The 230,179-nt window shown below is 59.6% G+C and carries 211 protein-coding genes, 2 tRNA genes and 5 pseudogenes (2 of these 218 cut by a window edge); 107 read left to right on the top strand and 111 right to left on the bottom strand.

Annotated features, from left to right (window positions below):
• Both CLM72_RS14930 and CLM72_RS14925 read right to left on the bottom strand, forming a co-directional pair.
• Window positions 1-672, bottom strand: partial view of an alpha/beta fold hydrolase gene (locus tag CLM72_RS14930; protein WP_105226977.1) — the 5' portion only. It extends 174 nt beyond the left edge of the window; 672 of the gene's 846 nt are visible here — the first part of the coding sequence; it begins with the start codon at window positions 670-672; its stop codon lies beyond the left edge, outside the window.
• On the bottom strand, window positions 669-1,652 hold the full coding sequence (locus CLM72_RS14925) for a DMT family transporter (protein WP_105226976.1): 984 nt from the start codon (window positions 1,650-1,652) through the stop codon (window positions 669-671). The genes CLM72_RS14930 and CLM72_RS14925 overlap by 4 nt, the downstream gene beginning before the upstream one ends.
• A 92-nt stretch (window positions 1,653-1,744) precedes the next feature.
• On the opposite strand from CLM72_RS14925, the gene CLM72_RS14920 reads away from it, so the two are divergent.
• On the top strand, window positions 1,745-2,653 hold the full coding sequence (locus tag CLM72_RS14920; RefSeq protein ID WP_105226975.1) for a LysR substrate-binding domain-containing protein: 909 nt from the start codon (window positions 1,745-1,747) through the stop codon (window positions 2,651-2,653).
• 30 nt (window positions 2,654-2,683) lie between these two features.
• On the opposite strand, the gene CLM72_RS14915 is transcribed toward CLM72_RS14920, so the two are convergent.
• The gene (locus CLM72_RS14915) at window positions 2,684-3,976 is read right to left on the bottom strand and encodes a sorbosone dehydrogenase family protein (protein ID WP_105226974.1); all 1,293 of its coding nucleotides are present in this window, start codon (window positions 3,974-3,976) and stop codon (window positions 2,684-2,686) included.
• Window positions 3,973-4,398, bottom strand: a complete 426-nt coding sequence (locus CLM72_RS14910) for a DUF2231 domain-containing protein (protein ID WP_054921373.1) — start codon at window positions 4,396-4,398, stop codon at window positions 3,973-3,975. The genes CLM72_RS14915 and CLM72_RS14910 overlap by 4 nt, the downstream gene beginning before the upstream one ends.
• 726 nt (window positions 4,399-5,124) lie before the next feature.
• On the opposite strand from CLM72_RS14910, the gene CLM72_RS14905 reads away from it, so the two are divergent.
• A complete protein-coding gene (locus CLM72_RS14905) occupies window positions 5,125-5,604 on the top strand; it encodes an ATP-binding protein (RefSeq protein WP_105226973.1) in 480 nt (159 codons plus the stop codon).
• The gene (locus CLM72_RS14900; protein WP_105226972.1) at window positions 5,601-6,374 is read left to right on the top strand and encodes a nucleotidyltransferase domain-containing protein; all 774 of its coding nucleotides are present in this window, start codon (window positions 5,601-5,603) and stop codon (window positions 6,372-6,374) included. Before CLM72_RS14905 ends, CLM72_RS14900 begins: the two co-directional genes overlap by 4 nt.
• A 7-nt stretch (window positions 6,375-6,381) precedes the next feature.
• Here the strand turns inward: CLM72_RS14900 and CLM72_RS14895 are convergent, their stop codons facing one another.
• On the bottom strand, window positions 6,382-7,818 hold the full coding sequence (locus CLM72_RS14895; protein WP_105226971.1) for a hypothetical protein: 1,437 nt from the start codon (window positions 7,816-7,818) through the stop codon (window positions 6,382-6,384).
• 113 nt (window positions 7,819-7,931) lie between these two features.
• Here CLM72_RS14895 and CLM72_RS14890 point away from each other — a divergent pair, with 113 nt between their 5' ends.
• Complete coding sequence (locus CLM72_RS14890; protein WP_105226970.1) at window positions 7,932-8,357, top strand: NUDIX hydrolase; 426 nt, start codon at window positions 7,932-7,934, stop codon at window positions 8,355-8,357.
• Between the two features lie 109 nt (window positions 8,358-8,466).
• On the opposite strand, the gene CLM72_RS14885 is transcribed toward CLM72_RS14890, so the two are convergent.
• The gene (locus CLM72_RS14885) at window positions 8,467-9,045 is read right to left on the bottom strand and encodes a cysteine hydrolase family protein (RefSeq protein ID WP_105226969.1); all 579 of its coding nucleotides are present in this window, start codon (window positions 9,043-9,045) and stop codon (window positions 8,467-8,469) included.
• A 164-nt stretch (window positions 9,046-9,209) separates the two neighbouring features.
• Between CLM72_RS14885 and CLM72_RS14880 the strand changes: the two genes are divergently transcribed.
• Complete coding sequence (locus CLM72_RS14880) at window positions 9,210-11,408, top strand: OsmC domain/YcaO domain-containing protein (RefSeq protein WP_105226968.1); 2,199 nt, start codon at window positions 9,210-9,212, stop codon at window positions 11,406-11,408.
• A 136-nt stretch (window positions 11,409-11,544) separates the two neighbouring features.
• On the opposite strand, the gene CLM72_RS14875 is transcribed toward CLM72_RS14880, so the two are convergent.
• From CLM72_RS14875 to CLM72_RS14860, 4 genes are all read right to left on the bottom strand, one after another.
• A complete protein-coding gene (locus CLM72_RS14875; RefSeq protein WP_014718631.1) occupies window positions 11,545-12,711 on the bottom strand; it encodes a cystathionine gamma-synthase in 1,167 nt (388 codons plus the stop codon).
• Window positions 12,708-14,084: a cystathionine beta-synthase gene (locus tag CLM72_RS14870; RefSeq protein ID WP_034127583.1), complete on the bottom strand. Its 1,377-nt coding sequence runs from the start codon at window positions 14,082-14,084 to the stop codon at window positions 12,708-12,710. The genes CLM72_RS14875 and CLM72_RS14870 overlap by 4 nt, the downstream gene beginning before the upstream one ends.
• A 798-nt stretch (window positions 14,085-14,882) precedes the next feature.
• Window positions 14,883-15,365, bottom strand: a complete 483-nt coding sequence (locus tag CLM72_RS14865; RefSeq protein WP_105226967.1) for a VOC family protein — start codon at window positions 15,363-15,365, stop codon at window positions 14,883-14,885.
• A 59-nt stretch (window positions 15,366-15,424) separates the two neighbouring features.
• Window positions 15,425-16,609, bottom strand: coding sequence for an MFS transporter (locus CLM72_RS14860; protein ID WP_105226966.1), 1,185 nt, complete (start codon window positions 16,607-16,609; stop codon window positions 15,425-15,427).
• A gap of 94 nt (window positions 16,610-16,703) precedes the next feature.
• Between CLM72_RS14860 and CLM72_RS14855 the strand changes: the two genes are divergently transcribed.
• From CLM72_RS14855 to CLM72_RS14820, 9 genes are all read left to right on the top strand, one after another.
• Window positions 16,704-17,597, top strand: coding sequence for a LysR family transcriptional regulator (locus CLM72_RS14855; protein WP_105226965.1), 894 nt, complete (start codon window positions 16,704-16,706; stop codon window positions 17,595-17,597).
• Between the two features lie 85 nt (window positions 17,598-17,682).
• On the top strand, window positions 17,683-18,378 hold the full coding sequence (locus CLM72_RS14850) for a DUF1963 domain-containing protein (protein WP_105226964.1): 696 nt from the start codon (window positions 17,683-17,685) through the stop codon (window positions 18,376-18,378).
• Window positions 18,379-18,680: 302 nt separating this feature from the next.
• Entirely contained in the window at window positions 18,681-19,574 is an 894-nt protein-coding gene (locus CLM72_RS14845; RefSeq protein WP_256595201.1) for a hypothetical protein, read from the top strand.
• 37 nt (window positions 19,575-19,611) lie between these two features.
• Window positions 19,612-19,980 (top strand): hypothetical protein, encoded by a 369-nt coding sequence (locus CLM72_RS28775; RefSeq protein WP_146120482.1) that lies wholly within the window; start codon window positions 19,612-19,614, stop codon window positions 19,978-19,980.
• Between the two features lie 12 nt (window positions 19,981-19,992).
• A complete protein-coding gene (locus CLM72_RS14840; protein ID WP_105226962.1) occupies window positions 19,993-20,397 on the top strand; it encodes a hypothetical protein in 405 nt (134 codons plus the stop codon).
• Between the two features lie 229 nt (window positions 20,398-20,626).
• Window positions 20,627-21,574, top strand: a complete 948-nt coding sequence (locus tag CLM72_RS14835; RefSeq protein WP_105226961.1) for a hypothetical protein — start codon at window positions 20,627-20,629, stop codon at window positions 21,572-21,574.
• Window positions 21,575-21,821: 247 nt separating this feature from the next.
• Window positions 21,822-23,918 carry a hypothetical protein gene (locus CLM72_RS14830; RefSeq protein WP_105226960.1) on the top strand — a complete coding sequence of 699 codons (2,097 nt, stop codon included), beginning with the start codon at window positions 21,822-21,824 and terminating at the stop codon, window positions 23,916-23,918.
• Window positions 23,919-24,179: 261 nt separating this feature from the next.
• Window positions 24,180-25,394, top strand: coding sequence for an aldose 1-epimerase family protein (locus tag CLM72_RS14825; protein ID WP_105226959.1), 1,215 nt, complete (start codon window positions 24,180-24,182; stop codon window positions 25,392-25,394).
• Between the two features lie 117 nt (window positions 25,395-25,511).
• Window positions 25,512-26,027, top strand: coding sequence for a GNAT family N-acetyltransferase (locus CLM72_RS14820; protein WP_105226958.1), 516 nt, complete (start codon window positions 25,512-25,514; stop codon window positions 26,025-26,027).
• 229 nt (window positions 26,028-26,256) lie between these two features.
• Here the strand turns inward: CLM72_RS14820 and CLM72_RS14815 are convergent, their stop codons facing one another.
• From CLM72_RS14815 to CLM72_RS14805, 3 genes are all read right to left on the bottom strand, one after another.
• Window positions 26,257-26,877, bottom strand: a complete 621-nt coding sequence (locus tag CLM72_RS14815) for a LysE family translocator (protein WP_105226957.1) — start codon at window positions 26,875-26,877, stop codon at window positions 26,257-26,259.
• Between the two features lie 111 nt (window positions 26,878-26,988).
• Entirely contained in the window at window positions 26,989-27,216 is a 228-nt protein-coding gene (locus tag CLM72_RS14810; protein ID WP_168220175.1) for a DUF6429 family protein, read from the bottom strand.
• 51 nt (window positions 27,217-27,267) lie between these two features.
• Window positions 27,268-27,621 carry a VOC family protein gene (locus CLM72_RS14805; RefSeq protein WP_105226956.1) on the bottom strand — a complete coding sequence of 118 codons (354 nt, stop codon included), beginning with the start codon at window positions 27,619-27,621 and terminating at the stop codon, window positions 27,268-27,270.
• Between the two features lie 184 nt (window positions 27,622-27,805).
• On the opposite strand from CLM72_RS14805, the gene CLM72_RS14800 reads away from it, so the two are divergent.
• Window positions 27,806-28,579 (top strand): SDR family oxidoreductase, encoded by a 774-nt coding sequence (locus CLM72_RS14800; protein WP_105226955.1) that lies wholly within the window; start codon window positions 27,806-27,808, stop codon window positions 28,577-28,579.
• A 68-nt stretch (window positions 28,580-28,647) separates the two neighbouring features.
• The gene (locus CLM72_RS14795) at window positions 28,648-29,553 is read left to right on the top strand and encodes a LysR family transcriptional regulator (RefSeq protein ID WP_105226954.1); all 906 of its coding nucleotides are present in this window, start codon (window positions 28,648-28,650) and stop codon (window positions 29,551-29,553) included.
• Between the two features lie 57 nt (window positions 29,554-29,610).
• On the opposite strand, the gene CLM72_RS29620 is transcribed toward CLM72_RS14795, so the two are convergent.
• From CLM72_RS29620 to CLM72_RS14695, 20 genes are all read right to left on the bottom strand, one after another.
• Window positions 29,611-30,303 carry a methyl-accepting chemotaxis protein gene (locus CLM72_RS29620; protein ID WP_256204046.1) on the bottom strand — a complete coding sequence of 231 codons (693 nt, stop codon included), beginning with the start codon at window positions 30,301-30,303 and terminating at the stop codon, window positions 29,611-29,613.
• A 978-nt stretch (window positions 30,304-31,281) separates the two neighbouring features.
• Entirely contained in the window at window positions 31,282-33,435 is a 2,154-nt protein-coding gene (locus CLM72_RS14785) for a TonB-dependent siderophore receptor (protein WP_105226952.1), read from the bottom strand.
• A gap of 212 nt (window positions 33,436-33,647) precedes the next feature.
• On the bottom strand, window positions 33,648-34,409 hold the full coding sequence (locus tag CLM72_RS14780) for a PIG-L deacetylase family protein (protein WP_096142909.1): 762 nt from the start codon (window positions 34,407-34,409) through the stop codon (window positions 33,648-33,650).
• Between the two features lie 338 nt (window positions 34,410-34,747).
• Window positions 34,748-35,407, bottom strand: a complete 660-nt coding sequence (locus tag CLM72_RS14775) for a glycosyltransferase family 2 protein (protein WP_105226951.1) — start codon at window positions 35,405-35,407, stop codon at window positions 34,748-34,750.
• Complete coding sequence (locus CLM72_RS14770; RefSeq protein ID WP_105226950.1) at window positions 35,404-36,003, bottom strand: SAM-dependent methyltransferase; 600 nt, start codon at window positions 36,001-36,003, stop codon at window positions 35,404-35,406. The genes CLM72_RS14775 and CLM72_RS14770 overlap by 4 nt, the downstream gene beginning before the upstream one ends.
• Window positions 36,000-36,758, bottom strand: a complete 759-nt coding sequence (locus CLM72_RS14765) for a PIG-L deacetylase family protein (protein ID WP_105226949.1) — start codon at window positions 36,756-36,758, stop codon at window positions 36,000-36,002. Before CLM72_RS14765 ends, CLM72_RS14770 begins: the two co-directional genes overlap by 4 nt.
• Entirely contained in the window at window positions 36,755-37,753 is a 999-nt protein-coding gene (locus CLM72_RS14760) for an acyl-CoA dehydrogenase family protein (protein WP_105226948.1), read from the bottom strand. The genes CLM72_RS14765 and CLM72_RS14760 overlap by 4 nt, the downstream gene beginning before the upstream one ends.
• A gap of 1 nt (window position 37,754) precedes the next feature.
• Window positions 37,755-39,914 carry a glycogen debranching protein GlgX gene (gene glgX, locus CLM72_RS14755; RefSeq protein WP_054897376.1) on the bottom strand — a complete coding sequence of 720 codons (2,160 nt, stop codon included), beginning with the start codon at window positions 39,912-39,914 and terminating at the stop codon, window positions 37,755-37,757.
• A 121-nt stretch (window positions 39,915-40,035) separates the two neighbouring features.
• Window positions 40,036-40,305, bottom strand: coding sequence for a DUF2934 domain-containing protein (locus CLM72_RS14750; RefSeq protein WP_003191595.1), 270 nt, complete (start codon window positions 40,303-40,305; stop codon window positions 40,036-40,038).
• Between the two features lie 23 nt (window positions 40,306-40,328).
• Entirely contained in the window at window positions 40,329-43,079 is a 2,751-nt protein-coding gene (locus CLM72_RS14745) for a malto-oligosyltrehalose synthase (protein ID WP_105226947.1), read from the bottom strand.
• Window positions 43,076-45,160: a 4-alpha-glucanotransferase gene (malQ, locus tag CLM72_RS14740; protein ID WP_105226946.1), complete on the bottom strand. Its 2,085-nt coding sequence runs from the start codon at window positions 45,158-45,160 to the stop codon at window positions 43,076-43,078. Before malQ ends, CLM72_RS14745 begins: the two co-directional genes overlap by 4 nt.
• The gene (gene treZ, locus CLM72_RS14735) at window positions 45,157-46,902 is read right to left on the bottom strand and encodes a malto-oligosyltrehalose trehalohydrolase (RefSeq protein WP_105226945.1); all 1,746 of its coding nucleotides are present in this window, start codon (window positions 46,900-46,902) and stop codon (window positions 45,157-45,159) included. Before treZ ends, malQ begins: the two co-directional genes overlap by 4 nt.
• Before the next feature lie 31 nt (window positions 46,903-46,933).
• Complete coding sequence (gene glgA, locus CLM72_RS14730) at window positions 46,934-48,490, bottom strand: glycogen synthase GlgA (RefSeq protein WP_105226944.1); 1,557 nt, start codon at window positions 48,488-48,490, stop codon at window positions 46,934-46,936.
• 455 nt (window positions 48,491-48,945) lie between these two features.
• Entirely contained in the window at window positions 48,946-49,899 is a 954-nt protein-coding gene (locus tag CLM72_RS14725) for a D-2-hydroxyacid dehydrogenase family protein (protein WP_105226943.1), read from the bottom strand.
• Between the two features lie 25 nt (window positions 49,900-49,924).
• Complete coding sequence (locus CLM72_RS14720; protein WP_105226942.1) at window positions 49,925-50,926, bottom strand: alpha/beta fold hydrolase; 1,002 nt, start codon at window positions 50,924-50,926, stop codon at window positions 49,925-49,927.
• A gap of 45 nt (window positions 50,927-50,971) precedes the next feature.
• Complete coding sequence (locus tag CLM72_RS14715) at window positions 50,972-51,415, bottom strand: YqaA family protein (protein WP_105226941.1); 444 nt, start codon at window positions 51,413-51,415, stop codon at window positions 50,972-50,974.
• 3 nt (window positions 51,416-51,418) lie between these two features.
• Complete coding sequence (locus tag CLM72_RS14710; protein ID WP_034127552.1) at window positions 51,419-51,865, bottom strand: DUF411 domain-containing protein; 447 nt, start codon at window positions 51,863-51,865, stop codon at window positions 51,419-51,421.
• A gap of 93 nt (window positions 51,866-51,958) precedes the next feature.
• Complete coding sequence (locus CLM72_RS14705; RefSeq protein WP_105226940.1) at window positions 51,959-52,417, bottom strand: SRPBCC family protein; 459 nt, start codon at window positions 52,415-52,417, stop codon at window positions 51,959-51,961.
• Window positions 52,418-52,462: 45 nt separating this feature from the next.
• Window positions 52,463-53,554, bottom strand: a complete 1,092-nt coding sequence (locus CLM72_RS14700) for an IS630 family transposase (protein WP_105226939.1) — start codon at window positions 53,552-53,554, stop codon at window positions 52,463-52,465.
• Window positions 53,555-53,735: 181 nt separating this feature from the next.
• Window positions 53,736-54,731 carry an aldo/keto reductase gene (locus CLM72_RS14695; RefSeq protein ID WP_105226938.1) on the bottom strand — a complete coding sequence of 332 codons (996 nt, stop codon included), beginning with the start codon at window positions 54,729-54,731 and terminating at the stop codon, window positions 53,736-53,738.
• 116 nt (window positions 54,732-54,847) lie between these two features.
• On the opposite strand from CLM72_RS14695, the gene CLM72_RS14690 reads away from it, so the two are divergent.
• Window positions 54,848-55,759, top strand: coding sequence for a LysR family transcriptional regulator (locus CLM72_RS14690; RefSeq protein WP_105226937.1), 912 nt, complete (start codon window positions 54,848-54,850; stop codon window positions 55,757-55,759).
• On the opposite strand, the gene CLM72_RS14685 is transcribed toward CLM72_RS14690, so the two are convergent.
• Complete coding sequence (locus CLM72_RS14685; RefSeq protein WP_105226936.1) at window positions 55,756-56,661, bottom strand: AraC family transcriptional regulator; 906 nt, start codon at window positions 56,659-56,661, stop codon at window positions 55,756-55,758. The two genes, CLM72_RS14690 and CLM72_RS14685, sit on opposite strands and share 4 nt — an antisense overlap.
• A gap of 103 nt (window positions 56,662-56,764) precedes the next feature.
• Between CLM72_RS14685 and CLM72_RS14680 the strand changes: the two genes are divergently transcribed.
• From CLM72_RS14680 to CLM72_RS14660, 5 genes are read left to right on the top strand one after another with little or no spacing between them, the layout of a single operon-like run.
• Window positions 56,765-57,325 (top strand): carboxymuconolactone decarboxylase family protein, encoded by a 561-nt coding sequence (locus tag CLM72_RS14680; RefSeq protein WP_105226935.1) that lies wholly within the window; start codon window positions 56,765-56,767, stop codon window positions 57,323-57,325.
• 39 nt (window positions 57,326-57,364) lie between these two features.
• A complete protein-coding gene (locus tag CLM72_RS14675) occupies window positions 57,365-58,426 on the top strand; it encodes an acyl-CoA dehydrogenase family protein (RefSeq protein ID WP_105226934.1) in 1,062 nt (353 codons plus the stop codon).
• Window positions 58,423-59,226 (top strand): ABC transporter ATP-binding protein, encoded by an 804-nt coding sequence (locus CLM72_RS14670; protein WP_034127546.1) that lies wholly within the window; start codon window positions 58,423-58,425, stop codon window positions 59,224-59,226. The genes CLM72_RS14675 and CLM72_RS14670 overlap by 4 nt, the downstream gene beginning before the upstream one ends.
• Complete coding sequence (locus CLM72_RS14665; protein ID WP_105226933.1) at window positions 59,213-60,412, top strand: ABC transporter substrate-binding protein; 1,200 nt, start codon at window positions 59,213-59,215, stop codon at window positions 60,410-60,412. The genes CLM72_RS14670 and CLM72_RS14665 overlap by 14 nt, the downstream gene beginning before the upstream one ends.
• Window positions 60,409-61,170 (top strand): ABC transporter permease, encoded by a 762-nt coding sequence (locus tag CLM72_RS14660; protein ID WP_054897391.1) that lies wholly within the window; start codon window positions 60,409-60,411, stop codon window positions 61,168-61,170. The genes CLM72_RS14665 and CLM72_RS14660 overlap by 4 nt, the downstream gene beginning before the upstream one ends.
• A 122-nt stretch (window positions 61,171-61,292) precedes the next feature.
• On the opposite strand, the gene CLM72_RS29295 is transcribed toward CLM72_RS14660, so the two are convergent.
• Window positions 61,293-61,424 (bottom strand): hypothetical protein, encoded by a 132-nt coding sequence (locus tag CLM72_RS29295; RefSeq protein WP_254914091.1) that lies wholly within the window; start codon window positions 61,422-61,424, stop codon window positions 61,293-61,295.
• Between the two features lie 174 nt (window positions 61,425-61,598).
• Here CLM72_RS29295 and CLM72_RS14655 point away from each other — a divergent pair, with 174 nt between their 5' ends.
• Window positions 61,599-61,793, top strand: coding sequence for a hypothetical protein (locus tag CLM72_RS14655; RefSeq protein ID WP_014718591.1), 195 nt, complete (start codon window positions 61,599-61,601; stop codon window positions 61,791-61,793).
• Between the two features lie 10 nt (window positions 61,794-61,803).
• Here the strand turns inward: CLM72_RS14655 and CLM72_RS14650 are convergent, their stop codons facing one another.
• Window positions 61,804-62,184 (bottom strand): fe2+ zn2+ uptake regulation protein, encoded by a 381-nt coding sequence (locus CLM72_RS14650; protein ID WP_105226932.1) that lies wholly within the window; start codon window positions 62,182-62,184, stop codon window positions 61,804-61,806.
• A gap of 238 nt (window positions 62,185-62,422) precedes the next feature.
• Here CLM72_RS14650 and CLM72_RS14645 point away from each other — a divergent pair, with 238 nt between their 5' ends.
• The 4 genes from CLM72_RS14645 (at window position 62,423) to CLM72_RS28980 (ending at window position 66,446) form a co-directional block, all read left to right on the top strand.
• Window positions 62,423-64,702 carry an acylase gene (locus CLM72_RS14645; RefSeq protein ID WP_105226931.1) on the top strand — a complete coding sequence of 760 codons (2,280 nt, stop codon included), beginning with the start codon at window positions 62,423-62,425 and terminating at the stop codon, window positions 64,700-64,702.
• 214 nt (window positions 64,703-64,916) lie between these two features.
• Window positions 64,917-64,990: transfer RNA gene (locus CLM72_RS14640), tRNA-Cys, on the top strand.
• Window positions 64,991-65,340: 350 nt separating this feature from the next.
• The gene (locus CLM72_RS14635; RefSeq protein ID WP_234452168.1) at window positions 65,341-66,060 is read left to right on the top strand and encodes an META and DUF4377 domain-containing protein; all 720 of its coding nucleotides are present in this window, start codon (window positions 65,341-65,343) and stop codon (window positions 66,058-66,060) included.
• A 218-nt stretch (window positions 66,061-66,278) separates the two neighbouring features.
• Complete coding sequence (locus CLM72_RS28980; protein ID WP_168220174.1) at window positions 66,279-66,446, top strand: hypothetical protein; 168 nt, start codon at window positions 66,279-66,281, stop codon at window positions 66,444-66,446.
• Between the two features lie 50 nt (window positions 66,447-66,496).
• Here CLM72_RS28980 and CLM72_RS14630 read toward each other — a convergent pair whose 3' ends face one another.
• Window positions 66,497-67,438: an aromatic alcohol reductase gene (locus CLM72_RS14630; protein WP_105226929.1), complete on the bottom strand. Its 942-nt coding sequence runs from the start codon at window positions 67,436-67,438 to the stop codon at window positions 66,497-66,499.
• A 96-nt stretch (window positions 67,439-67,534) separates the two neighbouring features.
• Between CLM72_RS14630 and CLM72_RS14625 the strand changes: the two genes are divergently transcribed.
• The 5 genes from CLM72_RS14625 (at window position 67,535) to CLM72_RS14600 (ending at window position 73,017) form a co-directional block, all read left to right on the top strand.
• Window positions 67,535-67,984 carry a helix-turn-helix domain-containing protein gene (locus CLM72_RS14625; protein WP_105226928.1) on the top strand — a complete coding sequence of 150 codons (450 nt, stop codon included), beginning with the start codon at window positions 67,535-67,537 and terminating at the stop codon, window positions 67,982-67,984.
• A gap of 122 nt (window positions 67,985-68,106) precedes the next feature.
• A complete protein-coding gene (locus tag CLM72_RS14620; protein ID WP_034127532.1) occupies window positions 68,107-68,715 on the top strand; it encodes a LysE family translocator in 609 nt (202 codons plus the stop codon).
• A gap of 336 nt (window positions 68,716-69,051) precedes the next feature.
• Window positions 69,052-70,415 (top strand): IS3 family transposase gene (locus tag CLM72_RS14615; protein ID WP_105226009.1). Its coding sequence is split into 2 segments (ribosomal slippage): window positions 69,052-69,517 and window positions 69,517-70,415, totalling 1,365 coding nucleotides; the frame shifts between segments, so codons are not numbered across the junction.
• Window positions 70,416-71,081: 666 nt separating this feature from the next.
• Window positions 71,082-72,065, top strand: coding sequence for a GlxA family transcriptional regulator (locus CLM72_RS14605; protein WP_105226927.1), 984 nt, complete (start codon window positions 71,082-71,084; stop codon window positions 72,063-72,065).
• Between the two features lie 37 nt (window positions 72,066-72,102).
• On the top strand, window positions 72,103-73,017 hold the full coding sequence (locus CLM72_RS14600) for an ADP-ribosylglycohydrolase family protein (protein WP_105226926.1): 915 nt from the start codon (window positions 72,103-72,105) through the stop codon (window positions 73,015-73,017).
• Window positions 73,018-73,020: 3 nt separating this feature from the next.
• On the opposite strand, the gene CLM72_RS14595 is transcribed toward CLM72_RS14600, so the two are convergent.
• The 5 genes from CLM72_RS14595 to CLM72_RS14575 all read right to left on the bottom strand — a co-directional run bounded on the left by CLM72_RS14595 (window position 73,021) and on the right by CLM72_RS14575 (window position 79,554).
• Entirely contained in the window at window positions 73,021-74,268 is a 1,248-nt protein-coding gene (locus tag CLM72_RS14595) for an FAD-binding oxidoreductase (protein WP_105226925.1), read from the bottom strand.
• A gap of 2 nt (window positions 74,269-74,270) precedes the next feature.
• Entirely contained in the window at window positions 74,271-75,842 is a 1,572-nt protein-coding gene (locus CLM72_RS14590) for an aldehyde dehydrogenase (NADP(+)) (protein ID WP_105226924.1), read from the bottom strand.
• Window positions 75,843-76,005: 163 nt separating this feature from the next.
• Window positions 76,006-76,953, bottom strand: coding sequence for a dihydrodipicolinate synthase family protein (locus tag CLM72_RS14585; protein ID WP_105226923.1), 948 nt, complete (start codon window positions 76,951-76,953; stop codon window positions 76,006-76,008).
• 37 nt (window positions 76,954-76,990) lie between these two features.
• On the bottom strand, window positions 76,991-77,917 hold the full coding sequence (locus tag CLM72_RS14580; RefSeq protein WP_105226922.1) for a 4-hydroxyproline epimerase: 927 nt from the start codon (window positions 77,915-77,917) through the stop codon (window positions 76,991-76,993).
• Window positions 77,918-77,928: 11 nt separating this feature from the next.
• Window positions 77,929-79,554 (bottom strand): APC family permease, encoded by a 1,626-nt coding sequence (locus tag CLM72_RS14575; protein WP_105226921.1) that lies wholly within the window; start codon window positions 79,552-79,554, stop codon window positions 77,929-77,931.
• Window positions 79,555-79,741: 187 nt separating this feature from the next.
• Here CLM72_RS14575 and CLM72_RS14570 point away from each other — a divergent pair, with 187 nt between their 5' ends.
• The gene (locus CLM72_RS14570) at window positions 79,742-80,551 is read left to right on the top strand and encodes an AraC family transcriptional regulator (RefSeq protein ID WP_034127525.1); all 810 of its coding nucleotides are present in this window, start codon (window positions 79,742-79,744) and stop codon (window positions 80,549-80,551) included.
• A 153-nt stretch (window positions 80,552-80,704) separates the two neighbouring features.
• Complete coding sequence (treS, locus tag CLM72_RS14565; protein ID WP_105226920.1) at window positions 80,705-82,768, top strand: maltose alpha-D-glucosyltransferase; 2,064 nt, start codon at window positions 80,705-80,707, stop codon at window positions 82,766-82,768.
• A gap of 163 nt (window positions 82,769-82,931) precedes the next feature.
• Here the strand turns inward: treS and CLM72_RS14560 are convergent, their stop codons facing one another.
• Window positions 82,932-83,360, bottom strand: coding sequence for a glycine zipper domain-containing protein (locus CLM72_RS14560; RefSeq protein ID WP_034127523.1), 429 nt, complete (start codon window positions 83,358-83,360; stop codon window positions 82,932-82,934).
• Window positions 83,361-83,586: 226 nt separating this feature from the next.
• On the opposite strand from CLM72_RS14560, the gene CLM72_RS14555 reads away from it, so the two are divergent.
• Window positions 83,587-84,045: an Hsp20 family protein gene (locus CLM72_RS14555; RefSeq protein WP_003191546.1), complete on the top strand. Its 459-nt coding sequence runs from the start codon at window positions 83,587-83,589 to the stop codon at window positions 84,043-84,045.
• A 473-nt stretch (window positions 84,046-84,518) separates the two neighbouring features.
• Complete coding sequence (gene ltrA, locus CLM72_RS14545; protein ID WP_218275501.1) at window positions 84,519-85,835, top strand: group II intron reverse transcriptase/maturase; 1,317 nt, start codon at window positions 84,519-84,521, stop codon at window positions 85,833-85,835.
• Window positions 85,836-85,945: 110 nt separating this feature from the next.
• On the opposite strand, the pseudogene CLM72_RS29290 reads toward ltrA, so the two are convergent.
• Window positions 85,946-86,047: pseudogene (locus CLM72_RS29290) on the bottom strand (LysR family transcriptional regulator); the annotation flags it as partial.
• 120 nt (window positions 86,048-86,167) lie between these two features.
• Here CLM72_RS29290 and CLM72_RS14535 point away from each other — a divergent pair.
• The 9 genes and pseudogenes from CLM72_RS14535 to CLM72_RS14495 form a co-directional block, all read left to right on the top strand.
• Window positions 86,168-86,260 (top strand): annotated as a pseudogene (locus tag CLM72_RS14535) (hydrolase); the annotation flags it as partial.
• Window positions 86,261-86,325: 65 nt separating this feature from the next.
• The gene (gene ycaC, locus CLM72_RS14530; RefSeq protein WP_003191542.1) at window positions 86,326-86,952 is read left to right on the top strand and encodes an isochorismate family cysteine hydrolase YcaC; all 627 of its coding nucleotides are present in this window, start codon (window positions 86,326-86,328) and stop codon (window positions 86,950-86,952) included.
• 423 nt (window positions 86,953-87,375) lie between these two features.
• A complete protein-coding gene (pstS, locus tag CLM72_RS14525) occupies window positions 87,376-88,407 on the top strand; it encodes a phosphate ABC transporter substrate-binding protein PstS (RefSeq protein WP_054919120.1) in 1,032 nt (343 codons plus the stop codon).
• Between the two features lie 74 nt (window positions 88,408-88,481).
• Entirely contained in the window at window positions 88,482-89,447 is a 966-nt protein-coding gene (gene pstC, locus CLM72_RS14520) for a phosphate ABC transporter permease subunit PstC (protein WP_003191517.1), read from the top strand.
• A complete protein-coding gene (gene pstA / locus CLM72_RS14515; RefSeq protein WP_003191515.1) occupies window positions 89,447-90,340 on the top strand; it encodes a phosphate ABC transporter permease PstA in 894 nt (297 codons plus the stop codon). Before pstC ends, pstA begins: the two co-directional genes overlap by 1 nt.
• Before the next feature lie 76 nt (window positions 90,341-90,416).
• Complete coding sequence (gene pstB, locus CLM72_RS14510) at window positions 90,417-91,178, top strand: phosphate ABC transporter ATP-binding protein PstB (protein ID WP_019817112.1); 762 nt, start codon at window positions 90,417-90,419, stop codon at window positions 91,176-91,178.
• A gap of 56 nt (window positions 91,179-91,234) precedes the next feature.
• A complete protein-coding gene (locus tag CLM72_RS14505; protein ID WP_034127520.1) occupies window positions 91,235-91,933 on the top strand; it encodes a hypothetical protein in 699 nt (232 codons plus the stop codon).
• Window positions 91,933-92,550, top strand: coding sequence for a hypothetical protein (locus tag CLM72_RS14500; protein WP_105226919.1), 618 nt, complete (start codon window positions 91,933-91,935; stop codon window positions 92,548-92,550). Before CLM72_RS14505 ends, CLM72_RS14500 begins: the two co-directional genes overlap by 1 nt.
• A gap of 369 nt (window positions 92,551-92,919) precedes the next feature.
• Window positions 92,920-94,779 carry a calcium-binding protein gene (locus CLM72_RS14495; protein WP_105226918.1) on the top strand — a complete coding sequence of 620 codons (1,860 nt, stop codon included), beginning with the start codon at window positions 92,920-92,922 and terminating at the stop codon, window positions 94,777-94,779.
• A gap of 154 nt (window positions 94,780-94,933) precedes the next feature.
• Here the strand turns inward: CLM72_RS14495 and CLM72_RS14490 are convergent, their stop codons facing one another.
• Window positions 94,934-95,401: a MerR family transcriptional regulator gene (locus CLM72_RS14490; RefSeq protein ID WP_236265808.1), complete on the bottom strand. Its 468-nt coding sequence runs from the start codon at window positions 95,399-95,401 to the stop codon at window positions 94,934-94,936.
• Between the two features lie 94 nt (window positions 95,402-95,495).
• Here CLM72_RS14490 and CLM72_RS14485 point away from each other — a divergent pair, with 94 nt between their 5' ends.
• Window positions 95,496-96,134, top strand: coding sequence for an NAD(P)H-dependent oxidoreductase (locus CLM72_RS14485; RefSeq protein WP_034127517.1), 639 nt, complete (start codon window positions 95,496-95,498; stop codon window positions 96,132-96,134).
• A gap of 156 nt (window positions 96,135-96,290) precedes the next feature.
• Here the strand turns inward: CLM72_RS14485 and CLM72_RS14480 are convergent.
• Window positions 96,291-96,377, bottom strand: a tRNA-Leu gene (locus CLM72_RS14480).
• A gap of 223 nt (window positions 96,378-96,600) precedes the next feature.
• On the opposite strand from CLM72_RS14480, the gene CLM72_RS14475 reads away from it, so the two are divergent.
• On the top strand, window positions 96,601-97,077 hold the full coding sequence (locus CLM72_RS14475; RefSeq protein WP_105226917.1) for a hypothetical protein: 477 nt from the start codon (window positions 96,601-96,603) through the stop codon (window positions 97,075-97,077).
• 137 nt (window positions 97,078-97,214) lie between these two features.
• On the opposite strand, the gene CLM72_RS14470 is transcribed toward CLM72_RS14475, so the two are convergent.
• Entirely contained in the window at window positions 97,215-97,742 is a 528-nt protein-coding gene (locus tag CLM72_RS14470) for a DinB family protein (RefSeq protein ID WP_105226916.1), read from the bottom strand.
• 125 nt (window positions 97,743-97,867) lie between these two features.
• Between CLM72_RS14470 and CLM72_RS14465 the strand changes: the two genes are divergently transcribed.
• Window positions 97,868-98,575 (top strand): tellurite resistance TerB family protein, encoded by a 708-nt coding sequence (locus CLM72_RS14465; RefSeq protein ID WP_105226915.1) that lies wholly within the window; start codon window positions 97,868-97,870, stop codon window positions 98,573-98,575.
• Here the strand turns inward: CLM72_RS14465 and CLM72_RS14460 are convergent.
• From CLM72_RS14460 to CLM72_RS14425, 8 genes are all read right to left on the bottom strand, one after another.
• Window positions 98,572-99,384 carry a hypothetical protein gene (locus tag CLM72_RS14460; protein WP_105226914.1) on the bottom strand — a complete coding sequence of 271 codons (813 nt, stop codon included), beginning with the start codon at window positions 99,382-99,384 and terminating at the stop codon, window positions 98,572-98,574. The two genes, CLM72_RS14465 and CLM72_RS14460, sit on opposite strands and share 4 nt — an antisense overlap.
• 18 nt (window positions 99,385-99,402) lie before the next feature.
• Window positions 99,403-99,750: a DUF2493 domain-containing protein gene (locus CLM72_RS14455; RefSeq protein WP_003191350.1), complete on the bottom strand. Its 348-nt coding sequence runs from the start codon at window positions 99,748-99,750 to the stop codon at window positions 99,403-99,405.
• 64 nt (window positions 99,751-99,814) lie between these two features.
• Entirely contained in the window at window positions 99,815-102,529 is a 2,715-nt protein-coding gene (gene mgtA, locus CLM72_RS14450) for a magnesium-translocating P-type ATPase (protein ID WP_105226913.1), read from the bottom strand.
• 234 nt (window positions 102,530-102,763) lie between these two features.
• Window positions 102,764-103,057, bottom strand: a complete 294-nt coding sequence (locus CLM72_RS14445; RefSeq protein ID WP_105226912.1) for a hypothetical protein — start codon at window positions 103,055-103,057, stop codon at window positions 102,764-102,766.
• A gap of 318 nt (window positions 103,058-103,375) precedes the next feature.
• On the bottom strand, window positions 103,376-103,987 hold the full coding sequence (locus CLM72_RS14440) for a LysE family transporter (protein WP_054897296.1): 612 nt from the start codon (window positions 103,985-103,987) through the stop codon (window positions 103,376-103,378).
• A 210-nt stretch (window positions 103,988-104,197) separates the two neighbouring features.
• Complete coding sequence (locus CLM72_RS14435; RefSeq protein ID WP_105226911.1) at window positions 104,198-104,680, bottom strand: arsenate reductase ArsC; 483 nt, start codon at window positions 104,678-104,680, stop codon at window positions 104,198-104,200.
• Between the two features lie 11 nt (window positions 104,681-104,691).
• The gene (locus tag CLM72_RS14430; protein ID WP_105226910.1) at window positions 104,692-105,975 is read right to left on the bottom strand and encodes an arsenic transporter; all 1,284 of its coding nucleotides are present in this window, start codon (window positions 105,973-105,975) and stop codon (window positions 104,692-104,694) included.
• Between the two features lie 19 nt (window positions 105,976-105,994).
• On the bottom strand, window positions 105,995-106,351 hold the full coding sequence (locus CLM72_RS14425) for a metalloregulator ArsR/SmtB family transcription factor (RefSeq protein ID WP_105226909.1): 357 nt from the start codon (window positions 106,349-106,351) through the stop codon (window positions 105,995-105,997).
• 177 nt (window positions 106,352-106,528) lie between these two features.
• On the opposite strand from CLM72_RS14425, the gene CLM72_RS14420 reads away from it, so the two are divergent.
• The 4 genes from CLM72_RS14420 to CLM72_RS14405 all read left to right on the top strand — a co-directional run bounded on the left by CLM72_RS14420 (window position 106,529) and on the right by CLM72_RS14405 (window position 108,345).
• Complete coding sequence (locus CLM72_RS14420) at window positions 106,529-106,744, top strand: hypothetical protein (RefSeq protein WP_003191339.1); 216 nt, start codon at window positions 106,529-106,531, stop codon at window positions 106,742-106,744.
• 71 nt (window positions 106,745-106,815) lie between these two features.
• Entirely contained in the window at window positions 106,816-107,511 is a 696-nt protein-coding gene (locus tag CLM72_RS14415) for an AzlC family ABC transporter permease (protein WP_105226908.1), read from the top strand.
• Window positions 107,508-107,819, top strand: coding sequence for an AzlD domain-containing protein (locus tag CLM72_RS14410; RefSeq protein WP_014718527.1), 312 nt, complete (start codon window positions 107,508-107,510; stop codon window positions 107,817-107,819). Before CLM72_RS14415 ends, CLM72_RS14410 begins: the two co-directional genes overlap by 4 nt.
• A gap of 172 nt (window positions 107,820-107,991) precedes the next feature.
• Complete coding sequence (locus CLM72_RS14405) at window positions 107,992-108,345, top strand: hypothetical protein (protein WP_003191336.1); 354 nt, start codon at window positions 107,992-107,994, stop codon at window positions 108,343-108,345.
• Window positions 108,346-108,493: 148 nt separating this feature from the next.
• On the opposite strand, the gene CLM72_RS14400 is transcribed toward CLM72_RS14405, so the two are convergent.
• From CLM72_RS14400 to CLM72_RS14355, 11 genes are all read right to left on the bottom strand, one after another.
• Entirely contained in the window at window positions 108,494-109,198 is a 705-nt protein-coding gene (locus tag CLM72_RS14400; protein WP_057975835.1) for a YoaK family protein, read from the bottom strand.
• 69 nt (window positions 109,199-109,267) lie between these two features.
• The gene (locus tag CLM72_RS14395; RefSeq protein ID WP_105226907.1) at window positions 109,268-110,902 is read right to left on the bottom strand and encodes an ABC-F family ATP-binding cassette domain-containing protein; all 1,635 of its coding nucleotides are present in this window, start codon (window positions 110,900-110,902) and stop codon (window positions 109,268-109,270) included.
• A 124-nt stretch (window positions 110,903-111,026) separates the two neighbouring features.
• Window positions 111,027-112,076, bottom strand: coding sequence for a DNA topoisomerase IB (locus tag CLM72_RS14390; RefSeq protein WP_054919082.1), 1,050 nt, complete (start codon window positions 112,074-112,076; stop codon window positions 111,027-111,029).
• A gap of 74 nt (window positions 112,077-112,150) precedes the next feature.
• Window positions 112,151-113,230 (bottom strand): molybdenum ABC transporter ATP-binding protein, encoded by a 1,080-nt coding sequence (gene modC / locus CLM72_RS14385; protein WP_105226906.1) that lies wholly within the window; start codon window positions 113,228-113,230, stop codon window positions 112,151-112,153.
• A 5-nt stretch (window positions 113,231-113,235) separates the two neighbouring features.
• Window positions 113,236-113,916 (bottom strand): molybdate ABC transporter permease subunit, encoded by a 681-nt coding sequence (modB, locus tag CLM72_RS14380; RefSeq protein WP_105226905.1) that lies wholly within the window; start codon window positions 113,914-113,916, stop codon window positions 113,236-113,238.
• Window positions 113,917-114,669 carry a molybdate ABC transporter substrate-binding protein gene (modA, locus tag CLM72_RS14375; protein ID WP_105226904.1) on the bottom strand — a complete coding sequence of 251 codons (753 nt, stop codon included), beginning with the start codon at window positions 114,667-114,669 and terminating at the stop codon, window positions 113,917-113,919.
• 112 nt (window positions 114,670-114,781) lie between these two features.
• A complete protein-coding gene (locus tag CLM72_RS14370) occupies window positions 114,782-115,846 on the bottom strand; it encodes a nitronate monooxygenase family protein (RefSeq protein ID WP_105226903.1) in 1,065 nt (354 codons plus the stop codon).
• A gap of 71 nt (window positions 115,847-115,917) precedes the next feature.
• Window positions 115,918-116,991: a bifunctional DNA-binding transcriptional regulator/O6-methylguanine-DNA methyltransferase Ada gene (ada, locus tag CLM72_RS14365; RefSeq protein WP_105226902.1), complete on the bottom strand. Its 1,074-nt coding sequence runs from the start codon at window positions 116,989-116,991 to the stop codon at window positions 115,918-115,920.
• A 75-nt stretch (window positions 116,992-117,066) separates the two neighbouring features.
• Window positions 117,067-117,732, bottom strand: coding sequence for a DNA oxidative demethylase AlkB (alkB, locus tag CLM72_RS14360; RefSeq protein WP_105226901.1), 666 nt, complete (start codon window positions 117,730-117,732; stop codon window positions 117,067-117,069).
• A gap of 3 nt (window positions 117,733-117,735) precedes the next feature.
• Window positions 117,736-117,903 (bottom strand): hypothetical protein, encoded by a 168-nt coding sequence (locus CLM72_RS28975; protein ID WP_087149541.1) that lies wholly within the window; start codon window positions 117,901-117,903, stop codon window positions 117,736-117,738.
• A gap of 26 nt (window positions 117,904-117,929) precedes the next feature.
• Entirely contained in the window at window positions 117,930-118,232 is a 303-nt protein-coding gene (locus CLM72_RS14355) for a DUF1883 domain-containing protein (protein WP_003191319.1), read from the bottom strand.
• A 212-nt stretch (window positions 118,233-118,444) separates the two neighbouring features.
• Between CLM72_RS14355 and CLM72_RS14350 the strand changes: the two genes are divergently transcribed.
• Window positions 118,445-118,795, top strand: a complete 351-nt coding sequence (locus tag CLM72_RS14350; RefSeq protein ID WP_003191317.1) for a hypothetical protein — start codon at window positions 118,445-118,447, stop codon at window positions 118,793-118,795.
• Between the two features lie 146 nt (window positions 118,796-118,941).
• Window positions 118,942-119,172 (top strand): hypothetical protein, encoded by a 231-nt coding sequence (locus CLM72_RS14345; protein WP_034127497.1) that lies wholly within the window; start codon window positions 118,942-118,944, stop codon window positions 119,170-119,172.
• A gap of 5 nt (window positions 119,173-119,177) precedes the next feature.
• Here the strand turns inward: CLM72_RS14345 and CLM72_RS14340 are convergent, their stop codons facing one another.
• Window positions 119,178-119,459 (bottom strand): hypothetical protein, encoded by a 282-nt coding sequence (locus tag CLM72_RS14340; protein ID WP_003191312.1) that lies wholly within the window; start codon window positions 119,457-119,459, stop codon window positions 119,178-119,180.
• A 141-nt stretch (window positions 119,460-119,600) separates the two neighbouring features.
• Window positions 119,601-119,786, bottom strand: a complete 186-nt coding sequence (locus CLM72_RS14335) for a hypothetical protein (protein WP_105226900.1) — start codon at window positions 119,784-119,786, stop codon at window positions 119,601-119,603.
• A gap of 311 nt (window positions 119,787-120,097) precedes the next feature.
• On the opposite strand from CLM72_RS14335, the gene galU reads away from it, so the two are divergent.
• Both galU and gorA read left to right on the top strand, forming a co-directional pair.
• Window positions 120,098-120,937: a UTP--glucose-1-phosphate uridylyltransferase GalU gene (galU, locus tag CLM72_RS14330; protein WP_003173830.1), complete on the top strand. Its 840-nt coding sequence runs from the start codon at window positions 120,098-120,100 to the stop codon at window positions 120,935-120,937.
• 105 nt (window positions 120,938-121,042) lie between these two features.
• A complete protein-coding gene (gorA, locus tag CLM72_RS14325; protein WP_105226899.1) occupies window positions 121,043-122,401 on the top strand; it encodes a glutathione-disulfide reductase in 1,359 nt (452 codons plus the stop codon).
• On the opposite strand, the gene CLM72_RS14320 is transcribed toward gorA, so the two are convergent.
• Entirely contained in the window at window positions 122,402-123,409 is a 1,008-nt protein-coding gene (locus CLM72_RS14320) for a DNA-binding protein (RefSeq protein ID WP_105226898.1), read from the bottom strand.
• A gap of 169 nt (window positions 123,410-123,578) precedes the next feature.
• Between CLM72_RS14320 and CLM72_RS14315 the strand changes: the two genes are divergently transcribed.
• From CLM72_RS14315 to ahpF, 3 genes are all read left to right on the top strand, one after another.
• On the top strand, window positions 123,579-124,511 hold the full coding sequence (locus CLM72_RS14315; RefSeq protein ID WP_105226897.1) for a site-specific integrase: 933 nt from the start codon (window positions 123,579-123,581) through the stop codon (window positions 124,509-124,511).
• A 133-nt stretch (window positions 124,512-124,644) separates the two neighbouring features.
• Entirely contained in the window at window positions 124,645-125,208 is a 564-nt protein-coding gene (gene ahpC, locus CLM72_RS14310; RefSeq protein ID WP_003191303.1) for an alkyl hydroperoxide reductase subunit C, read from the top strand.
• Between the two features lie 130 nt (window positions 125,209-125,338).
• Entirely contained in the window at window positions 125,339-126,904 is a 1,566-nt protein-coding gene (ahpF, locus tag CLM72_RS14305; RefSeq protein WP_105226896.1) for an alkyl hydroperoxide reductase subunit F, read from the top strand.
• Between the two features lie 106 nt (window positions 126,905-127,010).
• On the opposite strand, the gene gloA is transcribed toward ahpF, so the two are convergent.
• The gene (gene gloA / locus CLM72_RS14300; protein WP_003191301.1) at window positions 127,011-127,532 is read right to left on the bottom strand and encodes a lactoylglutathione lyase; all 522 of its coding nucleotides are present in this window, start codon (window positions 127,530-127,532) and stop codon (window positions 127,011-127,013) included.
• A 178-nt stretch (window positions 127,533-127,710) separates the two neighbouring features.
• Here gloA and CLM72_RS14295 point away from each other — a divergent pair, with 178 nt between their 5' ends.
• A complete protein-coding gene (locus CLM72_RS14295) occupies window positions 127,711-128,247 on the top strand; it encodes a DUF4946 domain-containing protein (protein WP_105226895.1) in 537 nt (178 codons plus the stop codon).
• Window positions 128,248-128,347: 100 nt separating this feature from the next.
• On the opposite strand, the gene CLM72_RS14290 is transcribed toward CLM72_RS14295, so the two are convergent.
• Window positions 128,348-128,713 (bottom strand): histone-like nucleoid-structuring protein, MvaT/MvaU family, encoded by a 366-nt coding sequence (locus CLM72_RS14290; RefSeq protein ID WP_014718508.1) that lies wholly within the window; start codon window positions 128,711-128,713, stop codon window positions 128,348-128,350.
• Window positions 128,714-128,907: 194 nt separating this feature from the next.
• Window positions 128,908-130,452 carry an EAL domain-containing protein gene (locus CLM72_RS14285; protein ID WP_105226894.1) on the bottom strand — a complete coding sequence of 515 codons (1,545 nt, stop codon included), beginning with the start codon at window positions 130,450-130,452 and terminating at the stop codon, window positions 128,908-128,910.
• Between the two features lie 295 nt (window positions 130,453-130,747).
• On the opposite strand from CLM72_RS14285, the gene CLM72_RS14280 reads away from it, so the two are divergent.
• From CLM72_RS14280 to CLM72_RS28770, 5 genes are read left to right on the top strand one after another with little or no spacing between them, the layout of a single operon-like run.
• Entirely contained in the window at window positions 130,748-131,308 is a 561-nt protein-coding gene (locus tag CLM72_RS14280; RefSeq protein WP_054898434.1) for a fimbrial protein, read from the top strand.
• Between the two features lie 45 nt (window positions 131,309-131,353).
• On the top strand, window positions 131,354-132,136 hold the full coding sequence (locus CLM72_RS14275; RefSeq protein WP_105226893.1) for a molecular chaperone: 783 nt from the start codon (window positions 131,354-131,356) through the stop codon (window positions 132,134-132,136).
• Window positions 132,137-132,138: 2 nt separating this feature from the next.
• Window positions 132,139-134,760, top strand: a complete 2,622-nt coding sequence (locus CLM72_RS14270; protein ID WP_105226892.1) for a fimbria/pilus outer membrane usher protein — start codon at window positions 132,139-132,141, stop codon at window positions 134,758-134,760.
• Window positions 134,760-135,509 carry a molecular chaperone gene (locus CLM72_RS14265; protein WP_105226891.1) on the top strand — a complete coding sequence of 250 codons (750 nt, stop codon included), beginning with the start codon at window positions 134,760-134,762 and terminating at the stop codon, window positions 135,507-135,509. Before CLM72_RS14270 ends, CLM72_RS14265 begins: the two co-directional genes overlap by 1 nt.
• A complete protein-coding gene (locus CLM72_RS28770; RefSeq protein WP_146120449.1) occupies window positions 135,506-136,573 on the top strand; it encodes a fimbrial protein in 1,068 nt (355 codons plus the stop codon). The genes CLM72_RS14265 and CLM72_RS28770 overlap by 4 nt, the downstream gene beginning before the upstream one ends.
• On the opposite strand, the gene CLM72_RS14255 is transcribed toward CLM72_RS28770, so the two are convergent.
• A complete protein-coding gene (locus CLM72_RS14255) occupies window positions 136,564-137,451 on the bottom strand; it encodes a LysR family transcriptional regulator (RefSeq protein ID WP_105226890.1) in 888 nt (295 codons plus the stop codon). The two genes, CLM72_RS28770 and CLM72_RS14255, sit on opposite strands and share 10 nt — an antisense overlap.
• A gap of 77 nt (window positions 137,452-137,528) precedes the next feature.
• Between CLM72_RS14255 and CLM72_RS14250 the strand changes: the two genes are divergently transcribed.
• The 7 genes from CLM72_RS14250 to CLM72_RS14220 all read left to right on the top strand — a co-directional run bounded on the left by CLM72_RS14250 (window position 137,529) and on the right by CLM72_RS14220 (window position 146,073).
• The gene (locus CLM72_RS14250) at window positions 137,529-138,449 is read left to right on the top strand and encodes a DMT family transporter (RefSeq protein WP_105226889.1); all 921 of its coding nucleotides are present in this window, start codon (window positions 137,529-137,531) and stop codon (window positions 138,447-138,449) included.
• A 246-nt stretch (window positions 138,450-138,695) separates the two neighbouring features.
• Window positions 138,696-139,772: a 4-hydroxyphenylpyruvate dioxygenase gene (gene hppD / locus CLM72_RS14245; protein WP_034127483.1), complete on the top strand. Its 1,077-nt coding sequence runs from the start codon at window positions 138,696-138,698 to the stop codon at window positions 139,770-139,772.
• A 233-nt stretch (window positions 139,773-140,005) separates the two neighbouring features.
• Entirely contained in the window at window positions 140,006-140,569 is a 564-nt protein-coding gene (locus tag CLM72_RS14240; RefSeq protein WP_034127482.1) for a fimbrial protein, read from the top strand.
• A 93-nt stretch (window positions 140,570-140,662) separates the two neighbouring features.
• On the top strand, window positions 140,663-141,454 hold the full coding sequence (locus CLM72_RS14235; protein ID WP_256595200.1) for a molecular chaperone: 792 nt from the start codon (window positions 140,663-140,665) through the stop codon (window positions 141,452-141,454).
• Window positions 141,455-141,618: 164 nt separating this feature from the next.
• Window positions 141,619-144,195, top strand: a complete 2,577-nt coding sequence (locus tag CLM72_RS14230; protein WP_256595199.1) for a fimbria/pilus outer membrane usher protein — start codon at window positions 141,619-141,621, stop codon at window positions 144,193-144,195.
• 64 nt (window positions 144,196-144,259) lie between these two features.
• Entirely contained in the window at window positions 144,260-145,294 is a 1,035-nt protein-coding gene (locus CLM72_RS14225) for a fimbrial protein (protein ID WP_105226888.1), read from the top strand.
• Window positions 145,291-146,073 (top strand): molecular chaperone, encoded by a 783-nt coding sequence (locus CLM72_RS14220; RefSeq protein WP_105226887.1) that lies wholly within the window; start codon window positions 145,291-145,293, stop codon window positions 146,071-146,073. The genes CLM72_RS14225 and CLM72_RS14220 overlap by 4 nt, the downstream gene beginning before the upstream one ends.
• Here CLM72_RS14220 and rarD read toward each other — a convergent pair.
• The 3 genes from rarD to CLM72_RS14205 form a co-directional block, all read right to left on the bottom strand.
• Window positions 146,042-146,923, bottom strand: coding sequence for an EamA family transporter RarD (gene rarD, locus CLM72_RS14215; RefSeq protein ID WP_105226886.1), 882 nt, complete (start codon window positions 146,921-146,923; stop codon window positions 146,042-146,044). The two genes, CLM72_RS14220 and rarD, sit on opposite strands and share 32 nt — an antisense overlap.
• A 36-nt stretch (window positions 146,924-146,959) precedes the next feature.
• Window positions 146,960-147,970, bottom strand: coding sequence for an aldo/keto reductase (locus CLM72_RS14210; RefSeq protein ID WP_105226885.1), 1,011 nt, complete (start codon window positions 147,968-147,970; stop codon window positions 146,960-146,962).
• Window positions 147,971-148,046: 76 nt separating this feature from the next.
• Complete coding sequence (locus CLM72_RS14205; protein ID WP_105226884.1) at window positions 148,047-148,949, bottom strand: LysR family transcriptional regulator; 903 nt, start codon at window positions 148,947-148,949, stop codon at window positions 148,047-148,049.
• 101 nt (window positions 148,950-149,050) lie between these two features.
• Here CLM72_RS14205 and CLM72_RS14200 point away from each other — a divergent pair, with 101 nt between their 5' ends.
• Entirely contained in the window at window positions 149,051-149,755 is a 705-nt protein-coding gene (locus tag CLM72_RS14200) for an SDR family oxidoreductase (protein WP_105226883.1), read from the top strand.
• Window positions 149,756-149,803: 48 nt separating this feature from the next.
• On the opposite strand, the gene CLM72_RS14195 is transcribed toward CLM72_RS14200, so the two are convergent.
• Window positions 149,804-151,114 carry an MFS transporter gene (locus CLM72_RS14195; protein WP_105226882.1) on the bottom strand — a complete coding sequence of 437 codons (1,311 nt, stop codon included), beginning with the start codon at window positions 151,112-151,114 and terminating at the stop codon, window positions 149,804-149,806.
• A gap of 157 nt (window positions 151,115-151,271) precedes the next feature.
• On the opposite strand from CLM72_RS14195, the gene CLM72_RS14190 reads away from it, so the two are divergent.
• The 4 genes from CLM72_RS14190 to CLM72_RS14175 all read left to right on the top strand — a co-directional run bounded on the left by CLM72_RS14190 (window position 151,272) and on the right by CLM72_RS14175 (window position 155,712).
• Entirely contained in the window at window positions 151,272-152,378 is a 1,107-nt protein-coding gene (locus CLM72_RS14190) for a sugar diacid recognition domain-containing protein (RefSeq protein WP_105226881.1), read from the top strand.
• A gap of 91 nt (window positions 152,379-152,469) precedes the next feature.
• Complete coding sequence (locus CLM72_RS14185) at window positions 152,470-153,612, top strand: glycerate kinase (RefSeq protein WP_105226880.1); 1,143 nt, start codon at window positions 152,470-152,472, stop codon at window positions 153,610-153,612.
• Window positions 153,613-153,712: 100 nt separating this feature from the next.
• On the top strand, window positions 153,713-154,996 hold the full coding sequence (locus tag CLM72_RS14180; RefSeq protein ID WP_105226879.1) for an AAA family ATPase: 1,284 nt from the start codon (window positions 153,713-153,715) through the stop codon (window positions 154,994-154,996).
• Entirely contained in the window at window positions 154,993-155,712 is a 720-nt protein-coding gene (locus CLM72_RS14175; RefSeq protein WP_060764750.1) for a hypothetical protein, read from the top strand. Before CLM72_RS14180 ends, CLM72_RS14175 begins: the two co-directional genes overlap by 4 nt.
• Window positions 155,713-155,724: 12 nt before the next feature.
• Here the strand turns inward: CLM72_RS14175 and CLM72_RS14170 are convergent, their stop codons facing one another.
• From CLM72_RS14170 to CLM72_RS14155, 4 genes are all read right to left on the bottom strand, one after another.
• The gene (locus CLM72_RS14170) at window positions 155,725-156,867 is read right to left on the bottom strand and encodes a class II histone deacetylase (protein ID WP_105226878.1); all 1,143 of its coding nucleotides are present in this window, start codon (window positions 156,865-156,867) and stop codon (window positions 155,725-155,727) included.
• Window positions 156,864-158,018: an MFS transporter gene (locus CLM72_RS14165; RefSeq protein ID WP_105226877.1), complete on the bottom strand. Its 1,155-nt coding sequence runs from the start codon at window positions 158,016-158,018 to the stop codon at window positions 156,864-156,866. The genes CLM72_RS14170 and CLM72_RS14165 overlap by 4 nt, the downstream gene beginning before the upstream one ends.
• A gap of 23 nt (window positions 158,019-158,041) precedes the next feature.
• The gene (locus CLM72_RS14160; protein WP_105226876.1) at window positions 158,042-158,914 is read right to left on the bottom strand and encodes a transporter; all 873 of its coding nucleotides are present in this window, start codon (window positions 158,912-158,914) and stop codon (window positions 158,042-158,044) included.
• 98 nt (window positions 158,915-159,012) lie between these two features.
• Window positions 159,013-159,984: a LuxR C-terminal-related transcriptional regulator gene (locus CLM72_RS14155; protein WP_105226875.1), complete on the bottom strand. Its 972-nt coding sequence runs from the start codon at window positions 159,982-159,984 to the stop codon at window positions 159,013-159,015.
• A gap of 227 nt (window positions 159,985-160,211) precedes the next feature.
• On the opposite strand from CLM72_RS14155, the gene CLM72_RS14150 reads away from it, so the two are divergent.
• Window positions 160,212-160,724 (top strand): GNAT family N-acetyltransferase, encoded by a 513-nt coding sequence (locus CLM72_RS14150; RefSeq protein ID WP_105226874.1) that lies wholly within the window; start codon window positions 160,212-160,214, stop codon window positions 160,722-160,724.
• Between the two features lie 609 nt (window positions 160,725-161,333).
• On the opposite strand, the gene CLM72_RS14140 is transcribed toward CLM72_RS14150, so the two are convergent.
• Window positions 161,334-162,026 carry an aspartate/glutamate racemase family protein gene (locus CLM72_RS14140; RefSeq protein ID WP_105226873.1) on the bottom strand — a complete coding sequence of 231 codons (693 nt, stop codon included), beginning with the start codon at window positions 162,024-162,026 and terminating at the stop codon, window positions 161,334-161,336.
• 352 nt (window positions 162,027-162,378) lie between these two features.
• On the opposite strand from CLM72_RS14140, the gene CLM72_RS14135 reads away from it, so the two are divergent.
• The 5 genes from CLM72_RS14135 to CLM72_RS14115 all read left to right on the top strand — a co-directional run bounded on the left by CLM72_RS14135 (window position 162,379) and on the right by CLM72_RS14115 (window position 168,288).
• A complete protein-coding gene (locus CLM72_RS14135) occupies window positions 162,379-164,604 on the top strand; it encodes a cytochrome P450 (protein ID WP_105226872.1) in 2,226 nt (741 codons plus the stop codon).
• Window positions 164,601-165,398 (top strand): trans-aconitate 2-methyltransferase, encoded by a 798-nt coding sequence (locus tag CLM72_RS14130; RefSeq protein WP_105226871.1) that lies wholly within the window; start codon window positions 164,601-164,603, stop codon window positions 165,396-165,398. The genes CLM72_RS14135 and CLM72_RS14130 overlap by 4 nt, the downstream gene beginning before the upstream one ends.
• Window positions 165,399-165,447: 49 nt before the next feature.
• Window positions 165,448-166,026 (top strand): isopentenyl-diphosphate Delta-isomerase, encoded by a 579-nt coding sequence (gene idi, locus CLM72_RS14125; protein WP_105226870.1) that lies wholly within the window; start codon window positions 165,448-165,450, stop codon window positions 166,024-166,026.
• Window positions 166,027-166,143: 117 nt separating this feature from the next.
• Window positions 166,144-167,502 (top strand): M10 family metallopeptidase C-terminal domain-containing protein, encoded by a 1,359-nt coding sequence (locus tag CLM72_RS14120; protein ID WP_105226869.1) that lies wholly within the window; start codon window positions 166,144-166,146, stop codon window positions 167,500-167,502.
• A gap of 114 nt (window positions 167,503-167,616) precedes the next feature.
• Complete coding sequence (locus CLM72_RS14115; protein WP_105226868.1) at window positions 167,617-168,288, top strand: DUF3313 domain-containing protein; 672 nt, start codon at window positions 167,617-167,619, stop codon at window positions 168,286-168,288.
• Window positions 168,289-168,342: 54 nt separating this feature from the next.
• Here the strand turns inward: CLM72_RS14115 and CLM72_RS14110 are convergent, their stop codons facing one another.
• Together CLM72_RS14110 and CLM72_RS14105 are read right to left on the bottom strand one after the other, a co-directional pair.
• Window positions 168,343-169,743 (bottom strand): DUF1254 domain-containing protein, encoded by a 1,401-nt coding sequence (locus CLM72_RS14110; protein ID WP_105226867.1) that lies wholly within the window; start codon window positions 169,741-169,743, stop codon window positions 168,343-168,345.
• Window positions 169,744-169,857: 114 nt separating this feature from the next.
• Window positions 169,858-170,211: a response regulator gene (locus CLM72_RS14105; protein WP_105226866.1), complete on the bottom strand. Its 354-nt coding sequence runs from the start codon at window positions 170,209-170,211 to the stop codon at window positions 169,858-169,860.
• A gap of 262 nt (window positions 170,212-170,473) precedes the next feature.
• On the opposite strand from CLM72_RS14105, the gene CLM72_RS14100 reads away from it, so the two are divergent.
• The 5 genes from CLM72_RS14100 (at window position 170,474) to CLM72_RS14080 (ending at window position 177,041) form a co-directional block, all read left to right on the top strand.
• Entirely contained in the window at window positions 170,474-173,971 is a 3,498-nt protein-coding gene (locus CLM72_RS14100; protein ID WP_105226865.1) for a response regulator, read from the top strand.
• Entirely contained in the window at window positions 173,972-174,802 is an 831-nt protein-coding gene (locus tag CLM72_RS14095) for a protein-glutamate O-methyltransferase CheR (RefSeq protein ID WP_019817062.1), read from the top strand.
• The gene (locus CLM72_RS14090; protein WP_054896518.1) at window positions 174,799-175,398 is read left to right on the top strand and encodes a chemotaxis protein CheB; all 600 of its coding nucleotides are present in this window, start codon (window positions 174,799-174,801) and stop codon (window positions 175,396-175,398) included. The genes CLM72_RS14095 and CLM72_RS14090 overlap by 4 nt, the downstream gene beginning before the upstream one ends.
• Window positions 175,392-176,585: a hybrid sensor histidine kinase/response regulator gene (locus tag CLM72_RS14085; protein WP_105226864.1), complete on the top strand. Its 1,194-nt coding sequence runs from the start codon at window positions 175,392-175,394 to the stop codon at window positions 176,583-176,585. Before CLM72_RS14090 ends, CLM72_RS14085 begins: the two co-directional genes overlap by 7 nt.
• A 78-nt stretch (window positions 176,586-176,663) precedes the next feature.
• Window positions 176,664-177,041 (top strand): response regulator, encoded by a 378-nt coding sequence (locus tag CLM72_RS14080; RefSeq protein WP_032897270.1) that lies wholly within the window; start codon window positions 176,664-176,666, stop codon window positions 177,039-177,041.
• 63 nt (window positions 177,042-177,104) lie between these two features.
• Here CLM72_RS14080 and CLM72_RS14075 read toward each other — a convergent pair whose 3' ends face one another.
• The 3 genes from CLM72_RS14075 to CLM72_RS14065 form a co-directional block, all read right to left on the bottom strand.
• Window positions 177,105-178,775, bottom strand: coding sequence for an ATP-binding protein (locus tag CLM72_RS14075; protein ID WP_105226863.1), 1,671 nt, complete (start codon window positions 178,773-178,775; stop codon window positions 177,105-177,107).
• Window positions 178,775-180,274, bottom strand: a complete 1,500-nt coding sequence (locus CLM72_RS14070; protein ID WP_105226862.1) for an ATPase domain-containing protein — start codon at window positions 180,272-180,274, stop codon at window positions 178,775-178,777. Before CLM72_RS14070 ends, CLM72_RS14075 begins: the two co-directional genes overlap by 1 nt.
• A gap of 157 nt (window positions 180,275-180,431) precedes the next feature.
• Entirely contained in the window at window positions 180,432-181,490 is a 1,059-nt protein-coding gene (locus CLM72_RS14065; RefSeq protein WP_096144636.1) for a tetratricopeptide repeat protein, read from the bottom strand.
• A gap of 422 nt (window positions 181,491-181,912) precedes the next feature.
• Between CLM72_RS14065 and CLM72_RS14060 the strand changes: the two genes are divergently transcribed.
• From CLM72_RS14060 to CLM72_RS14040, 5 genes are read left to right on the top strand one after another with little or no spacing between them, the layout of a single operon-like run.
• Entirely contained in the window at window positions 181,913-183,562 is a 1,650-nt protein-coding gene (locus CLM72_RS14060) for an AMP-binding protein (protein WP_105226861.1), read from the top strand.
• Window positions 183,563-183,583: 21 nt separating this feature from the next.
• On the top strand, window positions 183,584-184,351 hold the full coding sequence (locus CLM72_RS14055) for an SDR family NAD(P)-dependent oxidoreductase (RefSeq protein WP_054896513.1): 768 nt from the start codon (window positions 183,584-183,586) through the stop codon (window positions 184,349-184,351).
• Window positions 184,352-184,363: 12 nt separating this feature from the next.
• On the top strand, window positions 184,364-185,548 hold the full coding sequence (locus CLM72_RS14050) for an acetyl-CoA C-acyltransferase (RefSeq protein WP_014718476.1): 1,185 nt from the start codon (window positions 184,364-184,366) through the stop codon (window positions 185,546-185,548).
• Window positions 185,549-185,557: 9 nt separating this feature from the next.
• The gene (locus tag CLM72_RS14045) at window positions 185,558-186,685 is read left to right on the top strand and encodes an acyl-CoA dehydrogenase (RefSeq protein ID WP_105226860.1); all 1,128 of its coding nucleotides are present in this window, start codon (window positions 185,558-185,560) and stop codon (window positions 186,683-186,685) included.
• Window positions 186,686-186,696: 11 nt separating this feature from the next.
• Entirely contained in the window at window positions 186,697-187,470 is a 774-nt protein-coding gene (locus CLM72_RS14040) for an enoyl-CoA hydratase (RefSeq protein WP_054896511.1), read from the top strand.
• A gap of 129 nt (window positions 187,471-187,599) precedes the next feature.
• On the opposite strand, the gene CLM72_RS14035 is transcribed toward CLM72_RS14040, so the two are convergent.
• The 12 genes from CLM72_RS14035 to arnC all read right to left on the bottom strand — a co-directional run bounded on the left by CLM72_RS14035 (window position 187,600) and on the right by arnC (window position 200,689).
• Window positions 187,600-188,751 (bottom strand): acyl-CoA dehydrogenase family protein, encoded by a 1,152-nt coding sequence (locus CLM72_RS14035; RefSeq protein ID WP_034127451.1) that lies wholly within the window; start codon window positions 188,749-188,751, stop codon window positions 187,600-187,602.
• A gap of 3 nt (window positions 188,752-188,754) precedes the next feature.
• Window positions 188,755-189,858 (bottom strand): enoyl-CoA hydratase/isomerase family protein, encoded by a 1,104-nt coding sequence (locus CLM72_RS14030; RefSeq protein ID WP_105226859.1) that lies wholly within the window; start codon window positions 189,856-189,858, stop codon window positions 188,755-188,757.
• 130 nt (window positions 189,859-189,988) lie between these two features.
• A complete protein-coding gene (locus CLM72_RS14025; protein ID WP_105226858.1) occupies window positions 189,989-190,699 on the bottom strand; it encodes an HPP family protein in 711 nt (236 codons plus the stop codon).
• A 166-nt stretch (window positions 190,700-190,865) separates the two neighbouring features.
• On the bottom strand, window positions 190,866-191,054 hold the full coding sequence (locus CLM72_RS28765; RefSeq protein WP_256595417.1) for a type VI secretion system contractile sheath small subunit: 189 nt from the start codon (window positions 191,052-191,054) through the stop codon (window positions 190,866-190,868).
• Between the two features lie 320 nt (window positions 191,055-191,374).
• A complete protein-coding gene (locus CLM72_RS14020; protein ID WP_105226857.1) occupies window positions 191,375-192,997 on the bottom strand; it encodes a glycosyltransferase family 39 protein in 1,623 nt (540 codons plus the stop codon).
• Entirely contained in the window at window positions 192,998-194,380 is a 1,383-nt protein-coding gene (locus CLM72_RS14015) for a UDP-glucose/GDP-mannose dehydrogenase family protein (RefSeq protein ID WP_105226856.1), read from the bottom strand.
• The gene (gene arnF, locus CLM72_RS14010) at window positions 194,377-194,790 is read right to left on the bottom strand and encodes a 4-amino-4-deoxy-L-arabinose-phosphoundecaprenol flippase subunit ArnF (RefSeq protein ID WP_105226855.1); all 414 of its coding nucleotides are present in this window, start codon (window positions 194,788-194,790) and stop codon (window positions 194,377-194,379) included. The genes CLM72_RS14015 and arnF overlap by 4 nt, the downstream gene beginning before the upstream one ends.
• On the bottom strand, window positions 194,787-195,134 hold the full coding sequence (arnE, locus tag CLM72_RS14005; RefSeq protein ID WP_105226854.1) for a 4-amino-4-deoxy-L-arabinose-phosphoundecaprenol flippase subunit ArnE: 348 nt from the start codon (window positions 195,132-195,134) through the stop codon (window positions 194,787-194,789). Before arnE ends, arnF begins: the two co-directional genes overlap by 4 nt.
• Entirely contained in the window at window positions 195,131-196,786 is a 1,656-nt protein-coding gene (gene arnT / locus CLM72_RS14000) for a lipid IV(A) 4-amino-4-deoxy-L-arabinosyltransferase (RefSeq protein WP_105226853.1), read from the bottom strand. The genes arnE and arnT overlap by 4 nt, the downstream gene beginning before the upstream one ends.
• Window positions 196,783-197,667, bottom strand: coding sequence for a 4-deoxy-4-formamido-L-arabinose-phosphoundecaprenol deformylase (gene arnD, locus CLM72_RS13995; RefSeq protein ID WP_105226852.1), 885 nt, complete (start codon window positions 197,665-197,667; stop codon window positions 196,783-196,785). Before arnD ends, arnT begins: the two co-directional genes overlap by 4 nt.
• Window positions 197,667-199,658 carry a bifunctional UDP-4-amino-4-deoxy-L-arabinose formyltransferase/UDP-glucuronic acid oxidase ArnA gene (gene arnA / locus CLM72_RS13990; RefSeq protein ID WP_105226851.1) on the bottom strand — a complete coding sequence of 664 codons (1,992 nt, stop codon included), beginning with the start codon at window positions 199,656-199,658 and terminating at the stop codon, window positions 197,667-197,669. Before arnA ends, arnD begins: the two co-directional genes overlap by 1 nt.
• Window positions 199,655-200,689 (bottom strand): undecaprenyl-phosphate 4-deoxy-4-formamido-L-arabinose transferase, encoded by a 1,035-nt coding sequence (arnC, locus tag CLM72_RS13985; RefSeq protein ID WP_105226850.1) that lies wholly within the window; start codon window positions 200,687-200,689, stop codon window positions 199,655-199,657. The genes arnA and arnC overlap by 4 nt, the downstream gene beginning before the upstream one ends.
• Before the next feature lie 411 nt (window positions 200,690-201,100).
• Between arnC and CLM72_RS13980 the strand changes: the two genes are divergently transcribed.
• Both CLM72_RS13980 and xerC read left to right on the top strand, forming a co-directional pair.
• The gene (locus CLM72_RS13980; protein ID WP_105226849.1) at window positions 201,101-201,913 is read left to right on the top strand and encodes a M949_RS01915 family surface polysaccharide biosynthesis protein; all 813 of its coding nucleotides are present in this window, start codon (window positions 201,101-201,103) and stop codon (window positions 201,911-201,913) included.
• 108 nt (window positions 201,914-202,021) lie between these two features.
• Window positions 202,022-202,936, top strand: coding sequence for a tyrosine recombinase XerC (gene xerC, locus CLM72_RS13975; RefSeq protein ID WP_105226848.1), 915 nt, complete (start codon window positions 202,022-202,024; stop codon window positions 202,934-202,936).
• Between the two features lie 83 nt (window positions 202,937-203,019).
• On the opposite strand, the gene CLM72_RS13970 is transcribed toward xerC, so the two are convergent.
• Window positions 203,020-204,231 carry a multidrug effflux MFS transporter gene (locus CLM72_RS13970; protein WP_105226847.1) on the bottom strand — a complete coding sequence of 404 codons (1,212 nt, stop codon included), beginning with the start codon at window positions 204,229-204,231 and terminating at the stop codon, window positions 203,020-203,022.
• A 157-nt stretch (window positions 204,232-204,388) separates the two neighbouring features.
• Here CLM72_RS13970 and CLM72_RS29615 point away from each other — a divergent pair.
• Window positions 204,389-205,144: pseudogene (locus CLM72_RS29615) on the top strand (MCP four helix bundle domain-containing protein); the annotation flags it as partial.
• Window positions 205,139-206,002, top strand: coding sequence for a methyl-accepting chemotaxis protein (locus CLM72_RS29610; protein ID WP_370694803.1), 864 nt, complete (start codon window positions 205,139-205,141; stop codon window positions 206,000-206,002). The pseudogene CLM72_RS29615 and the gene CLM72_RS29610, both read left to right, overlap by 6 nt.
• 118 nt (window positions 206,003-206,120) lie before the next feature.
• Here the strand turns inward: CLM72_RS29610 and CLM72_RS13960 are convergent, their stop codons facing one another.
• Window positions 206,121-206,459: a hypothetical protein gene (locus CLM72_RS13960; protein ID WP_105226845.1), complete on the bottom strand. Its 339-nt coding sequence runs from the start codon at window positions 206,457-206,459 to the stop codon at window positions 206,121-206,123.
• Window positions 206,460-206,828: 369 nt separating this feature from the next.
• Between CLM72_RS13960 and CLM72_RS13955 the strand changes: the two genes are divergently transcribed.
• From CLM72_RS13955 to CLM72_RS13930, 7 genes and pseudogenes are all read left to right on the top strand, one after another.
• The gene (locus CLM72_RS13955; protein WP_105226844.1) at window positions 206,829-207,152 is read left to right on the top strand and encodes a hypothetical protein; all 324 of its coding nucleotides are present in this window, start codon (window positions 206,829-206,831) and stop codon (window positions 207,150-207,152) included.
• A pseudogene (locus CLM72_RS13950) lies at window positions 207,149-208,018 on the top strand (IS66 family transposase); the annotation flags it as partial. The gene CLM72_RS13955 and the pseudogene CLM72_RS13950, both read left to right, overlap by 4 nt.
• Window positions 207,939-208,181: a transposase domain-containing protein gene (locus CLM72_RS29605; protein WP_371920463.1), complete on the top strand. Its 243-nt coding sequence runs from the start codon at window positions 207,939-207,941 to the stop codon at window positions 208,179-208,181. The pseudogene CLM72_RS13950 and the gene CLM72_RS29605, both read left to right, overlap by 80 nt.
• Window positions 208,182-208,385: 204 nt before the next feature.
• Complete coding sequence (locus tag CLM72_RS13945; protein WP_256595406.1) at window positions 208,386-209,093, top strand: response regulator transcription factor; 708 nt, start codon at window positions 208,386-208,388, stop codon at window positions 209,091-209,093.
• A 146-nt stretch (window positions 209,094-209,239) separates the two neighbouring features.
• Complete coding sequence (locus tag CLM72_RS29600; RefSeq protein WP_371920462.1) at window positions 209,240-209,467, top strand: hypothetical protein; 228 nt, start codon at window positions 209,240-209,242, stop codon at window positions 209,465-209,467.
• Window positions 209,367-210,794, top strand: a pseudogene (locus CLM72_RS13935) (IS66 family transposase); the annotation flags it as partial. The gene CLM72_RS29600 and the pseudogene CLM72_RS13935, both read left to right, overlap by 101 nt.
• Before the next feature lie 3 nt (window positions 210,795-210,797).
• A complete protein-coding gene (locus tag CLM72_RS13930; protein WP_105226842.1) occupies window positions 210,798-211,376 on the top strand; it encodes a plasmid pRiA4b ORF-3 family protein in 579 nt (192 codons plus the stop codon).
• Between the two features lie 440 nt (window positions 211,377-211,816).
• Here CLM72_RS13930 and CLM72_RS13920 read toward each other — a convergent pair whose 3' ends face one another.
• Entirely contained in the window at window positions 211,817-212,512 is a 696-nt protein-coding gene (locus CLM72_RS13920; protein WP_105226840.1) for a response regulator transcription factor, read from the bottom strand.
• A 426-nt stretch (window positions 212,513-212,938) separates the two neighbouring features.
• Between CLM72_RS13920 and CLM72_RS13915 the strand changes: the two genes are divergently transcribed.
• Window positions 212,939-216,556 (top strand): transporter substrate-binding domain-containing protein, encoded by a 3,618-nt coding sequence (locus CLM72_RS13915; RefSeq protein WP_158688685.1) that lies wholly within the window; start codon window positions 212,939-212,941, stop codon window positions 216,554-216,556.
• A 464-nt stretch (window positions 216,557-217,020) separates the two neighbouring features.
• On the opposite strand, the gene CLM72_RS13910 is transcribed toward CLM72_RS13915, so the two are convergent.
• The 3 genes from CLM72_RS13910 to CLM72_RS13895 form a co-directional block, all read right to left on the bottom strand.
• A complete protein-coding gene (locus CLM72_RS13910; protein WP_105226838.1) occupies window positions 217,021-218,406 on the bottom strand; it encodes an IS4 family transposase in 1,386 nt (461 codons plus the stop codon).
• A gap of 1,429 nt (window positions 218,407-219,835) precedes the next feature.
• Complete coding sequence (locus tag CLM72_RS13900) at window positions 219,836-220,444, bottom strand: RNA polymerase sigma factor (protein ID WP_105226837.1); 609 nt, start codon at window positions 220,442-220,444, stop codon at window positions 219,836-219,838.
• 231 nt (window positions 220,445-220,675) lie between these two features.
• A complete protein-coding gene (locus tag CLM72_RS13895) occupies window positions 220,676-221,947 on the bottom strand; it encodes a TolC family protein (RefSeq protein ID WP_256595403.1) in 1,272 nt (423 codons plus the stop codon).
• On the opposite strand from CLM72_RS13895, the gene CLM72_RS29280 reads away from it, so the two are divergent.
• Window positions 221,946-222,179, top strand: a complete 234-nt coding sequence (locus CLM72_RS29280) for a hypothetical protein (protein ID WP_256595402.1) — start codon at window positions 221,946-221,948, stop codon at window positions 222,177-222,179. The genes CLM72_RS13895 and CLM72_RS29280 overlap by 2 nt on opposite strands.
• Window positions 222,180-222,200: 21 nt before the next feature.
• Window positions 222,201-222,503: a hypothetical protein gene (locus CLM72_RS29275; protein WP_256595401.1), complete on the top strand. Its 303-nt coding sequence runs from the start codon at window positions 222,201-222,203 to the stop codon at window positions 222,501-222,503.
• A 70-nt stretch (window positions 222,504-222,573) separates the two neighbouring features.
• Here CLM72_RS29275 and CLM72_RS13890 read toward each other — a convergent pair whose 3' ends face one another.
• The 6 genes from CLM72_RS13890 to CLM72_RS13865 form a co-directional block, all read right to left on the bottom strand.
• The gene (locus CLM72_RS13890; protein WP_105226835.1) at window positions 222,574-223,815 is read right to left on the bottom strand and encodes an HlyD family type I secretion periplasmic adaptor subunit; all 1,242 of its coding nucleotides are present in this window, start codon (window positions 223,813-223,815) and stop codon (window positions 222,574-222,576) included.
• Window positions 223,812-226,199, bottom strand: a complete 2,388-nt coding sequence (locus tag CLM72_RS13885; protein ID WP_105226834.1) for a type I secretion system permease/ATPase — start codon at window positions 226,197-226,199, stop codon at window positions 223,812-223,814. Before CLM72_RS13885 ends, CLM72_RS13890 begins: the two co-directional genes overlap by 4 nt.
• A gap of 191 nt (window positions 226,200-226,390) precedes the next feature.
• Window positions 226,391-227,674: a tetratricopeptide repeat protein gene (locus tag CLM72_RS13880; RefSeq protein ID WP_218275513.1), complete on the bottom strand. Its 1,284-nt coding sequence runs from the start codon at window positions 227,672-227,674 to the stop codon at window positions 226,391-226,393.
• A 240-nt stretch (window positions 227,675-227,914) separates the two neighbouring features.
• Window positions 227,915-228,844, bottom strand: coding sequence for an OmpA family protein (locus CLM72_RS13875; RefSeq protein ID WP_105226833.1), 930 nt, complete (start codon window positions 228,842-228,844; stop codon window positions 227,915-227,917).
• A gap of 134 nt (window positions 228,845-228,978) precedes the next feature.
• Window positions 228,979-229,905, bottom strand: a complete 927-nt coding sequence (locus CLM72_RS13870; RefSeq protein ID WP_105226832.1) for an OmpA family protein — start codon at window positions 229,903-229,905, stop codon at window positions 228,979-228,981.
• A gap of 125 nt (window positions 229,906-230,030) precedes the next feature.
• Window positions 230,031-230,179 carry the end of an Ig-like domain-containing protein gene (locus tag CLM72_RS13865; RefSeq protein ID WP_105226831.1) on the bottom strand. It continues 5,134 nt past the right edge of the window, so 149 of the gene's 5,283 nt are visible here — the last part of the coding sequence; its start codon lies off the right edge, out of view; the stop codon is at window positions 230,031-230,033.

Below are 230,179 nucleotides of genomic sequence, written 5' to 3'. Positions count from 1 at the left end.
CAATTGCACCGGGCAACGCAGCTCGGCGAGCCGGTCTTCAATCGTGTCGGTATAGCGCTGGTCCATCTGTGCAATCTGGCGATAGAAGGCGGGCTGGCCAATCTCGCCTGTCCAGGGCGTGACGTAGGCGTGCAGCACCTCGGCAGGCATCGGCGTGAAGGCGGCGCCCTGTAGATAGGCACGCACAATCGCCTCATGGATATAGGCCGGCGCGTCGCTGAAGGCCTGTTCATGGCGGCGCACATGCTGCACCAGCGGCGAACCCCAGGGCGCCATGGCGACGGGGTCGATCAAGGTCAGGCTGGCATAATCGCAGCCATCGAGCAGATGCGCACGCAGCGCCGTGGCGCCGCCAAAATCATGGGCCAGCACATGGGGGCGTTTCAGGCCCCAATGGTGTAGCAGTGCGGCGAGCAACAGGTTTTGCACGCCCAGGGACACGTCTTGGCCCGGCGCCTGTTCAGACTGGCCATAGCCAAGCAGGTCGTAATAGAACACGCGGTACTGCTGGGCAAACAAGGGCGCGATACGCCGCCACACATGGGAGGAGAACGGCGTGCCATGCACCATCACCAGCGCCGGCCCCTGGGTACCCAGTTGGCCCCAGCGCACGGCTTGAGTGCGGAAGTCAAAGGTGTGGGGCAGTGCCAGTGCGTCGTTTGAATGGGTCATGGTTGAGTCTCCCCTAAGGTCTGATGGGTTGTGGCGGGTTTTGCCTGCGCCAGGAGGATACGAACCGCCATGACCACGCCGACGAGCACGGCAGCCAGGCCCACGGCTTCCATTGGCGTCGGCCAGCGCTGGTGAAAGCCTAGACCGAGCAGGCTGGCGAAGAGTGATTCCAGGGCAATCAACTGACCGCTCAGTACCATGGGCAGGCGCCGCGTTGCCGCATTCCAGGCCCAGGCGCCGACCACCGTGGACATCACCGCGATGCCCAGGCTCCAGGCATACAGCGGCCATGCCTGGCTCCAAGCCGCGCCAAGGGTCGGCAACCGGAACAAGCCCAGCGCGTATAGCCATGGCAGCAGGCACAGCGCCGCGCCGCCTGCGCCTACCAGCATCAGGGCAGTCCACAGGCCGGTTGCGCTGGCTGGCAGGCGCGCCAGTTGCTGTTGATTGATGGCGCTGAACCCCAGCCACAAGGTCACTGCGCCCAGGGAGAAGCACAAAGCCGCCAGCCAGGAACCGGTGCCGGAGGCGGGCAGTTGGAGGCTGCTGACCGTGGCCAGCAACAGCCCCACGGTGAGGCAGGACAACGGCATCACCAGTTGGCGCCATTGCAGGGTCTTGTGACTGGCGTTGCCTATCAACGCCAGTAGCACCGGGACCATGCCGACAAACGCTGGCGTCAGCACCGGGCCGCCGAACATCACTCCGGCAGCAATGCACACGCCATAACCGAGGCAACCCAGTGCGCCGAGTGCTGCCGCGAGCACGCACTGGCCGGTGCTGAGTACACTCAATTGCGCCCTGCACACCATCATCCAGACGAGGCCCAGCCCACCGGCCATCAGAAACCGTACGGCCATCAAGTCGTAGAGGCTGTAGAGGCCCGTGACGTAGGGCGCAATGAAGTTCAGCGCCCAGCCCAGGGTGGCGACAACGGCAAATATCACACCGGTAAAGAGTGAGGCGCGGGCGCTGGTCATCAGGCTGATCCATGAAGTGAGGGATTCATGGTGCCCAGCGCGGCGGGTGTGCTACAAACGAGTTTTCAGCCTTGGATGCATAACCACAGATTATGAATGCACTTGGCAAAACCCTACCGCCTCTGGCCAGCCTCCTGCCGTTTGAAGCGGCGGCGCGCCTGGAGAGTTTCTCCAAGGCGGCCGATGAATTGCACATCACCCAGGCGGCTGTCAGTAGGCAGATCCGCGGGCTGGAAGACAACCTGGGGGTCCAGCTGTTTTGTCGGCGCAACCGTGGAGTGTTCCTGACGCAAGAAGGGCGTGAGCTGGGGCGGGTGGTCAGCCTGGCCTTGCACAGCATCAGTGAGGGCGCGGTCAGCCTGAGAACATCGCCCCAGCGCAATCGCGTGGTACTGCTGTGCCAGCTATGCGAGGCGTTCTATTGGTTGATGCCGCGCCTGGCAACCTTCCACCAGCAATACCCGCAGATCGAGATCCAGGTGGTGACCTGCACGCGGCCGATCACACAGTTCGACGGGCATTTCGATGTGGCCCTGCAAAGTACCCGGCGCGCCAGTGGCAGCCATACGCTGATGTTTACCGCTTCGGACGAGGTGTTCCCGGTGTGCAGCCCCAGCTACCTCTGCCCGGAACAACCGTTATCACTGGCTGAATTAAAGCCCTGCACATTTCTGCACCACAGCTCCGAGCCTCCGCATTTGATGGAGTGGGATGAGTGGCTGCAGATGTTCGGCCACACGCTGGCCAGGGATGCACGCAGTGCCACCTTCGACAGTTACCCGCTGATGTTGCAAGCCGCCGTGGAAGGGCACGGTATCGCCATGGGTTGGCGTCGTACCGCAAGCCGGCTGATTGAGAGTGGGGCGCTGGTGCAGCCCTGCGCAGAAAGCGTGTTGTTGCCCGAGGCTATTTCGGTCTACAGGCAGCAAGGGGCGGGCAGTCGGGAGGAGGTCACGGCGTTGTTGGCCTGGCTTGACGCACAATTGCAAAGTGACGGCTGACAGGGGCGTCGCTGCCCCTGTCATCTGCGGTTATTGGTTACGCGTGACGCGCCAAATCGTATTGGCCAAGTCGTCGGCAATGATCAGCGCGCCTTTGGGGTCCACCGTCACCCCCACTGGACGCCCACGGGTCTTGCCGTCGTCGCCGCGAAAGCCGGTGGCAAAGTCGATGGGCTCGCCCGCCGGCTTGCCGTTGCTGAACGGTACGAAGATCACCTTGTAGCCCACTGGGTTGTCACGGTTCCAACTGCCGTGCTCGCCGACAAACGCGCCGTCAGCGAATTTTTCACCCATGGCAGGGATGGAGAAATCCACGCCCAACGCGGCCACATGGGAGCCCAGGCTGTAATCCGGCTTGATCGCCGCAGCCACCTTGGCCGGGTTCTGCGGTTGCGCGCGGGGGTCGACGCTCTGGCCCCAGTAGCTGTAGGGCCAGCCGTAGAAGGCACCTTCACGCACCGACGTCAGGTAGTCCGGCACCAGATCGGGGCCGAGTTCATCGCGCTCGTTGACCACGGTCCACAGTTGCCCGGTGCCCGGTTGGATGGTCAGTGCCGTCGGGTTGCGCAGGCCCGTAGCGTAGGGTTTGTGTGCACCGGTGGCGGCATCGATCTGCCACACCATAGCGCGGTCGATCTCCACTTCCATGCCGCGTTCGGTGATGTTGCTGTTGGAACCGATGCCCACATACAGCTGACGCCCGTCGTCACTGACGGCCAATGACTTGGTCCAGTGATGGTTGATCTGCGCCGGCAGGTCGGTGACTTTGACGGGCGGGGCGCTGGCCTTGGTCTGGCCGTCGGCGTAGTCAAAGCGCACCAGTGCGTCTTGGTTGGCCACATACAGTTTGCCGTCGGCGAATGCCAGCCCGTAGGGAGCGTTGAGGTTGTCGGCGAATACCGTCTTGAGTTCATAGGTGCCGTCACCGTCGGCGTCACGCAGCAGCGTAATGCGGTTGCCGCCCTTGACCTTGGTGTTGCCCTGGGCCTTGATCACACTGGCGATCACGTCCTTGGGCTTGAGCTTGGCCGCACTGCCGCCACGGCCTTCGGCCACCAGGATATCGCCGTTGGGCAGCACCAGGGTCTGGCGCGGGATCGCAAGGTCGGTGGCGATGGCGGTGACGCTGTAGCCTTCGGGTACCTTGGGCTTTTGATCGCCCCACGGCGTGGGCTCGGCAATCTTCATGCTCGGCAACAGGCTGCTTTGTTGTTCGGGCAGCTTGGGGTCAGGGCCGCGCGCCTGGGTCTTGTCACCTTCGCCGCCACAGGCACTCAGCAACAGGGCGGCGCTGAGCAGGGTCAGTGTGTTGAGTGGTTTCATCGGGCAGCTCCTGAGCGCAGGTTGGTCAAGCCGATCCAGGTGGCGACAATCGCCAGCACGGTGACGATCGCCGACAGCACCAGGCCAGCAGGCATCATGGCGTAGGCATCCTTGGCATGTTGAAAGGCGTTCACCAGCCCAAGCACCCATGTGCCCAACAACAGCAGGAAGTACGCCACCGGGCGCCCGCCCTTGTGTTCGGCGCGCACCAGGTTGACCAGTGCAAACAGCAGGGCAAAACCACAGAACACCAGCGCCCCGGCGATCAGCCAGGAGGCAAAATTGGCCCATTGAATCTGGTAGGTCTGGCCGTAGGCGATATCACTGAGCAAGGCCCCGAGAAACAACGGCACGGTGCCGGCAAGCAAAGTGCCATGCAACGGCCCAGGCCTGACGACGGGGTAAGTGGAGAGGGTAGTCATGTTGGTGGCGGCTCCTTATCGTTCTGCACCCTGGACTCAGGGCGCGCTGACTTCGCATAGGAAAGGAGCATGGCACTTGTAAGAAAGTTCACTGGGATGGCGTGTCGAGGTGTGTTTCGATCCGGCGTTCCCCTGCATATGCATAGGTATCTACACAATTTTGGTGCGTCGCTGAACCTGTGGCGAGGGAGCTTGCTCCCGTGACGGCCTGACAGCCGACACAGATCTACCTGACACCCCGCAATCAAACTGTGGGAGCTGGCTTGCCTGCGAAGGCGGCCTGGCAGTCAACACAGTTGGACCGGGTACATATCCGTTATTTAGGTAACGGCCACCTAGGGTTCCGCCCTGACGGCGGCTCACTTTTGAAAAGCGCAAAAGTAAGCAAAACGCTCTTGCCCCACCACTCGGCACCTCGCTTTGGCTCGGTGTGCCCGTAATCCGCCAGTGATTTGGGGGGCCGCCGCCACGCGCCATCCATGGCGCGGGGCGGCTAAACCGGCATCCCTGCCGGTTTACCCCCCCAATCCCTGTCGAATTCCGGCCAGCGTGGTTTAACGGGGCGCCTGAGATCAAGATCAAAAGCAGATCAAGAGCGGCTCGCTTCGCATCGTGGTTGCCGTCTGCTGCTACAGCTCAAAACGTTATGTAGATACCTTGCCTGCATATGTTTACCACAGAGGCTATATGACTCATCCTTCCTGGCCCGACATGAGGAATCGCGTTATGCCCACCCTGCATCTGCTCTGCGGCAAGATCGCGTCCGGTAAGTCCACACTCGCCAAGACCCTTGCCACCGAGCACGCAGCCATTGTGCTCAGCGAAGACCAGTGGCTGGCCAGTCTCTACCCTGGTGAGATCCAGAGCATTGCCGACTACCTGCGCTGTGCCCAGCAGGTTCGTGGAGTACTTGAGCCGCTGGTGATCGATCTGTTGGCGTGCGGCGTCAATGTGGTGCTGGATTTTCCGGCCAATACCCTCGCCAATCGTCAATGGTTGCTCGGCCTGGCCCAGGCAGCCAAGGTGCCGCACTGCCTGCATTACCTGGAGCTGGACGATGCCACCTGTCGTGCGCGCCTGCATGCGCGCAATGCCCAGGGGGAGCACGATTTTGCCGCCACCGATGCCGAGTTCGACCTGATCACTCGCCATTTCAGTGTGCCGAGGGAAGAGGAAGGTCTGGTGATTGAGGTGCACCGCCCGTGAACATTCAAAAACCTGCAGGCATCGATGCCGACGGCTATATCCTCACCGTCGCTGATGGGCCTATACAACCCGAGTTCCAGCCCCTGCTGACGGACGTTTGCGCTACCTTGTCCCGGCCTGAGTTCGGGCTGCACGGGATTTACCTGTATGGCAGCATCGCAAGGGGCGAAGGTGAGATCGGCACTTCTGATCTTGACCTTTCCCTGATACTGATCGAACCACCGGATGCGCCTGTGCTTGAACAGTTGGAGTCAGCCCGACTCGCCTTGGAGCAACGGTATCCCCAAGTCACCAAGATCGACTTCGACATCGGCCACCGCGCCCAGGTGTTGGCGCCTGAAAACCTAAACAGTTGGGGCTTCTGGCTCAAACATCATTGCCGCTGTCTCTGGGGCGAAGACCTGTCACTGCACGTCGAACCGTTTCGCCCGTCCCGTGCCATCGCCTTGGCGGTCAATGGCGATTTTGAACAGGCGCTCACGGCGTACCTGGTGCGTATCGAACTGGCCAGCACTGAACACACGCGCTATCGCTTGCAGCGGGAAGCCGCGCGGGCATTGATTCGGGCTACCCATACCCTGCGAGCGGAAGACGCGCAAATCTGGCCGCAAACCCTGGAAGAGTACGTCGGCCTGTTTGCTCTGCATTACCCGAACATGCGTGTGCAAATCGCGTACTTCCTGTTTGAGGCACGCAACCCGAGTGCGGAGCGCGAGGTATTTACCACGCGATTACGAGCATTTTTGAGTTGGCTGGTTGCGGCACAATGATCTTGACCTAAAGCAAGCGCCTGGGCTTCACTCCGGCAACCGGTGGGATGTGAGGGGCGGTACTTGGCGTCATGCACAAGCAACCTCCAAGTACGCTACAGCAACCGCATTTTGGGTCCTCTGCATCGACCGAAAACTTGAGCAGAATGTTGCCATGAGCATGCTCGTCGATGTGGTCACCCTGGCAGACCTGCCGGTCTTGAGTGAGCATCGCTGTGCCATGCCATCCTGCAGCTTTATACGCATCGAGCGATGCCTGGGCAGGGTGTCCGTATTCATTTCCTTTGCCTACGGACAGAGCCAGCTTCATTGGGGTGCCCGGCTTAGGATTGGGAACAGCGGATACCGTTATCTTCGACCCATGATGAGGTGCCACCATACCGGCTAACTCAAGTTGCCGGTTGCTTGTGAGGGAGGGGATCGACGGAAAGTCGGCGTCACCTGTCATGAGAATTGCCGGCCCTTGGCCCTTGGGTTGGACGAACAGCGCGATTCCGGTGTTATTTCTGTCAGCCGGAGTCTGCCGTGTGGGCTCACACGCTTCGAGCCAGCCCTCGGAAAACGGTATCTGTGTGCAGTTATCCGGCCACAGAAGCATGGCCGAGATACCGGGCATAAGCTGCGTCTTTGTCAGCGCTTCATAGAAACTCAATGCTAGTGGGCTAACTTGGTGTTCTGGCCGTTCGGGCGGGCGGGCAATCCAGAAGCGAGCCAGCGCCTTACGGTTAAACTCGTGCCGAGTGGTCAAGCTCTTAGGGTTGTACTTGCTTCTGGCGATTGCGTATGACCAATGGTCCATATCCCAATGAGAGAGAACGACGGGCGCAACTCTAACGTAGTCGCATGAGAAAAAATTTGGCTGACGCGGTGGTCGCGTCCGCGCATGAAAGTTGGGCGCCCATCCCAAATCAAAAAAGACGCGCGGATGTTCAAACTTATCAATGATCGCGTTGCAGTTACCCTGACCTACATCATATGCAGCGACCGAGAGTTGGCCCGCGTCCTGCAACGAGACATCCAGTATGCCGGTGATGAGCGTTTCAGGCGCGCGCGATGCGTCCGCCAGCATGAAAGCGTCATATTCGTCTCTGCTCAACTTGAGGGGAGTGATGTCGTAAATGTGCAGGACGACAGGCTCGGCGTTATCCCCGAACATCACGACTGACGCTTCAACCGAATTTTCGCTCGCATGGGAAGCTACCCCGAGTTGCACCCACTGGCTTTCCGAGTTTTCAATGATTGGAAAACGCTGCGAAAGGTAAGAGAGAGACAGACGCAGGGTAAGCAAACCGCCGATTCTTTTTATGCCATAAAAGCGCGAACGTGATAGTCCCGTACTGAAACAATCCAACGTTACCCAGCCGTCCCCGTCCCCGTCGCGTTCTATGTCGACAAGCGCCTTGAATGTCTTACGCCTGGGTTTCATCGAATCATGGTCCTTCATGGCACTGTCGCTCCTGTTACTGGCTTGGCTGTATTGATTTGCGAGGGGATATTACAGCAACCTTTAGCGCGAAGTGCCTGCACGACGAAAACACCGGGATTTGTGCGGTTAAAATGGTCTTCCATAACCCTGCACAGCAAGTGTTGCTGTTTCGCTTCGTGCATAAAGACGGCGCCCTGGCCGGCCAGGATTACTGGGCCACGCCCGGCGGTGGCGTGGAGGCAGGGGAGAGCTTCCACAGCGCTGCGATTCGTGAGTTGCGCGAAGAGACGGGTATCACGGTCAGCAGCGTTGGGGAATCCGTGGCAGAGCGTAGTTTCCCGTTGATGTTACCCAGCGGTGAAACCGTGTTGGCGGTTGAGCGGTACTTCGTTGTGCATGCATCCAGCGACGCGCTTTCCAGGGCCGAGTGGACAGTAGAGGAGACCCAGGTGATGGCGGATCATCATTGGTGGTCGGCACAGGCGCTGCTCGCGACGAGCGATACGGTATGGCCGCAGGCGTTGCCGCAAATGCTGGAGGATGCCGGGGTGTTTTAGCCGTTTTCCATGAACGATGGGGGCAGGCGAATCGGGGCCACATTTAGGCACGCGGCGGCTTTAAGGCCGTCACGGGAGCAAGCTCCCTTGCCACAGGTGCAGCATTGAATCAAAAAGCGCATCGCGGGTTACATGGATCTAATATTTCCCCGGTGTTGAACACCCTTGCATAGTCCATCGCCAAGTTACTGAGCGACAACGCATGCACATCCTCTGCGGCCCACAGCCGCCCCGACAAGTCGGTTTGATCGAAGGTAAAACACGCATCCGCCGCCACGATCACGTCGAACCCCAGGTTGCCGCCCGAGCGTGCGGTGGATTCCACTGAATTGTTGGTGATGACCCCGACGATCACCAACTGCTGGATCGAGCGCAGGTGCAGCCAGCGCTCCAGGCCCGTGGCGCTGAATGCATCCGGTACGTTTTTTTCCACCACATGCTCATGGGCCAGTGGGTGCAGCGCATCCTGGAACTCACAACCGGGCTGGCCTGGCCGGAACACCGAAGCGGCAGAGCGGGAGATATGCCGCACATGAATGATCGGGCGTTTCGCCTGGCGCCAGGCATTGAGCAATTGCTGTATGTGCTGCTCAGCGTCTGGGTTGTTGCGGCGGCCTAGTGTGGGATCGGCCATGCCTTTTTGCATATCGATGATCAACAGTGCGGCGTTCGTCGCTATCGGTTCCATGGCCTGTCCTGGCAGAGGTGAACATTATCTAACTGGAGCAACGCGCTCCCACAGGGCGGACGTTAGCACCGATCAGCAGCCCATGCGCAAAACCCTGAGACTTCCCGGCGAAACGCTTCATAATGGCGGCCAATTTGTTTAGCTCGTTATTCTGGTGTGCCCGCATGGAAATTAAGGTCAACTTTCTCGACAACCTTCGGCTTGAAGCCAAGTTCGATGACTTCACGGTCATTGCCGACCAGCCTATCCGCTACAAGGGCGATGGGTCGGCACCGGGGCCATTCGACTACTTCCTGGCTTCGTCGGCGTTGTGTGCGGCGTACTTTGTGAAGTTGTACTGCCAGACGCGCAATATTCCCACCGAGAATATTCGCCTGTCGCAGAACAACATCGTCGATCCGGAAAACCGCTACAACCAGATTTTCAAGATCCAGGTCGAATTGCCCGCAGACATCACCGACAAGGACCGCCAAGGCATCCTGCGCTCCATCGACCGCTGCACCGTGAAGAAGGTGGTGCAGGCCGGGCCGGAATTCGTGATTGAGGAAGTCGACAACCTCGACGCCGATGCCCAGGCGCTGTTGATGCCCAACTCCACGTCCGCAGCAGGCACCTACATTGCCGGCAAGGACCTGCCGCTGGAGCAGACCATCGCCAACATGTCGGCGATTCTCGCGGGCCTGGGCATGAAGATCGAGATCGCGTCGTGGCGCAATATCGTGCCTAACGTGTGGTCGCTGCATATCCGCGACGCCCATTCGCCGATGTGCTTTACCAACGGCAAAGGCGCGACGAAAGAAGGCGCGCTGGCGTCGGCGCTGGGTGAGTTCATCGAGCGCCTGAACTGCAACTTTTTCTACAACGACCAGTTCTGGGGCGAGGATCTGGCCAACGCGCCGTTCGTGCACTACCCGGACGAGCGTTGGTTCCAGCCGGGTCCCAACGATGAGCTGCCGAGTGAAATCCTCGATGCCTACTGCCTGAAAGTCTACAACCGCGAGGGCGAGCTGCGTGGTTCACACCTGTTCGACACCAACTCCGGCAACGAAGCCCGTGGCATTGTCTCGCTGCCGTTCGTGCGTCAGTCCGATGGCGAGGTGGTGTATTTCCCGTCCAACCTGATCGAAAACCTCTACCTGAGCAACGGCATGAGCGCTGGCAACACCTTGGCCGAAGCCCAGGTGCAGTGCCTGTCGGAGATTTTCGAGCGAGCGGTGAAGCGCGAAATCATCGAAGGCGAATTTGCGCTGCCGGACGTCCCCGCCGAAGTGCTGGCCAAGTACCCGGGCATCCTGGCGGGTATCGAAGGCCTGGAAGCCCAGGGCTTTCCGGTGCTGGTCAAGGACGCGTCCCTGGGCGGTGAATTCCCGGTGATGTGCGTGACCTTGATGAACCCGCGCACCGGCGGCGTGTTCGCCTCCTTCGGCGCGCACCCGAGCCTGGAAGTGGCGCTGGAACGCAGCCTCACCGAGCTGCTGCAAGGCCGTAGCTTCGAAGGCTTGAACGACCTCCCGCAGCCGACCTTCGAAGGCCAGGCGGTCACCGAGCCGAACAACTTCGTCGAACACTTTATCGATTCCAGCGGCGTAGTGTCGTGGCGCTTCTTCAGTGCTCAGTCGGATTATGAATTCGTTGAATGGGATTTCTCCGGCCAGGGCGAAGACTCCAACGCCCAGGAAGCCGCCACGCTGTTCGGCATCCTCGAAGGCATGGGCAAGGAATGCTACATGGCGGTGTACGAACACCTGGGCGCCACCGCCTGCCGCATCCTGGTGCCGGACTACTCGGAAATCTACCCGGTGGACGACCTGATCTGGGACAACACCAACAAGGCGCTGTTTTTCCGCGAAGACATCCTCAACCTGCACCGCCTCAGCGAGGAGGAGCTGCAGGCGTTGGTCGAGCGCCTGATAGAAAGTGAGCTGGACGACTACACCGACATCACTACGCTGATTGGCATTGAGTTCGACGACAACACCGCGTGGGGCCAGTTGACCATCCTGGAGCTGAAACTGCTGATATTCCTGGCGCTGAAGCAGTATGAAGAGGCCAAGGAATGCGTAGAGATGTTCCTGCAGTACAACGACAACACCGTTGAGCGCGGCCTGTTTTACCAGGCGATGAACGCGGTGCTGGAGATGGAACTGGATGATGATCTGGAACTGGCTGACTACGAGGCCAACTTCCGGCGCATGTTTGGCAATGAGCGCATGGATGCGGTGATCGGCTCGGTCGACGGCAGTGTGCGCTTTTATGGGCTGACGCCGACCAGCATGAAGCTGGAAGGCCTGGACCGGCATTTGCGCTTGATCGATAGCTACAAGAAACTGCATGCGGCGCGGGCGAACATCACCCAAGGCTGATACACGCCCCTTGTGGGACTGGGCTTGTGTGGGAGCTGGCTTGCCTGCGATGCAGGCACCTCGGTGTGTCTGTTACACCGCAGTGATGCTATCGCAGGCAAGCCAGCTCCCACATACGGCCACCCTGGAAATTGAGTTAGATGTGGGCCAAGGCTTGCGCCAGATCGGCGCGCAAATCCTCCACATCTTCAACCCCCACCGACAAGCGCACCAGCCCATCGCCAATCCCCAATTGCGCTCGCGTCGCCGCCGGGATGCTGGCATGGGTCATGATCGCCGGGTGCTCGATCAGGCTTTCCACGCCCCCCAGGCTCTCGGCCAGGGCGAAGATCTTCACGTTTTCCAGAAAGCGCGTCGCGCCGGCCAGGTCGCTGTTCAAGTCCACTGAAATCATCCCGCCAAACCCGCGCATCTGCTGTTTCGCCAGGTCGTGCTGTGGGTGGGATTGCAAGCCCGGGTAGTGAACCCGTGACACTTGCGGCTGTTGTTCCAGCCAGGTGGCCAGGTCCAGGGCATTGCTGCAATGGCGCTCCATGCGCAGCGCCAGGGTTTTTACCCCGCGCAGGGTCAGGAAGGCATCGAACGGCCCGGCGATGGCGCCGATGGAGTTTTGCAGGAAACCCAGGCGTTCGGCCAATTCAGCGTTGTCGCCAACAACAGCGATACCACCGATCACATCAGAATGCCCATTGAGGTATTTGGTGGTGGAGTGCACCACGATGTCGAAGCCCAACTCCAGCGGGCGCTGGATCCAGGGGCTGGCAAAGGTGTTGTCGGCCACGCAGATAATCCCGCGGGCACGGCAGATACGGGCCACGGCGCGCAGGTCGGTCAGGCTCAGCAGCGGGTTGCTTGGGGTTTCGACCCAGACCATGCGCGTGTCGTCCTGCAATGACGCTTCAAACGCCGACAAGTCGCTGAGGTCGACATAGCTGAAGCGGTGCCCGGCGCTGCGCTGGCGCACCTTGTCGAACAGACGGAAAGTGCCGCCGTACAAGTCATTGCCCGAGACAATATGCGCGCCGGCATCCAGCAGCTCCAGCACGGTGGAGATCGCCGCCAGCCCCGAGGCAAATGCAAATGCCTGGCTGCCGCCTTCAAGGTCGGCCACGCAGCGTTCCAGGGCGAAACGCGTGGGGTTATGGGAGCGGCCATAGTCAAACCCCTTGTGCACGCCGGGGCTGTCTTGCAGGTAGGTGGAGTTGGCGTAGATCGGCGGCATCAGCGCGCCCGTGGTCGGGTCGGGTGACTGCCCGGCGTGGATCACACGGGTGGCAAACGCGCTTTTATCGGGCTGGCTCATGCAAGGGATCTCCGTAGGTGGTTAAGCAGGTCGACGCGGGTGATCAGGCCATGAAAGCCTGCGGCGTCGGCAATGATGGCGACCAGGCCGCGATCCAGTTCAGCCTGCAGTTCGGCCAGGCTGGCGCTGGGGGCCAGGGTGTGCAGGGTGTTGGTCATGGCGCTGGCGACGCTCATGGAAAAATCCGCGGCGTCGTGGTGCAGGCCCAGCAGGATGTCGGACTCGTCGATCACGCCCACCAGGGTCTGGCCATCGACCAGCACCGGCAGTTGCGACACGTCCGCCAGGCGCATGCGCTGGAAGGCGGTGAGCAGGGTGTCGTCGGGGCTTACGCTGATCACGCGGCCGTCTTCGAAGCGGCGCGCGATCAGGTCGCGCAGGTCGCCGTAGTGCTTGTACTGCAACAGGCCGGCGTCGTTCATCCACTGGTCGTTGTAAACCTTCGACAGGTAGCGCGTACCGGTGTCGCAGACGAAGGTGACCACGCGCTTGGGCTCGGTTTGCTCGCGGCAGTAGCGCAAGGCTGCGGCGAGCAGTGTGCCGGTGGATGAGCCGCCGAGGATGCCTTCGGCCTTGAGCAATTGGCGGGCGTGGTCGAAGCTGTCGGCATCGCTGATGGAGTAGGCGTGGCGCACGCTGGACAGATCGGCAATCGAAGGGATGAAGTCTTCGCCGATACCTTCCACGGCCCAGGAACCAGGGGTTTCCAGCTTGCCGCTGCGGCTGTATTCGGCCATCACCGAACCGACCGGGTCGGCCAGCACCATGGCCAGTTCGGGTTGCACGCGCTTGAAGAAACGCGTCAAACCGGTGAGCGTGCCGGCCGAGCCGACGCCCACCACAATGGCGTCTACGTCGTGCTGAGTCTGCGCCCAGATCTCCGGCGCGGTGCTGGTCTCGTGGGCCAGGGGGTTGGCCGGGTTATTGAACTGGTCGGCGAAGAACGAGCCCGGAATATCTTTGGCCAAACGTGCCGCCACGTCCTGGTAATACTCGGGATGGCCCTTGCCCACATCGGAGCGGGTGATATGCACCTCGGCGCCCATGGCCTTGAGGTGCAGCACCTTTTCCGTGGACATCTTGTCGGGCACCACCAACACCACCCGATAACCCTTGGCCCGGCCCACCAGCGCCAGGCCCAGGCCGGTATTGCCGGCGGTGGCTTCAATGATGGTACCGCCAGGGCGCAAACGACCGTCGCGCTCAGCCGCGTCGATCATCGCCAGGCCGATGCGGTCCTTGATGGAACCGCCGGGGTTTTGCGATTCAAGCTTGAGAAACAGCGTGCAGGGGCCGGTATCGAAGCGGCTGACCTTGACCAGCGGGGTGTTGCCGATCAGCTCGAGTACGGCAGGGCGTGAAGGGGTGGGCATGTCGTCTCCTGGTTACGGGATGGGCGCAGGGCGGGGGACAGCAAAAAAACAGCATGGCTTGGAACATAGGCCGGTATTGACGGTGTCGCAACCGGGCGTCCGTTGTATGACTTTTTTTGCCGCATGGGGGAGGGCGCGCAATCCAGATGTAGGAGCTGGCTTGCCTGCGATGGTCATAGGTATCTACACAAATTTGGTGCGACGCTGAACCTGTGGCGAGGGAGCTTGCTCCCGTGACGGCCTGACAGCCGGCGTCGATCTAACTAACGCGCCGCGATTCAAATGTGGGAGCTGGCTTGCCTGCGAAGGCGGTCTGCCAGCCGGCCGGAATATTGGATTTGACCGAGTACATATCCATGATTAAGGTAACGGCCACCGATGGTTCCGCCCTGACGGCGGCTCACTTTTGAAAAGCCGGAATGCCGGCCCAGACAAAAGTAAGCAAAACGCTCTTGCCCCACCACTCGGCACCTCGCCTAGGCTCGGTGTGCCCGTAATCCGCCAGTGATTTGGGGGGCCGCCGCCACGCGCCATCCATGGCGCGGGGCGGCTAAACCGGCATCCCTGCCGGTTTACCCCCCAAATCACTGTCGAATTTCGGCCAGCGTGGTTTAACGGGGCGCCTAAGATCAAGAGCAAGATCAAGAGCGACTCGCTTCGCATCGTGGTTACCGTCTGCTGTTACAACCCACAAAGTTGTGTAGATACCTATGCTGCGATGGCGGTGGTGCTGTTGGCATTTGTGCTGCCTGACCCACCACCATCGCGGCCTCGCTAAGGCTCGAGCGCTCCCACCGTTCAGTTTCCGGCAATGGCGGCTTCGATGGCAGCGATGTCGATTTTGGTCATGGTCATCATCGCTTCAAATGCACGCTTGGCGACGGCAGGATCTTTACTGGTAACTGCATCGACCAACACCCGCGGCGAGATCTGCCACGACAGCCCCCACTTGTCCTTGCACCAACCGCAAGCGCTTGCCTGCCCACCGTTGTCGATGAGGGCATGCCACAAACGGTCGGTTTCCTCCTGATCCTCGGTAGACACCTGAAAGGAAAACGCTTCACTGTGCTTGAACAGGGGGCCGCCATTGAGGCCCACGCAGGGGATACCCAGCACGGTGAATTCCACGGTCAACTCATCGCCCTGCTTTCCGGATGGGTAGTCGCCAGGCGCACGGTGTACGGCCTTTACTTCGCTGTCGGGGAAGGTGTTGGCGTAGAAGGTCGCTGCCTCCAGAGCATCGCCGTTGTACCAGAGGCAGATCGTATTTTTGTTGTTCATCGCAAGGCTCCTCGGGTTGAAAGGTGCATGAAGTCTAGACGAACAACCTGCAACGCTACTCAGGCTTGCACCGCCTCCCGGCCAGCGCGTGAGTCGGCCCGCCGCGAACGCCAGCTCAGCCCCAATACCATCAGCAAGCCCAGGCCCGCCATCAGTGCGCCTGCCAGGGAAATGGCCGGGTAGCCGAGCCCAGCGTTGATCACTGCGCCCCCCAACGCCGCACCAATCGCATTCCCAAAATTGAACGCACCGATGTTCATCGCCGAAGCCAGGTTAGGCGCGTCTTTGGCGGCCTCCATCACCCGCATCTGCAGCGGCGGCACCAGGGCAAAGCTGGCAGCGCCCCACAGCAGGATCGACAACGCCGCGGGCAACGGCCATTGCATGAGCACCGAGAAGGCAAGCAGCACGGCAATCAACACTACCAGCGAGATGATCAAGGTGCGGTCCACTGAGCGGTCCGCTGACTTGCCACCCCACACATTGCCCAGGGTGAGCCCGATTCCGAACAGCACCAGCATCCCTGTGACAAAGTTGGTCGAAGCGTGGGTGACGTCCCGCAGAATCGGCGCGATGTAGGTAAATACCGTAAACATCGCACTCGAGCCCACTACTGTCAGCGCCAACGCCGCCAGCACAGGCCCGCGCCCCAGCACACGGATTTCCGCCATCAGCCCGCCACCCTTGGGCGCGGGAGTATTGGGCAAGGCCCACCACAGCGCCGCCATGACCACCGCGCCAAGTCCACTGATGCCCCAGAACGCGGTACGCCAACCAAAGTGCTCACCAAACCAGGTCGCCAGAGGCACGCCGCCAATGGTTGCGAGGGTCAGCCCCATGAACATCGCCGCCACTGCCCCCGCGCGCTTCTCGGGCGCCACCAGGCTTGCGGCCACGATCGAGCCAATCCCAAAGAACGCTCCGTGATTGAGCGACGTCACCAGCCTGGCGATCATCAATGTCTGGTAGTTGCTGGCCAGCGCCGACAGCAAGTTACCCAGGGTAAAAATCGCCATCAGCCCGATCAGCAGATAACGGCGGGGCACCCTGGCCGTCGCCAGGGTCATGATCGGCGCGCCGATCAACACGCCCATGGCGTAGGCGCTTACCAACAGCCCTGCAGCGGGAATGGAAACATCAAGATCAGCGGCGATACCGGGCAACATGCCCATAGGGGCAAACTCTGTGACCCCGATGCCAAAGGCACCGACGGACAATGCTACAAGGGGTGGATTGATACGCATGGGTGACTCCTCATCTGTGAGCCAAATGCTACAATCCTGCCTTTTGCAGCAGTAGCCCTTGGTTGGGAACTTCAGCTTTGCGCAGGAGGCACAAATGGACATCGGCGGGCGTTCGGGAGAGATGGAAGTCTTCACTATGGTCGCCGAGCACGGCAGCCTGTCGGGCGCGGCCAGGGCCTTGGGGCTGACCCCATCGGCCATCAGCCGCATCATTACCCGCACCGAACAGCGCATCGGCACCCGTCTGCTACTGCGCACCACCCGCGCCATCACCTTCACCGCCGAAGGCGAAGCCTACCTGCGCGGCGCCCGACGCATCCTCGCCGACATGGCCGAAGTCGAAGACGCCATCACCGACCAGGGCGCGCCCCGCGGACGCCTGCGCGTCAGCGCAGCACTGGCCCATGGCCGCATGACCATCGTCCCCCTGATCGCCGCCTTCAGCGCCCGCTATCCCGCCATCGTCGTCGACCTGATGCTCGGCGACGAAGTCGTGGACATCCTCGGCGGCCAAGCCGACGTTGCCATCCGTTTCGGCCCCCTCGCCGACAGCCCCCTGACTGCTCGCCTTATCGGCTCTACCGGGCAGGTTATCGTTGCTTCACCGGAGTACCTGGTACGGCATGGCACCCCCGTGACGCCGCAGGATTTACTGCAACACAACTGCCTGCGCTTCAACTTCCGCAGAGCGGCACCGGATTGGCCGTTTCGGGTGGAGGGGCGGGAGTTTTCGCTGAAAGTGGCGGGGACGATTGAAGGGAATAGCGGTGAGGCATTGGCGCAGTTGGCGAAGCTGGGGGCGGGGGTGGCGAGGATTGGGGCGTTTAGTGTGGTGGAGGAGGTGAGGCGGGGGGAGTTGGTGGTGTTGTTGGAGGAATTTAATCCTGGGGATGTGGAGCCGATTCATGCAGTGTTTGTGGGGGGAGGGGCGATGCCGGCGCGGGTTAGAGCGTTTGTGGATTTTTTGGTGGAGAGGTGTGGGGGTTGAGAGGAGGGATTTTTGGGGAGGAGGGGGCTGACCGGCGGATTTCGGCCAAAATCGGACACTGCTAACAAAAAGGGCCCCCCTTTCCATGAATATTTCGGAAATCCGACAACATCTGGCACGCCCCGCTATAAAATTCAGTGCCGGCGGCTTTCGTCCTCTTGGCACCGACGAAGAAAGCTGGCTTGGTAATGTCTTCCTGTTCCGTCTCGACGAAGGCGTGCCCACCAATCAGGCAGGGCAACAGCTGCTCCCCTATGCACAGTTTTACCTGCCCGCCCTTCCCTTCACCAGCCCTCGACTGAAAGGGGTTCGTGTTCTGACGGTATTTATTTCAAACCCGTTTCCTGAGCATTTTGAGCCCATGGGCAATAACTGGGTAATCCGCGAATATGGGCCGCAGGATGTGTTGGTGCGTAAAGCGCTGCCGGTAGATGATTCATTTCTCAAAGCCTTCCCGCTAAAAGCCCAGGCAGTGCCGGAGGACTTTCCTCTGTGGGATGGCGGTGGCGTGCCGGCGGATGTTGAACAAGCAATACTCAAACTGGAACGTGCGGGCGAGATACAGAGCTATTACGACCTGATCACCCACACCTACGAACACAAGATCGGCGGCTACCCGTCGTTCTGTCAGGCGGGAGTGGATCCAGGTGAAGGTTTTGAGTTTGTCTTTCAAATTTCTTCAGACGCAAAAATCGGCCTGAATGTGATCGACAGCGGCAGCCTGATGTTCTGGAAGCACATCGAAACCGGCGAATGGGCGCTTTACTATGACTTTTACTAAGTTTTAGAGGACGAGAGCAGTGACCGCGTTCGGCCAATAGCTGTCCTTCATTACAAGGGTCTCTCTGGCATTTCCGCTACAAATCGGCTCTGGGGTATTAATGAAAACAGTGTGAGTCCGTAAAGCGATGATGTAGCAGTCTTTGCGTGTGCTAATGTGCCATCACTATGAATTGGCTAAGGAGGGTGGTCATGGGTTGGAAGGGAACAGTACGGTCGCTGCAAGCGTCAGCAAGAAGATCAGAGCGCAACGCTCATCGTCGGCAGCGTGATCTCGAGCGGCAAAGCAAGGAGTACGCTCGAATGGAAGCGCTTGAACAAGCCGCGCACGAAGTCGACGTGTACGAAAACTATCTAGAAGTCCTTCTATCCATGCACAAAGAGTGTGGTGAGGAGGTTAACTGGAGACGGATGCGGTCCAAGCCTGAGCCTACAGCGCCGCAGTTAAGCGACTTGCTAGAAAAAGCTGCTTTTGAAAAGTATGCACGCTATAGCCCAAACTTCTGGGGCCGCTTGCTAAAGCTGGAAACGCGTCAGCGGGCAGCTCTAATGTCCAAGGTTGAGGCCGCCAAAGTGATGGATTCAGACCGCTCCCTGGCAGAATTCAGAGAATGGGAAATAAACCATTCTGAGTGGGCGCAGGAAAAGGATTTGGCTGAGCGTATTCTCAATGGTGATCGCCAGGCCAAACTGGATGCGATCGAGGCATTGGAGCCTTTCGCAGAGATTGCGCACTTAGGATCAGCCATTCAGTTGGTTGTTCATGAAAGCGGTACAGTCGAATGTCGGTTATCCGTTCATGGGGCCAGCGTCATTCCGAAAGAAATAAAATCTCTGCTGAAAAGTGGAAAGCTGTCGACCAAGGCAATGCCAGTCGGACGTTTTAATGATTTGCATCAAGACTATGTGTGCAGCTGTGCATTACGAGTCGGACTCGAACTCCTAGCAATATTGCCCGATGAAATTGTGATCGTCACCGCAAATGATAAGGTCCTTAACGGTTCAACTGGTCATTTGGAGGAACTACCGATTTTGAGTGTTGCATTCTCGCGTTTAACTTTAGGCTCTCTAAATCTCGAAGCTATCGACCCATCAGATGCCATGAAAAATTTTGTCCATAACATGAGTTTCAAAAAAGGCGGTGGCTTCATGCCAGTCGATGCAGTCGACCCGGCGAGATTCGCTTTGCTGACATAACCCTTAACTACCGACTTAATGATCTGAGAATAGTATCATGACTCAAAAAATTCGATTAAATGGTAAACGGTTGATTTCGACATTTAACCTCATCATTCCTGTTTCTATGAAATGTGAGATAGATATTGAGTTAGGACCAGAATATGGAGGGTCTTTAACTACGCTTCCTTTGACCATTGTGTTTCAACAGGGCACAGGTACACAAAACGTCACCTTTACCCCAGAGAATGGCCGCTCTTTGATGACGCTGATTAACTGGAGTAATTCTTTGGGGACGGCATTAAATACCCCTTACGAACTTGCCAAAGTTAATAACTCAGGCGTGGTGGAGATGCTAATGGTCAACACAAGCATTGCAGGGACCAATCACTTGACCTTACAACTTTGGTGGCGTGAAAGTATTTAGGGGGGCAAGAATATGGAAAGCGATCAGGCAGGTGACGTTACTGCTCCAAGGGTTATTATTCCTGAGTCGAACGGAATCAACTATACTGGAATATCCCAAAACACGGATACTCATGTTATAAATATTACCGAGGACAAGCTATATCGAATAATAAAAGACTATCATCAAGGACTAACCAGATCGAGGGACTGGGTGACTTATTTAGGCATACTCCTAAGCCTAATGGCTTCATTGACCGCAAGCAGCTTTAATGACTTTGTCTTTGCTGCGAATACTTGGAAGACGATATTTATATCTGCAGCTGGTATTGCTGGGTTTTTCACAGCTGCAAGTATTTGGAGAAGGGTGCGTGATAAGCCTGTGACGGCAAAAGCTCTAGTTGAGACAATCGCTGGGCGCATAAAGCTCGATGAGTAATGCACGTAAAATTACCATGCTTTATTGGTGCAGACAAACTTAATAGCAGGTTCCGGCCGAAAGTGGCTGGACGTCAATGACATCTTTCGGCCAGGAGCAATCATTCAATGTGTCTACAGATTTGATAGCGATTCTATGATCCGAACACAGACTCTGCTTGATATGAAGGTGCATCATCGCGGCGATAATCAAGATTCACCATTTCAAATGCGATATTTTTAGGATAAAAATGCAAGCAATCTTAGAATCAATAACCCGTCTAGATATGAAGGACCTGATTTTGTTGGGGCTAGGGGGAGTCCTTGGATATTTGCTCAGTCTTATCGCTGCCAAACAAACCGAGAAAAAGAAAGACTTAGTATTGGAAGTCCTAGGGCGACAGATCGTTGCAGAAGCCACCGAATATTGTCCTTTTCGGATTGTTGATCTCGTTGGCGAGCCGCTGGACAACGTTTATTTTATTGTTGTACGAGTGTGGAATAGAGGTAGAGAAGCCGTGCGAGGCGACGAAATCTCTCCCAGTGCACCTATTACGATTGACCTGGGTGAGGATATCAAAGTTATTGGGCCACCCCATGTGACTAAACCTCATCAGGCGATGGATTTTTCCATCAGTTCAGTAGATCAGAATAGATATAAAGTTGGTTTTGACTGTTTGAACCAAGACGAATGGGTACAAATCGGGTTTTATACGGCTGGCAATCCCAGAGCGGTAATAAAAGGGACTGGCCGTGTGTTCGGGCAGCATTCAGATTTCGCTCTAACCACTGATGATTCCAGAGCTACTATTTATGAAAGACTAACTGCTTTTATTGTGTTTGCGATGATCGTCAGCAGCCCGTTCTGCCTTTTTTTTGCATTGTGGTGGATATATGAGGACTACACATTGGCAGAAGTTTTTCTTCAGCCAGATAAACTACCAAAAACTCTATCAGCGATGCTATACCTAGGCATATTCATACCAGTGATCTCGGGATTCTATTTCTTTTCTCTGTGGATAAAGCGTAAACGCAACCCAAAAGGCTACCCTATACGCGAAGATTTTGAGCCGACCCAAAGCCAATCGTTAAAAGCTTTCTATCTGACAGCGCTGCATGGAAAACGCTACGAAGTATCTACATCAGTTCATGACTACGGTGAGATAACGGTGCGTTCTGCCCCAAGCAAAGAGCCGTAACTCATTGGGTCGGAGGCCTTTCGTGAATGGCGGCTATTGGCCGTTAGCTGCCGATCCCGACTGTTCGCTTACGGGAAAATGCAGACGCTGGTTAAAGTCTGCTAACAATCCGCAGCGGACATTTCGCGAATGGAGAGTTCTTGCGATTTAGCGTTGCGTCTAGAATTTTCTCGTAAGCAAAGGAGTAGGATATCGAGCTTTGAATTGCTCTCAGCATCAATTTTGGGATGCTTAGAAGGTAGACAAAATGGATCTACAAACCTTTCGACAAGTAGTGGACTCGTCTGATCCTGGAATTGCTTCCTGCGATGATGAACCTCACCGATTATACGATTATATTGGCCTCCAGATGGAATCCTCATTCGCAAGCAGTGTGGTTTCGGATGCGCTGTATTCGCGGATTCGAGATGCTTTCACTTCTGGCCATGCCGCTATCTGGCAGATCTGTAGATCGTTACGCACGGATCTCATTAGGGAGCATGTGCTTCTAGGCACCAAGCTCGAGCCATACCTCGATGTTATCGATCACCTTGCGGATGCAATACGTATCGGAGATAACGCTGGGTCGTCGATCGAGGGCGATTGGTCTCAAGCAATACGAGCAGCTTACGACCATACCCATTTCCGGAGCTGGGGTGACAGGGATCCAGAGAGGCTCTATTCCCGGGACTTTAAGGTTGCCAAAGCGGCGCGAGCCTTAAGTGACAATGGATTCGCGATTCATTTGGAACCTGGGAGATTAAGTCTTGAGGAGACAGCCGAGAGAGCAGTAGTTGCCACCATCGAAGACATAATCGCAAAGATGGGTGGGGTGAATGTGGCCCGGCGGATTTTCAAAGAAATTTCTCCCCTGTTCGATCCAGAGCAGCAGCGCTATCACGTCGTTCGGCGAGTATCGATGACTGACGATGGGACGCCACAGATACCTTGGGGATATTTGATCCAACTGGCGGCCAAGCATGCCCAAGGCAGCAAGCCCTACATTGATACCGACTTCCAGTGGCATAAGCTCTGTAGTATGGCGCAGGCGTTCGGTGCAGTTATCGATGTACAACCTTACACACCAAAATTTTTCGGCTCGATGGATGCCTTCGCACTACTGCCACTCCTGAAAGAAATAGCCGTTTACGACACCTTATTTTGCATCCCGCAGATGAGGCCGACGGACGTAGTTAAGCTCGCTCGAGGTATGTTGGATTGGATGGATCCCGAGGCGCCAACAAATTCGGGCTGGTCGATTGAACAGGCATTGGAAATCACCTCCTACCTGCTCAGTTCGTCCTGCAATGTAAGAGGTCCAATTTTTGTAGACGAAGCTGATGTCCGGCGCGCTTGTCCAGCAGTGCCACGCGAAATTGTTGCGAAAGTTTTGGACGAGGTGCTGAGTCATCCGACTAGCGGCGCTAATCGTAACTTCTCCAATCCTGCAGACGCGCCTGCCCCCGGATCCCCCCAAACAGGTCATGATTTTTTTCTACGTCCACTGCTTCGTTCGTCTGGCCGGAGGTTCATTCTGCTTGACTGCTCAGTTTGTGCTCCGGCCTGCATAGAGGCGCTGCTGACAGCATTAAGGCCTGAGACAAAAAGCCTTGATGATAAAGTCGGACTAGCTGTCGAGAGGTTTCTGAAGGCGGAACTGGCATCTCACGGCATCGCTATTGGCGAGGGCGACTATGACTCCGGTGGTGAGCACGGTGAGTGCGATCTGGTGATCGAAACACCTGAAGCAGTTATTTTTGCCGAAATAAAGAAGAAGCCCCTCACTCGGAGAGCGAAAGCGGGCTCTGATGCTGCCCTCATTTTGGATCTTGCGGGAAGTCTTCTAGCTGCCCAAGCTCAGGCTGGGTGGCACGAGGTACGGCTGCGACGAGATGGCCATCTTGACCTTGAATACGAAGGAGTGATTACGCGCTTAGGGCTTTCCGACCGGGAGGTTGAAAGGGTCGCGGTATCCTTATTGGATTATGGGGGTTTCCAAGATCGGACTCTATTGAAGCAGTTCCTTGAAGGTACAATGAACGCAAATTTCATGGTAAGCGACGCAAGACTCACAAAAAAATTTGCGGGAGTTAATGAGTCGCTGGCTGAAATTCGTGACCAGGTGGCGCTGCTTCATCCCGGCGCAGTTACGATCGATCAGCCTTTCTTTCACTGCTGGTTCATTAGCGTGCCGCAGTTGCTGGTCCTCTTGGACGGCGTTACCGATAGCCTGGGTTTCAAGAACGCGCTTTGGAGCAGCCGGCATATCGTGACCGGTAGTTCAGATCTCTATTTCGATTTGTCATACATGCGGCGGTTAAGAAAAGAGTCGATTACAAGTTCCGGCCCACTTGAAATGAGCTGAAGCTGCGCAGTGCTAAGGGGCCGCTATTGGCCGTTTGCAGCCAATGAGTCAACGCAAGGTTGTAACCGGCACGGATGGACCAAAGCTCATACACCGCCCACTCGCGTTTTCGTTCCAGCCTGCCCGCAAGCGCCTCGCCTTGACCTCCTTATCTGTTCCGCCCTCTTCATGGCCTTTCCCCACACTGTCGCGTCTTTTAAGCTTGCTGAAACGTTTCATCGAGTTTATAAATCACAAACAACTCCAATAAAGGCGACTGCCATGACCCCGCTAAAACTCCTCGTTGCCCTCAGCGCACTCTCTGCCGCATCCCACGCCCTGGCCTGGGACTACGTGCTGCTCGACACCGACAAAGCCGCCCAGAACTGGCAGGTCACCAGCCAGCAGCTCGGCATCCAAACCGAAAAGCCCTTCAGCGTTACCTTGCGCACCCTGCACGGCGGTCGGCAGGAGGGTGTGAGCATCGTGGATATCGACAACGGCACGATGAAGCTCTCGGTAGTGCCGACTCGTGGAATGAACGTGTTGCAGGCGTCGGTCGGCGATGTGCGCATGGGCTGGGATTCGCCGGTCAAGGAGGTGGTCAATCCTTCCTTCATCGAGCTCAATGGCCGCGGTGGTCTGGGATGGTTGGAAGGTTTCAATGAGTTGGTTACCCGTTGCGGCTACGAATGGGTCGGGCACCCTGGCATCGACAACGGCGAGTTGCTGACCCTGCACGGGCGGGCCGCTAATATTCCTGCGAATAAAGTCACCCTGCATATCGATGAAAAGCCGCCCTACGCCATCACCCTGCGCGGCGAGCTGAAAGAGCAGGCGTTCAAGAAGGTCGATTTCTCTGTTGCGACCGAACTGGTCACCGAGCCTGGCAGTGTGGTGTTCGCCCTCAACGACACGCTGACTAACAATGGCGATTATCCGAAGGAATACCAGGCGCTGTATCACAGTAACTTCAGCACGCCGTTCCTGGAGCAGGGCGCGCGTTTCGTTGCGCCGGTGAAGCAGGTGTCGCCGTTCAACGACAAAGCCAAGGGCGAACTGGCTGACTGGCAAACCTACCGTGCTCCGACCAAGGACTATGACGAAACGGTCTACAACGTGGTGCCGTATGCCGATGCCAAGGGCGATACCTTGACGGTGTTGCATAACAAGGCCGGCAGCCTGGGGGTTTCGGTGGGTTTCAATACGCAGACACTGCCGGTGTTTTCGCTGTGGAAGAACACCGATACCCAGGGGCAGGGCTATGTCACGGGGTTGGAGCCGGGGACGAGTTTTTCGTACAACCGTCGTTATCAGCGGCCATTGAACCTGGTGCCTACGATCGGGGCGAAGGAACATAAGCAGTTCCGTATCAGCTACAGCTTGTTGGCGGATAAGGCGGCTGTTGAAAAGGCCTTGAAGCAGGTCAGCGAGATTCAGGGTGGGCGTGAGACTGAGGTGCGGCAGACGCCTTTGGTGGATCTGACCAAGGGGTGACATTGGCTGAAGCCTTCACGCGGGCCCCGGCGCTCTTCATCGACGCCGGAACCCGCGCCCTCCAACTGTCATCGATGGGCATGCATACTGAAATAACCGTATTTCAGGAGCCTATCCGTGATTCGCAGAGCATTACCCACCGACGCAAAGGCCATTGCCCAGGTGCATATCCGCAGTTGGCAAGACGCCTACCGTGACCTGATGCCCGCCCAGTTCTTGAGCGGATTGCAAGTAACGCTTGCTCGGCGCGAAGCCCATTGGGCTCGCTCGCTTGCCTCGGGTGAGTCGACGGTATGGGTTGCCGAGGTGGGCCAGCAGATTGTCGGCTGGATATCCGTTGGCGCCAGCCGTGACGAAGACGCCGTGCAGGCCAATGCAGGTGAGGTCATGGCCATCTACGTACTCGCTGAGCATTGGCACACCGGCGTCGGGCGGGGCTTGTGGAATGCCGGCCTGCAAGACCTGTTGGCGCAAGGCTATGAGCGTTTAACGCTGTGGGTCTTGGCCGGTAATGAAAGGGCGATTCGATTTTATCGCCGGTCGGGGTGCGTCGAGGAGGCCGGGACAGAGCGCCATCTTGAGAGGGGCGGTGTGGCGCTGGTGGAGGTGAGGTATGGTTTGCCGTTGAGATAGCCTAGGTATTTACGCAACTTGGGCATCAGTTGGATCGTTGTCGGCTGCCAGGCCGTCATCGCAGGCAAGCCAGCTCCCACATTTGGATCGCGGGGCATCAGTTATGTCAGCGTCGGCTGCCAGGTCGTCACGGGAGCAAGCTCCCTCGCCACAGGTGCAGCGTCGTACTGAAGTTAGGTGGATACCTATGCCGATGACGGTCATCTTCACAGGCGCATTCACACCTTCCTCATGTCTTACGCGCAGTCAACAACACCGCCGCCGCCGCTGACAACAATCCCGCACAGCAGCGATTGAACAGGCGCTTGCCCTTCGGCTCGGCGAACCAGCGACGCATATGCAGGCCCATGTAGGCGTAGGCGCTGATGGCGACCCATTCCAGGGCCAGGAACATCACACCCAGCAGGGCAAATTGCGCGGTGATGGGTTGGCCGGGCACCACGAATTGCGGGAGGAAGGCGGTGAAGATCAGGATCGCTTTGGGGTTGCCCGCCGCCACCAGAAATTCCTGCCGCGCCAAGGCCCACAGGCCCACCTTCCTCGTTGCGGTGTCCACCTGCTGCTGCGGGTCTGCGCGCCATAGCTGATATGCCAGGTAAAACAGATACGCCGCGCCGAGAATCTTGATTCCGTAGAACAACAACTCCGAGGTTTGCAGTACCACCGCCAAGCCAGCGGACGCGAGGGCGATCATGCCGGCGAAGGCCAGCAGACGGCCGAGACCGGCGAGGCAGGAGGTGCGGTAGCCATAGCGGGTAGCGTTGCTCACGGATAGCAGGTTATTGGGGCCGGGGGCCATGTTCAGGGCGAAGCAGGCGGGGAGGAAGAGGGCGAGGGTGGCGAGGTCCATGGCGGCTCCGGGTTGGTAGGTCGTAAGGCATAAAGCGTGGGTTAACACTCCGTGGCTGGGCTTATGGCCCCGCGAGCGCATCAGGTGTCAGGATTGGATGAGTGCTTGGCTTCAGGGGTTGCGCCAAATAACCGATCGGCAATTTTCCTGCCCCGTTCCAAGCCTTTGCGTCAACCAAATGGATTTGTTTTTGTTCACCGGATTACTGATAAAACCTTGCTCGTGGAGTCGGTTCATTATTTGAAAGTCGTGGCCTTTCCATGAGTTGCCGTTATCAAAGCGGAAGGTGGTCAGCAGGGCAAGTACGGCTTCCTCAATCAGTTTTTCGTCGTATTCCATATTGGGTACTCCGCTTGAGTGACACAGACCCTGTTGAGTTTACGCTCAACATCACGCAGCACTCCACACCGCTAACTCATACCCATCCGGATCGGTGAAGTGGAACCGGCTGCCACCGGGAAACGAAAATGTCTGGCGGGTTATCACCGCACCCAGCTGTTGAAGCCGCTGCTGCACACTGTCCAAGTCATCTGCGTACACGATAACCAAGGGGCCGCCCGGTCGCACAGGCTCGCCGGTGGTGAAACCACCCGTGAGCCGGCCATCGCTGAACTCGCTGTAGGTGGGGCCGTAGTCGACGAACGTCCAGCCGAATGCAGTGCCGTAGAAGGCTTTACTGCGGGCGATGTCGCTTACGTTGAATTCGATATTGTCGATCTGTCGGTCTCTGCCACGAGTACTCATGGGGGCTTCCTTGGCCGGTGTGCAAGGCCGGAGTGTAGCGTACCTCACATCCTTTTCATTCACCGATAGGGCCTTTGTGATTAGCCAGTATCTCTGAACACTGCATCCAGCCAAGGTGTGCTTATCTTTGTCGAGGGCCACTCTAGAATGGCGGCGTACTTCTCCCAATTAAAGGAATGTTGTCATGCCTAATCATTCAATCAACGGCAAGGTCGCACTGATCGCGGGTGGTGCGAAGAACCTCGGCGGGTTGATCGCCCGCGATCTGGCCAAGCATGGCGCCAAGGCTGTGGTCGTGCACTACAACAGCGCTTCCAGCCAGGCTGACGCGAACGCAACCGTCACCGCAATTGAGGCGCTAGGCGCGAAGGCTGTGGCCTTGCAAGCAGACTTGACCACGGCGGGAGCGATGGAAAAACTCTTCAACGATGCCGTCGCGGCAGTCGGCAGGCCGGACATCGCGATCAATACCGTGGGCAAGGTGCTGAAAAAGCCAATGGCTGAAATCACGGAGGCGGAGTACGACGAGATGATGGCCGTCAATTCCAAGACTGCGTTCTTTTTTATCAAGGAAGCCGGCAAGCACCTCAATGACAATGGCAAGATCTGCACTATCGTCACTTCACTGCTGGGCGCTTTCACGCCCTTCTACGCCGCGTATGCCGGCAGCAAGGCGCCGGTAGAGCAATTTACGCGAGCGGCGGCGAAGGAGCTGGGCGTTCGGGGTATTTCGGTCACAGCAGTAGGGCCGGGGCCGATGGACACGCCGTTCTTCTACCCGGCCGAAGGTGAGGATGCGGTCAGTTACCACAAGACGGCTGCCGCGCTGTCGCCGTTCTCGCGCACGGGCCTGACAGATATTGAGGATGTGGTCCCGTTCATCCGTAACCTGGTCAGTGACGGCTGGTGGGTGACTGGCCAGACAATTTTGATCAATGGCGGCTACACCACCAAGTAAACGGTCAACGCACAGGCGCAGACGTGGTGAGCGCCGATCGATCCGTGCCCCCCGAGCATTGAGAGCCCATGGATAGAATCGAACAGTACCGCGTCTTCGTTCAGGTCGCAGAGCTTGGCAGTTTCATACAAGCGGCACGGCTGATGAGGCTGCCACGCGCAAGCGTGTCGGCCGCCATTCAACAGCTGGAGGCCAATGCCGGCACTCGACTGCTGCACCGGACAACCCGCAAGGTCTCCCTGACCGCCGATGGCACCCAGTTACTGCTGAAGGCGCGCCAGGTCTTGCTGGACATCGATGATATCGACCAACTGTTTAACAGCCATCAGGAACAGGTCATGGGCCGTCTGGAAGTGGACGTGCCCAGCCGCATAGCGCGGCGCCTGGTGATGCCTGCGTTGGCCGAGTTTCTCCGCCGCTACCCTGGGCTCCAACTCGGCCTGGGCTCCACCGATCGCGCCATTGATTTGGTACAGGAAGGCGTTGACTGTGTCATTCGTTTTGGCACCCCGCAGAACAGCAGCCTGGTGGTGAAACCGTTGGGCAAGGTGTTGCTGGTCAATTGCGCGAGCCCCGCCTACTTGGCGGAATTCGGGGTGCCCACACAGCCTTGCGATCTGCAAAACCGGCATGTCTGTATCGGCTACAGCACGAGCGCAGGCGGGCAGGAAACGGCCTGGGAATATTGCGTCGATGGCACCGCGCAGGCTGTCATGATGCAGAGCCGTGTGGTGGTCAATAATGCCGAAAGCTATATCGCAGGATGCTGTGCAGGGCTTGGCTTGATTCAGGTGCCGTTGTTCGATGTTCAGCATTTATTGGACAGCGGCGAATTGATGGAGGTGATGGCGGCCTATCGGCCGGCCCCCATGTGCGTTTCAGTCCTGTACCCGACTCGCCGCCAACGCTCTCGTCGCCTTGGCGCGTTCATCGATTGGTTTGCCGCCTTGATGGCTCCGCATCTGGAACCTTGATGCACTCCAGTGCTCTGCCCACCTGTTCTCTCTGACTCGCCATGTTCCGGGTTGGGCTCAAGGATGAAACCTGCGGCCCAACGCATCCAGCCGCACCGCGATCGGTGGCAGGCGTTCGCTGCTGCGGGCGAGTGTCTCGACGTCGTCGGCGGTGTTCTGGGCGATGCTTTGCACCGACTGCAAGCGCTCGACGATCTCAAGGTTGGCCGAGGTCTGCTCGCGGGTGGTGGTGACGATGTGACCGTTGAGTTGGTCGATGTGCGCGATGTCCTCGCCCACCGCCCGTAGCATGTCCACCGCCTCTTGGCTGTCTGCCACGCAGCGCTCTACGCCTTCGCGGCTGGCGTGCATGGCTTCGACGGCTTGGCGGCTGCCGTGTTGCAGGCCCTCGATGATGCTCTTGATTTCCTGGGTGGAGAGGGCGGTGCGCTGGGCCAGGCTGCGCACTTCATCGGCCACCACGGCAAAGCCACGGCCTTGCTCGCCGGCGCGGGCGGCCTCGATGGCGGCGTTGAGGGCCAGCAGGTTGGTCTGGTTGGCGATGCTGCTGATCACTTCCAGCACCGAGCCGATTTGCTCTGCCTGCACCGCCAGGGATTCCACGGTCGACTCCGTGCCGTTGATGCGCGAGGCCAATTGGCTGATTTCATGTTGGGCGCGGCCGACGCTTTCCTGGCCGCGCACAATCTGCTGGCTGGCCTGGCCTGCATGTTCCACTGCCTGTTCGACCTGCACCGTAATGTGGCCCATGGCGTCTTCCATGCGCTGCATCGAGCCGGTCATTTCGCCGATCTGCGCCAGTTGATGCCGTGCGCCTTTTTCCAGGGTGCCGCTGGCGCTGGCCAATTCCTGGCCGAGCTGGCCCAGGCCATGGGAGTCGCGAGCGACGCCGTCGATCAGGTGGGTGAGTTGCTGCAGGAAGTGGTCGAACCGCTTGGCAAGGGATACGTGGGCCTTGCCTTCACCTTGGGCGGTTTCCACGGTGAACTGCGAGGTAACGGCGAGCATCTTCTCCAGCATTTCCTGGCTCTCCACCGCTTCGGCCTGGCTATGGACGGCCAGGTAGAGCAGGGCGACGGTCTCCATCACCACATAGAAGGCGTGGACGAACACCATCGTCCAGCCGCCGTGATGCTCCATCACAAATACAGGAAAACCCTGGTGCTGCAAGGCATGGAACACCACGTGATGCACCGCGATGGTCAGTGCCGCCACCAAAATCGGCAGCCAGTCACGGTAGAAGGTCAGCACCGCCAACAGCGCGAAAATGCCGAAGTGGGATTCGATCACCCCGTGCGCCTGGTTGATGTGCAACGCCGCCATCACCATCAAGCCGGCGCCCAGTGCACAGCGCATCAGCCGGGTGCCGCCAATGACGCGATACAGCGCCGTGAGCACCACGCCGGTGCCGCCACCGACGATCACGGCCTGCATGAGGGTGTCGTGCCAGAACGCCAGGCCGAGGGAGAACAGGCACATCAGCCAGATCAATGCCAGCATGATGCGGTCGGCCTTGCGATAGTGCTCGAGAAAACGGACGGGCATTCACTCTTACTCCATGAGAGGGGGGCGTCGAGGTCAAGCAAGCACGCGGTGTGCCACACAGGCGCGCCGCTGTGGAGTCAAGCAGATATTCAGGATTGTTGCCGGTTACCCACGCGTTATCGGCATGTGGGCGTGGGACTTTAAGAGCGGCTGCCCGAGCGGGCAGCCGAGGTGGCATGGGGCTCAGAAACTGTACTTGGCGGTCAGCATCATGTTGCGGGGGCTGCCATAGGAGTCGCCGCCATAGTCCACATCGTTGGAGATGGACTGGTAGTAGTGGCGATCGAAAATGTTGTTGGCATTGAGCTGCACGTCCAGGTGCTGATTGACCCGGTAGCCCGCCATCAAGTCGGTGACGGCGTAGCCGCCTTGCTGGAGCCGGTAGTTGCTGCCATCCGCTAGCTTGATGTCGTTGTACATGCGGCTCTGCCAGGAGATATTGCCGCCGACGCGGAGTTTTTCCAGCGGGCCCTGGAAGTTGTAGCGGGTGGTCACTTTGAACAGGTGTTCCGGGATGTCGGTATCGAACTGCTTGTTGACCTTCTGCGGGTTGGCGTCGTCCTTGATGGTGTGGGTGCGCGCATAGGTATAGCCGCCGCCGACCTGCCAGTTTTCGGTCAAGGCGCCTTGCAGTTCGAAGTCGATACCCTGGCTGCGGATTTCGCCCGAGGCTTCTGCACAGGACGCCTGCGGGCAGTTGGGCACTACCACGGCCACGGCGCGGTTTTCCTGGTCGACGCGGAACAACGCCACGCTGGCATTCAGCGCGCCACCAAAATATTCGCCTTTGATGCCAACCTCATAATTTTTACCGACGATGGGCTTGAGTGGGGTGCCGGCTGTGCTCTTGTCTTTTTGCGGCGTGAAGATGTCGCTGTAGCTCACGTATACCGAATGCTGGTCGTCCAGGTCGTAGATCAGGCCAGCGTAGCGGGTGAGGTTGCGGGTGACCTTGTAGTCGCCGGCGCCATCACGGTTGTCGTAGTCGTACCAGTCCAGGCGCGCGCCGAGGATCAGCTTCAGCGGGTCGGCCAGGCTCAGGCGGCTGGTCAGGTAGAAACCGTCCTGGGTGGTGATTTCGCGTACGTTATTGGTGCGGGTGAAGTTCGGTTTGCCCGCACTGATCGGCCAGTTGAGGTCGTACGGGCTGTAGTTGTGGGTGGTCATGTCGTAGATGCGCTTGCTGGCGCCCACCACCAGTTCATGGGTACGGCCGAACGCCTCGAACGGGCCGCTGGCAAAGGCGTCGAGCCCGGCCTGGTTTTCATCGTAGCTGGCCTGGTACACCGTGCGGGCCAGGGTGTCGTTGGTCCAGCGCGATTGGTAGGAGCCGGAGAACAAGGCGTTCTGTTCGGCATAGTTGGCGTTGACCTGCAGGCTCCAGTCGTTGGCCAGGCGCTGGCGCAGCTCAGCGAACACGGTGTTGATTTCCTGGTCCTTGTTCTCCCAATCGGTGCCTGGGTTATAGGAGCGCGACAGGCCCAGGTGGCGCCCATCCAGGCCGACCATCGAAGCGCCCCAGAAGTAGTTGGTCTTGTCCTTCTGGTTCGAGTAACCGAGGGTCAGGGTGGTGTCTTCGCTCAGGTCGGCTTCGGTGACGGCATAGAACAGGCCATGATCCTGCTCGGCCTTGTCGATAAAACTGTTGGCATCGCGGTAAGAGGTGACGACGCGGCCGCGCCAGGTGCCACTGTCATTGAGCGGGCTGGAGGCGTCGAGCTCGCCACGGTAATCGTCCCAGCTGCCGACGGCGCCGGTGAGCGTGACTTTCTGCTCATCCAGTGGCCGCTTGCGGATCAGGTTGATGGCGGCCGAAGGGTTGCCAGCGCCGGTTACCAGGCCGGTAGCGCCGCGCACCACTTCGACGCGGTCGAACATTGCCAGGTTCGGCTGGGCGCCTACCGACGCACCGTTGTAGCCGCTGGGGATACCGTCATACATGAGGTTGTCGATATCGAAACCGCGTGCGGTGAAGGCTTGTCGCCCAGGGCCGTTGGAATAATTGAGGAACAGCCCCGGCGTGGCGTTGACCACGTCGTTGATGCTGGTCATGGCCTGGTCATCCATGCGCTGGCGAGTGATCACGGTGACGGCCTGCGGGGTTTCGCGCAGGGTCAGCGGCAGTTTGGTCGCGGTCTTCATCGAGCCGGTGGTGTAGGAGTCGCTGCCTTCGGTGGTTGCGCCAAGCTGTTGGCCCGAGACCTGGGTAGCGCCCAGCTCGATGGTGGCCGGTGCTTCGGCGTCGGCGGCAATGGCCGCATTGGAGGTTGCTAAGGCGATAGTGATTGCCATCAGACTGGGTGTAAAAACGTTGCCGCCGCGTTGTTGCACAGACATGAAAGTAGGGCTCCCCAAGTGCCTTCCGTGGCGAATAGTAAATCTGTTGATAATTATTCGCATCAGTTTGGCAGATTGAGTCTGTAGGGAAAAGCCCTAACTCTGTAGGAGCGAGCTTGCTCGCGAAAGACTCACAGGCGCCGCGCTGATTCAGGAAACCCACGTTATCGCTGAGGTTTTTCGCGAGCAAGCGCGCTCCTACAGGGTGGTGTTCAGGTGAACAGGATTTCGTAGGGCTCGCGCATGCGCTCCAGCAATATCTGCGCGAGCATCGGCGGTAAGCCTATTTGTGGGTCACCCACCAACTGGCTGGCGTAGGCGTGGGCAGCGTGCAGCTTGCGCGCGACGGTCCAGGTGTCCAGGCGGACCTTGCGTGCACGCTGCCAAGGCATTACCGCGCTTTCCCGGGCCGGCCAATGCCAGGCCCAGATCGGCAGTTCATACAGTTGCGCACCTACCAGGCTGCACGCCTTGGCACTCGCGCGGCCGACGGCGTCATGGTCATCATTGCCGTCGTTGCGCCAGGTGGTAAACACCACGTCGCCAGGTTGCAGGTAGCGCGCGATGAATTGGCTCATGGGCTGTTCGCGGGCGGCCAGTGCATCATCACAAAACCCGCCACGAATCCATTTCAGGCTGTGCAAAGGCATACCCAATCGGCGCAGGGCCTCTGCACTTTCCTGAGGTCGCACCACACTCAAGCGGCTGGCCGGCCATACCTGAGAGCCGGGATGGCTGGCGCTGCCATCGGTGATGGAGATCAATTGCAGTGGATGCTCGCGGGTGCTGAGCAGTTGCAGCAAACCGCCGCATGCCAGCACTTCATCGCCCGGGTGAGGGGCGATCACCACGACGCGAGCACCGGGCGGTACCAGGCTGTTCAGGGAAATGATGGGGGTTTGCGCCAACTGCGGCGCACTGTTCCAGATTTGCACGGGGCCGCGACGGCCTTCGCTTAAGGAGGCAGGCTTCATGGGTGTCACATCCTTGTCGGTTGATACCGGGTCGTGCTCCGTTGACGGGACGACGCTCTTGTCTTCACCGCAGGCTCCGCTGGGGTGAGTGCACGGCATGCCAATCCAGGAATGCCATGCGAGGCGTTAGGAGCATAGACAGGCATGGGTATCTGCACAACTTTGATGCGATGTTTGCTGGGCTGACGTCATCGCAGGCAAGCCAGCTCCCACAGCGGGCTATGTTGCCCACAAAATCAGCACCTGGCACAGATCCCTGTGGGAGCTGGCTTGCCTGCGATGACGGCGCCCCAGCCGACAGGGATATTGCATCAGTCAGCTGTTAAACGTTTTTGTTTTCACCCAGCCCGCATCAAGCTCTTCAAGTAATCACCAAACCCACCCTCAGCCCGGCAATCCAGTCGCGCACTGGTCACCACTTGCGGCGCATGGCTCCAGGCAATGGAGGCACCGCAACGCTCCAATTCACGTACCAGCTGTACATCCTCGTGGCATTCCAGCGGTTCAAACCCACCGGCCTCTACATAGGCGCGGGCACTCACGCCCAGGTTGGCCCCATGAATATGCCGATGCCCATCGCGGGCCTGGTAGGCCTGCTGATAGCGAATCTGCGCGGCCGGGTCGAAGCCTTCGCTCCAGGTGTCCACGGTGACTGTTCCACACACCGCGTCGCAGCCTTGGGCCAGTTGGGCCACCAGCCAGTCAGGGGCGACACGGCTGTCGGCGTCGGTGCAGGAAATCCACCGCGCGCCTTGCTCCAGCAAGTACCCTGCACCCACGCCGCGGGCGTGGCCGACATTGCGCGCCTGCACGTGAAGGCAATGCACCTGATGGGCCTGGGCAATCGCTGCACTGGCGTCGCTGCAACTGTCGAGTACTACCAGAATCTGTACCGCTTCCCCCAGCAAGCCCGGGTGGTCGGCGGCGATCCGCGCAGCCCTCAGGCAATCATCCAACAGGGCTTCTTCGTTATGTGCCGGGATCAGAATACCGATCATCGTAAACCCTCATGGCGAGCGACCGAGGTGCCATCGAGGCTCCACAGGTCGAGCAGGAAATCCGGGTCCTGGTACTGCACCAGCGGTGCTACACCCAGACGCTGTTGCAGCACGGCGTGGACCTGTTCGGCGGTTTGCGGGCAACCGTCAATGGGCACTCGCCAATGACAGGCCAGGATTTGCCCGTCAGCGGTCAAGGCGGCGAGGGCGCAATCGATCAGACGATTAAAATCACCTACATCAAGGTAATAACAAAGCTCACTCAATACGATCAGCTCGAATTGCCCGCTGGGCCATTGTTCCGGCAGGCGACGCTGCTCCACCCGGGCATGAGGAAAACACTCCAGCCGCGCTTGTGCCAGCCGTACCGCCGCAGTTGCAGTGTCGCAACACAGCAGGCGTTCACAACGCGGGGCCAGCTCGGCACTCAGTTCGCCGTTGGCACAACCCGGCTCGAATATCGACGCATAGCGCGGCCGCGTCAGCACGGCCAAGGTCAGGGCGCGCTTGCGTTGTTCGTACCAGCGCTGACGAAAAGCCCAAGGGTCGTCATTACCCGCAAACAACTGGTCGAAGTAGGGGGTTGCCACACTCATACGAACACCATCTCAAAAGGTTGCAGCAAGCGCTCCACCACATAGGGCGCCAGCACCGCAGGCAAACCGATTTGCGGGTCGCCCTCCAACTGGCTGGCGAAGGCGTGGATCGCATGGCGTTTGCGGGCTACTTGCTCGGCGGTCAGCGGGATCTTGCGCGCCCGATGCCAGGGCACCTTGTGGTCTTCGGCGGTGGCCCAGTGCCAGGTCCATACCGGTAATTCACACAGCGCTGCACCGACGGCCTTGGCTGCCTTGGCGCTGGCGCGGCCCACGGCTTCATGGTCGCAATGGCCATCCTCGCACCACGTCGCAAACACCACGTCGTTGGGTTTGAGGTGGCGCTGGATAAATTCGCAGAGCTGGGTTTCGCGCTCGGCCACATGGCTGTCGGCAAACCCGCCGCGCAGCCATTTCAAACTGTGCAGCGGCAAGCCAAGGCGGTGCAAGGCCTGGGCCGATTCCTGCGGACGCACCACACTCAGACGCTCCACTGGCCAGCGCCGGGAGCCAGGGTGGCTGGCGCTGCCATCGGTGACGGAGATCAACTGGATAGGGCGGTCCAGCGCAGCCAGCCCTTGCAGCAGACCACCACTGCCCAGCACCTCGTCATCCGGATGCGGGGCGACGATCACCGCTCGATGCCCAGGCGGCACCAACTGCGCCACACTGATGTGCGGCAACTCGGCCAATCGTGCGCTGTTTTGCCAGTGACTCAACGGGGTGCCCTGGCCAACAATCGGATTGGGCCTCATAGCGCCCATCTCCCAGCGGGCTCGCTGGCGACCTGCTCACCGAGGGCGGCCAAGTCGCGTTCAGCATGACTTTGCCGCACATACACCGGTAAATCGGCCATCAACTGGGCAAAGTGCGGATCCTTGCAATACGGCCCGGCGCCGACCGCACGGCCCACATGCTGGATCACCTGCTCGACGGTGTCCTCGATACAGGCACGCGTCTGTTGCGCCAGTTGCCGCGCATCAGCACGAGGCTCGCGGTCGATCTGCGCGGCGCTGGCGCGTAACACGCAGGCAGCGCTGTTCAGGGCGCTGTCGACCGCGCCGAGGTGGGCCAGTGCATGGGGCTCCGCACGCTTGGCACATTGGGCGCGCAGCACTTCACCCAGGCGTTGCGCCGCGCCGTACCAGCACGCGGCAATGCCGATCCCACCGTGCCAGAAACCCGGACGGGACAGATAGTCGCCCGGGCCGCCCACGGCAATCCCCCTGGCGGCGCTGAACAGGATGTCGACGCTACCGGTCGCCGCCATGCCCACCGCCTTCCAACCCTCGTTCGTCACCCTGATGCCCGGTTGATCCATCGCCACGGCTACCAATTGTTGGCGGTCCTCTTCGTCCCAGGCCGTCAGCAAGCCATGGCTGACCACCGCCGCACCGGAACACCAGGCTTTGCGCCCCTCGACGAGCAGCCGCTGGCCGTCGCGACGCACGCGCACCTTGGCCGTCGGCGGCTCGGCCGCCCACATGCCCCAGGTGCTGCCCAGCGGCGGCAAGGGGCTGTCGAGTTCGGCAATGATCGCCAGGGCATCGGTATGGCCTTCGAACAACTTGCACAGGCGCAGGTCATGCCCGGCCACCTGGGCCAATTGGCTCAAGCGGGACAGGGTCTGGCCGCTGCCCGGCAACGGCAGTTGATCGAGGCCTTCTTCTTGAAGGGCCCTCAGGGCATTACCCAGGGCTTGCGTGTCGGCATAGCCCCGGTAGCCCTGAAGGAAACCGTGCAACGCCATTTCACACCTCGCCTTCGTGCTGCAGTTCAAACAGCAGCAGCGAGCGAGCGGTGACCGCATACTCATGCTCGAAATCAAAGCGTTCCTGGCCACGCACAGCCGGGTCGTTGGTGTCGAGCAGGCAGGTCCAGAACTCGCCCTCCGGCACCGGCGGCAGGCGGAAATTGACCAGGTCGTGATGGGCGTTGACCACCAGCAACAGCGTGGCGTCGGCCCCGGCACGACGAATCCCGGTTTCCTGGGCGCGGCCATCCATCAACATGCCCAGGCAGCGGCCCTGGCTGTCTTCCCATTGCTCGGTAGTCATTTCGTTGCCATCCGGCGCCAGCCAGGTGACGTCCTTCACGCCGATGTCTTCGTTGTAGTCGCCCACCAGGAAGCGCCCACGCCGCAGGATCGGGTACGCCAGACGCAGCTTGATCAGACGCTTGACGAACTTGAGCAGCGCCTTGCCGTCATCGTCCAGATCCCAGTTGACCCAGCCGATCTCGCTGTCCTGGCAATAGGCGTTGTTGTTGCCGTGCTGAGTGCGAGCGAACTCGTCCCCGGCGACGATCATTGGCGTGCCCTGGGCCAGCAGCAAAGTGGCGAAGAAGTTGCGCATCTGGCGCAGGCGCAGCGCGTTGATCTCCGGGTCGTCGGTAGGGCCCTCGACGCCGTGGTTCCAGGACAGGTTGTTATTGCTGCCGTCCTGGTTGTTCTCGTCATTGGCCTCGTTATGTTTGTCGTTGTACGACACCAGGTCGTGCAGGGTGAAGCCGTCGTGGGCGGTGATGAAGTTCACCGAGCTGTAAGGCCTGCGCCCGCGGTGGTTGAACATCTCGCCCGAAGCGGTCATGCGCCCGGCGAAATCGGCGAGTTGGCCGTCGTCGCCTTTCCAGAACGCACGCACGGTGTCGCGGAAACGGTCGTTCCATTCCACCCAGCCTGGCGGGAAGTTACCCACCTGGTAGCCGCCGGGGCCGCAGTCCCAGGGCTCGGCGATGAGTTTCAACTGGCGCAGTACCGGGTCCTGGCGGCACGCCACGAGGAAACTGTGGCGCTCATCGAACCCGTCGCGGTAGCGCCCGAGGATAGTCGCCAGGTCGAAGCGGAAGCCGTCCACGTGCATCTCGGTGGCCCAGTAACGCAGGGAGTCGGTGACCATTTGCAGCACGCACGGGTGGCTCAGATCCAGGGTATTGCCGGTGCCGGAATCGTTGATGTAGAAGCGCTTGTCGTCGGGCATCAGGCGATAGTAGGAGGCGTTGTCGATACCGCGCATCGACAGGGTCGGGCCGCGCTCGTTGCCTTCGGCGGTGTGGTTGTAGACCACGTCCAGAATCACTTCCAGCTTTTGCTCGTGCAGGTGCGCGACCATCTCCTTGAATTCGGCGATCTTGCCGCTGGCCAGATAGCGTGGGTCGGGGGCAAAGAACGCGATGCTGTTGTAGCCCCAGTAGTTGGTCATGCCTTTTTCCAGCAGATGCTGGTCGTTGACGAAGGCGTGCACGGGCAACAGCTCGACCGAGGAAATGCCAAGTTGGCGAATATGCTTGAGCACGTCATCTTCCATCAGACCGGCGCAGGTGCCCCGCACCGACTCGCCGACCGAAGGATGACGCATGCTGATGCCGCGCAGGTGGGTTTCGTAGATGATCGTGCGGTCCCACGGCACCCGTACCGGTTGGTCGTTACCCCAGGTGTGTGCCGGGTCGATGACCTTGCACTTGGGCACGAAGGGCGCACTGTCGCGCTCATCGAAACTGAGATCGTCGTCCGGGTGGCCGATGGTGTAGCCAAACAGCGCTTCGGACCATTTGAGTTCGCCCACCAGTTGCTTGGCGTAGGGGTCGATCAGCAGCTTGTTGTGGTTGAAGCGATGACCATTGGCCGGGTCATAGGCACCGTATACGCGGTAGCCGTAAATCAGCCCGGGGTGAGCATCGGGCAGGTAGCCGTGGAAGATCTCGTCGGTGTATTCGGGCAGTTCGATGCGTTCCAGTTCGACCTCGCCGGTGTCGTCGAACAGGCACAGCTCCACCTTGGTGGCGTTGGCGGAAAACAGCGCAAAATTGACACCCAGGCCATCCCAGGTGGCGCCGAGGGGGAAGGGCAAACCTTCACGGATCCGCGACGGCTCATGAACCGGCGTCGCTGTGGTGTTGTCGGGTTTGCTCATCGAGTTGCTCCTGCAAAAGGTCTTTTTTCGGGCCGAACGCCGCCGTACTGACGGTGCTTCAGCGCATGGCTTGGACGGAAAAGGGCCTGCAGCGCGCAATGCGTGCTGCAGGCCCGAGAAATCATGGGGCGGGCGGTTTGGGCTTCTTCGGGGCGGCAGGTTTCTTCGCCGCAGGTTTGGCGGCGGCAGGCGCGGCAGGTTTGGGCTTTGCCGCAGCCTTGGGCGCGGTTTTCGGCTTGGCGGCCGGTTTAGGCTTGCTCGGCGTCAGCGCCTCGGCTTCCGCCAGCTTGCGCGCCATCTCCCAGTGGCGATCGTGGGCGCCATCGGGCTTGCCTTCAGACTCCCAGATCTGATGCGCCAGTTCGCGAATGCGTTTGTCTTCTTTACTCATCACAAACTCCTCACAGAAAATTTTCAGCTTTCTTGATTATCAGGATTGATAAAGACATTGACCGGGAGATCCCCCAGGGCAGCGCTGATCAACAGCTCCTTGTTGGGTGTGACTACGCCCGTTTGAAAAAGTCCCTTCCAGTTTTGTGCAGGGGCGGCGAACGGTAATTTCACCCGCGTATCGCCCCAAACCTGCGCATTGATCTGGGGAAACATCCCGTTTTCAAGCAACGGATGAGACCAGCGCGGCACCACCACCAGTAACTGCTTGCCTTGATGTTCACGGTAGAACGCAACCACGCGCTCAGCGTGCTGGCCCACCGCTTCCAAAGGTGTATAGCTGCCATGGTGCAGCAGCTCGGGGCAGGCTTTACGCAGGCCCAGTACCTGGGCGATCACTGCCTGTTTGATACGCCCGTCGCGCCAGTTGAACAACAGTTCGCCGATGTCCGGTGGTGCCTGCAATGCACGTTGCCGCGCAGCGAAGTCCACCGGGCGACGGTTGTCTGGGTCGACCAGGCTGAAGTCCCAGAACTCATCGCCCTGGTAAATATCCGGCACACCCGGCACGGTCAAATGAAGCAAGGTTTGCGCCAGCCCATTCAGGGCGCCGGCGGGGGCGATGGCCTGTGCAGCGCTGTCCAGTGCACTGCGCAGCGGCGCACCGGCCTCACTGAGCAGCAGGCGCTTGAGGAACGCTTCCACCGCCTGTTCGTAAGCCTCGTTGGGCGCGCTCCAACTGCTCTGCAACTTGGCCTCGCGCAGGGCTTTTTGCTGCCACTGCCAGAGGCGTTGCTGGTACGCCGCCAGATCGGGGTTGGGCTCCAGCGGCCAACTGCCCAGCAGCACCTGATAGAGAATCAACTCATCGCCCGCCGAAGGGCTGTCGGCGCTCTCGCGCAGGGGCTCGGACAGGCGGCGCCAATGCTCGACCTGTTCGGCATACCAGGGTGCGCACTCGCTGAGCACCGCCAGGCGCGCACGGGTGTCTTCGCCGCGTTTGTGGTCGTGGGTAGCGGTGGCCAGCAGGTTGCCGGGAAAGGTCTTCAGGCGCTGTTGATTGGCCGCATGGAAATCTGCCAGTGGCGCACTGAATTGCTCGGTACTGAAGCCCACATCGTTGCGCGACAACAGCACCGCCGAACGGTAGAACGCGGTGTCTTCCACAGCCTTGGCGGCGGCGGGCGAGGTCAGTTGCTGGAAGCGCACGCAGGCATGCTTGAGCATCTTGCGCGCGCGGCCTACCGGGCGATTGCGCCAGGGCTGGCCACCCAACCATTGCTCCAGGTGGTCGAGCACCGGCCAGTCGCCTTCGTTGAGGGTACTGCGTGCACCCTCCATGGCGTACTGGAATACCTTGTCGTCGGCCGCACTGCGGCCCATGGCGCTGATATAGGTGCGGTACACCGGGAAATGCACGATCAGTTCCTGCAAGGCCCGGCGGATGGCGCCCAGTGTCAGGTCGCGGGTCATCACGTCATCGCGGGCCACTTGCAGCAGCGCCTGGGCCACGCTTTCGAAGTCGCCGCCCAACGAACCATTGAGGATCTGCTGGCGCGCCAGCCGCGCTTCCTCGCCGAAGGCTGAGGGCCGCTCGCTGTGACGCGTCCACATCTCGGCCAGCGGTGCAAAACCTTCAGGATGGTGTTGCAGCAATGACAACTGGTTCATGAACTCGTAGCCGGTGGTGCCATCCACCTGCCAGTCTTCACGCAGGGTTTCACCTTCGCCAAGGATCTTTTCAACAAAGATGGGCAAGTGGCGTTGGGGTGACAGCGCGTCTACGCGGCGGCGCAATTTGCGGCAATAGCCACGCGGGTCGGCCAGCCCATCGATATGGTCGATGCGCAGCCCGTCGACCAGCCCCGCGCTGATCAGCTCGAAAATCTTGCCATGGGTGGCTTCGAACACCGCTGCGCGTTCGACCCGCAGGCCGCCCAGCTCATTGACGTCGAAAAAACGCCGCCAGTTGATGTCGTCCGCGGCTGTGCGCCAACTGGCCAGGCGATAGGTCTGTTGTTCGAGCAGGTGATGCAGGCGCTCGAAACCCTCGGGCTGGCGACTGTCGAATGCGGCCAGGCATTGTTCAATAGCGGGTAGCAGTTCGCTGGCGCGTTCGGCCAGGGCTTGTTTGAGCTCGGTGGCTTCGGCGTAGGCGTCGTGCTGATAGGCGAGGGCGGCGAAACGTTCGGCCAGCGATTTGAGTAACTCGTCGCTACCCAGAATCAAGCCGTAGTCCCTGGGGCAAATCGGAAAACGGTGTTCGTAATGCTCGACGTAGAAACTCCCCTGGGCGGCATCGAACTTGAGCGCCAGCGTGCCGTTCTGCAAGGCTTCGCCGTAATCGCTGCCGAGGAAGGGCATCAGCAACTGGCCCTTGAGCAGCGGGTCGGGGGAGTGCCACTGGATGTCGAAAAACTCGCTATAGGGACTCAGGCGGCCCCATTCCAGCAGGTCCAGCCACCAAGGGTTATCCGCGCCGCCCACGGCCATATGGTTGGAGACGATATCGAGGATCAAACCCATGTCGTGCTCACGCAGCGCGGCGACCAGGCGACGCAACGCCGCTTCGCCCCCCAGTTCCGGGTTGACGCGGGTCGGGTCGACCACATCGTAGCCGTGCATGGAGCCGGCGCGGGCGCTTAACAGCGGTGAAGCATACAGGTGGCTGATGCCCAGTTGGGCAAAGTACGGCACCAGTGGCACCGCGTCATCGAGGGTAAAACCTTTATGAAATTGCAGGCGCTGGGTGGCGCGCAGGGGCAGTGCGTTCATCGGTCACGCTCATAGGCTTGGTTGCGCGCCACGGCCAGCAGTTCGAGGCGACGCGCGGCGCTGTCATTGTCGAGCAGGCTGGCGGCTTCGCCGGGCAAGCGTCGGCGCCAATTGGGGTGGGTGTCGAGGGTGCCCGGCAGGTTGGCTTGCTCCTCGATGCCCAATGCATCTTCCAAGGGCAACAACACCAGTGGCGCACGGGTATGGCCCAGGTAGCGCACGCTGGCGTCGATCATATGGTCGGTGTCGTTGCGGATCTCGTCGATGAAGTTCTGCGGGTCCTGGCTCAAGGCTTGGCGCAGTGCCTGGCGTTCGCGCAGGCGGTGTTCGCTCCATTGGTCCACGGTGGGCGCATCGATCAGGCCCAGCTGGATATTCCATTCGATATCGCGGCTGTGCCACCAGCCATTGAGGGTCGGCAAGTCGTGGGTACTGGTGGTGGCCAAGGCGTTGTCGGGCCAATCGAGGATGGGCTTGAACTGGCCGTCATGGTTCTGTTCGAACAGCAGCACACGCATGCCCAGGATCGAGCGGGCGCTGAGCTTTTCGCGCAGGCCTTCGGGCACGGTGCCCAGGTCTTCACCGAGGACGATGGCCTGGTGGCGGTGCGATTCCAGGGCGAGCAAACGCAGCAGGTCGTCCACCGGGTAATACAAGTAGGCACCTTCACGTGGGGACGCGCCCAGAGGGATCACCCACAGGCGTTGCAGGCCCATCACATGGTCGATGCGCAAGCCGCCGGCATGGGCGAAGTTGGCCCGCAGCATTTCGATAAAGGCGCGATAGCCATTGCGCTTGAGGCCCTCAGGGGAAAAGGCAGAGATGCCCCAGCCTTGGCCTGCGCGGTTGAGAATGTCCGGTGGCGCGCCGACGGTGAGGTCGGCCAGCAGTTCATCCTGGCGACTCCAGGCCTGGCTGCCGCCACCGTCGGCGCCCACCGCCAGGTCGGCGATCAGGCCGATGCCCATGCCGCTGCCACGGGCGGCCTGTTGTGCGCGCTCAAGGCTGCGGGCAATCAGCCATTGGGTGAAGGCGAAATAGCCGATTTCGTCGCGGTTGTCCTCAGCGAACTGCGCCAGGGCCGGGCTCTGTGGCGTACGCCAGGCTTCGGGCCATTGGCGCCAGTCCAGGTCCTCACCCGCGGCAGCACGCTGGGCCTGTATGGCTTCGAAGCGGCAGTGGTTTTCCAGGGCTTCGCCGCCGGCCTGGCGGAAGCTTTGAAAATCGGCATGCTGGGGATGCGCGCCGTGGCGGAAGTCTTCATACAGTGTGCGCAGCAGGCGTTGCTTGGCTTTGGCGGCGGCCGGCCAGTCGATCAGCGTGAGCTGTTCCAGGGCATGCAGCTCGTCAGCCAACCCGGCCGCTTCTATGGCGTTGCGCACTTCACGTTCACCAAGGATGCACGCCGGCGAAGCATACAGGCTGTTGAGAAACAGGCGGCTGGAGGGTGAATAGGGGCTGAAACGCTCAGTGTCGGCGCTGAACATCGCGTGCATCGGGCTGATTGCCACGGCGTCGGCGCCGCGCTCGGCGGCGGAACGCACCAGGTGCTCCAGAGCCAGGGTGTCGCCAAAACCGCCATCGCCCAGGCGGCGCAAGGCATAGAGTTGGGCGCTCAGGCCCCAGGCGCGAGCGGGTTGGCTGTCGACCGCGTCGGCCACGCTGTAGCAGTGGCTGGGCGCGACGGCCAGGGTGAAGGTTTGCCCGTCGATATGCACCTGGTGGTAGCCGAGGGCAATCACGCCGGGCAATACGGCCTCGCCGTCCAGGCGCAGCTCCAGGGTTTCGCCGCCTTCCAGGCTGACGCGACACGGGGTGTCCGGGGCGAAATAGTGCGCCAGGTCCAGGCCCGCACCGCTGTCGGTGGTCATCAAGGGCGGCAGGTGCCGGTCCTGCTGCGCCTGCTCAAGTTGCAGCAGGCTCGCGTCGATCTCAGCATCGCTGTCGGCCGGGTGCCCCAGCCCTTTGAGAACAGCGCGCAGGGCGTCAAGCTTTACATGTTGCGGGCGACCGTTGGCATCGATCCAATCGACGGCCAGGCCCGCGCGGCTGGCGAGAATTTCCAGGTTCGCTTCGCTCAAAGAATGTCTCCAACAGGGGATAAGCAAACGCGTGCGCTCAAGGGCGGTAAGTGCGCACCTTGCGGGGCAGGCGTTTGGAAAATAATCGGGTGGGGTGCCGGATGATCCAGGGGCTGTTCACTCAGGTTCAGGTCGATCTGCAGCACACGGCCGTTGCCCAGGCGCCAGCGCGCGGTGACGGCATGGTCAGCCAGCACGTGCGCGCCCAGGGCGACGGTGCCGGGCAAGTGTGGCACCACATGCACGTGACGCAGGCTCAGCAGGTGGCGGTAGAGCTGGGTGTGGTCGTTCTCGACGAAGGAAGGCATCGACTGTAAAAAGGTTTGCAGCGCGTTGGGGTCGGGGATGCGCTGGCGTTGCTCGGGGTCGTGAAACGCCGCGAAGTCGGCAAATTCATTGCGCCGCCCTTCACGCACCGCCTCGGCCAGTTCGCCATGATGGTCGGTGAAAAACAGGAACGGCTCGGTGGCATTCACCTCGTCGCCCATGAACAACATCGGGATCATGGGGCACAGCAACAGTAGGGCGGTCGCGGCGCTCAGTGCCTGGGGCGAACACAGCTGGTGCAGGCGTTCGCCGAGGGCGCGGTTGCCGACCTGGTCGTGGTTCTGCAGGAACGCGACGAAGGCGCTGGGGGGCAGATCCGCACTGGGTTCGCCGCGCGCATGGCCATGGCGTGTCGTCTCGCCCTGGTAGATGAACCCCTCGGCCAGGCAGCGCGCCAGCTTGGCGGTGGGCTGCTCGGCAAAGTCGCTGTAGTAGGCGTCGGTTTCACCGGTGAGCAGCACGTGCAGCACGTTATGAAAGTCGTCATTCCATTGGGCGTCGAAATCGTGCTGCAACAGGCTGGCCTGGTTCAGTTCGTTTTCCAGCATCAGCCACACGTGGCGCCCGCCGTCCACCTGCTGGCGTACCCGTTGTGCCAGTTCCTGCAGAAACCCAGGGTTGTCGATGGCGTGCACGGCATCCAGGCGCAGGCCGTCGAAGCGGTATTCGAGCAGCCACATCAAGGCGTTATCGAGGAAGAAATCCCGCACTTCACGGCGCTCGAAATCAATGCCGGCGCCCCAGGGTGTGTGCACGTCCTCCTGGAAGAACCCCTGGGCGTACTGGCCCAGGTAATTGCCGTCGGGGCCGAAGTGGTTGTAGACCACATCGAGGATCACGGCCAAACCATGGCCGTGGGCACTGTCGATCAGCTGCTTGAGTTGCTCGGGAGTGCCGTAGGTAGCGTGGGGCGCATAGGGCAGCACGCCGTCATAGCCCCAATTGCGTTCGCCGGGAAATTGCGCCAAAGGCATCAATTCAATCGCGGTGACGCCTAGTTCGGCCAGGCGTGGCAGGTGTTTCTCGACGGCAGCGTAGCCGCCCATGGCGCCGACGTGGAGCTCGTAGATCACCGCCGTGTGCCACGGGCGACCCTGCCACTGGCTGTGGCGCCACTCATAGGCGAGGGGGGCGACTACTCGGCTCCACCCATGCACGTCCAGCGCCTGGGCCCTGGAGGCGGGGTCGGGCACCGTGTTTTCGCCATCGATGTTAAAGCGGTAAAGCGTGCCGGCAGGGCACGCGATTTCGACTTCAAACCAACCACCGGCCTGGGGCAGCATGACGATGGTTTTACCCTGTTCCAATTCAACGCTGACATAAAATGCGTCTGGCGCCCATAACGCAAAGCGCGTGCGGTGCGCGTCCAGCATGATTGCGCCGTGGGGCCAGGTTTCCAGAGTCCTTGACGGCATCTATGAAGACCTCCCTTAGTTGTTCCAGTCGCTACTTGTTCGATTTCCCCAGGGCCTTGGCCACCAGTTGTTCGTAGAGTTCGGCGTAGGGTTCCACGGCCTGGCACCAGTTGAACGGCTGGGTCATGGCACGGCTGCGCATGGCATTGAGCAGACCGGGGAAGGCGAACACCTTGAAGGCGCGGCGCAGCGCCTCTTCGTAGCTTTGCACGGTGGATTCATTGAACAGGAACCCGGTGACGCCATCCTCAATGGTGTCCGCCAGTCCGCCGGTGTTACGTGCCACCGGCAATGAGCCGAAGCGTTGCGCATACATCTGGCTCAGGCCGCAGGGCTCATAGCGGGACGGCATCAGCAGGAAATCGCTGCCGGCGAACATACGGCGGGCATCGGTCTCGTTGAAGCCGATGCGCACCCCCACCTGACCCGGGAAGCGCAGCGCCAATTCACGCATGGCCTGTTCTTCTTCCGGCTCGCCACGGCCGATGATCGCAATCTGGCCGCCGTTTTCGACGATGAAACCGGCGACGGCTTCGGTGAGGTCCAGGCCTTTCTGGTACACCAGGCGCGAGACCACCGCGAACAGCGGACCACTGGATGGCTGCAGCTCAAACAGCTCGCGCACATGGGCGGCGTTGATGGCCTTGCCTTCCCAATCGCCGATGTTGAAGTTGTGAGTCAGGTGCGTGTCGGTGGAGGTTTCCCAGCTTTCGTCGATGCCGTTGGGAATGCCGCTGAGCAGGCCTTGCTGGGTCTTGCTGGCGAGGAAGCCATCCAGGCCGCAACCGAATTCCGGGGTGGTGATCTCCTGGGCGTAGGTGGCGCTCACGGTGGTGATATGGCTGGAATACGCCATGCCCGCCTTGAGAAACGACATCTTGCCGTAGAACTCCATGCCTTCCTGTTGCAGGGCGTGGGGCGGAATGCCCAATTCAGGCGTCGAGGCCAGGCTGACCACACCCTGGTAGGCCAGGTTATGAATGGTGAACAGAGTTGGCGTACGTGACCCACGCCAGTGCATATACGCGGGGGCCAGGCCCGCAGGCCAGTCGTGGGCGTGCACCAGGTCTGGGCACCAGTGGATTTGTGCAAGGTTGGCGGCAATGTCCGCGGCAGCCAAGCCCAGGCGGGCGAAGCGAATATGGTTGTCCGGCCAGTCGCGGCCGTTGTTGGCGCCGTAGGGCGTGCCTTCGCGCTCATACAGTTCGGGGCAGATCAGCACATAGATGACCAGGCCGTCCTTGAGGTCCATGCGCCCGATCTTGCACGGTGGCAACGCGGCATGGCCACCCAGTTCACCGACGATATGGATCGGGTTATCGCTTTCCATCACTTGCGGGTAACCCGGAATCAGCACCCGCACGTCATGCAGGTGCGCCATGGCGCGGGGCAGGGCCGCGGAGACGTCGCCCAGGCCGCCGGTTTTCACCAGGTCCGCGAACTCGGAAGTGACAAACAAGACTTTCTTTCGATTCGGATTCTGACTCACGACCGGCCGCGCAGTGTTGGGCAGGTCGGCCAAAGACTTTGGCCCTCCTGCCGGCTGACTAAAACGCTCTCCCGGAGTATCTACTGCGGCACTGATCATAATGCACTCCCATCTGTTGGTTGGCTAATGGCCCGCTGCCATCAGCTCCGAGTGACCGCATCCTGCGGTCAGGCACACAAGCGCTATACAAGCTGGCAAGGCGTATGCCAGTTGCAACGTCGGCTTAAAAAGATTGGATGAGCGGGCATTCGGCCCGAAGCGCGCGTGCTCGCCCTTACCTAAAACTTGACCAGCGGCAGGTTTCGAAAGTTTAGATTTTTTGCGGGGTTTTTGTTTTGGAACGGACCCATCGGTCATGAGTCTAGGACAGATCCCAGCACCTGCCGGGTTTTCATGCAGATTTTGTAGGACAAAAAACTTTTAATGATATGCCCCTGTGGCGAGGGAGCTTGCTCCCGCTGGGGCGCGTAGCCGCCCCAAAATTTTGGGAGCGCTGCGCACTCCAGCGGGAGCAAGCTCCCTCGCCACAGGGGGGGGTGCACTTTAATGGTGCGTCAGGCGAGCACGCGAATGGGCACACTATTGGCCCAGGCTTGGATATCTTCGATCATCTGCTGATAGAACTGCCGGTAATTCTGCTCGCTTACATACCCCACGTGTGGCGTAGCCAGCACATTGGGCAAGCGGCGAAACGGGTGGTCAGCCGGCAGCGGCTCTTCGGCAAACACATCCAGCGCCGCCCCGGCCAGGCGTCCGCTGCGCAATGCTTGCAGCAGTGCCTGCTCATCCACAATCGGCCCGCGTGCGGTATTTACCAGGCGCGCTGTGGGCTTCATCCAGCCCAACGCTTGCGCATCCACCAGACCACGGCTGCGCTCGCTGAGCACCAGATGGATGGTCAGAATGTCCGCCTGCTCAAACAGCTCGCGCTTGCTGACCCAGGTCACCCCCGATTCAGCCGCGCGCTCCGGTGTGAGGTTTTCACTCCAGGCAATCACCCGCATGCCAAACACCTGGGCGAACCTTGCGACTTTCTGGCCAATACTGCCCAGCCCCAGGACACCCAATGTCTTGCCGTGCAGGTCGCCGCCCAGGCCGACCTGCCATCCGCCCCCGCGCAGTGAGTTGGCTTCGGCGAGCAGGTTGCGTGTAGAGGCCATGATCAAGGCCCAGGTCAGTTCCGGAGCCGCGTGTTTATAGCTGTCGGTGCCGCATACCTGGATGCCCAGGGCCTTGGCTGCGGGAAGGTCGATGGCGGCATTGCGCATGCCGCCGGTCACCAGCAATTTGAGCTGGGGCAGCCCTTGCAGCAGGGCTTTGTCAAAGGTTGAGCGTTCGCGCATGAGGCAAATCACCTCGAACCCTTTCAAGCGCTCGATCATGGTGGCGGTATCGGCGGGGTAGTCGTGGAGAAAATGCACCTTGCCCACGCTGTCCAGCGCCGACCAATCCGCCACGTCGCTGGCCACGTTTTGCCAATCATCCATCACTGCGATCTGTATCGACATGCACGCGGGCCTCGAAAAGTGGCAATTAAAGGGCGTTCAACCCGTGCAACAGGGCTTTATGAAACTGTTCCGGCTCTTCCATCTGGGGCGCATGGCCCAGGCCGGGGAACTCCACCAACGTGGCGCGGGGAATCAGCTTGGCCACCTGCTTGCCCAGTACCTCGTAATGACCAATTTTGGCCTTGACCGCCGCCGGCGCCACATCTTTGCCGATGGCGGTAGTGTCGCTGGTGCCGATCAGCAGCAGGGTGGGCACCTGCAAGTCCTTGAACTCGTAGTACACCGGTTGGGTGAAGATCATGTCGTAAATCAGCGCCGAGTTCCAGGCAACCTGAAGATGACCCGGGCCTTTGTTCAGGCCGGCGAGCATGTCTACCCAGCGCTCGTATTCAGGTTTCCAGCGCCCCACGTAATAGGTGGTGCGCTCATAGTTGCGTACACCGTCGGCGCTCAGTTTCAGCTCGCGCTGGTACCACTGGTCGACGCTCTGGTAGGGCACGCCGAGGGCTTTCCAGTCTTCCAGGCCAATGGGGTTCACCAGCCCCAGCTGTTCGGTTTGCTGGGGGTACATCAGCGCGTAGCGCGTGGCGAGCATACCGCCGGTGGAGTGGCCGATCACCGTGGCCTTCTGAATGCCGAGCTTTTCCAACAGTTGATGGGTGTTGGTCGCCAATTGCTGAAAGCTGTACTGGTAGTGGTCGGGCTTGCTGGAGGTACAAAAACCAATCTGGTCCGGGGCGATGACGCGGTAGCCGGCGTCACTCAGCGCCTTGATCGAACCTTCCCAGGTGGCGCCGCAAAAATTCTTGCCGTGCATCAGCACCACGCTGCGGCCGTTTGGAGTGCCGGTGGCGGGGACGTCCATGTAGCCCATTTGCAGGGATTTGCCCTGGGATTGGAAGGCAAAATGATTCAAAGGGTAGGGGTATTCAAAGCCCTGCAACTCAGGGCCGTAGGTGTCAGCTAACACGGGCGCCGCGCTGACCGAAAACAAACCGGCTACGCATAATGTACGGATAAAAGGCATGGGTTTTGGCTCCGAGACAGATGCCCGGATGCTCTTTGCCCGCGATTAACGGGGGATTAACGCCCACTGCAACGTCAGCGCTGCGATTACGCCATACCGCAGGCTTTTCGCCACGGTTACCAGCAGTAGAAAACGCCACAACGGCTCACGCATCACCCCAGCCACCAATGTCAGCGGATCACCAATGATCGGCACCCAACTGAGCAACAACGTCCAGTGCCCCCAGCGCGCGTAATGGCTGCGAGCCTTGTTCAACTGACTGGCGCTCACCGGGAACCAGCGTCGCTCTTTGAAGCGCTCGACCGAGCGCCCCAGCAGCCAATTGACCAGCGAGCCCAGCACATTACCCAGGGTGGCGATGCCCAGCAGCAGCCAAAGGTTGTAATGCCCGCTGAGCAGCAGGCCGACCAACACAGCTTCTGACTGCAGGGGCAATAACGTCGCGGCGCCAAATGCCGCGCCGAACAGCCCCAGGTACCCCATCAACACCGGTCAGTGAGCCGGGTAGTCCGCTACCACCACGTCTTCGCCGTCGCGGGTCAGGCCAATGATTTGATACGCCTCGCTGCGTCCGTCTACTTCCATGCCTGGCGAGCCCAAGGGCATGCCCGGTGCGGCAAGGCCCAGCAGGTCGTTGCGCTTGCGCAGAGCCAGGACCTGCTCGGCAGGTACGTGGCCTTCGACGAACTTGCCGTCGATCACCGCGGTGTGGCAGGAGCCAAGGCGTGGCGCCACGCCCAAGCGTTGTTTCACCGCGCTCATGTCGGCTTCAACGTGGTCGTTGACCTTGAATCCGTTGCTCTCCAAGTGGCTGATCCACTTCTTGCAGCAGCCGCAGTTGGCGTCGCGGTGTACATCGATGGGGATCAGTTCGGCGGCCTGGGCCAGGGTGGTAGTAAACAGGGCACTGAGCAGGGCCAATCGCAATGGGGTTTTCATCGTGGGTCTCACTGAAGGCGCGGCAATAAGCCGGGCATTCTCCCTGCTTTTGCAGGCATGTTTGCAATGTGACGTGGTTGTAATGTTTCTAAATTATACGAAACCCTGATTGTCCAGCCGCTGCTTGAGCCGGTCCAACGCAATCGCCGACAACGCGACCATGCGCTCATGCAAAGACGCCAGTTGCAGTTCAGTCTCGTAAGTCAGCACCCGTTTGAACAGGGTGCCGCCCTGATGAGCGCGCAAGCAGTAATGGATGCAACCGTCAACCGCCAGGGAGGTGAACACGGTCTTGAACTCGCTGGGGCGGCGGGCGATTTGTACGCGGTAACTCATGGGGACGCGTATGCCCAGCAGGTCGATGATTTCGGTAAAACGCGTGCCGACCGGTAATGAGCCGGTGATGCCGGTGTCGGCGCTGAGGGAGGTGGGGTGCCACTCGTGCCAGCGGTCGGGCTGGGTCACATAGTCATAAACCGCCTCGATCGGCGCCTGGATGAAGCGTTCCTGACTGATCTGCTCCAAGCGGACCGAATGCTCAGTCGCGTGCATGACACACCTCCTGTGTGGCGGGTTTTACACTAGTGTCCTGAGCGGTTAATTCAAAAATCTATTTTTAATCGCACCCAGCTTTGCTTTATGCACCGAGCTGATGATGGTTTCAGCCGTTTTGTTCCACTTGAATGGTTTTGCTGAGTGCTCATTGTGGGCTTCGATGAATTGACGAATGCCCGTTTTCAGCTCCGCGACGCTGGTAAAAACACCCCGATACAGGGCTCGCCGCTCCAGTTGAGCGAACCAGCCTTCCACGGCGTTCAGCCAAGAGGCGCTGGTCGGCGTGAAGTGCAGCTTGAAGCGTGGATGCTTCTCCAACCACTGCTTGATCGCGAGAGTCTTGTGAGTCGAACTGTTGTCCAGGATCACATGCAGATCCAGTTCGGCCGGTGTGCTGCGGTCGATCTGTTGCAGGAAAGCCAAAAACTCCTTGGCCCGATGACGCTGGGTAATCCGCCCGATCACCTTGCCCGTCAAAATGTCAAAAGCCGCGTACAGACTCGCCGTCCCGTGGCGTTTGTAATCGTGGGTTCGACGCTCGATCTGCCCCGGACGTAGCGGCAACATCGGCTGTGTGCGATCCAGTGCTTGGATCTGGGTTTTCTCGTCAACCGACAGCACCAGCGCGTTATCCGGCGGGTTCAGGTAGAGCCCGACCACATCGACCACCTTGTCGGCAAAGAGAGGATCGTTACTGATTTTGAAGGTCTTCAGCCGGTGCGGCTTGAGGTCGGAAGCGGCCCAGACTTGTCGAACCTGCCACGTGCTGACCTGCGCATATTTGGCCATCAGGCGAACACTCCAGTGTGTTGCCTCACGAGGGACACGCTGAGTTGTTAACGTCAGGATGTCGTTGAATTTTGCAGCACTGAGCTTGCGCGGCTGGCCGCTACGCGGCAAATCGTTCAATCCCTCAAGCCCTGCCTCCTGATAGCGCTTGCGCCATTTAAAGATCACGGATGCCGATACTTGCATCTGCTCAGCAACGGTATTGGGTGTGAGCCCATCCGCCAAGAGAAGCAATATTCTGGCGCGTTGTGCGAGGTTCTGCGCCAATGACCCCATCCGCAACCAGCCTTGCAGGGTGACGAGGTCGGAAGGTGTTAAAGCAAAGGGAGCAGCGGGACGGGCCATTTGTACAATCAGTCCATGACGGTGGGCCATCAGTTTACCGCCCCTCCGATTGATAGTCGAACTAACCGCTCAGGACACTAGGAGCTGTGAGGATAGTCTGACGCCCGCGCTTTGCACGGGCGTCGGCAGGCCGTTCGTCAATCCCGCTGAGAACGGCCCCCACAAGAGTTTCCAGCAGACGCTAGATATCCAGCATGGCCAGCACTTCCTTGGGGTAACGCAGGCCTGCGGTTGCATCGGCAGGGAAGATCGCATCCAGCGCAGCCAGTTCGTCCGCGCTGAGAGAAATCGACAGCGCCTCCACATTCTCTTGCAGATAGGTGCGCCGCTTGGTGCCGGGAATCGGGATGATGTAATCGCCTTGGGCCAATACCCAGGCCAGCGCCAGTTGCCCGGCCGTGACACCTTTGTCTGCCGCCAGGCTCTTGACCTGTTCTACCAGCAGCAGGTTTTTCGCAAAGTTCTCACCCTGAAAGCGCGGGCTGAAGCGCCGGTAGTCATCAGCGCCGAAATCATCCGGGCTCCTCAAGGTACCGGTGAGAAAACCTCGGCCCAACGGGCTGTACGGCACAAACGCGATGCCCAGGCGCTGGCAGGTTGCGAGGCAGCCATTGTCTTGCTGGTCACGGCTCCACAGCGAATATTCGCTTTGCAGGGCGCTGATGGGATGGACCTTATGCGCCCGTTCCAGAGTAGCGGCGGATGCCTCGCTCAGGCCCAGATAGCGCACTTTGCCCTGTTTCACCAGGTCGGCCATGGCGCCGACCGTTTCTTCGATGGCCACGTCGGGGTCGATACGGTGCTGGTAGTACAGGTCCAGCGTATCCACCCCCAGGCGTTGCAAGGTGCCGTCGATGGCGTTGCGGATATACTCGGGCCGGCCATTCACCCCGCGCACTACGGGGTTGGCAGGGTCGCGCACAATCCCGAATTTACTGGCCAGGAAGACTTGGTCGCGCTTGCCGGCAATAGCCTTGCCGATCAGTTGCTCATTGGTGTGCGGGCCGTACATGTCCGCGGTATCGAGAAAGTTGACGCCCAACTCCAGGGCGCGGTGCAAGGTTGCGGTGGCTTCGGTGGTATCGGTGACGGGCGTGTAGAAATCGGTCATGCCCATGCAGCCAAGGCCGATGGCGGACACAGGCGGGCCGTTTTTACCGAGTTGTCGAGTGTGCATAGGGAAGCTCCTTGTGATGAGGGGCCCATTGTTACCCTTGAAAAAATGCAGATAAACCGGCTAAAAGTGCTATCACTGTTCGTAATATCTAAACAATCTCCCGCAGGAGCATTCTCTTGGATCGTTTTAACGCCATGCGCGTGTTCACTCGGATTGTTGAATTGGGCGGGTTTGCCAAGGCCGCCGACAGCCTGCAATTGCCACGCGCCTCCGTGACGATCCTTATCAAGCAACTGGAGGCCCATCTCGGCGTGCAACTGCTGCAGCGCACCACGCGCCACGTCAGCCCGACCCTGGATGGCGCGGCGTACTACCAACGTTGTGTGCAATTGCTGACTGATCTTGAGGAAACCGAGGCGGTGTTCTCCACGCGGCGCCAGAACCCCCGGGGCACATTGAGCATCGATATGCCCTCAGGCATTGGGAGCTTGATTGTGATTCCGGCCTTGCCAACGTTCACCGCGCTGTACCCACAGATCGAGTTGGAGATCGGCCTCAATGACCGGCCAGTGGATCTGATTCGCGAAGGCGTCGATTGTGTGTTGCGCGGTGGTCCGGCCCTGGATGAATCGCTGGTGGCGCGGCCGTTGGCGATGATGGAGCAACTGACCCTGGCCAGCCCCGCGTACCTTGAACGCATGGGCACGCCCACTTGCCTGGAGCAGTTGGCGGGTCACCAAATGGTCGAGTACGTTTCCAGCGCCAGCGGTAAACGTTTTGGCCTGGAATTTCTGCTGGGCAGCGAGTTGCGTACGATCAACCTGCCGAAAGTGGTTGCCGTGAACAGCTCTGCCGGTTACTTCGCTGCGTGCGAAGCCGGCTACGGGCTGATCCAGGCACCTCGTTATCACGCCCTGCGCCAACTGGCCGAGGGCACGCTGTTGCAGGTGCTCCCTGATGTGGCAGTGCCGAAGATGGCGCTGACTGCGTTGTACCCGCCTCATCGGCAGTTGTCGCAGCGGGTGAGGGTGTTCGTCGATTGGCTGGTGCAGTTGTGCGCTCGGCCCGGCACCGGCTTGCAAGGCTAGGCTTGCGCCCTGCGATAGGCGCCAGGCTGTTGCCCGGTGACTTTATGGAAGGCTCGGGTAAACGCCGCCACCGATTGATACCCGGCCGCCAGCGAAACCTCGGCCACGGTCTGGTCCGCCTTGAGCAACCCACAGGCGTGGCGCATGCGGATCATCAGCAGTACTTGCCCGGGCGACTGCCCACACAGTTCGCTGAAGCGCTTGAAAAACGCCGAGCGCGACAACCCGGTACAGGCCGCCATGCTTTCCAGGCTCCAGGGCTCGGCGGGGCGGGCGATCAATTGCTCCAGCAAATGTGCGAACGCGGGTGCCCGGCCAAGCGCCGCAAGGCCGCCAAGCTCGGTGTTGTCGAGCACTTGCTGGCGCAGTACATACAGGAACAGCAGGTGGCACAGGCGCTCCAGCAGCGCGGAAGAGGGCGCTGGGGTGCGTGCGCATTCTTGCAGGATCAATTCGAACAGGTTGCGTGCAGCCATCAGCGACGGGTCGTCGGCGCGCAGGATGATCCAACTGGGCAGGGTGTCGACGATCAGCGTCGACAATCCGGATTGGAAGTGAAAGAAACCGCAGACTAGTCCTACGCCGTCCGTGGCCGTGCTATCGAGGGGCAGCATCGAGCGGCGTGGGCACTGCTGGGCGCCGGCCGCCGTGGCTTGGCCGGAAAGCCTGAAGGCAAAGTCACGCAGCAGGAACACCGCGTCACCATTGTTCAGGTGTTGGGGCGTTGGATCACCGTCGATATGCAGCCAGCATTCGCCTTGCACGATCAAGTGGAAGCTCGCCTGCGCCAGGCCATGGGTGCTCGCGTGCCAGTCACCGCAATAACGGCCGACGTGAAACAGGCTGGTGTTGAGTTCGAGGCTATCTAATAACCAATCGACAAGTACATCGGACGAATTCATCTAATGGAAAGACTCAAGAGCAAGTAATCGCTACTTTAGCCTATTGAGCGCTTTTTTTAGAACCAACAGACTGGGGCATTCAAACCCAACAGGAGTCCACTTCATGTCCCGTGTACCGTTGCTCACGCCTGAAACCGCACCGGAAGCTGCCAAGCCCTTCCTGGAAAACGCGCTCAAAGCCTCGGGTTTTATCCCCAACCTACTGGGCGTACTGGCCAACGCACCGGCTGCGCTGGAAACCTACATCACCGTCTCCGGCTTGAATGCCAAGGCCGAGCTGAGCCTGGCCGACCGTGAAGTGGTGCAACTGATTGCCGCTACTACCCACGGTTGTGATTTCTGCGTCGCTGGCCACACTGCGGTTGCCCGCAACAAAGCCAAGTTGCCCGAGGAGGTGATCGAGGCCTTGCGCCGCCGGGGTGAGTTGCCTGACGCGCGCTATGAGACACTTGCCGCGTTTACCCGTGAAGTGATCGCCACCCGTGGGGATGTGAGTGACGCCAGCTTTGAGGCGTTCCGCGCCGCTGGCTATACCGACGGCCACGCGCTGGAAGTCATCCTGGGTGTCAGCCTGGCAACCCTGTGCAACTTCGCCAACGTGTTTGCCCGCACCCCGCTGAACCCGGAGCTGGCGCAATACCGTTGGGAAAAACCGGCCAACTGATTCGGCGTTGGCCCACCTGCTGTAAAAGGAGAGACATGAATGCTTGACCCAATCTTGAGCCGTTGGCTCGATGTTCAAGCGCAGGCCCTGGACGTGGGCAGTTGCGATCCACAGGAAGTGCTGCCACGGCTGGCAGAAGCCAATATTCTGAGAATCGGCGTGCCCACCCACCTGGGCGGCCTGGGCGGGGATGTGGCGGGTGCGGTCGAGGCCATCGCCAATGTGGCCAGCCATTCCCTGGCGGCGGCGTTTGTGTGCTGGGGCCAGCGCTCGTTTATCGAGTACTTGCTGCAGAGCCCCAATCAGCGCTTGCGCGAGCAGCTGATGCCAGACCTGCTCAGCGGCAAGTTGGCCGGCGCCACCGGGCTGTCGAATGCGATGAAGTTCCTGTCGGGTATCGAGACGTTGCAGATCAGCGCCGAGCCCAACGACCACGGTTGGACCCTCAACGGTCGCCTGCACTGGGTGACCAACTTGCGCAAGAATGGCTTTGTCGCTGCGGCGGCCATCGAGCATGCAGGGGGCGGCGCGCCATTTATCCTGGCCATTCCGGATTCGGTGGCCGGGTTGCAGCGCTCCCGTGACCTGGAGCTGCTCGGGCTGCAATCGAGCAACACCGCAGCGCTGGGCCTGGAAGGCGTGGAGCTGAGTCGCGAGTGGTTGTTGCACGAGGATGCGCGCAAGTTTTTACCGGCGGTACGCCCGGCGTTTCTAGGCTTGCAGTGCGGTATGTCGATTGGTTTGGCACGGCGTTCCCTGGCTGAAGTAGCCCATCATTTGGGCGCCAGTCGTACCGTGTTGCGCGACGAGCTGGAAGCCCTGCGCGCAACGCTGGATCATCTGGTCAGCGAGCTTAAAAAGGGGCTGTTGGCCGGGCGCTTTACCGCCGAGCCCATACCGCTGTTCAAACTGCGTATCGCCTTGGCCGAAACCGCCGCCAGCGCTGTACAGCTTGAACTGCAAGCCAGTGGCGGAAAGGCCTACCTTACCGCCCACGGCAGCGGTTTTGCGCGGCGCTGGCGCGAGTCGGCCTTTGTGCCGATTGTGACGCCTAGCCTGGTGCAACTGCGTACCGAGCTGCACCGCCAGGCCAGTCTATGAGCCAGGCGGTATTGACGGCCCAGGGCATTTGCCTGGGGTATGGCAGCGGGCCGGTGTTGCAAGGCTTCGACTTGCACTTGCAACCGGGTGAAGTGGTGTCGATCCTGGGCCCCAGCGGCGTGGGCAAATCCAGCCTGCTGCGGGTGCTGGCTGGCTTGCAGGTACCTCAATCTGGCCGTGTGCAGGTATTGGGCGAGCCATTGAGCGGCCCGCATCCGCGCGTGGTGGTGGCCTTTCAGGACCCGAGCCTGCTGCCTTGGTTGACCCTGGAAAAGAACGTCGCCTTTGGTCTGGATTTCGCCCGCCAACCGCACTTGAGTGGTGAAGAGCGCCGCCGGCGTGTTGACCACGCCATTGCAGCGGTAGGGCTGGAACCTGCGCGCCAGCAGTTCCCGGCGCAATTGTCCGGTGGCATGGCCCAGCGCACGGCATTGGCTCGCTGCCTGGCGCGTCAGCCGCAAGTGTTGCTGCTCGACGAACCCTTCGGCGCCCTGGACGAAGTGACCCGCGCCGACATGCAGCACCTGTTGCTCAAGGTCAATCGTGAGCAGGGCTCGGCGGCGGTATTGATCACCCATGACATCGACGAAGCGCTGCTGCTGTCGGACCGCATCCTGCTACTGGGTAACCGCCCGGCGCGGACGTTGGGCGAGTGGGCTATCGATTTGCCGCACCCTCGGGAAGAACAGGTCGAGGCCATCGGCGCGCTGCGTATCGAAATTTTGAAAACCTTACGGCAGGCGAGCCGCCCTCAACCCAACCCCCTTGAACAACAGGAGTTTACTTATGTGTCTGGATGACCTGGCCCACTCGCGCCGTGACTTTCTCAAACTCTCCGCCGTGCTCAGTGCCGCCGGCGCCTTGCCTCTGCTGAGCAGCCTGCAGGCGCGTGCCGCCAACGAGCCCGACGCGCCGGTGCGCATTGGCTATCTACCTATCACCGACGCCACGCCGCTGCTGGTGGCCCACAACAACGGCCTGTTCGAAGCCGAAGGCATCAAGGCCGAGCGCCCCGTGTTGTTGCGCAGTTGGGCCCAGGTGATCGAGGCGTTTATCTCCGGCCAGGTCAACGTGATACACCTGCTGTCGCCAATGACCGTATGGGCGCGCTACGGCAGTAAAGTGCCGGCCAAAGTCGTGGCGTGGAACCATGTGGGCGGTTCGGGCTTGACCGTATCCCCAGGTATTACCGACGTGAAGCAACTGGGTGGCAAGTCGGTGGCGATTCCGTTCTGGTACTCGATTCATAACGTGGTGGTGCAGCAACTGTTTCGCGATAACGGCCTCACGCCGGTCACTCGTGCCACCGGCAGTTCGATTGCTGCCAATGAGGTCAACCTGATCGTGTTGCCGCCGTCGGACATGCCTCCGGCTTTGGCGAGCAAACGCATCGACGGCTACATCGTCGCCGAACCGTTCAATGCCCTGGCAGAAAACCTCAAGGTCGGTCGCGTGCAGCGCTTCACGGGTGACGTGTGGCGCAATCACGCGTGCTGCGTGGTGTTCATGCACGAGCACGACCTGGCCAACCGTCCGGAGTGGTCGCAGAAGGTGGTGAACGCCATCGTCAAGGCCCAGGTGTGGACCCGCAACAACCGTGAAGAGGCGGTGAAGCTGCTGTCCAAGGATGGCCCGAACCGTTACACGCCCCATGCCGAACCGGTGTTGAGCAAAGTCCTGGCGCCGGCGGCCAGCGACCGCGCCACCTATGTGGCCGACGGCGCGATCCAGCATGCCAACTGGGACGAGCACCGCATCGACTTCCAACCGTACCCGTTCCCCAGCTACACCGAAGAACTGGTGCGGCGCTTGAAGGACACCTTGATCGAAGGCGACAAAAAGTTTCTCACGGGCCTGGACCCAGCCTTCGTGGCCAAGGACCTGGTGGACGACCGCTTCGTGCGCAACGCGATCGAAGCCGTGGGCGGCATGCAGACCTTCGGTTTGCCGGATGGTTATGAGCGGCACGAGGAGATCGGCGTTTGAACAACAGCAGAATCCCCGGCTGGTGGCTGGGGCTGAGTGGCTTGGCGGGTTTGTTGGTGCTGTGGTGGTTGGGCGTGAAAGTGTTCGGCGAGGCCGATGGCCTGTCGGCGCGCTTTTCCCTGGCGGCCACCGCCAGCAGCTTGTGGGAATTGCTCGGGCGGGGTGAGTTGTACCTGCATATCGCCGTGAGCCTGAAGCGTATTTTCGTCGGGCTGTTTATCGCGTTGTTGGTAGGCGTACCCCTCGGGTTGCTGGTGGGCAGTTCGCGTAACCTGGAGGCGGCGACCACGCCAGCGTTCCAGTTTCTGCGGATGATTTCGCCGCTGTCCTGGATGCCGATCGTGGTGATGCTGATGGGCGTGGGCGACCAGCCCATCTACTTCCTGCTGGCCTTTGCCGCTGTCTGGCCGATCATGCTCAACACCGCAGCGGGCGTGCGTCAGCTCGACCCGCGCTGGTTACAGTTGAGCAAGAGCTTGAGCGCCACGCGTTGGGAAACCTTGCGCCGGGTGGTCATTCCTGGCGTGGTAGGGCATGTGCTGACCGGCGTGCGCCTGGCCATCGGCATCCTGTGGATCGTGCTGGTGCCCTGCGAAATGCTCGGGGTCAGTGCGGGGCTGGGGTATTACATCCTCGACACCCGTGATCGGCTCGCGTATTCGGAGTTGATGGCGATGGTAGTGGTGATCGGGGTGCTGGGGTTCGCGCTGGATGCGTTTGCGCGTTGGTTGCATCGGCGGTGGGTGCATGGCGGCTAGGTGGTTGCAACCGGCGTCGAGGTTCCGAACCCGCCTGACGAGTAGGTAATGTCGATGCAGTAACGCGTGAAGCTCCCAAGCGTGCTGCACGCGTTGTGCACGAAGCGTTATCCGGATGCAGATCAGCGGCGTTGGTAACCGCCACCACCCTCATAGCGGTGATCATGCCAGCCCCCGCCGCGCGGGAAGAAGAAACAACCGCCCAGGCTCAGCATGATCATCAGTGGAACCAGCAGGATGAGTCGTCGTAGCATTTCACGGTTCTCCAAGGGGTATTCGCAAGGCCTGTCAGGCGGAGGGCAAGCCAAAACTTTTCATCGCCTGTAACATAAGACCCTGCCGAAACCGCGCCATCCCCGTGACTGGGTATGTGCTTGGCATGCACGGCGATACACAGTGGATACATTCTTCAGGTTCAGGAACTCGTCATGACCCAAAAGCAACGCTTGAAATACTCGCTTCTGATTGCCCTGGCTGTACTGGGCGCGATGTTCGGCCTGTCTTATCTGCAGAACACAGGCGTGATCAGTGAAAAAACCTTCCAGTACCTGGCCATCGCGATTGCCGTGGTCGTCGTCGTGATCAACGGCATCATGCGCCGCAAGGTCAAGCCAAACTTCTGACGGGCGTCAGTCAGGCACGACCTTCGAGTACCTTGGCAGCCTCTTCATGGAGGCTGTAGCTCTTGTCAGCGTTGAGGGTGATCACGCCCTCGCTGCATAGACGCTTGAGTACCTCGCGCACGCTGAGAAACGACAACGGTATGCCCAGCTCCAGCAAATGGCTGTGCACGCCGCGGACCCCGAGGGGGCGCTGGTTGTCGGCGGCAGTGAGGAGGGCGTCGATGACCTTCAGCCGGATCAGGCTGGTGCGCAAACCGAAACACTTGAGCAAATGGCGGATGCGCTGGTTGCCCTGCTGTTCGGGCGCGTTGCCGAATGCGCGTGCGTCGTTGCCATAGTGGGTATCTGCGGCCTTTGAATGTCCATCCGTGGGCACTTGCGGGTTATACATGCAAAAACTCCTTTTCAGAGCCTGATCAGGAAAAAGATGGTGCTCTTGGGTAATAAGACGAACGAGTGACGCAAATCATGAAACGATGGATGTAGAAAATTTGTCGGTATCAGGTTTGTCACATCCCCTGCGCCGTCGATAGGCAACCTTGTGCGGCTAAATTATTCCCGGCCATGTGCGTTCTTACGGTGGGGTAAACATCCCTCGTGAGGCTGTTCAATTTGACTGTGGAGTCGGCGTGATTATTTCCAAGGGGTTGTCCAGAGTGGGCGCGACAGGGCTGTTACTCGCCTTGAGCCTGGCCGTATCGGCACGCGAGCAAGTGACGCAAACGTCGGCGGATATACGGCGTACCAGTTATGGCGTGCCGCATATTCGCGCCTCTGATGAACGTGGCCTGGGGGTGGGTATGGGTTACGCCTATGCCCAGGACAACCTGTGCCTGCTGGCCAATGAAGTGGTCACGGTCAATGGCGAGCGCGCCAGGTTTTTCGGGCCGGACCAGGCGACCCTGGAAGAGCGCAACAACCTCGCCAGCGATGTATTCTTCAACTGGCTGAATACACCCGAGACTGTGGCGGCGTTCTGGAAAGCCCAGACGCCCGAGATGCAACAGCGCATCGAAGGGTACGTGGCCGGCTACAACCGTTATCTCAAGGATAAGGGCGCACCCGCACAGTGCCAGGCCGCGTGGGTACGGCCCTTGGTAGTGCAAGACCTGGTGAAGTTGACCCGCAGGCTATTGGTGGAAGGGGGCATCGGCCAATTCGCCGAAGCCTTGGTCGGGGCAGCACCACCGCAGGCCACCGCGAGTGTGCAGCCCGGTGCCAAAGCCTTTGCCATGGCCGCCGCCAACCAGCAACGCTTCACACTGGATCGAGGCAGCAATGCCGTTGCCGTGGGCCGTGACCGCTCATTCAATGGCCGTGGCATGCTGCTGGCCAACCCGCATTTCCCGTGGGTGGGCGGCATGCGTTTTTACGAGATGCACCTGACCATCCCGGGCCAGTTGGATGTGATGGGCGCCGCACTGCCAGGGCTGCCCGTGGTGAACATCGGTTTCAACCAGCATGTGGCGTGGACCCACACCGTGGACACGTCCAAACACTTCACCCTGTACCGCCTGACCCTCGACCCCAAGGACGCCACCCGTTACCTGCTGGACGGCAAGTCCATCCCCCTGGATAAAACCGCCGTAACGGTACAGGTCAAGCAAGCCGACGGCAGCCTCAAGGCCGTGACCCACACCGTCTACAGTTCGCAGTTCGGGCCCGTGGTGCAATGGCCGGGCAAGCTCGACTGGGATAGCCACTACGCCTTCAGCCTGCGCGACGCCAACCTGGGCAACGACCGGGTGCTGCAACAGTGGTACGCCATGAACCGCGCCGGTAGCCTCAAGGAGCTGCAAACCTCAGTGCATACCCTGCAAGGCATCCCCTGGGTCAACACCCTGGCCGCCGATGACCAGGGCCAAAGCCTGTACATGAACCTGTCGGTAGTGCCCAACGTCAGCGCCGCCAAGCTGGCAAAATGCAGCGACCCACGGGCCGGCCTGCAAATGATCATGCTCGACGGCGCCCATAGTGCCTGCGCGTGGGACATCGACCCGCGCGCGGCCCAGCCGGGTATCTTCCCGGCCGACCAGTTGCCCCAGTTGCAACGCACCGACTACGTGCAACACTCCAACGATTCCGCCTGGATGGCCAACCCCAAGGCGCCGCTAAGTGGCTTTTCGCCGGTGATCAGCCAGGACAACATCGGCCTCGGCCCGCGTGCGCGCTTCGCGCTCCAGCGCCTGCAAACCCTTGAGCAGCAGCCGATCACCGTCACTGATCTGCAAGACATGGTCATGGACAACGAGGTGTACCTGGCGGGCCAAGTCATGCCCGACCTGCTGACGTTCTGCGCCAAACACCTGGGCGCTGACGCCGCTGCGCTACAGCCGCTGTGCACCAGCCTGAAAAACTGGGACCAGCGCGCCAACCTCGACAGCGGCGTCGGCCTGGTGCACTTCATCAACCTGGTGCAGCACCTGCAGCAAATCCCTGACGCCTGGCGCGTGGCCTTCGACCCGGCCCACCCCCTGACCACCCCTAGCGGCCTCGCCATCGACCGCGCCCCGGTCGCCAAGGCCCTGCGCGCAGCCATGCTGGCCTCCAGCGCTGAGGTCAGCAAACTGGGGCAGACCCGCTGGGGCGGTATCCAAGTCTCCGGCCAAACCCCCATCCACGGCGGCCCGCAAGAGCTGGGTATCTACAACGCCATGCAAACCGTGCCCCGCGCCGACGGCAAGCGCGAAGTCGTCAGCGGCACCAGCTACCTGCAAATCGTCAGCTTCGACGACAAAGGCCCCAACGCAGTCGGCGTCCTGGCATTCTCCGAGTCCAGCAACCCGGCGTCCGCCTATTCAAAGGACCAGACCCAAGCCTTCTCCGAGAAAAAACTGCGCCCATTGCCCTTCACCGAGGCCCAGATCAAGGCCGACCCGCACTACCAAATCCATACGGTGAAGGAGTAGGGCAGAGGCGCAACCCCTTGATGCCAAGGCAGAATATTTTTTGAAATCAAGGGGTTGCAGGCCTAGGCAAATGAGTACATAATGGCGCCCATCGAACGCAACGAAGCATTAAAAACTTCAATGTATTCAATGAGTTAGAGTAGAGGTAGGCTTCACGTAGCCCACTCAAGTTTGTATGCGGTGAATGTCAGCAACCAGGGCATTGATCGTTTGAGGCCGAGTAGCAAAATGGTTATGCAGCGGATTGCAAATCCGCCTACGCCGGTTCGATTCCGACCTCGGCCTCCACTCTTGAAAACCCCGTAGATTAGCGTCTACGGGGTTTTTTAATGCCTAAAATGCAGCAATACCGCCACCGCCCTGATTCCGTGAAACTGATCGAAGCAAATGATGTCCGATTGCTATCGGCCAAGGAAGAGGTCCGCCAAGCGCGCATTGGGTCTACGCTCAGTAAAGCCTCAAGCGACCTCCTCATGCCGGTTTAGCCGCGCGCTTATCCTGCCAGCGCAGGATAACGCCCGCACTCATCAAAGCTGACAGAGTGACCCATGAAACAAAAAATTCTTCTTGTAGCCGTGTGTGCTGCACTCATCCAAGGCTGTGCCGCCCCTTCCAAAAGCCATGAAGAATCACCTTCGATGCCAACTACCTCAGCCGCTGTAGCCCAGCCAACCTTATCTGCTTACGACTGGAACCTGGTCTCGGCAACGGATGCATCGGGCAAGCCTCTTGTGGCGATGAACAAAGGCATCGAGCGCAAGTTGCGCGTTGCCTTCGGTGACAAGAACCTGAGCATCAGCGGTGGCTGCAATCGTCAGTTCGGCGGCTTTCACTATCAGGACGGGGTTCTGAAGGTTCAGCCACTGGCCTCTACGCTGATGGCCTGTGACAAGAGCCTGATGGACCTTGATGCCCAGGTAGGGCGGCTGTTCAAGGGCGATCTGCGCGCTGTGATCACCGGCGATAACGTGGCGCCGATGCTGCAACTGACGACAACGGATGGCTCGGTGCTCAAGCTGCAAGGCGAGGCCACCCCGCAGACCCGCTACGGTAGCGAGGGTGAGGTCAAGTTTCTGGAGGTGGCGGCCAAGACGGTCAAGTGCAGCCATCCTTTGATTCCAGATTATCAGTGCCTGCAAGTGCGCGAGCGTCGCTATGACGACGCGGGCCTGCAACTGGCGACCCAAGACACCTGGCATCCGCTTTACCAGCCTATCGAAGGCTTTGTGCATCATGACGGCGTGCGCACTGTGCTGCGGGTCAAGCAGTACGAATGGAAGAATCCGCCAGCGGATGCGCCTTCGACGGTCTATGTGTTGGATATGGTGGTCGAGCAGGACGCTTCTGGCAGCAAGTAAGCGAACACAAACCCCGTAGATCAGCGTCTACGGGGTTTTTTATTGCCTGTGATTTAGACGTGTTTTCGACGAGTGACATGTCTAGATCAAGGGTTCTGGGTCGATCAGGGGTTGTCACGTGCGGATTTGCCGACTACCCTGAAAATGTTTGAATTATTACAAACAATTTCGGTGTGGCTGTTTTTTAGGTCATACGGCTTCAGGACGAGGAACGAAAAATGTTTTCACATGAAGGTACTGCACTAGAGCTGTTGGTCTTGGTTTTTGGCGTCACTGGGTTATCGTTGATCGCCTGGTTTATTCACCATCAATACGAGCTCAAGTCACGTAAGCATGTAAAAAAACAACATGTTTCTGGCCAGCAGCGTGAAGCTCAGAGCCGCTAACCGTCCCTTCACCCGTGCCAGCCTTTACGGCTGGCTTCATCATCCGGTTTTCAATGAACTGCAAGGTTTTCCCGAGCCCACTGCTCAGCAGTGGTGACAGGAATCGATTGTTGCTCGTTGAACGTGGCCGCCTTAGGCCAGGCCACACCTTTGCCTTGTGCGAATACAGCACGGTACTTCTTGATGTGGTGCGTGGGGTCTTTTTCCAGTGCCTGCATGAGATAGTCAACCGTCCACACGTTGCGTTTGAACGGGCGATCCAGAACGCGTTCCAGCATGCTCGCAACCTGCCCATACGTGACGGTGTCGCCGGCGAGATAGACAATCTGATTGCGCATGCGCGGTTCGAAGAACACGATTTGCGCTGTCAGCGTACCGATGTCGTCCGGTGTCGTGAGCGTCACGCTGTTCTCGAGGCTGCCCAGGGCGTTCACTGTGTTGTTGTCGAAGTCGACAACCTCGAACACCGGCTCGAACAGGAAGCTGGTGAACATGCCTGTCGATATGATGACCCATTCAGTGTTGTCCTGGGCGCGCAGCAACTCACGCACATCCAGTTGGGCATCGAACAGATCCTGGGGGCTGCCCCGGCCAATCACTTCGAAATCCACGCCAAACTGCCAGGGGAAGTAGCGCTTCACGCCGGATTTGAGCGCGGCGGTCGCCAGCTTCATCGGGGTTTCTCGACCCGCGACCATGCCTGCGCAGCCGATCACGGTATCGAAGCGTGCGAAGACCTTGGCAAGCTGATCGATTGAATCGTTTATCAGGTCTGCGGCGACCATGTGGACACCCAGGCTGCGCAGCTCATCGACCTCTGCCTTTTTCTTTGGCTCTTGAGTCTTGATGGTCGAGTCCCTGAGCAATACGCTGATGGTGGAGCCGGGCGCGCGTTTGGCCTCCCGCGCCAGGTTGCGCAAAACCGGCAGGCCGAGTTCGCCGGCACCTAGAACGAGGATCGATTGAGGGGGAAGTGGGGTCATTTCAGGCATGATTTCTCCGCAGACCTGTTGGCGATAAGATGAGCCCATGCTGGCACGATTCGGCAGCGCTCATAAGAAGGCACACGTGTGATACCAGGGGTAGAAATGACCGATCAGGAAACGCTCAGCCAGGCAGAAGTTATCTGCCAGTCGCTCAGGGAGGAGGACGATGGCGTCAGGCGTGAAGTCCTTGCTCACGCCGGCAGCCGCTGGGCATTGGGCATCCTGCATGCCCTGGGTGTGTACGGTGCAATGCGTCATGCCGAGATAAAACGACAGATGGCGGGTGTGACTCAGCGCATGTTGACCAAGACGCTTCGTGCCATGGAGCGCGATGGTTTGTTGGTTCGGCGCGAGTTCGGTGAAATTCCGCCACGCGTCGAGTACGAGCTGACGCCCCTGGGCCGAGAGCTTTTGATTCGCATGTCGCCTATCTGGACCTGGGTGGTGGAAAACGTGGAGGACTTTCGCAAGGCTCGGCGTATTTTCGACAGTCAGGAGGGCAAAAAACCGGCATGGCAGGTTCCCACACCGGTTCCCGATGCGCCTCGGTAAGCGCTACTTCTCGATGAAGGCTTTGCAAGTGTACGCCTCGATCCATCCCTAGCTGTACGGGGCGCAGCGCGCCATAACCCCCTACTGTCGCAGGCACATCACCACCGCTTGGATGCCGCGCCATGATCATGTCTACCAGCCTGTTATCAGCTTTCGTGCTGTTCGCGTTTGTCTCTTCGATCACCCCTGGGCCCAACAACACCATGTTGCTGGCCTCAGGCGTGAATTTCGGCTTTCGCCGTTCGATGCCCCATGCACTGGGGATCAGTATCGGCTTCATGCTGTTGGTGATCTGTGTGGGGCTGGGCTTGGGCGAGGTGTTCAAGCTGTTTCCATGGGCCTATACGCTGTTGCGGTATGTCGGCGCCGCGTATTTGTTGTACCTGGCGTGGAAGATTGCCAATGCGGGCGGCATGTCTGATAACCCGGATGAACATGGCAAGCCGATGACCTTCCTCGGTGCGGCGGCCTTCCAGTGGGTCAACCCCAAGGCGTGGATCATGGCGCTGGGGGCGATCACTACCTACACGCCGGCCGAGGGTTATGTCACCAATGTGCTGGTGATCGCCCTGGTTTTTGCGGTGGTCAACCTGCCGAGCGTGTGTGTATGGGTGGGGTGTGGCAGCGGCTTGCGCAACTTGCTGCGTGAGCCGCGCTGGTTGCGGATGTTCAACTGGTCCATGGCCGGGCTGTTGGTGCTGTCGCTGTATCCGATGCTGTTTGTGGGCTGAGTCGGGCGTAGGTAACCACGATGCGAAGCGAGCCGCTCTTGCTCTTGATCTTGACCTGCTTTTGGCCTGAAGCGCCCCGTTAAACCCCGCTGGCCGGAATTCGACAGGGATTTGGGGGGTAAACCGGCAGGGATGCCGGTTTAGCCGCCCCGCGCCATGGATGGCGCGTGGCGGCGGCCCCCCAAATCACTGGCAGATTACGGGCACACCGAGCCTGGGCGAGGTGCCGAGGGGTGGGGCAAGAGCGCTTTGGTTACTTTCGCGCTTTTCGAAAGTGACCCGCCGTTGAACTGCCCCCCGAATGTTGGACACCTGACCCCCTCAGGAGGGTGTTCCATGACGAAATACAACCTAGCACTCAAGCAATCACTGATTGAAGAGTGTCTGTCTGCCAGTAGCGTTCATGAGGTGGCCCTCAAGCATGGCTTGAGTCCATCGCTGCTTCGTCGCTGGGTCAAGGGTTTTGAAAAGCACGGCGCCTCTGGCTTGATTGCCAAGTACAGCCATTACGATGCCCAGTTTAAATTGAAGGTTTTGCAGTGCATCAAACAAGACGGACTGTCGGACCAACAGGCCTGTATACGGTTTGATATCCGTGGTCCAAGTAGTATCAGACAGTGGCGAAAGTTGTACGATGAAGGCGGTGTAGAAGCACTACAACCGCATCGTCTTAAAGAGTCCAGCATGCCCCGCAAACCTTCCAGGCAACCCAAAGCAAGTCCTGCTCTTCCTGCGGACGCAGAACTGCCCCCTGCACAAATGCTCGCAGAACTGGCTTATCTGCGCGCGGAGAATGCCTATCTAAAAAAGCTCGATGCCTTAATCCAAGCGGATCCCCTTACTGCGCAGCCAAAAAAACGCAGGCCGTCCAAGGATTGAGGCATGAGCATCCACTTGCTCTGTTGCTACGTGCTGCGGCACTTGCACGCAGCACCTTCTATTACCAAAGTAAAACACTGCTAACCGACAAGCATGCCGGCCTTAAAGATCGCATCCGCAGCGTCTATCACGAGCATAAGGGGCGTTACGGCTACCGCCGCATCACCGCGACCCTTGGAAACAGTGGTGAGTTGATCAATCACAAAAAGGTGTATCGGCTGATGCAGATGATAGGCCTCAAGTCGCTGGTCAAAGTGAAGAAATATCGCTCTTACCGAGGTGCTGAAGGGCTTGTTGCGCCTGATCTACTAAAGCGCGAATTTAAGGCACAAGCCCCTAACCAGAAATGGGCAACCGACGTGACGGAGTTCAAGGTGAAGGGGCAAAAGCTGTTTCTCTCGCCTCTCATGGATTTGTACAACGGCGAGATCCTGGCTTACCAGATCAACCGACGTCCCGAATTCAAGATGGTTTCGACGATGCTGGAAAAAGCCTTCAGGCGACTGAATCAAGGTGACAGGCCGATACTGCACTCTGACCAGGGTTGGCAGTACAGGCAGCCTACCTACCGACACATGCTGGCCGAAAAGAGCATCGAGCAGAGCATGTCGCGCAAGGGTAATTGCTTGGACAATGCCGCCATGGAGAGCTTTTTCGGCACGCTCAAGAGCGAGTTTTTCTATCTGGAATCATTTGAGAGTGTGGAGCAACTGGCATCAGGCTTAGAGGATTACATCACCTACTACAACCAAGACCGCATAAGCCTCAGACTGAATGGCTTGAGTCCGGTACAGTTTCGGACCCAGGCACTAAATCAATAGCGTCTCCTGTCCAACTTTTGGGGGGCAGTTCACGTCAGGCGGAACCCTAAGTGGCCGTTACCTCAGCAATGGATATGTACACAATCCAACTGTATTGACCGCCAGGCCGCCTTCGCGAGCAAGCCCGCTCCCACAGTTGGATTGTGGGGTGTCAGGTAGAGAAGTGTCGGCTGATAGGCCGCCATCGCAGGCAAGCCAGCTCCCACAGTTGGATTGCAGGGTGTCATGGAGATAGGCGTCGGCTGTCAGGCCGTCACGGTAGCAAGCTCCCTCGCCACACTAATGCGGGCTTAGACCGGCGAGATGGTCGCCAACATGCCGATGCCAATGGTCAACACCAAAAAGCCAAACAGGAAAATTGCCATCTTGGTCATAAGGCCTCCGAGGGGAAGGGGACGACAGGAGTGTCGGGATGGGGCTATTGTCCGCCTCAAGCGGTTTTCAATACAGGCGCAGATCGAAAAGAAAAAACCGTATCAGATCACCGCGCAGCGCCTGGGCCGTGGCTTTTCAAGCGAACAGTTTTTATCAAGATCAGTGCAATGGCCGCTGCCAGCCTCGAGCGTCACCTGAGACAGGCACCGCATTTGCCCCTAAGATAGCGCCCACTGCACAACAATAAGCGTGGGCCGACCCTCGATGGAAAGACGCCAGTTCAGCGGTGGCATGCAAGGCAAGAACCTGCGCTACCTCAGTGATAACCCCCAGCAATCAACCTCGGTCACCCGTGTCGGTTTTTTGCTGCTCGAACACTTCTCCTTGCCGGCCTTTACCCAGACCCTCGATACGCTGGTGACCGCCAATCTGTTGCGCCCCGATCTGTTCGCTACGCGCACCTTCGGCTGGGGTGAGGGCGAAGTGATCAGCGACCTGGGCCTGGTCATTCGACCGGATGCGAACCTGATGCTGGCGATCTTGCAGGACTTGGACCTGTTGGTGATCTGCGGTGGTTTTCGCACCGAACTTAAGGCCAGCGAGCCATTTATCCAATGGCTGCGCAGTGCGGGTGAAGCGGGCGTGCGCCTCGCCGGTTTGTGGAACGGCTCGTGGTTCCTCGGGCGTGCGGGGCTGCTGCAGGGTTACCGCTGTGCCATCCACCCCGAACATCGCCCGGCGCTGGCCGAAGTGTCCAAGGCGGCGCAGGTCACCAGCGAACCCTACGTGATCGACCGCGACCGCCTTACCGCGTCCAGCCCGTCGGGGGCTTTCCATATGGCCTTGGACTGGATCAAGAGCCTGCATGGCAAAGCCTTGGTCGAAGGCATCGAAGATATCCTGGCGTTCGAAGAGTCGCGCTACCGCCGTATCAAACCCACTGAAAACATCTGTGTCAGCGCGCCGTTGCGCGAGGTGGTGAAGTTGATGGACGCCAACCTCGAAGAACCCCTGGAACTCGATCAACTCGCCGTCTACGCCGGCCGTTCCCGCCGCCAGTTGGAGCGCCTGTTCAAAGAACAACTGGGTACCACGCCGCAGCGCTACTACATGGAACTGCGCGTCACTGAGGCGCGACGCCTGTTGCAGCACACCGAGTTATCCCAAGTGGATGTGCTGGTGGCGTGCGGGTTTGTCTCGCCGAGCCATTTCAGCAAATGCTACAGCGCGTATTTCGGCTATCGCCCCTCCAAGGAGAAGCGGTTGGTCAAGTAGCCTGGCGGGTGTAGAAAGATTTTCACAAGGAGTGGCAATGGACATCACGCTTTTGGATCGTTATCGCGGCAGCCTACTTGGGCTGGCGTGTGGCGATGCTGTAGGGACGACGGTTGAATTCATGCCCCGCGGCAGCTTTTCTCCGGTGACGGATATGCTAGGCGGCGGACCGTTTAGCCTCAAGCCTGGCCAATGGACTGACGATACGTCCATGGCACTGTGTCTGGCCGAAAGCCTGTTGCGCAAAGGTGGTTTTGACGCGATGGACCAGATGGGACGTTATCTGAATTGGTGGAAGTGGGGTTACTTGAGTTCTACCGGAGAGTGCTTTGATATCGGCATGACGGTTCGCGAAGCGCTGGAGCAATTTCAGCAAAGTGGCAACGCTTTTGCGGGCTCAACGCATCCGTATTCGGCCGGCAATGGTTCAATGATGCGTCTCGCACCTGTCGTGTTGTTTTACTTTCCAGATAGGGCGGACATCAACCTGTTTGCCGAGCAAAGCTCGCGAACTACGCATGCCGCGCATGAGGCTATCGAGTGCTGCCTGCTGCTGGCCGAGGCTATCAGCAATGCCCTGAGCGGCGTGCCAAAGAAGCACGTGCTGAGTTTTTCCCACACCGCGCTGTCGGCTCCTAAGGTCAAGGCTATCGCCTCTGGCGACTATCGCGATAAAACCTCTGCTCAAATCGTTGGCTCAGGTTATGCGGTGGCTTCGCTGGAGGCCGCATTCTGGTGTTTCGATCAGACCTCCAACTTTGCTGAAGCGATACTGGCCGCCGCCAACCTTGGGGATGACGCAGACACTACTGCCGCAATCGTTGGGCAACTGGCGGGGGCGTATTACGGCGTCCAGGCTATCCCTGTCGGTTGGTTGAACAAGCTATGGATGCGCGATGAAATCCAAGAAACGGCTGATGCGTTATTCAGCACTTCGCGCCTACCACAGTAAGGTTCAGAAACGATCCAGCCGATAAGGCTGTAGTTCTGGCACCCGCTCACCCGCAGCAAGCTGCCCAACCCGCTCGGCCGTCACCGCCGCTTGTGTCAGTCCCAAATGCTGGTGACCAAATGCAAGCAGCACTTTGCCTTCGCACACCCGGTCAATGATCGGCAGCGAGTCGGGCAGGGAAGGGCGAAACCCCATCCAGGGCGTGGCTTCGCTGTCGCTCAGTTCGTGTCGGAACAACCCTTTGCTCAACCGGTGCAACTGCCAGGCCCGTTGCATATTGGCCGGGCGGTCGAGGCCGGCGAATTCGACCGTGCCGGCCAGGCGCAGGCCACCGGTCATGGGCGTCATGATGAATTTTCTCTCCAGCGAAGTGACCGCGAAGGGCAGTCGTTGTTGTTCGTGGGGCAGCATCAGGTGATAGCCACGTTCGGTGTCCAGCGGCACTTGTCTGCCGGTGAGAGCTGCGGTGAGTTTGGCCGAGTGGGCGCCGCAGGCGATCAGCACCTGCTGCGCTGTCAGTACGCCTTGGTCGGTCATCAGGGAAACGCCGCTACCCTCCAGGCGTCCGTCCAGAACGCGCTGCTGAAGAAATTGCACCCCCTCAGCCTTGGCCGCGTTCACCAGTTCGCCAACCACCGTGTACGGGTCCAGAAAGTGTCCGGTAGCGGGGAAGAACAACCCGCCTTGTATGGCGTCGCTCAGTTGCGGCGCAGCCTTGCGCACCGCATCGCCGCTCCAGAAGTCCACTGCGACGCCTTGCTGGGTCATGCGGTGCTGCAATGCATCCAGTGCTGCGCGGGATTCGGCGCGCTCAAACACCAATAGCGAACCGTCTTCACGCAGCAGTTGCGCTTGACCCATCGATTGCAGCAAGCGTTGCCACGCGCCCAGGCTGCCTTCGTTCAGCGCGCGAAGGCCTGCCACGGTGCGCTGGTAACGCGCTGGCCGCAGGTTCAGCAGCAGGCGTATAAACCAGGGCAGGGCGCGGGGCAGATAGGTCCAGTCCAGGCGCAGCGGGCCCATGGGGTCCAGCAGCATGGCGGGCAAGCGCTTGAGGATCGACAGGTCGGCGATGGGAAACACCTGTTCCGTCGCCAGGTGGCCGGCGTTGCCGTAGGAGGCGCCCATGCCGGGTGCTTGCGGGTCGAGCACAACGACTCGCCGGCCTTGGCGCGCCAACTGCAAGGCGCAGGCGACGCCGATAATGCCGGCGCCGACTACTACGATGTCTGCTTGCTTGGGATCGGCCATGATTATGCTTCTCGCTGGCCGTCGAGCAGGCGCCGCAGCTGCAGCGGGTTGTCGTGATGCAGGGCGGTGGGCTGCAACGCGTCCGGGAAGTCCTGGTAACACACCGGGCGCAGGAACCGCAGAATTGCCGCCGTGCCCACCGATGTGCTGCGCGCATCCGAAGTCGCTGGGAAGGGCCCGCCATGCACCATGGCGTCGCACACTTCTACGCCGGTCGGCCAGCCGTTCACCAGCAGGCGCCCAGCCTTGCGCTCCAGCACCGGCAGCAATGCCCGCGCCTGTGGCAGGTCGTGGTCATCCATGTGCAGGGTGGCGGTGAGTTGACCTTCCAGGTGCTCGGACACCTGGCGCATTTGCTCGACATCACGACACTGCACCACCAGCGAGGCGGCGCCGAATACTTCGGCTTGCAGGTGTTCATTGTCCAGGAACGCCTCGGCCTGGGTCACGAACAGATGGGCCTGGCCCTGGTTCGGCCCGGTCGCTGGCAAGCCCTTGGCAGCGATGTGAGCGTGCTGGGCCAGGGTCTTCAGGCCGGTTTCGTAAGCGCTGAAGATGCCCGGTGTGAGCATGGTCTGGGACGGGCAACGTGAGAGCCGCTCACTGGCAGACTGAATAAAACGGTCCAGAGCGGCGCCTTGCAGGGCAATCATCAGGCCAGGGTTGGTACAGAACTGGCCGGCGCCTTGGGTCAGCGACGCGACGAACCCTTCGGTCAAGGCTTCGCTCCGAGCTTCAAGCGCAGCAGGAAACAGGTACACCGGGTTGATCGAGCTCATTTCCGCATACACCGGGATCGGCTCCGGGCGTGCCTGCGCCGCTTGGCACAGGGCAATACCGCCACTGCGTGACCCCGTGAAGCCCACAGCCTTGATGCGCGGGTGGCGCACCAATGCGATACCCATCTCGTTACCCGCACCATAGAGCAGTGAAAACACACCCTCCGGCAAGCCACAATCTTTCACCGCCTGGGCGACGGCGCGGCCCACCAGTTCGCTGGTGCCGGGGTGCGCGTTATGCGCCTTGACGATCACCGGGCAACCGGCGGCAAGGGCCGATGCGGTATCGCCGCCCGCCACGGAGAAGGCCAGGGGGAAGTTGCTGGCACCGAACACGGCTACCGGGCCCAGGGCGATATGGCGCTGGCGCAGGTCGGCACGGGGCAGGGGTTGGCGCTGGGGTTGTGCGGTATCGACGCGCACGTCGAGCCATTCGCCCAGGCGCACGGTGCGGGCAAAAGCGCGCAGTTGCCCGCAGGTACGGCCGCGTTCACCCTCAATGCGTGCGCGAGGCAAGCCGGTTTCGGCGCAGGCGCGTTCGATCAACTCATCGCCCAGGGCTTCGATGTGGGTGGCGATGGTTTCAAGCAACGTGGCGCGATCTGCCAAGGTGGTTTCGCGGTAAGCGTCGAACGCGGCCCACGCCAGTGCGCAGGCCTGGTCGACGTGCTGCTCATCCCCGCCAGCGTAGGCGGGTTCCAGTGGGGTGTTGGTAGCGGGGTTGATGGCCCGGATCGCATCGCGATGGCCGCAAACGGATTGCTGACCGATCAGCATCTTGCCTGTCAGAGTCATGGGGACATCCTGGAAAACAAAAGAGGTGTTGTAGGCGCGAGCTTTTGTGGCGAGCAAGCTTGCTTGCGCTGGGGTGCGAAGCGCCCCCAATAAAAGCCGGAGACTGCTGCGCAGTCAGCGGGAGCAAGCTCCCTCGCCACAGCAAGCTCGCTCCTACACAAAATCAAGCGACGTTCTGTTCGGCCGACCAGTTGGCATACCACTGGCGGAACAGCGCGTACTGCTGCTCGGCATACCGGCGCTGGGCAGCGCTGAGCCCGTCGGTTTCGTTGAAGTGCAGGGCGTAACCCTGGTCGCCGTTGAGCACCATCAAATGCTTGTAATACAGCACCAGATCGCAACCCTCGTCGAACGACGATAACACCGCCAGCGCAGCTTCCAGCTCACGGGCCTGGCGACGCGCCTTGGCATCGCCCTTGGCGGCTTTTTTGCTCAGGGCCACCAGTTGCAGCACCTCGCGCGGCAGTGCATTGCCGATGCCGGTAATGGCGCCGGTGGCGTTGCAGTTGACGAAGCCGTGTACCACCTGGGTGTCGACGCCGACCATCAGGGTCACATCATCATCCTGGGAGGTGATATTTTCGGCGGCGTAGCGCAGGTCGGCGGCGCCGCCGAACTCCTTGAAGCCGATCAGGTTCGGGTGCTCGCGGCGCAGTTCGAAGAACAAATCAGCGCGGGTGGCGAAACCGTAGTAGGGGCTGTTGTAGATCACCGCCGGCAGGTTGGGGGCGGCGTTGAGGATTGCTGCAAAGTGGGCCTTTTGCGCAGTGACCGAAGCACCTCGGGACAGCACGCGGGGAATCACCATCAAACCATGGGCGCCGACGTTGGCGGCATGGGCTGCGTGGGATACGGCTTCACGGCTGTTCACCGCCCCCGTACCGACGATGGTTGGCACACCCGCAGCCACCAAGCGCGCCACGCCTTCCTGGCGCTGGGCCTCGGTGAGCAGCGGCCAGTCGCCCATGGAACCGCAATACACCACGGCACTCATGCCGATGTCGATCAGCTCGCGCCCCTTGGCGACCAGTGCGTCGAAGTCCGGTTGGCGCTCGGCGGTGCAAGGGGTCATCAGGGCGGGCATGCAGCCGGTGAAGATGTTGTCGCTCATGGTGCTAACTCCGGTTTCAGTGGAATGAATAATGGGCTCAGATGCCCCAGGCAAACGGGTCTTGTTCGTCGATCAGCAAGGTGCTGTCGGCGGTCATGTAGGCGCGGCCGGTGATGAATGGGCGTACGCGTTCGCCGTCCCATTCATAGCGGCCCAGGAACTGGCTGCCGGTGATGCTGGCTTGTACCCAGGGTGCTCCTGCCGCCAGTTTTGCGTCGGCGGCCAGGCAGGCGAGCTTGGCGCTGGTGCCGGTGCCGCAGGGGGAGCGGTCATAGGCTTTGCCGGGGCACATTACGAAGTTGCGGCTGTCGGCGTGGGCGTCGTCGGCGAACAGTTCGATATGGTCGATCAGCGCACCGTCTGCGCCACGGATGCCTTGGGCTTCGAGGGCTTTGAGCATGGCCCAGGTGTAGTCGGTCAGGGCCTCCACGTTATCCATCTGCAACTCATGGCCGTGGTCCGACACCAGGAAGAACCAGTTGCCGCCCCAGGCGATGTCGCCCAGCACCACGCCGTGCCCAGGCACTTCAACCGGCACCTGCTTGCGGTAGCGGTAAGCGGGCACATTGCGCAGGGTCACGCTGCCGTCCTCGTGCAAGGTGGCCGCGACCGGGCCGACCGGCGTGTCAAGGCTATGCACGCCCGGTTGGATCAGCCCCAGGTGGTGCAGCGAGGCAACCAGGCCGATGGTGCCGTGGCCGCACATGCCGAGGTAGCCGGCGTTGTTGAAGAAAATCACCCCGCAGGTTGCCCCCGGCGTGACTGGCGCGCAGTACAGCGCGCCCACCAGCACATCGTTGCCCCGTGGCTCCAGCAGGCAGGCGCGGCGCCATTGATCGTGGTGGGTGCGCAGGTGCTCCAGTTGGTCGGCGATCGTGTCGCCAACCAGCGCGGGGAAACCGCTCATGACCAGGCGTGTAGGTTCACCGCCGGTGTGTGAGTCAATCACGTGCAGCCGTTTCATAAGGCGCTCCATCAGTGGGTAGTCGGGGACAGTGGGGCGCTGTAGTGCGCATCGCTGACGGCCTCGCTTTCGTCCTCTTCCTGCTCCAGGCGTACCCAGTGGGCGGGTACGCCGGTGGCGGCGCCCCAGTAGTAAATGCCCAGGGCGCAGGCCGCCACCACCAAGGTGTCAAACGGGTGGCTGATCACCCCGATACCGCCAAAGCTGCCGAGTTTGGAGAGCAGGATGGTCACGGCGTAGAAGCCGATCAGCCAGGCCGAGGAGCGTACTTGTTGCTTGAGGTTCAGGTGCGCGGTCGGCACCCATCGCGCGCACAGCAGGTACACCACAAACATCAGAATTTGCAGGCCCAGCAGCCAGGACACGGTGCTCCAGCCCGACCAGTACACGATCAACGCAGCGATGATGAATGACAGCGGGCCCAGCACCGCCATGCCCTTGACCCGAAACGGGCGCGCCATGTCGGGTGCATTGCGGCGCAGGGCGGCGACCGTCACCGGGGCCACGGCATAACTGAGGATCAGGGCGGCGGACACCACGTTGATCAGCGCTTCCCAGGACGGGAACGGCAAGGTCCAGAACACCGACAGGCCAAAGGTCAGCCACAGCGCCGGGCGCGGGATGCCGGACTTTTCATCGATGCGCGTGAAGATCTTGAAAAAGGTGCCGGTCTGCGCCCAGCCATACACCACGCGCGGGGTGGCGTTCATGTAGATGTTGCCGCAGCCGCTGGGGGAGATCACTGCATCGGCCACCACCAGGTAGGCCAGCCAGCCCACGCCCAGCGCCAGGGCGATGTCGCGATAGGGCAGGGCCAGTTCCTTGCTGATGCCGGCCCAGCCATTGGCGAGCATTTCGGTAGGCACGCCGCCGAGGAACGCGGTTTGCAGCAGCACATAGATGGCCGTAGACAACAGTACCGAGAGGATCAAGGCGATGGGGATGGTGCGCTGTGGGTTTTTCACTTCGCTGGCCACCGAAATGATCGGCGTCAGGCCCAGGTAGGCAAAGATCACCCCGCCTGCCGACACGGCCATCTCGATGCCCGACAAGCCGAACGGTGCAAAGCCATGTACCTGGAAGTTCTCCGGCTTAAAGAAGGTGAACAGCACGCCGATCACCAGCAACGGCACGATGAACTTGAATACGCTCACCAGGTTATTGGCGATGGCAAAGGTCTTCACGCTGCGGTAATTGAGCACAAAGAACAGGCACAGCAAGGCAAATTGCACCAGCCAGCCCAAGGTGGTGGGGTCGCTGGAGCCGGCCTTGGTCAACTGGGGAAACCAGGCTGCCGCATATTGGCGCGAGGCGACCACTTCAATCGCCACCAGGCTAGAAAACGCGATCAGCGTGATAAAGCCCATCAGGTAGCCCAGCAGCGGGCCATGGGAGTACACCGGGTAGCGCACCACGCCGCCAGCGCGGGGCAGGGCGGCGCCCAGTTCGCAGTAGACGATGCCGAGCAACAGCACGGCGAAACCGCCCAGCAGCCAGGAAAAAATCCCCGCCGGGCCTGCGATGGCAGACACGTGACTGGCGGCGAACAACCAACCCGAACCGAAGATGGCTCCCAACCCGATAAAGGTGAGGTCCATCAGTGACAGCTGTTTCTTGAACTTGCCTTGGCCTGACATAGCGGCGCCTTCTTGTGAGTTATTGGATAGGCATGCAGTGGCGCTATCCTGAACCCATCAGGCAGGCTGACGATTGATGTTTTGCGCAGGGATGGATGACGAATTCAGCACAATTTGCCGTGCTCGACAGCGCTCGCCCCATGCCTCAATCTGCTGGCTGTCGACGAATAAAGGGGCTGAGAAAGTCATGTTGCAAAGCGCGTTCGCGAGCCTTTTCCAGGGCAGCCGACCCCACAGCATCGAGCAGCTATTAAGCGGGGTAGAGCAGTTGCTGCCGATGCTTGATGTACTGCCCAATGCTGCGATTTTCATCAAGGACATCGACGCTCGCTACGTGCTCGCCAACCGCACCCTGGTGCAACGCTGCGGCCTCAAACAACTGCAACCGCTGCTGGGCAAGACCAGCGCCGAAGTGTTTCCCGCACAATTGGGCCCCGGCTATACCGAACAGGACCGGCGCGTGCTGAAGCAAGGCCTGGTACTGGAGGATCAACTCGAACTGCACCTCTACGGCACCCGCGAACCGGGCTGGTGCCTGACCCACAAGTGGCCGCTGTACAACCAGCTCGGTGCGATCATCGGCCTGGCCGGGATCTCGGTAGACCTGCAATCAGCCAGTGAAACCCACCCGGCCTATCAGCGTCTGGCGGCGGTGGACGAACACATCCGCAGCCACTTCAACCGCCGTGTCACCCTGGGGGAATTGACCCGCATCGCCGGGATTTCCGTGGCGCAACTGGAGCGCTACTGCAAGCGCGTGTTTCACCTCACGCCTCGGCAAATGATCCAGAAAGTCCGGCTGGAACACGCCCGGCGGTTGTTGCATACCGAACTGCCGATTACCGAGGTGGCGCTGCAATGCGGGTACACCGATCACAGCGCGTTTACCCGGCAGTTCAAATCTTCAACCGGGTTCACCCCGAGGCAGTACCGGCAAGCGACGCAAGGCGGCAGGCCAGATGAAAATCTAATGTGGGAGGGGGCTTGCCCCCGATAGCAGTGTGTCAGTCAGGATATTTTTATCTGATCCACCGCCATCGGGGGCAAGCCCCCTCCCACATTTGGATGAAGCCAAGTCGATGCAACGAATGCCGCCCACGCCCCTCATATGCTTACACCGACCCTTTTCACCACGACAGGTACCGAGCTTATGACCGCGGCGAACAACGATCATGTGAACTGGCTGGTGCAACACTCCATGCTCCACGCAGCGCGGCAGCGGGCCAAGCTCTATTCGGGGCAAGGCCGCCTGTGGCAGCAGCCCTATGCACAGACCCGGCCGCGTGACGCTTCAGCCTTGTCGTCGGTGTGGTTCACGGCCTATCCCGCCTCGATTGTCACCCGCGAAGGCGGCACCGTGCTGGAGGCGCTGGGGGACGAAACCCTGTGGCATACCCTGTCCAAGATCGGCATCCAGGGCATTCACAATGGGCCGTTGAAGAAGTCCGGTGGCTTGTCTGGCACCGAGCACACCCCGACCATCGACGGCAATTTCGACCGCATCAGCTTCGACATCGACCCGCAACTGGGCACCGAGGCACAATTGCAGGCCTTGACGCGCATGGCTGCCGCGCACAATGCGGTGATCATCGACGATGTAATCCCGTCGCACACCGGCAAGGGCGCGGACTTTCGCCTCGCAGAAATGGCCTATGAGGACTATCCCGGCCTGTACCACATGGTCGAAATACGCGAGGAAGACTGGCCGTTGCTGCCCGACGTGACTGCCGGACGCGATGCACACAACCTTAGCCCCTCCCAGGTAGACGCACTGCGCGACAAGCACTACATCGTCGGCCAATTGCAGCGGGTGATTTTCTTCGAGCCCGGCGTCAAAGAAACCGACTGGAGCGCCACCCCGGTGGTGCTCGGCGTGGATGGCAAGCCGCGGCGCTGGGTGTACCTGCATTACTTCAAGGAAGGCCAGCCCTCGCTCAACTGGCTCGACCCTTCGTTTGCTGCGCAGCAGATGATCATCGGTGATGCGCTGCACGCCATTGATGTGATGGGCGCGAAAATCCTGCGCCTGGACGCCAACGGCTTTCTCGGCGTGGAGCGCAAGCTCGATGGCACGGCCTGGTCCGAAAGCCATCCGCTGTCGATCACCGGCAATCAGTTGCTCGGCGGCGCCATTCGCAAGGCGGGCGGTTTCAGTTTCCAGGAGCTCAACCTCACCGTGGACGACATCGCGTCGATGTCCCACGGTGGCGCTGACCTGTCTTATGACTTCATCACCCGGCCGGCCTACCAGCATGCATTGCTGATGGGCGACACCGAGTTCCTGCGTCTGATGCTGCGTCAGATGCACAGCCTCGGCATCGACCCCGGCTCGCTGATTCACGCGCTACAGAACCACGATGAACTGACCCTGGAGCTGGTGCACTTCTGGACGCTGCACGCCCATGACAGCTTCCTGTTCCAGGGCCAGACCTTCCCCGGCAACATCCTGCGCGAGCATATCCGCGAACAGATGTACGAACGCCTGACCGGTGAGCATGCGCCGTACAACCTCAAGTTCGTCACCAACGGCGTGTCCTGCACCACCGCCAGCATCATCACCGCAGCCCTGGGTATTCGTGACCTGGAGGCGATCACCCCGGCGGATATCCAGCAGATTCGCCAGATCCACTTGCTGCTGGTGATGTACAACGCCATGCAACCTGGGGTGTTTGCCTTGTCCGGCTGGGACCTGGTGGGCGCGCTGCCGTTGGCGGCCGAAGAAGTGGCGCACCTGATGGCCGATGGCGACACTCGCTGGATCCACCGTGGCGCCTATGATCTGGTAGACCTGAACCCCGAGGCCGAGCTGTCGGCCGGGCAGATGCCGCGCTCCAAAAGCCTGTATGGCAGCCTGAACAGCCAACTGCAGGACCCGGAGTCATTCGCCTCCCAACTGCAAAAAATCCTCGCCGTGCGCCGCGCCTACGACATCGCCGCCAGCCGCCAGATCCTGGTGCCGGACGTCGAGCACCCAGGCTTGCTGATCATGGTTCACGAACTACCGGCGGGTAAGGGCACGCAAATCACCGCGCTGAACTTTGGGGCCACGCCGATCACTGAAACCCTGCACCTGCCCAACATCGCACCGGGCCCGGTGGTGGATATCATCAATGAGCGGGTGGAAGGCGATTTGACCGAGGAGGGCGCGTTCACGATCACGCTGGACGCCTATGAAGGGCTGGCGTTGCGGGTGGTGAGCAGCACGCCGATGTAAAGGCGACGAAACGGTAACTGTGGCGAGGGAGCTTGCTCCCGTTGGACTGCGTAGCAGTCCCAGCCTCTTTGAACAAAAGAGCGGGGCGGCTTCGCGCCCCAACGGGAGCAAGCTCCCTCGCCACAGGTTAGTGTTTGTTGGCTGACAGCGCCGTGCCACGCGATCAGTGGTGCTTGTTCTTGTGCTTATGCTTGTTGCCTTTGTGCTTGCCGCCACCCGAACGATGACCGCTCTCGTCATCGGCCAGGTTGTTACCCAGCGCGCCACCGGCTGCGCCACCCACGCCGGCGCCGATGGTCGAGCCGGTGGTGCCGCCCAGGCGATTGCCAATCAGCGAACCGCCTGCCGAGCCCAAACCGCCGCCAATCGCCGCTTCGGTCTTGTTGCCCTTCTGCGCACCCACTGCACTCCCGGCTGCGCCCCCCACGCCGGCGCCGATGGCCGCACCTGTCGAGCCACCGAGCTGCTGGCCGACCACGTTGCCCAATACACCGCCGACACCGCCTCCCAGCGCCGCCGTACCATCTCCAGCGGCCAGGGCCCCCTGGGAGATCAGGATGCCCAATGCCAGGGCCGGGAATGTCATTTTCATTTTTATGTACCTCAAGGGCTGTCTCAGGCGCTCACGGGGTAAAGCACGCCTGGCAATTTGATTAGAGCACACGCCATAACACTTGGGCTTGGGTGATCGCCCCTTGCACAAGAAAATTTTTTTCGGCCCTCTTGAATTCCTTTTGCGCGTCCATAAATTTTTGATCACGCGATGCCGAATCCGGGTCGCGTACTAAATCACTTGGAGAAACTCAGGAGATTTTAAAATGGCTACTACCCTGTCGTTGGCCCCACTGTTCCGTCAATCGGTGGGCTTTGATCGCTTCAATGACCTGTTCGAGTCGGCGCTGCGCAGCGAGGCTCCGAACTCCTATCCACCTCACAACGTGGAAAAGCACGGTGACGACGCGTACCGCATCGTGATCGCCGTCGCTGGCCTGACCGAGGAGGATCTGGATATCCAGGTCGAGAGGGGTGTATTGACGGTTTCCGGCGGAAAACGCGAAACCGACGATAAGGTCGCTTACCTGCACCAGGGCATTGCCCAACGTGCGTTCCGGTTGTCGTTCCGCTTGGCCGACCATATCGAAGTACGTGGCGCATCCCTGACCAACGGTTTGCTCAACATCGACCTGCTGCGTGAAGTGCCTGAAGAGGCCAAGCCAAAACGCATCATGATTGGTGGTGAGGCCAAACCCGAGCTGCGTCAGGTCAGCTTGCAGTAAAACAATCGGCGGTAAAAAGGCGCTCTGCGGAGCGCCTTTTTTGTGTGCGCCCAGCATGGGCGCAATCTTGTGGGTGAGAGTCCCGCCGTGAGCTGACCACAGCGAACGAAGTGAAGCGCAACTGCATGAGGGCGACCGAGTGTGGGGAGGAAGCGTGAATCGAAGCCATGAGCCGATGTACAAGAACCGGATATAAGGCAAAGCCGATCAGGGCGAGCGGGCACAAAACCGCGAAGCTCTTGTGGTCAAGGATCAGGCTGTGTAAATCCGGCGGTTGTGTGGTGAAGGATTGCGTTCTTACCTGGGGAGATCTCGCCTCATGCCTGAAAGGGCGACGGTGCAAGCCGGAGCGAGAAGTCAGCAGAGGCCGTAGTAGTCTTTTTTTTTTTGACGAAGGGCCGAACGAGAGAAAGCGTTATAGGCCATGTTGATGCGAAAGACCGGAAGTCAGATGCCTGCCAAACGCGGGGCTGATGGAGACTGCGAACGGTGAAGCCGTGAGAAGCTCCGTCAGCGACGAGGTCAATCGCCCGCAAAATGAAACCGACAACGCAGGGCAAGGGCTGCTGGAGCGGGCCTTTGCGAGAGAAAGCCTGAAGCGGGCGTGGAAACGGGTCAAGGCCAACAAAGGTGCGGCGGGGGTCGACGGTCTGGATATTGATCAGACGGCCGAGTACCTGCTGACCCAATGGGCGGCGATTCGTGAACAGCTTCTATCAGGTGTCTACCGGCCCAGTCCGGTACGGCGTGTAACCATTCCCAAACCCGACGGCGGTCAACGCGAGCTGGGTATCCCAACGGTCACCGACCGCTTGATCCAACAAGCGTTGCTGCAAGTCTTGCAGCCATTACTCGATCCGACTTTCAGTGAACACAGCTACGGCTTCCGTCCTGGACGCTGTGCGCAGGGCGCCGTTTTAGCGGCTCAGCGCTATGTTTCTTCAGGGCGTAAAGTGGTGGTGGATGTTGATCTGGAGAAATTCTTCGACCGGGTCGACCACGATATTTTGATGGATCGTTTACGCAAACGGATCGCGGATCGGGCGGTTATCCGGCTGATTCGTGCGTATCTGGATGCGGGAACGCTGATCAATGGCGTGGTCGAGAAAAGTCGCTGCGGGGTGCCGCAAGGCGGCCCGCTGTCGCCGTTGCTGGCGAATGTGCTACTGGACGAAGTGGATCGGGAGCTTGAACGTCGAAGTCATTGCTTCGTGCGCTATGCCGACGATGCGAACGTTTATGTTCGTAGTCAGAAGGCGGGGCAACGGGTGATGGATTTGCTGAAGCGTCTGTATGAAAAGCTGCACTTGAGCGTCAACGCGAGTAAGAGTGTGGTGACGAGCGCGTTTGGTCGCAAGTATTTGGGCTATGAGTTGTGGTCATTCCGCGACGAAGCTAAGCGTGCTGCCTCTTATGAAGCGCAGAAGCAGTTCAAGCAGCGAATACGCTGGTACACCCGACGCTCGTGTGGTCGTAGCTTGCAGCAAATCGTCGATGAGCTGCGCCCTTACATTTTGGGCTGGAAAGCTTACTTCGGGTTGTCGCAAACCCCAGCCGTCTGGCGTGAGCTGGACGAATGGATGCGACACCGATTGCGAGCTATCCAGCTCAAACAATGGAAGCGCGGAACGACGACGTATCGCGAGTTGCGAGCACTTGGCGCGAGTAACCAAGTGGCGCAGAAGGTGGCAGGAAACACCTGCCGCTGGTGGCATAACAGTCGTCTGGAGCTGAATCGCGTGCTTACTATTGCGTGGTTCGACAGGCTGGGATTAGTACGTCTCTCATAACCTCAATCTCTCGAACCGCCCGGTGCGGACCCGCATGCCGGGTGGTGTGGCAGGGGAGCGGCCTGTGAAGGCCGCCCCCTATGCCGATGCGCGTTGTAAGCGCAGGCCGGCTAAGCCTGGGTATTGGGTGCAAACAACTGCCTGGCCTCGGCAAAACACTTCTCTGCAATGACCGAGCGCGGTTCGGTCTTGCGCATCACCATGCCCAGGGGCGTGCGGTTGCATTGTTCCATTTTTGAGATGGAGCGGCCCGTTTCAGCCACTACCTAACCCTGAACACGATGATTAAGGTGGCTCCACTGTTTTTTGGGTGGTCCAACGTCTACACCCAGGCCATGCCGCACTATCAGCTTCTCATCGAGAGCTACATCAAGGCTCAGGAAGTGGCAAACAACCACGAAGTACTAGACTCACAGCGCATGTAAATACGCTGGGGCCTTTTGCGGTTCGCCCATGTTGGGCGCCGCGTCTATCTATCAGGAGTATGAAGATGTCTACACCTTACGTTCGTTTGGACAAAGACAACGCCGCGGTACTGTTGGTCGACCACCAGGCCGGCTTACTGTCATTGGTCCGCGACATCGACCCGGACAAATTCAAAAACAACGTGCTGGCCCTGGCTGACCTGGCCAAGTACTTCAAGCTGCCGACCATCCTCACCACCAGTTTCGAAACCGGCCCCAACGGCCCGCTGGTGCCCGAACTCAAGGCACTGTTCCCGGATGCGCCGTACATTGCGCGCCCGGGCCAGATCAATGCCTGGGACAACGAAGACTTCGTCAAGGCCATCAAGGCCACCGGCAAGAAGCAATTGATCATTGCCGGCGTCGTGACCGAAGTGTGCGTGGCGTTCCCGGCGCTGTCGGCCCTGGCCGAAGGCTTTGAAGTGTTTGTGGTCACCGACGCCTCTGGCACCTTCAACGAACTGACCCAGCAATCGGCCTGGGCCCGCATGTCGGCCAACGGCGCGCAACTGATGACCTGGTTTGGCCTGGCTTGTGAGCTGCACCGCGACTGGCGCAACGATATCGAGGGCTTGGGGACGTTGTTCTCCAACCACATTCCGGACTACCGCAACCTGTTCACCAGCTACAACGCGTTGACTGAAGGCAAGTAAGCCTGACGCGAGGCTGCCGCTAGCCCTGAGGGGGACGGTACAGCGCCTATTTCACTGACACCCCTAGGTCCAAATGTGGGAGCTGGCTTGCCTGCGATGGCGTCATTGCGCCTGGCACCTATTTATCTGACACCGCGCGATCCAGCTGTGGGTGTCAGGTAAGTAGGTGTCTGCTGGCAGACCGTCATCGCAGGCAAGCCAGCTCCCACAGTTGGATCGGCGTCGACCGTCGCGGAAGCAAGGTCAGTACCGCTAGAGGGATGACAGCACTTTAGTCGTAATTTGTTACTAACCAATGCCCTAAAAATACAACGCTGTGGCGGCAAAGCGGGACAAAACACCCTCTCGCCATTCAATTTTCATAAAAATGTAACAACCCTGCTTCACAGTTCGGGAGCCCGTCACCACAACGAGTTCCTTTTAATGAAAAGCTTGATGAAGTCCGCAGCACTCGCCGTCACGGTATCCCTGTGTGCCTCCTCCTTGACCTTCGCCGCCGAAAACGTGCGCCTCACCGGCTCCGGCGCCAGCTTCCCTGCACCGATCTACCTCACCTGGTTCAAGGATTTCAGCAAGAAGACCGCTGGCGTCACCGTGGATTACCAGTCCAAGGGCAGCGGCGCAGGTGTGCAGGACTTCCTGAATAAAACCGTCGACTTCGCCGCCAGTGACTCGGCCATGAAAGACGAAGACATCGCCAAGGTTGCCGAAGGCGTGCAGTTGCTGCCAATGACTGCAGGTGAAATCGTGCTGGCCTATAACCTGCCGGGCAATCCCAAGGGCCTCAAGCTGCCACGCGATGTTTACTCCAATATCTTCCTGGGCAAGATCACCAAGTGGAACGACCCACAGATCGTCGCCGCCAACCCGGACCTGAAACTCACCGACACGCCGATCACCGTTGTGGTACGTGCAGACTCCAGCGGCACCACGGCGGTATTCACCAAGCACCTGGCCACCATCAACCCTGAATTCAAAACGGCACTGGGGGAGGGCAACACCGTCAACTGGCCGGCCAGCGACAAATTCATCAAGTCGCCCAAAAACGATGGTGTGACCGCCACCGTACGCCAGACCCCAGGCGCGATTGGCTACATCGAGTACGGTTTTGCCAAACTGGCCAAGGTTGACTTCGCCCAGTTGCAGAACAAGGCCGGCCAGTACGTGGTGCCGAACGCCGAAAGCGGCGCCGAGGCCCTGGCCGCAGTGAAGATGCCGGAAAGCCTGGTGGCCTGGTTGCCGGACCCGGACGGTGCCAAGTCTTACCCGATCACCTCGTACACCTGGATGATCTTCCGCAAGGACAACGGCAACCCTGCCAAGGCCAAGGCCATGCGCGAAATGGTTGAGTACAGCCTGACCGAGGGGCAGAAAATCGCCGACTCGATGGGGTACATCCCGCTGCCGCCATCGGTGGTGGAGCAGGTACGCAAAGCCTCCGCCAACATTCAGTAACACCCGTGAGGCCGCTCTCGGTGTGGGCTGTTTGCCGCGCCGGGGGCGTTTCCCCCCTGTTCCGGAATTAGCCAATGAACAAACCTTTCGTCGTACCGGTTAACCGGGATTCTGCCTGCCAACCTCCCTCGGCCAAAGACTTTCTGGTCGATCGCACCTTCCGTGGGCTCGCGCGAATCGGGGTGGTACTGATTCTGGCGTTGGTCGCAGCCTTGGTATTCGAGGTGGGACGCAAGGCCTTGCCGGGCATGGAAAAGCACGGGTTCGATGTGCTTTTTGGCAGCGTCTGGGACGTTAATCAGGGCAAGTACGGGATCTTGCCGGCCATTTGGGGCACGCTCTACAGCGCTTTTATCGCGCTGCTGATTGCAGGCTTTTTCGGTGTCAGCATGGCGATTTTCCTGACTCAGGATTTTCTGCCGGCCAAGCTGGCCGCTGTGTTTCGCACCATCGTTGAGCTGCTCGCGGCCATCCCCAGCGTGGTGTACGGCCTGTGGGGCATCTACGTGGTGATCCCGGCCATTCGGCCACTGACCACCTGGTTGAACAGCGAACTGGGTTGGATACCGTTTTTCGGCACGTCCCTGAGCGGGCCGGGGTTGCTGCCTGCGGCGCTGGTGTTGGCCATCATGATTCTGCCGACGATTGCCGCCGTATCCCAGGACGCGCTCACCAGCGTGCCGATGAAGACCAAGCAGGCCGCCTACGGCATGGGCACCACCCATTGGGAGGCGATTCTCAAGGTGATGGTGCCATCCGCCGCCACCGGTATTTTCGGCTCCCTGGTACTCGGCCTCGGCCGTGCGCTGGGCGAAACCATGGCGCTGGCGATGCTGGTGGGCAACGCCAACAACATTTCACTCTCGCTGTTCGCGCCGGCCAATACCTTGGCAGCCTTGTTGGCGCTGAACTTCCCCGAAGCCGGGCCCAACGAGGTGGAGGTATTGATGTACGCCGCTCTCGTCTTGATGTTCATCACGCTGCTGGTGAATGTCATCGGTTCCATGATCATGCTCTACGCCCAACGGGGTAACCGATGATGACGAATCTCACATCCCCTATCACCGCTGTGCCGAGCCTGCAGCGTAAGTTCGAAGGCCGCGCCTTGCGCAGTCTGGTGTTGACCACATTGGTATGGCTGGGTGCGCTGTTGGCCAGCGTGCCGCTGATTTCTGTGCTCTACATGCTGATCACCCGTGGCGGCGCACGCCTGAGCCTGGAAGTGTTCACCGAACTGCCGCCCACCGGCTTCGAGACGGGCGGCGGTTTCGGCAACGCCATGGCCGGCACCTTTGTGATGGTCGGTATCGCTGCGGCGATTGCGGTGCCGGTCGGCATCATGGCCGCGATCTTCCTGGCCGAACTGGGGCCGGACAGCAAATTGGCCAACGCTGCACGCTTTGCCGCCAAAATGCTCACTGGGTTGCCTTCGATCCTGGCCGGGGTGTTTGCCTATGCCTTGGTGGTGATGACCACCGGCACCTACTCGGCACCGGCAGGCGGCGTGGCCCTGGCGGTACTGATGCTGCCCATCGTGGTGCTGACGGCTGAAGAGTCGATGCGCATGGTGCCCAAGATCATGAAGGACGCGGCCTATGGCATGGGCTGCACCCGCTCGCAGGTGATCTGGAAGATCATCTTGCCGACCGGCCTCCCAGCGATCCTCACTGGCGTAATGCTTGCTGTGGCACGTGCCGCAGGCGAAACCGCGCCGTTGTTGTTTACCGCGCTGTTCAGCAACTACTGGATCTACCACGACGGCGACCTGGCGGTGATGAACCCCACGGCCTCCCTTGCAGTGTTGATCTACAACTTTTCCGGCATGCCCTTCGACAACCAGCTGGAGCTCGCCTGGGCGGCCTCGTTGGTGTTGGTGATGATCGTGCTGGTCGTGAATATTGTGAGCCGTATCTTCGGCAAGCCTAAGTATTAAGAACGGGAGCATCTGAATCTTGAACGTCTCAACTGCGCAAATAGCCGCTCCGTTTGTTACCCAATCGCCTGTGGTCATGGACTGCAAGCTGGACAGGATTTTCTACGGCAACTTCATGGCAGTGCGTGACAGCCATGTGCCGATCGAGAAAAACAAGATCACCGGTTTTATCGGCCCGTCCGGCTGCGGCAAAAGTACGGTACTGCGTAGCCTCAACCGCATGAACGACTTGGTGAAGGGCTTTCGCTTCGAGGGCCACGTACATTTCCTGGGGCAGGACGTGTACGGCAAGGGTGTAGACCCGGTGGTAGTGCGCCGTTACATCGGCATGGTGTTCCAGCAGCCGAACCCGTTCTCCATGAGCATCTTCGACAACGTCGCCTTCGGCCTGCGCTTGAACCGCTACAAAGGCGACCTGGGCGACCGCGTCAAGCACGCCCTGCAAGGCGCTGCGCTGTGGGATGAAGTCAAGGACAAGCTCAAGGTCAGCGGCCTGTCGCTTTCCGGTGGCCAGCAGCAACGGCTGTGTATTGCCCGTGCGATTGCCACCGAGCCGGAAGTGCTGTTGCTCGATGAGCCTTGCTCGGCACTCGACCCGATTGCGACTCGCCGGGTAGAGGAACTGATGGTGGAACTAAAGAAGGATTACACCATCGCCCTGGTCACCCACAACATGCAGCAGGCGATCCGCGTGGCGGACACCACGGCGTTTTTCTCGGTGGATATTTCCCAGGGCACGCGTACCGGCTACCTGGTGGAAATGGGCCCGACCGCGCAGATTTTTGGCAGCCCGCGTGAACAGATGACCGAGGATTACATCAGCGGCAAGTTCAGCTGAGTAACTCCATGTTCGATAGAAACCACACATGCGCCACCGTCAGCCCAGGAACGCCCATGTCTGCAACGCATCGTCTTGACTTGTCAGCGATTGAACGCGCGCTCCGCAAAGTGCAGAGCCGCTTTGCCCAGCTCAGCACGCAATTTACCGAGCCGCGCGACCCCTTGACCGACGAAGTGCTGCACAACGTGCTTGAAGGCTATGCGCTGGTTGACGACTATGTCGCACGGGGCGTTGACCTGTTTGACCTTCATCATCTGGACCTGATGCTGGAGATCAACGCCACGGTGCTCTGCGGTAGCGACCCGGCGCGCCGCGTGGAATACGCGCAGCACCTGGCCGCCACCGAAGAGCACTTCTTCAACAACGTTGAAGGCGGTATCAAGGACTTGTTCAATTGGTATTGCGCGTATCGCAGTGAATCGGTGTGGAAGCGTGCGGCCGGTGTGTATGTGCGCATCCTCAGCAAGCCGCAGTTGTTCATCGAAGGCAACAACCGCAGTGGTTCGCTGATCGTCAGTTATCTGCTGATGCGGGCCGGGTTGCCACCGTTCGTGCTGACGCTGGAAAATGCCGAGGGCTACTTCAATCCTTCCTCGGTAATCCGCAACTCGGCCAAACATGGGGTCAAGGCGTTGTATGAATTGCCCAAGATCAAGAAAAAATACGCCGCCTTCCTGGAGGAACAGGCCCCGGATCCCAAGGCGTTTTTCTTGAGCGACGCACCACAGCCTATTTATCAGGGAGGCCATTAATGCGCCGGTATCCAACACTCGCCAGCCGAGCCGTGCAAGCTATCCAGCAGGCGCTTCTCACGCGTGCCGCCAAGCGCCCGCGTGTACGCATCTCCTTTGATATCGACGACACATTGGCTTGCCAGCTCCACCACGCTGATGTCGAAAGCAGCTGGCTACCGGCCTGTGTTCATCGTTGGTGGGGAGAACCGCTGCGTATTGGCACCCGTTCGTTGACGCGAGAGCTGCGGCGCCAGGGCTGCAGTATCTGGGTCTACACCTCATCGGGCAGGGCGCCTTCCTACATCAGGCGCTGGCTGATGCTGTACGGCATTCGTGTCGATGGCGTAGTCAACAGCGTGCGGCATAATCACGCCCTCACGGTGCATGGGCTGTCGAACACCCCCTCGAAATTTCCGCCGGCCTTCGACATTGATTTGCACGTGGATGATTCCGAGGGTGTGCGCCTTGAAGGTAACGACCACGGCTTTCGCGTGGTGGTGGTCGATCCGCAGGATGAGCACTGGGCGCAACGAGTGCTTGAAGCCGTCGCGGGCGTGCAGGCGCAACTGGCCCGGCAGCAATTACCCAGGTTCAAGCAGCCTGTATGCCAAGGTGCTGAGGTTTATTCTTCCTGAGTTTCAGAGAAACCTGAACTTCTTGAGCCCTTATTGCAGTTCACAACTTGCTATAAGGGTTTAATTTTCTTTGACTCGCCAGTCACGAACAACACAGAACTTCACCTCTTGTTCGACAAACAGCGCTTATGGCGCTTTTGTCGTCTATATCCCCAAGTACATACCCTTGTCATCCGATAGTCGGTCACTTTAACGCGGCACTTCTAGGCTAGTGTTGACGAGCTTCCTTAATGGTCAACATCGATATTAAGCAACGAAGCAGCCTGAACAGAATGCACAACAACAACTTCAATGCATATTGTTTAGCCCGACGCATCAGGTATTACCGTTGACTTTCGGTGTTGATCGCTGGGCTCAAGGAGTACTGACATGGCTATATTCGATTACAAGGGGCAAGATGCCCGCGTCCTGATTTCAGATGCCTGGACCCTCGCCACTTACACCAGTGGTGTAGCGACCGTCGGCGCGCTCTACAACATACCGGGGCTTGTGCTGGGCGAGGGCAACACCTTCGCGCTGCCCAAGGGCTGGCGTGAGATCGGCGCGAGCGAACTGCAGGTTGATAGCAGCCACACCGACATCACTGGAAGTTTTACCGGCGACGGCGTGTTTGGCTCCCAGGCCAGGGTGTTTGGTCAATACGATGACAGCGGCCAATTAGTCAAAATGGGTTTTTCCATTGCCGGCACCAACTCGCCAATTGATCTGCTGGGTTGGCCGGCGATGATCGATAACTCTTATATCAACGGCTACGACTACCTGCTCAACTCAATCAAGGATTACGCCACCGGCCATAACCTGAGCGGCAAGGATGTTCTGGTCACCGGCTATAGCCAGGGTGGCTCCGTTACCAACAGCATGTATATCGGCAAGGACACTTTGGCCGACGGTTTTTTCAAGGATTCGGACTACTTTGGCATGGAGTCGCCCAAGTCCAGCAACAGCGACGGAATCTTCAACTTCGGATTTGAAAACGATGTGGTCCACCGTCTCACGGGGCAGGAGACCAACGTGGGCAGCGCCATCATCGACGCGCTTCAAGGCAGTGACGCCAGTTACACTTCGACCACCGACAACATCGTGCTGTTCGACACAATCTACGCGCTGCCAACCTGGCCCAATGGTCCGTTCTCGATTGCCAACCTGTCAGGATGGGCCGCGCACCTGGAAGGCATTTTCATCAACCCTATCCAGCGTATCGCCCAATCGACCTTCTACGATTACATTGAGCGCGACAGCACCATCATCATCAGTAACCTCGACGCCATCAGCCGCAGCTTTACCTGGGTCAGCGACAAACAGACCGCCACCTCCAACCATTACGGCACACCGGCCTTCCTGCTGGGCACCGACAGTTCGGACAAACTGCAGGACGGCCGCAGCGATGACTTCCTCGACGGGTTCAAGGGTGACGACAGTTTCCGGGTGAGTACCGGTACCGATATCGTCGCCGGCGGTGAAGGCAACGATAAAGTCTTCCTCAAAGGCACCGCATCTTCCTACGAAGCGGTGAAACTCAGCGATGGCACGTTGTTTCTGAACGACAGCAGCGGCCAATATGGCCTGAAGGAATTGCACGGCGTAGAGCATGTAGAGTTCGAAACCGGCCTGGCCAACAGCCTCGGCCATGTGCCCGTGCTCGGCGGGCTCTTCGGTGGTATCGGCGAGGCCCTCACGCCGGCCTATACGGTGACCAGTGGCAAACTCGACTTCGAAGGCCTGTTCGGCGCCGATAAGGCGTATGCCAAATCCATCGAAGGCCGCCAGCTGGCCGACACCCTCAAAGGCACCGGCGCTCGCGACCTGATATTCGGCCAGAACGGCAATGACCGGCTCGACGGTGGCGCCGGCAATGACCTACTGCACGGCGGTGAGGGCAACGACACACTGCTGGGCGGCACCGGTAACGACGCGCTGTATGGCGCCAACGGCAATGACGTCTTGATCGGCGGGCAGGGTAATGACCAACTCAGCGGTGGCGTGGGCAGCGACCTGTTTGTTTTCGACCAGCGCGGGTTCGGTCACGACGTGATCAGTGACTTCAACATTCATCAGAATGGGAAAGACCTGCTGGTGTTCGCCAAGTCGCTGTTTGCCAGCGCCGATGCTGTGCTCGGTGCGACTACCCAGCACGGCAGTGACAGCGTGATTCTGGCGGGGGACAGCAGTGTCACCTTGGTGGGGTTCAATGCGGCGCAGTTGAGTGCAGAGATGATCAGCGTGGCTTGATGCCTGATCGGTAAAGCTGGTGATAAAACCTCACAGGATCGTTGAAGCTGTGGGGTTTTTTCTTGCTTATCGCTTTATAGCAATCTGTCAGTGCGAGAGGCAGCATCAGGTTTGTATTTGGTTGAGATCGAGATCTCGCAGTATTGCGCTTTCTTTACTTGCTGGTAGCCATCATGTGTTTGCTTCGCATGACTACGGCTCGATCAGGTCGTAATCGCTCCACGCTGCTTGGGCAATCCAATCCAGGTGCGATGCCCGTACGAAGGCTTTCTTCGAGGACTTTTTGCAGCATCAACAACTCCTCACGCTGCACTTTTAACGTGGCTTCGATGTGCTGTATCTCCTCAAGGCGTACATTGATCTGTTCCAGAGTGAGGGATTTGGAGCAGCTACCGTCATGAAGGAAGAGGCCACGAATGGTGTCGAGAGAAAACCCCAGCCTTTGCGCGTGGATCACGACTTCCAAGCGTTTAATGGTGGTTTCGCTGTAATAGCGATAGTTGTTCACGTCACGCGTGGGAGCGTCCAGCAGGCCTTGCTCCTCGTAGTAGCGTATTGCTGAAGCAGCAAGGCCTGTGCGTCGCGAAATCTCGCCGATCTTCATTTTTTGCTTGACCTTCAAGTTGACTTTAATCCGCAGTATAAGCCGGAGCGCAATCCTGAAGGTATTCGGATTGGGCTGGATAAAGACCGTTGACCTACGTGGAATATGAAGAATGAGCAAAATAACCGAGTTACTGAATTGGCGTTATGCGACGAAAAGTTATGACCCGTCCAAGACCGTGCCGGCTGAAAAGCTGGAGCGAATTCTGGAAGCGGTACGACTGACGGCGACGTCGAGCGGCCTCCAGCCATTTGAATTGCTGGTGGTGACTAATCCGCACATTCGCGAAAAGATCAAGGCGGTCAGCTGGAATCAGTCCCAGGTGACCGACTGCTCTCATTTACTGGTGTTCGCCGCCTGGGATGACATAACGCCTGAGCGCGTCAACATGATGTTCGACCTGACCAATACTGTAAGAGCCACTGTCAACCAGGGCTGGGAAGATTACCGTCAAATGCTCCTCGGCATAGTCGCCGAGCGTGGGCAGGAGGCCAATTATCAAGCGGCTGCGCGCCAAGCCTATATTGGACTGGGCTCGGCTTTAATCGCCGCAGCGTCCGAGCAAGTCGATGCAACGCCCATGGAAGGTTTCGATCCCTCGGCTGTCGATGAGATTCTGGGACTGGGGGCCAGGCATCTACGCAGTGTGGTGCTCCTGCCGTTGGGGTATCGGGCAGCAGAGTCTGACTGGCTGGTAAACCTGAAAAAAGTACGGCGGTCTCGCGAAAACTTCGTCACTGAAATCAACTAGGGAAACCGTGCAGCCGCCCCACATTGCGGCAGTAGTGGGGTGGCGCTTCATGCGCCGAACGGATTGTATTCGGTCGGCAGGACGCCGCTGATGAGAGTTGCGGAGCAGAAAAGATAAGGGCCTGCCCAGGTTTCCCTGGCAAGCCCTTGATATCTATGGTGCCCGAACCCGGAATCGAACCGGGACGCCCTTACGAGCGGGGGATTTTAAGTCCCATGCGTCTACCAGTTTCGCCATTCGGGCGGTAGCGCGGTGTAACAGGGTTGGGAATATATAGATCCAGCCGCTTCAGCGCAACCTCCCAGTCGGTTTTCCCGCATAAAGATGCGCAGAAAAAAACGTGGCAGATCAGTGATCTACATGGCCTTTGTGCCAAGTCCTGATGAACGCTTGCAACCCAGGAACAAGCCCCATAAATGACAGTCATAGCGATATGCCATTTCGGCATTTCGCAGGGAGTCGTTTGATGCTCAGTATCCGTAAGCAGGCTTGGATCATGGCCGCAGGTGTAGCGGGGTTGTTGGGCACTGGCGCGTTCAGCTCGGCGCAGGCGGGGAGTGCGGTGCAGTGGGGCGAATTTAGTGCGTCGTCTTCAGACAAGTTGACGGCCGGCTCGATGGATGTGGGCGGTGCCTATGTGTTGAAGCCGTCGGGTGTTTCCGTGGGTGATGTCGAGGCGCTGCAGGCTGGGCAAAAACAGAGTCAAAGCGAACTGCAAAGCTTGAAAAGCAAAGTGGAGGGCCAGGAGCGTGCGTTTGATGAGTTCAAGCGCAAGGACGGTTCGAGTGCCAGTAGCAGTGACAGTCAGCTGTCGAGTCTCAAGCGTACGGTGGATGAGCAGAAGAGCACGATAGAGCGGCAGAAAAGCGAGATCGACGGCCTCAAGCGCAGCCTGGATGATGTGAAGCGCAGTGTGGAAACCTTGAGCAGCAAGGTGAAGTGACGGCATTGATGCTGTGGGCAATATAGGGCAACTGTGGGAGCTGGCTTGCCTGCGATAGCGATGTGTCAGTCACAGGCATTGAACCTGTTACACCGCCATCGCAGGCAAGCCAGCTCCCACATTGACCGTGTCGGCCTTCAGTCAATCAGTGCCAGCAAGTCGGTGACCCCCACGTCCACACCCGCCTGGCTCAGCAGTGTCGTCACCTGGCCGCGGTGGTGAGTCTGGTGGTTGAAAAAGTGCACCAGCAAACCGAAGAAGGGTTTCTCGGCGGCCACGCCGCGCATGTTGTGATAGCGCAGGCGTTGGTCGAGGTGGGGCTCGTGCAGGCTGTGGGCCCAATCGATGATGAGTTGATCCAGCCAGGCGCGATGGGCCGCCAGTTCTGCAAGGCTGGCGAATGCCAGTTGCTTGAGGTCGCCGGGCGTGGCAACCCCGTTCAGCGGCGCCAAGGCCACAAAGTTGGCCGGGTGTTCGGCGAAGCGCTTGAGCCAGACGGTGTCACCCAGCATCAGGTGGTTCAAGGTGCCGAAGATCGAACCGAAAAACGCTTGGCGGTCCAGGGTCAACTGCGCGTGCGTCAGGGTGGCGGCGGCGTCATAGACCTTGCGGTTCATCCATTGGTTATAGGTGGCCATCAGCGCAATGTGCTCGATGCGGTTCACCGCGGTTCTCCCTTCTTGGCGTGATGGCGCCATCATAAAGCTTGCCCGCCCGACGGTCATGGTGTTCCATCGCGGGAGGACTATGTTTGATCAAAGCCACTATTGCGCCCCGGGAGGGCGACACCATGAATACCAGCGATCTACTGGAACAACTGTTGCGGGCAGGACAGCAAGGCGGCGACGCGTCGGGCGGCGGCCTGGGCGGGTTGCTAGGTGGGCTGTTGAAGGGCGCCGGCACCGGCAATGCATCTTCGGCTGGCGGCGGTTTGGGTGGTTTACTCGGTGGCCTGGGTGGCCTGGGTGGCTTGTTGGGCGGTGCTCCTGCAGGTGGTACTACCCAGGCGCGTAGCGGCGGTGGGATGAACTACGCGGCGCTGGCTTCCCTGGGGATGGCGGCCTTCGAGGCATACCAGGCCTGGCAACGCCAACAGGCTTCGGCACCGCAGCAAGCTATCCAGACCGTTGACCAGCTTGAAGGGCCTGAAGCCGAAGCCCATAGCCACGGCGTACTGCGTGCGTTGATCGCGGCGGCCAAGGCCGATGGCAAAATCGATGCGCAAGAGCAGCAGATGATTTCTGCCGAGATCGGCCGTCATACCGACGACCCACAATTGCAGCAGTGGCTCGACGCCGAAGTCGCCAAGCCCCTGGATGCCGCCGATTTTGCCGAGTATGCCAATGACCCCGCACTCGCTGCGGAGATTTACCTGGCGAGCGTGATGCTGGTCAATGATCAGCAGGACGCCGAGCGCAATTACCTCGACGACCTGGCCGGTCAGTTGCAAATCGATCCGCAATTGCAGCTGCATCTGGAGCAACAGGCCAAAGCCTAGAACCTCAGCGTCGCCCCAGTGGTCAGCCACTGGGCGCGATCGCCAATCAGGCTGCGCCCGACCAGCAGGTCCACGTCAACAAATTCACCAATGTGCAAACGCGGCCCGGCCTGCCAGGCCTGTTCGCCGCCTTCCTGGCCATAACGCTCGCCAATCAGCGTGAGCTTCTCTGCCAACTGATATTCGAACCCCGTGCCCCAGGTCAGGCGATGTTGTTGATCACCGTCGTTGTAGGCGTGGCTCCAGCCGGCGTTCAGGTTCAGGCGCAAGGGATCCAGAGGTTGCCAGGTCAGGGGGATGTTCAGGTCTGCGCCGTCAAACCCGTGATGGCGGTCCAGCGCGACATGCGCCCCGACAGCAACCGCCAGTTCCAAGCCCAAGTCTTGCCGTGACAGCACCTGCACCTTGGCTTGCGGGCTGATCTGCGTCTCGCCTTTGCCTGCATCCACGGCCCGTGACAACGCGGCGCCCCATTGCACGGCTGGCATGGCGCTGAACGTGCAGGCGGGCGACAAGGTGCCGTTATGGGTACTGCCCGCGTGCCGCTGGGCGCTGTACCAGGCGTCGACATTGCATTCACCCGGCGCGTTGATCGTGCCGTCGTCAACCACATAAGCGCCGCCTGCGGCTTGCGCTTTTGACATCAACGCGGCCACCAGGACAAGGCCCAGGGTCACGCCGATAAAGATCAGATTGCGCTGCAATGCACGGCGCTTTGCTGGCGGCAGTAACAGCAGGGTGTGGCGAGAGTGGCGAGCGCGATATTTGGCAAACCCGTCGCGGCGTGCCGGCGTGTGTTTTTTGTGCATGATGCACCTCGCTTGAGTTCAGCTTTCTACGGTCAGCACCGAAATGCCGCTGGCTTTGGCCTGGCAAACCAGCTCCGAGGTATCGTCACCGCCCGGCAGGGCAATGATCAGATCGGGGCGGCTGTCGGCCAGCATGAAGTGATTGCGCTGGCGTTCCGCCTGTTTGCCATGGCGCTGCCAATTGGGTGGATAACGCACCACGTCGATACCGATTTCCCGCGCCCATTCCTCGATCTCACTGCCCAGGAACTGGTTGCCGCCGTGGATCAGTACCTGCACCGGGCGCAGGCGGTGGTAAGCGTCCAGCACATGGCGGGACTTTTTGGTGTCGGCGTAATGACGACCTGCACAGATCAACACGCGCATAAGCAAATCCTTGTATTGCACGCTGGCGACCGGGCGGCCGCCAGCGTTTGAACGGCGGGGAGGGTCAGTACCACTGCTTGAAGCGGCGGATGTAGATCGTCTTCATAAGTTGGGCGACGCAGCAGTAAGCCAGCAAGGTGCCTACCAGCCAAGGGAAGTAGGCCATCGGCAGCGGTTGCAGGCCCACCAGGGTGCCCAGTGGCGAGAACGGTACGTAGATGCCCAGGGCGATCACGATGCAGGTCATCATCAACACCGGCCAGGCGGCCGTGCTCTGGAAGAACGGGATCTTGCGGGTGCGCAGCATATGCACCACCAGGGTTTGCGAAAGCAGCCCCTCGATAAACCAGCCGGACTGGAACAGCGTCTGCATTTCCACACTGTTGGCCGAGAACACGTACCACATCAGCGCAAAGGTGGTGATGTCGAAGATTGACGAGGTCGGCCCGATCCAGATCATGAAGCGGCCGATGTTTTTCGCATCCCACTTGCGCGGCTTGGCCAGGTATTCCTTGTCCATCTTGTCCCACGGCAGGGCCAGTTGGGAGATGTCGTACATCAGGTTCTGCAGCAGCAGGTGGATCGCCAGCATCGGCATGAACGGAATGAACGCACTGGCCACCAGCACCGAAAACACGTTGCCGAAGTTGGAGCTGGCGGTCATGTTCAGGTACTTCATGATATTGCCGAAGGTTTCGCGGCCCTTGAGCACGCCTTCTTCCAGCACCATCAGGCTCTTTTCCAGCAGGATGATGTCGGCCGATTCCTTGGCGATATCCGTGCCGCTGTCCACCGAAATACCCACATCGGCATCCCGCAGCGCCGGTGCATCGTTGATACCGTCACCGAGAAACCCGACGGTGTGCCCGTTAGCTTGCAGGGCCTTGAGCACGCGGGATTTTTGCAGCGGCGTGAGCTTGGCGAATACCGTGCGCTCTTCTACGCGGCGCAGCAGGGTGGCGTCGTCCATGGCTTCGATTTCCATGCCCAGCAGCGGCTGGCCGGGTTCCAGGCCAACCTGGCGGCAGATCTTGCTGGTGACCACGGCGTTGTCGCCGGTCAACACCTTGATCGCCACGCCAATCTGTTGCAGCGCCGCAATGGCCGGGCCTGCGGTTTCCTTCGGTGGGTCCAGGAACGTCAGGAAGCCCTGGATCACCAGGTTGCGTTCGTCGCTGGTGGTGTACTGCTGGCGTGCCAGCGCTTTAGGAATATTGCGGGTCGCTACCACCAGCACGCGGAAACCGTCTTCGTTGTAATCATTGGCGAGCGCCAGTAGCGCCTCACGACGGCGGTCATCCAGGGGCAAGGCTTCGCCGGCTTCCATGACATGGGTAGAAATGCTCAGCATCTCTTCCACCGCGCCCTTGCATACCAGCAACTGGTCACCGGCGGCATCCTTGACCACGATCGACAGGCGACGACGGACAAAGTCGAACGGCAATTCATCGACCTTGCTGTAGGCAAACGGCACCTGAAACTTGGGGTTCTGTTCCGAGAACTGCACCACCGCCTGGTCCATCAGGTTTTTCATGCCGCTCTGGTGAAAGCTGTTGAGCCAGGCCAGGGACAGCACGGCGTCATCGCGCTGGCCAAAGGCATTGACGTGATGCTCGAGGATGATCTTGTCCTGGGTGAGGGTGCCGGTCTTGTCAGTGCACAGCACATCCATCGAGCCGAAGTTCTGGATCGCATTGAGGCGCTTGACCACCACTTTGCGCTTGGCCATGGCCGTAGCCCCCTTGGCCAGGTTGGCGCTGACGATCATCGGCAGCATTTCCGGGGTAAGGCCGACGGCTACCGCCAGGGCAAACAGGAAGGCATCGCCCCAATCGCCCTTGGAGAAGCCATTGAGGAAAAACACGATGGGTACCATCACCAGCATGAAGCGGATCAGCAGCCAGCTGACACTGTTCACGCCCCGGTCGAAGGCGGTTTGCACCCGCGAGCCGACAATCGCCTTGGCCAGGGAGCCAAAGTAAGTGCGCGGCCCCGTTGCCACCACCACCGCTTTGGCGCGGCCGCTGACCACGTTGGTGCCCATGAAGCAGATGTTCGGCAGGTCCAGCAGGTTGCCCTGGTCGGCGGCCAGCGTAGAGGCGGACTTTTGCGTGACATCGCCCAGGGTGTCGTACTTCTCCACCGGCAAGGCTTCACCGGTCAGCACGGCCTGGCTGATAAACAGGTCGCGGGACTCGATCAGGCGGATATCGGCGGGGATCATGTCGCCGGCTGACAGCTGCACGATGTCGCCGGCCACCAGGTCGCGCATCGGCACTTCGCGCAAGACCGGCTGGGCGCCAACTTGCTCGCGGCGCAGCACGGTGGCAGTGGTGCGTACCATGGCCTTGAGGGCCTCGGCGGATTTGGCCGAGCGATGTTCCTGCCAGAAACGCAACAGGCTGCTGAGCAACACCATGGTCATGATGATGATGACTTTGGTCAGGTCGACTTCTTCACCTGCCTGAAGTGGCAACCAGTAGTCGGTGACAAAGCTGATACCGCCCAGGGTCAACAGCACGTAGATGAAGGGGTTGTTCAGTGCCTGCAGGAACTGGACGATAGCGTGTGGCGGCTTGTCATGGGCCACTTCGTTATAGCCTTCACGTTGCAGGCGCGCCGAGGCGTCCAGTTCGGTCAGGCCGTCCTGGGTGGCGCGTACATTGGCGAGGGTGGCCGCCAGGCCATTGTGGGCTTCGCGGGCGGCACGCATCGACAGCCTGGTGTCGGGGGCGGTGCCATTTTTCTTGTGCAGAGGCGTGTTTTTTACGGCGCTCATTGTCTGTACTCCTGTCGCCAATTCTCGACAAAACATACCCACTACTTACCTGCAGACAGGCGAGCGAAAGCATGCCGAGCCGCGGACTTCGCGATCGGTTTAAATAAAGTATTCACATAACTTATGAGGGCCTGCTAACAGCATGTTAGTTAACTAGCGTGCAGCAGGCTACACTGGACGTGTTCATAAAGAACTCCAGGGTCATCAATAAGAAAGTTGCTGTTTCCAGCCAGGTCAGGCGGCGCGAGTGCTCAGGTAGAGACCGAGCATCAAGCGCGCTTGCGCCAGGCAGGAAACCTGGGGTCTCTGCGGGTCTTGAGGGTCGGCATGATCCCAGTGCTGCACCAGGTGGCCGCTTTCAGGGCAGATACGCCAGTGCGCCAGCGGCGGGGCTGGGCGCACTTGAGGGGAGGGTGTGACAAAGGTCGAGCGGGTTGGCGAAAAGCCCGCCTGCGCTCGGCACAGCTTGGCGCGCAGGGCTGCGACCAGTGTGCGCGTATCAGGCAAAACAAGGAGTTGGAAGGTCATAACACACCTCGGGACCGGACGGGCGACCGGTGAGGCAGTTACGGTGGAGCATCAAGCTCTAGCGCAGCTTACCGGACCTGGAACGCGAGTCCTGTCATATTCTGGGTTTGGCGTCCGATGCCCGCAAAGGCGGTGCTCGGACAGCGACTAGATACTGTGTCCATTGGCTTCTTTTGTGAGGTTTAAAAAAGGCCCCAGTTGCGGGCACGGGCAATCTACTCAGGGCGTCACAGAATGTCAACGCATGATTAATTAAATTAGCCCGTGTTCAGAGTTTGTTCAGACAAGAGGCGCGCGTAAGTTGTGGCTTGAATAACTTCATACACCTTGCGCGGCGAGGAGTGCCAGATAGATCAATACTAAACCGCAGGCCGCATAACTCACACGCTGCCAAGTCGGTGATGCGTTCTTGCGTAGCAGGTTCACCAAGGCGGCGGTAAGAAAACACGAGAGTACCGACGCCAGCATGAAGCCGGCAAAAAACATCAGGGTCTGTCCGTGACTGGGGGTGGTGCCGACAATCCCCGACAGTGCGCTGCCCAAGGCGCCCCAGTAGACGATGTTTTTCGGATTAGCCAAGGAAATCGCCGCGCCCACCGCCAACGCATTTTTGCCTGAGCTGGCAGGGGCATTGTCCATTGCCGGTAACTGCCAGGCATCAATCAGGCTGCGAATGCCCAGCCAGGCCAGGTACAGCGCGCAGACGATTGTAAGTGGAACCCGCACTGCATCATGCTGGATCAGCAGTGCGATACCGGTGAGGCCAATCACGGCCCAGACGGCGTCGCCCACCAGTGAGCCGAACTGCACCAGCAACGCCGGCGTGAAGCCATGGAGCAAGCCGCGGCGCAGTGTCTCTGCCAGCACGGCGCCGGGGGAAAGGCAAAATACAAAACCGAATACCAGCGCATAGACAAAGATCGACAGCATGCTCAGTTCCTTTCGAGAAAGTGCCAGAGCATACGTCAGTCCGAGAGAGGGATACCACGCCCTCTGCAGGAACGCTCGCGATGGCTGCGTGTCAGCCACTGAATCTTCAACTGAACCACCGCTATCGCAGGCAAGCCAGCTCCCACACTGGCCGTGTATTGGCCACAGAATCAGCGCCCGGCACAGATCCCTGTGGGAGCGGGCTTGCTCCTACAAAGTCTGCGGCGTTGAGGCAATGCGGTGGAGTTCAGCCTTCAATTCATCCGGCGATAGACGTGCAAAGGGCAGCGCAAAAAACGCCTCGCAGCGTGCGGAGATAATGTCGAGGGTGGCCTTGAATGCTGCCTCTACTTGCGCCTCGTCACCCTGCACTTCGGAAGGGTCCTCCAAGCCCCAATGCGTCTTCACCGCTGGGCCGAAATATACGGGGCACGCTTCACCGGCTGCTTTATCGCACACGGTGATGACCACATCAGGCGGACTGTCTTGAAAGGCGTCATTGCCCTTGCTGTACAAACCTTCGATGCTGATGCCCGCTGCCTCCAGCGTGCTCAGGCTACGGGGCAACACCTGGCCCTTGGGAAAACTGCCCGAGCTGATCGCCTCGAATCCCTCCGGCGCCAGGTGATTGAACATCGCTTCGGACAAGATGCTGCGACAGCTGTTGGCGGTACACATGAACAGCACTTTCATTGCAGTCTCCTTTAGATGCTCAGGCGCAACGCGAGGGCGGCGAGGGTGATCAGCAGCACGGGCAGGGTCAGCACGATCCCGACCTTGAAGTAGTAACCCCAGGTGATGGTGATGCCTTTGCGTGCCAGGATATGCAACCACAACAAGGTGGCCAGGCTGCCGATGGGGGTGATTTTCGGGCCCAGGTCGCTGCCGATCACATTGGCGTAGATCATCGCGTCCTTGACCACGCCCACGGCATGGCTGGACTCGATGGACAGCGCGCCAATCAGCACGGTTGGCAGGTTATTCATGGCTGATGAGAGCAGCGCGGTCAGCACCCCGGTGCCCATGGCCGCGCCCCACACACCATAGGTGGCGAAGGTGTCGAGCCAGGTGGCCAGGTAGTCGGTCAGGCCGGCGTTACGCAGGCCATAGACCACCAGGTACATGCCCAGGGAAAAAATCACGATCTGCCACGGGGCTTCCTTGAGGACTTTGCGCGTTGAAATCTGATGACCTTTGGCAGCAATCACCAGCAGCAGCACCGCACAGAACGCCGAGATCGCACTGATGGGAATGCCCAACGGTTCCAGGGCGAAACAGCCGACCAGCAAAATACCGAGTACCCACCAGCCGGCACGAAAGGTCGCACGGTCATGGATGGCACTGGCGGGATCTTCCAGGTCGGACGGGTTGTAGGTCTGCGGAATATCCCGGCGGAAAAACCACAGCAGCACCGCGAGCGTGGCGGCGACACTGACCAGGTTCACCGGCACCATCACCGCGGCGTATTCGTTGAAGCCAATCTTGAAATAGTCCGCCGAGACGATATTCACCAGGTTCGACACCACCAGCGGCAGGCTCGCCGTGTCGGCGATAAACCCTGCGCCCATGACGAAGGCCAGGGTCGCCGCCGGGGAAAAGCGCAAGGCCAGCAGCATCGACATCACGATAGGCGTCAGGATCAACGCCGCACCGTCGTTGGCAAACAGCGCAGATACCAGCGCACCCAGCAACACCATATAGGCAAACAACCGCCGGCCGCGGCCACGGCCCCAGCGCGCCACATGCAGCGCCGTCCAGGCGAAGAAGCCGGCTTCGTCCAGCAACAGGCTGATGATGATCAGCGCGACGAAGGTGCCGGTGGCGTTCCAGATGATCTGCCACACCGCCGGGATGTCCGCCAGGCTGATCACCCCGCAGCCCAGCGCGAGGATCGCGCCCAGGGTAGCACTCCAGCCTACGCCCAGGCCCTTGGGTTGCCAGATGACCAGCACGATGGTGACGAGGAAAATCGCAATTGCGACAAGCATGAATAAACGCTCCGATGGCTCAGCAGCAGGTGCTGGCCCGTTGTGGTCTGTCGCCCATTGCATTCAGACGCATTGCGTCGTCCTGCAACCATGGCTGGTTGGCTTGTAGGGTGGTGTCCAGCACCTGGGTGACCCAGGCGGGCAGTGCCGGATTGATGCGGTAGTAGATCCATTGCCCTTGACGTCGGTCCACCAGTAGCCCGCAACTGCGCAATTGCGCGAGATGGCGGGAGATTTTTGGCTGGCTGTCGTCCAAGGCATGGATCAACTCACACACGCAAAGTTCGCCCTCGCGCAGGATCAGTAAGGTCACCCGTGCACGGGTGGCATCGGCCAGGCACTTGAACAGGGTGGGAGGAGAGAAGAGGTCTGACATGGTCAAGGGCTTTTCAAGTAGAGATATTCGAATATACGTATTTCCATATATATAGATCAAATCTTGTTTCAATTGATATGGATCAAAACCCTTTAAAAGCGCCACAACTGTTTGAAATTAAAATGAAACACAAATGTCCTAACGTGCCTGCCCATTGCTGATGAAGGAAGACCCCGCGTGACCCGAGCCACCCGCAACCTGCGCAAGACCCTGGATTCCGTCGCGGAAAATAACGAAACCGCGGCCTTTGACCTGATGCGCGCCGTGGAAAAACTCGGCGATGAAGTGCTGCGCCAGCGCCTGCTCAATACCATCCACCGGCTGAACCAGGATGCGTATGAATTGCGCGAAGCCCGGGATTCGGTGGAGCAGGTTTCGGTAAAGCTCGCCTGAGCAAGATCGTTCAAGACAGCCTTCCGTTCGTGCTGGCATGCTTGTCGACTGTCTGTCGATGAGCCGCTTCCATGCCCACTGCATTACCTCATTACGCCTTCACCTGCGGCGCCATCGCCGTCATTCCCTTATCCCTGGCTTGTGCGCCCTGGGGGTTGCTGGCCGGCTCCATGGCCATCGACGCGCAATTTACCCCGCTGCAAGCCCAAGGCTTGTCTGCCATTGTGTTTGCCGGTGCCGCACAACTGGTGGCCATCGGCATGGTCAAGAGCGGTGCCAGCCTGATTTCCATCGTGCTGACCACCTTGCTGCTCACATCCCAGCATCTGCTCTATGGCATGCACATGCGTCCTACGCTGTCTTCGCTCAATACCCGTTGGCGCATGAGCCTGGGGTTCTTGTTGACCGATGAATTCTTTGCCCTGGTCAACCACTACGACCGCGAGACCTTCAATCGCTGGTACGCCTTGGGCGTCGGCCTGACGTTTTACCTGATCTGGAACCTCTTCACCCTCGCCGGCATTGTGCTGGGCAAAAGCATTCCCGGCCTTGATCAATTGGGGCTGGAGTTCTCGATTGCCGCGACCTTTATCGCCTTGATCACCCCCGTGGTGCGCGACGTGCCCACGGTGGTATGCGTGGCGGTCGCGCTGTTGTGCTCGGTCTGGCTGAGTTATCTGCACTGGGAATCTGCGGTGGTTGTCTCGGGCGTGCTGGGGATGAGCGCGGGGTTTGCCTGCAAGCGGCTGGGAGTGGGGCAACGATGATTTACCTGATGATTGTGGCCATGGGCCTGGTGGTGTTCTTCAACCGTTACCTGTTTATCGAGCCACGCTTGCCGGTACGGCTCAATCGCGGCGCGCGTGAATTTCTGGGCTTCGCCGTGCCGGGCATGCTCACCGCGATCTGCGGGCCGATTATTTTCCTGGCTGACCATCGGCTCAACCTGAGCCCGAGCAACCCTTACCTGCTGGCCGGCATCTGCGCCGTGGCGTTGATGTACTGGACGCGCAGCGTGTTGACCACCGTGCTATTGAGCATGGCGCTGTTCTATCTGTTCCGTTGGTGGTTTTGATACCCAGGCAAAAAAAAGCCCGCGGGGTGGCGGGCAGAAGGGAGACTTCTAAAAAATGAGCCTGGCCACTATAGGCGGCGTGTTTGCCCTTCACAGTGAAACAAAGTTCATGGGCGCGTCAGTTGGCAGACGCACAGTGGTAGAGTCACGGTTTTTCCAAGGAAGCAATGGCATGCACAAAGTGGTAATGGGCGCATTGATACTGGCGGTACTGACCGGTTGCGCCGGTTCGAAAATGAAAGAAGCGCGCGCAGGCAGCCCCTACAAGACCTTGGCATCGGACAAGGCCACTCTGGTCGTTGCCCAGTGCATCCAGTTCGGCTGGCAGGATGAAAGCGTGTTCGGCGTCGATGCTGGCGGCTTCAAGGAAGCGACCGAGGCGGGTGGTTTTACGGTGTATACCACCGGTGGCGATTACTTTGTCGATGTACTCAGCACCGGCGCGGGTTCTACGGTCAACTACTATGCAGCACAGGACAATATGCCGGCCAAACGTCGCCTGGCAGCACTGGCCACTTGTCTGTAAGTCGGTTGCCTTAGCCATATTCCGAAATGCCTGGCGGGACAGCCGCTGGGCATTGGCCTATGATTCACTTGCTCGTTCGACGTGATGGCTCTTTACCGGTACACGGATGTCGAGGCTTAAACGTCGAACGAGCTCCTCCACCCCAACCTCACCGGGGCATGAAACCCAAGTGCCAGCGTCGCGGAATCAACAGTGTCGCCACCCCCAAGGCCGCAGCCAACGCACCACTGACCCACAATGCGCGCAGGCCCATCTGCTGTTCCAGCAGTGCACCGATCACAGCGCCAATGAACATCCCGCCCCACGGAATCAATTGCACGCGCCAGCCATTGCGGCGCTCGCCCAATAGCCAACGGCCCAGCCCGCGACCAAAGCGTGACAGCGCTCCGGTGACGTAGGTCAGCCCCACCGGCAGCCCGTTCACTTCCTCGACGGCCGCGTTGAGCATGCCCATGGCAATGATCGCCGCGAGCAACGCGGGCAAGGTGTCGGTCGATGGCCACAACGCCGCAGCGCAGAGCAAGGCGCCGATGCACAGTAATAAGGGCAACGCATGGCGCTTGCTGAAACGGCTGACCAGCACGCCCAAGGCATTGCCGACCACGAAGGTGGTGACCAGCAATACCAGGCGCCCGGTGAGCCCCAGGTCGCCCGCACTGATGGCCACCGCCAGGCGCGTGGTGTTACCACTCATGAACGAGACGAAATCGCCGCTGGCCATAAAACCGATCGCATCGGTCATGCCCGCCAGCACCGACAGGCAGGCCACCAGCATCAAGCCCACGCGCCCTCGCCAGCGCTGACGACGGGCGAGTGTGGCATTGGTGTAAGGCTTGCGGGACGAAGGCAGCATGGGGCTGGTTTCCTCGGTGAGATTATCCGGCCACTACCGTAGGGCGCTTTGCCTGTCCGCGCAATGACCTCAGACACGCTCCAGTTGCCAGCCGGTGGCGTGCCAAGTCAGATGGTGAGTCGGCTCGATCGCCTGCAAGAATGCCTCGTCGTGTGATACGGCCAGCAGTGCGCCGGTAAACCCCTTTAATGCCTGCTCAAACGCAAGCACTGACTCCAGGTCCAGGTGATTGGTGGGTTCATCCAACAACAGCAATTGCGCCGGTGTATCACGCCACAAGGCTACGGCCATCGCGGCTTTCAAGCGCTCGCCGCCGCTGAGTTGCCCTGCCGGCTGCGTAACCCGCAGCGCGTCCAACTGCAACAACGCCAGACGTGTGCGCAGTTCGGCTTCGGCTAGCGGCGTGTCGAGCAGGTTGAGTTGCTCGACAAGGCTGCGCCGGTCGTCCAGCAGCGCCAGGTGCTGATCAATGTACGCACTGGGCACCGCTACGCTGCACTCGCCACTGACCGCCTGCCAGTGGCCGGCCAGCAGTTTGAGCAAGGTCGATTTGCCGCAACCGTTCGGCCCACGCACGGCAACGCGAGCCGGACCTGTCAGGTTGAGCGTCAGGTAGCTGACGGGCGCCAGAGGATCAAGCCAGGGCAATTGCGCCTGCTCCAGCACCAGTACCTGGCGGCCATTGGGGACGGTCGAGCCTGATAATGCGAGCAGTGTGGGCGTCTCATCCGCCACGCGCTCGTAAGCCTGGCGCACCTGGGCGTCGAGTTGGTTTTTGCACGCATGATGGGCGCTACGCACGCTGCTGACGATCTCCTTTGCTGCGCTTTTCCAGCGCGCCTTGGTAAAACGGTCGACGTTGGCGGTCTCGGCCTGTTTACGTGCGCGTGCGGCATGGCGCTGCAGGTCGTCGTGGTCTTTTTGCAGACGCCGACGCTCACGGCTGCGGGCCAGACGCGCCTGTTCCCACGCAGCAATCGCGGCCTGCTGGTGAGTATCGCGTTGCTGGCGATAGGCGTCGTAGTTGCCGCCGTAGACCTGAATGCCAAGGGGCGAAAGCTCTATGATGCGGCCCATGACGTTGAGCAACTGTCGATCATGGCTGACCACCACCAGGCCACCGCGCCAATCGCGCAACACACGCAACAGCCAATCGCGCCCGGCAGCATCAAGGTGGTTACTGGGCTCATCCAGAATCAGCAACTGCGGCGCAGCCAACAACGCCCCGATCAGCGCGACCCTGGCGAGTTGGCCACCGCTGAGTTGATCGGCCGGGGTACTGGCACTGAGGGTCTGCAAACCCGCTGCATCCAGTGCCTGGCGCAGGCGCTCGGCGAGGTCCCAGCGATCGTCGATCAGTTCCAGGTCACCGAGGCGTGCATCGCCCTGGGCCATACGTGCAAGGGCAGCCAAGGCTGCGGCAGTTGCGGTGATATCGGCGATGGTTTGCCCTGGTTGAGCCGTGATGGCCTGGGGCACATAGGCAACATGGGCCGGTTTTTTCAACGTGCCGGAGGAGGGCAGCAGCACGCCGGCCATCAACTTGGCCAGGATACTTTTGCCCCGTCCATTGCGCCCGACGATACCGGTAGGCGTTTGATCAATGGACAGGTTCACGTCGGCCAGCAAGGTTTCGCCATTGGCGAACTGGAAAGACAGGTGTTGCAGGGAAACAAGTGCGGGCAGCCGTTTGACGTCAGTCATCAGCACCTCCAAAAAAATGTCGAACAGGCCAACAAGCGCGCCAGGCGGCTCGTTGCAGATACATTTTGGAAGGCTTAGATGTTCACGTCGGCGGTCATCCCGTGAGTCAGAAGGGAGGCAGAGCCTAACCCACCTTAACTTTGTGCGGCAAGTCTTCGGCCAGTTTTTCCAGGAACATCGCCAGCGCGACTTCTTCGGCTTTCAAGCCTTTGCGCACCCGCGGCTTGGGCAACTTCGACAATTCGCCGAGGCTGAAATGCTCGAGCACCGCCGGGTGGATATAGCACTTGCGGCACACCGCCGGCGTATTGCCCAACTGCCGGGCGACATCCTTGACCATCGCCACCACATGCCGCTTGGCGTCGGATTCGGGCTGCCACGCCAACTCGCGCAACACTGCCAGCGCCATTGCTGTACCAGCCCAGGTGCGGTAGTCCTTGGCGGTAAAGTCTTCGCCGGTCAGGCTGTGCAGGTAGTCGTTGACGTCCTGGGAGCTGACGGTATGCCGCTCACCGTCTTCGTCGAGGTACTGGAACAGGTTTTGCCCTGGCAATTCCATGCAACGCTTGACCACCCGGGCCAGGCGCCGATCCTTGACGCTGACTTGGTGCTCCACGCCACTCTTGCCACGAAACTGGAACTGGATCTCGCTGCCCTTGATGTCCACATGGCGGTTGCGCAAGGTGGTCAGCCCGTAGGATTTGTTTTCACGGGCATATTGGGTATTGCCGACGCGGATCAGCGTGGCGTCCAGCAACATCACCACCGTGGCCAACACCTTTTCGCGGGTAAACCCCGGCTCGGCGATTTGAGCTTCGAGCTGTTTGCGCAATTTGGGCAACGCGGCGCCAAACGCCTGCAAGCGCGAGTACTTGTCGCTGTCGCGCACCTCGCGCCAGCGTGGGTGGTAACGATATTGCTTGCGGCCACGGGCGTCGCGGCCGGTGGCTTGCAGGTGGCCGCGAGGGTCGGCACAGATCCACACGTCGGTGTAGGCGGGCGGCACCGCCAAGGCGTTCAGGCGTTTTATTTCGTCCGCGTCGGTAATGCGCTCGCCCTTGGCGTTCAGATACTGGAACTTGCCTCGCACTTTTTTACGGCGGATGCCGGGCTGGGTGTCATCCACATAATGCAGGTCGCGGGGCAGGTCGGCGGGTAGCGAAGAGTCAGGCATGGGGCGGGTTCCTTGGCAACAAATCAGGCCGGTATGTCTGATTGACCGCAGCACCCTGCGGTCGTGCCAAATGGTTAAGCCAGCACCGCCACCGCCTTGATTTGCGCCCACAGTGTCTGGCCCGGATGCAGTTGCAACTGGTCGTGTGAGAAGCGCGTGATGCGTGCCAGCAAGGGCGTGCCGCCGGCGTCGAGGCGCACCAGCACGTGGGCGCTGTTGTCCGCGCCAATAGTCTGGGTGACGGTCACCGGCAAGCGGTTGAGGATGCTGCTGTGTTCCTGGGCCTGCAGACTCAGGCTTACATCCCGTGCCTGGACCTTGACCCGCAGCGGGTTGCCCACCGCCAGCGGGACATGGGCCACGCGCATCTGCAACGGGCAATCGGGCAACTGCAGAGTGAGCAACTGATAGTGCGCGTCGTAGGCAACGACGCTGCCGGCGATCACCACGCCGGCATCGTCGCCCAGCGCCAGGGGCAGATCGAGGCGCGCCAGGGTCTCGCCGATCGGGCCGCTGGCCAGGGCCTTGCCGTCGCTGAGCAAGACAATATGGTCGGCCAGTCGTGCTACTTCATCCTGGGCATGGCTGACGTACAGCACCGGGATATCCAGCTCGTCGTGCAGGCGTTCCAGGTAATGCAATATCTCGCTTTTGCGCTGGCTGTCCAGGGCCGCCAGCGGTTCATCCATCAACAACAACTTGGGGCTGGTGAGCAAGGCGCGGGCGATGCCGATGCGCTGGCGCTCGCCGCCGGACAAGTGTTGCGGATGACGCTCAAGCAAGTGCCCGATGCCCAACAGTTCGGTGGCCTGGGCCATGTCAACGCGGCGTTGCGGGCGCGGAATACGTTTGAGGCCGAACTCCAGATTGGCGCGAACCGACAGGTGCGCAAACAGGCTCGCCTCCTGGAACACATAGCCCAGGGCGCGTTTATGCGGCGGTACAAACAGCCCTTTGCGGCTGTCTTGCCAGACCTCGTCGTTGATCTGTACAAAACCGTGTTCGGCGCGTTCCAGTCCGGCGATGCAGCGCAGGCACGTGGTCTTGCCGGAGCCAGAATGCCCGTACAGCGCGCTCACGCCACGGCCGGGTAATTGCAGTTCAACATCCAGTGTGAAGGCGCAATACTTCAGGTGCAGGCGTATATCCATCATCGCGGTCAGCTCCAGCCGATCTTGGTTTTACGGCTGGAATAGAGCGCCAGCAACACGAGGAAGGCGAACACCACCATGGCGCCTGCCAGCCAATGGGCCTGGGCATATTCCATGGCTTCGACGTGGTCGTAGATTTGCACCGAGACGACACGGGTCTTGTCCGGGATATTGCCGCCGATCATCAGCACCACGCCGAACTCACCGACGGTATGGGCAAAGCCCAGGATCGAGGCGGTGATAAACCCAGGGCGTGCCAGCGGCAGGATCACCGTGAAAAACGTGTCCCACGGGTTGGCGCGCAAGGTTGCGGCCACTTCCAGCGGGCGCGTGCCGATGCTAGAAAACGCATTCTGCAACGGCTGCACCACGAAGGGCATGGAGTAGATCACCGAGCCAATCACCAGCCCGGCGAAACTGAAGGTGAGTGTGCCCAGGCCCAGCCACTGGGTGAACTGGCCGACGTATCCGTTGGGCCCCATGGCCAACAGCAAGTAAAAGCCGATGACCGTTGGCGGCAACACCAACGGCAGTGCGACCACTGCGCCGATGGGGCCACGCCACTTGGAACGGGTGCGCGACAGCCACAGGGCGATCGGTGTGCCGATGATCAACAGGATCAGGGTGGTCAGTGAGGCCAGTTTGAGGGTCAACCAGATCGCAGAAAAATCAGCATTCGTCAGGGGCATTTACAGCTCGTAACCGTAGGATTTGATAACGGCAGCCGCTTTCGGGCCTTTGAGGTAGTCAACCAGAGCCTTGGCGGCGGCGCTGTCCTTGCCCTTATTGAGGATTACGGCGTCCTGTTTGATCGGGTCATGCAGGGAGGCCGGAACAACCCACGCCGAACCGCTGGTGACTTTGCCGTCCTTGTAGATCTGCGACAAGGCCACAAAACCCAGCTCGGCGTTGCCGGTGGACACAAACTGATAAGCCTGGGTGATGTTCTGGCCCTCGACGAGCTTGTCCTTGACCTTGTCAGTCAAGCCTTCTCTGGCCAGCACCTGGGTGGCGGCTAAGCCGTAGGGTGCAGCCTTGGGATTGGCGATGGACAAATGCTTGAACTCATTTTTTTTCAGCACCTCGCCCTTGGCGTCCACATAGCCCTCTTTGGCCGACCACAGCGCCAGGGTGCCGACCGCGTAGGTGAAGCGTGAACCCTTGACCGTAGCGCCTTCGCTTTCGAGTTTTTGCGGGGTGGTGTCATCGGCGCTGAGGAACACCTCAAATGGCGCGCCGTTCTTGATCTGGGTGTAGAACTGCCCGGTGGCACCGTAAGCCGCGACCAGTTTATGGCCGGTGTCTTTCTCGAAGTCGGCGGCAATCGCCTGGATCGGGGCGGTGAAGTTGGCGGCCACGGCCACCTGCACTTCATCGGCATGGGCCGTACCCAAGGCAAAGGCGGCAAGCAGGGGGGCCAGGCGCGAAACGCGGGTCATCATGAAGCAACTCCTTGAAGGTGTACGGCAGGTTGTAGGTAAAAAGGCTTACCGCTATGTATGGGAATATATAGCGGTAGGCTATTGCCGGTACAGCACCAAGTTGCTGCGCAGGTCAGTCGCGGGTGAATCTGGCTAGCGCGTGCTCGGCCAATTCGCGGGTCAGGTCATAGGTGGACTGGTCTTTGCCGAGCCTCAGGGCCTGGCCTGCCCACAGGTTGCTGAAACCGGCTTCATCCCTGGCCTTGAGCGGCATTAATGCGCCTCCGGCTTTGGGGAACGCCGGCGCCGCTGGGTTGATTGCGCCGAGTTCACGCATCACCCTGTTGACGATGCCCCGCGCCGGGCGGCCGGTAAACAGGTTGGTCAGCGCGGTTTCGCTAGCCTGGGCATGGCGCAGCGCGTGGTGATGGGAAGCGCTCACAGTGGCTTCGGGAGTGAACAGGTAGGCCGTGCCGACCTGCACGGCCGAAGCGCCGAGTGCAAAGGCGGCGACGATGCCACGCGCATCGCCGATTCCGCCCGCAGCAATCACCGGCACGCTGACCGCGTCGACGATCTGTGGCAGCAGCGCCATCAAGCCGATCTGGCTGTTGAGGTCATCGCTGAGAAACAGGCCACGATGCCCGCCAGCTTCGATGCCCATGGCGATAATCGCGTCGCAGCCGTGCTGTTCCAGCCACACGGCTTCCTCGACAGTGGTGGCCGATGACAGCAGCTTGGCACCGGTGGCTTTTACCCGGTCCAGCAAAGACTTCTCTGGCAGGCCAAAATGAAAGCTCACCACTTCTGGCCGAAACGCTTCCACCACCTGGCAGGCTGCGTCATTGAACGGCGCGCGGTTGGACACCGGGGTTGGCGCATCGAAGTCGGCGCCCAGCTCATGGTAGTAAGGTTGCAGCAAGGCCTTCCAAGCCTGGTCCCGCGCTTCATCGACATCGGGCGGTTGATGGCAGAAGAAGTTGACGTTCAGCGGCGCATGACTGGCCTGGCGAATGAGTGCCAAGGCATCGCGTAGTTGCTCCAGGCTCAGCGCCGCCGCAGGCATCGAGCCCAGGGCTCCGGCTTGCTGGGCGGCGATGACCATGGCGGTGGTCGTCGCGCCAGCCATCGGCGCCTGGATGATCGGCACCTCAATGCCCAACAGGTCAAGGATGCGGGTGTCTGGCCAGGTGCTCATGGGGTACTTCTCCAGCGTTAGTAGGGCTTTTCGCTGTTTTAGCAGGGCAATCAGCACCCGGCCAGTCTGTTTTATTCACTGGACGGAAGCGGCGTTTTGTGGAGCTGGGTTTCGCGCTCAAGTAACTGGCGCTTGCGCTCTACGCCCCAGCGGTAGCCCGACAGCTCGCCATTGCTGCGCACCACGCGATGACAGGGAATCGCCACCGCCAAGTGGTTGGCACCGCAAGCCTGGGCCACGGCGCGAAAGGAGGAGGGGGCACCGATACGCTCGGCGATCTGCGCATAGCTGGCGGTGCTGCCCGCAGGGATTTCACGCAACGCCTGCCACACCCGCTCCTGAAAGGCCGTGCCGCGCAGGTCCAAGGGCAAATCCAGGCCCACGGCAGGGGCCTCGACAAAGCCGACGACGTGGGCCACCAGTTGTTCGAAACCCTGATCCGCGCCGATCAACTCAGCCTTGGGAAACTGGTCTTGCAGGTCGCGCACCAGTTTGTCCGGATCATCACCCAATAAAATCGCACACACGCCACGTTGGCTTTGCGCCACCAGAATCGCCCCCAGCGAGCACTGGCCAACGGCAAAGCGGATGGTGTTATTGGCGCCGCCGCTTTTGTAATCTCGCGGTTTCATGCCGAGCACTTGGTCGGCGGCTTCATAAAAGCGGCTATTGGAATTAAAGCCCGCGTCGTACAGGGTATCTGTCACCGAATGCTGGCCCTTGAGGCCGTCGCGCACTCTGCGTGAACGCAGGGCGCTGGCGTAACCCCTGGGGGTCAACCCGGTGTTGGCTTTGAATACGCGGTGGAAGTGAAAGGGACTCAGCCCGGCGCATCGGGCGAGCATGTTTAGGTTAGGCGGGGTTTCGGCCTGTTCGATTTGCCGGCAGGCCTCGGCCACCAATTGCCCATGGTGAGCGGCCAACTGGGTCTGGTCGCCGGCAGCGCGTTTACTGGGACGATAACCGGCGGCTTCGGCCTGCGCCGGCGTGTCGAAAAACTCGACATTCTCCGGGCGCGGCAAACGCGAAGCGCTGCTGGGGCGGCAATACACGCCGGTGGTTTTCACGGCGTAGACAAACAAGGCGTCGGCCTTGGCATCACGGGCCATAATGGCAGCCCAGCGCGGATCGTGTTCGTTGTTCATGGCCTGCACTCTTGACGGTTCAGGAGCAGATTAAGCCTGCCGCTCGCAATCGACACTCCGAAGCTTGCGGTCAAATTAGCCGGCGGTGCGAAAGGTCAGGTTGATGCGCTGCGGGCCCATGACCGGATGCACGCCGTCCTTGATCGGCATCACGCCATGAAAGCGCAGGCGATCAACGCCGCCCCACACCACCACATCACCATGAAACAGCGAGACCTTTTGGGTTTTGTCGCTGCGCGCATGGCCACCGAACAGGAAAATCCCCGGCAGCCCCAGGGACACCGAGACCACGGGCGCGCTGTAGCTGCGCTCGTTCTTATCCTGATGCAGGGACATTTTTGCCCCTGGCACGTAACGGTTGATCAAGCAGGCATCGGGTTGAAAACCGCCAAAGCCGGCCTCGTTAGCCGCAGCCACCGCCAGTTGGCGCAATGTGTCGGGCATGACGGGCCAAGGTTGCTGGCTGCGCGGGTCGAGTGGGCTGTAGCGATAGCCATGGGCGTCGGTGGTCCAGCCCAGCTCGCCGCAACTGCTCAGCGCCGCCGACATGGTAAAGCCGCCGGGGGTGACCATCTGCCGAAACGGTGATTGAGCCAGGACACGCCGCAGTTCAGGCAATAACCGCTCGATCCAGGGCAGGGCATAGCCCCTCAGTACGTAGGATTCTTCGCCAATTTGCTCGCGCCCGGCAGGCTGTTGCAGGGCCTCGTCGGCAAACAAATCGGCGGTAGGGCCAGGCATGGCTTACAGCGCCTTGCTCACGTTGATGTCGGTGATTTCGTCGCTGGCATCATGAATTTTTGCCAAGGCTTGCTTGGCTTCTTCGATGCTGTTGTTTTGCAACTGGGCAAATTCAAAGCGGCGTTCGCCGTTGAGCTTGTACTTGATGACGTATTTGGTTGTGGTGGTCACAGCTTTTTTCCTGTCAGGTGTTCGGGTCAGCTCAGCTTGCTGCTGGTACGACGAACGATACGAATCTTGTGGGACAACGCAGGCTTGCGGGTCACGCTGATGGCGCGACGGGTCACCACATCCAGGGTGATGTTCCAGAACCCGGTGCTGGGCGCGGTGATCTTGGCCGGGAATTTATCAAATGCGCCGCCGTGGTAGGTGTGGCGGCCGCCATTTTTGAAGCTGCGAAAGTTCGCATCGCTCATCAGGCGAATATTGCAGGTCTGCGAGCATTCGATGACGACAATGTCTCCCTCGTTGAGGTGCTCACGCTGGTGGATGAATTTCATGGGGTGTCTCCAGAAGGGCTTTTTCTGAAAAATCAGAACGATACGTAGGTTAAGATGGAGTTTATCAGCCCCAGCGCGTTTATTATCGGGCCGTCGTCGACGACTTCGACAATTTAAAACAGTTATTTACCGAGTTATCACAGATAAATCCTACGTTGGTGGGAGAAAATTACCATCCCCGCTGTCGTAGGGTCTTTATCGGAGGTTTTTGTATGAAGTGGAGTGTGTTGGTGCTGGCCTTGGCAATAGGTGGGTGTGCTTCGGTTGCAGATATCAAGCAGACCCCGCCAACATTGGTGGTCATCTCAGGGAAGAAACCGCAGGAATATGCGGCGTGTGTGGTACGCAAATTGGAGGCGACCCGTCGGCCGCCGCAGATCGAGCCCCATAAAGACGGCATTCAGGTGATCGTGCCGCAGAAGTTCTCGGCAGACCCGTCGGCGATCTTTGAAATCGAAGACCGCTCCAGCGGTAGCAGCATCAAGCTTTATGAAAGCATGTCCAATGTGCCGATCCGCCCAGGCGACGTGAAGAAGGCTGGGGAAGAATGCATTTCCGGTTGAACTCCAGACTCATCCCTCACACCCGATAAAAAAAAGCCCTTACCCTGCAGGGACGGCATGCATCCGTTAAACTGTCGGGCATTCACTATAAAGATGCCGCTCAAACCCGGGGTTTGAGCGGCATTTGTTTTTCTGGAAAGCCCGTTATGAAACGAGAACACGTCAAAGCCCGCCATGCCGAAGGGCAGATCTCGGCCACCCATGTCATCCAGAACCCCGCCGATCTGGGCGAGTGGATCGTATTTTTCAAGAAGAGCGGCGGGCGCAGCTACTTCTTGGTGGACGAGCAGGATGAGGTCGAATCATTTGCTCGCCTGGATGACCTGATCGAAATCCTGCGGGGCCTGGGGATCAAGTTCGCTGAAGTGCACCTGTAGCAACGTTACTTGCAGACCACCACCACGCTGCGGCCTTTGAAGTTGCCCACGTCCTGGCCCAGGGTCTTGTCGCTTTCCTTGAGTGCCGGCGTGCCATTGGTGCCGACGATGCGGTAACCGGTGCCCGCGCAGGAGGCGTCCGCCTTCTCGTAGCAACTGGCCCATGAATTGGCCTCGCCCGAGCAGTCGATGGTCAGGCCTTGCTCGCCATTTTTCAGCAGGGTGTCGGAGGCGGTGGTGCAGCCGGCGAGTGCCAGTACCGCGGTCAGTGCCAGGATTTTTTTCATAGAGGGGGTCGTCATCGAGGGTATTGGAAGGGCGCGCTGACACTGTCGTGGCGTTGTTGAAGATTATAGCGAACTGCCATCTAGGTACAGACAAACAAAAAAGCCCCGTTTAACGGGGCTTTCAAAGCAGTGCAAAGAGGCTTACTTGGTTTTCGGCCGCTTGCTCGATGCATGGCCTGCCTCATCCACAAACACTTCGGCGACGGCGATCGCCATGCTTTCGGAGTCGAATACGCCGGCAACGCTGTCACCGTGAAAATTGATCAAGTGCCAGCCCTCTGCTCGCTTAGTGATCAGGTAGCCGTTTACACCTTTTGGTTCTGACATCTGTTGGCAATCTCGTGGTCTTGGTTCAAGGCGCCCATGATAGCGCCAAATGCCGGGGCAGGGCGCAAGTTGTTGCGGGTCAGTGCCAGGGGTGCAAAAGCGTGCTAAAACCATTGCAGCCCTTGCAAACAAGGGGTCGATGCGAGTTCTGACCAACCGTTGGTGACACCCATTGCAGGATCAGCGGAACTTACGCCGACATTTTTTCTCTATGATGACATCGCAACGCCAGCAGGACCCCATTGTAAGGTGACTGCGGCCTGATTAGACTGCGCCGAATTCCGTACGCACAGCCCTTTGTAAGGACTCATATGATCAAGAAATGCTTGTTCCCAGCAGCCGGTTACGGCACTCGCTTCTTGCCAGCGACCAAAGCCATGCCCAAGGAAATGCTGCCAGTGGTGAACAAGCCACTGATTCAGTACGGTGTGGAAGAGGCTCTGGATGCCGGTTTGAACGAGATCTCCATCGTCACGGGTCGTGGTAAGCGCGCGCTGGAAGACCACTTCGACATCAGCTATGAGCTGGAAAACCAGATCAAGGGCACCGACAAGGAAAAATACCTGGTCGGTATCCGTAAACTGCTCGACGAGTGCTCGTTCTCCTACACCCGTCAGACTCAAATGAAAGGCCTGGGCCACGCCATCCTTACCGGCCGCCCGCTGATCGGTGATGAACCCTTCGCCGTGGTCCTGGCGGATGACTTGTGCGTCAACCTGGAAGGCGACGGTGTGCTGACCCAGATGGTCAAGCTCTACCAGAAATACCGTTGCACCATCGTTGCGGTGATGGAAGTCAACCCAACCGAAACCAATAAGTACGGTGTTATCGCCGGCGACGATATTGGCGATGGCCTGATCCGCGTACGCGACATGGTCGAGAAGCCAGCGCCGGAAGACGCGCCATCGAACCTGGCGATCATCGGTCGTTACATCCTCACGCCGGACATCTTCAAGCTGATCGAAGAAACCGAGCCAGGCAAGGGTGGCGAGATCCAGATCACCGACGCTCTGCTCAAACAAGCCAAAGACGGCTGCGTGATTGCCTACAAGTTCAAGGGCCAGCGTTTCGACTGCGGCGGCGCTGAGGGCTACATCGAAGCGACCAACTTCTGCTACGAGCATTTCTACAAGACGGGCAAGGCTTACTGATCCACGCTTGCCGGCACGTTTTAAGCGAAAGCCACCTTCGGGTGGCTTTTTCGTTTTTCAGCCCCATGTAAGTCGGTATGCTGGTGTACTGCCGAGGAGAGTGAAATGGCCTACGATTTTGACCTGTATGTAATTGGCGCCGGTTCCGGTGGTGTTCGCGCGGCGCGCTTTGCCGCGGGCTTTGGCGCCAAGGTGGCTGTGGCCGAGAGCCGCTACCTGGGCGGCACCTGTGTGAACGTCGGCTGCGTGCCAAAGAAACTGTTGGTGTACGGCGCGCATTTTGCCGAAGATTTTGAGCAGGCCAGCGGCTTTGGCTGGTCCCTGGGCGAGGCGAACTTTGATTGGGCGACCTTGATCGCCAACAAGGATCGTGAGATCAACCGCCTCAACGGTATCTATCGCAACCTGTTGGTCAACAGCGGCGTGACCCTGCATGAAGGACATGCACGCCTGGTCGATGCCCATCAGGTGGAGATCAATGGTGAGCGCTTCACTGCCAGGCACATCCTGATCGCCACCGGCGGCTGGCCGCAGATCCCTGAGATTCCAGGGCGCGAGCACGCCATTGGCTCCAATGAGGCATTCTTCCTTAAAGAGCTGCCCAAGCGCGTGCTGGTAGTGGGTGGTGGTTATATCGCCGTTGAGTTCGCGGGCATCTTCCACGGCTTGGGCGCACACACTTCATTGCTGTATCGCGGTGACTTGTTCTTGCGCGGCTTTGACGGTTCGGTGCGCAAACACCTGCAAGAAGAGCTGACCAAGCGCGGCCTGGACTTGCAGTTCAATGCCGACATCGAGCGCATCGACAAACAGGCCGACGGCAGCCTCAAGGCCACTTTGAAGGATGGCCGCGTGCTGGAAGCCGATTGCGTGTTCTACGCCACTGGCCGCCGTCCGATGCTGGATAACCTGGGCCTGGAAAATACCGGGGTCAAACTGGATGAGCGCGGTTTCATCGCGGTGGATGATCTCTACCAGACCGCCGAGCCGTCGATCCTGGCGATTGGCGATGTGATTGGTCGTGTGCAGCTGACGCCGGTGGCCCTGGCTGAAGGCATGGCCGTGGCGCGGCGGTTGTTCAAGCCCGAGCAATACCGCCCGGTGGATTACGCCAATATCGCGACGGCGGTATTCAGCCTGCCGAATATCGGCACAGTCGGCCTGACAGAAGAAGATGCACGCAAAAATGGCCACAACGTGCAGATCTTTGAAAGCCGGTTCCGGCCGATGAAGCTGACCCTGACCGATTGCCAGGAAAAGACCTTGATGAAGCTGGTGGTCGACGCCGACACCGACAAAGTACTGGGTTGCCACATGGTCGGCCCGGATGCGGGTGAGATCGTGCAAGGGCTGGCGATCGCGCTCAAGGCGGGCGCGACCAAGCAGCATTTCGATGAAACTATCGGCGTGCATCCTACGGCGGCGGAAGAATTCGTCACCATGCGCACGCCTGTAGCGGACTGATCAGGTTGGCTCTGCCGCCTCTGGTGCCGTTGCAACGACGGTCGCCAGGCGCAGGGCTTCGATGCTTGCCTGGGCCTTGATCAGGTCCAGCTCAAGCGCCTTGTTGTGCTGCTGATACTCCAGCAGTGACGCTTGGCGCGATTGGCTGTCCAGCACGGCAACCCGCAGGCGTTCCTGGAGCAGGGTGCGTTCGCTGTCGATCTGGCTGAGCTGCTCCTTGAGTTTCAGCTGTAGCGCCTGGTCCTGGCGAGCTTGCTCCTGCAGCGCTTTCAATTCCTTGGTTGTCACTCGCTGCTCACTCAGCAGGCGCTCGTTGTCGCGATGCAGTTGGGTGATTTCGTCCTGGCGCACCAGTGCGCTTTGCTGCGCCTGACGCAATTCGGCCTGTACCTGTTGCAACTGGCCCTCATGGCGACGCTGTTCCTGCTCGCGCTGCTCCTTGATGGCAGTGCGGTAATGCTCAAGCGCATCGCGGGCGTGCAGGTGTTTTTCTTCCAGTGAGCGAATTTGCTCGTCTTTGTCGTTGAGCCTTAGCTCGTAGTCGCTGCACGCCTGGCTCAACCCGGCGTTACGGGTTTGCTCGGTCTGCAGGCTGGTGCTGGCGGTTTGCAGCGCCGCGCTTTCTTCAGCGAGGGCAGCGGCCTGGATATCAAATTGCTGTTTGAGCTGGGTGTGCGCTTCTTCCAGGGTTTCTACCTGGGCGAGCAGGGCGGCTTTTTGTTGCTCGAATTGCGCCAGGGCCAGGTCGATCGGCTCTTGAGCCTTCTCTTTCAGGCGCTGGGACAGGCGGGCGACTAGCTCGCCCAGCTCATCATCAATTGGCGCTTGGGTGATGGTCTGGCGCGTCTCGCTTTCGTCCAGCTCTTTCAAATAGCGATGAATGGTGGTTTTCGAGCCGGTATTGCCCATTTCGATACGCACCGCATCGATGCTGGGGTTTTCGCCGCGGGCGAGGATCGCCAGGCGTGCCGTTTGCACTACTGCTTTGTTTATGCCGCCGCGAGCCATGGGGTCTCCGTCGATTTAGTACTGTGGTACGTGGTATGTATTTACATACTATATCACGATTAAAAACTTGTTTAAATTCATGATTTAACAGATGGGATATTGGCGTATTATCCCGTGTCATAAGCATTTTGATCAGCCATACACCCTTCAGCAGTACGAAAAGACGCCTATGAGCGACCTGGATCGATATCTCAACGCCGCCACCCGCGACAACACGCGCCGCAGCTACCGCGCAGCCATCGAGCATTTCGAAGTCAGTTGGGGAGGGTTTCTGCCGGCCACCAGCGAGAGTGTGGCGCGCTACCTCGTGGCGCATGCCGGGGTATTGGCAGTCAACACCTTGAAACTGCGGCTCTCGGCCTTGGCGCAATGGCATACCAGCCAAGGGTTTGCCGACCCGACGAAGGCGCCGGTGGTACGCAAGGTGCTCAAGGGCATCCGCGCTGTGCACCCGGCGCGTGAGCGGCAGGCCGAGCCTTTGCAGCTCACGCAGTTGGAGCAAGTAATCGCTGCCCTGGACATTGAAGCCAAACAGGCCAGCGAGCATCACGACCAGCCGCGCTTGCTGCGGGCCAAGCGCGACGCTGCGCTGATTCTGCTGGGCTTCTGGCGCGGCTTTCGCAGTGATGAGCTGTGCCGATTAAGCATTGAGCACGTGCAGGCCGTGCCAGGCGCAGGCATCAGCCTGTACTTGCCACGCAGCAAAAGTGACCGTGACAACCTCGGCAAAACCTACCAGACCCCAGCGTTGCTGCGGCTGTGCCCGGTGCAGGCTTATAGCGAGTGGCTCAGCGCCTCGGCGTTGGTGCGCGGCCCGGTGTTTCGCGGCATTGACCGCTGGGGCAACCTGGGTGAGGAGGGCTTGCACCCCAACAGTGTGATCCCGTTGTTGCGCCAGGCCCTTGAGCGCGCAGGCATCCCCGCCGATCAATACACCAGCCACTCCCTGCGTCGGGGTTTCGCCACTTGGGCGCATCGAAGTGGTTGGGATTTGAAGTCGCTGATGAGTTACGTCGGCTGGAACGACATGAAATCTGCGATGCGCTATGTTGAAGCGACGCCGTTTCTAGGCATGACCCTGGCAACCCAACCGCTGATTTGAGATTTTTTCTATTAATAGCGTCACCTGATAGAGAAACCCAATCGTCAGCATCAGGTTTGCCAATGAGCCATCGACCGAGAGAGCCGGTAGGATTCACCTCATCAACTTCTTAACCCCTGACGGAGAGTCAACGATGCCTATCATCAACAGCCAAGTAAAACCGTTTAAAGCCACCGCTTTCAAAAACGGCAGCTTCGTCGATGTGACCGACGCTGACCTGAAAGGCAAGTGGTCGGTTGTCTTCTTCTACCCAGCCGATTTCACCTTCGTCTGCCCAACCGAACTGGAAGACCTGGCTGACAACTACGCCGAATTCCAGAAGCTGGGCGTCGAAATCTACAGCGTTTCCACCGACACCCACTTCGCCCACGCTGCCTGGCACAACACTTCGCCAGCCATCGGCAAAATCCAGTACACCATGATCGGCGACCCAACCCTGACCATCTCCCGCAACTTCGACGTACTGATCGAAGAAGCTGGCCTGGCAGACCGCGGCACCTTCGTGATCAACCCAGAAGGTCAGATCAAGATCGTTGAACTGAACGACGGTGGTGTAGGCCGTGACGCTTCCGAGTTGCTGCGCAAGATCAAGGCTGCTCAGTACGTTGCCGCCCACCCGGGTGAAGTGTGCCCAGCCAAGTGGAAAGAAGGCGAGGCCACTCTGGCGCCGTCTCTGGACCTGGTCGGCAAGATCTAAGTCTGTGAACGCGTATCAAGGGCGGGTATCCGCACTTAAGTAAGCTGCATCCGCCCTCAAAACGCCCGGGCGAGATTCGCTCGGGCGTTTTTTTGTCTGCAATAAACCGAATGAACAGGAAATCGCCCGTATGTTGGACGCCAATCTTAAAGCTCAGTTGAAGTCATACCTGGAACGGGTCACCCAGCCGATCGAGATCGTCGCCTCCCTCGACGACGGTGCGAAATCCCAGGAAATGCTTGCTCTTTTGCAGGACGTAACCAGTCTCTCCACGCTGATTACTCTGAACACCGATGGCAATGATGGGCGCAAGCCATCGTTCTCCATCAACCGCCCGGGTGCCGAGATCAGCCTGCGTTTCGCCGGCATCCCCATGGGCCATGAATTCACTTCGCTGGTGCTGGCCCTGCTGCAAGTCGGTGGCCACCCGTCGAAGGCCAGTGTCGAGGTGATTGAACAGATCCGCGCCCTCAAAGGCGAGTTCAGCTTCGAGACTTACTTCTCGCTGTCGTGCCAGAACTGCCCGGACGTGGTCCAGGCGCTGAACCTGATGGCCGTGCTGAACCCGAACATCCGCCACGTTGCGATTGATGGCGCGCTGTTCCAGGCTGAAGTCGATGAGCGCCAGATCATGGCGGTCCCGAGTGTCTACTTGAACGGGGTCAACTTTGGCCAGGGCCGTATGGGCCTTGAAGAAATCCTCGCCAAGCTCGACACCAGCGGTATCGAGAAAGCCGCGGAGAAAATCAGCGCCAAGGATGCCTTCGACGTCCTGGTAGTTGGCGGTGGCCCGGCCGGGTCTTCGGCTGCCATCTATGCGGCACGTAAAGGTATTCGGACCGGTGTGGCGGCTGAACGCTTTGGTGGCCAGGTGCTGGACACCATGTCCATCGAGAACTTTATCTCGGTACAGGAAACCGAAGGGCCGAAACTGGCCAGCGCACTGGAAGCCCATGTGCGTCAGTACGACGTGGACATCATGAACCTGCAACGCGCCAGTAGCTTGATTCCGGCAAAAAATGCCGGTGAGCTGCACGAAATTCGCTTCGAAAGCGGTGCGACCCTCAAGTCCAAGACCGTGATCCTGGCCACAGGCGCCCGCTGGAGAGAGATGGGTGTGCCCGGTGAGCAGGAATACAAGGCCAAGGGCGTTTGCTTCTGCCCGCATTGCGATGGCCCGCTGTTCAAGGGCAAGCGTGTGGCGGTGATCGGCGGCGGTAACTCCGGCGTGGAAGCGGCCATTGACCTGGCCGGTATCGTCAGCCATGTCACCTTGCTTGAATTCGACAGCAAGCTGCGCGCCGATGCAGTATTGCAACGCAAGGTCTACAGCCTGCCGAACGTGGATGTGATCACCAGCGCGCTGACCAGTGAGGTCAAAGGCGATGGTCAGAAAGTCACCGGCCTTGCCTACAAGGACCGCGACACTGGTGAGTTCAAGACCATCGACCTGGAAGGCATCTTTGTGCAGATTGGCTTGCTGCCCAACACCGACTGGCTCAAAGGCAGCGTAGAGCTGTCGCCGCGTGGCGAGATCATTGTCGATGCCCGTGGCGAGACTTCACTGCCTGGCGTGTTCGCCGCCGGTGACGTAACCACCGTGCCGTACAAGCAGATCGTGATTGCAGTAGGCGAGGGTGCCAAGGCTTCGTTGAGCGCGTTCGATCACTTGATCCGTACCTCTGCTCCGGCGTAATCCTGGGCTGCAAATAAAAAACCCCATGAGCGATCATGGGGTTTTTCTCGTTCCCACGCTCGGCGTGGGAATGCATCCGGTGACGCTCCGCGTCACGCAGTGCTTATTACATCGGTGCTGGCTGGATGATTTCAACCCAATAAGCATCCGGGTCTTTGATGAACGCGAGGCTCTTCATGCGGCCATCCGTCAGGCGCTTCTGGAAATCACAGCCCAAGGCTTCGAAACGTTCGCACGCCGCGACAATGTCCGGCACCGAGATGCAGATATGGCCAAAACCACGCGGGTCGGTGTTGCCGTTGTGGTAGGCAAAGTCGGCATCGTTTTCGGTGCCGTGGTTGTGGGTCAGTTCGAGGATGCCCGGAATCGACTTCATCCACTGGGTGCGCTCGGCCGCGTCGGCCGGGATCTGGGCCTTGTCCACCAGAGCCAGGAAGTACAGGCTGAATTCGGCTTCCGGGAAGTCACGTTTCTCGACCAGGGAGAAACCCAGGATGCGCGTGTAGAAGTCCAGCGACTTGGTGATGTCCTTGACCCGCAACATGGTGTGGTTGAACACAAAGTTCGCCGTGGCGTTGTCGGGTTGGGCAGTGACGCCCGGGAAGGTGTTCAATTCGTGCAGGCTCATGGGCCCTCCAGAAAAAATGTGAGATGAGCGGTCCATTGGCTTGCGGCCTGCGTCCATGCAGGCGGGCCATGATACGCAAGCCGCACCGGCTGCGCCAAATGAAAAAGCGCGCCTAACCCTTGCGGTCAGCGCATGCCGGGCCGCACACTTTGCGGCTGGAACCTTGGGTGTTTTTGCAATGATCGAGTTTCGTAGGCCACTATTGAGTGCTGTGTGCGTGTTGTTGGGCAGCCCGTTTGTGCTGGCCGCCGAGCCGGAAATCCATTGGCCCAGCGGTTGGCAGGTCGAGGAAGTCGTGCCTGACGGCGAGCTCCCTGCCAAACCCCAAGCAGTGTCCCGGCAGCGAGCGATCAAGAATGATGAAAATGGCGCCACGTTGATGGTGATGGAGTTGACCGGAACGCCGATTGAGGCCGGCCATAAAGTTAATCTTCCCGGCGTGTTGCTGGAGATGCGCAAGTCGATCCAGAAAGACTTTGCCCGCGGCGGTTATCAAAGCGTGTGCAGCAAAATGCACCCCACGACATTGAGTCGTCTTGATGCATTGGAAACTACCTGTGTGATTACCGAGAACGGTCGACACGTATTGTCGCAAACATTAGTCGGTGCGCTGGATGTCGACAAAGCCTATGTTTTTTCATACGCGGGCCAGGCGCAAGCGTACGAGGCGAGCAAGGCGGAAGTCAGTCTGGTGCGTAACAGTCTGAAACTTTGACAGGTTCAGGCTGAGCGAATGTGAACAACATGAACGCTGAGTCAAGTTCGATTCCGAACCGTTAGAGCAAAAAAAGCCCCGCGTATGCGGGGCTGTTTTTTCAGCCGCGAAGCCAGGAGTCTACAGTGGCGGCGCCGTACTGCTCTTTCCAGGCTTTGAGGCCGCGGTGGTTGCCACCTTTGGTCTCGATCAGCTCGCCGGTGTGCGGGTTGTGGTAAACCTTGACCACCCGTGCGCGGCGCTGTTTTGGCGCCGCGGCGGCCGGTGCGCCGCCTTTGCGTGGCGCTGGATCGAGGATGGCGATCACATCGCGCAGGCTTTTGTCGTATTTGCCCATCAGCGTCTTGAGCTTTTCTTCGAATTCGATTTCTTTCTTCAGGCCAGCGTCGTTCTTCAAGGATTCCAGCTGGGCAAGCTGCTCTTGAAGGGCTTTTTCTGCTGCGCGAAATTCGGCGAGTCTGGACAAAATCTATACTCCAATAATGTAGTTGCTGATATCAACTGCAGACAAAGCTATAAGCCAAGAACGTTAAGCCACGTCAACGAAAAAGACCCTTCTGCGAGTTCTGCACAGGCAGAAAAAATTGTAGTAGTTAATTCATCTCGAGTAAATCATGTCTTTTAAAGAAAGACCAATCTTTCATGGTAGGTCGTACACGGCTATTCAACGATACCCAACGATTTAATGAATTCATCGCAGGGTAATGGTCGACCAAACAGGTAACCCTGTAGGAAATCCACGCCCTGGGCAACGAGGTATTCACACTGTTGGGCTGTTTCTACGCCTTCGGCAACAATGCCTAGATCCAGCTTGACCGACAACTCTATGATGCTGTCTAGAATATGCCGCGACAACGCATCCGCACCGATCATGGCGACAAAGCTTTGATCGATCTTCAAGTAGTCGACATTGAAATTGCGCAAATAGCCCAAGCTGGAGTGGCCGGTGCCGAAGTCATCAATGGCGATCATGACCCCCATTTGATGCAGCGCCTCGAACAGGCGGCGGGTGGTCTCGGTGGGTTCGATCAGTTCCCGCTCGGTCAACTCCAGCACCAGGGTGACCTGGCCGGGTGGGAACGCGGCGAGGAATTCCCGGCAGTCCTGCACCAGTGCCATGTCCTGGCAATGGCGCGCGGTGATGTTCACGCCGATATGAAAGCCAGGGCTGAAACGTGCAGCATGAGGCGCCAATTGCGCGGCGGTCTGGCGCAACAGGGCACGGGTCATCGGCACGATCAGGCCAGAGTCTTCGGCCAGGGGAATAAACAAGTCCGGGCGCACCAGGCCTTCTTTGGGATGCTTCCAGCGCATCAGGACCTCACAGCCGGCCCATTGGCGTGTGTCACCCCGTACCACCGGTTGGAAATACGGGATGAACTCATTGGCTCCCAGGGCGCGTTGTAACTCGTGGGTCGGCGCGGACGAGCGCTTTTGCAGCCAGTGAGCGAGCAGCCCCGCCAATATCCCGAAGAACACCACCAGGCTGAACAGCGCTGGATACCGCGCCTGCATGTAGCGCCAGACTTCACCCTCGGGCATCCCTGCCTCGACACTGTATTGATAGCGCTCGGAAGCCAGGCGTTGTGGCGCCACGGCAAATACCGGCAGCGCGCCTTGATGCACCTTGCCGTCGGCACCCAGCCAGTTCGGGCCGACGTGCAATACCAAGTTCGCGTAACGGCTGATCAGGCGCAAGGCGTTGGTGAGGTGGTAACCGTCAACCGAGGCAAACGCGCCTTGATCGCCTTCCACCAGGCGATACACCAATAGCGCGGTATCGGGTGTAACGGGGTTGCCATTCATCAACCACAGGCGCCCATCCACATAGTCGTCCGGGTTGACGGGCGATTGGTAGCGACCGCCAAACAACGAGCTGCAATAGATGTTTTTCTGCCAGGACAGCGTCGTGGCCCGCACAAACGGCCGGCGCGTGACTTGTTCACGTAGCGCCAACTTGGCGACGCTGTCACAAGGTTTACCGGCCAGCGGCAGCAAAGCCTGGGCAGCGATGGCGGTATTGTCCAGCATCAGGTCGAACTGGCGCACCGCTTCTTGAGCGGTTTGCGCTGTGCTTTGCTCGAGCGTGCGTTCGGCTTGCCAGTAAAGAATTACCACCCCCAACAGAATGGGCAGCAGCCCGCACAGGGTGCTGATGAAATAGCGTGCGGCTCGGCTTCTTGGGCCTTTGACGGTCAGGGGCATGGGAGCAGTCAATCGTGAAAAAGAGAGTGGGCTCTGCCGATGATAGATGGCATTGCACGGGGCTGCTCACTTGTTTAACGCCTACTGACCTAGCCGTTCGGTCAGTTGTGGCGGGCACTTCAACTTGGCAACATAAACTTCATTGCAAAACGTAAGAGACTCGGTAGCCCTTAATCCCTACAGCCTCTTTCATAGCCGCTCAGCCCAATTTTGGCGGGAGGGCCGCGTCTCGCCCTTCGATTGATGAGTCATGGCTTGCAACTCTTTCACTGACATTCACGAGGAAGTATCTGTAATGAAAACTATCGCATTGGCCGTTGTATTTCTGGCGGTCACCGGCGTTGCCGCTCTGCCTGTTGTCGCCGCAGACGGCAAGATCACCTTGACCGGTGAAATCACCGGCACCACTTGCAGCATCAGCGGTGGCACGGGCTCTGCGCCCGGCACCAGCCCGGACTTTTCGGTGCCACTCAACAAGGTCCAGGCCAGCGCGCTCAAGGCGCCCGGCCAGACTGCCGGGGCGAAACCCTATTACATCCATGTCGGTTCCTGCCCGAAGGATACGACGGTCGCCGTGATGTATGAGAGCAGCAGCCCCGCGATCAATCCGGCGACCGGTAACCTGGTCAACCAGGCACCCGCCAAGCCGACGCCTGCCACCCTCGTTGAGGTGCAACTTGTGGATGGCGTCACCCACCAGCCCATGGATCTGCGCCTGGGCCAGAACTCCAGCCCCGCGAAAGTCCCGGCAAGCGGCGAGGTGTCGCTGCCCTTTGCTGCCCAATACATTGCCACGGGCACTGCTACGCCAGGCCCGGTCAGTACGCAAGTGCTGTACTCGGTGACGTTCCCCTGATCGAGGCCCCGTTGCCTGGCCGTGCGCCAGGCAAGGACAGACGAAATGCTTGCCCGGACATTGCTAGTGACCCCCCTGCTGAGCGCACTGCTGACCAGTGTCGGGTTGCTGTCCGCCGCTCACGCCGGCGTAGTGATCGACGGCACGCGGCACATCTATCCGCAGCAGCGTCGAGAAATCACGCTGCGCCTGACCAATGACGATCAGCGAGCGCCGCGCCTGGTCCAAGTATGGCTGGACCAGGGCGACCCGGCGCAAGACCCCACCGGCAGCGACGTGCCGTTCAGCCTGTCGCCGCCTGTGTTTCGCATGGACGCGGGCAAAAGCCAGGTGGTGCGACTGGTGTATACCCAGGACCCACTGCCGGATGACCGCGAATCGTTGTTCTGGCTCAACGCCCTGGAGATACCGCCCAAGGTCAACGTGGCACAGGGCAGCCCGCAAGAGGCCCCTTCGAACCACCTGCAGTTCGCTTTTCGTATCCGCACCAAAGTGTTTTTCCGCCCGGCCCAATTGCCGGGCTCCGCGGACGAGGCGCCCACCCACTTACGCTGGACCCTGCACCGGAGTGCCCAGGGACCGCTACTGGAAGTGCACAACCCATCGGCTTATCACGTGACCTTCAATGAGGTTGCCTTGGCCATGGGCTCGGGCCCGGGTGCTCGCCTGTTACCGGCGGGAGAGGGCATGGTGCCCCCCGGCGGCAGCCTGAAGCTGCCCGTCAGGGATGTCGCACAAGCAATACCCGCCGACGCCCAGGTGCATTTCAAATACATCAATGATTACGGCGCATTCTCCGTGCCGCAGCGTGCTCCCCTGAAGTTCTGATCATGTATGCCTTATTGCAAATACCCGTTCACCGCTTTACGGCCTGGCTGTTTGCCAACCCCAGCTTACTGCTGTGGCTGGGTCTGCTCAGTACCTTATTGATGTCGGCAGAGGCCGCGCCACTGGTGTTTGACATCGAGGCGTTCGCCAGCGGCCTGTCCTCTTCGGCAGATATCTCACGCTTCAATACCAGCAACGTGTTGGCGCCAGGTGTCTACCGCGTAGACGTGATGCTCAACGGGCAATCGATGGGACGCCGCGAGATCACCTTCGCCCCCCTTGCCGGGCAGGACGACGCCCAGCCGTGCCTGAACGCTGCCGAGCTTGGCCAACTGGGGGTTTCTGTGCAGGCGCTGGCGGATAACACCGAGCATACCTGCCGGGATTTTGCCGAGTGGATACCCATGGCCAGCAGCCGCGTCGATATCGAGACCCTGACCCTGGATGTCAGCATCCCGCAGATCTATATCAACCGTTCCGCGCGCGGCTACATTGACCCGTCTGAATGGGACAATGGCATTGACGCCGCGCTGCTCAACTACAACTTCAGTGCCGCGACGGCGACAGCGGGCGTCGGTGAGGATCGTGGCTACCTGGGCCTCAACGGCGGTCTCAACCTGGGCGACTGGCGGCTACGCCATCAGGGTGGACAGGCATGGGCATCCGGTAGCGGCCTGGCGCGTTATCAACACACCGCCACCTACCTGCAACGGTCCCTTGCCGCCTGGCGTTCACAACTGACCGTCGGCGACAGCTTCAGCAGTGGCCAGATCCTCGACGGTGTGCGTATACGCGGCATCACCCTGGCCACCGATGACCGCATGCTTGCCCAGTCGCAACAAGGCTATGCGCCTCAGGTGCGAGGCATTGCCGACAGCAATGCAACGGTGACAGTGCGCCAGAACGGCTACACCCTCTACGAAACCACAGTGGCCCCGGGGCCGTTTGTCATTGATGACCTGTACCCCACCGGGTACGGCGGCGACCTGCACGTCAGCGTCACCGAGGTCGACGGCCGGCGCAGCAGCTTCGTGGTGCCTTACTCCGTGGTGCCTTACCTGCTGCGTGACGGTGCCAGCCACTACAGCGTGACCTTGGGGCAGTTGCAGCAATACGGCGTCAGCGATGCCAGCCCGCTGATCTTGCAGGGTACGCTGCAGCATGGCCTGGGCGATCGTCTGAGCGCCTATGGTGGCAGTACGCTTTCCCCAGGCTACGGCCAGGCCAAGGCCGGCCTGGCGATGAGTACTCCGATTGGCGCGTTCTCCCTCGACAGCACCCACTCGCGCACCCAGGTTCAGGGGCAGGGCGTAGTCGGCGGGCAAAGCTGGGGCCTGGCCTATAACAAGAACCTGCCGTTCTCGGGAACGCACTTTGCGCTGGGCGCCTATCGTTTCTCCACGGCCGGGTACCTGAACCTGCCTGATGCGCTCAATGTGCGGGAACTGGCCGGCCAAGGCGGGAGTATCAACAGTTACGCCAGGCAGAAAAGCCGCCTCGACCTGACAATCAGCCAGCAGTTGGGTGCAGGCTCGCTGAGCCTGTATGGCAGCTCCATCGACTACTGGGCAGGCCGCCAAGGGCGCCAGACATCCTTCACCCTCAGTTATGCGGCTAATTGGAAGTCACTCAACTGGAACCTTTCGGCGCAGCGCTCGCGTGTCAGTGAAACCCATCAATTGAACGATCACGAGCGCAGCGACGAAATCTTTTTTGGCCGGTCGGCGCAAGCCGGGCGCGTGGATAATCACCTGGTGCTGACACTGTCCATGCCATTGGGCGCAGGAACGCGTGCGCCAACCCTGAGCAGCAGCCTGTCGCACGATGCTGGCGATTCACGCGGCAGCCAGCATCAGGTGGGAATCAATGGTTTGCTGGGTGACACCGGTGAAGGCAGCTACGGGCTGACCGGCAGCCGTGGCACGGGCCACCAGCAAGGCTCCAGCTTCAATGCCTACGCGGGCTATCGCAGCCGGGCTGCAAGCCTGCGGGCCGGCTATGCCCAGGCCCGCGACAGTTCGCAACTATCCATGAGTGCCGATGGTGGGCTGATAGCCCACGAGGGTGGCGTGACCTTCGCGCAAAACCTCGGTGAAGCCTCGGCACTGGTGTATGCGCCGGATGCACAAGGTGCCCGGCTCGGCAGCAGCGGGGCGCGTATCGATAAGCAGGGCTATGCGGTGCTGCCAGCCCTCAGGGCTTATCAGCGCAATGAAGTGGATATCGATCCCGAGGGCATGCCCATGGATGTCGAACTCAAGGAATCGAGTCACGCCGTGGTGCCGACGCTGGGAGCGGTCTCACTGGTCAGGTTCGAGACCGTCAGTGGCCGTGCCGTGGTGATCAAGGCCACTCATATGGGTGGCAAGCCGTTGCCATTTGCCGCGCAAGTGTTTGACGAGCGCGGCGTCGAAATCGGCGTGATCGGCCAGGCTGGCAAGGCTTTTGTGCGCGGGGTTGCCGACCAGGGGCGGTTGACGGTGCGCTGGAATGCAGGGGCGGCTGACCAGTGCTTCATCCATTACCGTTTGCCGCCGCGCAGGCCCGAGCAACGCCAGGAAAGCGCGGACCAGTTGGTCAGTCAATGTGCCGACCATGGTGATGCGGACGAGGAGCGCAGTTGATGACTCATCGATTGCTCCGCGCGCTGCTTGGCCTGGCCCTGGCGGTGCAGACAGTATTGGCCCATGGGGAAATCGTCATTGACCGCACGCGCATCATTTACCCGGCCAGCGCCGCTGGGGTAACGGTCAACCTGCACAATGAGGCCGACGGCCCGCGATTGGCCCAGGTGTGGATCGATGCGGGCGACCCGCAGGTCGCGCCCGAGTCCAGTGATGTGCCCTTTACGGTGACCCCGCCGATCCTGCGCCTGGATGCCGGCAAGCACCGCGCATTGCGGGTGATGTACCACGCGACCCAAGACAAGGCCATGGCCGTGCCTCAGGAGTTGGTGTACTGGCTGAATGTGCTAGGGATCCGCCCGTCTGTCGACACCGGCAACCAGCTGCAATTTGCCTTTCGCACACGGATCAAGCTCTTCCTGCGCCCGGACGCGTTGCCAGGCCAAGCACAGCAGGCGGTGGATACGTTGCAGTGGCGCCTGGCGGGCGACGGCCCTGTCCTGCAGGTGCGCAATCCCAGTGCCTTTCATGTGACGCTTTCCAGCGTATTGCTGACCGTCGATGGCGTCGAGTACCACAGTGCGGCCCCGCCGATGCTGTTGCCGCGTTCGGTTGCCCGCATCGTGCTGGAGGGCAGGGCGCCGTGGGGGCAGGGTACGGTCGCGCTGCGATTTACCACCCTGGATGACCATGGCATGACGCGTACGCACACAGTGTCTTTGGGGCACACGAAGGATTTGGCGATATGAACGGTGTCCGGCAATTGATGTTCAGGTTTTTACAGATTGGCGTGTGCTTGAGTATTTGCGCAGTCGCGATGGACGCACAGGCGCATTTCAATGCAGGCGTCTGTACCCCCCAAGCCCCGGTGACGCTGTTCGTCCCGCCCATCACCCTGCCTAACAACCTGCAGGTGGGCGAGGCGATTGGCTACCCAAGTGGCTATGACTTCGCCGGCAATGGCTTTGTCATGCGGTGCCGCTACACCGACTGGCCATTGTCGCAGCCGGTGTCGGCCAACCTCAGCGTGGTCAATTCGCCGGCAACCGGCATGACGTTCAACGCAAATGGGCTGACGTTGCCCGTCTATGCGACCAGCTACCCTGGCGTCGGGTTCGTCATGATGGCCGGGGATCCGTCCCAGCATTTGAAGGTCATCACCCACACCGGCGTCACGCTGTTGGACACCAAGCACAACAAACCCAATGGCTGGGGCCTGCAAGGGCGCGTGTATCTGGTGGCAACGGGCCCGATCACCTCGGGCACCATCCCTGGGAACACAGTCGCCAGGTATATGCTGACCAATGTCAACATCGAAAGCCCCGGCGCTGCCTCGGTCAACTTTGCCGATACGGTGATATTGCCGCCGCAAAAGCCAACTTGCCGGGTGACCACGCCGTCGCTTGCAATGCCGCTGGGGCAGGTGCCCAGCCGTGATTTCAAGGGAGTCGGCAGCAGCGCCGGCAGCGTTAGTCGCAACATAACCCTGGACTGTGCCGGCGGCACCGGCGGCATCCTGGATGTATGGATCACCGTGACTGACCAGACGGAACCCGGCAACCGCAGTAACCAGTTGTCCTTGACCCGCAACTCGCACGCCCGTGGCGTTGCCCTGCAATTGCTCAGTGGCGATCGGTTGGTAAGCTATGGGCCTGATTCCTCCGGCGTGGGCAACCCGAACCAATGGCAGGTCGCAAACACGGGCAACGGCGCCCTGACGATTCCCTTGACCGCCCGTTACGTTCAAACCGCGTCGACCATCAAGCCTGGGACCGCCAACGGCCTGGCCTCGTTTACCCTGAGTTACCGGTGAGCCCCGGAATCAGGGTACAGCGTTTGCGCCAGTGCGATAAACGCCAGGGTTGCGGGAGAGGCCTGGCGGCGATCCAGCACCGCCAGGCCTATGCGGCGCGGTACGCCCGGCGACAACGGGCGGGCAACGTAGCGCTGGTCGGCATCGGCCGGCAGTGAGCCCTGGGCCACGATACTCAGGCCGTCGCCGCGGCTGACCGCCTCCAGGGTAGTGAGTAGCTGAGTGCAGCGATAACGCACTTTAGGTTGCAACTGCGCTTCACCAAACAAACGCGTGACCAGCTCTGCTGAGCCTGCCTCGGTTAGGATGAACGGGTCATCGCACAACGCTTTCAAAGGTACCGCCATGCTTGCCGCCAAGGCATGGCCGACCGGTATCAGCGCCACCAGTTGGTCTTCGAGCAGGGCCACGGTGTCGAAGCGTTCCTGCTCCAGTACCACGAAGCCCACATCCACCCGGCGCTGATCCAGCCATTGAATGACCTGCCGGTCCGGCCCTTCGTCTACATGCACCTCGATACCCGGATAGTCCCTTCGAAAGTGGCTGAGAATGGTCGGTAGCAAACGGTTCGAAGCGGTGGGGCCGAACGACCCTATACGCAATGTGCCGCGCTTCATCCCGCGGGCATCGGCGGCTTCCTGCTGCAAGGTGTTGGCCAGGCCCAGCATGCCCCGTGCGCGCCCCAGTAACTGCGCGCCGATATCGCTCAGTTCCACCAAGGTCTGGTGCCGGCGAAACAACTCCACCCCCAGTTCCTGCTCCAGGGCCTTGATCGCATGGGACACCGCCGATTGGCTGATGCCCAGGCGATGCGCCGCACTGGTGAAACCTCGGAGTTCGGCGACCAGGGAGAAGATTTCCAGCTGGGTCAGGGTCATGAGTAAAGCCTTGTTTTACGATGACTGATCATTAGTAAAAGAATAGTCCCATCCTTTCTCACGTTGAGCACATTCTTATGCATGCCCGCGAAGGCCTCACTTACCTGAAGCTGGCCGCTGTCACCATGATCTGGGGCGGGACCTTCGTCGCCGGGCGCTTTCTGGCCGATCACGTGGACCCGCTGCTCGCGGCCTGCCTGCGGTTTATCCTGGCCAGCCTCGCGTTGCTGCTGTTCCTGGCCTGTGCGCGCATCCCACTGGCGCGCCCAACTACAGGGCAAATGGCGCGGCTGGTACTGCTGGGCCTATGCGGCATCTTTTTCTACAACCTGTGTTTTTTCTATGGCCTGCACTACATCAATGCGTCGCGGGCGTCGTTGATCGTGGCATTGAACCCGGCAGTGATCGGCCTGGCGTCCTGGTTGTTGTTCAAGGAGCGCCTGGGCCGGGCCAAGTGGCTGGGTATCGGGCTGTGCCTGCTGGGGGCGGCTATGGTGATCGTGAGCCGCAATCCCAACCTCATGCAGGGGGCCCGCAACGCTTGGGTCGGTGACCTGTTGATCCTGGGCTGCGTAATGGCCTGGGGGGCCTATTCGCTGCTGTCCCGGGAACTCAACCAGACGTTGGGGCCGGTGCAAACCGTCACTTGGTCGGTGCTGTGGGGTACGCTGATGTTGACCCTTGCCACCCTTGCCACCGGTCGGCTGACGCTGCAAGGTTTCAGCGCGCTGCAGCTGGCGCAGTGGTACAGCCTGCTGTACCTGGGCGTGCTGGGTTCAGCCCTGGCCTATATTGGTTACTACGACGGCATCCGGCGAATCGGCGCGACCCGCTCCGGGGTGTTCATCGCCCTCAACCCGCTGACAGCGGTGATATGTGGCGCGTTGCTGCTGGACGAAGCCTTGACGGTGCCGATGCTGGCGGGTGGCGCGGTCATCCTGTTGGGCATCTACCTGTGCAACAAACCCCTTGCGCGGGGCAGGGCAATGGGGATTTGATAAGAGTACGGACAAACCTGGTTACGCTGTGTAGAATCAGTTTACGCATACAAGAATATGGACTTGCGCTCACGCAAGCCTCGGCCGTCAGAGACTGATGACACCATGAAGCTACTTGGCTCCCCCCTCATCTTTGGTGACTTCCTCGCCCGCAGCGTGCGAGGCCTTTCTTGTGCGCCACCCTCCAGCCTCATCCTTGCTTGCAACTAAACAATTGCTACCCACAAGAATGATGAGGCACCGAACATGACCGACCAACTCGACAACCCAATGGGCCTGATGGGCTTTGAATTCATCGAATTTGCATCGCCCACCCCAGGCACCCTGGAGCCGATCTTCGAGATCATGGGTTTCACCAAAGTGGCGACCCACCGTTCCAAGAACGTGCACCTGTATCGCCAGGGCGAGATCAACCTGATCCTCAACAACGAACCTGACAGCCTCGCTTCTTACTTCGCGGCCGAGCATGGCCCGTCGGTGTGCGGCATGGCGTTCCGCGTCAAGGACTCGCAACAGGCCTACAAACGTGCCCTGGAACTGGGCGCCCAGCCGATCCACATCGACACCGGCCCGATGGAGCTGAACCTGCCGGCGATCAAAGGCATTGGCGGTTCGCCGTTGTACCTGATCGACCGTTTCGGCGAAGGCAACTCGATCTACGACATCGACTTCGTCTACCTCGAAGGTGTTGATCGCAACCCGGTAGGCGCTGGCCTGAAGGTCATCGACCACCTGACCCACAACGTCTATCGCGGACGCATGATCTATTGGGCCAACTTCTACGAGAAGCTGTTCAACTTCCGCGAAGCGCGTTATTTCGATATCAAGGGCGAGTACACCGGCCTGACCTCCAAGGCCATGAGCGCGCCGGACGGCAAGATCCGTATCCCGCTGAACGAGGAGTCGTCCAAGGGGGCCGGGCAGATCGAAGAGTTCCTGATGCAGTTCAACGGTGAGGGTATCCAGCACGTCGCGTTCCTCACTGACGACCTGGTCAAGACCTGGGATGCACTGAAGAAGATCGGCATGCGCTTCATGACGGCGCCGCCAGACACGTATTACGAAATGCTCGAAGGCCGCCTGCCGAACCACGGTGAACCAGTGGACCAGTTGCAATCGCGCGGCATCCTGCTGGACGGCTCGTCGATTGCCGGTGACAAGCGTCTTCTGTTGCAGATCTTCTCGGAAACCCTGATGGGCCCGGTGTTCTTCGAATTCATCCAGCGCAAAGGCGACGATGGGTTTGGCGAGGGCAACTTCAAGGCACTGTTCGAGTCGATCGAGCGCGACCAGGTGCGTCGTGGGGTCTTGACCGCCGACTGATCCATGTGAGGCCGGGCAGGCTGTTCCGGCGCTTCAAGCACAGGCTCCGTATCGAAAGGTACGGAGCCTTTTTTTGCCTGCCAAACAGGTCCGACCGATCTTGTAACAGACAAATCCTCGGGGCAGGGGAACGGAGTCGACATGGCTTCCACTCAGGAGTGACGCAAGAGCTGATCTTCTCCTGTGTCGCAACCTTGCGTTTCGCGAACCCCAATTGTGAGGAAAGACTGATTATGACAAAACAAACTCTGGCGGCTGCAGTGCTCGCTTTGTGCGGCTTCGCTGCCAGCTCCGCGCATGCGGCAGACGGTACCATCACGATCACCGGCTCGGTCAGTGGCACCACCTGCACCATCAGCGGCGGTACCGGGGCCTCGCCAGGCTCAGGCGCTAACTTTCCGGTAGTGCTTGACCGCGTACAAACCTCGGCTCTCAAGGCAGCAGGCGATACGGCAGGCGCCAAGCGCTACTTTGTGTATGTGGGCGGCTCGGGCGGGTGCCCGGACGGTACCAAGGTCGCCGTACGTTATGAACCGACCAGCCCTGGCATCAACCCGGCAACCGGCAACCTGCGTAACACGGCAACGGCGACACCCGCCTCCCGGGTCGAGGTACAAATTCTCGATGGGGCTTCCAACACGCCAATGGACTTGCGCACAGGTAATAACTCGACCGTTGCCACCGTTACCAGTGGTCTGGCGACCTTGCCGTTTTACGCACGCTACATCGCCAACGGCGGAGCGGCAGGCGCGGGCAATGTCACCAGCAGCGTGCAGTACTCGGTCACCTTTCCTTGATGCAGCCAGGCTGATGACCACTGCGTTTGTTGCCTGAGATCCTCGCTCGACCCAGTGGTCGGGCGCAGGACAACCGTTTTCAAGGATTACCTGATGCAGGATTTACTGATGATCTTGAGTCGTCGTGGGGTGCGGGTCGCGCTGAGCCTGGCTTTGGGGATGGCATCGCACACGGTGCACGCGGGAGTGGTTATCGACGGTACGCGACAGATTTACCCCGAGCAGCGACGTGAGGTCACCGTGCGAGTAACCAATGATGACAAACACGCGCCCCGCCTGGTCCAGGCGTGGCTGGACGCGGGTGACGCGCAGGAAGCGCCGACACTGAGCGATGTGCCTTTCGTGCTGTCTCCTCCGGTATTTCGCCTGGACGCCGGCAAAAGTCAGTCCATGCGCCTGTCCTACACCAAGGCACCGCTGCCGACGGATAGAGAGTCGCTGTTCTGGTTGAACGTACTTGAAGTGCCTGGCGCTACCAGTGAGTTTGACCCCACGCTTGAAGACAGCCAGCGGAATCACTTCAAGTTCGCGTTTCGTATCCGCACCAAAGTGTTTTTCCGTCCGGCGCAGCTATCTGGAACACCCGAGGAGGCGCCTGGGCTGTTGCGCTGGTCCGTGGAACGGGGCGCCCAAGGCAGCGTGATACGGGTGCATAACCCCTCGGCGTATCACGTCACCTTCAACGACATTGTCCTGCTCATGGGCTCTGGTCCCGAAGCGGAAAAACTGTCCCTGACGGAGGGCATGGTGGAACCAGGAGGCACGTTGAAGGTGCCGGTGCCGAAAGCCGCGAAGGTAATACCCGCCGATGCGCGGGTGGATTTCACTTATATCAACGATTTCGGCGGCTTTTCATCCTCGCAGCCTGCTGTATTGCACCGCTGAACGCGGCCCCGAAACGTTGCTGATGGCAAGCAAACGTACATTTCTCAGCGTCCACTGAAGTCATAACTATGCCTAGTCACATCCAAGTACGGGTGCATCGCTGCGCCCCGATTTTGCCATTCCAGCATCGCACGATAATGCTGGGCGGTTTGATGAGTGCGGCCGTGATCGCAAGCGATGTCGCGCTTGCGTCTGAGTTGAGCTTTGATCTGAACGCATTCTCCAGTGGCCTGGCGTCGTCGGTTGACACGTCACGGTTCAATACCAGCAACCAGATGAGCCCTGGCATATACCGCGTAGATATCGTAGTCAACGGCCAGACCCTGGGGCGCAGGGAGGTGGAGTTTGTTGCGGCCCATGCAAAGACCGGGGCGCAGCCGTGCTTGAGTCGTGAAGTATTGGAAAAAATCGGCATCGCGATGGATAAAGTCGATACCGATGCCCATGGGCGCGAACTCTCGAATCCTGCCGCCGCCGGCCAGTACTGCGGCGATCTGGGACAGTGGATTCCGATGGCATCCAGCACGTTCGATCCGGGTGCACTCGAGTTGGCGGCCAGCGTGCCGCAGGCCTACATGAAGCGTTCCATGCGCGGCTACATTGACCCCGAGTTGTTGGATGAGGGCATTGCCGCCGGGCTGCTCAATTACAACTTCAGTACCAATACGGTCACCGCAGGTGAAGGTGACGGTCGTACTTACCTGGGCCTCAATGCCGGTATCAACCTGGGTGCATGGCGCTTGCGACATCAGGGCGCCCAGGCCTGGGGCAACCGCACTGGCTTCGAGACTTATCAGAACACGTCCACTTATGTACAGCGCAGCATCATCCCCTGGCAGTCACAACTGACCCTCGGAGACACCTTCAGCAACGGACAGATTGTCGACGGGGTGCGCGTGCGGGGCGTCACGCTGGCCACCGACGACCGGATGCGCCCGCAGACGCAGCAAGGTTACGCACCGCAGGTTCGGGGGACGGCCGACAGTAATGCAACGGTCACGGTCAGCCAGAACGGCTACACCATTTATGAGACCACGGTACCGCCCGGCCCCTTTGTTATCAGTGACCTACATGCCACCGGCTACGGTGGTGATTTGATCGTCAGCGTGACCGAAGTCGACGGGCGTCGGAACACCTTCGTCGTGCCGTACTCGGTGGCCCCGCAGTTATTGCGCGCCGACGCGACAAAGTACAGCGCCACCTTGGGTAAGGTGCAGCAAAAGGGCGTTGATGCGAAGGGCGCCAACGTCTTTCAAGGCACTTTGCAGCACGGTTTGACCGATGATCTGACGGTCTACGGTGGCGGCAGTGTTTCCAAAGGCTATGAACAGGGAAAGCTCGGTATCGCGTTGAATACGTCCTTCGGTGCGTTCTCTCTGGACACTGCCACCTCCCATACCGAGGTGCCCGATCATGGGCGCCAGTCCGGGCAAAGCCTGGGGCTGGGTTACAACAAAAGCCTGCCGGCCTCGGGTACGCATTTTGCGCTGGGTGCGTACCGGTTCTCCACCGAGGGTTACCTGAACCTGCAGGATGCACTGAATGTGCGCGAAATCGCGAGCCGGGCAGGTGACATCAACAGCTATGCCCGGCAAAAAAGCCGGCTCGACATGACAGTCAGCCAGCAGTTGGGTATCGGCACCTTGAGCTTGTACGGCAGCTCCGTCGACTATTGGGGAGGACAGGAAGGGCGCCAGGTTTCATTCACCGCCAGCTATGGCTCGACCTGGAACAAGGTCAACTGGAACCTGTCGGCACAGCGTTCCAGGGTCCAGGACACGCGACAACTGACCCAAAGCGAGCTCAGCGACGATGTGTTTTTCGGGCGTATCGGCCAACCCGGGCGTATCGATAACCGCTACATGCTCACACTGTCGATGCCGCTGGGGGGCGAATCGCGAGCGCCGACGATCAATACTTCGTTCTCCCGGGACACCGGTGATACACGGGGCAGCCAGCAGCAGGTGGGCATCAACGGGTTCCTGGGCGAGGACACCGCGCTCAACTACGGTGTTTCAGCCAGCCGCGCAACCAGTGAAAGCACGCACTCCGGCCAGTTCAACACCTATGCCGGCTATCGCACGGATGCCACCCAACTGCGTGCCGGATATAGCCAGAGCCGCGATAGCTCGCAGCTTTCGTTTGGCGCCGATGGTGGGGTGGTCGTTCATGCCGAAGGTATCGCGTTCTCGCAAAGCCTCGGCGAAGCCTCGGCGCTGGTGCATGTGCCAGGTGCAGAAGGGGCCAGGCTCGGGGGGAGCAGCGGTGCACGGGTCAACAGCAGCGGGTTCGCTGTCGTGCCCAATCTGACGGCGTTCCAGAATAATACGGTGGAAATCGATCCGGAAGGCATGTCGATGGATGTAGAGCTCCAGGAGTCGACGCGCAACGTCGTACCGACCTCGGGCGCAGTATCGCTGGTCAAGTTCGACACGCTCAGTGGCCGGGCGGTACTGGTCAAGGGCGTCCACGAGAATGGCAGCCCGCTGCCATTTGCAGCACAGGTATTTGATGCGCAAGGGCGTGAGGTAGGCGTGGTGGGGCAGGCCAGTAAAGCCTTCGTCCGAGACATCCCGCAGGAAGGTCGTCTGACCGTCAAGTGGGGCAGCAAAATCGCCGAGCAGTGCGATATCTACTACCACATGCCGCCGATCACCGAGGGCCAACGACAGGCCACTACCGATTACCTTCAGGGGGTGTGCGTGGCAAGCCAAGGGCGCCAGGTTGCGGGGCAGCTATGAGTGAGTGCCGATGGATGACTGTTGCGGCGCATGACTTATTCGATATGACAGAGGTGTTGTTTTCATGACTAGGTTTTCACTTGCCAGCGTGGTGCTGGGAGGATGGATGGTGGCGCTGGAAGCTCAAGCGATCACCTGTGCTCCCGGCCCGGCGGTGAATATTTCCATTCCCCCGATCACGGTTGCGGCGGGGCAGCAAATCGGGCAGGTGGTCGGGTCCGCCAACGGCTATCGCTTCGACAGTCCTCCATCGTCCGCGCTTCGGTGTACCACACGAATTGCTTTAGGGGCACAGGCCAGGCTGGCACTGGTCAATAGCACGCCGACGGGCCGGACATTTTTCGCTAGCGGGCTTTCAATGCCAGTGTATGCCACCAATGTGCCTGGGGTGGGGTTTGCCCTGATGGCGAGGGACCCGAACCGGCCGTTCATGGCCATCAACACGGCAGGTGTCACACTCATTGTTGGAGATGCCAGAGCAAGGCCCATTGTCCTTGGGCTTGATACCCGAATTTATTTTGTCGCCACAGGCGCCATAACGGGTGGCACGATCACCGCCAGAAACATTGCAAGGTATACGATCACCGGCACGCCCATCACCGGCGCTGGCTATTACGCAGTGAACTTCTCCAACGTCACCATCAATGCGTCACGAAAACCCACCTGCAGGGTCTCAACACCTTCGGTCGCCATGCCTATGCCGGCCGTGGCTGCTCGTGATTTTCGCGGCGTGGGCAGCTTCGCCGGCAGCGTGACCCGCAATATCACACTGTCATGTGCGGGTGGCATCGGCGGGGCAACGCGTGACGTATTTGTGACGGTGACAGACCAGACCGTGCCGGCTAATCGCAGCGACGTGCTGTCCTTGACCCGTACCTCTGTGGCCAGTGGCGTTGCTCTGCAATTACTACGGGGGAACACGCTGGTGCGCTATGGGGCTGACTCCACGACGATTGGGAACCCGAATCAGTGGCTGGTCGGCAGTACTGGCAATGCGACTGTCCAGATCCCTTTGACCGCACGTTATATCCAGACCGCGTCCTCGATCCGTCCCGGCAGCGCGAACGGGTTGGCGTCATTCACAATGAGCTACCGATGAGCAGCGCGCTTTGGCGCGGGGGCCTGGGCGTGCTGATGAGCTTGCAGGCAATCGCCGTGCAAGGCGAAATCGTGATTGACCGCACGCGTGTCATCTACCCGGTTACCGCGCGCACGGTGGTGGTCAATCTGCACAATGAGGCTGACGGTCCGCGCCTAGTGCAAGCGTGGATCGATGATGGCGATGCGATGGCGGCACCCGAGAACAGTGATGTGCCGTTCACGATTACGCCACCCATCGCCCGTATGAACGCGGGTACCGGGCGCGCCTTGCGGATCATGCATGATCAAACGCCAAAACAGGTGGCCGACCGGGAGTCGGTGTACTGGCTGAACGTACTGGCAATCAGACCGAGCGTTGAGGCATCCGATGAAACCAACGCCCTGCAATTTGCCTTTCGTACGCGGATCAAGCTTTTCCTCCGGCCCGCCGAATTGCCGGGACAGGTGCAGGACGTGGTTCATGCGCTTCAATGGTGCCTAAGCCGAGGGGACGCCGTGGGGTTGGAGGTGCTTAATCCCACGGCGTATCACGTGACCTTGTCTGGTGTGGTTCTGACACTCGGTGGTGTGGAGCATCACAGCGAAGATCCGCCGATGGTTGCACCTTATGCTACTGCACGGGTCGCGATACCTGAGTTGCCTCGCGGCGACCTATCCGGCCCGCAATTACAGTTCACCACCTTGGATGATGATGGGGCTACTCAACATCATCAAGCACAGTTGCAGTTTGTCGACTGTTCGTCGGTCAAACCCTACGCTGCCGCACCAGATGCTTGAACCCTTCGAACACCAACACCATGACCGCGATCCAGATCGGGATGTAGGTCAGCCATTGGCCTGCCTTGATCCCTTCACCCAGCAGCAGCGCCACCACCAGCAACAGCACTGGCTCGACATAACTGAGCAGCCCGAACAGGCTGAACGCAAGCAGCCGGCTGGCGATGATATAGCTCACCAACGCCGAAGCGCTGATCAGACCCAGTATCGGGATCAGCGCATACAAATTGGGGTGGGCATCCATCACTGCAAAGCCCTGTTCGCCGCTTTGCACAAACCACCATGCCACCGGCAGCATCAGCGCCATGTCCAGCCACAGGCCGCCCAGGTGGTCGGTCTTGAGGTATTTACGCACGATAAAGTACAGCGGGTAACCGATGATCACCACCAGCGTCGCCCAGGAGAACCCACCGGCCTGGTATAACTCGTTGAGTACCCCGAGCCCGGCAAAAAACACCGCGATCTTTTGCAGGTAGGAAAGCTGTTCGCCCCACACCAGGCGCCCGGTGAGCACCATGGTCAGCGGCAGCAGGAAGTAACCGACCGACACATCCAGGCTGCGCCCGTTGAGCGGTGCCCACATGAACAACCACAGCTGCACGCCGAGCAGGGCCGACGACACCAGCACACCGCCGATCAGCCGTGGCTCGGCCGCGAGCATGCGCAGCAGTTCCCAGACCCGGCGCCACTCGCCGCTGACGAGCATGAACACCGTCATGCAGGGCACGGTGAGCAACATGCGCCAGCCGAAAATCTCCAGGCCACTCAAGGGCGTTAGCAGTGATGTGAAGTAATACATCACGGCAAACAACACCGAAGCCAAGACCGATAACACCACACCTTTAGACACGTTGTCCTCGCGAAAGCCAATTATTGCGCGGGTAGTCTACAGGCGTGCCAATCGACCGGATACAAAATGCCCGACATCGTTGAACCCCGGCGAGGACGAATGCCCCGGCGTGACCAACGAATCAATGAACGCCTCGTCTTCAGCGCTGATCTTCACCGCCAGCGCCCCGGTGTAGGCGTCCCACTGCGCCTCGGTCCGTGGCCCGACAATCGCCGAGCTTACCGCCGCATTGTTCAGCACCCAGGCGATTGCGAACTCGACGATCCCCACGCCACGCCCTTGGGTGTATTGCTGGATCTGCTGGGCAATGCGCAGTGATTCAATTCGCCACTCGGTTTCCAGGATGCGTTTATCCTGGCGCGCGGCACGGCTGCCGGGCTCGGGCGTGACATCCGGTGCGTACTTGCCGCTGAGGACCCCTCGGGCCAGTGGACTGTACGGCACCACTCCCAGGCCGTACGCCGCTGCAGCGGTGATCTGCTCGACCTCGGCCTGGCGATTGACGATGTTGTACAACGGCTGGCTGATGATGGGTTTATCGACGCCCAGGCGTTCAGCCACGTGAATCACTTCAGCGATGCGCCAACCCCGGTAATTGGACAGGCCCCAATAGCGGACCTTGCCCTGGCGGATCAGGTCACCCATGGCGGACACGGTGACCTCCAACGGCGTGTCGTGGTCTTCGCGGTGCAGGTAGTAGATGTCCAGGTAGTCGGTATCCAGGCGTGCCAGGCTGGCGTCCAGCGCGTTGAACAGACGCTTGCGGCTCAAACCGCTGCGGTTGGGCACGCCATCGGTAGGGCCGAAGCCGACCTTGGAGGCCACCACCCAATCCTGGCGGTTGCGCGCGATCGCCTCACCGACGATTTCTTCGGAGCGCCCGCCTGTATACAGGTCGGCCGTGTCGATGAAATTGATGCCCTGGTCCCAGGCCTTGTCGATGATGCGCAGCGAATCTTCGGTGCTGGTCTGTTCGCCAAACATCATGGTGCCGAGGGTGAGTGCGCTGACCTTCAACCCGGACTGGCCCAATGTGCGGTAATTCATGCAAAGCTCCTCACGCAAATGTAAGTGATGCAATACCAGACCCGAGCGCTCTGGAACAAGCCCTGGGGGCATTTCTTCATGTGCGTAGCAAAGTCAGGCAGCGGGCCTGTAAAAAACGGTGCAGCACTTTCACGCGTTCCGACACTTGCAGGCGATGCGGGCACATCAGGTTGAACGGCGCGGGTTCGCCTTGCCAGTCGGGTAGCAAGGGTACCAACCGCCCAGCCTGGATATCACGGGCCACATCCAGGTTGGCCTTATAGGCAATGCCATGCCCCGCCAACGCCCATCGGCGGACAATCTCGCCGTCATCGCTGAGGTAGTCACCGCTCACCTCGACTTCTTGAAGCAACGCCCCCTGGCGGAAATACCAGGTGCTATTGGCCTGGCCCCGGCGCATATAGCGCAGCGTGCTGTGATGGGCCAAATCTTCGGGCGTACGCGGGGTGCCGTGACGCGCCAGGTAGTCGGGGCTGGCGCAGGCAACGCGATGGTGATCGGGTACCACCGGCAGGGCCACCAGGCTGGAGTCTCTCGGCACGCCGAAGCGCAAGGCGATGTCGACGGTGTCGCGAAACAAGTCGGCATTGCTGTCGTTGAGCAACAGTTGCAAACGAATAGTGGGGTGCTCCAGCTTGAACTCATCCAGCCAGCCCAGCAGCACATTGCGACCAAAGTCCGAGGGCGCGGCCAACTGCAATAAACCACTGAGGCTCTGGCCCTGTTGCTTGATGGCGTGCTCGCCGTCCGACAGCGCCTCCAGCGCCACCCGCACGCTGTCCAGGTAACGCCGGCCTTCTTCGGTCAGGCGCATGCTGCGGGTGGAGCGGGCGAGCAGGCGGATGCCGAGGCGGGTTTCAAGGCGCTTGAGGGCAATGCTGGCCGCCGCCGGCGTGAGGCCAAGGCCACGGGCGGCGGCCGTCAGGCTACCGGTGTCAGCGCTGCGCACGAAGACTTCAAGGTCGAGAATGGAGCTCATTGATAAAAATCCTTTAAAGATCTTGTCGTTTTACCCGGATTTTTCATCGATTACCAAGCTGGGAAGATGAACGCTCACTTTCTGACCCAGGTAGTTTTCTCATGACCTCTTCTCTGAGCGGTAAAACCATCATCGTCATCGGCGGCAGCAGCGGTATCGGCGCGGCAGTTGCCCAGGCAGCCTTGGCGCGAGGCGCGCATGTGATCGTGGCCGGGCGCCGCTTGGCGCCAGGTTCCGACAGCGGGCTGCGCAGCGAGCCGGTGGACGTCACCGACAGCGCCTCGTTAAAGCAACTGTTCGAAACCGTGGGGCGCTTTGACCATCTGGTCTACACCTCGGGGCCTTCGGTGCAAGCCAAGCCTTTGATTGAAACAGACCTGGATGAAGCCCAGGACAACTTCGATGTGAAGCTCTGGGGCGCACTACGCGCCATTCAACACGCGCTGCCCTTTTTGCACGAACAGGGCAGCATCACCCTGACCTCGGGCCAGCTGGGGCGCAAGTTGGCGACAGGGCAGTTCATCAAGACGGGCATTAACGCTGCGACCGAGGCCTTGGGCAAGCAACTGGCCAAAGAACTGGCGCCGCGTCGAGTCAATGTGATCAGCCCAGGGGTGATAGACACACCGGCCTATGCAGGGCTTGGCCAAGAGCAACGTTTGGCAATGTTTGCCAAGGCGGGCCAAGGGTTGCCGGTTGGGCGGGTAGGGCAGGCTGAAGAAGTGGCGGCGGGGTATGTACTGGCCATGGAAAATGGCTTTATGACCGGTGCGGTGGTTGATATCGACGGTGGCGGCCTGTTGTAAATACATGACCCAAGTGGGAGGGAGCAGACCCCTCCCACGTTGAAGGCGTCAGGCCTTGAGCGTGCGCGTCATCCGCAATGCCAGAACACTGCCGCCCACAATCACCGCCGCCAGCAGGTACAACGCCACATCCGTAGACCCAGTGGCATCCTTCACAAAGCCCACGATATACGGGCTGAGAAAACCCGCCATCTGCCCCATGGAGTTGATCAACGCCAAGCCACCCGCCGCCGCACCCGCGCTGAGCATGGTGGTGGGCACCGGCCAGAACATCGGCAGGCCGGTCAGGGCGCCCATGGTGGCGATGGTCAGGCCGAAAATGGCGATAGCGGGCGTAGTGGCGAAGTTAACGGCGATCACCAGGCCGATGGCGCCCATCAACATCGGCACCACCAAATGCCAGCGTCGCTCCTTGCGCAGGTCGGCGGAGCGGCCCACCAGCAACATGAACACCGCCGCCAATAGATACGGAATCGCGCTGAGCCAGCCAATCACCAGGTTGTCGCTGAAGCCCATGTTCTTGATGATCGACGGCAGCCAGAAGTTGATCGCATACACACCACTCTGGATGCAGAAGTAGATCAGGCCGAATGCCCAGATCGCCGGGTTCTTGAACACTTCGGCCAGGGAGTCGCTGGTGGTTTTCGGCTTGTTAGCCAGGTCTGTGGCCTGGTCCGCTTCCAGTACCGCACGCTCATGGGGCTTGAGCCACTTGGCGTTGGCGAAGCTGTCACTGAGCAGGAAGTAGGCGAGGGCGCCGAGGACCACGGTCGGGATGCCTTGCAGCAGGAACATCCACTGCCAGCCCGCCAAGCCACCTTGGCCTGCAGCAAAGTGATTGAGAATCCAGCCGGAAAACGGGCTGCCGAGCAAACCGGACACCGGGATCGCCGACATGAACAGTGCCATGATTCGCCCACGGCGGAAGGTCGGAAACCACTGTGAAAGATACAACACCACGCCGGGGAAGAAGCCGGCCTCAGCGGCACCGGTAAACAGGCGCAGGGTGTAGAAATGCGTGGGAGTGGTCACAAACAGCAGGCATGTGGAAAGCGTACCCCACACGATCATCATCAACGCGATCCAGCGCCGCGGGCCAAAGCGGGTCAGCGCCAGGTTGCTCGGCACGCCGCATAGCACGTAGCCGATAAAGAAAATCCCGGCTCCCAGGCCGTATACGGTTTCACTGAATTTCAACGCGTCGAGCATCTGCAGCCTGGCAAAGCCAACGTTTACCCGGTCGAGGTAATTGAACAGATAGCAGATAAAAATGAAGGGGATCAGGCGCAGGGTAATGCGCTTGTAGATGGCGTTTTTATCGTCATCGCTGGCCAGTGCGGCAGTGGCACTCTGTGACATGGGATTCTCTCTTTATTATGATTTTTCGCGGTGCGAGGGTAACGTTGACCGCCCTGACAGTCTCGGTGACGTGATGGGCAACTGTCTTTGTGCCGGCGCACAGTCAAGCCATCTTTGCGCTGTGCTGGTGAACAACCTTTTTCAGGAAATTAGCCCCATGTTCGAGCTGGATCATGCCCTGGCGCAGGAGATTGTCGATCGCACCATGGCAATCCTGCCCCATAACGTCAATGTCATGGACAGCCAGGGCTTGATCCTGGGCAGCGGCGAGCCGGAGCGTATCAATACCCGCCATGAAGGTGCCCAGCTAGTGTTGGCCAATGGGCGGGTGGTGGAAATCGACGGGCAGACCGCCAAGCATCTCAAGGGTGTGCAACCAGGCATCAACCTGCCGCTGCTGCATGATCAGCGCCTGATTGGCGTGCTGGGTATCACTGGAGAACCAGATGGGTTACGCACCTATGCCGAACTGGTGCGCATGACCGCTGAAATGCTGGTCAGCCAACGCCACCAGCAAGCCGAACAACAATGGCGGCGCCAGCGTTGCGATGATCTGCTGGCCCTGCTGTTGGCCGACAGCGGCGACTCCCCGCGCCTGGTGGACGAAGCCCAGCAACTGGGGCTCAAGCCACAACTGGCGCGCACGCCGTACCTGTTTGAACTGGGCCCGGGCCAAACGGCGGAGGCCCTGAGCGCCTGGCTCGCCAGCCGCTACCCCGACAGTTGGTGCGTCAGCTCTGCGCAGTTTTCCTTGCTGTGGTGCCGACCTGCTGCGGTGCAGGTCGATAACCCCCGCTTGCTGGAAAAGCTCGACGGCCTGGGTTGGAACGTCCTGCGCGTGGCCATCGGCGGGCAAGCGGAGGGCTTGGCGGGACTGCGCCGCTGCTATCGGCGGGTGGGTGATCTGCTTGCTTATGGCCGGGATATCCTGCCGCAATCACGCCTGTTGACCCTCAACCGTTATCGCCTGCCGGTGATGCTGTGGCGTCATCGCAACGACGACGCCCTGGACGAACTGCTCAATCCGTTGCGCAAAGTGTTGGCCAAGGACAGCAACGGGCAACTGCTTGCCACGTTGCGCAGTTGGTGCGAACACGATGGGCAAAGCCAGGCGTGCGCAGACGCCCTGGGTATCCACCGCAACAGCCTGCGTTACCGCATGGAGCGCATAGCTGAACTCAGCGGCGTGGATCCGCTGACGCTCGACGGCATGCTGGCCTTGTACCTGGGTGTGCAACTGTTGCCTCACTCCTTGTCGGAATGAACAATAAACCTCCTCCACACTTGTGCATCGGCCCCGCGTCATTGCCCCAGCCAACTGGCAGCATGGGCGTTATAAAAACCGGAGAAAGCCCATGAAAATCGTGATCGCCCCCGACTCGTTCAAAGACAGCCTGAGTGCCGCAGGTGTCGCCCAGGCGATTGCCGAGGGCTGGGCCGAGGTCTGGCCGGATGCGCACGTGCTTCAATGCCCGATGGCCGATGGCGGTGAAGGCACGGTGGATGCGGTGCTCGCAGCATGTAAGGGGCAATTGCGCCGGCAAACAGTCCGAGGCCCGCTGGGCGACAGCGTCGAAGCGCGTTGGGGATGGTTGGCCGACAGCCATACGGCGATGATCGAGATGGCCGAGGCCAGTGGTTTGCAACTCGTCGCGCCGGGGCAGCGCGACGCTTGTTCCAGTACCACCTATGGCACCGGCGAGTTGATCCGCGCCGCGCTGGATGCCGGGGCGCAGCGCATCATCCTGGCGATTGGTGGCAGTGCTACCAACGATGGCGGCGCGGGGGCGATGCAGGCCCTTGGCGTGCAGCTATTGGATAGCGAACGCCAGCCACTGCCGACGGGTGGGTTGGCGTTGGCGCGCCTGGCCCATATCAGCCTCGAACAACTGGACCCGCGCCTGGCACAGGTGCGTTTTGAAATCGCCGCCGACGTCAACAATCCCTTGTGCGGCCCTCACGGAGCGTCGTCTATTTTCGGCCCGCAAAAAGGCGCGAGCCCCGAGCAGGTGGCACAACTGGACGCGGCCCTTGGGCACTTCGCTGACCATTGCGCCCAGGTGCTGCCCAAGGATGTGCGCGACGAACCAGGCAGCGGCGCCGCCGGTGGCCTGGGCTTTGCTGCCAAAGCGTTCCTCGCCGCCCAGTTTCGCCCAGGGGTCGAGGTGGTTGCTGAACTGGTTGGCCTGGATGAAGCGGTGCGTGATGCCGATCTGGTGATTACCGGCGAGGGCCGCTTCGACGCCCAGACCCTGCGTGGCAAAACCCCGTTTGGCGTGGCACGCGTTGCCCAGCGACAGGGCGTGCCGGTGGTGGTCATCGCGGGGACATTGGGCGAGGGCTACGAGCAGATGTATGCCCAGGGTGTGGACGCAGCATTTGCTTTGCCATCGGGTCCGATGTCACTGGAACAGGCTTGTCACGAGGCGCCGCGCCTGTTGCGTGAGCGGGCCTCGGACATTGCGCGGGTGTGGCGTTTGGCTATTCAGCGCGGATAGATTAAGACCGTCAACGCCGTGACAGACTTGGCGATAATTACTATCATCCGTGCTTACTCTGAAGACCGGCTGACCTGGCCGGGCATGTTGGAAACCGATCATGCAGATCAAGCGTTTTACCCTCGTCAATTTCCGCGGCATCGAGAAGATGGAGCTCGATTTCGAAGGCAGGAAGACTGTCGCTTTGGTGGGCATCAACGGCGTGGGCAAGTCGTCGATTCTGGATGCGTTGGCGATAACGCTTTCGAACTTGACATCGCGGGTTGTGGGCAAGGCTGCCAAATCCAGAACTTTGTCCAAAGATGATATTCGAGCAGGGGAAGATTACACCCGTTTGGAGTTAACGACGGACTTGCAAAATCAGCCGGGTACAAAGGATTTGAGCTGGGCAATAGCCTTGAATAAGAAAGGAGGAAAACATCCAGCAGATCGTAGTAGCGATTTATTGGCCTTGAACGTAAAAGCCGACGAGTTCGAATACGGCATCCGGCACTACGAATCAGGATTTGATGATTGGATAACATTGCCGTTGGCAGTTTATTACGACGTGCACCGTGCCGTACTAGACGTACCATTGCGCGTTCGCGAACAGTTGGTCAACGCTATCGCTGAAGGGTATGACGATGCGTTGGGCCACGGTGGCGCGGACTTCAAGCGGTTCTTCATCTGGTTTCGCAATCAGGAAGATCTTGAAAATGAAAATAGTCGGGATACCCCTGGCTATCGAGACAGAGAACTCTCCGCTGTACGCCGTGCTATCGAAACCTTCACTGGGTTCCGGGACGTCCGCGTTCGTCGTAAGCCAGCGTTGAGAATGACGGTCCTCAAAGGCGATCTCGAATTCAATGTTCTGCAGCTATCCGACGGTGAAAAATGTCTATTGGCGATGGTTGGCGATTTGGCGCGCAGGCTTACATTACTCAATCGCGAAGTGGCTGACCCACTGCAAGGGAAGGGTGTCGTCCTGATCGACGAATTGGACCTCCATCTCCATCCGGGTTGGCAGCGTACCGTTGTTGCAAACCTTGAAAAGACCTTTCCCAACTGCCAGTTCATCATCACCACCCATTCACCACAAATACTGGGTGAGCTGCCGGCTGAAGCAATCATGCTATTGAAGGATGGCCGGTTTATCGGGCATCCAGAGCGTTCGCTTGGGTTACGCAGCGGCGAAGTGATCGAAGAGTTGATGGGGGATGTCGCGCAAAATCGCGACGTAGGCCATCAACTCCAGGCAATACGTCGCTATCTGGATGACGACAAACTGGAGCATGCCGAAGCCAGTCTCTCGCAATTGAGAGATAAGGTTGGTGACATTCCGGACATCCTGGAAGTACAAGCGAGTATCGACTCCTTGAGGTGGGCCGGAGAAAGTGAAGCATGAGGTCCATCACGAAAGGGGCAGAGCCCCGCGAGTTGATTGAGTGGCGTCGGGAAAACAAAGACACACCGCAAAATCTGTTTTATGGCCGTGGTAGCAGTTTTCCGGCAGAGCCTGTGCGCAGGTCGTTATTGCGTGAGCAGTTTCATCTTTGCGCTTATACGCTACGTCGGCTACCTACCGCGCAAGAATGCGGAGCCAAAGGCCAAGACACTATTTTTAGCTGCCATATCGAACATGTGCTGCCCCAGGCAAGGCATGTGGACCAAAGCATCGCTTACGACAACATGGTCGCATGCTATCCGCCTAGTCAGTCCAATGTAGCCTGTGAGTACGGAGCAGAGGAAAAAAAGGCCTACGACCCCGCTCGGAACCCCTTTGTATCGCCTCTTTCGCCCCACGCGAGCCGGCTTTTTCGATTTTTAAGAGACGGAAAGGTTGAAGGGCTTTCACCGGAGGCGGTTCAAACGATTGAAGTGCTCAAGCTCAATCACGCCACGCTGGTCAATGACCGCAAGGCGGTCATCAAAGGCTGGCTTATGCCACGAGGAAAACCCATTTCTGCCGCAGCGGCCAGGCGTTTGAGCACGGAGGCCGAGACGCCGGACGCCAATCTTTGTTTACTTCAGTACTGCATGGCACTTAAGCAACAGGCCGAGTTACATGCGGACAAGTACGAAAAACGCGCGGTGCGTACCCGAGGTCAGGTGAGACCATGAAGGTCAACCCATTCAGTTAGCAGGGACAATCCGCGCCTGCTGTGAATCAATGATCCCTCCGGCCAACCGCTCCACCCACTGCGCTTGAAACCCCTGCAGCGCCGCACCGGGTTGTTGCAACTGCACAAACTCAAGCATCGGGTCTAGCACCGCTGTGCGCACGCCGCTCAATTCCTCCAGGGTCGCCAAGCCGCAGAACGGTACATAGGCTTCGCTGTAGCCGCCTTCGTGTACCAGCACCAGGCGGCCCTGACATAAACGATCGGCTGCCAGGCGCAGGGCGCGGGTCAGCAGACGGAACGATTCGCTGTGCAACAACATGCGCGCTAGCGGGTCGACGGCGTTGGCGTCATAACCGCAAGCAACGATGATCAACTCCGGCTCGAAGCGCTCCAGCGCGGGCACGACGATGCGTTCCATGGCGTGTAGATAGGTGGCGTGCCCACTGCCTGGCGGCAACGGAATATTGATGTTGGCCCCCACGCCGGCCCCGCGGCCTCGATCCTGCTCGCCGCTGTAGCCAGGCGGGTAGCAGCCGTCTTGATGCAGGGAAATCGTCAACACATCGGCCCGTTCTTCGAAGATCGACTGCGTGCCGTTGCCGTGGTGCACATCCCAGTCGATCACGGCGACTTTGCCCAATCCGTTGCGGGCCTTGGCGGCCTCGATGGCAATGGCAATGTTGGCGAGAAAGCAAAAGCCCATGGCGCTGTCTGCCAGGCAATGATGCCCCGGTGGCCGCGACAGCGAATAGGCGTTGTGCACCTGGCCCTTGAGCACCGCGTCCACGGCGGCCAGGGTCAGTCCGGCGGACAGTTGCGCAATCTCGTAGCTGCCCGGCCCAATCGGTGCCTGGGGGCCAAGCTCACCGCCGCCTGCATCGCTCAGGGCCTTGAAACGCTGCAGGTAGGCACGGCTGTGGACGCGCAGCAGATCCTCTTCACTGGCTGGCGGCGCGCTACGCAGTTGTAGTTGGCGGCTCAGCCCGGAGACATCCAACAGGCTTTTCAAGCGGCGCTTGGTCTCCGGTGACTCGGCATGCCCGCTGCCGGCCGGCGGCTGCACCCAGCCGCCCACGGGCAGGGTCAGCGCATGGGCGCCGGCGCTGTGCCACAGGCTTATTTCGTCGAAGAAAAATGCGGTGGTTGGGTTCATACCGGTTCCAGTTCAGTGGGGGAGTGGGGACGGCTGGCGATGATCATCACCAGCGACAGCAAGGTGATAGCGGCTGCACCGAGCAGCAACAGGCTGAACCCGCCGCTGGCCTCGATCAGGCGGCCAGCGAGCGCTGGGCCGATGGCCAGGCCGCCGCCGATGACCAGGTTGGAGGCGTTCATCAGCTTGCCGCTGTGATCGAGGTCGGCCAGGCAGGCCAGGATCAGCGGCAGAATGAAGGTCCAGGTGAATTTGAACAGCAGCGCCGCCAAGGCAAATCGCAGCAATGCGGGCTGGCCAAGCAACAAGAGCACCGCTGCCGCCATCAACAGGTAGCCCAGCAGCAACAGCACTCCACGCGGCAAGCGGGCCCCGATCAGTGAAGCGCTCGCTGCCCCGGCAATGCCCATCACGGTGGCGATGGCGAGGATTTCGCCGCCGTGCTGCGCCGAAATCCCGGCACTGGCGCCCAAGGCACCGATAAAGGTCCATACGCCCCCCAGGCTGATGTAAAAGGCCAGCACCGCGCCAACCCCCAGGGCGGCTTTCCAGCGTGAACCGGGCAATACCGGGGCGCGGTTGGCGGGCAACGCAGGGCTACCGGCGGGAAACGCCCGCGCCAATGGCAGCAGCAAAGCCATCAACCCTGCCAGGATCAAGTAGCAGGCATTCAAGCCAAATCGTTCGAACAAACCAGGCAACACCACCAGGCCGAGGGCACCGACGATCAACTGCCCCATCACCCACAAACCATAGACCCGGCTGGGGTTGGCGGTGGTGGCCGCACTGGCCAGGCAGAGGATCATCAGCGAGCCGCCGGCCAGGGCGCTGGCAGCGCGCAACACCAGCAGTACGGCGTAGGTGTCGGCCAGCATCGACAGCAGGTTGGCGGCCATGAACAGCAGCGCGGCGACCCGGGCGGCGGTGCGCCAGTCAACCCGCTTGAGCCACCACCAGGCGGGCAAGGTCGCCAGGCTCATGGCGCCCAGTTCCACGGAAAACAAGTCGCCAATACGCGCCGGGCTCAGTTGCCACTGGCTGGCCAACTGCGCGGCCACGGCGGGAGCGGTCATCAGGATGGTCGGGGTGATGGCGGCAAACAGCACGATCGCTGCCAGCCGTGCCGTTATCGCAGGGTTGGAAATGGGCATTTTCAAGCTCCAGGGAAAGGGGGTCAGAACACATGCACCAGGCGCAACAGCGCTTCGGTGCCGGCATAGCCATTGGAAGCCGCAACGTGTTGCGAAAGGCTGACCATCAGTTGGTTCTGCCGGTCGAGCCAATGCCCGAGTTCGAAGCCGACTTGGGTGTAGCGCTTGTGGGTGTCGTCGAGGCGGCGGTTGTTGAGGCGCAGGGCGCCACCGTCGGCCTGGATCAGGCGCAGTGCGCCGTAAGTGGCGGCGCTGAAGTCATACGAGGCAAACGCCTGCAGGCGATACAGCGGGGCTTGCTTGAGTTCGCTGCCAAAGTAATCGTCATTGCGGCCATAGAGCTGGGCTTCCAGGTTGGCTTCCAGTACCCAGTTTTCGCCGATGCCGTGGGTGTAGTTGTAGACAAAGGTGGCGCCCCAGCGATTGGCACCGGGAGAGACGTCCGGGTTTTGACTGTGATACTCACCCACCGGCACGGTGATCAGGCTCAACAAGCCGCTGTAAGTGCGCGAAGCCGGGTCGTTGACGAAAAACAGCGTGCCGCCCACCTGTGGATCGCCCAGGCCGCGCTCGCGGCTGCGCTGGTTGGCGCCGGGCAGGCGTGCGCTGATGTCGGCAAAGGGCAGGATGAATTGCGGCGTGCACAACGTGCCGCAGGCGTCGGTGAAATACACCTGGCGGTAAGCCACGGCGTTGACCCTGAGGTCGGCCTTGCCGGTGCTGTCGGCGGGGCCATGGAAATCGCCGGCACGGGTGGCGGGCAAGTACAGCACACCCAGGCGGGTGCCTGGTGGGGCGGCGAAAAAGTCGCGAGCGTTGAGGTCGGCAGCCTGACTGTCGAAGCTAAGCAGGGTCGCGCACAGCACTGTCAGGTTACGTAGGCATGTTGAAGTCATGGCGAAGCGTCTCGTATCAGAGGAGGCCGGAAAATGGGCAACAGCAGCCCGAGACCGTAAAAAACGACCGTGGCAAACCGTGGGAGAAGCAGGCAGGGTCAGTCGGGCGGGGCGTGCACCAGGTGCGCTATGCGCGCCTTGTCCTTGACGCCGAGCTTGGCGTAGATGGCGCGGATATGGTGACGCACGGTGTTGGGTGAGAGGCCAAGGTCGCGAGCTACTTCCTTGTAGGTCTTGCCCTCGCCAAACCCTTGGGCTACGTCGTTTTCCCGTGGGCTGAGCTGAGGCAGGGCGCGGTTGAGGCGCGCGGCCAACAGCAATTGGTCGCCCACCGGTGACGCCTGGATATGGATGCGCTTGCCCTCATGCCCGCGCTCATCCAGCAGCACCGGTAGGGTAGGGCCGCGCCATTGCGGCCATTCGCTGAGCAGCAGGTCGACAAAACCGCGCTCGGCGCATTGCAACACACCCCGGGGGTCGCATACCGCCAGGGCCAGATTGCGCGGGCTGGCCAGGGTTTCACGCATGGCCACCAAGGTGCGGATCTGGTTTGCCGAGACCGCCGCCACCAGATGCAGCATCAGGTTATTGAGTAACTGGCAATCCTGCGCGTTGAACGTGGGCGCAGTGGGCTGGCGGTAGAGCGTCAGGTGGTGGCTGAGGTGGGTTTGCGGGTCGATATGGATCACACACAGCAATTCACCCAGGCCGTGGCGTCGCCCCAGCCAATTCAAGGCGCTGCCGTTGGCGGGGTCGCGCATATCGATAATTACTGCCTCGCCAGGCGAGGCATGCACCCGTGCAACGGTAACGTCCAGATGGCGGATCGACTGCCAGTCCGCCAAGTAGTCGGGGGGCAACTGATAGAGGTAGCTGTTGTGCTCTTGCGGCAGACCGTCGATGACAGCCGAGCGTCCCCACCAGGCACTGTCGAAGGCCAGCAATTGGCTGACGCGTGCCAGGGCATGGCGCTGGAAGTGTTCGATGTCCTGATGGTGGGCCAGGCGTTGCAGGTCCAGGGTCAGGGTGCTGAAGGCCTGCAACAGGCCCGAGTGATCAAGACGGCTCATGGGTGTTCCTCTGTGGGACTTTTTTTGTTGTTCTCGTCACAGGGTGAAGGCCGAAGCGTCGGGTTGACGGGGCAGGGCCTGGGCAGAGTATCGGCGCTGCGCATATGGATCGCCATCGTTCAGATGCAGGATGGTGCTGGTCGGCCAGTGGGAAAACTCCCGGCTCGTCAGCCTGGCGCTTAGCCTCTACACTGGCCCGCCACTTGTCTTTCAAAGGATGAAATGCAATGCACCCACCTGAACCGTCTATCGTGATCCAGCGTTTTACCGAGGCCCACCTGGAGGGCGTCGCCGCGCTCTACAACGAACCGGCTGTTTGTCGTCAGGTGCTGCAAATGCCTTTTCAGTCTGTTGAGATGTGGCGCAAGCGCCTGGTGATGGATAACGAGCGGCGCCTGCAACTGGTGGCGGTGCAGGGCGCTGAGGTGATTGGCCAACTGGGGCTTGAGCAATATCTGCGTGTTCGCCAGAGCCATGTTGGCTCGTTGGGTATGGGCGTGGCGCCCGCCTGGCAGGGCAAGGGTGTCGGTTCGCGGCTGTTGAAGGCTGCGCTGGAGGTGGCTGACAACTGGATGAACCTGCGCCGTGTGGAGCTGACTGTTTACGCGGACAACGAGCCTGCGCACAACCTGTACCGCAAGTTCGGCTTCGAAGTGGAAGGGCGGCTGCGCGATTACGCCCTGCGTGATGGTGTGTTTGTCGACACCTTGAGCATGGCGCGCCTGCGCACGTCGGCTTGATCCTGTAAAACTGTGGGAGCTGGCTTGCCCGCGAAGACGGCCTGACAGCCCACACAGTTATAGCGGGTGTATATCCATTCCTGCGGTAACGGCCACTTAGGGTTCCGCCCTGACGGCGGCTTACTTTGCAAAAGCGGCAAAGTAAGCAAAACGCTCTTGCCCCACCACTCGGCACCTCGCTTGAGCTCGGTGTGCCCGTAATCCGCCAGTGATTTGGGGGGCCGCCGCCACGCGCCATCCATGGCGCGGGGCGGCTAAACCGGCATCCCTGCCGGTTTACCCCCCAAATCCCTGTCGAATTCCGGCCAGCGTGGTTTAACGGGGCGCCTGAGATCAAGATCAAAAGCAGATCAAGATCAAGGGCGGCTCGCTTCGCATCGTGGTTACCGTCTGCCGTTACAGCCCAAAAAGTTGTGTAGATACCTATGGCTATCGCGGGCAAGCCAGCTCCCACAAGGGTCATGCATTGCCCACAGAATCAGCGTCTGGTACAGATCCCCTGTGGGAGCGGGCTTGCCCGCGAAAGCGGTCTGACAGCCCGCCAGGATGTTGGATCAGACCGAGTACATACCCGTTATTCAGGTAAGGACCACAAAGTTGTGTCGATACCTAAGCCTCTAAGGCAAACCCCACCGCCGCCTGCGCATGCAGCGCGGTGGTGTCCAGCAGCGGCAGGGCGCTGTGTTCGGGCTGGATCAGCAGGCAGATTTCCGTGCAGCCAAGGATGATTGCCTGGGCGCCTCGTGCAGCAAGTGCCTGGATCACCCGCTGGTACACCTGGCGCGAGGTGTCACTGATGATGCCCACGCACAGTTCTTCATAGATGATTCGGTGCACCTCCTGGCGTTCATCCACCTCTGGCACCAGCACGTTGAGCCCCTGGGCGGCAAGGCGGGACTTGAGGAAGTCCTGCTCCATGGTGAATGCGGTACCCAGCAAGCCTACCGTCAGGGTTCCGGCCTCCAGAGCCGCCGCCGCCGTGGCATCAGCAATGTGCAGGAAGGGGATCGATACCGCCGCCTCAATACGCGGTGCCACCAAGTGCATGGTGTTGGTACACAGCACCACACAATCAGCGCCCCCGGCCTCCAAGCGCCGTGCGGCATCTTCCAGGATCAGCGCGGCATCGTCCCAACGCCCGGCATGCTGAGCCTGTTCCACCGGGCCGAAATCCACGCTGTACATCAACACTTGCGCCGAGCGCAGCGGGCCAAGACGGTCGCGCACGCGCTGGTTTATAAGGCGGTAATACTCGGCGCTGGACTCCCAGCTCATGCCGCCGATAAGGCCGATGGTGCGCATAGGGTGCTCCTGAAAAAGGATGAGCCTTCACCTTACCCACTCGATGCCGATGAGTCATACGCAGTTGCCGACCCATTCACCGGAGCAGTTCAAGCAACGTGGGTGATCGGTCATTGTTCAGTGTTGGGCGACTCGTCCATACCTGTGAGAAATGACAGTATATTTTTCTGAAAACCCCCTTTCTAATCAGCACGAACGACCGAGCAGCCCCTGAGCTGATGGCGACGCTCCGTTTTCCCCTACGCCGAAAGACCGCCATTGCCGGGTGACCTTCGGATACCTCTCACATCCTGCGTTTTTGATTTCAAATAAAGTCAGCCCTACTGAAAGTTTGATTCCAGAGGAGCTTTTCATGGCAGCGCAACACTGTGAAGGCGACACCGATACCCGCCACAACAGTCATTCGTCACCGGCGCCGCTCACTATTCCCGATATCCAGCTACCTTTCGCCGTTGCACCGCCGCGTGCCGACACTGAACGGCTGCGTGCGCATGCGCTTGCTTGGGCGCAGCGATACGGTTTGATCGGCAGGCGTGGCGCGCATCGGTTGACCACCACGGCACTGCTCGACCTGGGAATAGCATTGTGCGGGCGGGCGCCCACGCACCGAGCGCAGACTCTGGTGTGCTGGTACCTGTGGGCGCTTACGCTGGATGACCGTATTGATGACGGACCCTGGGCGGAAAACGGCGCGCTGGAGCATTTCATCGCCGCCGTGCAGGCGTTGACCGACAGCGGCGATGCTGTGCCGTCAGGTGAACGCGGGCGGTTCGAGGACCCGATGCTGGCTGTTCTGGTCGACGACTTGTGGCCCGAGACCCAGCGTTGGGGCAGCGGGCCTTGGCGGCAGAGGCTGGCGGGGCACTTGATCGAGCATCTGCGCGCGCAGGCGGCGCAGGTACGCATGCGAGAAACCGATACGGCGCTCGCCCTGGCTGAGTATCTGCCGTTGCGCCGCGATTCCTTCGGCGCCCTGTTCTTTTTTGCTCTGATCGATGGTGCCGAAGCCCTTGACCCGTACGAGCATCCTGCGCAGGTGGAAACGTGGAGCAGGTTGCGTAAGCACGCTGCCGATATCATTGCGTGGACGAACGATATCCACTCGGTTGCCAAAGATGTGGTGTGTGGCGAGCGCTTCAATCTGGTGTCGATACTCGCGCACACCGCTGGCCTGGACTGGCCTGGCGCGATAGAAGCAGCCCATCAGATGGTCAACACGGCAGTTACGCAATTCACGGCAGCCGCTACCGAGCATGCCCATTACCCGCCGTGCGCTGCGACCGATCCGGACCGGTTGCGTCAGGTTGTCCGGGCGGCGGGGGACTGGCATCGCAGCGTTTCGCGCTATCACCTACAGGCCGATGGCTGCGCGGTACAGCACAGCCGACAAGTGGACCTGGCGCTGACTCCGCCGACCCTCAAGTCCCGCCAGTTCGAAATCGACCCGTACCCGTTGTATGAGCGTTTACGCACCACACTGCCGATCGCGTACGACGAGCCCACCGATGTGTGGCTGGTCAGTCGGCATGTGGATGTCAAAGCCGCGTTGACCCATCCAGGGGCAAGCAATCGCAACTACACCTGGCAGATTGGGCCGCTGCTGGGGCACACCATTGTGACCATGGACGGCTGCGAACACGCCCAGCACCGAGCATTGCTCACCCCGTCGTTTCGCAGCAAGGCGCTGGTGGCGCTCGAAGCGTCTGTCACCGCAGTGACCGCAGACTTGCTGGCGCGTATGCGGGGCCGGCCTCAGGTCGACCTGATTGCCGATTTCACCGCCGCGCTGCCGGTGCGAGTGATGGCTCATGCATTGGGCCTTCCGGCACACACACGGGAGGAGGTGGAGCGGCTCAAGCGTTGGTGTGCCATCGGCTTCGCGTACATGGGCAACTATCGTCAGGACCCAGCGCTGTTGACCGGCGGGTTATCCAACCGAGACAGTTTTTACGACTTTATCCAGCCCTACATCGACGCTCGGCGTATAGAACCCAGGGACGACTTGATTTCACAACTCCTGGCGGCACGCATTGACGACCAGCCATTGTCCGAGTCCTTTGTACGGTCCTATTGCGCGATCCTGATGACGGCGGGCAGCGAGACCAGTCACGGCGCCCTGGCGAATCTGATTGTCAACCTGTTGAGCGAACCTGGCGTGAAAGAGGCGGTGATCGCTGATCCAGCACTGATGGACAACGCCCTCACCGAAACCCTGCGACGCAACCCGCCATTGCAACTTGTGCTGCGGGAGGCGACTGAACCGCTGCAACTGCCGTCGGGAACAATTCCTGGTGGCGCAACCCTGGCCTGCCTGATCGGTTCGGCCAACCGTGATCCGGCCCGGTTCAGCGACCCGGACACCTTCAATATGTTGCGCGCCGAACAGGCGACCAGCCATTTCGCTTTCGGAGCGGGGCGCCACTTCTGCCTGGGCTCCATGCTCGCTCGGATGGAGATCACGATTGGCGCGCGCATGCTGCTGCAGACCTTTCCCAACCTACGCTGGGCTCCGGGGTTCAAGCCCGAAGAGCGCGGGTTTCTCAATCGCTGCCCTGATCAATTGGAGGTCGTGCTTTGACCACATCTGTTTTCACCGAACAAACCGGCTACACCCGCAGCTATCTCGCGGACCAACACGCAGGCCAATTGGCGAGGTTGCAAACCTTGGAGCGCGCCTTTGACCCGTTAAGCCATAGGTTTTTTGAACTGTTGGATCTGCCGGACGCGCCCGCCATCCTTGATCTGGGCGCCGGTGCCGGATCGCTCGCGGGCTGGTTGAGCCAGCGATATCCCGACGCAACGGTTACCGCCACGGATATCGATACCCGCTTCCTGGTCGATATCCCTGGCATCAAGGTCATGACCCACAATGTCACGACCGATGATTTTCCTGCCGCATCGTTTGACGTGGTGCACGCCCGGGCGCTGTTGTGTCACCTCACTGACCGCGAGGAGATAGTGACGCGAGCCGCCACTTGGTTACGTCCCGGAGGCTGGCTGGTGATCGAAGATGTGAGCCTGCAACCGAGCCTTGGAACGACGAACCCGTTGTTGCGCAAAGTCGCCCAGGCCGGAATCACACTGTTGGAACAGTCCATCGGGTCGGACATGTTTTGGGCCGATGGGCTGCCTGATCGGCTACGTGACCGGGGGCTTGTCAACGTGGGGCATCGAACCCTCGAAGGCCGAATCGGCGACAACAGCCCGGCAGATGCCTTCTGGGCAGCAACCACCGCTCAGGCAGGGCCTGCATTGTTGGAACTTGGGTTACTCACCCAAGCCGACCTGGATGCCATGGCCATGCTGCGTGCCGATCCAGCGTTCACCGACGCCGCGTTGACCTTGGTCAGTGCCTGGGGACAAATTCTTTAGCTTGATACTGTGTGGCGCGAGCGCCTCATTGCACAGAAGGAGATCCAGCATGATCCACGAGGTAGTGTTAGTCGACGCACAGGATGTACAGATTGGCGTGTGCGATAAACGCGAAGCTCACCTGGGAGCAGGGCAGCTTCATCGCGCTTTTTCAGTGCACTTGATTGACAGCCGTGGGCGTCATCTGCTTCAGCGTCGGGCGGCGGATAAAATGCTCTGGGCAGGTTTCTGGTCGAATGCTTGCTGCAGTCATCCGGCACCTGGCGAGTCTATTCTGGATGCCGCCTCTCGTCGTCTGCGTGAAGAGCTAGGCGTCTGGGCTTCGTGCCGTGCGCTCTATCACTTTGAGTATCATGCTTTGTTTGGCTCGATCGGCGCCGAGCATGAACTCTGTCATGTGCTTGTTGCTCAATCTGACGCTGAGGTCTCGCCCGTCCCAGAGGAAGTCAGCGATATCAAGTGGCTGACCCGCGCCGAAATAACGGCCCAGCTTGCAGAGCCCCGAGCGCCATTCACGCCCTGGTTTCGAATGCAGTGGCAGCGCCTTCTATCAGAGCATCCTTCGTTCGATGCGCCCAGGGCCGGAGCCACGCTCCCACCGTTGGGTCGCGGAGCATCAGGTAGATAGGCGTCGGCTGCCAGGTGAGTTTTTGGAACTGTTTTGCGTAGGAATACCACTGATACGCAGGTCACTGGCCTGCCGTCAGGCGAGTAGACAAATTCCAAGTTTCCATAGGACTACCTCATGAATATTGATCCGAACATTGCTTTGGCAAGGGCACACGCCACCAGCGAGGCGCACAGGGCTGTCGTCGGGATTGCTCATGCAGACGAGCGCGGCAATAAAAATAAACATCGCCAAGTTTCATTGTCCATGGACCAAGTATTAGAAGGGTCAAAAGGTGCAGCCGGATTTGCCGGTTCACTCGGTTCCGGGGACCCTGCGGAGGTGACGTATGAGTTCGCCAATCATGCCGAAACGGGAGGCGCGACCAGCCAGTTCACCGAAGCACAAAAAGGCGTGATCCGTGAGACCCTGAATAATTTCAGCGATACTGCAAATATTCGGTTCAAAGAGTCTGTCAATGCAAAATCCCATCATATGCAGATCAAGGTCGATGGCAGTAGCTTCAAGTGGCAGGCGCCCTGGTATAAACCCGTGTCCGATGCCGAGCCCGGCAGGGTGCAGGTATCGCTGAGCCAGCGCCATGCAGATGGGCTGGAAAAGCCCAATAGTTTTGGGCGTCACATCATTGCAAAGGCGGTGGCCTTTAAATTAGGTCTTCCTGACCCAGCGTCCGCAGTATCGAGAAGCAACTACTCGGAAAATACGCTGGCTTACACGGTAAGGAGTCCTCATCTGGAAAGTCGCTCAGACCATCGCTTTAGTAAAGCCCATGGTGAGGAAATTCAGTATTCAAGTGCGCTGATGATGGATGATATTGCAGTCACGCAAGATAAATTCGGTGCGAACCTCCAAGCGCGTACCGGAGATACGACGTATGGCTTTAACTCCAATGCCGACCGTGACGTATTCAAACTGCAGTCGAGCGACGACTTGCCGGTGTTTTGCGTGTGGGACGCCGATGGTAATGACACCTTCGATTTCTCCGCCTTCAGGCAAGATCAGGTTCTCAACTTGAAATCGGGCAGTTTCTCTAATGTTGGGGGAGGCCTAGGCAACGTTTCGATCGCCAATGGCGTCACCATCGAACGGGCTATTGGCGGTGCTGGCAATGACATTTTAATTGGCAATGACGTCGGTAACGAACTGGAGGGCGGTGAGGGCGATGACATTTTTTATGTCAAGGCGAACTCTGGCTTTAACCGGCTGACAGGCGGGCCGGGTAAAAATACCTTCGTTATCGGCGCGAACGACTCATCTGCCAGCTTCGCAAACACCGCAATAATGGATTTCGTCAGCGGCAAGGACAAATTGGATATTTCAGCCCTGCGCGCAGCCCACCCTCGGCTCAAAGTTACCAACGAATATTATCGCAGCTATAATGTCACCATTTTGCGTTTCGATTTCGATGGCGACAAAAAAGAAGACTTCATGGTAAACATATATGGGCGAGTCGCGGACTCCGATTTCCGCTTCTGACCTGAATGTTTAACGCATGTACTGGCTGGCGCCGAGCGAAATCAGGTGTGCTGCCCAAGTATTGGCTATACCTATAGCTCATTCTTACGATGATGGTCGCCAGGGAGTTCACTAATGAAGCTAAGGCTAATGATCGGCACATTGTGTGTCGCCTCGCTCGGTTTGGTTGGTTGCGCGAGCAAAGTGGTGCAACCGAATGAGTATTCAGGGTTTCTTTCCAACTACAGCCAGCTCAAGGAGGCCAGGTCACCGTCGGGGGCCGAGGTGATGCGCTGGGTTGATCCACAGCTGGACCTGAGTCGCTACACCGCGGTCTACATCGAACCCACTCAGTTTTACCCCAAGCCCCAGGCCACTTCCCGAATTCCCGAGAGCACGTTGCGGGGCATCAATGACTATTACAACCAGGCGCTCAAGCGCGAGCTGGCTCAGTCACTGCCCGTGGCCAATGCCCCAGGCCCAGGGGTAATTGTTGTGAGAGCGGCGATTACCGCCGTGAGCAGCAAGACCGAGAGTCTCAAGCCATATGAGTTTATTCCCGTCGCCCTGGTGGCCGCGGCAGTGAGCACGGGCACCGGCATTCGCGACCAGGAGACCACCCTGGGCACCGAGGCGCAGTTCCTCGATGGCGCCACTCATAAAGTGCTGGCCCAAGTGGTGCGCAAAGGTACCGGCAAGCCGCTGGCTAATGACTCCCAAGTGATGAAGGCCGACGATGTGAAAAGCGTCATCGACGGTTGGGCGTCGGACCTGCACCAGTCCTACGTGAAACTGAAAAAACACTGAGTCAAAAAAAAGCGCGGCGGGTCATCGCCCGTCGCGCTTTTTTATTTGCAGAGCTTATTTAAGCGGCGTCAACGCTGGTAGCTTCCACTGGCCGCTGGCAACTTCGGGCTTGGGCAGATAAATGCGCAAGACCGCGTAAAACGGGCCGGGTGGGGCCGGCAACCAGTTGCTCTGCTCAGCCTTGGGAGGTTCGTGGTGCTGCAGCGCCAGGGTCAAGCCACCATCGGCATCGAGCTTGAAGGTCGGCAACATCTGCGAGTTGATCAGGTAGCGCTTCTTGTGGTTTGGCACCAGCAGTTTGGTCTTGGCGTCGTACATCGTCAGCGACCAGAACGCATCAGCCGGCGGCAACTGGTCCTTGGCAAAATGCACGGTGTAGCTGTGGCGTGCACCATTGGCCGGCTTGCCTTCGCTGTCGATGACGTAGCTCAAGTGCGCGGCTTCATCACTGGAGTTGCCGAACATCCCCAGCTCGGCACCGGCGTAGCGGTACAGGTAGTTGTTTTGCAGGTGGTCGCGGCTGCCGTACAAGTCTGCGCCGGTCACTTGGCGGGTGTCGACCTTGGCCTTCTTGAACGCGGCGAACTCAGCGCGGCCATCGGCGATGCCATCTTCCAGGGCCTTGCGCTGCTCGGCGGTCAACTGGTTGACCTTGAACGGCGCGCCCGGGGCAATACCGATCCTGGCAAAGCGCGCCAGCAAATCTTTTTCACTGTCCTGGGGCGCGGCGAAGGCCAGCATGAAGTTCAGGTAGCGAAACAGTTGCGGGCCTTCGGTCATGGTCGCCATCGGCTTGGGCCATTGGACCTTCGGCACGTTGGCGGGGGCGGGTTGCTTCACATAACTGCTCAGCGCCTGCACCTTGTAGCCGCTCTGGATCTGCTTGACCTTGCCCAGGTCTTTATCATCAAACAGTTGCGTGCGGTAAAGCGCGTAAGCGATGTTGCTTTCGCTGTAGACCACACGGTCGATGTCCACCGGCTGCTGACCTTTCCAGTCTGGCCCGGCGATCATGTAGTGCCCGCCGTTATTGCCGGTACTGCGGGTGCCCAGGTAGGCGAAATTCTGCGTATAGAGGTCGATCAACTGCACCGAGTAATAGCGGTCGTCTTCAATCTTGGGCAGGGTCAGCACCAGCGGCTCTTTGCGCAAGTCCATCCACACGAACGAGTACGGCGTGTCGACGTTAGGAGTGGTAACTGCGTTGTCCTTGGGGGTGAGCACCTGGGCGCTGTTGTCGATACGGTTGAACGGCGCCTTGAAGTGGGCACCGCCTTTATCAACGGCCTGGGTGTAGAGCGTCTTGTACATCTGCACCACCGGGAAGCCGTACAAGTAGGCTTCCTTGGCGATGGCCCTGGCTTCGCTGGGGCTGGCGGTGAAGTCAGCCCAGGCGCCGGAGCTCATGAGTATCGAGAGGCTCGCCAACAGCAGGCGCGTCGGTTTTCCAATCATGTTGTTGCGTCCTTCCTGAGTGCTATCTGAGAGCGTGGCGTGAAGGCGCTGAGTTTCCTGTTTTATCGGCCGGTCGTCACGTTAATCTCTGCAAAGGACGATGGAGAAGGGGCGTTAGAGCATGGATTTGACTTTGTCACGCAACTGATCGATCGAAAACGGCTTGCCAATCACCTGCATGCCGTCGGGCACATCAATGTTTTCGGCATAGCCGCTGGCAAACAGGATAGGCAGGGTAGCGCGCAGTTCACGGACCTTGGCTGCCAGTTGTTTGCCGTCCATGTCGGGCAGGCCAACGTCGGTCATCATCAGGTCGATGATCTGGTCGATATTTTGCACCTGCGCCAGTGCTTCCCCAGCATCCGCGGCTTCGAGCACCTTGAACTCCAACTCTTCGAGGACATCGACGATCAGCATGCGCACGATGGGGTCGTCTTCGACTACAAGGATGGTGGAGGTGTGGGACATAGTGAACTTTCCTGAACAGTGGGAGCGCTGGGCTTAAAGGCAACTAGATTGTGAGTAATAACAATGCCAGCAAGTTCCGAAGCAATTGCTGGCATTGTGACCTTAGCGAGGCAAAAAGTCCCGTCAGCTTGCGTGATGGCTCACAAAGGTACCGGCGCCATGCGCTTGACCGCATTCGCTGCCAATCAACGCACAAACATAGCGTTGAGCGATGTTATTCGGGCAAACTTGCGGTTTTCCCGCATTTGGCCAAGGCATGCCCATGACACCCGCGTCGTCCGTCGATGAAAAAAGCTTTCGTACCCTGCTGAGCCGAAACGTGGCCCTGCCCTTGGGCGTGGGCGTGCTCAGCGCGGTGTTTTTCGTCTGCCTGATTACCTATCTGCTCTCGGTGATCCAGTGGGTGGAGCACACCGACCGCGTCATTAACAACCTCAATGAGACGTCCAAACTGACGGTTGACCTGGAAACGGGCATGCGCGGGTTCCTGATCACCGGTGACGAGCACTTCCTTGATCCGTACGAAGTGGCCAAGCCGCGGATCATTGCCGACCTGCGCAATTTGCAGGATCTGGTGGCCGACAACCCGCAGCAGGTCGACCGACTCAAGCGCTTGGAAACCTTGCAAACCGAATGGAACAACTACGCGCAGTCGATGATTGAGCTGCAGCGCAACAGCGGTGATTACCGTGGCGCGGTCAAGGCGGGCCGGGGCAAGCGGCTCACCGATGAAATTCGCAAGGAATACGAAGACGCGGTGGCGATGGAGCAGCAGTTCCGTATCACCCGTAACGCAGAAGTCACCCGCACGACGGTGATCAGTGTTGCGCTTTACCTAGTGTTTGTACTCGGGCTAAGTGGTTTTCTGGCCTATATCGGCAGGAAGAATTTAGTTTCACTTTCAAATAGTTACAGTGCAAACCTCGCGTCACAACAGAAGATTGCGCGGCGCCTGGAGCAAACCGCCTGGCTGCGCAATGGCCAGACCGAACTGGCCGAGCAAGTGTTGGGCCAACTGACCCTGAACATGCTGGGACGCAATATTCTGCAGTTCTTCGCCCAATACATGGGCTCGGCCGTCGCGGCGCTGTACGTGCGTGAAGAACACGGCGGCCTCAAGCGTGTGGCCACGTATGGCTTCTCCCGCGAGCAGGAACAACAGGAACAGTCGATCTACAGCGACGAAGGCATCGTCGGGCAGGCCGCCCAGCGCGGTCGCCTGATTCGCCTGGACGATGTGCCGGTGGATTACTTCAAGGTCAGCTCGGGACTGGGCGAGGGCGCGACCCGTAGTGTGTTGGTGGTGCCCACCAGCGATGACGACCGCGTCAACGGTGTGGTCGAGCTGGGTTTCCTGCGCCCGCTGGATGAGCGTGATATCGAACTGCTGGAACTGATCGCCGGCAATATCGGCACCTCCATCGAAGCCGCGCGCTATCGCCAGCGCTTGCAGGAAGTGCTGGCCGAGACCCAGCAGCTCAACGAAGAACTGCAAGTGCAGCAGGAAGAGCTCAAAACCGCCAACGAAGAGCTGGAAGAACAGTCGCGCATCCTCAAGGAATCCCAGGCCCACCTGGAAACCCAGCAGGCTGAGCTGGAGCAGACCAACGAGCAACTCGCCGAACAGACCCAGACCCTGGCCGAACAGCGCGACGCCATGGACCGCAAGAACATCGAGCTGAACCAGGCCCAACTGGAGCTGGAAGACCGTGCCGATGAGCTGCAGCGTTCCAGCAAGTACAAGTCCGAATTCCTGGCCAACATGTCCCACGAGCTGCGTACACCGCTGAACAGCTCGCTGATCCTGGCCAAACTGCTGGCAGATAACCCCCAGGAAAACCTCAGCGCCGAGCAGGTGAAGTTCGCCGAGTCGATCTATTCAGCCGGCAATGACTTGCTCAACCTGATCAACGACATCCTGGATATTTCCAAGGTCGAAGCCGGCAAGCTGGCAGTGCGCCCGGAAAACGCTAGCGTCGAACGCCTGGTAGATGGCCTGCGTGGCATGTTCGAGCCACTGGCAATGGACCGCAAACTGGGCTTCCAGGTGGACGTGCAGCAAGGCTCGCCAACCCTGTTGTTTACTGATCGCCAACGCCTGGAGCAGATCCTCAAGAACCTGTTGTCCAATGCCATCAAGTTCACCGAACAGGGCGAGGTCAGCCTGTCGGTGTCCCGCGCGCCGGGGGAGGGCATTGCCTTTACCGTGCGCGATTCCGGCATTGGTATCGCCCCGGATCAACAGGAAAGCATCTTCGAAGCCTTCCGCCAGGCCGACGGCACCACCAATCGCCGTTACGGCGGTACTGGCCTGGGCTTGTCGATTTCCCGTGACCTGGCCACCTTGCTGGGCGGCTATATCAGTGTGACCAGCGAACCGGGCAAAGGCAGTATTTTCACGCTCGTATTGCCTGAACAGTATGTCGAACGCGACGAGGACGCGGCGCCGATCGAGCCACCGCGCCAAGTGGTGGTCGCACCAGCGCCTGCGCCGGTCAAGGTGTCGCCATTGCCGGTGGCCGACGCCAGGCTGATCCCACGCTTTGCCGACGACCGCGAAAAAGCACCGTTCAGCACCCGCTGCATCCTGGTAGTGGAAGACGAGCCGAATTTTGCGCGAATCCTGTTCGACCTCGCTCACGAGTTGGGTTACCACTGCCTGGTCGCCCACGGTGCCGACGAGGGCTACAGCCTTGCCGAGCAGTACATCCCTGACGCGATCCTGCTGGACATGCGCCTGCCAGACCACTCCGGACTGACCGTGCTGCAACGCCTCAAGGAACACGCCAACACGCGCCATATCCCCGTGCATGTGATTTCCGTGGAAGACCGCGTCGAAGCCGCCATGCACATGGGCGCCATCGGTTATGCCGTCAAGCCCACTACCCGCGAAGAGCTCAAGGACGTGTTTGCGCGCCTGGAAGCCAAGTTGACCCAGAAGGTCAAGCGCATCCTGCTGGTGGAAGACGATGACCTGCAGCGCGACAGCATTGCCCGCCTGATCGGCGACGATGACATCGAGATCACCGCCGTAGGCTTTGCCCAGGAAGCCCTCGACCTGCTGCGCACCACTATCTACGACTGCATGATCATCGACCTCAAGCTGCCGGACATGCTCGGCAACGAGCTGCTCAAGCGTATGGCCACCGAGGACATCTGCTCGTTCCCGCCAGTAATCGTCTACACCGGGCGTAACCTGACCCGGGATGAAGAGGCCGAACTGCGCAAGTATTCACGCTCGATCATCATCAAGGGCGCGCGCTCGCCCGAGCGTCTGCTGGATGAAGTCACGCTGTTTCTGCACAAAGTCGAATCCCAGTTGTCCCATGATCGCCAGAAGATGCTCAAGACTGCCCGCAGCCGCGATAAGGTCTTCGAGGGGCGCAAAATTCTGTTGGTGGACGACGACGTACGCAATATCTTCGCCCTGACCAGCGCCCTGGAGCACAAAGGCGCGGTGGTGGTGATCGGGCGTAACGGCCAGGAAGCCATCGACAAGCTCAATGAAGTGGACGATATCGACCTGGTGCTGATGGACGTGATGATGCCGGAGATGGACGGTTACGAGGCCACCGCCTTGATCCGCCAGGACCCACGCTGGAAAAAACTGCCAATCATTGCCGTGACGGCCAAGGCCATGAAGGACGATCAGGAACGTTGCCTGGCAGCAGGCTCAAACGATTACCTGGCCAAGCCGATTGACCTGGACCGCCTGTTCTCACTGATTCGCGTATGGCTACCGAAGATGGAACGCATTTAAGTGGAGCAGTGTTTCTTGGATAAGAGCAGCGATATTGAGCTGCGCCTGTTGATCGAGGCGATTTACCTCAAGTACAGCTATGACTTTCGCGACTACTCGGGCGCTTCGGTCAAACGCCGTGTGGCCCATGCCTTGCGTCAGTTCGACTGCGCGACCATTTCCGCACTGCAAGAGCGCGTGTTGCACGACCCCGCCGCGTTCATGCAGTTGCTGCAGTTCTTGACCATCCCGGTGAGCGAGATGTTTCGCGACCCGTCGCACTTCCTCGCGATTCGCCAGGAAGTCGTGCCGCTGCTCAAGACCTACCCGTCGATCAAGATCTGGATCGCCGGCTGCAGCACGGGCGAAGAGGTGTACTCCATGGCCATCCTGCTGCGTGAAGAAGGCTTGCTGGAACGCACCATCATCTACGCCACGGACATCAACCCCGCGTCGCTGGATAAAGCCAAGCAGGGCATCTTTTCCCTGGAGAACGTGCGCGCCTATACCGCCAATTATCAGCAGGCCGGCGGGCAACGTTCATTTGCTGACTACTACACGGCGGCTTACGATTACGCGATCTTCGACAAGACATTGCGCGAGAACGTGACCTTTGCCGACCACAGCCTGGCGACCGACAGCGTCTTCTCAGAAACTCAATTAATTTCATGTCGTAACGTATTGATTTATTTCAATAAAAAATTGCAAGATCGAGCGTTTGGCTTGTTTCATGAGTCGCTGTGTCATCGCGGCTTTTTGGTGTTGGGCAGCAAGGAAACCCTGGATTTTTCCGCCTACAGCAAACAATTCGAGCCCTTGGTCAAGCAGGAACGGATCTACCGAAAATCATGAGCGACGCACCAGACACCCCGATTTCGGGGATCGAAGCCATCGTGGTCGGCGCTTCCGCCGGCGGCGTTGAGGCGTTGCTGAGTATTTTCGGCCAGTTGCCGAGCACCTTCGCTCTGCCGATCATTGCCGTGCTGCACTTGCCGGACGAGCGCCGCAGCCAACTGGCAGAAGTCTTTGCCCGGCGCCTGAACATCCCGGTCAAGGAGGCCAGGGACAAAGAAGCGCTGGAGGCCGGCACCTTGTACTTTGCCGGGCCCGGTTATCACCTCTCGGTAGAGCAGGACCGCAGCCTGTCCCTGAGCCAGGAAGACCGGGTGCACCATTCCAGACCCGCCATCGACTACCTGTTTTCCTCGGCGGCCGATGTGTATGGGCCGCGCCTGCTCGCCATTTTGTTGACTGGCGCCAACCAGGACGGCGCAAGCGGGCTGGCTCACGTCAAGCAATCGGGTGGCATTACCATCGTGCAGGACCCACAAGAGGCACGCATTGCCGTCATGCCCCTGGCGGCCCTGGCCTTGCACACACCTGACCATATTCTTTCCTTGAGCCGAATCGGCTCATTGCTGGCTTCCCTGGAACCCTTCCCATGTTAAGTACTGTCCAGGCCAAACTGCTGATCGTCGACGATCTGCCGGAAAACCTGCTGGCCCTCGAGGCGCTGATCAAGCGTGAGGATCGTCAGGTCTTCAAGGCATTGAGTGCCGACGAGGCGTTGTCCCTGTTGCTGGAACATGAATTCGCCATGGCGATCCTCGACGTGCAGATGCCTGGCATGAACGGTTTCGAACTGGCCGAACTGATGCGCGGCACCGAAAAGACCAAGAACATCCCCATCGTGTTCGTCAGCGCCGCTGGGCGCGAACTCAACTACGCCTTCAAGGGCTATGAAAGCGGCGCGGTGGACTTCCTGCACAAGCCGCTGGATATCCATGCGGTCAAGAGCAAGGTCAATGTGTTCGTCGACCTGTATCGCCAGAGCAAGGCGATGAAGCTGCAAGTTGAAGAGCTGGAGCGCAGCCGCCGTGAGCAGGAGCTGTTGCTCACGCGCCTGCAGGCCACCCAGGCCGAGCTGGAGCAGGCGGTGCGCATGCGTGACGACTTCATGTCGATTGTTGCCCACGAAGTGCGTACGCCCCTCAACGGGCTGATCCTGGAGACCCAACTGCGCAAGATGCACCTGGCCAGGGACAACGCCGCGGCGTTTACCCTGGACAAGATGCACGCCATGGTTGACCGCGATGAGCGCCAGATCCAGAGTCTGATCCGCCTGATCGAGGACATGCTCGACGTGTCGCGTATCCGTACCGGCAAGCTGTCGATTCGCCCGGCACGCATCGACCTGGCGCAACTGGTACGCAACCTGGTGGATAACTTCGCGCCGCAAGTGGCAGCCGCCGAGTCGTCCATGCAATTGCAGGCCGAAAGCCCGGTGGAAGGCTGTTGGGATGAGTTCCGTATCGAGCAGGTGATCACCAACCTGCTGACCAACGCCCTGCGCTACGGAGCCAAGAGCCCGGTGCAGGTGCGGGTGTATACCGAGCATGGCGAAGCCCGGGTAGAGGTACGCGACCATGGCATTGGTATCAGCGAGGAGAACCAGAGGCGTATTTTCCAGCAGTTCGAACGGGTTTCGGCCAACCATTCCGCAGCCGGCCTGGGCCTGGGCCTGTTTATTTCCGAGCAGATCGTGGCGGCCCATGGCGGCACGATTGAGGTCGAGAGTCAGATAGGTGAGGGCGCCCTGTTCCGGGTATGCCTGCCCTTGGAAGTGGCCGAGTGAAATCAATCGTCACCCCGACGCAACCTCTGCGTGACCCCATGGTCGTAACTGCAGCAATTGACCGGACAAAGGCTTCCCATGAGTGAAGATGCACAAGATGTCGTACTGATCGTCGAGGACGACGAATCCATTATGTTTGTGCTGGGCGAGTACCTGGCAGGCTTGGGCTACCGGGTCTTGAAGGCGATCGACGGGGAGCAGGCCTTCGAAATCCTTGCGACCAAACCGCACCTGGACTTGATGGTCACCGATTACCGCCTGCCGGGTGGGATCTCGGGCGTGCAGATTGCCGAGCCGGCAATCAAATTGCGTCCGGAGCTGAAGGTGATCTTTATCAGCGGGTACCCGCAGGAAATTCTGGACTGCCACAGCCCCATCACGCGCAATGCGCCGATCCTGGCCAAGCCGTTCGATCTGGATACGCTGCAGGAGCATATCCAGCGGTTATTGGCGTAATACCCCACAACTTGAGACCCTGCGCATCTCGACGTTTTCCTTTTATCAGGTGGCGTGACCGCCCTAGGCCCTGATCATTTCTCGGACCTTGGCGGTCAACAAATCGAAGGTAAACGGCTTGGTGATCAACTGCATGCCAGGATCCAGGAACCCCCCTCGCACGGCGGCGTGCTCGGCATAGCCGGTGATGAACAATACCTTGAGTTGAGGACGAATCTGCCGGCCGATTTCCGCCAGTTGCCGGCCGTTCATACCGGGTAAGCCGACATCGCTGATCATCAGGTCGATGCGCTGTTCGGATTCAATGATCGGTACCGCCGTATTCGCGTCCCCAGCCTCGATAAACCCATACCCCAGTTCTTTGAGCACAGCGCTGACCAGCACCCGAACCGCGGGGTCATCCTCGACAATCAACACCGTTTCCCCAGCATTGGCAAACGGCAGCAGTGTCGGGTTGAGCGGCGCTTGTGCCTGGGGCTCACCAATGAAACGCGGCAGAAACAGGCTGACCGTCGTGCCTTGGTTGACTTCGCTGTGGATGGTTACATGCCCATGAGACTGGCGAGCGAAGCCGTAGATCATCGACAACCCAAGACCGGTGCCTTGGCCGATGGGTTTGGTGGTAAAAAACGGATCGAACACGCGGCCCATCAGGTGTTGCGGTATGCCGCAACCGTTGTCGCTGACACTCAGCTCTACGTAGTCGCCCGGGGTCAAGGTGCCGTAGGCGGCGGTAAAGACACTGTCGAGGTGGCGATTGGTGGTCTCCACGGTCAGCGTGCCACCCGCGGGCATGGCGTCGCGCGCGTTGATCACCAGGTTGAGCAAGGCGCTTTCAAGCTGGTTCGGGTCGGCTTCGGCGGTCCACAGGGCATCGCTCAGACGCATGTCCAGGCTGATGCTTTCGTTGATGCTGCGTTGCAGCAACTCGCCCATGGCTGCCACCAGTTGATTGATCTGCACGGGCTTGGAGTCAAGCGATTGTCGGCGTGAAAACGCCAGCAACCGGTGTGTGAGGCTGGCCGCGCGATTGGCAGAGGTCACACCCAGGTCGATCAGGCTGTCCAAATCATCCAGTTTGCCTCGGGATACCCGCCTGCGCAGCAGTTCCAGGCTGCCGATAATGCCCGTGAGCATATTGTTGAAGTCATGGGCGATACCGCCGGTCAACTGGCCGACGGCTTCCATTTTCTGCGACTGGCGCAAGGCCTCTTCGTTGTGGCGCAGTTGAGCCGTGCGTTCTTCCACTTGCTGCTCGAGCGTTTCCAGAATGCGCTGCAGCCGCAGTTCACTCTCGCTCAAGTCAATCAACCGGTCCCGTGCTTCGTATTGGCGACGCCGACCGCGCAGCGCGGCGCTCACCAGGCTGATCAGGGTAATGGGGTGGAAAGGTCGCTCCAGAAACGTCACGTTGCCCAGCAAGCCACTGAGTCGGGTGGAGCCGTTCTGCTCTTTGCCGCCATGGTGGGTCATCAGTACGATCGGCAGGTCGGACCACGCCGGCTGCTGGTGCAGTTGCTCGAGCAGTGGTTCAAGGTCTACGCCACGCAGCGCCTCGGCGGCAATGATGAGCAGGCCGGCGCCTTGCGCCAGTTCTTCGCACACTTGCCCCAGGTTGCTGGCGACGATGCCGCTGTAGCCGGCTTCGTTAAGCATCATCAGCGCCAATGAACCATCGCGGCCCATGGGCGCCAGCACGATGGCGCGTTCGGAGACGGGGGACAAGGCCGGCACTAGCCCTCATCCTTGAGCAGAGGGGAGCCGGCGCCCATATAGGTTGGAATGCCACGCAGCACACCCTGAAAGTTATCCAGGGGAACACCCACGGTCATGCCACGGCTGCCGATGCGATATTCGCGGATAGTCGACTCATGGGAGCCAGTCCTTTTCTTGATGATCGAAATGGCCCGGCGAACTTTGCCCAGAGCCTCGAAATAACGCAGCAGGATCACGGTGTCAGCCAGGTAGGTGATGTCGACCGGCGTCTGCATGTCGCCCACCAGGCCGTGCTGGGCCACCGTCATGAAGGTCGCGGCACCGCGGCGGTTGAGGTACAGCAACAGCTCATGCATATGCAGGATCAACGCGTTTTCTTCAGGCATGGCGGCCTGGTAGCCGTTGATACTGTCGATGACCACCGTCTTGATGCCGCGCTCATCCACGCAGCGACGAACCCGATGCGAAAATTCGCCGGGGGAGAGTTCAGCGGCATCTACCTGTTCGATCAGCAGGTTGCCGGTGTCCCGTAGCGCGGCAAGATCAATGCCCATGTTTTTCATGCGCTCGAACAGCAGGCCCAGTTCTTCATCGAAGATAAACAGCGCAGCCTTTTCGCCTCGCGCCACGGCGGCGGCGGCGAAGATCATCGAGATCAGCGACTTGCCGGTACCCGCCGGGCCGAGAATCAGGCTGCTGGAGCCGGTCTCGATACCACCGCCGAGCAAAGAGTCCAACTCCTCGATGCCACTGCTCAAGGTTTGACGGTTATAACCACCGCGATGCTCGGCCGCTACAAGGCGCGGGAACACGTGAATGCCGTCGCCCATGATGGTGAAATCATGAAAGCCGCCACGGTATTTCTGGCCACGGTATTTCACTACGCGGATACGCCGACGCTCGGCACCGTAGGTGGGGGTCAGTTCTTCCAGGCGAATCACGCCGTGGGCCACGCTGTGCACGGTTTTATCCAGGGTCTCGGTGGTCAGGTCGTCCAGCAGCAATACGGTGGCGTCATAGCGTACGAAGTAGTGCTTGATCGCGAGGATCTGCCGGCGATAGCGCAAGGAGCTTTGCGCCAGAAGGCGGATCTCAGACAGGCTGTCGACCACCACGCGGGTTGGCTTGACCCGTTCTACCACTTCAAAGATCTGGCGGGTGGCTTCACCCAGCTCGAGGTCGGAGGAGTACAGCAGACTTTGCTGGTGATCGGCGTTGAGCAGGCTTTCCGGTGGGGTCAGCTCGAAGATATGAATATGCTCATCCAGGTCCCAGCCGTGGGATTTGGCACCCTGGCGCAGTTCGTGCTCGGTTTCGGACAGGGTGATATATAAGCAACGTTCGCCGTTCTGCGCACCGGCCCGCAGAAAATGCAGGGCCACGGTGGTTTTACCGGTGCCGGGTTCGCCTTCGAGCAAAAACACGTGGCTTCGCGATAGCCCCCCGGCAAGAATGTCATCAAGACCTTCAATACCGGTGGCCGCCTTTTCACTCAACAGCTGTTTGGATGTACTCAAGAAGTGCCCTCAGGTCACGTACAAGTAGAGGGGCACGCCAATTGGGACGCGCCATATTCACTTGACCGTAGTGGCCACTGGCGGTTCAACGTTTTGAATGATTTGTACGAAGAGAGGGCGTTTTTACAAGTTTTTGCAGTGCTGAACTGATCGCAGATCAGAGGCCCTGCTGTAGCGCCGGATCATCCGGGTTCTGTTGCTCCAGTTGAGCGAGCAGCACCTGGACGTTCTGCAACTGGCCGGTCTCTTTCCAGTAGTTGACCAGCAGCACGCGGGCTTTGCGGTTGGCGGGGTGACGCTGGACGATTTCTTCCAACTGGCGCTGGGCTGCCTCTACTTCGTCCTGGGCGTGCAGGGTCGTGGCCAGGTCGTAGCGATAATCCGGGTTGTCCGGCGCAAGCTCCACCGCTTTGGACAGGCCTAGGAGGGCGTAGGGGCGCTCGCCATGGTGCAGCAGCCACATGCCCAGAGCATGTTGCAGGTAGGCCGACTCGGGGTGCGCAGCCAATTGTCGGGCCAGCAGTTGACGCGACTCGTCAGTCTTTCCTTGTTTGTCCAGCAGTTCGATTTGCGATACCACCGCTTGCAGGTTGTCCGGCTGCAAGCGCATTGCCTGCTCCAAGGCGTTTTGCGCCTCCGGCAGCAGGGCGCTGTGGATGTATAGGCGCGCCAATTGAATCCAGCCTTCAGCCGTTTCGGGCTGGGCCTTCAGCGTGGTCACGAATTCGTCGAGCACCTGCTGCAGGGGGCCAAAGTACAAACCCAGGGTATCGGGCGACAGGCCAAGCAAGGCGTTGGCGGCGGCAAAGCGCACCGATTGTTCCGGATCGTCCAGCACCGGGCCGAGCAGTAAGGTACGTTGGCCGGTTGGCACTAGGCCGACGATGCTGTGAATCGCGGCTTCGCGCACCAGCGCCGACTCATTGGCCAGGTCTTTGTCGGCCAGTTTCAGCGCCTGGGGGCTGGGGTAATTGGGCAGCTCCGCATGCAAGGCGGCGCGGCGTTCGGGCGACAGGTCCGGCCGGCCCAGCTGTTGGTACAACACACGTGCGGCGCCAGGCTCGCCGTTATGCGCCTGCTTCAAGGCCTTGGAATAGCCATGGGCGATGGCCGGGGCGACGGCCACTGCCGGGGTACGGGAGAAAAACCAGGTGATCAGTACGATCAGCAACAGGGCGCACAGGCCGATGATGGAGTAACGGCGTGACTTTGACATGCAGGCGTCCGAAAGCTTGGGCAGCTAAAAGTGGACAGCTTCGGCCAGCGCAAGGCGAGTGTCAAACCGGTGGTTGAGTGACTGAGGTGGTAACTGACACACCGCCTTCGCGGGCAAGCCCGCTCCTACAGAGATTTGCGCTTGGCGCTGATTCCGTGGGCGATAGATAACCCCTGTGGGAGCTGGCTTGCCTGCGAAAGCGGTGATGCCGTAACAGGTGTGGTAACTGACACGCCGTCTTCGCAGGCAAAGCTCCCACAGAAAAGCGAAAAAGCCCCCCGTGTTTCACTACGGACTGGCCAAACCAGTCAGCCAAGTTGAAGGCTTTGACCATTGCCGCTGCGCCGCTCTGGAGCGACTATTTCAGCGGTTTATCGAGTTGTAAACGTCCTGAAAATAAAAACACAGAAGGATAGGAAGCGATGCGTGAGTATTTGGCTGCCACCACCGAGTTTGATTACCAGCATACCGTCGACGCCGCACTGGCCGGCAATCTGCAGGCGCTCAATGCCTGTGTGGAATGCTGTGACCGTCACGCGCTGCCGGGGCGCATCGCGTTGTTCTGGGAGGGCAAGGACGGGCGCAGCGCCACCTCTACCTTTACCGAACTGCAGGAGCAGGCCGCACGTTTCGCCAACTTCCTGCTGGCCCAGGGCATCAAGCGCGGTGACAAAGTGGCGGGCCTGTTGCCCCGCACTGCCGAATTGTTGGTGGTCGTGCTGGCGACGTGGCGCATCGGCGCGGTCTATCAGCCGCTGTTTACCGCGTTCGGCCCCAAGGCGATTGAACATCGCTTGAACAGCTCTGGCGCAGCGCTGGTGGTCACCGATGCGGTGAACCGCCCCAAGCTGGGCGAAGTCGCCGGCTGCCCGACCATCGTCACAGTCGCCGGGGCCAAAGGCGAAGGTATCGTGCGGGGCGACTACAGCTTCTGGGCCGAACTGCCCAATTACTCTTCTCACTGCGAGCCGGTGCTGCTGGGCGCAGAGGAGCCGTTCCTGCTGATGTTCACCTCCGGCACCACCGGCCCGTCCAAGGCGCTGTCGGTACCGCTCAAGGCCATCGTCGCGTTCCAGGGCTATATGCGCGACGCCGTGGACTTGCGTCCCGAGGACGCGTTCTGGAACGTTGCCGACCCTGGCTGGGCCTATGGCATCTATTTCGGCGTGACCGGGCCGTTGTCCATGGGGCACCCGATCACCTTCTACGATGGCCCGTTCACCCTGGAAAGCACCTGCCGGGTCATCAATAAATACGCGATCACCAACCTGACCGGTTCGCCCACGGCGTATCGGCTGTTGATTGCCGGTGGCGAACAGTTCGCCCGTTCAATCAAGGGCAAGCTGCGCATCGTCAGCAGCGCAGGCGAGCCATTGAACCCGGAGGTGATCCGTTGGTTCGCCGACAACCTGGGCGTGACCATCCACGACCATTACGGCCAGACCGAGCTAGGCATGGTGCTGTGCAATCACCATGGTTTGGCGCATCCGGTGCATGTCGGCTCGGCGGGTTTTGCCTCGCCAGGGCATCGCATCGTGGTGCTGGATGACAACCATCAGGAGCTGCCGGCCGGCCACCCCGGCATCCTTGCCATCGACCGCGAGCAATCGCCTATGTGCTGGTTTGCCGGGTACGACGGCGTGAAAACCAAGGCGTTCGTCGGCAAGTACTACCTCAGCGGCGACACCGTGGAGCTGAACCCGGACGGCAGCATCAGCTTTGTCGGGAGCAGTGACGACGTGATCACTACATCCGGCTACCGCGTGGGCCCTTTCGATGTGGAAAGCGCGTTGGTGGAACACCCTGCGGTGGTCGAGGCTGCCGTGGTCGGCAAGCCTTGCCCGGAGCGCACCGAGCTGGTCAAAGCCTTTGTGGTGATCAATGAGCAATACCGTGCCACCCCGGAGCTGGCTGAAGAGTTGCGCCTGCATGTGCGTCAGCGCCTGGCCGCCCATGCGTACCCGCGGGAAATCGAATTTGTCAGCGACTTGCCCAAGACCCCGAGCGGCAAGCTGCAACGCTTTATTTTGCGCAATCAGGAAATAGCCAAGGCCCAGGCGGCCGTGGCGTGATCCCTTTAAAAGGAAACAACGATGCAGATTGAAAACAAGGTATTCCTGGTCAGCGGCGGCGCGTCGGGCCTCGGCGCGGCCACGGCTGAAATGCTGGTCGCCGCAGGTGCCAAGGTGATGCTGGTGGACTTGAACGCTGACGCTGTGGCCGCCAAGGCCGAGCAACTGGGCGACAACGCCCGCAGTGCCGTAGCAGACATCAGCCAGGAAGCCGCTGCAGAAGCGGCGGTGAAGGCAGCGGTCGAGGCCTTTGGTGGCTTGCATGGCCTGGTCAACTGCGCGGGTGTGGTGCGTGGCGAGAAGATCCTCGGCAAGAATGGCCCGCACGGCCTGGCAAGCTTCGCCCAGGTGATCAACGTCAACCTGGTCGGCAGCTTCAACCTGTTGCGCCTGGCCGCTGCGGCTATCGCTGAAACCGAGGCGAATGCCGACGGCGAGCGCGGCGTTATCATCAATACCGCCTCGGTGGCGGCATTCGATGGGCAGATCGGCCAGGCTGCGTACGCCGCCTCCAAGGGCGCGATCGCCAGCCTCACCTTGCCTGCCGCACGGGAACTGGCGCGCTTTGGTATCCGGGTGATGACCATTGCACCGGGCATTTTCGAAACCCCGATGATGGCCGGCATGACCGACGAAGTCCGCAACTCCCTGGCTGCCGGCGTGCCGTTCCCGCCACGCCTGGGCAAGCCCGCCGAATATGCCGCGCTGGTACGCCACATCATTGAAAACAGCATGCTCAATGGCGAGGTGATCCGTCTCGACGGTGCCTTGCGCATGGCCGCCAAATAAGGAGCAATTGCCATGAACGACCCTATTGTTATTGTCAGCGCCGTGCGCACGCCCATGGGCGGTTTCCAGGGCGACCTCAAAAGCCTGACCGCACCGCAGCTGGGCGCAGCCGCCATTCGTGCGGCGGTCGAGCGGGCCGGTATCGCCACCGATGCCGTCGACGAAGTGCTGTTTGGCTGTGTGCTGCCCGCCGGGCTTGGACAGGCGCCTGCCCGCCAGGCTGCCCTGGGCGCCGGGTTGGACAAGGGCACGCGCTGCACCACCCTCAACAAAATGTGCGGTTCCGGCATGGAAGCGACGATTCTGGCCCACGATTCGCTGCGCGCTGGCAGTGTCGATGTGGTGATCGCTGGCGGCATGGAAAGCATGTCCAACGCCCCGTACCTGCTGGATCGTGCGCGCAGCGGCTACCGCATGGGCCACGGCAAGGTGCTGGACCATATGTTCCTCGACGGCCTCGAAGATGCCTACGACAAGGGGCGCCTGATGGGCACCTTTGCCGAGGACTGCGCCGAGCACAATGGTTTTACCCGGGAAGCCCAGGACGCGTTTGCCATCGCTTCCCTGACCCGCGCACAAGAGGCCATCACCCACGGCAGCTTTGCCAGTGAAATCGTCCCGGTGCAGGTCACCGTGGGTAAAGAACAAAAAACCATTCTGCACGATGAGCAACCGCCGAAAGCCAGGCTGGACAAGATTGCCAGCCTGAAACCGGCGTTCCGTGACGGCGGTACAGTGACAGCAGCCAACTCCAGCTCGATCTCCGATGGCGCCGCGGCGTTGTTGCTGATGCGTGAATCCGAGGCGCTCAAGCGTGGCCTCAAGCCGTTGGCAGTGATCCACGGGCACGCAGCGTTTGCTGATGAGCCTGGGCTGTTTCCGGTGGCACCGGTGGGGGCAATTCGCAAACTGATGAGCAAGACCGGCTGGAGCCTCGACGAGGTGGACCTGTTCGAAATCAACGAGGCCTTCGCCGTAGTCAGCCTGGTGACCATGAGCAAGCTGGAGATTCCCCACGACAAGGTCAACGTGCATGGTGGTGCCTGTGCATTGGGCCACCCCATTGGTGCCTCCGGCGCACGCATCCTGGTGACCTTGCTCGCGGCCCTGCGCCAGAAGGGCCTCAAGCGTGGCGTCGCCGCTATCTGCATTGGCGGCGGTGAAGCCACCGCCATGGCCGTTGAATGCCTGTATTGAGGATGACCTATGTTGCCCAATGACGAACAACTGCAGATCAGCGACGCCGCCCGGCAATTTGCCCAGGAGCGTTTGAAACCCTTCGCCGCCGAGTGGGACCGCGAGCATCGTTTTCCCAAGGAGGCCATTGGGGAAATGGCCGAACTGGGCTTTTTCGGCATGCTGGTCCCGGAACAGTGGGGCGGTTGCGACACCGGCTACCTGGCCTACGCCATGGCCCTGGAAGAAATCGCCGCGGGCGACGGTGCCTGCTCCACGATCATGAGCGTGCACAACTCGGTGGGTTGCGTACCGATCCTCAAGTTTGGCAATGACCAGCAGAAAGAGCAGTTCCTCACGCCCCTGGCCAGCGGCGCCATGCTCGGTGCCTTCGCGCTGACCGAACCCCAGGCCGGCTCCGACGCCAGCAGCCTGAAAACCCGTGCGCGCCATGAAGGCGACCACTATGTACTCAACGGCTGCAAACAGTTCATCACCTCCGGGCAAAACGCCGGGATCGTGATTGTGTTCGCGGTCACCGACCCCGCCGCGGGCAAGCGTGGGATCAGCGCGTTTATCGTGCCCACCGATTCGCCCGGTTATACCGTGGCACGAGTAGAAGACAAGCTGGGGCAGCATGCCTCGGACACTTGCCAGATCCTGTTTGAAGACGTGAAAGTACCGGTGGCCAACCGTCTGGGCGAGGAGGGCGAGGGCTACAAAATCGCCTTGGCCAACCTGGAAGGTGGCCGCGTGGGCATCGCCTCCCAGTCGGTGGGCATGGCCCGTGCCGCCTTCGAAGCGGCCCGCGACTATGCCCGTGAGCGTGAAAGCTTTGGCAAGCCGTTGATCGAACACCAGGCTGTGGCCTTTCGCCTGGCCGACATGGCCACCCAGATCGCCGTCGCCCGGCAGATGGTGCATTACGCCGCCGCCCTGCGTGACAGTGGCAAGCCGGCGCTGGTGGAAGCGTCCATGGCCAAGCTGTTTGCGTCCGAAATGGCCGAGAAAGTCTGCTCGGCCGCCTTGCAAACCTTGGGCGGTTACGGTTACCTGAACGACTTCCCCCTGGAGCGGATCTACCGCGATGTGCGGGTCTGCCAGATTTACGAAGGCACCAGCGATATTCAACGCATGGTCATCTCACGCAATCTTTAAGGAGCCGATACATGAGTTACGAAACCATCCTGCTTGACGTCCAGGGCCGTGTCGGGCTGATCACGCTCAACCGTCCCAGCGCACTGAACGCCTTGAATGCACAACTGGTCAGTGAGCTGAACCAGGCGCTGGACAGTTTGGAAGCCAACCCTGAAATTGGCTGCATCGTGCTGACCGGCTCGAAAAAAGCCTTCGCGGCCGGTGCCGACATCAAGGAAATGGCCGAGCTGACCTACCCGCAGATCTATATGGACGACTTGTTCAGCGACAGCGATCGCGTGGCCAATCGCCGCAAGCCGATCATCGCCGCCGTGAATGGCTTCGCCCTGGGCGGTGGCTGCGAACTGGCCCTGATGTGTGACTTTATCCTTGCCGGCGACACCGCCAAATTCGGTCAGCCGGAAATCAATCTGGGCGTGCTGCCGGGCATGGGCGGCACCCAGCGCCTGACCCGTGCAGTGGGCAAGGCCAAGGCCATGGAAATGTGCCTGACCGGGCGTTTTATTGACGCGGTAGAGGCCGAGCGCTGCGGGATTGTCGCGCGTATTGTGCCCGCCGATGAATTGCTGGAAGAAGCGCTGAAAGTGGCCGCCCTGATCGCGGGTAAATCCGTACCGATCAGCATGATGGTCAAGGAAAGCGTGAACCGTGCGTTTGAAGTCAGCCTGTCCGAAGGCGTGCGCTTTGAGCGCCGTGTGTTTCATGCGGCGTTCGCGACCCAGGATCAGAAGGAAGGCATGGCCGCATTCGTGGCCAAGCGGGCGCCGGAATTCAAGGATAAGTAACCCCTGCCAAACCCCGCATAGCAAAGGTGGGAGCTGGCTTGCCTGCGATGGCATCGCCTCGGTTAGCTGATGGACCGAGGTGTCTGCATCGCAGGCAAGCCAGCTCCCACAGGGTTTTGTGTCTGTCCGTTAGAGCTGGTAGTTTTTCAACTCCCTGGCAATCACCATCCGCTGAATCTCGCTGGTGCCTTCATAAATCTGCGTGATCCGTGCATCCCGGTAGTAACGCTCCACCGGGTAATCCTCCAGATACCCATACCCACCATGGATCTGCATCGCCTTGGAGCAGACCCGCTCGGCCATTTCCGAGGCGAACAGCTTGGCCTGGGAGGCTTCGGACAAGCACGGTTTGCCGGCAGTGCGCAGGCGTGCGGCGTGGAGGATCAGCAGGCGCGCAGCGTTGAGCTGGGTTTGCATGTCGGCCAGCAGGTTGGCCACGCTCTGGTGTTCGATGATTGCCTTGTCGAACTGCACCCGATCACGGGCGTAGGCCAGCGCGGCTTCAAACGCGGCGCGGGCGATGCCCAGGGCCTGGGCGGCGATACCAATGCGGCCGCCTTCCAGGTTGGAGAGGGCGATGGCCAGCCCCTTGCCGCGCTCACCCAACAGATTGGCTTCGGGAACCTTGCATTGGTTGAGGGTGACGGCGCAGGTGTCTGACGCACGAATGCCCATCTTGTGCTCGGTGCGGTCGACCACGAAACCTGGGGTATCGGTGGGCACCAGGAACGCCGAAATACCTTTCTTGCCCAGGTCCGGATCGGTCACGGCGAACACGATGGCCAACTTGGCCCGCTTGCCGTTGCTGACAAACTGCTTGGCGCCATTGATGACCCATTGGCCATCACGCAACTCGGCACGGGTGCGCAGGTTATGGGCTTCGGAACCGGCCTGGGGCTCGGTCAGGCAGAAGCAGCCGATGGCTTGGCCGCTGGCGAGCTCAGCCAGCCAGGTGTGTTTCTGTTCGGTTGTGCCGTAGTTGAGAATAGGCCCGCAACCCACTGAATTATGGATGCTCATCAACGCGCCCGTCGCAGCGTCACCGGCGGATATTTCCTCCACGGCCAGGGCGTAGGCGACGTAATCGACATAGGTGCCACCCCATTCTTCCGGGACAACCATGCCTAGCAGGCCCAGCTCGCCCATCTTCGCCACCAGGGCGTCGTCGATCCAGCCGGCTTTTTCCCAGGCTTGGGCATGGGGGGCGATTTCGCCTCGGGCAAAATCCCGCGCCATGTCGCGGATCATCACTTGTTCTTCAGTGTATTCAAGATCTTGCATGGCTTATTTCCCAATCTGCACGAAGTCGCGGAAGAAGCTGTCCACATGGCTGGCATCCAACGCATGGAGGGTGGGCGGGTTCCACTTCGGAGTCTTGTCCTTGTCGATGATCAAGGCGCGAACCCCTTCGATCAGGTCGCCGCGCTCGAACCATTGGCGATCCAGATGCAGTTCGAGGACAAAGCACTGTTCCAGTGGCAAGTGGCGGCCACGGCGCAGCATCTCCAGGGTCACGGCCATGGCCAGGGGCGAGCGGGTCTGCATGAGGTTGGCGGTGGTCAGCGCCCAGTCATGGCTATCGGCCACGGTGACTTGTTGCAGCTGCTCGACGATGCTGGGCACGTCTGGCAACCCGAAAAAGTGGTCAATGGCCGGGCGCAAGGCCGCCAAGGGGGCGTCGGGCAATTGCTGCACGGCGAGCTTGGCGAGTGCGCCTTGCAGGTCCTTGAGCGGCGAGTCATGCCATTGCAGGCCGTCGAGTTTCTGATCCAGCTCAACCAACTTGGCGCTGTCGATGTACCAGTCTGCCAACCCGCAGTACAAGGCATCGGCCGCACGGATCTGCACGCCAGTCACCCCAAGGTAAGTACCCAGCTCACCCGGGATGCGTGAGAGGAAATAGCTGCCGCCAACATCCGGGAAGTAGCCGATGGCCACTTCCGGCATCGCCAGGCGGCTGCGTTCGGTGACTACACGCAGGTCCGCGCCTTGCACCAGGCCCATGCCACCGCCGAGGACGAAACCGTCCATCAACGCCAGTACGGGTTTGCGGTAGTGGTGAATGGCCAGGTCGAGGGCATATTCCTCGACGAAGAAGTCCTGGTGCAGGGTGTCGCCTTGCTTGAAGCTGTCGTACAGCGAGCGGATGTCGCCGCCGGCGCAAAAGGCTTTCTCACCGGCGCCGCGCAGTACCACGGCGTAGACCTCGGCGTCGTCGGCCCAGGCCTGCAAATGCGCGGTTAACTGGCGGACCATGTCCAGGGTGATGGCGTTCAAGCCAGCGGGACGATTGAGGGTGAGGTGGCCGATATGGTTGCGCACGCTTGCCAGGACAGCGTCCTGCTGGACCTCGGCGCGGCTTGCTTGGGATGAAACCTGAGCAGTCATCTCTAACTCCCTGCTTTTATTGTCTTTATCAAGATGTTCGCGGGTGAACTCTCTCGTGATCGTACCAGTGCAAATTTGCCCAGTACAACCCGGAATCCTGCAGGTGGTTGTTGCATTTATGCAGTGCCGGTCAAACCCGCCGGCTGGCCAGTACCTCACCGATACTGCGACGTCGGGCATGGCCCTCGGCGGCGTGGATCAGTTGCTCCAACTCTGTCGGTTCGACATCGTAGAACTGCTCCATCTCGGCCAACGCGAGCTTGAGGTCGGCTGCCGTGATGCTCGGCTCGCTCACGGCATTGGCAGTGCCCAGGATAACCGGGGCAGGCTCGGCAAGGCCCTTGGGATAACGCGTGCGCGTGGCATTGTTATAGGCCAGCGCGCAGGCGAGCAGGGCGCCGGCGCCGAGCATCACCGGCGCAAGCTCGTACCAGCCGAGGCCGACCGATGCCGGATCGGCCAGCACCAGGGTCATGGCCAGGCCGCCGGCCGGTGGGTGCAGGCAGCGCAGCCAGCAAATGAGGATCACGGTCATGCCCGCCGCCAGGCACGCGCTGCCCAAGGTGCGCCCCAGGACGCGGGCGACCAGCAACGCGACGACGCCTGCACACAGGTAACTGCCCATGATTGACCAGGGTTGGGCCAGCGCCCCCGACGACACGGCAAACAACAGTACGGCCGATGCGCCAAGAGGGCCGAGCAGGTGCAGGGCCACCTCCATGCCGAACACCTGGGCACAGGCCCAGACACTGAGCATCGTGCCCAGGGCCATGCCGATGGCTGCACGGCTCCATTCGGCGGGACGGGTGTTGATTGCAGCGGGTAACCAGCGAGCGAGCATTGAAAGACGGTCCATAAACAGCGGGCGAAAAAAAAGGCCTGCCTGGTTTCCCGGAACAGCCCTTTGAAGGTTCCAACATTTGGGGGAAGGAACCTGTGCAGTGTGCAGTGCTTGATAACGCGGCGCCAATGCATATTAATGAGGGTTAAATGCAAAATAAATGCAGCTAAAAGGCCTCGCCGTAGGTAATCGGCCCGGAGTCTGCGGGTGTAGCCGGATTGATCTTGCCCAGCACGCGACTATGGTTTTCTTCATTGAACAGACGCGCTTGCAGGTCTTCGCGCAGCCTTGGATCGTCGGCCAGCGGCCCCTTCAACGCCACCAGTGCGTCACGCAACGCCATCAAGCGATCCAGCCTGGGTAAAGGGATGGTTAACAGGTTTTCTCGCACGGCATTGTCCTCTCGATGAAGTAAGCCATCGCGCGCGGGCAGCCTACAACGTCCTTGTTGTCATGAAGTGCCCTGGCCCAAGCGTTTCAGGGCAGTCCTGGCGGTCGGGTGGTAGATAGTAAGTGCACGTGGCAGCGAGTCTACAGTTGGGCTCCGAGCACCGGAAGGGAAAGTGCACCAGCCATTACGCAAACAAATGTAGGTGTTTTCTTGGTACCTATGATGAAAGTCGCCCACTCGTGGAGGAGTGGGCGTGCTTTCTTACAGTGCAGCGGGCAAAGCACTCAAGGCGTCGTGGCTTTTGCCAAGTGCAGCAACACATACGGATTTTTGTCGAACGCTGCGGTGAGCGTCGGCGTGATTGAGCGCAGGCGCGGATCGTCCAGTGCCTGGAAGTCAGCCTGGCTCATGACCAACCATGCCGGTGCCTGGACCGGTTTCAATTCGGCAGGCAATTGGGTAAATAGCGGCACCTTGTCGCAATCGAAGTTGACCATGAACTTGATAGCTTTCGCGTCTTTGCCCAGTGCATGCAACACCAGCGGCGCCGGTTGCTGCTGAACGTGCGCCTTGACGGCAAGGCTGAAGGTGCGGGTGTCGTACACCTGACGTTCCAGGGGTTCAACCACCATGATGTAGGTGGTCCAGAGGGCGAGCACGGCGGCCAAGGCGGGGCCGTAGGTGCGCAGCCGCGAGCGGAGCAATGCCAGCAGGGCCAGCACCTGTAGCGTGCCAAGCACGACGAAGATCAGCTCAAGGTCGGCCAGTGGTTCCGGGTAGCGCCGCCGCGCCACCATCAAGCCAATGGCCAACAGCGTTGGCAACAGCGTCCAGATGCCCAGCATCAAGGCGCGTAGCCACGCAAACAGTCGCCCTTGCGTGACCGCGAAGGGGTACGCGGCAATGATCGCGGCCATCGGCAGCATCGGCAGGATATAGCGCGCTTTCTTGGCTTGGGGGACCGACAGGCCCAGCATCACCAGCACAGCCGCTGCCGCGCAATAGAGCACCAGCTTCAAGGCCGGGGCCGGCGCGCGTCGACCGTTCATCAGCACCGCCAGCAGCACTAACAATGCCAGTGGATAGGCCAGGGCGTAGTTGCCCAGGGAACTGGTGAAGTAATACAGAACGCCGCCCGAGCCTTCGCTGCCATCCATTCGCCCCAGGAACTGCATGCGAATCACGTCATGCATGAAGCCTTCGCCGCCGCTGAGCTTGGCCAGCAGCAGCAACAGACCGACGCACGCCACCAGCAGCGCCAGTGCCAGCAGGCCGAAGCTGAACAGCTGGCGCCACTGGCGGTTGATCAGGTAGTAGCTGCACAACACGCCCGTAGGGATCACCAGGCCGATCGGGCCACGAATGGCAAACCCCAGCAGCAACAGCAAAAACACCCAATGCAGGCGCTTGGCGGCGGCGAAATGATCATGGGCGTAGCCCAGGTAGAACATCGCCAACGTCACGGCGGCGAGCATCTGGTCAAGGGAGACCGCCCGAGTTTCGCTGATGAACGTACTGCTGAGCAGCAGCATCGCAATACTCAGCAGGCCCCAACGTGGCGAGTAGGGCGCGGTGAGGCGGTAGACCAGCACCACGATCAGCGCTGATGCGACCGCCGTGGGCAGCCACGCCGTCAGGCTGGTGACCTGGCCCAGGGGCAACGACAGCAGCCACGTCAGCAGGGTCGATGTCGCCAGGTAATCGGCATACGGCTGACCATAGGTGGTGGGAAAGAAACTCGGGCCATGGCGCAGCATTTCCTGGGCAAACAGCACAAAGCGCGAATCAAAGCCGATGATCGCCTGGTGCCAATTGCCGACGATAAACAGCAGCAGCGCCAAGAGCCCAAGCCCCAGGGACTGGCGGCGGATCGTTGCACGCTGCCCGGACGGTAAGGCGATGTTCACTTAGCAAGCGTCCTTGACCTGTTCCACCCAGTTTTGCTGGGGGATCGGTAACTCGCAGGAGTCGCCGCGGCCGATGGGGAAGTACTTGAAGCCTTTGCGCGTCAGGCGCTCGCCGTCGTACAGGTTACGGCCGTCGAAGATCACCGGGGTTTTCAGGCGCAGGTGAATCAGGTCAAAGTCCGGCGCCTTGAATTGCTGCCATTCGGTGCACACGATCAACGCATCGGCGCCGCCCAAGGTCGATTCCGGGGTGCCCATCAGCATCAGGCGCGGGTCATCGCCGTAGATCCGCTGGGTTTCCTGCATGGCTTCGGGGTCGAAGGCGCGCACATTGGCCCCGGCAGCCCACAGGGCTTCCATCAGCACGCGGCTGGGGGCGTCACGCATGTCATCGGTGTTGGGCTTGAAGGCCAGGCCCCACAAAGCAAACGTCTTGCCCTTGAGGTTGCCCTGGAAGAACGCGTTGATGCGCTCGAACAGCTTGCTCTTCTGGCGCTGGTTGATGGCTTCCACGGCTTCGAGCAGGTCGCTGGAGCAGTTGGCCTGCTTGGCGCTGTGGATCAGGGCGCGCATGTCTTTGGGGAAGCACGAGCCGCCATAACCGCAGCCAGGGTAGATAAAGTGGTAGCCGATGCGTGAGTCGGCACCGATGCCCAGGCGCACCGACTCAATGTCGGCACCCAGGTGTTCAGCCAACTCGGCGATCTGGTTGATGAAGCTGATCTTGGTGGCCAGCATGCAGTTGGCGGCGTACTTGGTCAGTTCGGCGCTGCGCAGGTCCATGAAGATGATGCGGTCGTGGTTGCGGTTGAAGGGCGCGTACAGGTCGCGCATCACGTCGCGCACCTCTTCACGCTCGCAGCCGATGATGATCCGGTCCGGGCGGCGGCAGTCGGCAACGGCGGAGCCTTCCTTGAGGAATTCCGGGTTGGAGACGATATCGAACTGCAATTCACGGCCGGCGGCGCGCAGGTTATTGAGGATGTGGTCGCGCAATGTGTCGCCAGTGCCGACCGGTACAGTGGATTTTTCCACCAGGATCACCGGCGCCACGCGATGGCGGGCGACCGCATCACCCACCGACAGCACGTATTTCAGATCGGCCGAACCGTCTTCATCCGACGGCGTGCCCACGGCAATGAACAGCACTTCACCGTGCTCGACGGCGAGCTTTTCGTCGTGGGTAAAGTGCAGGCGCCCACTTTCCAGGTTGTCCTTGACCATGGCTGCCAGGCCCGGCTCGAAGATGGTCACATGGCCCTTCTGCAGCGACTCGACCTTGCGCTTGTCAACGTCCATGCAAATGACATCGTGACCGACTTCGGCTAATACAGTGGCCTGAACCAGACCAACGTAACCACTACCAAATACACTGATTTTCATGGGGTATTCCTGGGACTTGAGGTGCTAGCACGACGAGAGTTGATAACCAGTACGCCGAGGATGACCAAGGCCACCCCCAGGGTTTTTGAAAGCGAAAAATCTTCGTTGAACACCGGCAGGCTGGCGGCCAGCAAATACACCAACGCGTAGCTGATACTGAGCAGCGAATAGGCGCGGCCCAGGGGTAAGTGCTTCAGTGCGCCGAGCCAGCACAGCATCGACAGCGCATAGGCGATGATCGCCAGCATCACCACGCCCAGGGCGCCCAGGTCGATGCTGTTATCCGTGAAGGCAGCCAGCCATTGGGTGGGAAGCGGCAGGCGCGTCATGCTCCAGCGCATGCCCAGTTGGGCACCACTTACCAGGCCGACACTGCCCAAGGCCAGGGCGAAACCCCGTACGCGGCTCATACCTGACGCCCCAGCAAGACCACGCCGGCAATCACCAGCCCCACACCCAGCCAGTGACGGCCATCAATGGGTTCGTGAAACACAAAGCGCGCCATCAGCGTGACCAGCACAAAATTCAGGCTGAGCATGGGGTAGGCAATGCCGACTTCCAGGCGCTGCAACACCAGCAGCCACACCAGCAAGCCCAGGCCCAGGCACACCAGCGCCGACCACAACCACGGCGAGCGCAGTTTCGGTGCCCAGCCGTCCGGCACGCCGCGCCAGCTTTCCACGGCGAATTTTTGCGAGACCTGGCCCATGCAGGTCAGCAGGCAGGCCGTGAGCAGTAGCAGCAGGGTGATCATGGCGCGACCTGCGGGAAAATCAGGATCACGATCTTGCCTTGCGCATAACGCTTGCCGTCAGTGGGCAGCAGTGCGAGTTCTTCTTTTTCGCCGGTGCTATTGACGCGCATCACCACGCCCACCGCGCCGGTACGACGGGTTTCGGCCATCCACGCCTGGATGCGGTTACGGTCGACCAGACGCGGGGCCGTATCCTCGTAAGCCAGGCCGTACTTGACCTCACCGGAGGTGTTGTACAGCGTGATATCGGGACGTTTGAGGCGCCAGGACAGCGCCGAGGCGGCGCCCAGGTCGTTGCTCAGCAGGGCAACGCTGGGTTGCAATTCATCGATGTGATCAATGATGAATTGGTCCGGGGTCTTGTTGTAAACCACCGAATGGGGCAACGCCGCAGGCACCAGCAGCACCAGTAATCCACTGCCGATCAGCGGCGCGGCCCACAATGCCAAAGGGCGCGCCGCTTGCAGCAGATTGACCACAATCCAACCGAACAAAAAGATGAACACCAGCACCAGGCTGAGGGTTTCCTCACCCGGTTCGTATACCGGCTTCTTCAACTGGAACCAGCTGAGGGCCAGCAAGACCAGCACGCCGATCACCAGGTTCAACCAGCCATTGATGCGCAGCACACGGCCGTGGCCTTGAGCCAGTTTGTCGCTCAGGGCCGAGCCCATCAGCAAGGCCAGGGGGAGCATGCACGGCATGATGTAGGAGGGCAGCTTGCCTTTGGCCAGGCTGAAAAAGGCCAGGGGCATCAACAGCCACAGCAGCAGGAACGCGGTTTTCGGCACGCGACGTTGTAGCCAGGCCTGCTTGAACGCGGACGGCAACAGCGCAACCCACGGCAGCGCGAACGCGACCAGCAGCGGCAAGTAATACCAGAAAGGTTCGGCGTGCTGGGCGTCTTCACCGGCAAAGCGTTGGATGTGCTCGTGCCAGAAAAAGAAATGCCAGTAGTCCGGCTCTTGCAAGTGCACGGCCAAGGCCCACGGCACGCTGACAGCAATCGCCACCACCACGGCAACAGGGCCAAATTTGCACAACTCGCCAAAACGTTTTTGCCAGACGGCGTAGGGCAGGGCGACCAGCACCGGCAGCAACCAGGCCAGGAAGCCCTTGGTCATGAAGCCCATGCCGCACGCCAGGCCCAGCAAGGCCCAGGACCACAAGCGCGCACGCCGCGTGGTGCTGTCGAAACAGAACCACAAGGCCACGCCTGTCAGGTTGACCCAGAAGGTGAACTGCGGGTCCAGGTTGGCATAGCCGCCCAGCGCGGCCACGCTGACGAAGCTCATGTAGAGCAGCGTGCTGACCAGGCTTTTTTGCGGGTCGTTCCACAACCGGCGAGAGACCAGATACACCAGCAGAATGCTCAAACCGGTGCTCAATGCCGAGGCAAACCGCACGCCGAACAGGTTCTGCCCGAAGATCGCCTGGCCCAGCGCGATCATCCAATAGCCTGCGGCGGGCTTTTCGAAGTAGCGAATACCCATGAAGTGCGGCGCGGCCCACTTGCCGGTCAGCAGCATTTCCTGGCTGATTTGCGCATAGCGGGTTTCATCTGGAATCCACAGGCCATGGGTGGCCAACGGCAGCAGGTAGAACACGGCAAACGCCAGCAGGAGCAGGGGCAAAGCCCAGCGGCGGATCATGCCTGCTGCACTCCCAGCCAACCCTCGCGGCCGCTCAATGCGCCGCGCACCAACTGTTGCTGGGGCAGGGTGGTCACATCCGTGGGCAACAGCTCGCCCAAGGGTTTGAAATCAATGCCGCGCTGCCCGGCCTGGGCGAGCAACTGGCGAAAATCATTGGCCATCAGAATCCCTTCTACTTCCGCGTGGATCGTATAGACATTCAGCTTCGACGCGCTGAAGCGCTCGAGAATGAAGCGGTTGAAATCATTGGCAGCCACCACCGGCCCGACGACTTCGTCGAAGGTCGGCAGGTCTACCGGAATTTGTGGGGTGCCCGCGCTGCCATCGGCCAGGGTTGGTCGAAACAGGCTGGTGCCCCGGCAATCGCTGTTGTAGCGAAAGTTGAAGCCTTGCTTGGCTTGCACCACACGCTCATCGGCACGCCAGCCGGCGGCCGCTGAACAGTCGATGCGCTCGCCGAGGATGTCGCTCAAGGTGTCTACGCCGCGTCGAATCTGCTCGACCAGTTGTGCCTCGCTCCAACGCCCGGTGTTGGCCTGCCAGCCATGGTGGTCCCAGGCGTGCAGGCCGACTTCATGCCCGGCCGCCTTGGCCTGGCGCATCAAATGCCCCAGGTCTCGGCCAATCGGCTTGCCTGGCCAGGCAGTGCCGGCCAACAAGATGTCCCAGCCATACAGGCCGGCAGCGTTGGAGCGCAGCATCTTCCACAGGAACTGCGGGCGGATCAGGCGCCACAAGTGACGCCCCATGTTGTCCGGCCCGACACTGAAGAAGAACGTCGCTTTGACCCCGGCTTCGGCCAGGGAGTCGAGCAACCGTGGCACACCTTCACGGGTGCCGCGGTAGGTGTCGACGTCGATGCGAAGACCTGCCTGCATTACTTTTTATCCGCAATTTCAAGCATGGCTTCACGCAAGAAGAAATCCAGCGTGTTGCCGATGGTTTCGCTCATCTGCACGCTCGGCTCCCAGTTCAGCAGGCGCTTGGCGTTTTCGATGCTCGGCTTGCGGTGCGCCACGTCTTGGTAGCCTGTGCCGTAGAACGCCTTGCTCTCGACGTCGCGGAAACCGGCGAACGGCGGGAAGTTGTGGCGCAGTGGGTGAGCCTCGAACTGACGCAGCAGTTCTTCGCCCAGCTGGCGAATGCTGGCTTCGTTTTCGGGGTTGCCGATGTTGATGATCTGGCCGTCGCAGACGCCATTGTCGTTATCAATGATGCGTGCCAGGGCTTCGATGCCGTCGGCAATGTCGGTGAAGCAACGCTTCTGCTCACCACCGTCGAACAGACGGATCGGCGTGCCTTCCACCAGGTTCAGGATCAGTTGGGTAATGGCGCGGGAGCTGCCGATACGCGCCGAGTCCAGACGGTCCAGGCGTGGGCCCATCCAGTTGAATGGACGGAACAGGGTGAACTTCAGGCCCTTGTCGCCGTAGGCCCAGATCACGCGGTCCAGCAGTTGCTTGGAGACGGAGTAGATCCAGCGTTGCTTGTTGACCGGGCCCACTACCAGGTTGGAGGTGTCTTCGTCGAAATACTGGTCTTGGCACATGCCATAGACTTCGGAGGTCGACGGGAAAATCACGCGCTTGTTGTACTTGACGCAGTAGCGCACCAGCTTGAGGTTTTCTTCGAAGTCCAGTTCGAATACGCGCAGCGGGTTACGGGTGTATTCGATCGGCGTGGCGATGGCCACCAGCGGCAGCACCACGTCGCATTTCTTGATGTGGTACTCGATCCACTCGGTGTGGATGCTGATGTCGCCTTCCACGTAATGGAAATTCGGGTGGCTGCGCAGGCGCTCGATGGCGTCGGAGCCGATGTCCAGGCCATAGACTTCGTAGCGATCGTCACGCAGCAGGCGCTCGGACAGGTGGTTACCGATAAAACCGTTCACGCCCAGGATCAGCACACGGGTACGGCGCGGCTTGCGACCCGACTCGGCGCCGCGTAGCACGGAGCCATCCACCAGGCCCAGTTCATCGGCCAGGGACGGGCCGGCCAGGTACAGGCCGTTTTCGTTGCGCTGGCCGAACTTGACCACCAGGGAATCTTCACCGCAAGCAATGCGCAGCGGGTTGACGCTGATTACACGGCCAGGCGCCAGACCTTCGTTGCCCTTGACCACGTCGGCTTGCCACACGATCAGCTTGTGCTCGCCCACGGCGCAGAAGGCGCCAGGGTACGGCTGGGTCACTGCACGCACCAGGTTGAACAGTTGCTCGGCAGGTTTTTTCCAGTCCAGCTTGCCATCGGCGGCGGTGCGACGACCGAAGTAGGTGGCTTTGCTCTCATCCTGGGCGGTTTCGCTCAGCTTGCCCTGGGCCAGCTGTGGCAGGGCATCACGCAGCAGCGCCGTGGCCGCATCACGCAGCTTGGCGTGCAGGCTCAGGCCGGTATCGGTGCGCTCGATGGTGACTTTCTGCTGGGCCAGGATGGCGCCGGCATCGGCACGCTTGACCATGCGATGCAGGGTCACACCGGTTTCGGTTTCGCCGTTGACCAGCACCCAGTTGGCCGGGGCGCGGCCACGGTACTTGGGCAGCAACGAGCCGTGCAGGTTGAACGCGCCTTTGCGGGCGGTGGCCAACAGCGGCTCGCTCAGCAGGTTGCGGTAGTAGAACGAGAAGATGTACTCCGGGTTCAGCTTGGCGATGCGTTCGATCCACAGCGGGTGGTTGGCGTCTTCCGGTGCATGTACCGGGATGCCATTGCGGGCGCATAGCTGGGCGACGGAGCCGTAGAAGTTGTTTTCCTTGGGGTCATCGGCATGGGTGAACACGGCGGCGATGTCGTAACCGGCGCTGAGCAGCGCTTCAATGCCTGCGCAGCCAATATCGTGGTAGGCGAATACAACAGCTTTTGAACTCATGACTGGACCTGATCCGAAGAAGAAGTAGAAGTATGGGAAGACACCAGGCCGTCGACCACGACGACTGGAGCCGGTGCTGCCGGTTGGTTGCGCAGCACTTTTTCAATAAAGAAGCGTGGGCGGGCGCGGACATCGCTGTACATGCGGCCCAGGTATTCGCCCAAAAGGCCCATGCCGATGAACTGGCCACCGGTGAACACAAACAACACCGCAAACAGCACGAACAGGCCATCACCGGCCCAGTCGGCGCCGAAGGCCAGGCGCATGATGATCAGGGCAAAGGCAAACAGCACGCCCAGCGCAGCCAGGCTGAAACCGACGATGGACAGCAGGCGCAAGGGCGTGGTGGTCATGCAGGTCAGCAGGTCGAACATCAGGCTGATCAGGCGCATGGCGCTGTATTTGGATTCGCCGTGCTCACGTTCGGCGTGGTGCACCAGGATTTCCGTGGTGTGGCGGGCGAAGCCGTTGGCCAGGATAGGAATGAACGTGCTGCGTTCACGGCAGGCGAGCATGGCGTCGACAATGGTGCGGCGGTAGGCGCGTAGCATGCAGCCGTAGTCGGTCATGGCTACGCCGGTAGAGCGCTGCACGGCGAGGTTGATCAAACGCGACGGCCAGCGGCGGAAGGCCGAGTCCTGGCGGTTATTACGCACGGTGGCGACCACGTCGTAGCCCAGGGCAGCTTGCTCGACCAGGCGCGGGATCTCTTCCGGCGGGTTCTGCAGATCGGCGTCAAGGGTGATCACCACTTCGCCACGGCACTGTTCAAAGCCGGCCATGATCGCCGCGTGCTGGCCGTAGTTGCGGTTAAGGATCACCGCTACCACATTGCTGCCGTCTTCCGCGGCGGCGTCTTCGAGCAATTGGGCCGAATTGTCGCGGCTACCGTCATCCACCAGGATGATTTCGTATTCGTAGGCCAGTTGCTTGCAGGCTGCCGTGGTGCGACGCAGCAACTCAGGCAGGCTTTCTTGTTCGTTGTAGACCGGGATAACGATCGACACGCAATGAATAGGGTAGGGTTTCAAAGATTCATGACCTCGGACTGGAGCAACTTGGAGCGCGAAAACGGCAGTGATTATTGGGCAAAACTACAGCCCGCAGACGACAACGCGGAGCTAAAGATAAAGTGTAATCAACAGGTTAGTCGATAAACCCCGGATTGCTCTGAAGTGTTGGATACAAGGTTAAGCGCAAAAATGTTCAACGAATATGAAAGGCGGATGAAAAACCCGTTTATTTGACAGGTAGACAGCTAGGGTTCAGCTAGGTAATCAAGGCGTTACATCTAGACGTCAGATGGCAGTATCGGAGCGTTATACAGGGCGCTTGGTTCAATCTCAGCCTTGTGATCAGGCCAATGCTTGCCCTTCAACAATCTTCTCTGCATTAGCGCTCAAGTGCCGGTAAAGTAAGCGCTCTCTTGCCAGGGTACTCGGATGAATAGCGTGCAGCTTTTACGCGGCCAGTTGCGGCCAGCGCTGATGGGATTGTTGATGACGGTGGCCTGTGTCACCAGCGTGCGGGCCGATCAAGGCGTCGCGCTTACCCCACTGGATCAGGTGCCGGACGGGGTGGAAGTGCGCGGCAAGCAGGTCGCGGCTTACACCTGGGATGACCGCCAAGGCAAAAACCTGCTGGTACTCGCCGAGCAAGTCGGTGAGCGCGATGACGATGGTACCCAATCGGCCTTTGTCTACGCGGCGCAATACGTGCTGAGTGGCGAGCGCCCCAAGCGCGTGTGGATGCTGTACGACGATGTGCAGCACTGCGAATTCGACGCAGGGCTGCGCTTTGACCGGGCTGCCACCAAGGTCACCGACCTGCTGGGCGACGGCAATACCCAGGCCACGGTCGGTTATTCGCGGGCCTGCACCAGTGATGTCAGCCCCAGCGAATTCAAGCTGATCATGCATGCCGGCAAGTCCGAGAAGTATCGTCTGCGTGGCCTTGACCGCGTGGGCGCCAGCTGGTGGGACGAGGACGCTGGTGCCTTGCGCGGCATGCCCCTGCCCACCGACTGCAGCGTCGCGGCGCAGCAAGCGCTGGTCAGCCAATACAAGGAGCAGGGCACCGAACTGCCACTGCCAGGTTGCTATGGTGACGAGAAGGACTTTGCCAAGGCGCCAAACAATTACCTCGCCTTTATGCGCCAGCATTGGTTCGCGCTGATGCAGCAACAGGACGCTGACTGGAGCCAATCCCAGGCCCAACCCCAGGCAGCCAGCGAAGACGACGAATCGGCCCCATGATTTTGTGCCAGGGCCGGTCCTGGGTTAGACTCGGCCTTCGCCAATCCACTAAATACATCGACTAATCAAATAGTTGGTCGGTGTATTTAATCCAAAGGCTGATCTACCTTGACCGAGTCCATTTGCAACCCGCTGACCCTATATCTCACCCGCCTGGCGCCTTCCAGCCAACTGACCATGCGCTACGTGCTGCAGGATGCCGCCGACCGCTTGGGTTTCGAAGACCTCAACCTCGAAGAGATTGACTGGCACCTGCTGCAGCCCGAACACGTCATCGCATTGGTGGCTGCCTTGCGCGAAGACGGCTTTGCGCCGAACACCTCGTCGTTGTATGTGAATGCGGTGCGCGGGGTGATGAATGAAGCGTGGCGCATGAGCTTGATCAGCCAGGACCACCTGTTGAAGATGCGCTCGGTCAAGGCCACACCCGGCACGCGCCTGAGCCAGGGCCGCAACCTGCGCCGCACCCTGATCCGCGAGATGCTCGACGTCTGCGCCGCCGACCCTCGACCTCAGGGCCTGCGGGATGCCGCAGTGATCGGCCTGTTATATGGCTCGGGCATGCGCAAGTCGGAGTCGGTGAACCTGGACCTGGAACAGATCAACTTTGACGAGCGCAGCTTGCGCGTGATCGGCAAGGGCAACAAAGAGCTGGTCAAGTACGCGCCGGACTGGGCGTTTACCAAACTGCAGGCCTGGTTGGCGTTTCGTCGCGAGCACCTCAAGGAAGGCGAGCAAGACGACAGCTTCCTGTTCAACCGCATCCGGCGAGGCAGCCATATCACCCGAGAGCGGATCACCAAGCATGCGATTTACTACATCGCACGTCAGCGCGGTGATCAGGTGGGGGTCAAGATCATGCCCCATGATTTCCGTCGTTCGTTTATCACCCGGGTGATCGAGGAGCATGATTTGTCGATTGCGCAGAAACTGGCGCATCACACCAACATCCAGACCACTGCCAGCTATGACGTGCGTGACGACAATGAGCGCCGGCGGGCGGTGGACCGATTTGATTTGTAGGTGGTAGCCTGAGACACACCACGATCCAATGTGGGAGCTGGCTTGCCTGCGAAGAGGGCCTCACAGGCGACCAGGATGTTGGATCAGGAGGGTGGCGGCACGCTTGAGGCCAGGTGAGCTGGCAAGCGGCGCAAGGTCCACAGCGTGGTAACCATCGCGGCAAGCGCACACAGCGCAATCCCGATCAACATCGGCGCTGGAGTATGGTCGGCGAACACGCCCACCAAGGTCATCGCCACAGCAGCCGTGACCATCTGGATCGCACCCAGCAGTGCAGACGCAGAACCCGCCACCGCACCATGATCCTCCAGCGACAGCACCCCGGCCGCCGGCAATAGCAGGCCAAGAAAGCCGAAACCGATAAACAACAGCCCCATCATCAAGCCCAGGCTGTCACCCCACAGTGTGGTGCCCGCCAGCAAGCTCATGACCGCCGCCACGCCCACCACCGACCAGCGAATCAACGGCGCCAGCCCAAAGCGGGCGCTGAGGCGGGCGGTCAGTTGGCTCATGGCGAAAAACGAGGCCGCGTTGAGCGCAAAGCACAGGCTGAACTGGGTTGGCGTCAGGCCAAAAAACTCGATGTACACGAAGGGCGCGCTGCCGATGAACACGAAGAAGGTGGCCAGGCCAAACCCGCACACCACCGACAAACCCGTAAAGACCGGGTCGCGGAGGAGGGCGCCATAACTGCCGAACGCCTGGCCCAGCGTCTTGCCCAGGCGGCGCTCGGCCGGGTGGGTTTCTGGCAGTTGTACTGCGGTCATCACCAGGCACAGCACGGCCACCACCGCCAACACGGCAAACACTTCGCGCCAGCTCCAGATCGAAATCACCAGGCTACCGGCCAGTGGCGCGAGGATCGGCGAAACACTCATCACCAGCATCAACAAAGCCATCAGACGCGCCGCTTCATGGCCGGTGTACAGGTCACGGACAATCGCCCGTGGGATCACCATGCCCGCACAGGCACCGAACGCTTGTATGGCTCGAAAGCCGATCAGCACTTCGATCGTCGGGGCCAGTGCGCAGCCGACGCTGCCAATGGCAAAGATCACCAAACCCGCATAAATCGGTGGTTTACGCCCGAACACGTCGCTGAGGGGGCCGTAGAACAACTGGCACACGCCGATAATCATGAAGAACACCGTCAAACTCATCTGCACGGCCGCCGGCGAGGCCTGGAGGCTGGCGCCCAGGGTCGGCAGCGCCGGCAGATAGATGTCGATGGCAAACGGGCCGACGGCGGTGATCAAGCCCAGCAACAGGGCGAGACGGGCGATACGTTGAGGCATTTGGCAGATCCAGGTAGAGCAACGGACGGTCAGCTTAAGGGAACCGCGCAGATCCGCAAACTTAGGCTTCACTAACAAGCAACAGCTGCCGATACAGCTAGCAGCGACATTGAAACGGTTGGGTTCCCAACCGGCGGTCCTGGCACGGGGTACCACTATGACGATCAAATTACGCTTGGTGCTGTTGATTGCGACCGGGTTGCTCACCGCATTGATCATGAGCCTGGCCGGCTACCTGGGCAATACGCGGATGGCCGATGCGGTACAGGATAACGACGTCAGCATGACGGTACTGCGCAACCACATGGAAGCCGACATGATGCACGACGCCCTGCGTGCGGATGTACTGTCGGCGATGTTGGTCGGGTTGGGCAAAAGCACCAGTACGCCGGCCGAGGTCAACAGCACGATCAAGGAGCATGCCGAGCACTTTCGCGAGGTGCTGGCGGACAATCTCAAGCTGCCGTTGGACGCCTCGATCAAGGCCAGCCTGGAAAAAATCAAACCCAGCCTGGACACCTACATCAGTGCCGGCGAGCGCATCGTCGCGCTGGCCCTGGACAATCCCGAGGCCGCACGAGGGGAACTGCAGACATTCAATGCCGCGTTCAGCCAACTGGAAGATCAAATGGCGGCGTTGAGCGAACTGATCGAAAACCATACCCAACTCACCAGCGCCGGTACCCGGCAAACCATCAGCAACGCTAACTGGACCTTGATTATCGTATTGGGGGCGAGCCTGCTGTTGCTGCTGGCCCAAGGACGTTGGGTGACCCTGAGCATCATGGGGCCGTTGCGCACCGCCAGCCGTATAGCCCAGAGCATTGCCCATGGCAACCTGAGCGAGCCGATTGTCGAACCCAAGAACCAGGACGAAGCCAGTGCACTGATTCGCAGCCTGGCGACGATGCAGCGGGATTTGCGCGGCATGATCGAAGTGGTTCGCAGCAATGCCCATGGCGTCAATGGCATGAGCGAGCGCCTCAGCCAGGGTTGCCATGAAGTGGCAGGCAGCAGCCAACAACAAAGCGTCGCCGCCAGCACCATGGCCGCCGCCGCGAGCGAAATGACCGCCAGTATCGAAGAAATCACCCGTCACGCCCAACGTGCCCTGGACATGGCCAGTCAGGCTGAAACCCTGGCCAAGGACGGCGGCCGGGTTATCCACCAGGTGGTCAGCGACATGGATGGCATCGCCCGTTCTGCCCAACAGTCAGCCCAAGTGATCCGCACGCTGGACAAGGAGTCCGAGGCGATCTACAGCATTATCCAGGTGATCAAGGGGATTGCCGACCAGACCAACCTGCTGGCCCTGAACGCCGCCATCGAAGCCGCCCGCGCCGGTGAACAAGGGCGCGGGTTTGCAGTCGTGGCCGACGAAGTACGCAGCCTGGCCGGACGCACCAGCGCCTCCACCCAGGAAATCGCCAGCATGGTCGGGAGTATCCAGCAGAACACCCGTGAAGCGGTGATCAGCATGGAGGAGGGCGTTGCCCAAGTGGACAAGGGCATGGCGGTGACTGCCGAAGTGGAACGTGCCATTCGCGAGATCCTCCAGGCCACGCTGAGCACCACTGAATTGGTCAACGATATTTCCCGCACTATTAGTGAGCAGAGCCTGGCCAGCAATGAGATTGCTCATCAGGTGGAGAGGATTGCGGGAATGTCGGAAAGTAACAGTCGAGTGATTGGCGAGACGGCGTCGACGACGGATGAATTGTCGAGTTTGGCGGGGAAGCTTTCGCAGTCGGTGGATCGGTTTAGGCTTTGATGGATGACGATCAGATATAACTAAACTAAATAACTATTTAGTTTAGTTATAATACATATAGATATATGGAGGCGGAGGGACCAGAATTCATGGCCCCTCCATCTAATTTATGCGTGTGTCACCAGGTTAGTTGGGTAACACGGCCCTGAGTCTGGTCGAATTCGCCTTGGCTCACCGTAATCGGCGCACCAATGCTCAAATCATCCGAATCTCGCTGCCAAAGCCTGAAAATCGGTTTGCCGGCCAGCTCCAAAACTACTAGGTCATCTTGGGTAGGTGGACTGACAATACTGTATTCCTCAGTGATTCCTGGGTATCCAAAGCTAACTGAAGCTGTGCCTTGATCAAAATCAGCGATTCGTTTTGGCTCAACATGAGCATCGACTTCAAGTGTGAAAATGTCCATTTCCATTGAGTCTGATTTGTTCTTGCGCGTGAAGGACAACTTGAATTTCATCCATGACCTCAATTATCGGTAGCTGTGGTTTGAGCGTGTAGATTCTCATGACGTGCTCGGATAAGCCAACCGTGACGGAGTTGTCGTCAGGTGTCGCGAGCCTGTTTGACTTACGCTTTACTGATATCCAGGTACGGGTTGCTGCCAAGTGATCGAAGCCTGTGCCAGGCTCGAAATCTCATCACCAGAGCCCCCCAGTCCCGTACATGATGGTACGCATAATGTATATTATGTTAAACGAGGTGCTATGTCAGATATGTTCATAAGCTACGTAAGTCACTGATTCGACCAATTCGTTTTCGACGTCTACTCTTTCAACGGGCCATGTCCATAGTGTTCATGACGATTCCTTGAATGAGGTGGCTGTCGATGAAACTGATTCAGTGCAGGTTCTCTTCAGGTCAACGACTACCGCTGCTTGTACAAGCTGGTGATGCGACGCCTTTGCCCATACTCATTCCGTTCATCTACGTCCAACTCAAACTCAGGCACCGCGCTTACAACACGGCTGCGGCGCACCTGCGCGCGATCCAGGCTTTCTACGCCTACGCCAAAAGCCGAGATCTGGATATCGATGAGGCCATCTTGGCCTGCCACTTTGAGGCGATTCTGGCTTTGCTGGACGGTTACGCTATTTGGCTCCAATCAGCCTGTCGTCCTGTTTACGCTGATCTGGCAAGATCGGCGGCATGACTTCGATCCCCGACCTTGACCAACTGAATCCCGAACAACTGCGTGCACTCGCGGCGCAGTTGCTGCAACGCGTCTCGGCGCTCGACGAGCAAGTTGAAACGATGGGCAAGACCGTCCAGGTCATGGACAAGAAGATCCATCACGACAAAACGTTGATCGAAAAACTCAACCACGAGATCGCCCAGCTCAAGCGTTTCAAGTTCGCCAAACGCAGCGAGCAAATGAGCCCGGAACAGGCCAGTTTGCTCGACGATCTGATCGATACCGATATCGCTGCCATTGAAGCGGAACTGGAGTCGCTGCAAGTTACTCCGGCACCCTCCCAGGAAAAGCAGAAACCCAAGCGTCGAGCCTTGCCGCCTGAGTTTCCCCGCACGCTGATCCATCACGAGCCGGACAACACGGAGTGCGCCTGTGGCTGCGCGCTCAAACGCATCGGTGAAGATGTCAGCGAGAAGCTCGATTACACACCTGGCGTGTTCACCGTGGAGCGCCATATCCGTGGCAAGTGGGTCTGCGACAGTTGCGAAACACTGATCCAGGCTCCGGTGCCAGCGCAGGTGATCGACAAGGGCATCCCGACTGCGGGCTTGTTGGCCCACGTCATGATTGCGAAGTTTGCTGACCATCTGCCGTTGTATCGCCAGGAAGCCATGTTTGGCCGCGCCGGCCTGGTTATCCCGCGTTCGACCCTCGCCCAATGGGTTGGCGCCTGTGGCGTGCAGTCGCAGCCACTGATCGATGCGCTGCGCGAAGTGGTGCTTGAACAGCCGGTCGTTCACGTTGATGAAACGCCGGTGCAAATGCTCATGCCGGGCACCAAGAAAACCCATCGTTCCTACGTTTGGGCTTACGCCACCAGCCCGTAAGGAACTGGAACCGGACATACGCCGCCGAATACGGCAGGAAAAGGCGGTACCCGTTGGGCACGATCCATATGCCTACCAGAAGGATGTGCTGACGCGCCTGCCTACGCAGCGAGCAAGTGAGATTGCAGAGTTGCTGCCGCATAGGTGGCGTCCGGCTTAGTCGTGCAAGACGGTTTGCCCGTACGCTTACCGTAAGAGTCCGCACGCGAACTCAGCAGTGGATAACCTGACGCCTGCAGCGGTGAAGCCACTGGCATCGCATCTCGTATAGATCGACGTGAACGTGCTGCAAAATATCCGTACTAACGAGCTAGAACCCCTATGTACCCTTGCAGTTACAAGCCACTCAAGATCTGTCCCAAAAATGCACGCCTCAATTGCTAAGACCTGGCTGATTGGTGAAGAATTGCCTACTCACTTATTCAATGGCCGCACCATGAACAATCAGGTAGTAATCGTCGATGACCATCCAGCCATACGCATGACCCTCCGTCTCTTGCTGGAAACGGAAGGTTACGAGATTGTGGGTGAGGCTGAAAATGGTGCACAGGCGATGAACCTCATTCAGGCCCTTCAGCCTGGGACGGTGATTCTTGATTTAGGACTGCCCAAGGTTGACGGTTTGACCGTGCTCAATCGCCTGACCGCGTTACGCCTCCCGGTAAAGGTCATTGTGTTGACCGCTCAAGTATCGGATAGCCTAGCGATCCAGTGTATGCAGGCCGGCGCTCATGGTTTCGTCAATAAACATAAAGAGCTGTGCGAACTAGTGAACGCGATCCAGGCCGTCGCCAATGGGCACAACTATTTCCCTGATGGGACTTTTTGCCTGCCCCTTCATAAAGACAGCAACGGTCACAATGCAAAATTATTGAGTACCCTCTCCACCCGCGAATTGAGAGTACTGCAGCAACTGGCTCAAGGTCTCAGCAACAAACAGATCGCCGAACGAATGTTACTGAGTAGGAGGACTATCAGCACTTACAAAACCCAGCTCTTAGTCAAGCTGAATACAAGTAACTTACTCGACCTATACGGCCTGACAAAGCGCAACGGTTCAGCGGGGGCTTAATGCTAGAACGTTTCAATTAAGTTTAAACCCGCATTATCAACTTAGCATTTCTGCCGCACTAATCCCTGTCGAACGTTGCCCATTCAGCATGTCGGCGCCACACCGCCCATAGAATCGCTCGTGAGCATGACGTCAATGCCAACCTAGTGTTTCGCTGGCGGCGTCAATATCAGGAAGGGTTATTCGGCACCGTCAGCCAGAGCGCAACGCTTTTGCCCGTCCAGGTGATTGAGGCGCCAATCGATCTGCCACACGTCGTCCAGCCACAGGCGGAAGCGCTTGAAAATGATGATCGCCAAGCTGCGTCGTACGCAGTTCGGTCGCAGCTCCGAGCAACTGGACGCGATGATCGATCAACTTCAGTTGAGCCTTGAAGAGCTGCAAGTCAGCCAAGCCGAAATGACACCGCCAGTCGAACCGGCACCTCGCGCAGTTTCGCGCCGCAAACCATTGCCCGAACACCTGCCTCGCGAAACTCACGTGCATCAGCCCGAGTCGCAATGCACGGGCTGCGGTGGGAAGCTTCGCTATTTGGGTGAGGATGTGTCCGAAGTGCTGGAGTACGTTCCGGCACGTTTCAAAGTGATCCGCCATGTTCGCCCCAAGTGGGTCTGCCGCTGCTGCGAGCACATCGCCCAGGTGCCGGCGCCAAGTCGACCAATAGCCCGAGGCCTTGCAGGCCCGGGGTTGTTGGCCCATGTGCTGGTCTCCAAGTTTGTCGATCATCTGCCGCTGTACCGGCAGTCCGAGATCTACGCCCGTGAGGGCGTGGAGCTGGAGCGCTCAACCCTGGCCGACTGGGTGGGCCAGAGCAGCCAATTGCTCAGGCCGCTGGTCAACGCCCTTGAGCACCACGTCATGAGCGGTCACAAAGTCCATGCCGACGACACGCCGATTGGCGTGCTCGCGCCGGGCAACGGCAAGACCAAAACGGCTCGCCTATGGATATACGTGCGCGACGACCGACCTGCGGGTGACTCGACACCTGCGGCGGTTTGGTTTGCCTACTCGCCGGATCGCAAGGGGCAACATCCGCGCGCTCATCTCAAGAGTTTCAGCGGGATCTTGCAGGCTGACGGCTACGCCGGTTTTGCTCAACTGTATGCGACAGGCACTATTGAGGAAGCCGCCTGCTGGGCTCATGCCCGACGCAAGTTTTACGATGTCTACAAAGACCAGGCTTCACCCCTTGCCGCCGAGGCGCTGCAACGGATTGCGGCCCTGTATGCCATCGAGAGCGAAATTCGAGGGCGACCGCCCGACCAACGCAAAGCGATTCGGCAAAGCCGGGCCAGTCCGCTGCTGGAACACCTGCACGCATGGCTTAATCAGACGCTGACTCAACTGTCGAAAAAGTCGGCATTGGGCGGTGCAATCCTCTATGCCCTCAACCGGTGGCAGGCCTTAATGCGCTACTGCGATGACGGCCGAATCGAAATCGACAACAACGCTGCCGAACGGGCGCTACGCGCCGTCGCGCTGGGCCGCAAAAACTACCTGTTTGCCGGTTCCGATGCCGGCGGAGAACGAGCCGCAGCGATTTACAGCCTGGTGGGTACTGCCAAGCTAAACGGGTTAAACCCACAGGCCTATCTGACCTGCGTGCTTGAACACATTGCCGAGCACCCGATCAATCGGGTGAGCGAGCTGCTGCCCTGGAACATATCCTTGAACCACACTGAACACTGTGAGGCCGCCTGATTCATGGTTAAAACTGTCCGTTTACCCAAACCCGCCCCCGACCTGTTGCTGCTGCACATCGAGCTGAAGTGGATCACTCCGAAGATTTGGCGTCGGTTCGCGGTGCCTGAAAACATCACCTTGGGAAAATTGCACCATGTCATCCAGATCGTGATGGGCTGGAGTGATAGCCATCTGCATGAGTTTGAAATTGCCGGTGAGAATTACGGCATGCCCGACCCTGATGGCTGGGGGCCGACGGTAAACCCGGAAGCCCGTAAAACGCTGATCAAGGCGCTGAACGGAAAGCGGACATTTAATTATCTCTACGACTTTGGTGACAGTTGGCATCACAGTATCAAGGTCGAAAAAACGCTATCCGCTATTGCCTGTCCTCAGGTGCCGTACTGCATCGACGGCGCCAATGCTTGCCCACCGGAAGACGTGGGTGGCGGGCCTGGTTACGAGGAGTTTCTGGAGGCGATGGCCAACCCCAATCATCCAGAGCATGACGCCATGGTTGAATGGCATGGCGATGTTTTTGATCCAGCGGCATTTGAGTGCGAGCGCGTGAACCAGTGGTTTAAACGGATTAAGGTTTGAGTTGCAAGGCGGTGTAGCTCGGACGCTTACGATCAGCCCCCTTCCCCGCCCAATAATCATAATAGGCGAGACCACTCTTAGTCGTTGATAACAGCATTGGGGTGTTGCTTGCTCTTCGCTGAGTGGCACTTGGCGCTAAAGCCACCATGAAGCTCGCGCTGGATCGAGGCCCCGATTGGGCTAGCCATGATGATAATGGTATGAGTAGACGTCAGTTCGCCCCCCCCTGGACACCGCAAGCGCTCGACGCTTGGGCAAAGACTCAGAGGGTAGCCGCAAGTGATCGAGAGTCTCCCTATGGCATCACCCTCGGTGCCATATATTTTCCCTCCAAATGGATTCGCCAGGCCAAGGATCAAGAGCTGGGAAAACGGGACGTATTGGCGATCATCTCGTCGATACGCAGCGCTAGACACTCCGAGGTCATCTAAACACCAGACTCAGATGTTCTTGAGATCCAAATGCAGCTTGAACAGCTCAGTGTCGGTGCGCACATTCAACTTACGCATCGCGGCCTGTTTCTGCCCACTAATGGTTTTGCGACTACGCAAGAATTTGTCAGCGATTTGAGAAACTGACATCCCCTCCAGACAGCAGCGCAACACTTCACGCTCCTTCGGCGACAAGGCTGGGTAATCAACGAGCGTATCAGCCCCCTCAATGGGTCTATCCTGACCGGTTGTCGCCAAAGGTGTTTGAGGTGTCGAGTCCAGTTCAGCAGACATGGCCGGCGAAAGGTATAAACGGTCCAATGCTACCATTCGGATCGCACGCACCAGTTCTTCAGTCGCCTGAGACTTGCCAAAAAAACCATTAGCCCCAGCGAGAATGGCCATATTGACGGTCGCAGGTCGCTCAATGGAGGAAAAAATCAGAATCCGCAACGCTGGATAATGATTGTGTAGCAACTGAATCAGTCGCAAACCATCCAGCTCCCCGTCGCTCAGCTGATAATCAAGCAGCAGCAGGTCGGCCTGTTGAGTACGTAAGGCCTCAAGCAGCTCAGGACTACTTGAATAGACCCCTGTCACCTTGAAATCCGACTCCATAGACAGTCGAACTTTCAGTGCTTCACGGATCAAGGTGTGATCGTCAAGCAGCACTATTCGCAAGGGTGAAACGACCGACCACTTCATTCAGGACTCCACAACACCGGCAAAAAAGAATCAGATAACTCCTACAAGCCTGTGAGACTCGAAGCACCTTATCTTAAGTGCGGGATGAAATAAAACATAAACAGTTCTGCCTATGCCGCCCATTACGACAAACTATTCGCCCCCAGGTGGGAGACATCGGGTGTGGGGTCAGCGAACCGGATAAAAATCGAGCCCCTTGAATGATTACTCCCCGCACAGGCCCGCATGGGCGAACAACACCTCCGTCCGGCGCGTCAGCCTTTGGGACAAGTCTCGTTTCCTCCCGATACACCGCGATGTCAGAATTATCCGATTTGCGCAACGCGGGACAACGCAGTAGAGGCTTGCTAGATTCATACTCATGAGACTCACGGGCTCACTTGGAACCCTTCTGATAATCAGCGCTCTCAACGGAACTGAACCGCCTTGAATATTTCTCGTTTTTTATTCGCTTGGCCATTGGCTGTGCTGCTGATTGGACTGCTGACAACGAGTGTGCAGGCTCAGTCGCCAAAACCGGCTGAGCTGCTGGTCAATGCCCCAATCACGCCCCCACACGTCAACTTCGATGCACAAACCCGCGCCTGGCTCGGTACGCATCCCGAAGTCACTGTGGCCATCTGGAGCGGCGCCCTTCCGCCGCTGCACATGGGGTTCGAGCAAAGCAAGTTCGAAGGTGTCGCCGCCGACTACTTGGGCGCACTGCGCGAAACTACCGGGTTACAGCTTAAGATTTTGCGTTTCGCAACCCGTGCTAAAGCCCGTGAGGCGCTCGAGAAAGGTCAGGTCGACATGATCGCCCTGCATGATGTCAGCGAAGGCCAGGATGGCGCGATCACCCAGTCCCGGCCCTATCTGCTCAATCACAAGGTCATTGTGCGGCGCATTGGGGAAACCCTGCACCCTGCAGAAGACCTAAAAGGTCAGCGTTTAGCCTATGTCGGTGACGATGTGGTCGGAGCCCAACTGCACAAACAGTATCCAGACGCAACACTGATCCAGCACTCCAATCATTTGAATGGCTTGGCTTCATTAATGTACGACCAAGCCGACGCTTTCTGGACTGACGCCATCACTGCCGAGTTTCTGATCCGCTTGTTGTACAGCAACGACGTCTATATTTCCGGTACTGCACTCTCCACCTCTGCGGACATCAACTTTGCCGTCAGTGATCGCAAACCGCAGTTACTGGCAGCGATCAACAGCACGCTGGACGCGATTCCGCCCGCCGACATGATGCGGATCACCATGCGCTGGGGACTGAGTAATGATTTTGTGGTAGATGAACCGCCCCTAGATCTGAACCCAACCGAGACCGCATGGTTGGCAGCTCACCCCAAGATCAAGGTACTGGTGGCTGGGTCCTACGCACCACTGACCTTTTTTGATGACCGTGACCAACTGCAGGGGTTGAGTGCAGACTTGTTGAAAATCGTCCAGCAACGTACCGGCCTGAAACTTGAAATCGTCCGCAGCACCGGTGTTCCAGGCATGCTTAAAATGCTTCAGAGCCACCAAGCCGATCTCATCGCCGCGCTGAGCATCGGTGACTTGCGGCTCGATGCCAAACAATACACCCGCCCTTACCTCATCAGCCCGTTTGTCGTGGTCACCCAACGCTCGGGGACCCCCATAAATAGCCTTGAGGAGCTCAAGGGCGAGCGCCTGGCCATCCCCTCCGGAAACCCACTTTCAAACTGGCTTCTAGAGCAACATCCCGAGATTATTCAGGTTCCGGTCCCCACGGCTGCGCGTGGCATTGAACTGCTCTCTGAGGGGGATGTGGGTGCCAGCGTGCATACTCAGTTCGGCGCCGACTATTTCATCAAGCATCATTTCCAGCAGGACCTGCGAATTGCCGCCGTCATCGGCCCCACCCCAGGTCGGGTCGCCATGGTCGTTGGCACGGATAACATGGTCCTGAAAAGCATCATCAATAAGGTACTGTTAGATATTCCTCCGGAGGAGCTCAAGACCTTGAATGACCGTTGGCGCAACCACGCTGCGCCCGCAGTTGCCAGCTCATGGAGTACCTATAAAGACAGTGTTTATCAAATCCTTGGCGTAGCCGCCACCTTCGTTCTAGCGTTCCTGATCTGGAACTACTACTTGCAAGCTCAAATCAAGAAGCGGCGCAAAGCCGAGCTGGCCTTAGGCGATCAATTGGCTTTTAGTAAAACGCTCATCGACGGCTCGCCCATTGCACTCTATGTGCGCGATAGGGACGGAAAGCTGGCGCACTGCAATCGGGCCTACCTGGAATTCCTGCAAACCACTCAGGAAGAAGTCATCGGTAAGACACTTCTAGATGCCGGCGTCATCTCCCCGGCGTTGAGCCTTCAGTATCACCAGATCTATCGGGACACCGAGCAACATGGTGAGCCGACCTTCGCCGACCTGGAAATAGAGGTAAAGGGCCTTCCCCGCCGGATCTATCACTGGACCCTGCCTTTTCAGAGTAGCACTGGAGCGTTCTCCGGGGTCATCGGGGGTTGGCTGGATATCAGTGAACGCGAACAGTTGGTAGAGCAACTGCGTCTGGCCAAGGAGGTCGCTGATGAGGCCAACGACTCCAAGTCGATTTTCCTAGCCAGTATGAGCCACGAAATCCGCACCCCCATCAGCGCCCTGATCGGGTTGATCGAAATGCTCCGACTGCGTGGCGGCAGCGCTGAGGAAGTCGAAAAAAATCTGGCCGTAGCACATCAATCAGCACAATCGTTGCTGTCCTTGATCGGTGACATCCTTGACCTGTCGAAAATAGAAGCAGGAGCCATGGTTCCATCACCACGGTCTGCCAATCTTGGCGAAGCCATTCACTCCATTCACAGATTGTTCGAGGTCAATGCAAAAGCTAAGAACTTGACGTTCGACCTGGTGATTGAGGCCAGCGACCAACAGGTAATCATCGATTCACTGATGCTGAACCAAATCGTTGCCAATCTAACCAGCAATGCCATTAAGTTTACGAAGGAAGGATTTGTCGAACTGTCCTTGATACAATTGCCTGATGATACCAAAACGGGTTTTGGATGCTATTCGATCGAAGTTCGCGATTCAGGTAGTGGGCTAAATGAGTCTCAGCAAAAAGCCATCTTCGAGCCCTTTGTTCAAGTTTCACCCAACGTCAGTGGTCAACGAAGTACCGGACTGGGGCTAAGCATTTGCACACGCCTGGCGACGCTGCTCAACGCCCAGTTGAGCGTCCATAGTCAACCTGGTAAAGGCTCTTGCTTCAAGCTGCAATTCAATGCCGAGCGCACAGAGGAAGATGCCCGCCAAGCCTCACCTCAAGTCCCGATTCGAACAAATCATCGCCTGAACATCCTAGTGGTTGAAGACCACGCTCCCAACCGTCTGTTGTTGTGTCAGCAACTCGAATACCTTGGCCATCGCGCAGTGCCATGCGATGACGGTGAAACCGCGTTGGCAGAATGGACGCACGCCGATCCACCGTTTGACCTGACCATTACCGACTGCAATATGCCGCGCATGGACGGGTATGAACTGGCCCGGCAAATGCGCGCCATTGAACAGCGTCGGGCAGTCGGTGCCCACCCAATTTTTGGCCTCACCGCCAATGCCCAATCCCAGATCATCCAGGACTGCCTGGAGGCTGGCATGAACCAGTGCCTGTTCAAACCCATTGGTATCGAAGCATTGAGCGAGCAAATCAACGTCGTTTCGACCCAGGTCAAGCGTCGGGTTCACTCCAACCAAACCATCGGCGGTGAGCTACAGAAACTGCGGGTGCTGTGTCCGGACATGTATGCGCCACTGGTCAACGAGATGGCGCGCACCAACCAAGAAGACAGCGCAAGACTTGATGAACTGTTGCGTGATCACGACTTCGAGAAAATCGTGGCGTTGGCGCACAAAATTAAAGGTGGCGCGCAAATGGCTGATGCTCGGGGGTTGATCGATGCGTGTGCGCAGCTGGAGTCAGTGGCGCTTCAAGGCAATATTGCCTCCTGCGAAAAGCAGGTCAAAGTGCTGCTGAGTGCCATGCACTCGCTGGAGCAGTTTTTGCTGGACGGCCTCTAGCCGATCCTCAACAATTCTGGCACCAGTTCTACTGCATAGTAATTAGTTGGTCTAGCCATAACTCCGTCCCATATTCGGGCGGCATGAATTGATGAGCCATAGAGGTGGTCAACCCAAATCAGCACAACGACGTCCCATGACGGAGTAACAGCGCTGTCCAAATCAACGATCCACGCAGGTTATGTCAGCAGCGTGGTCGGAGCAGCCCTGAGTTGCTGTACCACTCGTGCATCAGTAGCTGATGCACCACAGCCTAGAAAGGCGGTATCAGCTAAGGCCTCGCGTGCGAGGCGACTACACACCTCTTGCTAGGCTAGCCTCAGGGACAGCACTGCTTGGTGATCAAGTGCTTGGAGTGCTCCAGGTGCTCAACCATCGACGTTTTCGAATTGCACAGGAACGTAAGCCGCAACAGATCGAGTTTTCGTTGCGGTTACCATGATAGGGTTATACCCGAATGGCACTTACTTAACCTTCTTCGGGTGTCCATTTCTCCTGACCTCGGCCCTTGCCGCCGAGCGCGTCTGCATCAGCATCGGGTAAGGCTTGGGCCTTCGTTTTATGGCGCGAGGTTCAATCCGTCCCGGCCGGTTTCCGACACGTTTTCTGGCGATCAGTTTGAGTAAATCCTGCACCCTATCGTCCTGTTCGTCGGAGCTGTACTGCTGCATCGCAAGGAATAATTGAAGGCTATGTTTAAAGCTAAGCTCGCGTGGCAAGCAATCAGCTAATAGCGCTGATTTGGCCATGATCATCCGAATCAAATTATGCGCCAGCAGATACACCCACAACTCTTTTACAGCCATGCCAGGCGTCTTGCAGCTCAACGTTTCAAGCCCCAGCGTTGTCTTGATATTGCGTAGATCCTGCTCAACATGCCAACGGTCTTTGTACAGTGATTTGAGCCCAGCTTTGGGTACTTGCTGCGGGCAGTTCAAGGTGGTCACCAGGATTTTTCCGCCGGTTTTCAGTTCACGTACTGTCAGTGTTTCAGGCGCATCGTCGTAATAAGGTTGGCTCATCCAGGAAGGTCGACTCCTAGGTTTTGTCAGCTCAACCAAATAATCTTCCGGCCCCAGCGATTGCCCGAGCCGAAAGTCGGTACTGCGTCGCCTAGCGCCATATTGTTCGAACACGCCGTCGATCCCACGACGTTGCAGTTCGCACAGCAAAAAGTACGTTGCGTAGTAGGCATCGCCCAACACAATGTCGCCTTGATTCAGAGTGTCGAGCATCGTCCTGAGCAGCGTCTGCTCATCGCCACCTTTGCCTCGAAAACGTCCCAGCGAGGCATCTAAAACAGCACCGCTGGCCAGGCAAATGATTCCTACCAAACGGCAGATGGGGAAACCCAGTCCTGCTTTCTGACCACGCGATCGCGGATAGGCAGCTTGGTTGGCCGCAGTGTCTGGTAGGGTCACCGTGGTGCCATCTACGAGGCGCACCGGGCGCCCCATCCAGCGCCAGGATGGTGACGCGTTGTTACTCATCGTTGATCCCGTGGAGCGCAACAATGTTGAAACCATCTCTACCGGTAACCGCGCCCGTGCTTTGCAATAAGCGCCGGTGTACACGCTGCTGGGGCTTAGCCCATCGCAGCAACGTTTGATCGAAAAATCATTCACGGCCTTCTGACAAGAACGGTCGGCATTCATGGCTTGAGCCAGAAACATCGACAGCGTTTCAGTCGGCGGGAACAACCGTTGACGATGCTTGGGCATCACTGACTCGACACGCTGTAGCAGCGCCGGATCGGCTAGCAGCTTAAAGAACGCATGGGCATTGCTGTTTTTAGCGTGCTGCTGAATGCGTTGCTGTTGATGCCTGACGATTTGACGTCTACGATTCACGCGGGCTGTCCTTGTTCTAGTGGTGTGTGTTCGCAACTATCACCGTAGACCAAGGGCGGCCTTTTTTCATTTTTTGCAATTAGATCAGCCGGTTAGCTGTTAAGTAAGTGCCATTCGGGTTATACCCAATTCGCCTAGGAGTAAAAGTCGTAACCATAAAAAAGGTTCGTGACCGACCATCTTTTGAATGAGTGATCACAATACGGTTGTTTAGATCAAGGCGAAGTGCCGTCTTCCACCCACACCAACTGTTGACTGCTGGCCCGGTCCCCAAAAGAGTTCAGCCTTCGTCGGCATTTGAAGGTCCTCTCGCGGATAACAGCAATCATCCCACCCGAATAAGCTCGACCATCAATAAAGCATGCCTTCATGGTGTTAAGCGTGGTTGGAAGACTTTTACTTTCATAGCTGTACCGACTGTAGGGGGCTACGCCATTTTCTGCGGCGACGGCTGCAGTACCAATTACCAGAATCACCAGGCCTATGATTAAGCGCATTTTATACCTTGTTCTTTTTAGTTAGAGAGACATGGAATTTAGCAACACAACCGGCTCAACAACGAAACCGCTATTAAAGTTTAACGGATTGTTTATCTCCCTGAAGTTTGACATTGCCGTTCTGCCCATCCAGACATGAAACATCTGAATTGACCAGTGGGTCTGGATGGGAGGCTGCCCGCGTTGGTATGTATATATTGATACCGGCGCCCCCCTTAACAACGTACATGATACGGCGTCGCTTGCTGGTTACGCGCGAAATAACCGACTCGATATGGCAGTAATGTATTAGGCACTTTCACGGCCTGATGTATTTGAGACTAATCTTACAGCCATGCGGCGCACTCTAATCTACGATTTCCGTCAATGAGAAATCACGTTAGATAGGTACCAGAATGTATTCACCTCATGCCACACCCAACGAGGATCCAACTGTAAAATTCAAGCTTGAGCTCAACCGACTGTTACGCCTTCCACATACTGACGGAAGAAGCGCCATCGAAATTGCCAGGCGTTCTACTGAAAGTGAACAACAGACCTCCGACCTTACCTAAGATAAATGAATCAGTTGCCCGGCCGGCGTACTGATACCTACACGGCTCGACTCACGCATTACATCGGCGGATTAGCTGGATACTTTTACCGATCGGGTAGTAAGGAGGGTGACAATCATCCCTTCTTCGTTGCGAGAAGATTAAACCTGTCTCTATAGACCGTTACTACGTTTGCGTGTTAGGTACTCGGAGAGTGTATTAGCGTCCGGGTATGGTGCCCTCCGGTATGGCGCGCAGCGTGGCTTTCATCAGGTGCATTTGACGAATAAATCGCCGGCAATTGGGACAGCACATCAAATGATGATGTGCTGTCCCATTGCCCGAAAGCTCAACTGCCCATCGAGATAACGACGGGGCCGAGCCGCGAGCACTTTACGGTCAGCATTCACCGACTCTCTCAAAATGCTCTACGATCGCAAAGACCTTCAAGCGTGCCCTATGCAGTAGCACACGGGCATTAGAGAGAGAAATATCAAGAAGATTACAAATCTCTCCCAGTTCCAGCCCCTGGCGTTCGCGCAGCAACAAAACGCCGCGTTGCAAATCGGGCAAGCACAATAACGTGCGCTCTAGACATTGGCGCAACTCGTTTTCGGTCAGCAATGCCTCCGGGGTGTCCTGATGCCAGGCGAAAGGAGCCAATAACCAATGACCGTCGTCTGGCGAAAAATGATCATCATCAATAATGCCATGAGGTGACGACAAATCATCAAGCAATACTTCTCGACGATTCTGTTTGTAGTGGCGCTTGGCCGAGTTGGCAGTGATCGTCAGCAGCCAGGTCTTGAGGCTTGAACGGCCTTGAAAACCGGCTAGGTTGCGCACCACCGATAGCCAGGCGTCCTGCACCACTTCATCAGCATTGCGCGTGCCGACGATGGCATAAGCAATGGCACGCATCGCGTTCTGATGGGTGCTAACGAGCTCCTCGTAAGCCCGCCGCTCTCCTGCCAGCAGGCGTTCGAGCAGTTGCGCCTCCTCATTCATAGGTATGTTGTTCCATTTGAGCGCAAAGGGTCATTCAGCCTGGAAAAATCCAAACCCGGGGTAACGCTCTGCACACCCCCGTCACTCGTACTCGACAGAAAGTGGTATGCGAGCCCGCAACGTTGCGTAATTGCCCCATCTGCAACGGCAGTTTTTCGAGTTAGCTGACTGATTGGAATTTCAACGGACTGTTCAGATTGAGGGCTACACTGAGCGCTAGCTGCTAACAACTCAGCGCTCTGAGCCACGCAGCCACCCCACCAATGTACCGGCCCCAGCGTACTGGCGCAGGATCGCCTGATAACCGTCAAAGCGGTTGGTAATTTCACTCACCCGATTGCCGTAGTGGTCACTTTCAGCCGACAGCACATCCAGCAACGTACGCTTGCCTAGGTGGTACCACTGCTCATAAAACGCCACACGAATACCGTCGGATTCCACCGTCAGGTTGCGGTACAACTCGGCCCGCTCCAGAAAGGTCATGGCTTCGTGGTTGGCGGTACGAATTCGGTATTCCAAGTCCAACCGTTGTTGCTCCACTTCTTGTCGACTGGCCTCGGCGCGCTGCAATGCAGCACGTTCCGACGCCCGTGCCGAGCCGCCACGAAAGGCGCCCCAGGTCACAGCAAGGTGGGTTTCCCAGGGTTGTTCACGGCCCAGGGAGTCTTCGGCGGTGGATTTGCTGACGACCCAGTTCAACTGTGGCAGCGATGACGAACGCACGACCTTGGCCTGCAATTCGGCGGATTCGGTCTGGGCCTTGGCCTGATTGATGACCGGGTGGTCCTCGGTCTTGGACAACAGGTGATCGAGATTGGCCAGGCGGATGTTCCACTCCTTGGTACGCGGGATCATGATCGGCCGATCCCCCACCAATTTACGCAAGCTGATTTCCGCGTCCTTAGCGCGGGTGTCGGCTGAATCGCGTGCAGCCTGGGCCTGCAGCTGACGTGCCTTGGCTTGGGTCAGTTCGCTGGAGCGTCCCTTGTCCACGGCCACAATGCCGGCGAGCATTTTCACCAGCTCATTCATCCGGTCCACGTATTGCTGGCTGAGGTCAACAATGATGCGCTGTTTGCCTAATTCCACCAGTGTGCGGGTCACATCAAACGCCGAGTTCTCCAGTTCTGCGTCAATCGCTGCCGTGGCCGCCGCGGACAAATGACGTCGGCTGTCGATGGTGTTACGAATCCGTCCCCAGTCATACACCGGTGTGACGACATTGAGGTTGATACCGCTACTGCTCCCATCACTGTCCTCTGACCCCGAACCGAATTTCTTCGAACCGGCCGTCGTACCTAAGTCGACCTGGGGGTAACGCTGACCCTTGGCTTCGTCGATGTCGGCATCAGCGGCGGCAAGCTCTGCGTGGGCCCGTTGCACTGTGGGGCTGCGCTCGGCGGCGGCCTGGACGGCGCGATGGAGAATCTCCTTGAGCTCCTGCTCCGAAGGACCTGCCGCGGCGCCCTGACGGCTGGCCAATCGAGCCGGCAAACCGCTCATGGCTAGCGCAGATACACCGGGCACCGTACTCGGGCGGATTGCAGAGGCTGGTGTCGTGGCAGGCTTGAATGTCGCCACCGCCGCTCTTGGGACAGGAGCGATTGTCGCCGGTTTTTCGCTCAACCGCGCCGGGGCAAAGGTCACCGTGGCAGGGTCCACCACCTTGGAAAACTGCAGTCCACCGTCATTCGGCCGTGGCGCCCTGGCCACGGTGTTCACCGGTACTGAGTAGGTCGTAGCCGGTATCGACGGTTTGAACGCTACCGGCGCGATTGGCTTAGTCGTTGCCACCGATTTGAGTTCCACAGACCTGACAGGCTTGGCCGCCGCCGCCACCGAATTAAACTCTATCGGCGCGCCGGGCGCGGTCGTTGTCTCCGTTATAAATTTCACCGGTTCAGCAGGCTTGGTCGCTGTCACCGTTTTGAATGCCACCGGTGCGCGAGGCTTGGCCTGCGCCGACTCAGCAGCGGCTATGAACATCAGCAATTCATCAGCTACGACACTCGACGAGGCACAAGTCGACAGACACAAGAACATCGAGCGCAAAAGGTAAAAGCGGTTACGCGGCACAAACAGATCCTGAGCCCGCAAAGCACACTGCGGGGGATTTTTAGTCGTCATGATTATCGCTCCCGAAAGGCTTCGCGCGCCTTGAGCACGGGCTTAAGTAAGTAATGAAGAATGGTTTTTTCCCCAGTGCGGATTTCAACCGAGGCCACCATCCCGGGAATGATCGGCAGTGATTTGCCGCCCGCCGTCAGCTCACTACTGTCGGTGAGCACCAGCACGCGGTAATAGGTGTCGTCGGGGCGTCCGGCCGCAGCTTTCTGATCGTCTTTCAAGGTGTCCGGGCTGATGTGCTCGACCTTACCTTTCAAGCCACCATAAATGGCGTAGTCATAGGCAGTGATCTTCACCGTTGCCGGCAGACCAGGGCGCAAAAAGGCCACGTCGGAGGGGCGAATCTTGCCCTCCACCAGCAGTTGCTCTTCCAGTGGCACGATCTCCAGGATGTGCTCGCCCGGCTGAATCACACCGCCGATAGTGCTGACCCGCACGTTTTTCACGGTGCCGCGTACCGGGGCGGTGATGGTGGTGCGGTCACGGATGTCGGCGCGGCCGATCAGGTTTTCGCTGATCTGCGACAGCTCCAGTTCAAACTTCGCCAATTCAGAACTGGCGTCAGCCTGGAACTTGTTGATGCGCTCGACGATCTGCGACTTGATATCGTTGGCCGAACGCTTGATACGCAGTATTTCGACTTCCGACATCAATCCCTTGGCCGCCAGCGGCTCGGCCAGGCGAATTTCGCGAGAGGACAGTGCGTAACTACGCTCCAGAGCACTGACGCTGTCATTGAGTGCACGCTTGCGTGACTCATAGGCCCGGGTTTCCTGGGCCACGACTATTGGGTCTTCCTTTACCATGTCTTCGAACTCCAGCGGCTGCTGATAAGCCTCTGAACGCAGGCGGGTAATGGCTGCCTTCAAGCCGATCACCTTCGACAGCGCTTCGCGATAGCTGGACTCGGCACGGGTGGCGTCGATTTTCAACAGCACCTCGCCCTTCTCCACTATCGCGCCTTCGCGCACGTTCATCTCGGAAAGAATTCCACCTTCCAGGCTCTGGATCACCTGTTCGCGACTCAAGGAAATGATCTTGGCTTCGCCCAGGGTAATTTCTTCAACTCGAGCATAATTGGCCCACACCACGCCAATGATCAACACCGCCGCGATAAGATAAATCACCAACTTTGAGCCCGGTGTGGTTTGTGACAGCAGGGACTCCTGTACGTCGTTCATGAACTCGGCATCGCCGGGTTCCAGAGCAGCTTGGGCGTTACGACCCCAAAATTTACGAATCACGATGCTACCTCTGCCTGCGCGGCTGCTGTGGCAGGCGTCACGGGTGGCTGGTTGGAGACGTTAGCGTTTTTACCTACCATGAAGGCCGGTTTGGGTTTTACTTTTGCTGCCGATGTCGCTGCGGGGGCCGGAGTTTTGGCCGCGACGGCTTGTCTCTGGCGACGGGCCCGTTGGGGGGCCTGCGTAGCCGCAGGTTTGCCGGATAACTTCGCAAGAATTTCATCCTTGGGGCCATCGGCCACGACCTTGCCGTCATCCACCACCACGATGCGGTCCACCAGCGCCAGCAGTGACGGCCGATGAGTCACCACCACTAGGGCTTGGCCTTCGGTGGCGTGCTTGAGGTGCTCGAGAAACTGCGTTTCGGTTTGTGTGTCCATGGCACTGGTGGGTTCATCCAGCAGCAACAACTTAGGGCGCGCTAACAAGCTGCGAGCCAGGGACACCAATTGCCGCTGCCCGCCCGACAAACCTTCGCCGGACTCACCGATCGGCAAGTTGATGCCCTTGGGATGCTTGGCTGCGATGTGGTCCAGACCGGTCAGGCGCAATACACGCAGAAACTCATCGGCGGTGGATTCGGGGCGGCCAATCATGACGTTCTCGCGCAACGAACCATAGAACAGCCGCGCGTCCTGGCCCACATAACCGACGGCTTTACGCCAGTCCGCCGGATCGATCTGGTTCACATCCAGGCCATCAGTGAACATCTGCCCTTCGGTTGGTGAGTACAGCCGTGCCATGACCCGCAGCAGAGTGGATTTGCCACTGCCAATACGCCCCAGAATCGCCACGCGCTCACCAGCGGCCACGGTCAGATTGACCCCTTGCAGTACGGTCGGGTTGGGTTGCATGGGCGGTGCAGGGTAGGAAAAACCCACATTTTTGATCGTGATCTGCCCCGACAGTGAAGGCTTAGGCAAGTACTCATGGGTCGAATCCCGATCCACCGGCATCGCCATCAAACCGTTCAGCGAGCTCAAAGCAGCCTTGGCCTGCTGGAAACGCACCGCCAGGCCGATCACTTGACCTAACGGGCCCGTCGCGCGACTGGCCAGCATCACAGTGGCGATCAAGGCCCCCATGGTCAGGTCACCGGCATCGATCAGGTACACGCCGATGATGATCAGCACCACCGTTTGCAGTTGCTGCAAAAACGCCACTACACCGGTCGCCACGCTGGACAGCGAGCGCGACTTCATTGAAGTGGCGGCCGACAGGGCACTGAAGGTTTCCCAACGGCGTTGCATGTAGGGTTCACCGCCGACCGCCTTGAGGGTTTCCAGGCCCTCTACCGACTCCACCAGCACACCCTGCTTGAGCGACGCTTCACGCATGTTCTCTTTCATGGTGCGCGCCAACGGCCATTGGATGATGACACTGATGATCAAAATCAGTGGGATCAGCAACAGCGGCACCCAGCCCAGCGGGCCGCCGATCACGAAAATAACCCCGACGAACATCAGCACGAACGGTAAGTCAGAAATCGTCGCCAGGGTGGCCGAGGTGGCGAAGTCGCGCACCGACTCGAACTCACGTAACTGGTTGGCGAACGAACCGGACGAAGCCGGCTTGTGTTCCATCTGAATTGACAGCGCTTGGCGGAACAGTATCGTGCCCAGTACCAGGTCAGCCTTCTTGCCGGCCAGGTCCAGTAAATGCGCCCGGACATACCGCGACACCGCCTCGAAGATCATGGCAATTGCCACACCCACGCCCAACGACCACAGCGTAACAAACGCCTGGTTCGGCACCACGCGGTCATACACGTTCATGGTGAAAAAGATACTCGCCAGGCCCAGGACGTTGATCAATACCGCGGCAATAGCGGCGCTGCGATAGTAGCTGCGGTAGCGCCATAGGGTGCTGAGTAACCAATGGCCGGCCGGTTGCGGGGTTTCGTCGCCAGCGCGCAGGTCAACCTTCGCTCGGGGTTTGACCAGGATGGCGTGGCCGGCGTACATCTCGTCCATGCTCACCTGGTCCAGTTCCACCGGCTCACTGCCGATTTCCGGCAGGATCACCTGGTAGCGATAGGCTTTCTTGCCTTCGTCATTGGTGCCGATAAACCGTCCAAGCAGAATGCAACCGCCCTGCTCCTTGCGCAGCAGCACCATCGGCACCAATTGCTTGGGCAGCGCTTGCACCCGACGCTCCACCAACCCAGTTGACAGTCCGGCAGCCGACAACGCCGCCAACGCCAGCGAAGGGGTCAGCAAGCCACCCTTGGGCAGTCCGGCGGTCAAGGCTTCGGGACTTTTCCCGACACTGTAATGGTCACACATCCAGGACACGCTTTGCAGCAGAGTGTCCTGAATCGTCGTTTCGGGCGGGGGCAAAGCCTTAGCCGCAACGCTTGAACCAGCAGGCGCGTCAGTCGTCATCACAAGAGTCCTGAATTCGGACCGCCAACCGGCAGCCTCAACGAAATGGATAGTTCATGGCCTGCTCCGTCGAGTGCGGTGTGGGCCATGAAGTCAGTAGGACAATTCTGACTAGCTGAGGCGTTCGGTTGAATGAGATATGTCCCAAAAGCGCGAGGGGCTGGGCATTACGGTATTGCACCGGCGGGCCATTACTCCGTCAGCTCAACCCGCCATTGGCCGCCACGAATGGGTTCGATCACAAAAAACGGTAAGTCCGCCAACCAATGCCCCGCCTGTACCATCGAACTGTAAGCACAGACCTCCTTCCCTTGTTCATTCAATACCCGCCAGCCCTGACGCTCACCGTCAGTCTTGCTGCTGGTACCGCGGACACCCTGAAAGCTGGCGTTGCTGCCGACATGAAAACTGCCGGTACGCCAGCGGATCGGTCGATGCGTCGCAAAGGGCGTCGCACCGTGGAAATCGAACCAATCATCGTGATTGAGTACACTCTGGCGCAACGTGGACCAAACCGTTTCTCGTAGGAAGATCTGGTCGGCAAAACGTGTCACGTCGCTCTGACGCGCCAGCCAGGCTTGCATCAGTGGCTTCAATGACATCAGACCGCCCCGGCACCCGCCCCACAAACCGGCCAAGATCAGTTCGGTATGAGTGAAATAGTCTCGCATATGGTGGAACCAGTAATCCGTGGCAATCCATTGCTCGACAGCAGCTTGCTCACGCTCGGACAGCAGCGAGTCCGCATCGCGAATCAGGTAGCGATCCACCTCTGGGTCATCGACCACCAGAAATCGCCACATCAACGGGTGAACGCCGTCCTGTGCGGCGCCACTCATGTCGATGACTTGCGCGCCCGCGCTGTGCAGCCGTCTGTGGATGCAGGCAGGGACCGTGTCATCCAGGTAAACGCGGCAACGCCAGTGAGGAAACAATTCCTTGGCGACAACCACATTGGCAATCGCCGATTCACAATAGCGCGGGCTCTCTCCGAACAACGTAAAGGCAATGATGTTGCGCTGCGGTTGATCAGCCTGAAACGCCGGGGGTTTACCCAGCAATGGCTGGAAGGGACCTTGACCGTGACGTACATCAGAACATTCCAGCGATTCTCTGCCGTAACGTTTTACGTCATCACGCAGCCCAAGCCACCCACATACTTCTGCAAGCCCGTCCATCCATGTTGCACTGGCCTGAGCCTGAAGCGCCGGCGGTGCGTTGTAGATCCGCAGGTAAACCTCATGAGCCCGAGAGTATTGCTGCTGACGCATCAGGCACAAGGCGTAATCGGACAGCACGCCCATGTGCTGCGGCGCAATCTTTAAAGCGCGCTCGGCAGCAACATTTGCCGCACCATAATCTCGACAGGCCATAGCGATTTTGAACGCACGAGCCAACGGCTCGAATTGATGGCCTGAAAACGGTTGGGCCGCTGCGGGGCGTCTCTTAGTTCCACCCGTTTTGCGTTTACTCATGATTAACTTCACCTGTCCCGGAACACTCAAATAGGATCAGTCTGAAGCGCCGCTTTTTCCAAATGAACGAGACTTGTCTGAAACGCCCCCTAGACAGATAAACGGAGCCGAATGCTGTCTTTGTGCAGGGCAGATATTGATTGATCGGCCTGAGTTGAGCATGCCTAATGCCCGCCACCCCGCCCAGCGAAGCCTCTCACCATAGATTGGGTACCTTGCCACTGCTTCGTCGCAGCGCCTTCACCTCTCCACAGGGCGCCCCAACTCTACCTTCACCACTACCCGCCGATTCGGCGCATAGCAGGCAATCTGCTGCACCCGGCTGCCATAACAGCTGAACACTACCAACTCGCGATTTCCCGCACTAGCGGCGCTGATGAGCGACTTAGGAATCCCGCCCGCCACCAGCAATTCACGTAAGGTATTGGCCCGCAGTTGTCCCAGGTGTTGGTTCTTCGCCTCGTCACCGATCGGGTCAGTATGCCCCACCACTTGCACATGACGGATCTGCGCATCGTCGCGTTGCAACTCATCGACCAATTCACCCACAGCCTTACGCCCTACCGCAGAAATGTCCTGCTGCCCCGACTTGCCAAAGGCAAACAGCACATCGCTGGACAACTCGTAGTGCTTGAACCGCGACTCATCCACCAGATAGTCGTAATGTCGACAGGCCTCGATGGACGCCGCTCGGGTCAGAGCATGCGCCTGCACCCGCAAAGTGCTTAGTTCACGCTCAGCCTCTTCACGCTTGATGGGCTGTGGGAAGGTGTTGCCATCCTCACGTACCCGTAGGTAATAGGTTTTTCCGCCCTGCAACGAAGCCTGATACAGGTCGCTGCGCTTACCTTTGTAATCCGGTGTGTCGTCCAGGTACGCGCCCAGGGTGTGGGAGCCCGGTGCCAGACAAAAGGTGGAATATCCACCCGGCAATAGACCCGTATGAAACTCACGATCAACATAAACGTGGGCTGCGCCTTGGCGCTGCACCCCTTGCTGAACTCGATAATATACAACTTGTGCCTGGTCTTCGCCGATCGGCGGAACCGGAACGTAGGTGGCATCGAACACCTTGCCCGGTACGATGTCGGCCGGTGCGGCGATTACCGGGAGGCAGAACAGTCCCGCGCTCAGCAGCAAGGCGGTGTGTTTCCTGTTGGGTAAAAACATGGGCGTGACTCCGCCGTGAGCACCGATAAATCGGCGCTGATCATTTCATTGGTAAAAAAAACCGCAACTGCGCTGCAGCTGCGGCAAAGAAGGGAAGCTCGAAAGCTTCCCCGAGAGGGACGGTTGTCTAAGCCTTACTGACCGCTCACATCCACACGCACCACGACGCGGCGGTTAGGTGCATTGCAAGCCACTTGCTCGGCCTTGCTGCCGTAGCATTCGTCGGTCACCGGCTCGCTGCTACCAACACTGCGGGCCGTTACCGACGCCGCTGGCAAACCTCCATCCACCAGCAAACGACGCACGGTTTGTGCACGTTTTAGGCCCAGGGCCTGGTTCGCCGAGTAGGAACCAATCGGATCGGTATGACCGACTACTTCGATGCGATCGAGCTTGGCATGTTCGCGGTGCAGCTGGGTGATCAGCGCACGAATGGCAGTACGACCACGGGTGCTGATGTCCTGATAGCCCGACTTGCCGAAGGCAAACAGCACGTCACCGGACAGGGCGTAGTCCTGGAACTGCTCAGCTTGTATCGGCGCCATCGGCAGGTTATTGCATTGTTGCACCAAAGAGGCACGGGACAGGGCCTGCACCTGGGCACGAGCACCGGCCAGGTCGCGCTCGGCCTCAGCGCGGGTCACGGCCAGCGGAGCACCGCTGCCGTTATCACGCACTTTGAGGAAGTAGGTCTTGCCACCTTCCAGGTTGGCCGAGTACAGGTCAGTAGACTTGCCGGTGTAACGCGGTGCATCACCAATATAAGCCCCAAGGGTGCGGTTGCCCGGTACCACACAGAAGGTGCTGTAACCACCCGGCAACAGGCTGGTGTGGAACTCGCGGTCCACGTAGACATTGGCCGACCCCGGCTGGCGGCTGTCGGCGGCGCGGTAGTAAACCACCTGGGCCTGGCCGTCGTTGACCGGAGCCACTGTGTTGTAGGAGGTGCCGAACGCCTGGATCGCGCCCGAACCATAGTGCTGCTCTGCCTGAGCCAGTGGCATCGTGCAGAGGGCAGCGGCAACGGCCGCAGCACTGAAGATGTTTTGACGTGTAAACATGATTAAAACTCCACCGCGAACACCCTGAGGCGCCCGCAGCTATCGAATAAGTTGAGGCTGGAGTGAACCAACCGCTTGGTAGCGCGAGTCGTGCACAAGCCAAGGCCTGCGCACGGGGTACGCGGTTACACCAGGTTGGTGGCGACTCCGTCCTGAACCAGCAGCTGAGCATCAAGAGTCGAGTGTTGGTACACGTTGTACACAACCCCGGCCACGGTGGCGGTACCGGCAGTGGCCCAGTCGCCTGGGTCGGTGCCGTCTGGCAGCAGATCGT

Source organism: Pseudomonas sp. MYb193, assembly GCF_002966775.1.
Lineage (GTDB): Bacteria > Pseudomonadota > Gammaproteobacteria > Pseudomonadales > Pseudomonadaceae > Aquipseudomonas > Aquipseudomonas paracarnis.
Note: the sequence above shows the minus strand (reverse complement) of the source record. Positions and strands in the feature narration are given on the sequence as shown.

Bases quoted from the DNA above. Each gene is read 5' to 3' on its own strand.
- CLM72_RS14925 (WP_105226976.1), bottom strand. From the start codon at position 1,652: ATGACCAGCGCCCGCGCCTCACTCTTTACCGGTGTGATATTTGCCGTT.
- CLM72_RS14920 (WP_105226975.1), top strand. From the start codon at position 1,745: ATGAATGCACTTGGCAAAACCCTACCGCCTCTGGCCAGCCTCCTGCCG.
- CLM72_RS14915 (WP_105226974.1), bottom strand. From the start codon at position 3,976: ATGAAACCACTCAACACACTGACCCTGCTCAGCGCCGCCCTGTTGCTG.
- CLM72_RS14910 (WP_054921373.1), bottom strand. From the start codon at position 4,398: ATGACTACCCTCTCCACTTACCCCGTCGTCAGGCCTGGGCCGTTGCAT.
- CLM72_RS14905 (WP_105226973.1), top strand. From the start codon at position 5,125: ATGCCCACCCTGCATCTGCTCTGCGGCAAGATCGCGTCCGGTAAGTCC.
- CLM72_RS14895 (WP_105226971.1), bottom strand. From the start codon at position 7,818: ATGAAGGACCATGATTCGATGAAACCCAGGCGTAAGACATTCAAGGCG.
- CLM72_RS14890 (WP_105226970.1), top strand. From the start codon at position 7,932: ATGGTCTTCCATAACCCTGCACAGCAAGTGTTGCTGTTTCGCTTCGTG.
- CLM72_RS14885 (WP_105226969.1), bottom strand. From the start codon at position 9,045: ATGGAACCGATAGCGACGAACGCCGCACTGTTGATCATCGATATGCAA.
- CLM72_RS14880 (WP_105226968.1), top strand. From the start codon at position 9,210: ATGGAAATTAAGGTCAACTTTCTCGACAACCTTCGGCTTGAAGCCAAG.
- CLM72_RS14875 (WP_014718631.1), bottom strand. From the start codon at position 12,711: ATGAGCCAGCCCGATAAAAGCGCGTTTGCCACCCGTGTGATCCACGCC.
- CLM72_RS14870 (WP_034127583.1), bottom strand. From the start codon at position 14,084: ATGCCCACCCCTTCACGCCCTGCCGTACTCGAGCTGATCGGCAACACC.
- CLM72_RS14865 (WP_105226967.1), bottom strand. From the start codon at position 15,365: ATGAACAACAAAAATACGATCTGCCTCTGGTACAACGGCGATGCTCTG.
- CLM72_RS14860 (WP_105226966.1), bottom strand. From the start codon at position 16,609: ATGCGTATCAATCCACCCCTTGTAGCATTGTCCGTCGGTGCCTTTGGC.
- CLM72_RS14855 (WP_105226965.1), top strand. From the start codon at position 16,704: ATGGACATCGGCGGGCGTTCGGGAGAGATGGAAGTCTTCACTATGGTC.
- CLM72_RS14850 (WP_105226964.1), top strand. From the start codon at position 17,683: ATGAATATTTCGGAAATCCGACAACATCTGGCACGCCCCGCTATAAAA.
- CLM72_RS14845 (WP_256595201.1), top strand. From the start codon at position 18,681: ATGGAAGCGCTTGAACAAGCCGCGCACGAAGTCGACGTGTACGAAAAC.
- CLM72_RS28775 (WP_146120482.1), top strand. From the start codon at position 19,612: ATGACTCAAAAAATTCGATTAAATGGTAAACGGTTGATTTCGACATTT.
- CLM72_RS14840 (WP_105226962.1), top strand. From the start codon at position 19,993: ATGGAAAGCGATCAGGCAGGTGACGTTACTGCTCCAAGGGTTATTATT.
- CLM72_RS14835 (WP_105226961.1), top strand. From the start codon at position 20,627: ATGCAAGCAATCTTAGAATCAATAACCCGTCTAGATATGAAGGACCTG.
- CLM72_RS14830 (WP_105226960.1), top strand. From the start codon at position 21,822: ATGGATCTACAAACCTTTCGACAAGTAGTGGACTCGTCTGATCCTGGA.
- CLM72_RS14825 (WP_105226959.1), top strand. From the start codon at position 24,180: ATGACCCCGCTAAAACTCCTCGTTGCCCTCAGCGCACTCTCTGCCGCA.
- CLM72_RS14815 (WP_105226957.1), bottom strand. From the start codon at position 26,877: ATGGACCTCGCCACCCTCGCCCTCTTCCTCCCCGCCTGCTTCGCCCTG.
- CLM72_RS14810 (WP_168220175.1), bottom strand. From the start codon at position 27,216: ATGGAATACGACGAAAAACTGATTGAGGAAGCCGTACTTGCCCTGCTG.
- CLM72_RS14805 (WP_105226956.1), bottom strand. From the start codon at position 27,621: ATGAGTACTCGTGGCAGAGACCGACAGATCGACAATATCGAATTCAAC.
- CLM72_RS14800 (WP_105226955.1), top strand. From the start codon at position 27,806: ATGCCTAATCATTCAATCAACGGCAAGGTCGCACTGATCGCGGGTGGT.
- CLM72_RS14795 (WP_105226954.1), top strand. From the start codon at position 28,648: ATGGATAGAATCGAACAGTACCGCGTCTTCGTTCAGGTCGCAGAGCTT.
- CLM72_RS29620 (WP_256204046.1), bottom strand. From the start codon at position 30,303: ATGGGCCACATTACGGTGCAGGTCGAACAGGCAGTGGAACATGCAGGC.
- CLM72_RS14785 (WP_105226952.1), bottom strand. From the start codon at position 33,435: ATGTCTGTGCAACAACGCGGCGGCAACGTTTTTACACCCAGTCTGATG.
- CLM72_RS14780 (WP_096142909.1), bottom strand. From the start codon at position 34,409: ATGAAGCCTGCCTCCTTAAGCGAAGGCCGTCGCGGCCCCGTGCAAATC.
- CLM72_RS14775 (WP_105226951.1), bottom strand. From the start codon at position 35,407: ATGATCGGTATTCTGATCCCGGCACATAACGAAGAAGCCCTGTTGGAT.
- CLM72_RS14770 (WP_105226950.1), bottom strand. From the start codon at position 36,003: ATGAGTGTGGCAACCCCCTACTTCGACCAGTTGTTTGCGGGTAATGAC.
- CLM72_RS14765 (WP_105226949.1), bottom strand. From the start codon at position 36,758: ATGAGGCCCAATCCGATTGTTGGCCAGGGCACCCCGTTGAGTCACTGG.
- CLM72_RS14760 (WP_105226948.1), bottom strand. From the start codon at position 37,753: ATGGCGTTGCACGGTTTCCTTCAGGGCTACCGGGGCTATGCCGACACG.
- glgX (WP_054897376.1), bottom strand. From the start codon at position 39,914: ATGAGCAAACCCGACAACACCACAGCGACGCCGGTTCATGAGCCGTCG.
- CLM72_RS14750 (WP_003191595.1), bottom strand. From the start codon at position 40,305: ATGAGTAAAGAAGACAAACGCATTCGCGAACTGGCGCATCAGATCTGG.
- CLM72_RS14745 (WP_105226947.1), bottom strand. From the start codon at position 43,079: ATGAACGCACTGCCCCTGCGCGCCACCCAGCGCCTGCAATTTCATAAA.
- treZ (WP_105226945.1), bottom strand. From the start codon at position 46,902: ATGCCGTCAAGGACTCTGGAAACCTGGCCCCACGGCGCAATCATGCTG.
- glgA (WP_105226944.1), bottom strand. From the start codon at position 48,490: ATGATCAGTGCCGCAGTAGATACTCCGGGAGAGCGTTTTAGTCAGCCG.
- CLM72_RS14725 (WP_105226943.1), bottom strand. From the start codon at position 49,899: ATGTCGATACAGATCGCAGTGATGGATGATTGGCAAAACGTGGCCAGC.
- CLM72_RS14720 (WP_105226942.1), bottom strand. From the start codon at position 50,926: ATGCCTTTTATCCGTACATTATGCGTAGCCGGTTTGTTTTCGGTCAGC.
- CLM72_RS14710 (WP_034127552.1), bottom strand. From the start codon at position 51,865: ATGAAAACCCCATTGCGATTGGCCCTGCTCAGTGCCCTGTTTACTACC.
- CLM72_RS14705 (WP_105226940.1), bottom strand. From the start codon at position 52,417: ATGCACGCGACTGAGCATTCGGTCCGCTTGGAGCAGATCAGTCAGGAA.
- CLM72_RS14700 (WP_105226939.1), bottom strand. From the start codon at position 53,554: ATGGCCCGTCCCGCTGCTCCCTTTGCTTTAACACCTTCCGACCTCGTC.
- CLM72_RS14695 (WP_105226938.1), bottom strand. From the start codon at position 54,731: ATGCACACTCGACAACTCGGTAAAAACGGCCCGCCTGTGTCCGCCATC.
- CLM72_RS14685 (WP_105226936.1), bottom strand. From the start codon at position 56,661: ATGAATTCGTCCGATGTACTTGTCGATTGGTTATTAGATAGCCTCGAA.
- CLM72_RS14680 (WP_105226935.1), top strand. From the start codon at position 56,765: ATGTCCCGTGTACCGTTGCTCACGCCTGAAACCGCACCGGAAGCTGCC.
- CLM72_RS14675 (WP_105226934.1), top strand. From the start codon at position 57,365: ATGCTTGACCCAATCTTGAGCCGTTGGCTCGATGTTCAAGCGCAGGCC.
- CLM72_RS14670 (WP_034127546.1), top strand. From the start codon at position 58,423: ATGAGCCAGGCGGTATTGACGGCCCAGGGCATTTGCCTGGGGTATGGC.
- CLM72_RS14665 (WP_105226933.1), top strand. From the start codon at position 59,213: ATGTGTCTGGATGACCTGGCCCACTCGCGCCGTGACTTTCTCAAACTC.
- CLM72_RS29295 (WP_254914091.1), bottom strand. From the start codon at position 61,424: ATGCTACGACGACTCATCCTGCTGGTTCCACTGATGATCATGCTGAGC.
- CLM72_RS14655 (WP_014718591.1), top strand. From the start codon at position 61,599: ATGACCCAAAAGCAACGCTTGAAATACTCGCTTCTGATTGCCCTGGCT.
- CLM72_RS14650 (WP_105226932.1), bottom strand. From the start codon at position 62,184: ATGTATAACCCGCAAGTGCCCACGGATGGACATTCAAAGGCCGCAGAT.
- CLM72_RS14635 (WP_234452168.1), top strand. From the start codon at position 65,341: ATGCCAACTACCTCAGCCGCTGTAGCCCAGCCAACCTTATCTGCTTAC.
- CLM72_RS28980 (WP_168220174.1), top strand. From the start codon at position 66,279: ATGTTTTCACATGAAGGTACTGCACTAGAGCTGTTGGTCTTGGTTTTT.
- CLM72_RS14630 (WP_105226929.1), bottom strand. From the start codon at position 67,438: ATGCCTGAAATGACCCCACTTCCCCCTCAATCGATCCTCGTTCTAGGT.
- CLM72_RS14625 (WP_105226928.1), top strand. From the start codon at position 67,535: ATGACCGATCAGGAAACGCTCAGCCAGGCAGAAGTTATCTGCCAGTCG.
- CLM72_RS14620 (WP_034127532.1), top strand. From the start codon at position 68,107: ATGATCATGTCTACCAGCCTGTTATCAGCTTTCGTGCTGTTCGCGTTT.
- CLM72_RS14605 (WP_105226927.1), top strand. From the start codon at position 71,082: ATGCAAGGCAAGAACCTGCGCTACCTCAGTGATAACCCCCAGCAATCA.
- CLM72_RS14600 (WP_105226926.1), top strand. From the start codon at position 72,103: ATGGACATCACGCTTTTGGATCGTTATCGCGGCAGCCTACTTGGGCTG.
- CLM72_RS14595 (WP_105226925.1), bottom strand. From the start codon at position 74,268: ATGGCCGATCCCAAGCAAGCAGACATCGTAGTAGTCGGCGCCGGCATT.
- CLM72_RS14590 (WP_105226924.1), bottom strand. From the start codon at position 75,842: ATGACTCTGACAGGCAAGATGCTGATCGGTCAGCAATCCGTTTGCGGC.
- CLM72_RS14585 (WP_105226923.1), bottom strand. From the start codon at position 76,953: ATGAGCGACAACATCTTCACCGGCTGCATGCCCGCCCTGATGACCCCT.
- CLM72_RS14580 (WP_105226922.1), bottom strand. From the start codon at position 77,917: ATGAAACGGCTGCACGTGATTGACTCACACACCGGCGGTGAACCTACA.
- CLM72_RS14575 (WP_105226921.1), bottom strand. From the start codon at position 79,554: ATGTCAGGCCAAGGCAAGTTCAAGAAACAGCTGTCACTGATGGACCTC.
- CLM72_RS14570 (WP_034127525.1), top strand. From the start codon at position 79,742: ATGTTGCAAAGCGCGTTCGCGAGCCTTTTCCAGGGCAGCCGACCCCAC.
- treS (WP_105226920.1), top strand. From the start codon at position 80,705: ATGACCGCGGCGAACAACGATCATGTGAACTGGCTGGTGCAACACTCC.
- CLM72_RS14560 (WP_034127523.1), bottom strand. From the start codon at position 83,360: ATGAAAATGACATTCCCGGCCCTGGCATTGGGCATCCTGATCTCCCAG.
- CLM72_RS14555 (WP_003191546.1), top strand. From the start codon at position 83,587: ATGGCTACTACCCTGTCGTTGGCCCCACTGTTCCGTCAATCGGTGGGC.
- ltrA (WP_218275501.1), top strand. From the start codon at position 84,519: ATGGAGACTGCGAACGGTGAAGCCGTGAGAAGCTCCGTCAGCGACGAG.
- ycaC (WP_003191542.1), top strand. From the start codon at position 86,326: ATGTCTACACCTTACGTTCGTTTGGACAAAGACAACGCCGCGGTACTG.
- pstS (WP_054919120.1), top strand. From the start codon at position 87,376: ATGAAAAGCTTGATGAAGTCCGCAGCACTCGCCGTCACGGTATCCCTG.
- pstC (WP_003191517.1), top strand. From the start codon at position 88,482: ATGAACAAACCTTTCGTCGTACCGGTTAACCGGGATTCTGCCTGCCAA.
- pstA (WP_003191515.1), top strand. From the start codon at position 89,447: ATGACGAATCTCACATCCCCTATCACCGCTGTGCCGAGCCTGCAGCGT.
- pstB (WP_019817112.1), top strand. From the start codon at position 90,417: ATGGACTGCAAGCTGGACAGGATTTTCTACGGCAACTTCATGGCAGTG.
- CLM72_RS14505 (WP_034127520.1), top strand. From the start codon at position 91,235: ATGTCTGCAACGCATCGTCTTGACTTGTCAGCGATTGAACGCGCGCTC.
- CLM72_RS14500 (WP_105226919.1), top strand. From the start codon at position 91,933: ATGCGCCGGTATCCAACACTCGCCAGCCGAGCCGTGCAAGCTATCCAG.
- CLM72_RS14495 (WP_105226918.1), top strand. From the start codon at position 92,920: ATGGCTATATTCGATTACAAGGGGCAAGATGCCCGCGTCCTGATTTCA.
- CLM72_RS14485 (WP_034127517.1), top strand. From the start codon at position 95,496: ATGAGCAAAATAACCGAGTTACTGAATTGGCGTTATGCGACGAAAAGT.
- CLM72_RS14475 (WP_105226917.1), top strand. From the start codon at position 96,601: ATGCTCAGTATCCGTAAGCAGGCTTGGATCATGGCCGCAGGTGTAGCG.
- CLM72_RS14465 (WP_105226915.1), top strand. From the start codon at position 97,868: ATGAATACCAGCGATCTACTGGAACAACTGTTGCGGGCAGGACAGCAA.
- CLM72_RS14460 (WP_105226914.1), bottom strand. From the start codon at position 99,384: ATGCACAAAAAACACACGCCGGCACGCCGCGACGGGTTTGCCAAATAT.
- CLM72_RS14455 (WP_003191350.1), bottom strand. From the start codon at position 99,750: ATGCGCGTGTTGATCTGTGCAGGTCGTCATTACGCCGACACCAAAAAG.
- mgtA (WP_105226913.1), bottom strand. From the start codon at position 102,529: ATGAGCGCCGTAAAAAACACGCCTCTGCACAAGAAAAATGGCACCGCC.
- CLM72_RS14445 (WP_105226912.1), bottom strand. From the start codon at position 103,057: ATGACCTTCCAACTCCTTGTTTTGCCTGATACGCGCACACTGGTCGCA.
- CLM72_RS14440 (WP_054897296.1), bottom strand. From the start codon at position 103,987: ATGCTGTCGATCTTTGTCTATGCGCTGGTATTCGGTTTTGTATTTTGC.
- CLM72_RS14435 (WP_105226911.1), bottom strand. From the start codon at position 104,680: ATGAAAGTGCTGTTCATGTGTACCGCCAACAGCTGTCGCAGCATCTTG.
- CLM72_RS14430 (WP_105226910.1), bottom strand. From the start codon at position 105,975: ATGCTTGTCGCAATTGCGATTTTCCTCGTCACCATCGTGCTGGTCATC.
- CLM72_RS14425 (WP_105226909.1), bottom strand. From the start codon at position 106,351: ATGTCAGACCTCTTCTCTCCTCCCACCCTGTTCAAGTGCCTGGCCGAT.
- CLM72_RS14415 (WP_105226908.1), top strand. From the start codon at position 106,816: ATGCCCACTGCATTACCTCATTACGCCTTCACCTGCGGCGCCATCGCC.
- CLM72_RS14410 (WP_014718527.1), top strand. From the start codon at position 107,508: ATGATTTACCTGATGATTGTGGCCATGGGCCTGGTGGTGTTCTTCAAC.
- CLM72_RS14405 (WP_003191336.1), top strand. From the start codon at position 107,992: ATGCACAAAGTGGTAATGGGCGCATTGATACTGGCGGTACTGACCGGT.
- CLM72_RS14400 (WP_057975835.1), bottom strand. From the start codon at position 109,198: ATGCTGCCTTCGTCCCGCAAGCCTTACACCAATGCCACACTCGCCCGT.
- CLM72_RS14395 (WP_105226907.1), bottom strand. From the start codon at position 110,902: ATGACTGACGTCAAACGGCTGCCCGCACTTGTTTCCCTGCAACACCTG.
- CLM72_RS14390 (WP_054919082.1), bottom strand. From the start codon at position 112,076: ATGCCTGACTCTTCGCTACCCGCCGACCTGCCCCGCGACCTGCATTAT.
- modC (WP_105226906.1), bottom strand. From the start codon at position 113,230: ATGATGGATATACGCCTGCACCTGAAGTATTGCGCCTTCACACTGGAT.
- modB (WP_105226905.1), bottom strand. From the start codon at position 113,916: ATGCCCCTGACGAATGCTGATTTTTCTGCGATCTGGTTGACCCTCAAA.
- modA (WP_105226904.1), bottom strand. From the start codon at position 114,669: ATGATGACCCGCGTTTCGCGCCTGGCCCCCCTGCTTGCCGCCTTTGCC.
- CLM72_RS14370 (WP_105226903.1), bottom strand. From the start codon at position 115,846: ATGAGCACCTGGCCAGACACCCGCATCCTTGACCTGTTGGGCATTGAG.
- ada (WP_105226902.1), bottom strand. From the start codon at position 116,991: ATGAACAACGAACACGATCCGCGCTGGGCTGCCATTATGGCCCGTGAT.
- alkB (WP_105226901.1), bottom strand. From the start codon at position 117,732: ATGCCTGGCCCTACCGCCGATTTGTTTGCCGACGAGGCCCTGCAACAG.
- CLM72_RS14355 (WP_003191319.1), bottom strand. From the start codon at position 118,232: ATGAAATTCATCCACCAGCGTGAGCACCTCAACGAGGGAGACATTGTC.
- CLM72_RS14350 (WP_003191317.1), top strand. From the start codon at position 118,445: ATGAAGTGGAGTGTGTTGGTGCTGGCCTTGGCAATAGGTGGGTGTGCT.
- CLM72_RS14345 (WP_034127497.1), top strand. From the start codon at position 118,942: ATGAAACGAGAACACGTCAAAGCCCGCCATGCCGAAGGGCAGATCTCG.
- CLM72_RS14340 (WP_003191312.1), bottom strand. From the start codon at position 119,459: ATGAAAAAAATCCTGGCACTGACCGCGGTACTGGCACTCGCCGGCTGC.
- CLM72_RS14335 (WP_105226900.1), bottom strand. From the start codon at position 119,786: ATGTCAGAACCAAAAGGTGTAAACGGCTACCTGATCACTAAGCGAGCA.
- galU (WP_003173830.1), top strand. From the start codon at position 120,098: ATGATCAAGAAATGCTTGTTCCCAGCAGCCGGTTACGGCACTCGCTTC.
- gorA (WP_105226899.1), top strand. From the start codon at position 121,043: ATGGCCTACGATTTTGACCTGTATGTAATTGGCGCCGGTTCCGGTGGT.
- CLM72_RS14320 (WP_105226898.1), bottom strand. From the start codon at position 123,409: ATGGCTCGCGGCGGCATAAACAAAGCAGTAGTGCAAACGGCACGCCTG.
- CLM72_RS14315 (WP_105226897.1), top strand. From the start codon at position 123,579: ATGAGCGACCTGGATCGATATCTCAACGCCGCCACCCGCGACAACACG.
- ahpC (WP_003191303.1), top strand. From the start codon at position 124,645: ATGCCTATCATCAACAGCCAAGTAAAACCGTTTAAAGCCACCGCTTTC.
- ahpF (WP_105226896.1), top strand. From the start codon at position 125,339: ATGTTGGACGCCAATCTTAAAGCTCAGTTGAAGTCATACCTGGAACGG.
- gloA (WP_003191301.1), bottom strand. From the start codon at position 127,532: ATGAGCCTGCACGAATTGAACACCTTCCCGGGCGTCACTGCCCAACCC.
- CLM72_RS14295 (WP_105226895.1), top strand. From the start codon at position 127,711: ATGATCGAGTTTCGTAGGCCACTATTGAGTGCTGTGTGCGTGTTGTTG.
- CLM72_RS14285 (WP_105226894.1), bottom strand. From the start codon at position 130,452: ATGCCCCTGACCGTCAAAGGCCCAAGAAGCCGAGCCGCACGCTATTTC.
- CLM72_RS14280 (WP_054898434.1), top strand. From the start codon at position 130,748: ATGAAAACTATCGCATTGGCCGTTGTATTTCTGGCGGTCACCGGCGTT.
- CLM72_RS14275 (WP_105226893.1), top strand. From the start codon at position 131,354: ATGCTTGCCCGGACATTGCTAGTGACCCCCCTGCTGAGCGCACTGCTG.
- CLM72_RS14270 (WP_105226892.1), top strand. From the start codon at position 132,139: ATGTATGCCTTATTGCAAATACCCGTTCACCGCTTTACGGCCTGGCTG.
- CLM72_RS14265 (WP_105226891.1), top strand. From the start codon at position 134,760: ATGACTCATCGATTGCTCCGCGCGCTGCTTGGCCTGGCCCTGGCGGTG.
- CLM72_RS28770 (WP_146120449.1), top strand. From the start codon at position 135,506: ATGAACGGTGTCCGGCAATTGATGTTCAGGTTTTTACAGATTGGCGTG.
- CLM72_RS14255 (WP_105226890.1), bottom strand. From the start codon at position 137,451: ATGACCCTGACCCAGCTGGAAATCTTCTCCCTGGTCGCCGAACTCCGA.
- CLM72_RS14250 (WP_105226889.1), top strand. From the start codon at position 137,529: ATGCATGCCCGCGAAGGCCTCACTTACCTGAAGCTGGCCGCTGTCACC.
- hppD (WP_034127483.1), top strand. From the start codon at position 138,696: ATGACCGACCAACTCGACAACCCAATGGGCCTGATGGGCTTTGAATTC.
- CLM72_RS14240 (WP_034127482.1), top strand. From the start codon at position 140,006: ATGACAAAACAAACTCTGGCGGCTGCAGTGCTCGCTTTGTGCGGCTTC.
- CLM72_RS14235 (WP_256595200.1), top strand. From the start codon at position 140,663: ATGCAGGATTTACTGATGATCTTGAGTCGTCGTGGGGTGCGGGTCGCG.
- CLM72_RS14225 (WP_105226888.1), top strand. From the start codon at position 144,260: ATGACTAGGTTTTCACTTGCCAGCGTGGTGCTGGGAGGATGGATGGTG.
- CLM72_RS14220 (WP_105226887.1), top strand. From the start codon at position 145,291: ATGAGCAGCGCGCTTTGGCGCGGGGGCCTGGGCGTGCTGATGAGCTTG.
- CLM72_RS14210 (WP_105226885.1), bottom strand. From the start codon at position 147,970: ATGAATTACCGCACATTGGGCCAGTCCGGGTTGAAGGTCAGCGCACTC.
- CLM72_RS14205 (WP_105226884.1), bottom strand. From the start codon at position 148,949: ATGAGCTCCATTCTCGACCTTGAAGTCTTCGTGCGCAGCGCTGACACC.
- CLM72_RS14200 (WP_105226883.1), top strand. From the start codon at position 149,051: ATGACCTCTTCTCTGAGCGGTAAAACCATCATCGTCATCGGCGGCAGC.
- CLM72_RS14195 (WP_105226882.1), bottom strand. From the start codon at position 151,114: ATGTCACAGAGTGCCACTGCCGCACTGGCCAGCGATGACGATAAAAAC.
- CLM72_RS14190 (WP_105226881.1), top strand. From the start codon at position 151,272: ATGTTCGAGCTGGATCATGCCCTGGCGCAGGAGATTGTCGATCGCACC.
- CLM72_RS14185 (WP_105226880.1), top strand. From the start codon at position 152,470: ATGAAAATCGTGATCGCCCCCGACTCGTTCAAAGACAGCCTGAGTGCC.
- CLM72_RS14180 (WP_105226879.1), top strand. From the start codon at position 153,713: ATGCAGATCAAGCGTTTTACCCTCGTCAATTTCCGCGGCATCGAGAAG.
- CLM72_RS14175 (WP_060764750.1), top strand. From the start codon at position 154,993: ATGAGGTCCATCACGAAAGGGGCAGAGCCCCGCGAGTTGATTGAGTGG.
- CLM72_RS14170 (WP_105226878.1), bottom strand. From the start codon at position 156,867: ATGAACCCAACCACCGCATTTTTCTTCGACGAAATAAGCCTGTGGCAC.
- CLM72_RS14165 (WP_105226877.1), bottom strand. From the start codon at position 158,018: ATGCCCATTTCCAACCCTGCGATAACGGCACGGCTGGCAGCGATCGTG.
- CLM72_RS14160 (WP_105226876.1), bottom strand. From the start codon at position 158,914: ATGACTTCAACATGCCTACGTAACCTGACAGTGCTGTGCGCGACCCTG.
- CLM72_RS14155 (WP_105226875.1), bottom strand. From the start codon at position 159,984: ATGAGCCGTCTTGATCACTCGGGCCTGTTGCAGGCCTTCAGCACCCTG.
- CLM72_RS14150 (WP_105226874.1), top strand. From the start codon at position 160,212: ATGCACCCACCTGAACCGTCTATCGTGATCCAGCGTTTTACCGAGGCC.
- CLM72_RS14140 (WP_105226873.1), bottom strand. From the start codon at position 162,026: ATGCGCACCATCGGCCTTATCGGCGGCATGAGCTGGGAGTCCAGCGCC.
- CLM72_RS14135 (WP_105226872.1), top strand. From the start codon at position 162,379: ATGGCAGCGCAACACTGTGAAGGCGACACCGATACCCGCCACAACAGT.
- idi (WP_105226870.1), top strand. From the start codon at position 165,448: ATGATCCACGAGGTAGTGTTAGTCGACGCACAGGATGTACAGATTGGC.
- CLM72_RS14120 (WP_105226869.1), top strand. From the start codon at position 166,144: ATGAATATTGATCCGAACATTGCTTTGGCAAGGGCACACGCCACCAGC.
- CLM72_RS14115 (WP_105226868.1), top strand. From the start codon at position 167,617: ATGAAGCTAAGGCTAATGATCGGCACATTGTGTGTCGCCTCGCTCGGT.
- CLM72_RS14110 (WP_105226867.1), bottom strand. From the start codon at position 169,743: ATGATTGGAAAACCGACGCGCCTGCTGTTGGCGAGCCTCTCGATACTC.
- CLM72_RS14105 (WP_105226866.1), bottom strand. From the start codon at position 170,211: ATGTCCCACACCTCCACCATCCTTGTAGTCGAAGACGACCCCATCGTG.
- CLM72_RS14100 (WP_105226865.1), top strand. From the start codon at position 170,474: ATGACACCCGCGTCGTCCGTCGATGAAAAAAGCTTTCGTACCCTGCTG.
- CLM72_RS14090 (WP_054896518.1), top strand. From the start codon at position 174,799: ATGAGCGACGCACCAGACACCCCGATTTCGGGGATCGAAGCCATCGTG.
- CLM72_RS14085 (WP_105226864.1), top strand. From the start codon at position 175,392: ATGTTAAGTACTGTCCAGGCCAAACTGCTGATCGTCGACGATCTGCCG.
- CLM72_RS14080 (WP_032897270.1), top strand. From the start codon at position 176,664: ATGAGTGAAGATGCACAAGATGTCGTACTGATCGTCGAGGACGACGAA.
- CLM72_RS14065 (WP_096144636.1), bottom strand. From the start codon at position 181,490: ATGTCAAAGTCACGCCGTTACTCCATCATCGGCCTGTGCGCCCTGTTG.
- CLM72_RS14060 (WP_105226861.1), top strand. From the start codon at position 181,913: ATGCGTGAGTATTTGGCTGCCACCACCGAGTTTGATTACCAGCATACC.
- CLM72_RS14055 (WP_054896513.1), top strand. From the start codon at position 183,584: ATGCAGATTGAAAACAAGGTATTCCTGGTCAGCGGCGGCGCGTCGGGC.
- CLM72_RS14050 (WP_014718476.1), top strand. From the start codon at position 184,364: ATGAACGACCCTATTGTTATTGTCAGCGCCGTGCGCACGCCCATGGGC.
- CLM72_RS14045 (WP_105226860.1), top strand. From the start codon at position 185,558: ATGTTGCCCAATGACGAACAACTGCAGATCAGCGACGCCGCCCGGCAA.
- CLM72_RS14040 (WP_054896511.1), top strand. From the start codon at position 186,697: ATGAGTTACGAAACCATCCTGCTTGACGTCCAGGGCCGTGTCGGGCTG.
- CLM72_RS14035 (WP_034127451.1), bottom strand. From the start codon at position 188,751: ATGCAAGATCTTGAATACACTGAAGAACAAGTGATGATCCGCGACATG.
- CLM72_RS14030 (WP_105226859.1), bottom strand. From the start codon at position 189,858: ATGACTGCTCAGGTTTCATCCCAAGCAAGCCGCGCCGAGGTCCAGCAG.
- CLM72_RS14025 (WP_105226858.1), bottom strand. From the start codon at position 190,699: ATGCTCGCTCGCTGGTTACCCGCTGCAATCAACACCCGTCCCGCCGAA.
- CLM72_RS14015 (WP_105226856.1), bottom strand. From the start codon at position 194,380: ATGAAAATCAGTGTATTTGGTAGTGGTTACGTTGGTCTGGTTCAGGCC.
- arnF (WP_105226855.1), bottom strand. From the start codon at position 194,790: ATGAGCCGCGTACGGGGTTTCGCCCTGGCCTTGGGCAGTGTCGGCCTG.
- arnE (WP_105226854.1), bottom strand. From the start codon at position 195,134: ATGATCACCCTGCTGCTACTGCTCACGGCCTGCCTGCTGACCTGCATG.
- arnT (WP_105226853.1), bottom strand. From the start codon at position 196,786: ATGATCCGCCGCTGGGCTTTGCCCCTGCTCCTGCTGGCGTTTGCCGTG.
- arnD (WP_105226852.1), bottom strand. From the start codon at position 197,667: ATGCAGGCAGGTCTTCGCATCGACGTCGACACCTACCGCGGCACCCGT.
- arnA (WP_105226851.1), bottom strand. From the start codon at position 199,658: ATGAGTTCAAAAGCTGTTGTATTCGCCTACCACGATATTGGCTGCGCA.
- CLM72_RS13980 (WP_105226849.1), top strand. From the start codon at position 201,101: ATGAATAGCGTGCAGCTTTTACGCGGCCAGTTGCGGCCAGCGCTGATG.
- CLM72_RS13970 (WP_105226847.1), bottom strand. From the start codon at position 204,231: ATGCCTCAACGTATCGCCCGTCTCGCCCTGTTGCTGGGCTTGATCACC.
- CLM72_RS29610 (WP_370694803.1), top strand. From the start codon at position 205,139: ATGCAGCGGGATTTGCGCGGCATGATCGAAGTGGTTCGCAGCAATGCC.
- CLM72_RS13960 (WP_105226845.1), bottom strand. From the start codon at position 206,459: ATGAAATTCAAGTTGTCCTTCACGCGCAAGAACAAATCAGACTCAATG.
- CLM72_RS13955 (WP_105226844.1), top strand. From the start codon at position 206,829: ATGAAACTGATTCAGTGCAGGTTCTCTTCAGGTCAACGACTACCGCTG.
- CLM72_RS29605 (WP_371920463.1), top strand. From the start codon at position 207,939: ATGAAACGCCGGTGCAAATGCTCATGCCGGGCACCAAGAAAACCCATC.
- CLM72_RS13945 (WP_256595406.1), top strand. From the start codon at position 208,386: ATGCACGCCTCAATTGCTAAGACCTGGCTGATTGGTGAAGAATTGCCT.
- CLM72_RS13930 (WP_105226842.1), top strand. From the start codon at position 210,798: ATGGTTAAAACTGTCCGTTTACCCAAACCCGCCCCCGACCTGTTGCTG.
- CLM72_RS13920 (WP_105226840.1), bottom strand. From the start codon at position 212,512: ATGAAGTGGTCGGTCGTTTCACCCTTGCGAATAGTGCTGCTTGACGAT.
- CLM72_RS13900 (WP_105226837.1), bottom strand. From the start codon at position 220,444: ATGAATGAGGAGGCGCAACTGCTCGAACGCCTGCTGGCAGGAGAGCGG.
- CLM72_RS29280 (WP_256595402.1), top strand. From the start codon at position 221,946: ATGGCTAGCGCAGATACACCGGGCACCGTACTCGGGCGGATTGCAGAG.
- CLM72_RS13895 (WP_256595403.1), bottom strand. From the start codon at position 221,947: ATGAGCGGTTTGCCGGCTCGATTGGCCAGCCGTCAGGGCGCCGCGGCA.
- CLM72_RS13885 (WP_105226834.1), bottom strand. From the start codon at position 226,199: ATGACGACTGACGCGCCTGCTGGTTCAAGCGTTGCGGCTAAGGCTTTG.
- CLM72_RS13880 (WP_218275513.1), bottom strand. From the start codon at position 227,674: ATGAGTAAACGCAAAACGGGTGGAACTAAGAGACGCCCCGCAGCGGCC.
- CLM72_RS13875 (WP_105226833.1), bottom strand. From the start codon at position 228,844: ATGTTTTTACCCAACAGGAAACACACCGCCTTGCTGCTGAGCGCGGGA.
- CLM72_RS13870 (WP_105226832.1), bottom strand. From the start codon at position 229,905: ATGTTTACACGTCAAAACATCTTCAGTGCTGCGGCCGTTGCCGCTGCC.